At 69.3% G+C, this 166,309-nt stretch carries 153 protein-coding genes, 2 tRNA genes and 1 riboswitch; of the genes, 55 read left to right on the top strand and 100 right to left on the bottom strand.

The genetic code is table 11. The features are described 5' to 3' along the window. Window positions 1–430: 430 nt before the first annotated feature. Window positions 431–1,735, top strand: a complete 1,305-nt coding sequence (locus ACFY9N_RS13555; RefSeq protein WP_391479234.1) for a CoA transferase — start codon at window positions 431–433, stop codon at window positions 1,733–1,735. Here ACFY9N_RS13555 and ACFY9N_RS13550 read toward each other — a convergent pair. The 4 genes from ACFY9N_RS13550 to ACFY9N_RS13535 are packed head-to-tail and all read right to left on the bottom strand — an operon-like array spanning window position 1,684 to window position 5,323. After that, window positions 1,684–2,514, bottom strand: a complete 831-nt coding sequence (locus ACFY9N_RS13550) for a DUF4184 family protein (RefSeq protein ID WP_391479232.1) — start codon at window positions 2,512–2,514, stop codon at window positions 1,684–1,686. The two genes, ACFY9N_RS13555 and ACFY9N_RS13550, sit on opposite strands and share 52 nt — an antisense overlap. Before the next feature lie 45 nt (window positions 2,515–2,559). Then, the gene (gene tyrS / locus ACFY9N_RS13545; RefSeq protein WP_391479231.1) at window positions 2,560–3,894 is read right to left on the bottom strand and encodes a tyrosine--tRNA ligase; all 1,335 of its coding nucleotides are present in this window, start codon (window positions 3,892–3,894) and stop codon (window positions 2,560–2,562) included. Continuing rightward, window positions 3,891–4,682 (bottom strand): hypothetical protein, encoded by a 792-nt coding sequence (locus ACFY9N_RS13540; RefSeq protein WP_391479230.1) that lies wholly within the window; start codon window positions 4,680–4,682, stop codon window positions 3,891–3,893. Before ACFY9N_RS13540 ends, tyrS begins: the two co-directional genes overlap by 4 nt. Then, window positions 4,679–5,323 carry a SatD family protein gene (locus ACFY9N_RS13535; protein WP_391479228.1) on the bottom strand — a complete coding sequence of 215 codons (645 nt, stop codon included), beginning with the start codon at window positions 5,321–5,323 and terminating at the stop codon, window positions 4,679–4,681. The genes ACFY9N_RS13540 and ACFY9N_RS13535 overlap by 4 nt, the downstream gene beginning before the upstream one ends. 60 nt (window positions 5,324–5,383) lie before the next feature. Between ACFY9N_RS13535 and ACFY9N_RS13530 the strand changes: the two genes are divergently transcribed. After that, complete coding sequence (locus tag ACFY9N_RS13530) at window positions 5,384–5,968, top strand: DUF1349 domain-containing protein (RefSeq protein WP_391479227.1); 585 nt, start codon at window positions 5,384–5,386, stop codon at window positions 5,966–5,968. A 66-nt stretch (window positions 5,969–6,034) separates the two neighbouring features. Here the strand turns inward: ACFY9N_RS13530 and argH are convergent, their stop codons facing one another. From argH to ACFY9N_RS13485, 9 genes are all read right to left on the bottom strand, one after another. Next, entirely contained in the window at window positions 6,035–7,465 is a 1,431-nt protein-coding gene (argH, locus tag ACFY9N_RS13525; protein ID WP_391479226.1) for an argininosuccinate lyase, read from the bottom strand. Then, the gene (argF, locus tag ACFY9N_RS13520; protein WP_391479225.1) at window positions 7,462–8,418 is read right to left on the bottom strand and encodes an ornithine carbamoyltransferase; all 957 of its coding nucleotides are present in this window, start codon (window positions 8,416–8,418) and stop codon (window positions 7,462–7,464) included. Before argF ends, argH begins: the two co-directional genes overlap by 4 nt. Next, on the bottom strand, window positions 8,415–9,620 hold the full coding sequence (locus ACFY9N_RS13515) for an acetylornithine transaminase (RefSeq protein ID WP_391479224.1): 1,206 nt from the start codon (window positions 9,618–9,620) through the stop codon (window positions 8,415–8,417). The genes argF and ACFY9N_RS13515 overlap by 4 nt, the downstream gene beginning before the upstream one ends. After that, window positions 9,617–10,516 (bottom strand): acetylglutamate kinase, encoded by a 900-nt coding sequence (gene argB / locus ACFY9N_RS13510; RefSeq protein ID WP_391479222.1) that lies wholly within the window; start codon window positions 10,514–10,516, stop codon window positions 9,617–9,619. Before argB ends, ACFY9N_RS13515 begins: the two co-directional genes overlap by 4 nt. Continuing rightward, window positions 10,513–11,670 carry a bifunctional glutamate N-acetyltransferase/amino-acid acetyltransferase ArgJ gene (gene argJ, locus ACFY9N_RS13505; protein WP_391479221.1) on the bottom strand — a complete coding sequence of 386 codons (1,158 nt, stop codon included), beginning with the start codon at window positions 11,668–11,670 and terminating at the stop codon, window positions 10,513–10,515. Before argJ ends, argB begins: the two co-directional genes overlap by 4 nt. After that, the gene (gene argC / locus ACFY9N_RS13500) at window positions 11,667–12,719 is read right to left on the bottom strand and encodes an N-acetyl-gamma-glutamyl-phosphate reductase (RefSeq protein WP_391479219.1); all 1,053 of its coding nucleotides are present in this window, start codon (window positions 12,717–12,719) and stop codon (window positions 11,667–11,669) included. The genes argJ and argC overlap by 4 nt, the downstream gene beginning before the upstream one ends. A 225-nt stretch (window positions 12,720–12,944) precedes the next feature. After that, complete coding sequence (locus tag ACFY9N_RS13495; protein WP_391479218.1) at window positions 12,945–15,107, bottom strand: bifunctional hydroxymethylpyrimidine kinase/phosphomethylpyrimidine kinase; 2,163 nt, start codon at window positions 15,105–15,107, stop codon at window positions 12,945–12,947. Further along, window positions 15,104–15,952, bottom strand: a complete 849-nt coding sequence (gene thiM, locus ACFY9N_RS13490; protein ID WP_391479217.1) for a hydroxyethylthiazole kinase — start codon at window positions 15,950–15,952, stop codon at window positions 15,104–15,106. Before thiM ends, ACFY9N_RS13495 begins: the two co-directional genes overlap by 4 nt. Next, window positions 15,943–16,036, bottom strand: a riboswitch (TPP riboswitch). It overlaps the preceding gene by 10 nt. Window position 16,037: 1 nt before the next feature. Continuing rightward, window positions 16,038–17,021 carry an NAD-dependent epimerase/dehydratase family protein gene (locus tag ACFY9N_RS13485; RefSeq protein ID WP_391479215.1) on the bottom strand — a complete coding sequence of 328 codons (984 nt, stop codon included), beginning with the start codon at window positions 17,019–17,021 and terminating at the stop codon, window positions 16,038–16,040. 102 nt (window positions 17,022–17,123) lie between these two features. Here ACFY9N_RS13485 and ACFY9N_RS13480 point away from each other — a divergent pair, with 102 nt between their 5' ends. Beyond that, entirely contained in the window at window positions 17,124–18,266 is a 1,143-nt protein-coding gene (locus tag ACFY9N_RS13480) for an AAA family ATPase (RefSeq protein WP_391479214.1), read from the top strand. 45 nt (window positions 18,267–18,311) lie between these two features. Here ACFY9N_RS13480 and pheT read toward each other — a convergent pair whose 3' ends face one another. From pheT to ACFY9N_RS13430, 10 genes are all read right to left on the bottom strand, one after another. Continuing rightward, window positions 18,312–20,816 (bottom strand): phenylalanine--tRNA ligase subunit beta, encoded by a 2,505-nt coding sequence (pheT, locus tag ACFY9N_RS13475; protein ID WP_391479213.1) that lies wholly within the window; start codon window positions 20,814–20,816, stop codon window positions 18,312–18,314. Next, complete coding sequence (pheS, locus tag ACFY9N_RS13470; protein WP_391479212.1) at window positions 20,816–21,856, bottom strand: phenylalanine--tRNA ligase subunit alpha; 1,041 nt, start codon at window positions 21,854–21,856, stop codon at window positions 20,816–20,818. Before pheS ends, pheT begins: the two co-directional genes overlap by 1 nt. Before the next feature lie 68 nt (window positions 21,857–21,924). Then, complete coding sequence (locus tag ACFY9N_RS13465; protein ID WP_391479210.1) at window positions 21,925–22,845, bottom strand: amino acid ABC transporter permease; 921 nt, start codon at window positions 22,843–22,845, stop codon at window positions 21,925–21,927. Continuing rightward, on the bottom strand, window positions 22,842–23,489 hold the full coding sequence (locus ACFY9N_RS13460) for an amino acid ABC transporter permease (protein WP_391479209.1): 648 nt from the start codon (window positions 23,487–23,489) through the stop codon (window positions 22,842–22,844). The genes ACFY9N_RS13465 and ACFY9N_RS13460 overlap by 4 nt, the downstream gene beginning before the upstream one ends. An 80-nt stretch (window positions 23,490–23,569) precedes the next feature. Further along, window positions 23,570–24,487 (bottom strand): glutamate ABC transporter substrate-binding protein, encoded by a 918-nt coding sequence (locus tag ACFY9N_RS13455; protein ID WP_391479208.1) that lies wholly within the window; start codon window positions 24,485–24,487, stop codon window positions 23,570–23,572. Window positions 24,488–24,529: 42 nt separating this feature from the next. Continuing rightward, complete coding sequence (locus ACFY9N_RS13450; RefSeq protein ID WP_391479207.1) at window positions 24,530–25,276, bottom strand: amino acid ABC transporter ATP-binding protein; 747 nt, start codon at window positions 25,274–25,276, stop codon at window positions 24,530–24,532. A gap of 225 nt (window positions 25,277–25,501) precedes the next feature. Further along, the gene (locus ACFY9N_RS13445; protein ID WP_391479206.1) at window positions 25,502–26,455 is read right to left on the bottom strand and encodes a TAXI family TRAP transporter solute-binding subunit; all 954 of its coding nucleotides are present in this window, start codon (window positions 26,453–26,455) and stop codon (window positions 25,502–25,504) included. Window positions 26,456–26,478: 23 nt separating this feature from the next. Next, window positions 26,479–27,855: a sensor histidine kinase gene (locus tag ACFY9N_RS13440; RefSeq protein ID WP_391479205.1), complete on the bottom strand. Its 1,377-nt coding sequence runs from the start codon at window positions 27,853–27,855 to the stop codon at window positions 26,479–26,481. A 3-nt stretch (window positions 27,856–27,858) separates the two neighbouring features. Beyond that, window positions 27,859–28,530, bottom strand: a complete 672-nt coding sequence (locus ACFY9N_RS13435) for a response regulator transcription factor (RefSeq protein ID WP_391479204.1) — start codon at window positions 28,528–28,530, stop codon at window positions 27,859–27,861. A 52-nt stretch (window positions 28,531–28,582) separates the two neighbouring features. Further along, window positions 28,583–29,395: a TrmH family RNA methyltransferase gene (locus ACFY9N_RS13430; protein WP_391479203.1), complete on the bottom strand. Its 813-nt coding sequence runs from the start codon at window positions 29,393–29,395 to the stop codon at window positions 28,583–28,585. 80 nt (window positions 29,396–29,475) lie between these two features. Here ACFY9N_RS13430 and ACFY9N_RS13425 point away from each other — a divergent pair, with 80 nt between their 5' ends. Next, a complete protein-coding gene (locus ACFY9N_RS13425; RefSeq protein ID WP_391479201.1) occupies window positions 29,476–29,931 on the top strand; it encodes a DUF2809 domain-containing protein in 456 nt (151 codons plus the stop codon). Window positions 29,932–29,943: 12 nt separating this feature from the next. On the opposite strand, the gene rplT is transcribed toward ACFY9N_RS13425, so the two are convergent. The 3 genes from rplT to infC all read right to left on the bottom strand — a co-directional run bounded on the left by rplT (window position 29,944) and on the right by infC (window position 31,274). Continuing rightward, window positions 29,944–30,330, bottom strand: coding sequence for a 50S ribosomal protein L20 (rplT, locus tag ACFY9N_RS13420; RefSeq protein ID WP_391479200.1), 387 nt, complete (start codon window positions 30,328–30,330; stop codon window positions 29,944–29,946). A 31-nt stretch (window positions 30,331–30,361) separates the two neighbouring features. Further along, window positions 30,362–30,556: a 50S ribosomal protein L35 gene (gene rpmI / locus ACFY9N_RS13415; RefSeq protein ID WP_247625340.1), complete on the bottom strand. Its 195-nt coding sequence runs from the start codon at window positions 30,554–30,556 to the stop codon at window positions 30,362–30,364. Window positions 30,557–30,629: 73 nt separating this feature from the next. Continuing rightward, entirely contained in the window at window positions 30,630–31,274 is a 645-nt protein-coding gene (infC, locus tag ACFY9N_RS13410) for a translation initiation factor IF-3 (RefSeq protein ID WP_308194271.1), read from the bottom strand. Between the two features lie 231 nt (window positions 31,275–31,505). Here infC and ACFY9N_RS13405 point away from each other — a divergent pair, with 231 nt between their 5' ends. After that, the gene (locus tag ACFY9N_RS13405; RefSeq protein WP_247956537.1) at window positions 31,506–31,904 is read left to right on the top strand and encodes a DUF1844 domain-containing protein; all 399 of its coding nucleotides are present in this window, start codon (window positions 31,506–31,508) and stop codon (window positions 31,902–31,904) included. A gap of 66 nt (window positions 31,905–31,970) precedes the next feature. Here ACFY9N_RS13405 and ACFY9N_RS13400 read toward each other — a convergent pair whose 3' ends face one another. The 6 genes from ACFY9N_RS13400 to ACFY9N_RS13375 all read right to left on the bottom strand — a co-directional run bounded on the left by ACFY9N_RS13400 (window position 31,971) and on the right by ACFY9N_RS13375 (window position 36,411). After that, window positions 31,971–32,807: an SseB family protein gene (locus ACFY9N_RS13400; RefSeq protein ID WP_391479198.1), complete on the bottom strand. Its 837-nt coding sequence runs from the start codon at window positions 32,805–32,807 to the stop codon at window positions 31,971–31,973. Beyond that, window positions 32,791–33,537 carry a bifunctional 1-(5-phosphoribosyl)-5-((5-phosphoribosylamino)methylideneamino)imidazole-4-carboxamide isomerase/phosphoribosylanthranilate isomerase PriA gene (gene priA, locus ACFY9N_RS13395; RefSeq protein WP_247634394.1) on the bottom strand — a complete coding sequence of 249 codons (747 nt, stop codon included), beginning with the start codon at window positions 33,535–33,537 and terminating at the stop codon, window positions 32,791–32,793. The genes ACFY9N_RS13400 and priA overlap by 17 nt, the downstream gene beginning before the upstream one ends. A gap of 101 nt (window positions 33,538–33,638) precedes the next feature. Further along, a complete protein-coding gene (gene hisH / locus ACFY9N_RS13390) occupies window positions 33,639–34,274 on the bottom strand; it encodes an imidazole glycerol phosphate synthase subunit HisH (RefSeq protein ID WP_391479197.1) in 636 nt (211 codons plus the stop codon). Beyond that, window positions 34,271–34,888 carry an imidazoleglycerol-phosphate dehydratase HisB gene (gene hisB, locus ACFY9N_RS13385; RefSeq protein ID WP_391479196.1) on the bottom strand — a complete coding sequence of 206 codons (618 nt, stop codon included), beginning with the start codon at window positions 34,886–34,888 and terminating at the stop codon, window positions 34,271–34,273. The genes hisH and hisB overlap by 4 nt, the downstream gene beginning before the upstream one ends. Next, complete coding sequence (locus ACFY9N_RS13380; protein WP_391479194.1) at window positions 34,885–35,970, bottom strand: histidinol-phosphate transaminase; 1,086 nt, start codon at window positions 35,968–35,970, stop codon at window positions 34,885–34,887. The genes hisB and ACFY9N_RS13380 overlap by 4 nt, the downstream gene beginning before the upstream one ends. A gap of 78 nt (window positions 35,971–36,048) precedes the next feature. After that, complete coding sequence (locus tag ACFY9N_RS13375; protein ID WP_391479193.1) at window positions 36,049–36,411, bottom strand: LysM peptidoglycan-binding domain-containing protein; 363 nt, start codon at window positions 36,409–36,411, stop codon at window positions 36,049–36,051. A 309-nt stretch (window positions 36,412–36,720) separates the two neighbouring features. Between ACFY9N_RS13375 and lexA the strand changes: the two genes are divergently transcribed. Then, window positions 36,721–37,407, top strand: a complete 687-nt coding sequence (gene lexA, locus ACFY9N_RS13370) for a transcriptional repressor LexA (protein WP_391479192.1) — start codon at window positions 36,721–36,723, stop codon at window positions 37,405–37,407. A gap of 45 nt (window positions 37,408–37,452) precedes the next feature. Continuing rightward, a complete protein-coding gene (locus ACFY9N_RS13365; RefSeq protein WP_391479190.1) occupies window positions 37,453–39,318 on the top strand; it encodes a S9 family peptidase in 1,866 nt (621 codons plus the stop codon). A gap of 27 nt (window positions 39,319–39,345) precedes the next feature. Here the strand turns inward: ACFY9N_RS13365 and smpB are convergent, their stop codons facing one another. The 3 genes from smpB to ftsE form a co-directional block, all read right to left on the bottom strand. After that, window positions 39,346–39,822 (bottom strand): SsrA-binding protein SmpB, encoded by a 477-nt coding sequence (gene smpB, locus ACFY9N_RS13360; RefSeq protein WP_247625330.1) that lies wholly within the window; start codon window positions 39,820–39,822, stop codon window positions 39,346–39,348. Between the two features lie 95 nt (window positions 39,823–39,917). Then, the gene (gene ftsX / locus ACFY9N_RS13355; protein ID WP_391479188.1) at window positions 39,918–40,832 is read right to left on the bottom strand and encodes a permease-like cell division protein FtsX; all 915 of its coding nucleotides are present in this window, start codon (window positions 40,830–40,832) and stop codon (window positions 39,918–39,920) included. Beyond that, entirely contained in the window at window positions 40,829–41,899 is a 1,071-nt protein-coding gene (gene ftsE, locus ACFY9N_RS13350) for a cell division ATP-binding protein FtsE (RefSeq protein WP_391479187.1), read from the bottom strand. The genes ftsX and ftsE overlap by 4 nt, the downstream gene beginning before the upstream one ends. 174 nt (window positions 41,900–42,073) lie before the next feature. On the opposite strand from ftsE, the gene ACFY9N_RS13345 reads away from it, so the two are divergent. Then, window positions 42,074–43,351, top strand: coding sequence for a DUF2510 domain-containing protein (locus ACFY9N_RS13345; protein WP_391479186.1), 1,278 nt, complete (start codon window positions 42,074–42,076; stop codon window positions 43,349–43,351). A gap of 34 nt (window positions 43,352–43,385) precedes the next feature. Then, entirely contained in the window at window positions 43,386–44,363 is a 978-nt protein-coding gene (locus ACFY9N_RS13340) for a septum formation family protein (RefSeq protein WP_391479185.1), read from the top strand. A gap of 22 nt (window positions 44,364–44,385) precedes the next feature. On the opposite strand, the gene prfB is transcribed toward ACFY9N_RS13340, so the two are convergent. Next, entirely contained in the window at window positions 44,386–45,495 is a 1,110-nt protein-coding gene (gene prfB / locus ACFY9N_RS13335) for a peptide chain release factor 2 (protein ID WP_391479183.1), read from the bottom strand. An 85-nt stretch (window positions 45,496–45,580) separates the two neighbouring features. Between prfB and ACFY9N_RS13330 the strand changes: the two genes are divergently transcribed. After that, window positions 45,581–46,831: an MFS transporter gene (locus ACFY9N_RS13330; RefSeq protein ID WP_391479241.1), complete on the top strand. Its 1,251-nt coding sequence runs from the start codon at window positions 45,581–45,583 to the stop codon at window positions 46,829–46,831. 7 nt (window positions 46,832–46,838) lie between these two features. Here the strand turns inward: ACFY9N_RS13330 and ACFY9N_RS13325 are convergent, their stop codons facing one another. From ACFY9N_RS13325 to ACFY9N_RS13295, 7 genes are read right to left on the bottom strand one after another with little or no spacing between them, the layout of a single operon-like run. Beyond that, window positions 46,839–47,288, bottom strand: a complete 450-nt coding sequence (locus ACFY9N_RS13325; RefSeq protein WP_391479182.1) for a pilus assembly protein TadG-related protein — start codon at window positions 47,286–47,288, stop codon at window positions 46,839–46,841. After that, entirely contained in the window at window positions 47,273–47,728 is a 456-nt protein-coding gene (locus tag ACFY9N_RS13320; RefSeq protein WP_391479181.1) for a TadE family protein, read from the bottom strand. The genes ACFY9N_RS13325 and ACFY9N_RS13320 overlap by 16 nt, the downstream gene beginning before the upstream one ends. Next, window positions 47,697–48,098: a TadE family protein gene (locus ACFY9N_RS13315; RefSeq protein ID WP_391479179.1), complete on the bottom strand. Its 402-nt coding sequence runs from the start codon at window positions 48,096–48,098 to the stop codon at window positions 47,697–47,699. Before ACFY9N_RS13315 ends, ACFY9N_RS13320 begins: the two co-directional genes overlap by 32 nt. Continuing rightward, window positions 48,095–48,295, bottom strand: a complete 201-nt coding sequence (locus ACFY9N_RS13310) for a hypothetical protein (RefSeq protein WP_391479178.1) — start codon at window positions 48,293–48,295, stop codon at window positions 48,095–48,097. Before ACFY9N_RS13310 ends, ACFY9N_RS13315 begins: the two co-directional genes overlap by 4 nt. Window positions 48,296–48,315: 20 nt before the next feature. After that, window positions 48,316–49,254, bottom strand: a complete 939-nt coding sequence (locus tag ACFY9N_RS13305; protein ID WP_391479177.1) for a type II secretion system F family protein — start codon at window positions 49,252–49,254, stop codon at window positions 48,316–48,318. Continuing rightward, window positions 49,251–50,108, bottom strand: coding sequence for a type II secretion system F family protein (locus ACFY9N_RS13300; protein ID WP_391479176.1), 858 nt, complete (start codon window positions 50,106–50,108; stop codon window positions 49,251–49,253). Before ACFY9N_RS13300 ends, ACFY9N_RS13305 begins: the two co-directional genes overlap by 4 nt. Beyond that, window positions 50,105–51,274, bottom strand: a complete 1,170-nt coding sequence (locus tag ACFY9N_RS13295; protein WP_391479175.1) for a CpaF family protein — start codon at window positions 51,272–51,274, stop codon at window positions 50,105–50,107. Before ACFY9N_RS13295 ends, ACFY9N_RS13300 begins: the two co-directional genes overlap by 4 nt. Before the next feature lie 96 nt (window positions 51,275–51,370). Between ACFY9N_RS13295 and ACFY9N_RS13290 the strand changes: the two genes are divergently transcribed. The 3 genes from ACFY9N_RS13290 (at window position 51,371) to ACFY9N_RS13280 (ending at window position 52,780) form a co-directional block, all read left to right on the top strand. Next, window positions 51,371–51,844 (top strand): DUF6389 family protein, encoded by a 474-nt coding sequence (locus ACFY9N_RS13290; RefSeq protein WP_391479173.1) that lies wholly within the window; start codon window positions 51,371–51,373, stop codon window positions 51,842–51,844. A 14-nt stretch (window positions 51,845–51,858) separates the two neighbouring features. Beyond that, window positions 51,859–51,940, top strand: a tRNA-Leu gene (locus ACFY9N_RS13285). A gap of 66 nt (window positions 51,941–52,006) precedes the next feature. Then, window positions 52,007–52,780, top strand: coding sequence for a DedA family protein (locus ACFY9N_RS13280; protein WP_391479172.1), 774 nt, complete (start codon window positions 52,007–52,009; stop codon window positions 52,778–52,780). A gap of 6 nt (window positions 52,781–52,786) precedes the next feature. Here ACFY9N_RS13280 and ACFY9N_RS13275 read toward each other — a convergent pair whose 3' ends face one another. Beyond that, window positions 52,787–53,686, bottom strand: coding sequence for a Ku protein (locus ACFY9N_RS13275; RefSeq protein ID WP_391479171.1), 900 nt, complete (start codon window positions 53,684–53,686; stop codon window positions 52,787–52,789). A gap of 57 nt (window positions 53,687–53,743) precedes the next feature. Here ACFY9N_RS13275 and ligD point away from each other — a divergent pair, with 57 nt between their 5' ends. Continuing rightward, window positions 53,744–55,711, top strand: a complete 1,968-nt coding sequence (ligD, locus tag ACFY9N_RS13270) for a non-homologous end-joining DNA ligase (RefSeq protein ID WP_391479169.1) — start codon at window positions 53,744–53,746, stop codon at window positions 55,709–55,711. Between the two features lie 2 nt (window positions 55,712–55,713). On the opposite strand, the gene ACFY9N_RS13265 is transcribed toward ligD, so the two are convergent. The 4 genes from ACFY9N_RS13265 to murI all read right to left on the bottom strand — a co-directional run bounded on the left by ACFY9N_RS13265 (window position 55,714) and on the right by murI (window position 58,935). Continuing rightward, window positions 55,714–56,634: a cation diffusion facilitator family transporter gene (locus ACFY9N_RS13265; protein WP_391479168.1), complete on the bottom strand. Its 921-nt coding sequence runs from the start codon at window positions 56,632–56,634 to the stop codon at window positions 55,714–55,716. A gap of 98 nt (window positions 56,635–56,732) precedes the next feature. Continuing rightward, window positions 56,733–57,326, bottom strand: a complete 594-nt coding sequence (gene rdgB / locus ACFY9N_RS13260; RefSeq protein ID WP_391479166.1) for an RdgB/HAM1 family non-canonical purine NTP pyrophosphatase — start codon at window positions 57,324–57,326, stop codon at window positions 56,733–56,735. A 2-nt stretch (window positions 57,327–57,328) separates the two neighbouring features. Then, on the bottom strand, window positions 57,329–58,066 hold the full coding sequence (gene rph, locus ACFY9N_RS13255; RefSeq protein WP_247624797.1) for a ribonuclease PH: 738 nt from the start codon (window positions 58,064–58,066) through the stop codon (window positions 57,329–57,331). Between the two features lie 32 nt (window positions 58,067–58,098). Next, window positions 58,099–58,935 (bottom strand): glutamate racemase, encoded by an 837-nt coding sequence (gene murI, locus ACFY9N_RS13250; protein WP_391479165.1) that lies wholly within the window; start codon window positions 58,933–58,935, stop codon window positions 58,099–58,101. A gap of 62 nt (window positions 58,936–58,997) precedes the next feature. Between murI and ACFY9N_RS13245 the strand changes: the two genes are divergently transcribed. Beyond that, window positions 58,998–60,323: a nicotinate phosphoribosyltransferase gene (locus tag ACFY9N_RS13245; RefSeq protein WP_391479163.1), complete on the top strand. Its 1,326-nt coding sequence runs from the start codon at window positions 58,998–59,000 to the stop codon at window positions 60,321–60,323. A 16-nt stretch (window positions 60,324–60,339) separates the two neighbouring features. On the opposite strand, the gene ACFY9N_RS13240 is transcribed toward ACFY9N_RS13245, so the two are convergent. From ACFY9N_RS13240 to ACFY9N_RS13230, 3 genes are read right to left on the bottom strand one after another with little or no spacing between them, the layout of a single operon-like run. Continuing rightward, window positions 60,340–60,606: a DUF3039 domain-containing protein gene (locus ACFY9N_RS13240; protein WP_391479162.1), complete on the bottom strand. Its 267-nt coding sequence runs from the start codon at window positions 60,604–60,606 to the stop codon at window positions 60,340–60,342. A gap of 40 nt (window positions 60,607–60,646) precedes the next feature. Further along, a complete protein-coding gene (locus ACFY9N_RS13235; RefSeq protein WP_391479161.1) occupies window positions 60,647–62,206 on the bottom strand; it encodes a hypothetical protein in 1,560 nt (519 codons plus the stop codon). Continuing rightward, a complete protein-coding gene (locus ACFY9N_RS13230; RefSeq protein WP_391479159.1) occupies window positions 62,182–63,924 on the bottom strand; it encodes an ABC transporter ATP-binding protein in 1,743 nt (580 codons plus the stop codon). The genes ACFY9N_RS13235 and ACFY9N_RS13230 overlap by 25 nt, the downstream gene beginning before the upstream one ends. A 240-nt stretch (window positions 63,925–64,164) precedes the next feature. Here ACFY9N_RS13230 and ACFY9N_RS13225 point away from each other — a divergent pair, with 240 nt between their 5' ends. The 4 genes from ACFY9N_RS13225 to ACFY9N_RS13210 all read left to right on the top strand — a co-directional run bounded on the left by ACFY9N_RS13225 (window position 64,165) and on the right by ACFY9N_RS13210 (window position 67,842). Beyond that, window positions 64,165–64,857, top strand: coding sequence for an NTP transferase domain-containing protein (locus tag ACFY9N_RS13225; RefSeq protein ID WP_391479158.1), 693 nt, complete (start codon window positions 64,165–64,167; stop codon window positions 64,855–64,857). A gap of 91 nt (window positions 64,858–64,948) precedes the next feature. Further along, window positions 64,949–65,944 (top strand): hypothetical protein, encoded by a 996-nt coding sequence (locus ACFY9N_RS13220; RefSeq protein WP_391479156.1) that lies wholly within the window; start codon window positions 64,949–64,951, stop codon window positions 65,942–65,944. Window positions 65,945–66,034: 90 nt separating this feature from the next. Then, window positions 66,035–67,624 (top strand): acyl-CoA carboxylase subunit beta, encoded by a 1,590-nt coding sequence (locus ACFY9N_RS13215; RefSeq protein WP_391479155.1) that lies wholly within the window; start codon window positions 66,035–66,037, stop codon window positions 67,622–67,624. After that, window positions 67,621–67,842, top strand: a complete 222-nt coding sequence (locus tag ACFY9N_RS13210) for an acyl-CoA carboxylase subunit epsilon (protein WP_391479153.1) — start codon at window positions 67,621–67,623, stop codon at window positions 67,840–67,842. The genes ACFY9N_RS13215 and ACFY9N_RS13210 overlap by 4 nt, the downstream gene beginning before the upstream one ends. A 33-nt stretch (window positions 67,843–67,875) precedes the next feature. Here the strand turns inward: ACFY9N_RS13210 and ACFY9N_RS13205 are convergent, their stop codons facing one another. The 6 genes from ACFY9N_RS13205 to ACFY9N_RS13180 form a co-directional block, all read right to left on the bottom strand. Further along, complete coding sequence (locus ACFY9N_RS13205; RefSeq protein ID WP_391479152.1) at window positions 67,876–70,884, bottom strand: alpha-mannosidase; 3,009 nt, start codon at window positions 70,882–70,884, stop codon at window positions 67,876–67,878. 57 nt (window positions 70,885–70,941) lie between these two features. Beyond that, the gene (locus tag ACFY9N_RS13200) at window positions 70,942–72,198 is read right to left on the bottom strand and encodes an ROK family protein (protein ID WP_391479151.1); all 1,257 of its coding nucleotides are present in this window, start codon (window positions 72,196–72,198) and stop codon (window positions 70,942–70,944) included. A 294-nt stretch (window positions 72,199–72,492) separates the two neighbouring features. Then, on the bottom strand, window positions 72,493–73,503 hold the full coding sequence (locus ACFY9N_RS13195; RefSeq protein ID WP_391479149.1) for a hypothetical protein: 1,011 nt from the start codon (window positions 73,501–73,503) through the stop codon (window positions 72,493–72,495). Further along, complete coding sequence (locus tag ACFY9N_RS13190; RefSeq protein WP_391479148.1) at window positions 73,500–74,735, bottom strand: sensor histidine kinase; 1,236 nt, start codon at window positions 74,733–74,735, stop codon at window positions 73,500–73,502. The genes ACFY9N_RS13195 and ACFY9N_RS13190 overlap by 4 nt, the downstream gene beginning before the upstream one ends. Continuing rightward, window positions 74,725–75,384: a response regulator gene (locus ACFY9N_RS13185; RefSeq protein ID WP_391479147.1), complete on the bottom strand. Its 660-nt coding sequence runs from the start codon at window positions 75,382–75,384 to the stop codon at window positions 74,725–74,727. The genes ACFY9N_RS13190 and ACFY9N_RS13185 overlap by 11 nt, the downstream gene beginning before the upstream one ends. A 13-nt stretch (window positions 75,385–75,397) precedes the next feature. Further along, window positions 75,398–76,645: a class I SAM-dependent RNA methyltransferase gene (locus ACFY9N_RS13180; protein ID WP_391479146.1), complete on the bottom strand. Its 1,248-nt coding sequence runs from the start codon at window positions 76,643–76,645 to the stop codon at window positions 75,398–75,400. A gap of 55 nt (window positions 76,646–76,700) precedes the next feature. On the opposite strand from ACFY9N_RS13180, the gene ACFY9N_RS13175 reads away from it, so the two are divergent. Continuing rightward, window positions 76,701–77,357 carry a Maf family protein gene (locus ACFY9N_RS13175; protein ID WP_391479144.1) on the top strand — a complete coding sequence of 219 codons (657 nt, stop codon included), beginning with the start codon at window positions 76,701–76,703 and terminating at the stop codon, window positions 77,355–77,357. 78 nt (window positions 77,358–77,435) lie between these two features. Further along, on the top strand, window positions 77,436–79,202 hold the full coding sequence (locus ACFY9N_RS13170; RefSeq protein WP_391479143.1) for a biotin carboxylase N-terminal domain-containing protein: 1,767 nt from the start codon (window positions 77,436–77,438) through the stop codon (window positions 79,200–79,202). Window positions 79,203–79,296: 94 nt separating this feature from the next. On the opposite strand, the gene ACFY9N_RS13165 is transcribed toward ACFY9N_RS13170, so the two are convergent. Further along, window positions 79,297–80,745 (bottom strand): NAD(P)H-quinone dehydrogenase, encoded by a 1,449-nt coding sequence (locus ACFY9N_RS13165; RefSeq protein ID WP_391479142.1) that lies wholly within the window; start codon window positions 80,743–80,745, stop codon window positions 79,297–79,299. Between the two features lie 49 nt (window positions 80,746–80,794). On the opposite strand from ACFY9N_RS13165, the gene ACFY9N_RS13160 reads away from it, so the two are divergent. From ACFY9N_RS13160 to ACFY9N_RS13150, 3 genes are all read left to right on the top strand, one after another. Further along, window positions 80,795–81,628 carry a purine-nucleoside phosphorylase gene (locus tag ACFY9N_RS13160; protein ID WP_391479140.1) on the top strand — a complete coding sequence of 278 codons (834 nt, stop codon included), beginning with the start codon at window positions 80,795–80,797 and terminating at the stop codon, window positions 81,626–81,628. Further along, window positions 81,625–83,295 carry a phospho-sugar mutase gene (locus ACFY9N_RS13155; protein WP_391479139.1) on the top strand — a complete coding sequence of 557 codons (1,671 nt, stop codon included), beginning with the start codon at window positions 81,625–81,627 and terminating at the stop codon, window positions 83,293–83,295. The genes ACFY9N_RS13160 and ACFY9N_RS13155 overlap by 4 nt, the downstream gene beginning before the upstream one ends. Window positions 83,296–83,360: 65 nt before the next feature. Next, window positions 83,361–83,624 carry an HPr family phosphocarrier protein gene (locus ACFY9N_RS13150; protein WP_391479138.1) on the top strand — a complete coding sequence of 88 codons (264 nt, stop codon included), beginning with the start codon at window positions 83,361–83,363 and terminating at the stop codon, window positions 83,622–83,624. A gap of 559 nt (window positions 83,625–84,183) precedes the next feature. Here ACFY9N_RS13150 and ACFY9N_RS13145 read toward each other — a convergent pair. Next, a complete protein-coding gene (locus ACFY9N_RS13145; RefSeq protein ID WP_391479136.1) occupies window positions 84,184–86,103 on the bottom strand; it encodes a BglG family transcription antiterminator in 1,920 nt (639 codons plus the stop codon). A gap of 171 nt (window positions 86,104–86,274) precedes the next feature. On the opposite strand from ACFY9N_RS13145, the gene ACFY9N_RS13140 reads away from it, so the two are divergent. The 8 genes from ACFY9N_RS13140 to ACFY9N_RS13105 all read left to right on the top strand — a co-directional run bounded on the left by ACFY9N_RS13140 (window position 86,275) and on the right by ACFY9N_RS13105 (window position 94,014). Next, on the top strand, window positions 86,275–86,589 hold the full coding sequence (locus tag ACFY9N_RS13140) for a PTS sugar transporter subunit IIB (protein WP_391479135.1): 315 nt from the start codon (window positions 86,275–86,277) through the stop codon (window positions 86,587–86,589). Beyond that, a complete protein-coding gene (locus ACFY9N_RS13135) occupies window positions 86,586–86,861 on the top strand; it encodes an HPr family phosphocarrier protein (protein ID WP_391479133.1) in 276 nt (91 codons plus the stop codon). Before ACFY9N_RS13140 ends, ACFY9N_RS13135 begins: the two co-directional genes overlap by 4 nt. Next, window positions 86,861–88,546 carry a phosphoenolpyruvate--protein phosphotransferase gene (ptsP, locus tag ACFY9N_RS13130; RefSeq protein ID WP_391479132.1) on the top strand — a complete coding sequence of 562 codons (1,686 nt, stop codon included), beginning with the start codon at window positions 86,861–86,863 and terminating at the stop codon, window positions 88,544–88,546. The genes ACFY9N_RS13135 and ptsP overlap by 1 nt, the downstream gene beginning before the upstream one ends. Continuing rightward, a complete protein-coding gene (locus ACFY9N_RS13125; protein ID WP_391479130.1) occupies window positions 88,543–90,162 on the top strand; it encodes a PTS mannitol transporter subunit IICB in 1,620 nt (539 codons plus the stop codon). The genes ptsP and ACFY9N_RS13125 overlap by 4 nt, the downstream gene beginning before the upstream one ends. Before the next feature lie 63 nt (window positions 90,163–90,225). Next, window positions 90,226–90,660: a PTS sugar transporter subunit IIA gene (locus ACFY9N_RS13120; RefSeq protein WP_391479129.1), complete on the top strand. Its 435-nt coding sequence runs from the start codon at window positions 90,226–90,228 to the stop codon at window positions 90,658–90,660. Next, on the top strand, window positions 90,657–91,814 hold the full coding sequence (locus tag ACFY9N_RS13115; protein WP_391479127.1) for a mannitol-1-phosphate 5-dehydrogenase: 1,158 nt from the start codon (window positions 90,657–90,659) through the stop codon (window positions 91,812–91,814). Before ACFY9N_RS13120 ends, ACFY9N_RS13115 begins: the two co-directional genes overlap by 4 nt. Before the next feature lie 81 nt (window positions 91,815–91,895). Next, window positions 91,896–93,218, top strand: coding sequence for a flavin-containing monooxygenase (locus ACFY9N_RS13110; protein ID WP_391479126.1), 1,323 nt, complete (start codon window positions 91,896–91,898; stop codon window positions 93,216–93,218). A gap of 37 nt (window positions 93,219–93,255) precedes the next feature. Then, window positions 93,256–94,014 carry an alpha/beta hydrolase gene (locus ACFY9N_RS13105; protein WP_391479124.1) on the top strand — a complete coding sequence of 253 codons (759 nt, stop codon included), beginning with the start codon at window positions 93,256–93,258 and terminating at the stop codon, window positions 94,012–94,014. 9 nt (window positions 94,015–94,023) lie between these two features. On the opposite strand, the gene ACFY9N_RS13100 is transcribed toward ACFY9N_RS13105, so the two are convergent. The 9 genes from ACFY9N_RS13100 to ACFY9N_RS13060 all read right to left on the bottom strand — a co-directional run bounded on the left by ACFY9N_RS13100 (window position 94,024) and on the right by ACFY9N_RS13060 (window position 104,537). Next, window positions 94,024–95,142 carry a polysaccharide deacetylase family protein gene (locus ACFY9N_RS13100; RefSeq protein ID WP_391479122.1) on the bottom strand — a complete coding sequence of 373 codons (1,119 nt, stop codon included), beginning with the start codon at window positions 95,140–95,142 and terminating at the stop codon, window positions 94,024–94,026. Between the two features lie 2 nt (window positions 95,143–95,144). After that, complete coding sequence (locus ACFY9N_RS13095; RefSeq protein ID WP_391479121.1) at window positions 95,145–96,260, bottom strand: adenosine deaminase; 1,116 nt, start codon at window positions 96,258–96,260, stop codon at window positions 95,145–95,147. Window positions 96,261–96,327: 67 nt separating this feature from the next. After that, entirely contained in the window at window positions 96,328–97,623 is a 1,296-nt protein-coding gene (locus ACFY9N_RS13090) for a thymidine phosphorylase (RefSeq protein WP_391479119.1), read from the bottom strand. Then, a complete protein-coding gene (locus ACFY9N_RS13085; RefSeq protein WP_391479117.1) occupies window positions 97,620–98,018 on the bottom strand; it encodes a cytidine deaminase in 399 nt (132 codons plus the stop codon). Before ACFY9N_RS13085 ends, ACFY9N_RS13090 begins: the two co-directional genes overlap by 4 nt. A gap of 7 nt (window positions 98,019–98,025) precedes the next feature. Then, window positions 98,026–99,306, bottom strand: coding sequence for an ABC transporter permease (locus ACFY9N_RS13080; protein ID WP_391479116.1), 1,281 nt, complete (start codon window positions 99,304–99,306; stop codon window positions 98,026–98,028). Continuing rightward, complete coding sequence (locus ACFY9N_RS13075) at window positions 99,303–100,574, bottom strand: ABC transporter permease (protein ID WP_391479114.1); 1,272 nt, start codon at window positions 100,572–100,574, stop codon at window positions 99,303–99,305. Before ACFY9N_RS13075 ends, ACFY9N_RS13080 begins: the two co-directional genes overlap by 4 nt. Further along, the gene (locus ACFY9N_RS13070) at window positions 100,571–102,079 is read right to left on the bottom strand and encodes an ABC transporter ATP-binding protein (RefSeq protein WP_391479112.1); all 1,509 of its coding nucleotides are present in this window, start codon (window positions 102,077–102,079) and stop codon (window positions 100,571–100,573) included. Before ACFY9N_RS13070 ends, ACFY9N_RS13075 begins: the two co-directional genes overlap by 4 nt. Window positions 102,080–102,177: 98 nt before the next feature. Continuing rightward, complete coding sequence (locus ACFY9N_RS13065) at window positions 102,178–103,272, bottom strand: BMP family protein (protein WP_391479111.1); 1,095 nt, start codon at window positions 103,270–103,272, stop codon at window positions 102,178–102,180. Window positions 103,273–103,421: 149 nt separating this feature from the next. Continuing rightward, complete coding sequence (locus tag ACFY9N_RS13060) at window positions 103,422–104,537, bottom strand: mannose-1-phosphate guanylyltransferase (protein WP_391479109.1); 1,116 nt, start codon at window positions 104,535–104,537, stop codon at window positions 103,422–103,424. A gap of 178 nt (window positions 104,538–104,715) precedes the next feature. Between ACFY9N_RS13060 and sdhC the strand changes: the two genes are divergently transcribed. From sdhC to ACFY9N_RS13020, 8 genes are all read left to right on the top strand, one after another. Then, a complete protein-coding gene (gene sdhC, locus ACFY9N_RS13055; protein ID WP_247624837.1) occupies window positions 104,716–105,153 on the top strand; it encodes a succinate dehydrogenase, cytochrome b556 subunit in 438 nt (145 codons plus the stop codon). Then, window positions 105,153–105,596: a succinate dehydrogenase hydrophobic membrane anchor subunit gene (locus tag ACFY9N_RS13050; protein WP_391479108.1), complete on the top strand. Its 444-nt coding sequence runs from the start codon at window positions 105,153–105,155 to the stop codon at window positions 105,594–105,596. Before sdhC ends, ACFY9N_RS13050 begins: the two co-directional genes overlap by 1 nt. A 19-nt stretch (window positions 105,597–105,615) precedes the next feature. Beyond that, complete coding sequence (sdhA, locus tag ACFY9N_RS13045) at window positions 105,616–107,442, top strand: succinate dehydrogenase flavoprotein subunit (RefSeq protein WP_391479107.1); 1,827 nt, start codon at window positions 105,616–105,618, stop codon at window positions 107,440–107,442. Window positions 107,443–107,444: 2 nt separating this feature from the next. Further along, window positions 107,445–108,212: a succinate dehydrogenase iron-sulfur subunit gene (locus ACFY9N_RS13040; protein ID WP_391479106.1), complete on the top strand. Its 768-nt coding sequence runs from the start codon at window positions 107,445–107,447 to the stop codon at window positions 108,210–108,212. 96 nt (window positions 108,213–108,308) lie between these two features. Next, window positions 108,309–109,460 (top strand): YihY/virulence factor BrkB family protein, encoded by a 1,152-nt coding sequence (locus tag ACFY9N_RS13035; RefSeq protein WP_391479105.1) that lies wholly within the window; start codon window positions 108,309–108,311, stop codon window positions 109,458–109,460. 10 nt (window positions 109,461–109,470) lie between these two features. Beyond that, a complete protein-coding gene (locus ACFY9N_RS13030) occupies window positions 109,471–110,310 on the top strand; it encodes an exodeoxyribonuclease III (protein ID WP_391479104.1) in 840 nt (279 codons plus the stop codon). Window positions 110,311–110,351: 41 nt separating this feature from the next. After that, the gene (gene trpS, locus ACFY9N_RS13025) at window positions 110,352–111,356 is read left to right on the top strand and encodes a tryptophan--tRNA ligase (protein ID WP_391479102.1); all 1,005 of its coding nucleotides are present in this window, start codon (window positions 110,352–110,354) and stop codon (window positions 111,354–111,356) included. Window positions 111,357–111,377: 21 nt separating this feature from the next. Beyond that, on the top strand, window positions 111,378–112,037 hold the full coding sequence (locus tag ACFY9N_RS13020) for a hypothetical protein (protein ID WP_391479101.1): 660 nt from the start codon (window positions 111,378–111,380) through the stop codon (window positions 112,035–112,037). 59 nt (window positions 112,038–112,096) lie between these two features. Here the strand turns inward: ACFY9N_RS13020 and pth are convergent, their stop codons facing one another. Then, entirely contained in the window at window positions 112,097–112,678 is a 582-nt protein-coding gene (pth, locus tag ACFY9N_RS13015) for an aminoacyl-tRNA hydrolase (protein ID WP_391479099.1), read from the bottom strand. Between the two features lie 106 nt (window positions 112,679–112,784). Beyond that, on the bottom strand, window positions 112,785–113,399 hold the full coding sequence (locus ACFY9N_RS13010) for a 50S ribosomal protein L25/general stress protein Ctc (RefSeq protein ID WP_391479098.1): 615 nt from the start codon (window positions 113,397–113,399) through the stop codon (window positions 112,785–112,787). 229 nt (window positions 113,400–113,628) lie between these two features. On the opposite strand from ACFY9N_RS13010, the gene ACFY9N_RS13005 reads away from it, so the two are divergent. Next, entirely contained in the window at window positions 113,629–113,754 is a 126-nt protein-coding gene (locus ACFY9N_RS13005; RefSeq protein ID WP_391479096.1) for a hypothetical protein, read from the top strand. A gap of 14 nt (window positions 113,755–113,768) precedes the next feature. Here the strand turns inward: ACFY9N_RS13005 and ACFY9N_RS13000 are convergent, their stop codons facing one another. Continuing rightward, a complete protein-coding gene (locus tag ACFY9N_RS13000) occupies window positions 113,769–114,782 on the bottom strand; it encodes a D-2-hydroxyacid dehydrogenase (RefSeq protein WP_391479094.1) in 1,014 nt (337 codons plus the stop codon). Window positions 114,783–114,983: 201 nt separating this feature from the next. Between ACFY9N_RS13000 and gndA the strand changes: the two genes are divergently transcribed. Then, window positions 114,984–116,438, top strand: coding sequence for an NADP-dependent phosphogluconate dehydrogenase (gene gndA / locus ACFY9N_RS12995; protein ID WP_391479093.1), 1,455 nt, complete (start codon window positions 114,984–114,986; stop codon window positions 116,436–116,438). A 62-nt stretch (window positions 116,439–116,500) separates the two neighbouring features. Here gndA and ACFY9N_RS12990 read toward each other — a convergent pair whose 3' ends face one another. Together ACFY9N_RS12990 and ACFY9N_RS12985 are read right to left on the bottom strand one after the other, a co-directional pair. Next, window positions 116,501–117,226 (bottom strand): ABC transporter ATP-binding protein, encoded by a 726-nt coding sequence (locus ACFY9N_RS12990; protein WP_391479091.1) that lies wholly within the window; start codon window positions 117,224–117,226, stop codon window positions 116,501–116,503. Window positions 117,227–117,267: 41 nt separating this feature from the next. Continuing rightward, window positions 117,268–118,755, bottom strand: a complete 1,488-nt coding sequence (locus ACFY9N_RS12985; RefSeq protein ID WP_391479089.1) for an ABC transporter permease — start codon at window positions 118,753–118,755, stop codon at window positions 117,268–117,270. 184 nt (window positions 118,756–118,939) lie between these two features. Here ACFY9N_RS12985 and ACFY9N_RS12980 point away from each other — a divergent pair, with 184 nt between their 5' ends. From ACFY9N_RS12980 to ACFY9N_RS12970, 3 genes are all read left to right on the top strand, one after another. Continuing rightward, entirely contained in the window at window positions 118,940–119,668 is a 729-nt protein-coding gene (locus ACFY9N_RS12980) for a response regulator transcription factor (RefSeq protein WP_391479088.1), read from the top strand. 26 nt (window positions 119,669–119,694) lie between these two features. Further along, the gene (locus ACFY9N_RS12975; RefSeq protein ID WP_391479087.1) at window positions 119,695–121,185 is read left to right on the top strand and encodes a sensor histidine kinase; all 1,491 of its coding nucleotides are present in this window, start codon (window positions 119,695–119,697) and stop codon (window positions 121,183–121,185) included. 210 nt (window positions 121,186–121,395) lie between these two features. Then, on the top strand, window positions 121,396–122,223 hold the full coding sequence (locus ACFY9N_RS12970) for a DUF559 domain-containing protein (RefSeq protein WP_391479086.1): 828 nt from the start codon (window positions 121,396–121,398) through the stop codon (window positions 122,221–122,223). Between the two features lie 146 nt (window positions 122,224–122,369). Here ACFY9N_RS12970 and ACFY9N_RS12965 read toward each other — a convergent pair whose 3' ends face one another. The 6 genes from ACFY9N_RS12965 to ACFY9N_RS12940 all read right to left on the bottom strand — a co-directional run bounded on the left by ACFY9N_RS12965 (window position 122,370) and on the right by ACFY9N_RS12940 (window position 128,022). Then, entirely contained in the window at window positions 122,370–123,944 is a 1,575-nt protein-coding gene (locus ACFY9N_RS12965) for a flavodoxin reductase (protein WP_391479085.1), read from the bottom strand. A gap of 13 nt (window positions 123,945–123,957) precedes the next feature. After that, window positions 123,958–124,836: an FAD:protein FMN transferase gene (locus ACFY9N_RS12960; protein WP_391479083.1), complete on the bottom strand. Its 879-nt coding sequence runs from the start codon at window positions 124,834–124,836 to the stop codon at window positions 123,958–123,960. 7 nt (window positions 124,837–124,843) lie between these two features. Further along, a complete protein-coding gene (locus ACFY9N_RS12955; protein ID WP_391479082.1) occupies window positions 124,844–125,326 on the bottom strand; it encodes an FMN-binding protein in 483 nt (160 codons plus the stop codon). Window positions 125,327–125,476: 150 nt separating this feature from the next. Beyond that, a complete protein-coding gene (locus ACFY9N_RS12950) occupies window positions 125,477–126,511 on the bottom strand; it encodes a ribose-phosphate diphosphokinase (protein ID WP_391479081.1) in 1,035 nt (344 codons plus the stop codon). A gap of 7 nt (window positions 126,512–126,518) precedes the next feature. Next, window positions 126,519–127,949 (bottom strand): bifunctional UDP-N-acetylglucosamine diphosphorylase/glucosamine-1-phosphate N-acetyltransferase GlmU, encoded by a 1,431-nt coding sequence (gene glmU, locus ACFY9N_RS12945; protein ID WP_391479079.1) that lies wholly within the window; start codon window positions 127,947–127,949, stop codon window positions 126,519–126,521. 1 nt (window position 127,950) lies between these two features. Further along, window positions 127,951–128,022, bottom strand: a tRNA-Gln gene (locus ACFY9N_RS12940). Between the two features lie 83 nt (window positions 128,023–128,105). Here ACFY9N_RS12940 and ACFY9N_RS12935 point away from each other — a divergent pair. Genes ACFY9N_RS12935 through ACFY9N_RS12925 form a run of 3 tightly spaced genes read left to right on the top strand, consistent with a single transcriptional unit; the run spans window position 128,106 to window position 130,075 of the window. Next, window positions 128,106–128,600, top strand: coding sequence for a GNAT family N-acetyltransferase (locus ACFY9N_RS12935; protein WP_391479078.1), 495 nt, complete (start codon window positions 128,106–128,108; stop codon window positions 128,598–128,600). A gap of 7 nt (window positions 128,601–128,607) precedes the next feature. Further along, window positions 128,608–129,102, top strand: a complete 495-nt coding sequence (locus tag ACFY9N_RS12930; RefSeq protein ID WP_391479076.1) for a MarR family winged helix-turn-helix transcriptional regulator — start codon at window positions 128,608–128,610, stop codon at window positions 129,100–129,102. 13 nt (window positions 129,103–129,115) lie between these two features. Next, window positions 129,116–130,075 (top strand): pseudouridine synthase, encoded by a 960-nt coding sequence (locus ACFY9N_RS12925; RefSeq protein WP_391479075.1) that lies wholly within the window; start codon window positions 129,116–129,118, stop codon window positions 130,073–130,075. Between the two features lie 17 nt (window positions 130,076–130,092). Here the strand turns inward: ACFY9N_RS12925 and ACFY9N_RS12920 are convergent, their stop codons facing one another. From ACFY9N_RS12920 to ACFY9N_RS12890, 7 genes are all read right to left on the bottom strand, one after another. Continuing rightward, complete coding sequence (locus ACFY9N_RS12920) at window positions 130,093–130,752, bottom strand: methionine ABC transporter permease (RefSeq protein WP_391479073.1); 660 nt, start codon at window positions 130,750–130,752, stop codon at window positions 130,093–130,095. Continuing rightward, the gene (locus ACFY9N_RS12915) at window positions 130,752–131,795 is read right to left on the bottom strand and encodes a methionine ABC transporter ATP-binding protein (protein WP_391479071.1); all 1,044 of its coding nucleotides are present in this window, start codon (window positions 131,793–131,795) and stop codon (window positions 130,752–130,754) included. Before ACFY9N_RS12915 ends, ACFY9N_RS12920 begins: the two co-directional genes overlap by 1 nt. A 98-nt stretch (window positions 131,796–131,893) precedes the next feature. Further along, window positions 131,894–132,796 (bottom strand): MetQ/NlpA family ABC transporter substrate-binding protein, encoded by a 903-nt coding sequence (locus ACFY9N_RS12910; protein WP_391479070.1) that lies wholly within the window; start codon window positions 132,794–132,796, stop codon window positions 131,894–131,896. Between the two features lie 138 nt (window positions 132,797–132,934). Further along, complete coding sequence (locus tag ACFY9N_RS12905) at window positions 132,935–134,683, bottom strand: Na+/H+ antiporter (RefSeq protein ID WP_391479068.1); 1,749 nt, start codon at window positions 134,681–134,683, stop codon at window positions 132,935–132,937. 167 nt (window positions 134,684–134,850) lie between these two features. Further along, on the bottom strand, window positions 134,851–136,674 hold the full coding sequence (locus ACFY9N_RS12900; RefSeq protein WP_391479067.1) for an ABC-F family ATP-binding cassette domain-containing protein: 1,824 nt from the start codon (window positions 136,672–136,674) through the stop codon (window positions 134,851–134,853). A gap of 1 nt (window position 136,675) precedes the next feature. Continuing rightward, the gene (locus ACFY9N_RS12895; protein WP_391479065.1) at window positions 136,676–137,443 is read right to left on the bottom strand and encodes an alpha/beta fold hydrolase; all 768 of its coding nucleotides are present in this window, start codon (window positions 137,441–137,443) and stop codon (window positions 136,676–136,678) included. Between the two features lie 28 nt (window positions 137,444–137,471). Continuing rightward, window positions 137,472–139,190 (bottom strand): alpha/beta hydrolase-fold protein, encoded by a 1,719-nt coding sequence (locus ACFY9N_RS12890; RefSeq protein ID WP_391479064.1) that lies wholly within the window; start codon window positions 139,188–139,190, stop codon window positions 137,472–137,474. Window positions 139,191–139,381: 191 nt separating this feature from the next. Here ACFY9N_RS12890 and ACFY9N_RS12885 point away from each other — a divergent pair, with 191 nt between their 5' ends. Next, a complete protein-coding gene (locus ACFY9N_RS12885) occupies window positions 139,382–140,737 on the top strand; it encodes a DUF222 domain-containing protein (protein WP_391479063.1) in 1,356 nt (451 codons plus the stop codon). A gap of 258 nt (window positions 140,738–140,995) precedes the next feature. Here the strand turns inward: ACFY9N_RS12885 and ACFY9N_RS12880 are convergent, their stop codons facing one another. Together ACFY9N_RS12880 and ACFY9N_RS12875 are read right to left on the bottom strand one after the other, a co-directional pair. Beyond that, window positions 140,996–142,303, bottom strand: a complete 1,308-nt coding sequence (locus ACFY9N_RS12880; RefSeq protein ID WP_391479061.1) for a glycosyl hydrolase — start codon at window positions 142,301–142,303, stop codon at window positions 140,996–140,998. Between the two features lie 85 nt (window positions 142,304–142,388). Continuing rightward, window positions 142,389–143,465 (bottom strand): LacI family DNA-binding transcriptional regulator, encoded by a 1,077-nt coding sequence (locus tag ACFY9N_RS12875; RefSeq protein WP_391479060.1) that lies wholly within the window; start codon window positions 143,463–143,465, stop codon window positions 142,389–142,391. A 142-nt stretch (window positions 143,466–143,607) separates the two neighbouring features. On the opposite strand from ACFY9N_RS12875, the gene ACFY9N_RS12870 reads away from it, so the two are divergent. From ACFY9N_RS12870 to ACFY9N_RS12850, 5 genes are read left to right on the top strand one after another with little or no spacing between them, the layout of a single operon-like run. After that, on the top strand, window positions 143,608–144,891 hold the full coding sequence (locus ACFY9N_RS12870; protein ID WP_391479058.1) for an ABC transporter substrate-binding protein: 1,284 nt from the start codon (window positions 143,608–143,610) through the stop codon (window positions 144,889–144,891). A gap of 17 nt (window positions 144,892–144,908) precedes the next feature. Further along, window positions 144,909–145,841, top strand: coding sequence for a carbohydrate ABC transporter permease (locus ACFY9N_RS12865; protein ID WP_391479057.1), 933 nt, complete (start codon window positions 144,909–144,911; stop codon window positions 145,839–145,841). A 19-nt stretch (window positions 145,842–145,860) separates the two neighbouring features. Next, window positions 145,861–146,712 (top strand): carbohydrate ABC transporter permease, encoded by an 852-nt coding sequence (locus tag ACFY9N_RS12860; protein WP_391479055.1) that lies wholly within the window; start codon window positions 145,861–145,863, stop codon window positions 146,710–146,712. A 14-nt stretch (window positions 146,713–146,726) separates the two neighbouring features. Next, window positions 146,727–149,108: a glycoside hydrolase family 3 protein gene (locus tag ACFY9N_RS12855; protein WP_391479054.1), complete on the top strand. Its 2,382-nt coding sequence runs from the start codon at window positions 146,727–146,729 to the stop codon at window positions 149,106–149,108. After that, a complete protein-coding gene (locus tag ACFY9N_RS12850; protein WP_391479052.1) occupies window positions 149,096–150,382 on the top strand; it encodes a glycoside hydrolase family 125 protein in 1,287 nt (428 codons plus the stop codon). Before ACFY9N_RS12855 ends, ACFY9N_RS12850 begins: the two co-directional genes overlap by 13 nt. Before the next feature lie 62 nt (window positions 150,383–150,444). On the opposite strand, the gene ACFY9N_RS12845 is transcribed toward ACFY9N_RS12850, so the two are convergent. The 7 genes from ACFY9N_RS12845 to rsmA form a co-directional block, all read right to left on the bottom strand. After that, window positions 150,445–151,566, bottom strand: a complete 1,122-nt coding sequence (locus tag ACFY9N_RS12845) for a substrate-binding domain-containing protein (RefSeq protein ID WP_391479051.1) — start codon at window positions 151,564–151,566, stop codon at window positions 150,445–150,447. Window positions 151,567–151,625: 59 nt separating this feature from the next. After that, window positions 151,626–152,981 carry a multiple monosaccharide ABC transporter permease gene (gene mmsB / locus ACFY9N_RS12840; RefSeq protein ID WP_391479049.1) on the bottom strand — a complete coding sequence of 452 codons (1,356 nt, stop codon included), beginning with the start codon at window positions 152,979–152,981 and terminating at the stop codon, window positions 151,626–151,628. Beyond that, window positions 152,978–154,498: a multiple monosaccharide ABC transporter ATP-binding protein gene (gene mmsA, locus ACFY9N_RS12835; RefSeq protein ID WP_391479239.1), complete on the bottom strand. Its 1,521-nt coding sequence runs from the start codon at window positions 154,496–154,498 to the stop codon at window positions 152,978–152,980. The genes mmsB and mmsA overlap by 4 nt, the downstream gene beginning before the upstream one ends. Before the next feature lie 153 nt (window positions 154,499–154,651). Further along, window positions 154,652–155,683 carry a LacI family DNA-binding transcriptional regulator gene (locus ACFY9N_RS12830; RefSeq protein ID WP_391479047.1) on the bottom strand — a complete coding sequence of 344 codons (1,032 nt, stop codon included), beginning with the start codon at window positions 155,681–155,683 and terminating at the stop codon, window positions 154,652–154,654. Between the two features lie 101 nt (window positions 155,684–155,784). Then, on the bottom strand, window positions 155,785–156,732 hold the full coding sequence (locus ACFY9N_RS12825) for a 4-(cytidine 5'-diphospho)-2-C-methyl-D-erythritol kinase (protein WP_391479046.1): 948 nt from the start codon (window positions 156,730–156,732) through the stop codon (window positions 155,785–155,787). A 4-nt stretch (window positions 156,733–156,736) separates the two neighbouring features. Continuing rightward, on the bottom strand, window positions 156,737–157,804 hold the full coding sequence (gene mgrA, locus ACFY9N_RS12820; protein WP_391479045.1) for an L-glyceraldehyde 3-phosphate reductase: 1,068 nt from the start codon (window positions 157,802–157,804) through the stop codon (window positions 156,737–156,739). After that, window positions 157,801–158,661, bottom strand: coding sequence for a 16S rRNA (adenine(1518)-N(6)/adenine(1519)-N(6))-dimethyltransferase RsmA (gene rsmA, locus ACFY9N_RS12815; RefSeq protein WP_391479044.1), 861 nt, complete (start codon window positions 158,659–158,661; stop codon window positions 157,801–157,803). The genes mgrA and rsmA overlap by 4 nt, the downstream gene beginning before the upstream one ends. A gap of 36 nt (window positions 158,662–158,697) precedes the next feature. Here rsmA and ACFY9N_RS12810 point away from each other — a divergent pair, with 36 nt between their 5' ends. Beyond that, window positions 158,698–159,945 carry an MFS transporter gene (locus ACFY9N_RS12810; protein WP_391479042.1) on the top strand — a complete coding sequence of 416 codons (1,248 nt, stop codon included), beginning with the start codon at window positions 158,698–158,700 and terminating at the stop codon, window positions 159,943–159,945. On the opposite strand, the gene ACFY9N_RS12805 is transcribed toward ACFY9N_RS12810, so the two are convergent. From ACFY9N_RS12805 to ACFY9N_RS12785, 5 genes are all read right to left on the bottom strand, one after another. Beyond that, window positions 159,927–160,796 (bottom strand): TatD family hydrolase, encoded by an 870-nt coding sequence (locus ACFY9N_RS12805; protein ID WP_391479041.1) that lies wholly within the window; start codon window positions 160,794–160,796, stop codon window positions 159,927–159,929. The genes ACFY9N_RS12810 and ACFY9N_RS12805 overlap by 19 nt on opposite strands. A gap of 13 nt (window positions 160,797–160,809) precedes the next feature. After that, window positions 160,810–162,429, bottom strand: coding sequence for a methionine--tRNA ligase (metG, locus tag ACFY9N_RS12800; RefSeq protein WP_391479039.1), 1,620 nt, complete (start codon window positions 162,427–162,429; stop codon window positions 160,810–160,812). Window positions 162,430–162,469: 40 nt separating this feature from the next. Beyond that, window positions 162,470–163,639, bottom strand: a complete 1,170-nt coding sequence (locus ACFY9N_RS12795; RefSeq protein ID WP_391479038.1) for a glycoside hydrolase family 1 protein — start codon at window positions 163,637–163,639, stop codon at window positions 162,470–162,472. A gap of 33 nt (window positions 163,640–163,672) precedes the next feature. Beyond that, entirely contained in the window at window positions 163,673–165,400 is a 1,728-nt protein-coding gene (locus ACFY9N_RS12790; protein ID WP_391479036.1) for an ABC transporter ATP-binding protein, read from the bottom strand. Next, window positions 165,397–166,309 (bottom strand): ABC transporter permease (locus ACFY9N_RS12785; RefSeq protein ID WP_391479035.1); only part of this gene is annotated, 913 nt, incomplete at its 5' end. The genes ACFY9N_RS12790 and ACFY9N_RS12785, both read right to left, overlap by 4 nt.

Genomic DNA, 166,309 nt, shown 5'->3' with positions numbered 1-166,309 from the left:
ATTTGACAAGTGCACGCTGTTGAGTTCTCAAGGATCGGATGCTCCCACGACCCAGTCATCACAACCAGGCCCGAAGGGCAACTTCTCTATCTTACCCATCTCGTCCGGCTTGTCAAGTCGGCGTGTCGAGCAGATCAATGATCCACCGCACAGCCGGACAGGCTGTAGAAGAGGTGAGTTTCCCATCCTAGACGCAAGCGTCCGTTCTCTCAAGTGAGAGTGGATCGGGAGTGGTTCTCCGCTTGAGGGGGGTGAAGCTCTTGGCTTTCTCCGCTTCCCTGTGGGGCGAACAAGTAATAAGTTACGTGGATTCCGGGGTTCTGGCAAATCGGGGCGCACCACTCGGGCGTGTCGCGGAGCGCTTCGGGAGCCCTTCGCCCCGATCAGCGAGGGTTTCCGGGCTCCGCCGCCCGAGGACTACGCTCGGCGCATGCCCTCGTCACTGCTCGCACGCGTCCTCGACGATCTGCGAACGGCTCCCTCCGCGAGTGTGGAACCCGCCGATTCGCCGATCGATGTCCCGCTCCCCTCCCGGCTCGCAACCGGCGAGCTCGCGCGCTCGAGCGTCGCGGCGATCACTGCGGTCATGGGTGGCGACCTCCCTGCGCTCGACCCGGAACGCATCGCCCTGGCATATCGGAGCGATCGATTCCTCATGATCGACGGGGCCGCTCCCCCGGTATGGTCGCCGTTCTCGGGATTCTGGCCCGCGTCCGACGGGTGGGTGCGCACTCATGGGAACTACCCGCATCACGCAGCCGCCCTCCGGCGTGGCCTCGAGCTCACGGAGGCCGCCGGTTCCGAGGACGTCGCCGACGCGTTCACCCGGATGACGACGTCGGATGCCGTCCGCGCCATCACTGGGAGCGGCGGGCTCGCCGTCGCCGTCTCGCGCGAGAGCCCTGCCCACGACCACGCGCTCCGCTCGCGACCGCTGGTGACGATGACGCGCGACCGAGAACGCCCCGACCTCGCCGGTCCTCCCACCCCCGCGAACACCGGGCTTCCCCTCGCGGGTGTGCGCGTGCTCGATCTGACCCGGGTGATCGCGGGTCCCGTCTGTACCCGGACCCTCGCGCTCCTCGGTGCCGACGTCCTGCGCATCGATCCTCCCGGCCTGGCCGAGGCCGAGTGGCAGCACCTCGACACCGGTCACGGGAAGCGGTCGACCATCCTCGATGCCCGGTCGCCGAGAATGGAGGAGCTGCTGTCCTCCGCCCATGCCGTCGTGCTCGGCTACCGGCCCGCCGCTCTCCGCCGCCTCGGGCTCGATCCGGACTCCCTCGCCCGCCGGCATCCGCATCTCGTCGTCGCCCAGCTCAGTGCCTGGGGTACTGACCATCCGGATCGTGCCGGGTTCGACAGCCTGGTGCAGGCCGAGTCCGGAATCTCCTGGATCGAGTCGCCGGACGGGACCATGCCCGGGGCACTCCCGGCGCAGGCCCTCGACCACAGCGCCGGCTACCTGTTGGCCGCTGCCGTCTCCGTCGCGATCCGTCGACGGAGAACCGAGGGCGGGAGTTGGCGGGTCACCACGTCCCTGCGCCGGATCGCCGCCGAACTGCTCGGGATGCCGCGACGCGATGCGCTCCCTGCCGAGCGCGCGATCGACAGCTCACGCCACACGACCGGTTTCACCGTCGGCGGACGGGACATCGTGACGGTCGGCGCCGCGATTCCCGGCTACGACTTCGCCGCACCGCGCCCCTGGGGACGGGATCGCCCGCGCTGGTGACGTGAGCGGCCCACGGAGATCACGATGCACAGCACGAGCGTGATCGCTCCCCAGATCGCGCAGGCCGGCGGAAGCACCCGGTAGGCGAGGTGCTGCACGGTGAACTCCGCGTCCAGCGGACCCCAGACCAGGACGCCCACGACCCAGGCGACGACCAGGATGGCGGGGAGCGACACCCACCAGGCGACGCGCACCCCGCGCGGCACTCGACGATCGACATCGTCGCGCGGGGACCGACCCCGCAACCAGAGCAGCGCCCACGCCGCGATGATCACGAGTCCGATCACGCTCGATCCGTGCTGCAGCCACTTGAATCCCGGGAGCGGACCCCACATCTCGTCCAGCACCGGGAACAGTTGCACACCGGTGCGTCCTTCGTGCGTGAAGAGATCCCAGACGATGTGCGAGATCACACCGAGGAGCAGCGACACGGCCAGCAGCACCGGATAGCTCCGACGCTGGCCGACTCCCACGGCCTCCCCCGCCGCCGACATCGCCGAGCGATCCCAGTCCTCGGGAAGCCGCCGCGCGACCCCCGCCGGAACCAGCTCCGGCACGGCCGGGCGCAGCACGATGCGCCACACCAGGAAGAGCGCGAACGCCAGAAGTCCGGTCCAGACCACGTTCCCCGCGGTGTGGGTGAACGAGTAGTTCAGCCCGACACCGCGGAGGAACAGTGGAAGATCCGGGGTCATCGCCCCGATCGCGATCGCCGCCGGCACGAGCGGGGTGCGGATGAACGGCAGAGCGACCAGCGCATGACTGGGCGTGAACGGCATCCGTCCTCCTTGTGGTCCGCGCGGAGGCGCGAAGGTTCGGACTCGTCAGGCGATGAAGACGCCGGCCAGCGTCTTCTTGCCACGACGGAGCACGGAGACACCGCCGGGGAGAGAACCGCGCACCGTGTCGTCCTCGTTCTCGACGCGCGCGCCGTCGATCGAGATACCGCCCTGGGCGATCGCGCGTCGGGCCTCGGACAGGCTCGACACCAGACCGGTCGAGACGAGGGCCTCGACCACGGGCGTCGCCCGCGCGACGGTCGCGTTCGGGAGCTCGTCGAGCGCGGTCCGCAGCGTGGCCGCGTCGAGCGCAGTCAGATCCCCCTGGCCGAACAGAGCCTCGGATGCCGCGATCACCGCCGCCGTCGCCTCGACGCCGTGCACCGTGGCGCACACCTCGAGCGCGAGCCGCTTCTGCGCCGCACGACGGAACGGCTCGGACTCGACGAGAGCCGCGTACTCCTCGATCTCGGCACGGGAGAGGAACGTGAAGACCTTGAGGCGCTCGATCACGTCGGCATCCGCAGTGCTCAGCCAGAACTGGTACATGCGGTACGGGCTGCACATCTCGGCATCGAGCCAGATCGCGTTGCCCTCGCTCTTGCCGAACTTCGTGCCGTCACTGTTCGTGATCAGCGGCGTCCCGATCGCGTGGGCCGCCACCCCCTCGGCCCGTCGGATGAGGTCCGTGCCGCTGGTGAGGTTGCCCCACTGGTCGGAGCCGCCGGTCTGCAGCACGCAGTCGTACTGACGGTAGAGCTCGAGGAAGTCCATGCCCTGCAGGATCTGGTAGCTGAACTCGGTGTAGCTGATGCCCTCGTCGGAGTTGAGGCGCGTGGCGACGGCATCCTTCTTGAGCATCGTGCCCACACGGAAGTGCTTGCCGACCTCGCGCAGGAAATCGATCGCTGACAACGACGCGGTCCAGTCGAGGTTGTTGACGATGCGAGCCGCGTTGTCGCCTTCGAAGCTGAGGTAGCGCTCGACCTGCGCCCGCAGCCGATCGACCCACTCGGCCACCGTCTCACGCGTGTTCAGCGTGCGTTCGGCCGTCGGGCGCGGATCGCCGATCAGGCCCGTCGACCCGCCGACGAGTCCCAGCGGCTTGTGGCCGGCGAGCTGGATACGGCGCAGCGTCAACAACTGCACGAGGTTACCCAGGTGGAGGCTGGGCGCCGTCGGGTCGAACCCGCAGTAATACGTGATGGGGTCTCCCGCGAGCAGGGCGCGCAGCGCCTCCTGGTCGGTGGACACATGGACGAGGCCACGCCACACGAGTTCGTCCCACACGTTCTCGAACGTGGGGTCGATCGCCGGCGTCGCAGTCGTCAGAGCGGGATCAGACACGCTTTCCAGGCTATCAGCCGCCGCGCGCCTCATCCGTTCGCCGACCACCAGACGAGGAACGCCGCGCCGAGGGCGATCACCCAACTGACGAGGCTGCCGACGAGGAAGTACTCCGCGCGTGCGCCGGTCTCGCGGCCGCGCGAGATCTCGGGGAATCGCACGATGCCCTTGGCCGCGAGCATCGCCGCCAGCAGGGGGTACGCCGCGGCGAGCGTCAGCATGAGCACCAGGATGCGTTCGAGCGGACCGATCAACCGACCGCCCTGGAAGGCACTGCGTCGATCCGTTGCGGCCGTCGGTTCGGCGGCGGATGCCTCGTCGTCTGCCTTCTCCGCGTCCGTCTCCGTCTCCGTCTCCGTCGGAGCGAGTCGACCGCGCTCGACCGGGCGCCACGTGTGTTCGCCGTCGAGCGCCGCCCGCACCACCAGGTTGCCGGACTCGAGGAGGAAGGCCGCTGCACCGACCACGAGAACGGCGAGATCGAAGGAGATCGGGCCGAGCGGAGAATCGAGGTGCCAGACCTCACCGATGAGGCCGGCATCCGCACGTTCGGGGAGCATCACCACGGCGCCGACGCTGATGATCGCGAGCAGGACGGCCGGCCAGAAGCCGGCGGGCGACGGCCGGCGATCGGGCATGCTCCACACCCAGAGGCAGCCGACGACGAGCGCAGCCAGCATCGGGAGCAACGCATCGCCGACGCTGCCGAGCACGAGCAGCAGCACCGCGACCACCAGGTAGCCGATCCATCGTCGCGCGGCGAACTGCCGGACGAGATCGACGGCCCCGACCGCGAGGAGGAGGAACCCTGCGAGGATCATGCGCTTCCTCCCCGCAGCGTCGACAGGCCCTCGATGAGTGCGTGGGCTCCGGCCCGACGCAGCGACTTCGAAACACTGGGCTGGGACACGCCCTCGATCTCGGCGAGCTCCTGCTGGGAGCGACCCACGACGCGACCGTAGGTCAGTCGTCGCTCCCGCTCGCTCATCGTTCCCACCAGCTCGTCGCGGACGAGGAGGTAGGCGTTCGCTACCGCGATCGTCGACTCCATGACCTCATTCTGACCTGGGGCACCGACAATCCATGTGCGCGAACGCGGGACGGCCCGTTTCTCGCGCTCGTGGGCGATGTCGATCGCCTCGCGCGCGGCCCACCATCCCGGCCCGTCGGGCAGCGCTCCGTGGGCGGAGTCCACGCGGCGGATCTCCCCCACACCGAGACCGAATCGAAGCCCGATGCCGTCGGGAAGCGCGAGGTGGATCATCAGGAGCGCTGTCATCGCATCGTCGAGCCGGGCGTAGACGGCCTGCTGCTCGTCGCCCACCGTCGGCGTGAGCGGTTGCAGCGCGAGGGGACGATCGCGCTCGACGCGGGCGATCGCGTCGTCGAGTCGACGCTGGGCGGCCCCGCGGTCGCTCAGCGCACGGGAGCCGATGATGTCGGCGATCACGGCGATGACCATGCGCATAACCATATCATGCATATTGTTGAGTTATGCCGTTGAGGGTTATATTCTCGAGATATGCCTGATTCGCAGACCATCCCATGGAGCGCGGGGAGCTGGACCCATCCTCCCCACTCGACCGAGAGCGGACGAGAACTCGTCGCCACCGCCGTCGAAGGGAGCGACGCCTGGCGGCACACCGCCTACGGATTCGTGCACGACACCGAGCATGCGCTCCTCGCCCCGCTCGCCGTCGGCGAAGCCATGGAAGTCTCCTTCCTGGCACCGTGGGCCGGGGAGTTCGATCAGGCCGGCATCTTCGTCCGTATCGATGACGAGCACTGGACGAAAGCCGGCGTCGAGTTCGCCGACGGGCACCTCGGCCTCGGTGCCGTCGTCACCGCCGTCCGCTCGGACTGGTCGGTCGGCTACGTCGACGACTGGATCGATGCCGAGATCACCGTGCGCGTGAGCAGATGGGCGGATGCCGTGATCGTGCGTGCCCGCGCGGCCGACGGCCCCTGGCGACTCGTGCGGGTCGCTCCGTTCGACGGCGACGCCACGGCATCCGCCGGGCCGTTCCTGGCCGGACCGACGCGCAGCGGACTCACCGTGCGGTTCACGCGTTGGACGCGCACACCTGCCGACACCGACCTGCACTGAGCGCCGGACCGGTGAGCGCCGGCCCCCAGAGCGTCGGGCCCCGAAAACCCGGGGCCCGACGGCCGTTCAGATGCCGAGCGCGTGGGCTGCGGCCTGCGCCCGAGCGACGAGCTCGGCGCGCTGCTCGGCGACGCGCACCGGAGCGGTGCCGCCGATCCCCGTGCGGGACGCGACCGATCCCTCGATCGTGAGCACTTCACGCACGTCCGGCGTCAGGTGCGACGAGACGCCGGCGAGCAGCTCGTCCGACGCGTCCTCCAGACCGATGCCCTGCTCCTCGCACGCGCGCACCAGGGCACCCGAGATCTCGTGCGCATCCCGGAACGGCACCCGCCGCTTCACGAGCCACTCCGCGACGTCCGTCGCGAGAGAGAATCCCTGCGGCGCGAGAGCCGCCATCCGATCCGTGTCGAAACGCAGGGTGGCGATCATCCCTGCGAACGCGGGCAGCACGACCTCGAGGGTGCGCACCGAGTCGAAGACCGGCTCCTTGTCCTCCTGCAGGTCGCGGTTGTAGGCCAGCGGCAGGCCCTTGAGGGTGGCGAGGAGGCCGGAGAGATTTCCGATGAGGCGGCCCGACTTCCCCCGCGCGAGTTCGGCGATGTCGGGGTTCTTCTTCTGCGGCATGATGCTCGAACCGGTTGAGAAGCCGTCGTCGAGGGTGACGAACCCGAACTCGCGCGTGTTCCAGAGGATGATCTCCTCGGACAGGCGCGAGATGTCGACCCCGATCATCGCGGTCACGAAGGCGAACTCGGCGACCACATCCCGCGCGGCGGTGCCGTCGAGCGAGTTCTCGGCCGGACGGTCGAGTCCCAGTTCGGACGCGACGAGCGACGGGTCGAGACCCAGCGTCGACCCCGCGAGCGCTCCCCCGCCGTACGGCGAGACACCGGCCCGCCGACGCCAGTCGACCAGCCGCTCGAGCTCGCGCACCAGCGGCCACCCGTGGGCCTGCAGGTGATGAGCGAGCAGAACCGGCTGCGCGTGCTGCAGGTGCGTGCGCCCCGGAAGGATCGCTTCGGGGTGCGCCTCGGCCTGCGCGACGAGCGCGTCGATCACCCGGAGGATGTCGCGGGCGATCACCGCTGCGTGGTCGATGAGGTACATGCGCACGAGGGTCGCGATCTGATCGTTGCGACTGCGGCCGGCGCGCAGGCGACCACCCAGCTCCGGCCCCAACTCCACGATCAGCGCCTGCTCGAGTGCGCCGTGGACGTCCTCATCCGTCGGAGCCGGGAGCAGCGTGCCGTCGGCGACCTTGCGCGCGACGGCATCGAGGCCGGCGTGCATGCGGGCCGCCTCGTCCGCCTCCAGGTAACCGGCGGCCTCGAGAGCCGTGGCGTGAGCATGCGAGCCCGCGATGTCGTACGGGGCCAGGACCCAGTCGAAGTGGGTCGACCGGCTCAGCTCCACCAGCTCGGGTGACGGCCCGGTCGCAAACCGCGCGCCCCAGAGTGCACCCTCGTTCGTGCCCTCGCTCTTGCCGCCGCTCATGCGGAGGCTCCGGCGAGGGCGGTTGCCGAACCGTTCTTGCGCAACAGCCACACCAGCAGCGCCTTCTGCGCGTGCAGGCGGTTCTCGGCCTCGTCCCAGACGACGCTCTTCGGACCGTCGATGACCTCGGAGTCGACCTCGTACCCGCGATCGGCGGGCAGGCAGTGGATGAAGATCGCCTCGGGATCCGCGAGCGTCATCGTCTCGGGCGTCACCTTGTAGCCGCCGAGATCGCGGATGCGCGCGAGCTTCTCCTCCTCCTTACCCATAGACACCCACGTGTCGGTGACCACGACGTCGGCACCCGCCGCCGCCTCCACCGGATCGGTGTAGAGCGTGATGGAGCCGCCGGTCTCGGCCGCGCGGCGATCGGCCGCCTCCACGACGTCCGCACGCGGCGAGTAGTCGGCGGGCGACGCGATGCGCACGTGCATGCCCGCCGTGACACCGGCGAGCGCGTACGAGTGCGCCATGTTGCTCTGGCCATCGCCGAAGAACGTCAGCGTGAGACCGGCGAGTTCACCCTTGTGCTCGCGGATCGTGAGCAGATCGGCGAGCAGCTGGCAGGGGTGGAAGTCATCCGACAGCGCGTTGATCACGGGCACCCGCGTGGCCGCCGACATCTCCTCGAGACCCGACTGCGCGTAGGTCCGCCACACGATCGCGGCGACCTGGCGCTCGAGAACGCGTGCGGTGTCGGACGGGGTCTCCTTGCCGCCGAGCTGGCTGCTCGCGGTCGAGATGATGAGGGGCGATCCGCCCAGGTCGGCGATCCCGACCGCGAACGAGACACGCGTGCGGGTCGACGACTTGTCGAAGATCACCGCGACCGTCTGCGGACCGGCGAGACTCTTGTCGGCCCAGCGGTCCTTCTTCAGCTCGATCGCGAGGTCGAGGATCTCGGCCTGTTCGGCAGGGGTGAGGTCGTCGTCGCGCAACAGGTGGCGGGTCATGCGGATACCTTTCCGGGGAGCGACGCAAACACGTCGGAGAGCGTCGCCGCGAACAGCTCGCGGAACTCGGAGATCTCGGCGTCGCCGATCGTGAGGGCGGGCGCGATGCGCACCGTGTCGGGGTTGGCCGCGTTGACGATGAGGCCGCGCTCCTGTGCAGCCGCCACGACAGCGCCCGCGACGGGCTCGGTGAGAGCAACGCCGATCAGCAGACCGCGACCGCGCACACCGGCGACCAGCGGCGAGTCGAGGCCGAGGATCGTTTCGCGTAGCTCCTCGCCGCGACGTGCGGCGTTCTCGACGAGCCCCGCATCCTCGATCTCGGCGAGTACGGCATCCGCCACCGCCGTGGCCAGCGGATTCCCGCCGAACGTCGACCCGTGCGAGCCAGGCGTGAACAGATCGCTCGCCGAGCCATAGGTCACCAGCGCGCCGATCGGGAAGCCGCCGCCGATGCCCTTCGCGAGGGTGATCGCATCCGGCGTGATGCCCTCATGGCTGAAGCCGAACCAGGCCCCCGTGCGCCCGGCACCGGTCTGGATCTCATCGACGATGAGGAGCGCGCCGTGCGCGAGCGTCAGCGAGCGGGCCGCGGCGAGGTACCCCTCGGGCAGTTCGACGACACCCGCCTCCCCCTGGATCGGCTCGACGATGACCGCGGCGACGCGATCGTCCATCGCGGCCTCCAGCGCCTCGATCGTCGCGGGGATGTGCTCCACGCCTCCGGGCATCGGCTCGAACGGCGCGCGCATCGCCTCCTTCGCGGTCAGGGCGAGCGACCCCATCGTGCGGCCGTGGAAGCCGTTCTCGAGCGCGATGATGCGCGGCCGCTCGGCGCCGCCGTGCAGACGGGCGAGTTTGAAGGCCGCCTCGTTGGCCTCGGCGCCGGAGTTGGAGAAGAACACGCGGCCGGCGATCCCCGCGCCCGCGAGACGCTTGAGGCGGGCTGCGAGCGCCAGCTGCGACGGCGTCGCGAAGTAGTTCGACACGTGAGCGAGCGTCGCGGCCTGTCGGGAGACCGCCTCGACGAACACCGGGTGCGCGTGACCCAGGGAGGTCACCGCGATCCCCGCGAGGAAGTCGAGGTGGCGTCGGCCCTCGGAGTCCCACAGATAGGAGCCCTCGCCACGCGTCAGCAGCGCCAGCCGCGCTCCGGCGTTGAGTACGAGGTCGCGCTGCGCGTCGTCCTGCCAGATGGTCATCCTGCCACCACTTCCGTTCCGATTCCTTTGCTGGTGAAGAGTTCGACGAGCACCGAGTGCGGCACCCGTCCGTCGATGATCGCCGCCGCGTCCACGCCGCCCTCGACCGCGTCGAGGCACGCGCGCATCTTCGGGATCATCCCCGACTCGAGGCTCGGCAGCATGTCGGTGAGCGCCGTCGACGTGAGATGCGACACGAGCGAGTCGCGGTTGGGCCAGTCGGCGTAGAGCCCCGGCACATCCGTGAGGATCACGAGCTTGCGGGCGCCGAGGGCGACGGCGAGCGCCGCCGCCGCGGCATCCGCGTTGACGTTCAGGGAGTGTCCCGGGTGGTCGAGATCGGGTGCGATGCTCGACACGACGGGGATGCGCCCGGCGACCAGATGATCGATCACCGCCGTCGGATCGACCTCGACGACGTCGCCGACGCGCCCCAGGTCGACCTCCGCCCCGTCGACCATCACCCCGCGACGACGCCCACCGAACAGACCCGCGTCCTCACCGCTGAGTCCCGTGGCGATCGGGCCGTGGGAGTTGATCTTGGTCACCAGTTGCGGGTTCACCTGGCCGGTGAGCACCATGCGCACCACGCCGATCGCCTCGGTGTTGGTGACCCGGTACCCGCCCTTGAACTCGCTCGGGATCTCCAGGCGTCCGAGCATGTCGGAGATCTGCGGGCCGCCGCCGTGCACGACCACCGGCTGCACCCCGACGTAGCGGAGGTACGCGATGTCCTGCGCGAACGCATCCTGCAGTTCGTCCGACACCATGGCGTTTCCGCCGTACTTGACCACGACGATCTGGTCGCGGAATTTCTTCAGCCACGGCAGCGACTCGATGAGAGTGGTCGCCTTCTGCGCCGCCTCTTCGGCCGGGGTGTCCTGGATGTCGGTCATGAGGCGTAGGCGCTGTTCTCGTGAACGTAATCGTGGGTGAGGTCGTTGGTGAGGATCGTGGCGGATGCTTCGCCCGAACGCAGGTCGATGACGAGGTTCGTCGCCCGAGGCGCGAGGTCGACGTCCTCGCGCGGACGGTCCGGGCCGCCGGCCGTGCACACACGCACGTCGTTCATCCAGACGTCGACGTCGTAGGGGTCGAACTGCGCGGATGTCGTGCCGATGGCCGCGAGCACCCGACCCCAGTTCGGATCATTGCCGAAGATCGCCGCCTTGAAGAGATTGTTGCGGGCCACGGAACGGCCGACCTCGACCGCTTCCTGTTCGGTCACCGCGCCGCGCACCTCGATCGTGATGTCGTGGCTCGCGCCCTCGGCGTCGCCCTGCAGCTTGACGGCGAGCTCCTGGCAGAGCTCGCGCAGCGCCGCTCGGAACGCGTCGGGATCGGGCTTCACGCCGCTCGCCCCGTTGGCGAGGAGGGTGACCTGGTCGTTCGTCGACATGCAGCCGTCCGAGTCGAGCCGGTCGAATGTGGTGCCGGTGGCGGCGCGCAGTGCGGCGTCCGCCTCGAGCGGTTCGAGGTCGGCATCCGTGGTCAGCACGACGAGCATGGTCGCAAGGCCCGGGGCGAGCATGCCAGCACCCTTCGCCATGCCGCCGATCGTCCACCCCTCCCCCTGCGCGGTCGCCGTCTTCGCGACCGTATCGGTGGTCATGATCGCCCGGGCCGCGTCGTCGCCGCCGTCTGCCGACAGCGCCGCGATCGCCTGCTCGGTGCCGGCGAGCACCTTCGCACGGAAGACCTCGTCACCGGTGCCGATCAGACCTGTAGAGCACACGAGCACGTCACCCGCGCTGATGTCGAGCAGCTCCGCGGCCTTCTCGGCCGTCTGGTGCGTGGTCTGGAATCCGAAGCTCCCGGTGAAGCAGTTCGCGCCGCCGGAGTTGAGCACGACCGCCTCGACGACACGATCGGCGATCACCTGCTGCGACCAGATGATCGGGTTCGCCTTGGCGCGATTGCTCGTGAAGACGGCGGCTGCGACCTTGCGCGGGCCGCGGTTGACGACGACGGCGACATCGGGCTTGCCGGTGGACTTGAGGCCGACGGCGACGCCTGCCGCCTCGAAACCTGCGGGGGCGGTGACGCTCACGGGGCGACTCCGTTCACTGAGAGCGCGCGATCCTCGGGGAGGCCGAGCGCGATGTTCATGGACTGGATGGCGGCGCCGGCGGTGCCCTTGACGAGATTGTCGACCGCCGTGACGACCGTGACGCGATTCGCCGCGCGGTCGATCGCGAGCCCGATCAGGGCCGTGTTGGCGCCGAGCACGTCGGCGGTGCGCGGGAAGACGCCCTCGGGCAGAAGTTGCACGAACGTCTCGTCGCCGTAGGCGTTCTGCCAGGCTGCCCGGATGTCGGCGTCGGAGACACCGGCGACGATCGGCGCGGTCGACGTCGCGAGGATTCCCCGCGACATCGGCACGATCACCGGCGTGAAGGAGATGCGGATGCCCTCGCCCTCCGCCCCGGATGCTGCGGCGAGCGCCTGACGGATCTCGGGGATGTGCCGGTGAGTGCCGCCCACGGCGTACGGGTTCGCGGTTCCGAGGACCTCGCTCGCGAGCAGGTTCGTCTTCAGGCTCTTGCCCGCGCCGGAAGGCCCGACCGCGAGTACCGAGACGATGTCGCCCGGGTCGATCACGCCGGCGGCGACACCGGGGGCGAGGCTGAGGCTGACGGTGGAGGCGTTGCAGCCGGGAGCGGCGATGCGGGTCGCACCGCGCAGGTGCTCGCGCTGCTTCTCTCCGTCGACGAGGAGCTCGGGCACACCGTAGGTCCACGGGTCGTGGAAAGTGCCACCGTAGAACGCATCCCACGCGTCTCGCGACGTCAGGCGGTGATCCGCTCCGGCGTCGATGACGAGCGGAACGTCGCCCAGCGCGTCGGTGTACTGCCCGGACTGTCCGTGCGGGAGGGCGAGCACGACGATGTCGTGACCCGCGAGGATATCGGGCGTGGTGTCCTGCAGCGTGAGGTGCGCGAGCGAGCGCAGGTGGGGCTGGTGCTGGACGAGCGGCTGTCCGGCGTTCGAGTGCGCTGTGACGGTGCGGATCTCGATGTCGGGGTGAGCGGCGAGGAGGCGGAGGATCTCGCCGCCCGCATAGCCGGATGCGCCGGAGACGGCGACGGAGTACGTCATGCTTCTACCTTAACGGTCGGGGCTTCGGAGGACCGGGGCGGCGACACCGGTGCTCGACCGTCGTCCGCCGGGATCGGCGGGCAGGAGCGCGGGGTCGCCTAGCGTCGGCGGTCGCGGCGTCGGCGCACCGGAGCGGCGCTCGGAACGAGCGTCGAGACAGCGGAGAGGGCCGAAGGCATGCCGCGACGATAGCGCGCCATCGGCGGCATCCGCAAATCCGTCATGTCACCCGGCGGCGCTCCGCTCTCGGGGAGCGCGGAAGGGAGCACGGAAGAACGCCTGTTCATGGGCGCTCGAGAGTTCGAACGCGCGCCACATCCGCGCGCGGGTGGCGTCATCCGCCGCAGCCGCCGCCCGGGTGACGAAAGCGACCGCTCGGTCCGTCGCCGAGGCGAACGCCGGGTCGGCGTACGTGGCCAGCCACGTGGCGTACGGATGCCGCGGATCACGCGCATCGTCGCCGAAATCCCCCGCATGCAGGCGCTCACCGAGGTCGGTGTAGAGCCAGAAGCACGGCAGCACGGCGGCGATGAGCTCCGGATAGCTGCCGCCGAAGGCCACGGAGCGCAGGTGGTCGAGGTACGCGGTGGTCGCCGGGGCGGGTTCCTCGGCGAACGTCGCCGCGGACACCCCGTCCACCGGCGTCAGCCACGAAGCGTGGAGCTCGAGCTCACCCAGGATCGACCCTCTGGCCGACTCCGCCCAGAAGGCCTGCTCGTCGGCGGTGGGTGCGAGCCGCGCAGCCTCGGCGAGGACGCGTGCGTAGTCGCGCAGGTACAGTGCGTCCTGCGCGAGGTAGAAGAGGAAATCCTCCCGGGCGAGGGATCCGTCGGCGAGACCCCGGATGAACGGCAGCCCGTCGATCCCCGCGCGGATCCCGGCGATCCCGCGCCACCAGTCGTCGGCGATCTCCTCCGGAAGCGGCCGGGTGGCCGCCCCGCCCCGCGCCCAGAGCCCCGCCAGGTGATGGATCGGGCCGCGCCCCGCGCCTACCCGCAGCGCATCGCTCGCGCGCAGCGACTCGCGCAACCATGCCCGCGCGGCACGCACCGCCTCGCCGAGGTCGTCACCCCCGGCGAGGCGGGTCGCCAGGGCCGAGGACAGCGAGCATCCCGTTCCGTGGGTGTTCGCCGTCGCGATGCGCTCTCCGCCGAACTCCTCCCGGATGTCGCGGCGAACGTCGATGATCGCATCGGGCGTCCGGTCGCCGGCGAGGTGGCCTCCCTTGACCAGCACCGCCACACCGTGCTCGCTCGAGAGCGCTTCTCCCGCGGCGAGCGCCGCCGACCATCCGTCGATCTCCCGGCGGGTGAGAACCGCGAGCTCCGCGAGGTTCGGCGTGACGAGATGGGCGCGGTGGAGCACCGAGACCAGGGCCTCCTCGGCATCCGCGTCGAGAAGCCGGTCCCCGCTCGTCGCCACCATCACCGGATCGAGCACCACGATCGGCGGATGCACCCGCTCCAGCCACGCGCTCACGGCCTGCACGACCGCGGCGTTCGCGAGCATCCCGATCTTCACGGCGTCGATCACGATGTCGTCGGACAGCGCGTCCAGCTGCGCGGAGAGGAACGCCGCGTCCGGCACGTGCACGTCGCGCACGCCCCGCGTGTTCTGCACGGTGAGCGCGGCGATCGCCGCCATCCCGTACCCGCCGTTCGCCGCGATCGATTTGAGGTCGGCCTGGATCCCTGCCCCGCCGGACGGGTCGCTGCCGGCGATGCTCAGGACGCGCGGTACGGCTCCGCGTCGCCATCGCGCCCGGAACGCCGCGGCCGCTGAGCGCGGATCCGGGGAGGCGCACAGCGCGGAGACGACCGCGAGTCCCGCGGCACCGGCATCCTGCAGGTGCTCCGTGTCGTCGATCCCGACGCCTCCGATCGCGACGCAGGGCAGAGCGGCTTCGCGGGCGAGCGCCCGGAATCCCTCGATGCCGAGTGCCGGCGGGTGATCGGGTTTGGTCGCCGTCGGACGGATGACGCCCACGCCGAGGTAGTCGACCGTCCCCTCGGGCAACGCGCGGATCGCGTCGAGATGCGCCGCGCTGTTCGCCGTCAGCCCGATGAGCGCGTCCGGGCCGAGAGCCACGCGCGCCTCGAGCACCGAGGCATCGCCCTGGCCGAGATGGACCCCGTCGACCCGGGCACCCCGTGCGCGCGCGGCGAGGGCCGCCTCGAGACGATCGTTCACCACGAGGAGCGCGCGTCCGTCGATCACGCGGGACAGCTCGACCAGTCGTGCGACGACCTCGGCGTGTCCGGCATCCTTCTCCCGGAGCTGGACGATGCGCACACCGCCGTCGACCGCCTGACGCACCGTCTCGACGACGCCGCGTTCGCCGCAGAGACCGGCGTCGGTGACGAGATACAGGGAGAGGTCGGCGATCATCGCGTCGCTTCCTCGACGCGTGAGCGTGCGCTCACGTCGGCCGGTTGGATCGCTGCGAGCGCGTCCAGAAGCGCGACGGCGAAGCTGCCCGGTCCCGTTGCCGTGGCCGCGGCATCCTCCGCGGCGATCGTGTAGACGAGCGAGGCCGCGGCGACGGCATCGAGCGCTCCGACGTCCGTCGCCCGCGCGGCTCCGAGGAACGCCGCCATCACCGCACCGAGTGCACAGCCGCCGCCGGTCACACGGGTCAGGAGCGGGTCGCCGTTCGCCAGACGCACGATCCGCTCGCCGTCGGTCAACAGATCCACCGCGCCGGAGACCGCGACGACGCTGCCGTGCCGTCGGGCGAGGTGCCGCGCGGCGTCCCGCGCGGCTTCGGTGCTGTCGGTGGCATCGACTCCGCGTCCGCCCGCGCTCATCCCCGCCAGGGCGAGGATCTCCGATGCGTTACCGCGGATCGCCGTCGGTCGACGCTCGGCGAGGTCACCCGCCAGGGCGGTACGCACCGGCAGTACTCCGATCGCGACGGGGTCGAGCACCCAGGGTGTCCCCGCGAGCGTCGCCGCCTCGGCGGCTTCGAGACTCGCCGCACGTTGCTCCGGCGCGGGCGTGCCGAGGTTCACGAGCAGACCCGAGGCCGCACCCGCGAACATCCCCGCCTCGCCCACGATGTCGACCATCGCCGGCGCGGCGCCGACGGCGAGCAGCACGTTGGCGGTGAAGCCGGTCACGACCGCATTGGTGATGCAGTGGGTCAACGGCGGCGCCGCGCGCAGCACCTCGAGCAGTTCGGCCGCGCACTGCACGGTCGAGGGGGCGGACGATGGACGCAGACGATCGCTCATTGCGACATCCCTTCGCTAGTACGAACTAGATCAGGTTCGACGGGTGTGATCTCAGCCGCGGATGCGGCACCCCGTGTCACTCGTCTCAGAGTCTAGCGACGCGCTCGGCGCCTCCGAGCTCCGCGAGGAGGATTTCCTCCTCCGCCCGTCCGAGACCGGCCCGACGAGGACGATCCACGCCGCGCATCCACTCGTCGGCCACGACCCGCGCGGCCGTCTCACCGAGGGGGCTCAGCGAACCTCCCGTCGCGAGGAACCTCTCGTTGCGGCGGGTCATGAACCCGGGCATGTCCGCCGGGAGCCAGAGCGGCAGAGAGCGCGCGCCCATCCAGTACTCCACGCCCCGCGCGCGCAACCACTCCTCGCTCGCCTCCCGCACTCCCGCGGTGTGCCCGGTAGCGCGACGCACGGCATCGAGCATCTCGGCGAGCGCGATGCTGTCGCCGATCGCGTTCACCGCGCCGACGGCCCGCGAGGAGACGACGTAGGCCGCGAGGTCGTCGACGTCGATGATCTGGGCGGCACGTCCGTCCAACGGTGGCACGAGCACCGGCCGCTCCCCCGCCCGCGCGAACGCCGCCGCCCAGTAACCGAAGCGGTCGCTCGGGTCGCCCTCGCCCACGATCAGCCCGGGTCGCACGCTCAGTGCGCGATCACCCAGCGTGGCGACGGCGTCTTCGGCGGCCGCCTTCTGCGCTCCGTAGTCGGCTTCCGCCGCCGAGGAGGACGGATGCCGCGATGCGGACTCGTCGGTCCCGACGGTCTCGTCGTCGGCGTACACCGAGATCGAGGACACGAAGACCCAGCGCGCGGCACGGACGCCCAGTTCGTCGACCGCCCTGGCGACCTGGAGCGCGGAGGATGAGACGTCGACCACGAGATCCCATTCGCCGTCGAGTTCGCGGTACGGGTCGATGCCGGCGCGGTCCCCGACCACGAGCGTCGCCCCGTCCGGCGCCGGACGGCCCCCTCGCGCGAGGCACGTCACGGCGGTTCCGTCCTGGAGGAGGCGGTCGGCGATCCGGCTCGACAGCCATCCGGTACCACCGAGGATCAGTGCCTTCGTCATGCATCCAGCACACCAGCACCGGCGCGTCGACGGAAGCGCCTCTGCTCAGAGCGGAGTCTCGGATCGGTACGGAGTGTCGGATGCTGCTGACACCATGGGGCCATGCTCACGACCCTCGCCGTCTCCGGCTACCGCTCGCTCGTCGACGTCGTCGTGCCGCTCGATCCGCTCACGGTGATCACGGGGGCGAACGGTACGGGCAAGTCGAACCTCTACCGTGCGTTGCGCCTGCTCGCGGCGACCGGCCACGGCGCAGCGGTCGCCGCGATCGCACGCGAGGGCGGCCTCGACAGCGTGCTGTGGGCGGGCCCCGAGACGCCGCAGGGCGAGGGCGCCCATGGAACGAGGCGCACCCGCCCGGTCTCGGTGCGCCTCGGCATCGCCGCCGACGAGGTCGGGTACCTCATCGACCTGGGGCTCCCGCAGACCGATGAACGCAGTCTGTTCACGCGCGACCCGGAGATCAAGCGCGAGCAACTGTTCACGGGTGCCTTCGCTCGGCCGGGAACGCTGTTCGTCGACCGTCTGCGCGGCGGCGTGCGCGTGCGGGGCGACGACGGCTGGGAATCGGTGGATCAGCCGATGGGACCGGGACAGAGCGTTCTGCTCGACCTCGTCGACGGCGGCGCCCGGTGGGAGACGGCATCCCTGCGCGCCCGCATCGCCGGCTGGCGCTTCTACGACCACCTCCGCACCGATATCGGCGCCCCGGCCCGGCTGCCGCAGGTCGGCACCCGCACCCGCTGGTTGAGCGACGACGGATCCGACCTCGCCGCCGTCTGGGCGACGACCACGGAAGCGGGACGCGGGGCGCCTCTCGACGAGGCCGTCGACCGCGCATTCCCCGGGTCACGGGTGAAGGTCTCGGTCGCCGACGGGTCGTTCCGGCTCCAGTTGAGCCAACCCGGCCTCCTGCGTCCGCTCGACGCCTCCGAACTCTCCGACGGCACCCTGCGGTATCTGCTGTGGTGCGCGGCGCTGCTCCCCGCCGATCCGCCGCCGCTCCTCGTCGTCAACGAGCCCGAGTCGAGCCTGCACACGAGCCTCATAGACCCCCTGGGCTCGTTGCTCGCGCATGCGGCGACCCAGACGCAGGTGATCGTCGTGACGCACTCGGCTCCCCTTCGCCGCGCCCTCGCCGAGGCGGGCGGAACGGTCGTCGAGCTCGAGTCCGACGGCTACGGCACCCGGGTGCGCGACCAGCTGCCGCTCGAGCGGCCGAGCTGGCACTGGCCGTCGCGCTAGCGTGAACGCTGCGCGACGGCCAGTGCGTGCGAGACGGTGCGGAACTCAGTCGCGGAGAGCCGCTCCGAATCGCTCTGCGGCGACGGCGACGCCCGCGAGCTTCGCCTCGCTGGCTTCGGCCGCCGTGAGGGTTCGATCATCGGCGCGGAAACGCAGGGCGAAGCTCAGGCTCTTCGAACCGGCAGCAACGCCCTCGCCGCGATAGTCGTCGACCAGACGCACCGATTCGAGGAGCGCGCCCGCGCCCTCGGCGAGTGCCGCTTCGACATCCGCCGCCGGCACGTCCGCCGGCACCGCGAGCGAGACGTCCTGCGTCGCGGCGGGGAAGGTCGAGAGCGATGCGGCCACGATGCGCTCCCCCGCGAGCGAGAGCACGAGATCGAGGTCGAGCTCGAGCACCGTCGCCCGTCCGGGGAGATCCGCATCCGCCGTGACGTTCGGGTGGAGTTCGCCGACGTAGCCGACGATCTGGCCCGCGACGCGCAGCTCGCCGGTGCGACCCGGGTGGAGTGCGGCGCGCGTGCTCTGCACGACGTCGATCTCGACGCCCGCGGCGGTCGCGATCACGCGGACGGCGTCGAGAGCATCCGACAGCCCGGCCGCTTCGGCGGGACGCCCCGGCTGCCGCGAGATCGCGTTACCGGTGAGGAGCACCGCGAGGAAGCGGTTCTGCGGCGGGATCGAGGCGTTCAGCTCGGCGAGGGTCTCATCCGACGGGCGCTCACCCAACGGCGGGACATCGTCGGTGCCGTAGGTCGCCCCCGCTTCGGGCAGGAACACCACGCCCGTGTCGAAGATCGCGAGGTCGGTGAGTCCGCGCGAGATGTTGCGGTGCGCGGTCTGGAGCAGTCCCGGCACCAGCGAGCGCCGCAGGAACGGTACCTGGCCGTCGAGCGGGTTCGCCAGGCGGATGCTGGGGAGGTGCTCCCCCGTCGCCGAACCGTGGAGATCGTTCTGCGCCTCGGTGGTGAACGGGAAGGCCGGCGTCTCGACGAAACCGGAGGCCGCGAGGGCGTTCGCCACGCGGCGGCGGCCCTGCTGATGTGCGGTGAGGCCGCGACCGGACGGCGGCGTGGGCAGCACCGAGGGGATGCGGTCGAGACCGTGGATGCGGGCGACCTCCTCGGCGAGCGTCCACTTGTCGGTCAGATCGGGGCGCCAGGTCGGAGGGATGACGGTCCATCCGTCGTCGGCGGCGGTGACCTCTGCGCCGATCGTGGTCAGGGCGCCGGTGATCTCGGCCTCGGTGTAGTCGACGCCGATCAGGCTCTCGACGAACCCGGCGGGCAGGTCGATCTCGCCGACGAAGACCTCGGCGAAGAGCGCGCCGCCCTCGTCGGTGAGCGTGCCGCCGGCCAGCTCGACCATCAGGTCGGCCGCACGGCGGGCCGCCACGAACGGGATGAGGGGGTCGACGCCGCGCTCGAAGCGCTTGGACGCCTCGCTGGGCAGCTTGTGCCGGCGGGCCGTGCGCGCGATCGTGGTGGGATCGAACGACGCCGCCTCGATGAGGACGTCGGTCGTCGTGTCGCTCATCTCGGTCGTGCCGCCGCCCATGACGCCGGCGAGACCGATCGGCCCGGATTCGTCGGTGATGAGCAGATCCTCGGCGTGGAGCGTGCGCTCCTGGCCGTCGAGGGTCGTCATCTTCTCGCCGGCCTGCGCACGACGCACCGTGATGCCGCCCGTGAGCTTGTCGAGATCGTAACCGTGCAGCGGCTGGCCGAGCTCGAGCATGACGTAGTTCGTGATGTCGATCAGCACGCCGAGCGAGCGCATGCCGGCGAGCGAGAGCCGCGCGATCATCCACGGCGGCGTGGGGCGCGACGGGTCGACTCCGCGAACGACGCGGGTCACGAACTCGCTGGCGCCGACACGGCCGCGCACGGGTGCCTGGTCGTCGACGATCGCGACGTGCCCGGTGCCCGGCTGCAGCTCGGCGAAGTCCCGCTCGGCCGGGTCGCGGAACTCCGCACCGGTCGCGTGCGAGTACTCACGGGCCACGCCGCGCAGCGAGAACGCGTACCCGCGATCGGGCGTGACGTTGATCTCGACCGCGACGTCGTCGAGCCCGAGGAGGGCGATCGCATCGGCGCCGACGGGCGCATCGATCCCGAGGTCGGACAGTACGAGGATGCCGTTGTGCTCGTCACCGAGCCCGAGCTCCCGCGCCGAGGCGATCATGCCGTCCGACACGTGGCCGTATGTCTTGCGGGCCGCGATCGGGAACGGGCCGGGAAGCACGGCGCCCGGAAGAGTGACGATCACCTTGTCGCCGGCGACGAAGTTGTGGGCACCGCAGACGATGCCGCGCACGCCCCCGTTCGCCTCGCCGACATCGACCTGGCACCAATTGATGGTCTTGCCGTTGGACTGCGGTTCACCCTCGAGCGAGACGACCTGTCCGACGACGACGGGACCCGTGATGTCGAAACGGTGCACGTCCTCCTCTTCGAAGCCGACGGTCACCAGCGCCGCGAGGACGTCCTCCGGCGACGCATCCGCCGCCACATCGACGTACTCACGCAACCACGAAAGCGGGACGCGCATCACACCACCATCCCGTACTGCTCGCTGAATCGGACATCGCCCTCGGCCATGTCGCGCATGTCCTGCACATCGCTGCGGAACATGAGTCCCCGCTCGATGCCCATGCCGAACGCGAAGCCGCTGTACACCTCGGGGTCGATCCCGGCCGCGCGCAGCACGTTCGGGTTGACCATGCCGCAACCGCCCCACTCGATCCAGCGCGCGCCGCCCTTGAAGGTCGGGTGCCACAGGTCGAGCTCGGCGGAGGGCTCGGTGAAGGGGAAGTAGTTGGTGCGGAAGCGCATCTTGGCCTCGGGGCCGAACAGCTGCTTCGCGAAGTGGTCGAGCGTGCCCTTGAGGTGCGCCATCGTGATGCCCTTGTCGATGACGAGACCCTCGAACTGAGTGAACACCGGCAGGTGCGTCGCATCGAACTCGTCGGTGCGGTACACCCGGCCCGGGCAGAGCACGTAGATCGGAACTTCGCGGTCGAGCATCGAGCGCACCTGCACGGGGCTCGTGTGCGTGCGCATGACGAGGTGTCGTGAAGTCGGGTCGACGTAGAAGGTGTCCTGCTCCTGGCGGGCGGGGTGGTCGACGTCGAAGTTGAGGGCGTCGAAGTTGAACCACTCGTGCTCGAGCTCGGGGCCCTCCGCGATCTCCCATCCCATGCCGACGAAGATGTCGCAGACCTGGTCCTGGAGCAGGGAGAGCGGATGCCGCGCACCCACGCGCGTGCGTGACGGCACCGCCGTGATGTCGATCCGCTCGGCCTCGAGGCGCGCGGCGACCTCGGCGGCGGCGAGCTCGGCTTCCTTCGCGGCGAGCGCCTGGGTCACCTGACCGCGGCCCTGGCCGACGAGCTTGCCGAACGCGGCCTTGTTCTCGGGGGCGACCTGACGCATCGAGGCGTTCAGGACGGCGAGAGGCGAACCGTCGGCGACATGGGCGGCTCGCGCCGCCTTCAGCTCGGCGGTGTCGGCTGCGGAGCCGATCGCGTCGAGCGCCGCGGCGACCGCCGCTTCGACTGCTTCTGGGGTGATCTCTGGAGACTCAGACACGAGAAACGAGTCTACCGGCGCGGGGCGGGGCGATCAGACGATCGCTGCGCCTGATGCCCCACTCCACCTCATGCCCCGGAGGCTGCGTTCCCGCCGGTGCCGGTGCCCCCACGCTGCAGCGTGATCAGCTCGGTGTTCGTCTCGCCGGCGTGCTGGCGCGGATCCGGCGCCGCGTCCGCGCCCTTGGGCGAACGCTTGGTGCGACGCTGCAGGCGGAATGCGATGTAGGAGAGGACCAGGCAGACAGCGACGTACATCGATCCACCGACGATCGCCGCCGGGATGAGCGGAGAGCCGTAGGGTGCCTGGTTGCCGATCTGATTGATGACGTACAGCAGCTCCTGGTACGTGATGATGAAACCGAGAGCCGTGTCCTTCAGGGCCACGACGAGCTGAGCGATGATCACGGGCATCATGGCGCGGACGGCCTGCGGCAGGAGGATGAACCACATCACCCCGCTCTTGCGGAGTCCGATCGCGTAGCCTGCCTCGGCCTGGCCGCGCGGCAGCGATTCGACACCCGCGCGCAGGACCTCGGCGAGCACCGAGCCGTTGTAGACGATGAGCGCGATCACGACCGCGAAGTAGGGCGACATCTTGATGCCGACGACGGGGAGTCCGTAGTACAGCAGCATCATGAGCACGAGCACGGGCACGGCCCGGAGCACTTCGATGACCCACCGGACGGGTTCCCGGACCCATGCGTGGTCGGAGAGACGCCCGATACCCAGCACGAAGCCGAGGACGAGTGAGCCGACGCCGGCGGCGGCGAAGGCGGCCAGCGTGCTGAGCAAGCCCTCGCCGAAGCGGACCCAGACCGCGGAGAACGTGAAGATGTTCCACTTCTCGGCGGTGAACTGCCCGGTGGCGAACAGCCGCCACACGACCCAGCCGAGGACGGCGAGCACCACGAGCACGGTCGCGACTCCGATGAGCCTGTTGCGCGCGATGGCGCGGGGACCGGGGACGTCGAAAAGAACGGAACTCATCGCGAGATCCTCCACTTGTTCTCGAGCACGCGCTGGACCCAGGCGAGCAGCAGCACCAGCACGACGAAGATGACCATGACCCACAGCAGCACGACCAGGGCGCTCTCGCCCCGCTCACTGAGGGCGGCGCGGATCGTACCGAGGTTCACGACGGAGAAACCTGCCGCGACCGTCGTGTTCTTCATGAGGGCGATGAGGACGCTCATCATCGGGGGGACGACGGACCGGGTCGCCTGAGGCAGGACGACATAGCGCATGACCTGACCGAAGTTCAGGCCGATCGCGCGGGCGGCCTCGGCCTGGCCGACCGGCACGGTGTTGATACCCGCGCGCAGGGCCTCAGCGACATAGGTGGCGGTATAGATGCCGAGGGCGATCACCGCGAGCAGCAGTGAGTTGACCCGTTCGCCGAGGAGGATCGGCAGGCAGAATGCGAAGAAGAACATGACCAGGGTCAACGGCGTGTTGCGGATCCAGTTCACGTATACCCCACCGACCGCGCGAGCGATCGGGACCGGGGACACGCGTGCCGCGCCGACGATCAGTCCGAGGACGATCGCGATGAGACCTCCACCCAGGAACAGCGCGATCGTGCCCCACAGCGCTTCCCCCCAGAGATCGAGGTGGTCGGTGATGACTCCCACTGGTGCTCCTGTCGATTCGAATTGACGCGATGCTCTGCCGAGGTGCGGGGCGGCCGATGACCTCGGCCGCCCCGCTCGGATCAGTCGATCGGGTCGACCTCGGGCTGGGTGGCCTTGACGCCGGATGCTCCGAGGTTGTTGTCGAAGATCTGCTCCCAGACATCGGCTCCGTCGGTCAGCTGCGTGTTGAAGTACTCGACGAGTGCCGTGTCGTCCTTCGCGACGCCGATTCCATAGCGCTCCTCGCTGAACGGCTCCCCGACGACCTTGAGGTTCTCGGGGTCCTGAGCCGCGTAGCCGATGAGGATCGCCTCGTCGGTCGTGACCGCGTCGACCTGTCCGTTCTTGAGGTCCTCGACGCACTTGGAGTACGTGTCGTACTCCTTGGTGGGCACGTCGGGGTAGTTGGCGTTGATGTTCTGGATCGGCGTGGAGCCCGTGGCGGAGCACACCGTGGTCGAGGAGTCGAGGTCGTCGACGCTCGCGATGTCGCTGTCGGCGCCGACGAGGAGGCCCTGGCCCGTCACGAAGTACGGACCGGCGAAGGAGATCTGCTCCTTGCGCTTGTCGGTGATCGAGTAGGTGCCGACGTAGTAGTCGATGTCACCGTTGACGATGGCCTGCTCGCGGTTGGCGGAGGCGATCGCCTGGAACTCGATCTTCTCGGGGTCGACCCCGAGCGACGCGGCCATCCAGCGAGCGATGTCGACGTCGAAACCGGTGCGCTCCCCCGTCACGGGGTCGAGGTAACCGAGTCCGGGCTGGTCCTCCTTGACGCCGACCTTGATCTTTCCGCTGGACGAGATCCGGTCGAACGTCGGGCTGCCGTCGAGGCTGACGTCGGTCGCCACCGTCCAGGGCGTGCTGCTCGAGGCGTCGCCGCCTTCGTCGCCGCCACCGGTGCCGGTGCTCGACGGCGTTCCGCTGTTGCAGGCGGTCAGCGCGAGCAGCGCCACCGCCGCGATTCCGATACCTGCCAGTGTCCGTGTGCGTCGCATGTGCGTCTCCTTCGTGTGCTGTGGGTGCAGGGTCTGGGGTGATCAGTGCGTGAGGAGCTTCGAGAGGAAGTCCTTGGCACGATCGCTCTTCGGGTGGGTGAAGAACTCCTCGGGCGTGGCCTCTTCGACGATCCGTCCGTCGGCCATGAACACCACGCGGTCGGCCGCCTTGCGGGCGAAGCCCATCTCGTGGGTGACGACGATCATCGTCATGCCCTCATGAGCGAGCTCGACCATGACGTCGAGCACCTCGTTGATCATCTCGGGGTCGAGTGCGCTGGTCGGCTCGTCGAAGAGCATGACCTTCGGGTGCATCGCCAGTGCGCGGGCGATCGCGACGCGCTGCTGCTGCCCACCCGAGAGCTGGGCCGGAAGCTTGGATGCCTGCTTGGCGACGCCGACGCGCTCGAGCAGCTCCATGGCCTCCCGCTCGGCGTCGGCCTTCTTGAGGCCGCGCACCTTGATCGGCCCGAGCGTGACGTTCTCGAGGATCGTCAGGTGGGCGAAGAGGTTGAACGACTGGAAGACCATCCCGACGTCGGCGCGGAGCTCGGCGAGACCGCGCCCCTCGGCGGGCAGCGCCTTGCCGTCGATGCTGATCGAACCGCTGGTGATCGTCTCGAGGCGGTTGATGGTGCGGCACAGCGTCGACTTGCCGGATCCGGACGGGCCGATCACGACCACGACCTCGCCGGCGTTCACCGTGAGGTCGATATCGGTCAGAGCCTGGAACTCGCCGTAGTGCTTCTGCACGTTGTCGACCACGACAAGGGGTGTACCGGTGGTCATCTTCTCTCCAAACTCGCCAGGTCGTCGGCAGTGCTCGATCGGGGTTCGGCCCCGGTGGGTTCAGTCTTCGCGCGGCCCGTCCCCACGGGCGTCCGCGTTCATCGTCGAACGGTGCGCGACCGACCTCACGATCCCAGAGCCCTGTGGCGCTGTCAGACTTCTTGAGGATTTCTTGAGGGTCGTAACAAGGGCGTTACGCAGCGCTCCACTGGCGCGGCAGACGCGTCATCCGCGCTGGTCGCGATAGAACTCGACGGCCCCCGGGTGCAGATCCACGGGCACGGTGAAGATCGCCTGACGGCGGCTCAGGAGCGCCGCGGCCGGCACGTCCTCCGCCATCCGCGAGCGCGCGTCGAAGAGCACCGTCAGTACGTCCTTCACCACCGCATCCGGGGTCGCCGACGCGACGATCAGGTAGTTCGGAACGGCCATCGTCGGCACCGAACGCGCGATCCCGTAGACCCCCGCGGGGAAGTCCGACGACCGGTACGCGTCGGAGTACCGCGCGTTGACGGCGTTGACCCAGTCCTGCTCGATCGGCAGCAGTCGCAGCGGCAGCGAGCCCGAGAGGTTCGCGATGCCCGGCGTCGGCAATCCGCCGACCCAGAAGAACCCGTCGATCTCTCCGCTCTCGAGCGCGGCGATCGACTCGCGCAGGTCGAGCTGCGGGTTGCTCACCGTGCCGCCGTCCACCCGGGCCGCATCGAGGATGCGCGTCGCGATCACGTTGACGCCCGATCCGACGGCGCCGAGCGACACCGTCCGCCCGGCGAGATCCGTGATGGCGGCGATGTCGGAATCCGAGCGGACGACGACGTGCACGTACTCGTCGTACAGCCGCGCCGCAGCCTGGATCGGGAGGGGCGCCTCGAAGGCGCCGCGACCGGCGACGGCATCCGCCGCGGCATCGCCCTGGGCGAATCCGAGCAATGCCTCGCCCGAGGCGACCCGGCGCAGGTTGTCGACGGATCCGTCGGTCTCGGTCACCTCGGCCGAAATGCCGAGCGTGGTCGAGAGTTCGTCAGCGAGATGCCCTCCGTAGTCGAAGTAGACCCCCGTCGTGCCTCCGCCGGCGATCACCGTCGTCCCCGCCGACCACTCGGCCGCGCGCGGGCTGCACCCGCTCGTGCCGATGGCGATGACGACAGCGGCGCAGACCACGGCCGCGACACGACTCACCAGCCGCAGCATCCGAATCCGGGTCATTCGAAGCCGCCGTTCTCGAGGACGAGCGAGACCAGGAGCCCGCCGCCCTGCGGGGAGGAGACGACCAATTCTCCGCCGATCGACGCCAGCAGGTCGGTGGCGATCGCCAGGCCCAACCCGGTCCCCGGAGTGTCGTCGCTGTCGGCGCTGCGCCAGAACCTGTCGGTGGCGTACTCGACCTGGTCCCCCGCGAGTCCCGGCCCGTGATCCCGCACGGTCAGACGACGTCGCTCTCCGTCGCTCTCCACCCCCAACTCGATTACGGAGTCGGCGGGCGAGAACTTCACGGCATTGTCGATCACCGCATCCAGGGCGCTCTCGACGATCGTGCGATCGGTCACGCACATGACGATCCCCTCCCCCGTGCGTCGGAAACCGATGCCCCGGGGCCCTGCCACCTCGCGCCACGCATCGCTCCGACGCTCGACCAGCGTCGTGAGGTCGACCGCCGAGAACATCGAATCCGCGCGGCCACTGCGGGCGAGGTTCAGCATGGTCTCGAGGATCCGCGTCATCCGGCGCCCCTCTTCGCGCGTCTCCTCGATGTCTTCCTTCCAGTCGTCGTCGAGGCCCGTCGCCAGATGCTCGACCCGCAGGAGCAGGGCGTTGAGCGGGTTGCGCAGCTCGTGCGAGGCGTTCAACGCGAACTCCTGCTGCCGTGCGAGGCTGCGCTCGATCTCCTCCGCCATGCCGTTGAACACACGCGTCATCCGCCTCAACTCCGGCGGCCCCGTGTCCTCCGCGACGCGCGCATCCATCTCGCCGTGCTCGATCGCCACCATCGCGTCGTCGAGTCGCCGCACCGGCGAGAGCACCCAGCGGGCGAGTTGGAACACCAGCAGCACGCCCAGCGAGATCGAGACGAGAGCGATCCCGATCAGGATCAGCAGTTGCTGCAGGATCGCCGTCCGCGGAGCATCGACCTCCGCCGAGATCATGACCGCACCGATCACGTCGCCGTCGTCGAACACCGGCTCGACCATCGTGGCGTCCGAGATGATCCAGGGGAAGAAGGCCTCCGGCGCCTCCGCGCGGCGGCCGGAGAGCGCGAGTCGCACCTGCTCCGCCTCGTCCTCGGAGAGCACTCCCGGGTCCGACTCGCTCGCCGCCCAGACGGATCCGGTGAGGTCGTAGACGGCGACCTCGATCCCGTAGACCTGCTCGAACCTGCGCGCCTCCCCCTCGAACGCACCGGCGGCGTCCGAACGGAGTGCCTGCCGTGCCGTCGTCGCGAAGTACGCGAGATCACCGATCTGCTCGGTGTACACGGCCTGCTGGATGCTGCGCGCGGCGCTCCATCCGGTGGCACCGCCGAGGGACAGCAGGATGGCGACCAGGGGCACCAGGAAGACGATGACGAGCCGCTTGCGCACCGCTCACGACCCCACGAGTCGGTACCCCACGCCCCGCACCGTCTCGATGACCCGGTGCGAGCCCGTCTTCTTGCGGATGGCCCCGACGTGCACCTCGAGCGAGTGCCCGAAGCCACGCCAATCGGTGTTCCAGACCTCGCGGATGAGTCGATCCTTCGGTACAGCCACCCCGGGGTAGCGCGCGAGCACCGCGACGATGTCGAACTCCTTGGGCGTGAGATCCACCGTCTCGTCGTCGACGCGGAGCTGCCGCGCCACGAGGTCGATCACGACCGCGCCGCCGTGGATCGTCACCACGCCGTCCGATTCGGGACGGATGGCGCGCGAGCGCCGTGTCACCGCCTCGATCCGGGCGAGGAGTTCGTGGACGTCGTAGGGCTTCACCACGAAGTCGTCGGCGCCGGCGCGGAGCCCCTTGATGCGCTCGGTGACCTGGCTGCGCGCCGTCACGACGACGATCGGCACATCGGACCGACCTCGGATGCGTCGGCACAGATCGATGCCGTCGACATCGGGCAGACCGAGATCGAGCAGCACCACCTCGGTGTCGGCACCGAGGAGATCCATGGCCGCTGCGCCGTCGGACGCGCGCACGGTCGCGTACCCCGAACGGGCGAGGAAGGCGTCGAGCGCCGAGGCGACGCGATCGTCGTCCTCCACGATCAGTATCCGCATGCGCTCCCCTCCTCTCCCCGTCGGCGGCGACGGACGGGCAGGAGCAAAAGTATCAGCCGCCCGTCGCGGCGCGCTGCGCGAACGCGCTCTCGTACAGGCAGACGCTCGCGGCGGTCGCGAGGTTCAGGGACTCCGCCTTGCCGAAGATCGGCAGACGCAGCACGCGGTCGGCGAGTTCCAGCGCGTCGTCCTCCAGTCCGCGCGCCTCGTTGCCGAACAACCATCCGGTCGGCTCGGCGAGCACGCCCTCGGCGCGCGCCGAGAGGAGGTCGTCGCCCTTCACATCCGCGGCGAGGATGCGCAGGCCCGCCTCGTGCGCGCGGGTGATGACGTCGTCGAGTTCGCCTCCGACGGAGACCGGGAGGTGGAACAGGGATCCGGTCGTCGCGCGCACGACCTTGGGGTTGTAGGGATCGACCGTGCGTCCGGTGAGGACGACCGCGTCGGCACCGGCGGCGTCAGCGGCGCGGATGATCGTGCCGAGGTTGCCGGGATCGCGGATCTCCTGGCAGATCGCGACGAGGCGGGGGGATGCCGCGAACACGTCGCGGACCGACGTCGGCGTCTGACGTACGACGGCGACGAGTCCCTGCGGGGTGACCGTGTCGGCCATCGCGTTGAGGACGTACTCCGTGACGTGCTCGACATCGATGCCGGCATACGAGGCCTGGGCGCGGATGTCGGGATGCCTCTCCCAGCCGGCGGGTGTGGCGAAGAGTTCGACGATCGCGTCGGGACGGTAGGTCAGGGCCTCTCGAACGGCCTGCGGGCCCTCGAGGAGGAACAATCCGGTCTCGGTGCGCGCACTTCGCTTCGTCAGCTTGGCGACGGCTCGGACTCGGGGGGAGCGGGGGTTCTCCAGCACGATCACAGTCTAGGGAACACCACCCCCGTGCCGAGCATTGACGACGGCACCATTCCAGGTTCGCTCGATAGGGTGCGGAGGTGGCAACCGGCAGCGCATCGTCCCCGCGGGCGTCGCGTCGTCGAAGGATCGGCTCGGTCATCGCGGCGGCGGTCGTCGTCTGCGCCGGTCTTCTCGTCCACGGCCTCGCCGACGGTCCCGCCGGCGACATCGCCGGGGATGCGCTCTACGCCGTGATGATCTACGCGCTCATCGCCTGCGCGCTCCCCCGAGCGCGGTCCATCGCGATCGCGGCAGCGGCGACTCTCGTCTGCGCGGCGGTCGAGTTCACCCAGCTCACCGGCATCCCGCTCGCCCTGGCGGAGGTACTCCCGCCCGCGCGCCTGGTGCTGGGAGCCGGTTTCGATCCCCGGGATCTGGTCGTCTACTTCTGCGCCGTCATGGCCGCCCTGGCGATCGACCTGGCCGCCCGCTCCGTGCTCGAGGTACGCCCGGACAAAGCAGAAGGCGCCCTCCCGGAGGAGAGCGCCTTCTGAAGAGATCGCTGCTTACGCGACCGACTTCGGAGCGTTGACGTCGGAAGGCAGAGCCTTCTTGGCCGTCTCGACGAGCGTCGTGAACGTCGCCGCGTCGTTGACCGCGAGGTCGGCGAGCATGCGACGGTCGACCGTCACACCCGCGAGGCCGAGGCCCTGGATGAAGCGGTTGTACGTGATGCCGTTCTGGCGTGCCGCAGCGTTGATGCGCTGGATCCAGAGGCGACGGAAGTCACCCTTGCGCTTGCGACGGTCCCGGTACGAGTAGACCAGGGAGTGGATGACCTGCTCCTTGGCCTTCCGGTAGAGGCGCGAACGCTGGCCACGGTAACCGGAGGCGCGCTCGAGAATGACCCGGCGCTTCTTGTGAGCGTTTACCGCCCGCTTGACTCTTGCCATTTTCCTGTATTCCTATCGTGCGTTCGGCGCGTCAGCGACCGAGAAGCTTGTTCGCGACCTTGGCGTCTGCCTTCGACAGAACCTGGTCCTGGTTGAGGCGACGGGTGCGACGGCTCGACTTGTGCTCGAGGTTGTGACGCATGCCAGCCTGCTGCTTCTTCAGCTTTCCGCTGCCGGTGATCTTGAAGCGCTTCTTCGCACCCGAATGGGTCTTCTGCTTCGGCATCTTCTCTTCCTTCGTATGGCGCCTTCTCAGGCGACGGTGTCAACCCGCGGTGCGGGAGTATGTGGCGCGGATGTCACTCCGCGGCGGCTTCGGCCGGAGCCTCGGCCTTCGCCTCGCGAGCAGCCTGCTTGTTGGCGGCGCGCTGCGCGTCGCGAACGGCGTTCTGCTCCTGCTTGGCCTCGGACTTGCTCTTCAGCGGAGCCACGACCATGACCATGTTGCGACCGTCGATCGTCGGGTTCGACTCGACGGTTCCGAGCTCCGCGACGTCCTCGGCGAACTTGCGCAGCAGACGCACACCCTGCTCGGGGCGCGACTGCTCACGACCGCGGAACAGGATCATGGCCTTGACCTTGTCGCCGGCCTTCAGGAAGCCCTCGGCACGCTTGAGCTTGGTCGTGTAGTCGTGCGCCTCGATCTTCAGGCGGAAGCGGACCTCCTTGAGAACGGTGTTCGCCTGGTTGCGGCGAGCTTCCTTCTCCTTCTGGGCGGCTTCGTACTTGAACTTGCCGTAGTCCATGATCTTGACCACGGGCGGCTTCGAGTTGGGTGCGACCTCGACGAGGTCGAGGTCGGCTTCCTGCGCAAGGCGCAACGCCGCCTCGATGCGGACGACGCCGATCTGCTCACCCGCGGGACCGACGAGGCGGACCTCGGGGACGCGGATGCGCTCATTGGTGCGGGGATCGCTGATGCGGAACTCCTTAGACGATGGGATTCGGCCACCGGGATGCTGTCGGCATTCCGGGCGAAATCAGAATCGTCCCCCACCCACCGGCATTCAGACGCCGGCTTCGCACCCTGACGACCGCCCCGCTCTGGGAGCGGATCCGGTGGAGTGCAAGACCCGGTAGCCTGGAACGGCAAGCGCGGGTGGGAAGTGAATCCTCTTTCGTGCCGGAGCATGACGCTCCGGAGCCCGACAAAGTCTAACAGAAGGCAAGGCGAAGTGACGAACCAGGCATCCAACGAGGCTGACCGCGAGCGCGAAGAGCGCTGGGCACGGCAGGAGGAGGCCGCGTCGTCCGCGACGCGCGACATCGCCGACGTCCCCGCCGTCGAGGTCATCACGACCGCCGCGGTCCACCTCATGAGCGCCGCAGCGGTGAAGCTCGGACTCGCCGACGACCCGAACGCGCAGGATCAACTCGACCTCGACGAGGCGCGCAAGCTCATCAACTCCCTCGCCGGCCTCATCACGGCCGGAGCACCCGAGATCAGCGACATGCACGCGCGCTCCCTGCGCGACGGACTGCGCTCGCTCCAGCTCGCGTTCCGCGAGGCATCCGTCATCCCCGACCCGATCGGCAAGGGACCCGGCGAGAAGTGGACCGGGCCGGTCAACTAGTTCCTTAGGAGCGAGCGCAGCGACGCCGGTCGGAACAGTGCGACCTTGAGAAAACAGCTACCGAGGTCAGGCGCTGCGGCGGAGCTTCACGGTGAGGGAGTCCGCGAGGACGGCGATGCGATCGTCGGATGCCCAGCGTTGAGCGAGGCGCGCCAGGACCGCGTCGAGGACCTCGCGTTCGAGACCGTCGACCAGTTCGAGGATCACGATCAGTTCGGGCCCTCGCAGACGAGCATCCGGGTCCCCCGCGGCCACGGCCACATCGATCACCGCGAGCTCCTGCGCGACGCTCGCCTGCAGAGCGGCGAACACCTCGGGCGAGAGGAAGCTCGGCTCCCAGGCGTGCCCCTGCGCGATCGACCACACCGCCGGGCGCCGGATCACGAACTCGGTCTCCGACGTCGGATCGAGCACGATCAGATCGGTGTCGTCGGCCGACGCGGCGAGTGCGGCGCGAACGGCCTCAACGGGAATGGGGCGTGCCGAGGCATCCCACCGCTGCATCGCCTCGACCGAGGAGAAGACGGGCTGCACGCGGCGACCGTCGGGGGCGGCGACCGTGACGATCGAGAGCTCCTGCGTCTTGTCGACGGCGAGCCCGCTCGGGGCGACGCCCTCCTCGCCCTTCTCTGCGACGAGAGGGATGAGCACGCGCGCATGACGGAAGGCGTCCACGACGTCCACCTGGCTGCCGGAGCCCGCGCGGAAGTTCACCAGTGCCGCGAGCAGCGCGGGATCTGCGGAGCCGTCATCGGCGGCGTGCTGATTCGCCTCGAAGCTGCGCCCCTCCCACGGCACGCCGGCGGAGTCGCCACGGTTCGCGGGCATGTCGTGCCCGCGGGGTCCGTGATCGTGCGAGCCGTGCGATGCGTGACCGCAGGAGTCGTCAGTCGCCGGCGACATCCAGCGCCTCAGCCAGGGTGAACGCCCCGGCGTACAGAGCCTTGCCGACGATCGCGCCCTCGACACCGAGCGGCACCAGTTCGCGCAGCGCGGCGATGTCGTCGAGGCTCGAGATGCCGCCCGACGCGACGACGGGCTTCGGCGTACGGGCGGTGACCTCGCGCAGGAGCTCGAGGTTCGGCCCGCGCAGCGTGCCGTCCTTGGTCACGTCGGTCAGGACGTAGCGGCTGCAGCCGGCGTCCTCCAGACGGTCGAGCACCTCCCAGAGGTCGCCGCCCTCCTTCGTCCAGCCCCGCGCGGCGAGAGTCGTGCCGCGGACGTCCAGACCGACGGCGATGGCCTCGCCGTAACGGCCAATCACGTCGGCCGCCCACTCCGGGTTCTCCAGCGCCGCAGTACCGAGGTTGATCCGGGTCGCGCCGCTCTCGAGCGCCGCCTCGAGCGTCGCATCGTCGCGGATGCCGCCGGAGAGCTCGATGTTCACGCCTCGGTACTGCTTGATCACCTTGCGCAGGATCGGTGCGTTGCTCCCGCGTCCGAAAGCCGCGTCGAGGTCGACAAGGTGGATCCACTGGGCACCCTGCGACACCCATTCGCCGGCGGCATCCAACGGGTCGCCGTAGCTGGTCTCCGTGCCGGCCTCGCCCTGCGTGAGGCGCACGGCCTTACCGCCGGCGACATCGACCGCGGGGAGCAGCGTGAGGGAGGGAGACTGTGCGAAGTCGTTCATGACGTCCTTGGTGTGGGGGCTCGGCGCCCGCTGCGGGCACGAGATTCGAGGGTACTCTGCGGTGCTCGGGCCTCAAAATGCGTGACGCCGGACGGCGACGCTCAGAGGCTCCGGGTCCAGTTGCGCAGGAGACGGATGCCTGCCTCCCCCGACTTCTCGGGGTGGAACTGCGTCGCGGTGAGCGGCCCGTTCTCGACGGCCGCCAGGAAGGGGTCACCGTAGGTCGTCCAGGTGAGCACGGGCTGCGGGAACGGCGGGATGACATCGAGTTCCCAGTTCTGGGCCGCGTACGAGTGCACGAAGTAGAAGCGCTCATCCTCGATGCCGTCGAACAGGATGCTGTCGGCCCCCGGGGACACCGTGTTCCATCCCATGTGCGGGAGCACCGCGGCGTTGAGCTCGGTCACCGTTCCCGGCCACTCTCCCAGACCCTCGGTGTTCTGACCGCGCTCGACACCGCGGGAGAAGAGCACCTGCATTCCGACGCAGATTCCCATGACCGGGCGTCCGCCGGCGAGCCGACGATCGATGATCTCGTCGCCGCCGTGCGCGTACAGGGCGTCCCGGACCGCGGCGAACGCGCCGACACCCGGGACGAGCAGTCCATCGGCTTCGAGCGCCTCGGTGCGATCGCGGGTGAGAACGGCGTCGGCGCCGGCGGCGACCAGCGCCTTCACGGCGGAGTGGACGTTGCCCGACTCGTAGTCGAAGACGGCGACCCGGGGTGTGCGCGTCACAGCGCGCCCTTGGTCGACGGCACGCCGTCGACCAGCGGGTCGAGCGCCTTGGCCTGGCGGAAGGCGCGCGCGAACGCCTTGTACTCCGCCTCGGCGATGTGGTGCGGGTCGCGACCGCCCAGAACGCGCACGTGGACGGTGAGCGCGGCGTTGAACGCGATCGCCTCGAAGGTGTGACGCACGAGCGATCCCGTGAAGTGTCCACCGATGAGGTGCTGCTCGAAGCCTGCCGGCTCGCCCTCGTGCACGAGGTAGGGACGGCCGGAGATGTCGACGACGGCCTGGGCGAGCGCCTCGTCGAGCGGGACGAGTGCATCTCCGTACCGCGAGATGCCCGCCTTGTCGCCGAGCGCCTCGCCGATCGCCTGACCGAGCACGATCGAGATGTCCTCCACCGTGTGGTGCGCATCGATGTGGGTGTCGCCCGAGGCGCGCACCGTGAGATCCGTGAGCGAGTGCTTCGCGAAGGCGGTGAGCATGTGGTCGAAGAAGGGAACAGAGGTGTCGATGCGGCTGGCGCCGGTGCCATCGAGGTTCAGCTCGAGTTCGACGGTGGACTCCGACGTGCTGCGCACGCGACGCGCGATGCGCGGGGCCGGGGAGGGGGTGCTCATGAGGCCGATTCTATCGAGGCGAGCGCATCGAGGAACGCCGTGGTCTCGGCCTCGGTACCCGCGGTGACGCGCAGGTGCCCGGCGATACCGACGTCTCGGATGAGCACACCCTGCTCGTAGAGACGCTGCCACGTGGCCTTCGGGTCGGCGACGCCGCCGAACAGGACGAAGTTCGACCACGACTCGTGAGGCGTGTACCCGAGGGCTTCGAGTGTCGCGGTGATCCGATCACGCTGAGCGACGATCTCCTCGACCATGCCGAGCATGATGTCGGAGTTCCGGAGCGCCGCGACCGCCGCCGCCTGGGTCAGTGCGCTCAGGTGGTACGGGAGCCGCACGAGGCGCAGCGCATCGATGAACGCGGGATCGGCGGCGAGGTATCCCACCCGCGCTCCGGCGAACGCGAACGCCTTGCTCATCGTGCGCGAGACCGCGAGCCGGGGACGTCCCTCCAGCAGGGTGAGCGCGGAGGGCGCGTCGTGCGGGGCGAACTCCTGATAGGCCTCGTCGACGACGACGACTCCACGGGTCGCGGCGTACACGGCCTCGACCACGTCGAGTCCGAGCGGCGTGCCCGTGGGATTGTTCGGCGCGCAGAGAAGGACCACGTCGGGATCGACCTGCTCGATCTGCGCGACCGCCTCCTCGGGCGTGATCGTGTAGTCGGGCTGGCGTTCCCCCGCCACCCAGCGCGCGCCCGTCCCCTGTGCCAGCAACGGATACATCGAGTAGGTCGGCGCGAAGCCGAACACGGTCCGTCCAGGACCGGCGAACGCCTGGAGGATGTGCTGGAGCACCTCGTTCGATCCGTTGCCGGCCCAGATCTGCGATGCGTCGAGACCGTGACCGAGGTACTGGGCGAAGCCTTCGCGGAGTGCGGTGAACTCACGGTCGGGGTAACGGTTGACGTCGCGCAGCGCGACGGCGATGTCATCGAGGATGTCGCTCGCCACGGCATCCGGCACGGGATGCGTGTTCTCGTTGACGTTCAGAGCGATCGGGAGCGGAGCCTGGGGCGCCCCGTACGGGATGAGCCCCCGGAGATCGTCACGGAGGGGGAGATCATCGAGCGAAGAAGTCACTCCTCCATGCTAGGCCGCACGGCCCGGGCCCCCCTCCGCGTTACCGCCTTTTGCGGTGTTCACGGGCGGCCACAGGAGTCAGCCCGCGTACTCGGTCGGGATCGACAGCTCCTGGCCGATCTGCAGGACACCGCCCTGGAGCATGTTGAGGCGGGTGATCTCGCCGATCACCTCTCGGGGGTCGGACTCGGGCGAGATCTCGGCCGCGATCGACCACAGCGTGTCGCCGGGCATCACCGTGACGGTCTCGAACGTCACGGTGCCGGCCCCCTCGCCCGTCGCCAGCGCGCTGCCACCGCTCAGCGCGGCGAAGGCGATACCGAGCGCGAGAGGAAGCGCAGCCAGAGCAAGCAAAACACGGCGACCACGTACCGTCAGCCGGAGACGCGTCGCCGGACGTGCGGGACGGACGGCTGCGGTGCTGAAGGTGATGCTGCTCATGTCGTTCTCCTCTGCCTTGCTCCGGTGGGCCGGAGGTCTGTCATCACCCACGAGCGATGACCACGTTGGCGTAGCGTTCGCATCCGCCCCTCGGCCGGGAGGGGCGAGTGCGAAGCTACGTTCCGAAGGTATCTTCGAATTCGAACATCTGTCAAGGTTTCTTCGAAATCACGTTCGCGATTTCGCCGACACGCTCGAACAGATCTTCCACATCCGCGGATTTCTCGGATACGGTTTCGATACGAACACCGAACCACGGGCCTCCGACATTCGAAGAAGGACGCCGGAATCGCGCACCGAAGGAGCATCATGAGCGAGATCACCGCCCCCGATCCCGAGGCACCGCGAACGCGCCGTCGGAAGAGCCTGAGCCCCAAGCAGATGGCGATCCTCGAGGTCATCCAGGCGTCGATCGCCCAGCAGGGGTATCCGCCCAGCATGCGCGAGATCGGCGATGCCGTCGGCCTCAAGTCGCTCTCGAGCGTGACCCACCAGCTCGGCCAGCTCGAGCTCAGCGGTTACCTGCGCCGCGACCCCGGCAAGACCCGCGCCATGGAGGTCCTGATCGATCTCCCCGGCACGAGCACCGAGAACCCGGCGGATGTGGCGACCCCGGTGGGGGACGCCGCCCTGGTGCCCCTTGTCGGGCGCATCGCCGCCGGCGTTCCGATCACCGCCGACCAGCAGGTCGAAGAGATCTTCCCCCTGCCGCGACAGCTCGTCGGCAAGGGCGACCTGTTCATGCTCAAGGTGTCGGGCGAGTCCATGATCGATGCGGCGATCTGCGACGGCGATTGGGTGGTCGTCCGTTCTCAGCACACGGCGGAGAACGGCGAGATCGTGGCGGCGATGCTCGACGGCGAGGCGACGGTCAAGACCTTCCGACGGCGCGATGGCCACACCTGGTTGCTGCCGCGCAACTCGGCGTTCGAGCCGATCCTCGGCGACGAGGCCGTCGTCCTCGGCAAGGTCGTCGCCGTCCTCCGCGCGGTCTGACCGGCCGAGCACCAGCGCGCGTCCGACGACGCATAGGCTCGAAGCATGTCGTCACCGTACGGTTGCTGGCCCTCACCCTTCACCGCGGCATCCGTCGCCGCTTCCTCCCCGCGACTCGACGGCGCCCGATTCGTCGGTGAGGAGATCTGGTGGGCCGAGTCCGTCCCGGCCGAGGGCGGTCGCCTGACGGTGCGATCTTCGCTGGGGCACGAAGTGCTCCCCGCACCCTGGAGCGCCCGATCGCGCGTCCACGAGTACGGCGGAGGAGCCTGGACGGCGGATGCGGATGGCACCCTGTTCTTCGTGCAGGCCGACGACCAGCGGGTGTATCGCTTCGACCGCGGTGACGCACCGGTGCCGCTGACCCCGCCGGGACCCGCACACGGCGGACTGCGCGTGCAGAACGGACGCCTCTTCGCGGTGCGCGAGGACCTGACATCCGCCGAGCACCGCCGCGCGGTCGTCGAGATCCCCCGCGACGGGCGAGCAGCGAACGACCGGTCCGAGATCCTGGTCCACGTCGAGAGCGGCGCCTTCTTCGCCCACCCCGCACTCTCCCCCGACGGAACACGCCTCGCGTGGGTCGAATGGTCGGGCGAACGGATGCCGTGGGACGAAGCGCACCTGCGCCTTCTCGATCTCCGCACCGGCGAGACGACAACCGTCCACTCGCGCGCCGCACTGCAGCCCGAGTGGAGATCGGACCACGAGCTCGTTTTCGCCGACGATCACGAGGGGCGCTGGGGGGTGCTGCGGATCACGCTCGACGGAATCGTCACGGCAGGCGATCCCGTCGCGCTCACCTCCGCCGATGCCGACACCGGGTACGGGCTGTGGGTGCTCGGCAACCGCTGGTTCCGGTTGCTCGAGGATGGCCGTCTCGTCGCCGTGCGCACGAACGGCCGCGACGAGATCGTCGTGCTCCCCCCCGACGGCTCCCAGCGACGCATCGAGGCGCCGTGCGACGGACACGTGAGCATCGACGACGTCGTCGGCTCCCTCGTGCTGCTCTCGGGTAACGGATCGGGCGTCACTTCCGGGGTGTGGTGCGCAGACCTCGACTCGGGGACGGTCGTAGCCGTCCGCGGCGGGGAGCCCGTCGATCCCGCGTGGATGCCGGCTCCGCTCCCCCTGACTTTCGAGGGCGCGCACGGCCCGGTGCACGCCTACGCGTACCCGCCCGCGCACCCGGACATCACGGCATCCGCCGACGAACTCCCCCCGTACCTGGTCCTGGTGCACGGCGGCCCGACGGCTCATGTGACCGGTGCGACCTCCGCGGCGCTCGCGTTCTACACGAGCCGCGGGATCGGGGTGCTCGATGTCAACTACGGAGGCTCGACGGGCTACGGGCGCGCCTATCGCGAGCGGCTCGACGGCCAGTGGGGCGTCGTCGACGTCGACGACGTCATCTCGGCCGCCCAGGGTCTCGCTGCGGCGGGCCTTGCGGACCCGACGCGGATCGCGATCCGCGGCGGCTCCGCCGGAGGGTGGACCGTCCTGTCGGCACTCGTGCGCGGCGGCACGTTCGCGGCCGGCGTCTCGCGCTACGGGGTCTCCGACCTGCGGATGCTCGTCGCCGACTCGCACGACTTCGAGAAGCACTACATCGATGGCCTCGTCGGTCCTCTCCCGGCATCCGAGGAGCTGTACATCGAGCGGTCCCCGCTGACGCACGCCGATCGGATCGATGTTCCCGTGCTCCTCCTGCAGGGAGCCGACGACATCGTGGTGCCTCCGTCGCAGTCCGAGGCGATCCGCGATGCGCTCGCCCGACGGGGCGTCGACCACGAGTACGTGCTGTACCCCGGGGAAGGGCACGGATTCCGCCGTGCAGAGACGGTCGTCGATGCGCTCGAGCGCGAACTCGCGTTCCTCGGGCGGGCGTTCGGCTTCACGCCGTCGCTCTGATCCCGAGACTCGGGCCTGCGTCTGCCGCTACTCGCCGACGCGGTTGCGCAGTCGCATGGCGCGTTCCGCCTCGCGCGTGTCCTGACGCTCACGCAGCGTCTGACGCTTGTCGTACTCGCGCTTACCCTTCGCGAGGGCGATCTCGACCTTGGCCCGCCCGTCGGAGAAGTAGAGCTTGAGCGGGATCAGCGTGTACCCGCCCGCCGATACCGCGTGGGCGATCTTGACGATCTCCTCGCGGTGCAGCAGGAGCTTGCGGATGCGCTTGGCCGAATGGTTGGTCCAGTGACCCTGCGAGTACTCGGGGATGTGCACCGAGTCGAGGAACACCTCGTTTCCCTTCACGAACGCGTAACCGTCCGACAGGTTGGCGCGCCCCTGGCGCAGCGACTTGACCTCGGTGCCGGTCAGCACCATCCCCGCCTCGTACGACTTCTCGATGTTGTAGTCGTGACGTGCGCGACGATTGGTCGCGATGACCTTCTCCCCGCGTTCCCTGGGCATGATGCTCTCCTGATCCGTGTCGTGCGCTCGCACAACAGCCTTTCAGCATACCCGGGTCGTGCGCCCCCGAGCCACTTCCGGCCGGTCCGGGATGGTCAGGTACGCAGCCAGCGCCGGATCGCGAAGCCCGCGGACAGCGCGGCGAGCACGACACCGATGCCGATCAGCACCGGAACGACCCAGGCGGCATCCTGCATCCCGATCCACGTCGTGATGAACGGCACGCGTCCCCGCAGGTAGCCGTTCACACCGAAGTGCACTCCGGCGACGATCGCCGCACTCGCGAGCGCGGAACCCAGGAAGGCGGCGAAGACACCCTCGAGCACGAACGGCGTCTGGATGAAGCGGTTCGACGCGCCCACCAGGCGCATGATGCCGATCTCCTTGCGCCGCGCGTACGCCGACAATCGGATGGTCGTGGCGATGAGCAACGTCGCCGCGATGAGCATGAGCACGGCGATCCCGACTGCCACGTACGTCGCCACGGTGAGAGCGGAGAAAAGCGGTTCGAGATACTGCAGTTGGTCCTTGACCTGCTCCACGCCGGTCTGCCCGCTGAAGGCCTCGGAGAGAACCTGGGACTGCCCCGGATCCTTCATCGTCACGAAGAAGACCTCGAACGCCTGGTCCGGGGTGATCACGCTCGCCTGCTCCTCCCCCACCTGCTCGACGAGCTTCGCGTAGGTGTCTTCCTTCGTGTCGAAGGTCATCGAGCTGATGAGCGGAGCGAGCGCATCGCCCTCGAGCTGAGCGCGCACGGAGGCGACCTGCTCTTCGCTCGCCGCCCCGTCGACGCAGGTGTCGGACTCCGACACCGCCGAGCACATGTACACCGCCACCTGAGCGCGTTCGCTCCAGTACCCGCGCATCACGCCGATCTGCGACTGCATCAGGATCGCGGCGCCCACGAACGTGAGCGACACGAACGTCACGAGCACCACCGAGATCACCATCGAGATGTTCCGGCGCAGGCCCAGCAGGGCCTCGGTGAGGATCAGTCCGATTCTCATGAGGTCGGCCCCACTTCCTCGTCGTCATCGCCGGAGAGACCGAGTCTGTCGGCGACGCCGAGTTCGGCCACGTCGACCTCGGGGAGGACGATCGGATGCGTGCGCGGCCCGGTGGAGGGCGGCGTCGGCGCGGACTCGACATCATCCGCAGCGGGCTCGGCGGCGACCGGCTCCGCGGGAGCCGCGGTCGGCGTCGGCACAGGTGCGGCAGCAGGTGTCGGAGCGGATGCCGCGGCCTTGCGCTGCGCGCTGAGTTCCTCGGTCAGCACCGCCCGCACGATCGACAGGTCGGAGGTCTGACGCTGCACTTCCTGCACCGCGGTGAGCGCGGCGGCAGCGGCTGCGCCACGCACCTCCTCCGGAACGAGACGCGGGATGTTCGAGGTGTCGCCGTACCCGCCGTGCACCTCGTCGCGCACCATCACGCCGTCGCGGAGCTCGATCACTCTTCGCTTCATCTGGTCGACGAATCCGGCTTCGTGCGTCGCCATGAGAACAGTGGTGCCGCCGGCGTTGATGCGCGCGAGGAGCTGCATGATGTCGACGGAGGTAGCCGGGTCGAGGTTTCCCGTCGGCTCATCGGCGAGCAGCACCTGCGGGCGGTTGACGAGAGCGCGTGCGATCGCGACGCGCTGCTGCTCTCCACCCGAGAGCTCGTGCGGCATGCGCTTCTGCTTGCCGTCGAGACCCACCAGCGCCAATGCCTCGGGGACGGCCTGCTGGATGAAGCCGCGCGACGAGCCGGTCACCTGCAGCGTGAAGGCGACGTTCTGGTACACCGTCTTGGACGGGAGCAGGCGAAAGTCCTGGAACACCGAGCCGATGTGGCGACGGAAGTACGGCACCTTGCGGTTGGCGAGGGCCCGGAGGTCGCGCCCCATCACGGCGACGCGCCCTGTGGTGGGCACATCCTCGCGCAGGATCAGACGGAGGCAGGACGATTTGCCGGAACCCGAGGCTCCGACGAGGAAGACGAACTCCCCGCGCTGCACCTCGAAGTCGACTCCGGACAGGGCGGGCTTGGACGTCCCGCGGTAGCGTTTCGTGACGTTCTCGAACCGAATCATGGCGGTACGAGCCTAAGCGCGCTCCCCTCCCGCGCTGCGCGCGACACCCCGCGCGAGCCGTACGTGCGAGAACGCATCGTTCGGCATCCGTCTCCGTCGATGTCACGAGCCACTGCTATACATGAAAGGGCAGTCCGCACCTCCTGTGCGGACGTGAGATCCGAGGGGGATGCCATGACGACACCTGCAGGCTGGTACGACGACGGTTCCGGGCGTCAGCGCTGGTGGGACGGCGAGCAGTGGACCGAGCATTTCGCTCCCGAGACGTCGGCTCCTGAAGCGAGCACCCCCGTCGAGGAGCCGCTCCCGGTCGTGCCCACCGAGGCCGAGATCGATACGACCATTGCGGCCGCCGAAAGCGACGAGCCGTCCGCGGTCGTGGACGCCCCCTCCGAAGAGGCGACCTCCGACGTCGCGCCTGCTGACGCTGCACCCGAGACGCCCGCTGACGTCGCGCCCGAAGCGCCCGCGTACGTCGCACCCGAGGCACCGGCCTACACAGCACCCGAGGCACCCGCGTACGTCGCACCCGAGGCACCTGCGTACACGGCACCCGAGGCCCCCGCCTACGCGGCGCCCGCGTACTCCGCACCCGGTTACCCGGCGACCGCTCCGGGATCCGCACCGGCCTACGGCGTCGCGCCGACGGGTGCATACCCCGCCGCCGGTGCCCCCTACGGCGGTGCGCCCGGTGGGTACGCTCCGTACCCCGGTGCACCGGTCGCCGAGCCGCGCCCGATGTCGGTTCTCGGTCTGGTCGGACTCGGTCTCGCCGTGCTGGGAACGATCCTCGTCTGCTTCCTGGTAACCGCCGTGTTCGGGTGGATCCTGCTCTTCGCCGGTCTCGTGGTGTCGATCGTCTCCCTCTTCCTCAAGGGCAAGAAGTGGCCGGGCATCACCGGAATCGGCGTGTCCGTCCTGGGCGGCATCGTCGGCGGCATCATGGCGATCGTGTTCTTCACGTTCAGCATCGCCCAGAGCGCCATCGACTATGCGGAGTCCTATTCGCCCCCGCCCGTCCCGTCGATCGGCACCGACGGCGGGAGCTCGGGCGAGATCGTCGAGGGCACGATGGGCTCTCCCGTCACGGTCAACCAGTACTCGGGTGAGAGCGAAGTGACGATCACCGCCGCGTCGTGGGGAACCTCGAACGGCTCCAGCTTCGAGGCCGAGAACGGCGGCTACCTCTCTGTCGAGCTGACGTGGGAGGCCATCAGCGGCGACGTCTCGGTGAATCCGCTCTACTTCACGGTCATCGACGCCGACGGCGTCGAAGGCACCTACGACTACTTCGGCGACGCGACTCTCGAATCCGCCCAGCTGACCCCCGGCGAGACGGTTCAGGGGACGCTGTCGTTCGATGTCGCGCAGAGCGACTCCTACACGATCGTCATCACGGATGAGCTTCTGCAGGATGTCGCCGAGGTGACCATCGAGGCCAGCGCCCGCTGATCGCGGGCGCGTCGAGACGAAGAACACCACCGAGGTGTCGACTCCCGCAGGCTGGTACGACGACGGATCCGGGCAGAAGCGCTGGTGGGACGGATCGGGGTGGACGACGCACGTCGCCACCCCGGCCGCGCCCGCCCCTGCGGCATCCGCGCCCGTGCCGTTCGCACCGCCCTTCACTCCGCCGCTCGCCTCTCCGGTGACGCCCACACCTCCGGCGCCGTCCGCGCCCGCGTACCCGACGTACCCGTCCGCGCCCGCGTATCCGATGTCCCCATCCGCGCCGACCTACCCGTCGGCCCCGCAGTTCGCGGCGTCCCCGGCAACCCCGGGGGCGCCCACGCCCTACGACGCCTATGCCGTCCCCGCAGCCTCACCCGCGCCATTCCCGGCCGTCGGTCTCGCCGGCCTCATCGCCGCCGCGCTGGGGGCGATCGTGGCGTGTATCCCGCAGATCGCACTGATCGGATGGGTCCTTCTCGGCGCCGGACTCGTGCTGTCGATCGTCTCGCTGTTCCTCCACGCCCGGAAGTGGGCGGGGATCGCGGGTCTGGCGGTCGCGGTGATCGGGGCGCTGATCGCCGCCGTGATCGCGTTCGTCCTCGAGGTATCGCCTGCGGGGTCGAGCACGCCCGACGACATCCCCGGCGGCGAAGTCGTCTACGCCAGTGACCTGGAGGTGGGCGACTGCCTTCCCGAAGGCCTCGACGGAGAGGAATTCTTCGAGGTGACGGTCGTGCCGTGCGACGATCCCCATCTCGATGAGATCTACTACGAGTTCACTCTGCCGGACGGCGATTTCCCCGGCGAGGACGCACTCGCCGACGCCGCCATCCGGGAGTGCGAACCCGAGTTCGAGGACTTCGCCGACATCGCGTACGAGGAATCCGAGCTGGACTACTGGTGGCTCACTCCGACGGAGACCTCATGGGCCGGCGGTGACCGGACCATGCAGTGCCTGATCTACAGCTACGAGGGCACGGTGACCGGCACGCTCGAGGGCGCCGCCCGCTGAGTCGCGGGCGGCCCGCTCGAGGTCAGTCCTCTTCGGGACGCTTGCGCCAGCGGATGCCGGCGGAGATGAACCCGTCGAGATCGCCGTCGAACACAGCCATCGGGTTGCCCGATTCGTATCCGGTGCGAAGATCCTTCACGAGCTGCTGACCGTAGAGGAAGTACGAGCGCATCTGGTCGCCCCAGCTGGCGGTGATGTTACCGGCGAGCTCCTTCTTCTTCGCCGCTTCCTGCTCCTTCTGCAGCAGGAGGAGACGGGTCTGGAGCACGCGCATGGCTGCGGCGCGGTTCTGGATCTGCGACTTCTCGTTCTGCATCGACACCACGATGCCGGTCGGCAGGTGAGTGAGTCGCACCGCGGAGTCGGTCGTGTTGACCGACTGACCGCCGGGGCCGGACGAGCGGAAGACGTCGACGCGGATATCGCTCTCGGGAATGTCGACCTCGGTCGCCTCCTCCATGAGCGGAATGACCTCGACCGCGGCGAACGACGTCTGTCGCTTGTCGGCGGATCCGAAGGGGCTGATGCGCGCCAGACGGTGCGTGCCGGCCTCGACCGACACGGTGCCGAAAGCATACGGCGCGTCGATCTCGAACGTCGCCGACTTGATGCCCGCGCCCTCGGCGTAGGAGGTGTCCATGACCTTGACGGGGTACTTGTGGCGCTCGGCCCAGCGCAGGTACATGCGCATGAGCATTTCGGCGAAGTCGGTGGCATCGTCGCCACCCGCTCCGGAGCGGATCGTCACGATCGCGGAGCGCTCGTCGTACTCGCCGTCCAGTAGCGTCTGCACCTCGAGCTGGTTGATGAGCTCGGTGAGGGCTGCGAGCTCCGTACGGGCCTCCTGCGCGGAATCCTCGTCGCCCATCTCGTTCGCCAGGTCGACGAGCACCTCGAGGTCGTCGAGACGCTGGGCGATCCCGGTGACCCGGGCGAGCTCGGACTGGCGGTGGCTCAGTGCGCTCGTGACCTTCTGCGCGTTCTCGGTGTCATCCCAGAGGTCGGGAGCACCGGCTTCTTCGCTGAGACGCGCGATCTCGTCGCGGAGCCGTGCGACATCGACGACCTCGCTGATGTCGCCGAAGGTGTGCCTGAGTGCCTGGATGTCGGCGGAGAGATCGAGTTCGAGCATGATCACCGAGCCTATCCTGTCGCCGCCGCGGGAGTAGCCTCGAACGGTGAGCAGTGCATCCACGGTCCTCAGACGATTCGGACCGATGGTGTACCTGCCGACGGTTCTGTTCTCGCTCGGCGAGGGCGCCGTCATCCCCCTGATCCCGGTGATCGCCGCATCGATGGGGGCCGATGTCGCGTTCGCCGCGCTCGTCGCTTCGGCACTGGTGGTGGGCCAGCTCTGCGGAAACCTCCCTGCGGGATGGGCGGTCGCCCGGATCGGTGAGCGGTTCACCATGGTCATCGCCGGTGCGATCGCCATGCTCTCCGCCGTCGGGCTGATCCTCGCACCGTCGATCGGCGTGTTGACGGCATCCGTGTTCGTCCTGGGATTCTGCGCCGCGGCATTCGGACTCGCCCGCCACGCCTTCATGACGACGCGGGTGCCGATCGAGTTCCGCGCGCGGGCGCTCTCTCTGCTGGGCGGCAGCTTCCGCCTGGGCATCTTCATCGGGCCGTTCGTCGCGGCGGGGCTACTGGAGATCTTCGCCACCGAAACCGCCGCGATCTGGTTCTTCCTCGGCTGCCTCACGGTGATGGTGCTGCTCGTGCTGTTCGGTCCCGACCCGGAGAAGACGATCGCACCCGTCGTGACCTCCCCCATCCGCACCGGCACGACCGACGACTCCGGAGAGCCGGTGAGCGGCTCGATCCCGACGTTCGAGCGGATCGGGATCTTCCGCACGATGTGGCAGCAACGATCCGTGCTCAGCCGCCTCGGCCTCGCTGCGGCGTCGCTGTCGGCGGTGCGTTCAGCCCGTCAAGTGGTGCTGCCCCTCTGGGGCCTGTCGCTCGGCCTCGATGCGCAGACCATCGCGCTGGTCGTCGGCGTCTCGGGCGCGATCGATTTCGCACTGTTCTACGCGAGCGGACAGGTCATGGACCGGTTCGGTCGGATGTGGGCGGCGATGCCGGCGATGATCCTGATGGGCGCGGGCTTCGTCGCCCTCTCCCTGTCGCACGACGTCGAGGCCCCGGTGCTGTGGTTCGGGATGTTCGCGGCGGTGCTCGGAGTGGGCAACGGCCTCTCCAGCGGCATCCTGCTCACGCTGGGCGCGGACGTCGCCCCGAAACGGGAACCAGCGGCCTTCCTCGGCTCTTGGCGAACGCTGACGGATGCCGGTGGGGCGATCGCGCCGCTCCTGGTGTCGGCAATCACGGCGATCGCGTCGCTGCCGATCGCGGCCGCGGCGATCGGAGTGATCGGGCTCCTGGGCGCCGTGGGCTTCGTACGGTGGATCCCCCGCTTCGTCCCGCGCACGCGCGACGACACCCCGGCGCCGCCTGACGAGTGACGTTCATTCACTGCAGCGCCGTGCGACTCGTGGCCGTCGCCTCGAGCACGACGCCATCGGGCACGAAGGGCGAGAACACCGGTGGATGCCAGGGAACCGTCACCGTGACCCGCACCGAGACGCCGTCGGGGGTCCACGCGTCGACGAGAGCGGCCTCCCCCTCGATCGCGTCGATGATCCCCTGCGCCTGGTCCCGCATGTCCTGATCGTCGAGTTCGGCACGCACCCCGTTCGCATCGGTGACGAGCGTGAATCCGTCGGCCGCCGCTGCCGCCGCCGAGTCGGCGAGCGCATCGAGCCGCTTCTGCGCGAGGTACAGGTCGGTGGCGCAGACGCAGACCAACACGACCGCGAGCGCGAGGAGCACGTATCCGAGGGTCAGGAGCAGGATGCTGCCCTCCTCGGCGTCACGGGCGGGGTTCCGCATCCGCCGCCCGCCCATCAGCCGCCCTCCCATCCGCGCCCGATCTTCTGCACGGCGACCGCTTCCAGGGGGACGGCGAGCGTCTCCTCGAGGCTCAGCATCTCCGGCACGAACGGCATCCGCACGACGGTCGTGACGGTGACACGAAGGGTCGCGCCGCCCGCAGGGCACTCCGCTCCTTCCGGCACGCAGGCGAGAGCGACGTCGGTGACCTCCGCGGCCATGCCGTACTCGTCGACGACCCCGGTGAGCACGGCGTCCGCAGCGATGGCAGCGGACTCCTGGTCCGTCGACAGCGCGATGGTCCTGGCGATATGTCGCGCAGCGGCCTCCGCACCCAAGGACTGTTCCTGGATCGCCCCCAAAACGATAACGAGGTAGGCGAACGGCACCAGCAGGATGACCCCGACGGTGATGAACTCCAGGGCGGCGGAGCCGTCGTCATTCGTCGCCCAGGCTCTCCATCGGGGCATGCGCGGTCACCTCCCAGGCGGCGGGGATGCCGATCAATCCGATCAGGGGGACCGTCGTGCGGATGCGCACGTCGACGCGATCCCGATCACCGAGTTCGGTCACACCGACCGTGATGTCCTCGGCGTACGCGGCCCCCACCGCGCGTTCGATCACCTGGCGCGCCCGCTCGGCGCCCTCGTCGAGCGTGGTGTCGGCGAGCGCCGCGTGATACGCCCCCTCGACCGCCGCGTCATGCACGACGTTGCGCACGTAGACGGCCACGCCGAGCTGGATCACGGCGAGCGTGAGCGCGGTGAGGAGCGTGCCGACGAGCACGAATTCGACGGGACTCGATCCCCGCTCGGCATCGTGGGTCCCGGACGCGCTCACTCGATGCCGGAGACGCGCTGGATCGCCTGCTCGAACAGGTCCGACAATGCCGGGCCGGCGACCGCCCAGATGAGCACGACGAGGCCGGCGGTCATCAAGGTGACGAGCACCCAGCCGGGTACATCGCCGCGATCGTCCTCGGCGAGCGAGCGCATCCAGCGCGCCAGGCGCGAGGCCGTCGTGTGCATGAGGTTCATGGGGTTCCTTTCGTGGGCGCTCAGCCGATGCCGAGCCGGAGGATGAAGAGACCGGGATAGATCGCGAACAAGACGGACAGAGGAAGGATCAGAAAGACGAGCGGCAGGAGCATGAGGATCTCCTTGCGCCCGGCCTGCTCGATGAGGTTCCGCTTGGCGTCCTCGCGGGCATCGCCCGCCTGCGCCTGCAGGACAGCGGCGAGGGGCGCGCCGTGTTCGAGCGCAGCGATCACCTGATCGATCGCACGGGAGAGGCCGGGCAGTTGGAGTCGCGCGGCCGTCTCGCTCAGCGCCTCGGCCAGCGGGGACCCGGTGCCGACCGCGAGGACGACCTGCCGGAACTCACCGGTGAGCTCCCCCGACCCGACCGACGACACCCGTCGCAGAGCGTCGAGGAATCCTTCGCCCGCAGACAGGCAGAGAGCGAGGAACTCGAGCGTCGTCGGGAGCTCATCGGTCAGGCGGGTGCGCCGCGCCTTGATACGCGTGGAGAGGTGCATGTCGTAGAGGGCTCCGGCCGCCCCTCCACTCAGGAGCGGAAGGGCGGTCACGGGCGCGGTCATCCGCCCGGTGAGCACGAGGAGGACGACCACCAGCGCGCCCCCGCCGATCCCCGCGATGATCCACCCGAGCTGGCGGGCCCGGAACATCGAGGCGGTGCCGCTCGAACCCGACTGCGCGATGCGGCGAGCGAGCGCATCTCCCCCGCCGAGCACACGCTCGAAGAGGACGAGGAGATGCTGCCACAGCGAGCGTCTCCCCGAGGGGAGCAGAGCGATCGACGGAAGCGCCGAGAGCGGGAGGTCGGCATCGTCCACGACGTCGCGGACATGGGGAGCGATCCGCACGGCGAGGGATGCCGCACCCCAGCGCGGCACGACGGCGAGGATGCCCAGAACGCCGAGCCCGAACATCCCACCCAGCAGAGTCGCGATGGCGAGCGCCGACCCCGCGTTCATCCGAACCACCGGCGCGGTTCGGGCAGGCGTCCGATCCGCACCATCACGCGGAAGGCGACGGTCGACACGACGGCTCCGAGACAGATCACCAGCACCCCCTCGGGCGTGCCGTACGCCTCTGCACCTTCCGGGCGCATCACGAGGAGTCCGAGGATCACCCAGGGTGCGACGGCCCCGAGCACGGCGGCCCCGCGGATCCACGACTGGCGCGCCTCGACCTCACCGCGGAGGGCGGCATCCGCACGTACGGACGACGCGAGCGCGCGGAGCACCTCGGTCAGCTCCGTTCCGCCCACCTGCCGGGCCATGCGCAGCGTCTCGATGATGCGGTCGCCGATGGGGTCGGCGAGCGTGTCCTTGAGGCGATCGAGGCTGGTCTCGAACCGCCCCGTCGCTCGAACGTCGTGCGCGAAGACCGCGAACGCAGGGCGTAGCATCGTCGGCGCGGAATCTTCGAGCGCGCCGACCGCGTCGGGAAGGGACAGGCCGACGCGGATCGACGCGATGAGCAGGTCGCACACGTCCGGCCAGAGTTGACGGCGCAGACGACGCAATCGCAATCGGCGGCCCCGGAGGTAACCGATCGGTGCCGAGCCCGCCGCGAGTCCGGCGAGGAGGGCGAGAACCGGGAGTCCGGAGACGAGCCAGGCGACGGCCGCGGCGGCGAGCGCGGCAGCGATCATGCCCGTGAGCGCCCCGCGCGGGGTCAGCGCGCCGATCCCGGCCTCCGAGACGAGCCGGGCGAGACGCCCCCGGCGGGCGCTCGTCGTCGTCGGTGCTCCCGGTGGCCACAGCCACGGCGAAACGCACAAAAGCACTCCCGCGGCCAGGAGGGCGCCGAGGAGCAGAGTCACGAGCGGCTCCCCTGGGACCGCAGCGCTGCGCCCACGGGATCCGAGTAGACGACGCGGCTGGCGATCCTGCCGTCGACCACCTCGCCGGTCGGCGCGATGACCTCCTTCACTCGTCGTCTCCCGTGAGCATCGCGCACGCAGTGCACGACGAGGTCGACGGATGCGGCGAGCGCCGGCACGATGAAGGCCCGATCGATGTTGCGGCCGGCGAGGAGCGGCAGCATCGTGAGTTTGTCGAGCGCGTCCCCCGCGGAGTTCGCGTGCACCGTCGCGGCTCCCGGAACGCCGGTGTTGAGCGCCAGCACGAGGTCGAGCGCCTCGGCGTCACGCACCTCTCCGACGACGAGCCGATCGGGACGCATGCGCAGAGCCTCCTTCACGAGTCGGCGGAGCGTGATCTCGCCGGAACCCTCGAGACTCGCCTGACGCCCCTGCAGGGCGACCAGGTCGGGCCCGTCGACCGAGAGCTCGAACGTCTCCTCGACCGTGATGATCCGCTGCAGATCGGTACACGCGGCCAGCAGAGCGCCCAACATCGTCGTCTTGCCCGCGTGCGTCGCCCCGGAGACGATCACACTGCGCCCCGCGCGCATCTCCTCCCCCAGGAATCGGGCGAGGTCGACGGGAAGCGACCCCTGCGCGGCCAGCGCATCGAGCGTGCGATGCCCCGGGAGGAACTTTCTGATGTTCACCGCCCACCCGCCGCGCACCACGTCCGCGATCGCGACGTGGAGACGCGACCCGTCGGGCAGCGAGGCGTCGACGAACGGCTGGCTGATGTCGACGCGGCGACCGGTGGATTGCAGCATCCGCTCGACGAGATCGCGCAGCGCCGACTCGCCGAGCCGCAGATCGACGCGCTCAGCGACCCCGCCGCGCGCGACGAAAACCCGGTCTCCTCCGTTCACCCAGATCTCCTCGATGCCGGGATCGTCGAGCAGCGGTTGGAGCTCGCCGTACCCGCTGACAGCCGCGAGCACGTCGCGGACCGAGCGCGCCTCGTCGTCGATGAGTGCGTGTCCGCGGGCGAGTGCCAGGTCGTTGTGCCGCCGCACCTCGGACTCGGTGATCCGGCGCACGGCGTCCGGATCGACGGACGGGTCGGTCCCCTCGCTGCGCAGGCGGAGGCGTACACGATCAGCGACGGCGAGAGCGGGAGGATTCACGCCGAGCATCCTCGCAAGAATCGCGGAAGCGGCTCGAAAGTTATCCACAGCGGGGACGAAACGCGCTCGGGAAGAGCCGCCTCCTACACTGGCGAGATGACCGTCTCCCGCTATGCCGACGCTCTCCGCGCGACCCTCGACGCCCACTCCGACGACGTCCGCGAACGGCTCGCATTCCTGGGCGATGTCGCCCGAGCGCAGGGGGATCGCGACGTGATCGTCGAGGTGTTCGTCGATGATGATGCCGAGGGTCCCTTCGACGTCTGGGCCCGCATCGACGGTTTCAACGCCTTCGAGCTCGAGCCGTTGCTCGGCGATCGGCGCCATCTCTTCGGCGTCACGTGGCTCGAGGACGGCTGGGAGCCCTCGGTGCCCGACGCACCGCGGGGATGGTCGCGCGACCGACTGCAGGAAGCGGTCATCGACACGGTCGCGAGCTGGCTCTCCGACCTCCTGCCGGCCGATCGCGCCGCGTTCGAGTGGACGGTCGAGTCGCCGGACGGATCGAGCGATCCCCGCCCGCTGCCCGTGCTGGATTCTCCCGGGAAAGCGGAGGCCTCCGCTCGGTAGACTGTGAGCACCGCGCGGGAGTGGTGGAATTGGCAGACACGCAGGATTTAGGTTCCTGTGCCTCAGGGCGTGTGGGTTCAAGTCCCACCTTCCGCACAAGACGGACGCAATCGAGCGTTCGACTGCACGACCGCCGCATCATCGCACCACGACGGGACCCTCATGCATCACGCCGCGCTCATCCCCTGGCTCGACCCGGCTACGATCATCGGCACAGCGGGCCCATGGGCTCTCCTCGTCGTGTGCTTCATCGTCTTCGCCGAGACCGGGCTCCTCGTCGGCTTCCTGCTTCCCGGTGACACGCTGCTCGTGATCGCGGGACTGCTCTCCCACCCGCTCGCGGGGTCGGAACACGGCGTCTTCGGTATCAACGTCTGGTTCGTCGCGCTGCTGATCGGTCTCTCGGCCTTCATCGGGGGTGAGGTCGGCTACGTGATCGGCCACAAGGGCGGCCCGGCGGTCTTCGAACGCAAGGAGTCTGGCCTCTTCAGCAAGAAGAACGTCGAGCGCACGAACGCGTTCTTCGAGCGATTCGGCGGCATCACCGTGATCCTCGCCCGGTTCGTTCCGATCGTGCGCACCTTCGCGCCCGTCGCCGCCGGTGTCGGGCACATGCCCTGGCGCAAGTACACGCTGTACAACCTCATCGGCGCCGTACTCTGGGGCTTCGGCCTCACGATGTTCGGATACGCGATCGGCTTCATCCCGCCCGTCGCCCACTTCGTGGAGAGCTACATCGACCTGATCCTGCTCGCCGCGGTCGGCGGTACGGCATTGGTCACGCTCTGGCACTACCTCCGCGAACGCTACAAGGCGAAGAAGGAGGCCGAAGCCGGGCACGACGTCGTCACCGACGCGACCGAGGCGCAGGCCCTCACGCTGGATCCCGAGGTCTTCGACCGCGCCCCCGACCTGGACGGCGACGGCAAGCACTGACCGCCGTCAGCTCGCCTTCTTCTTGGCGGGTGCCTTCTTCGCCGGAGTGTTCTTCGCCGACGGCTTCTTCTCGTCGGCATCCTTCGCTCCGGAATCCCCTCCGGCCGCCTTCGCGCGCTGTTCCTTCGACTTCGCGACGCTGGCTCGCAGCGCCTCCATGAGGTCGATGACCTCGCCGCCCTTGTCCGCTCCGTCGGACTCGCCGAAGGTGTCGGCGACGTCGAAGCCCTCACCGGCGTCGATCTTGGCGTCGATGAGCGTGCGCAACTCCTTCTGGTACTCGTCGACGAACTCCTCGGGGTCGAAGTCGCTCGAGTAGCTCTCAACGAGCGATGCCGACAGTTCGAGCTCCTTCTTCGAGATCGACACGTCCTCGTGCAACGCCGGGAAGTCGACCTCGCGCACCTCGTCGGCCCAGAGCAGCGTCTGCAGCACGAGCACGTCCCCGCGCACCCGCAGCGCCGCGAGGCGGGTCTTCTGGCGCAGGGTGAAACGCACGATCGCGGTGCGGTCGCTCTGCTCCAGCGTCTTGCGCAGCAGCACGTAGGCCTTGGGCGACTTGGAGTCCGGTTCGAGGTAGTACGGCTTGTCGAGGGTCAGCAGATCGACCTGGTCGGTGGGCACGAACTCCACCACGTCGATCTCGCGACTCTTCTCGGAAGGGAGGGCGGAGAGATCGTCCTTGGTGAGCACGACGGTGTGCCCCTCGTCGACGTATGCGCGATCGATGTCGGAGTAGGCGACCGTTTCGCCGCAGATCTCGCACGTGCGCTGGTAACGGATGCGTCCGCCGTCCTTGTCGTGCACCTGATGCAGCGGCACGTCGTGGTCCTCGGTGGCGGAATAGACCTTCACCGGCACGTTGACGAGCCCGAACGTGACCGCGCCCTTCCAGATCGTTCTCATGACCCCAGTGAACACCAGCGGCACCGGGCGAGGCCAGCCCTTGACTACGCTGGCCCCATGGTCGTCGACGGTCGGATCGTGCAGGTCGAGGCACGACGCCTGCGCGTGACCAACCTCGACAAGGTCGTCTACCCCGAGACCGGCACGACGAAGGGCGAGATCTTCGCCTACTACACGGCCATCGCCCCGCAGCTCCTCCCCCTTCTCGCCGGCCGGCCCGTCACGCGCAAGCGCTGGGTCGAGGGGGTCGGAACGACAGATGCTCCGGCCGACGCCTTCTTCACGAAGCAGCTCGAGCGCGGCGCGCCCGAGTGGATCCCCCGTCAGGCGATCGCGCACTCCGACGGCCCGAAGGAGTACCCGCTGGTCGAAGAGGTTCCCACCCTGGTCTGGCTGGCGCAGGTGGCCGCGATCGAACTGCACGTGCCGCAGTGGCGGTTCGGGGCCGATGGGCTTCCCGGGCACCCCGACCGTCTGGTGCTCGACCTCGATCCCGGCCCCGGCGTGGGCCTCGCCCAGTGCGCGGTCGTCGCTCGGCTCGCCCGCGGCATCCTCACCGGGATGGGGCTCGATCCGATCCCGGTGACGAGCGGCAGCAAGGGCATCCATCTCTATGCGGCGCTTCCGGGCGAGCAGACGAGCGCCGAGGTCTCGATGGTCGTCAAGGAACTCGCGCGACTCATCGAGAACGAACACCCCGACCTCGCGACCGCAACCATGTCGAAGGCGGTGCGGGGCGGCCGCGTCTTCCTCGACTGGAGTCAGAACAACGGCAAGAAGACGACGATCTCGCCGTACTCGCTCCGCGGCCGCGCACGGCCGTGGGTGGCCGCTCCGCGCACCTGGGACGAACTCGACGACCCCGATCTCGCGCAACTCGACCTCGACGAGGTGCTGGAGCGAGCGGCATCCGGGATCGACCCGATGACGGTGCTGCACCCCACGGATGCCCCGGCCCCGAGCGCGCCCACCACACCGTCTGCAGCCAAGGCCGAGCGACGTCGGCACCGTAGCCGCGGTGCCTCGCCCGTCACAATCGACGCGGAGGCGACGCGCCCGGCGTTCGAGCCGATGCTCGCCGAGCACGGCACCCCCGCACTCGCCCGCCGCCTCGGTGACCCCGCCTGGGCGGAGGTGAAGTGGGACGGCATCCGCGCTCTCGGGACCTGGGAGAACGGGCGGATGCGCCTGCATGCTCGCCGCGGCACCGACATCACGGCGCGCTACCCCGAGCTTACGAGCGACGGCGCCCCGTTCCTGCCCGCGGCGGACGCGGTCGTCGACGGCGAGATCGTCGCCTTCGACCACGACGGCCGCCCGAGCTTCTCGCGGTTGCAGGACCGCATGCACCTCACGCGGGCTCGCGAGATCGAACGCGAGGTGGTGCGCACGCCCATCGTGTACATGCTGTTCGACCTGCTACGTCTCGACGGTCACGACCTCACCGCCCTGCCCCTGCACCAGCGGCGCACCCTGCTCGACGACCTGATCACCGATCTCGATGCACCGGTACGGATCCCGCCGGTGTTCGACGATGTCGATGCCGCCCTCGCCGCCAGCGACGACTTCGGACTCGAGGGAGTCGTCGTCAAGGACCGCGACTCGCGCTACCGAGCGGGCACGCGCTCGCCCTCGTGGCTCAAGCTCAAGCACACCCGGATGCAGGAGACGGTGATCGTCGGCATCCGTCCGGGCAAGGGCGATCGCGAACGCACGCTCGGTTCGCTCCTGCTCGCGGTGCACGACTCCCCCGGCTCGCCTCTGCGCTACGTCGGCCGTGTCGGCACCGGATTCACCGATCGCATCCTGCACGACCTCCTCAGCTCCCTCGAGCCGCTGCGCACGAGGACCGCGCCTCTCGACGGCGTCCCGGCCCCCGACGCTTCCGACGCGCTCTGGGTGCACCCGGAACTGGTCGGCGAGGTGGAGTTCGCGAACTGGACACCCGACGGCATCCTGCGGCATGCGCGCTGGCGCGGGCTGCGGCCGGACAAGTCGCCCGACGAGGTCGTGCGCGAGAGCTGACCTCAGGCGTGATGCGGTTCGCAGTCCGACTGCTCGGCCGGTTCGATCTGGAACGTCGAGTGCTCGACGTCGAAATGCTCGGCGAGGCACCCCTGCATCTCGGAGAGCAGCCGGGCAGATCGGCCGTCGGCGATCACCGCCGGGTCGACCAGCACGTGAGCGCTGAAGACCGGAGCGCCGCGGGTCAGTTGCCACACGTGCACGTCGTGCACACCGACCACTCCGTCGTAGCCGAGCAGGTGCATGCGGATGTCGGCCACGGCCATCCCCTTCGGCGCCGACTCGGAGAGCACAGAGAACACCTCGCGCAGCAGCGAGATCGCCCGCGGGATGATGAGGATCGCGATGAACATCGAGGCGATGGCATCCGCCGGCATCCACCCGGTCGCCACGATCACGATCGCCGCGACGATCACGGCCGCCGACCCGATCAGATCACCCATCACCTCGAGGTACGCCCCGCGCACGTTGATGCTCGTGCGCTGGGCGCGGCTGAGCAGCCACATCGAGACCGCGTTCGCCAGGAGTCCGACCACCGCGACCGCGAGCATCAGCGGTCCGGCGACCTCGACCTCGCCCGGGTCGAGAAGTCGTCCGACCGCCTCGAACCCCACCCAGCCCGCGAGAAGGATGAGGATGATCGCGTTGATGAGCGCACCGAAGACCTCGGCGCGCTGATACCCGAACGTGCGTCGGTCATCGGCGGGGCGCGCGGCGACCGCCGCGGCGATGAGCGCGATCACGAGCGCGGAGGCATCCGTGAACATGTGCGCGGCATCGGCCAGGAGCGCCAGCGAACCGGTCAGCAGCGCCCCGACCACCTGCACCACCATGATCGTCGCGGTGAGGCACAGCGAGATGGTCAGAAGGCGCTTGTGGCCCGCGGAACGGATGCCGCCGGCGGCGGGAGCGTGATCGTGCATACCTCAAGGCTAGAGGCGGAATCAGCCGTTCAGGCGCGATTTCCCTAGTCGGGAAGGGTAACGAGAACCAGTCTCATCACCCGCTCCTCGTGGGGCGCTCAGAGGTCGGCGAGCAGCGGCGCCAGCTCCTCGAACGCGCGGGCACGATGCGACTGCGACTGCTTCTCGTCGTCGGTGAAGTCGCCGACCGAGCGCGCCTCTCCCGCCGGCTGACCGTCGGGGATGAAGATCGGGTCGTACCCGAACCCGCCCCCGCCGGAAGCGGTGTGCGCGAGTCGCCCGGGCCAGATGCCGGTGACGACCTCCTCCGTGCCGTCGGGCGAGACCAGCGCGATGGTCGAAGTGAAGTGCGCGGCGCGGTGCGGGTCAGCGATGTCGCGCAGCTGATCGAGCAGAAGTTCGAGGTTGGCGACAGCATCCTTCTTCTGCCCCGCCCAGTACGCCGAGAACACCCCCGGAGATCCGCCGAGCACGTCGACGCAGATCCCCGAGTCGTCGGCGAGGGCGGCGAGGCCGGTGTGCGCGGCTGCGGCACGCGCCTTGATCAGGGCGTTCTCGGCGAAGGTCACGCCGTCCTCGACTGGTTCAGGGCCGTCGTAGCCGACCACCTCGAGATCGGGGCGCACCCGGGCGACGATCTGCTGGAACTCGGCGACCTTGTGCGGGTTGTGCGTCGCCAGGACGACCTTCATGCTCACTCCGCCGCCAGCGCGGCGATCTGCCGTTCGGTGAGGGTCGCGCACCCGTCGACGCCGAGCTGGAGCAGCGCGTCGAGCTCGCGCTTGTCGAAGGGCGCGCCCTCGGCGGTTCCCTGCACCTCCACGAAGAGTCCGCGGCCGGTGACGACGACGTTCATGTCGGTCTCCGCACGGACGTCCTCGACGTATGCCAGATCGAGCATGGGCTCACCGTCGATGATGCCGACCGATACAGCGGCGACCGAGTCGAGCAGCGGAGTGGAGTTACGGCCGATGAACTTCTTCTCGCGTCCCCACTCGATCGCGTCGGCGAGTGCGACGTACGCGCCCGTGATCGCGGCGGTGCGGGTCCCCCCGTCGGCCTGGAGCACGTCGCAGTCGATCACGATCGTGTTCTCACCGAGCGCCTTGGTGTCGACCACCGCGCGCAGCGCGCGGCCGATCAGGCGGGAGATCTCGTGCGTGCGCCCGCCGATGCGGCCCTTCACGCTCTCGCGGTCGTTGCGGCTGTTCGTGGCCCGCGGCAGCATGGCGTACTCGGCGGTCACCCACCCCTTGCCCTTGCCGGTGAGCCAGCGCGGCACCCCGTTGGTGAAGGATGCCGTGCACAGCACCTTCGTGCCGCCGAAGCTGATCAGCGCCGACCCCTCGGCTTGCGAGCTCCATCCGCGCTCGATCGTGACCTCGCGGAGCTGGTCGGTGGAGCGGCCGTCGGCGCGCACGATGTCAGACATGGGCTTCCTTCGTTTCGGAGAGAGGATGCCGCTCAGCGCGGCTCGGAAAGGGAGTCGGGCAGGGGGATGACGCCGGTCTGGACGAGTTGCACGTCGCGCACCTCACGACCCATCAGGCGGTTCGCGAGCGCGGTGAAGTCAGCGGCAGAGTCGCCGGTGGCCTCGTACACGTACCGGGCGGTCGCATCGGGCGGGGCGAGCAGGTCGCCGCGGACGAGCTGGCGGTAGACGTCGCCGGCCGTCTCGTCGTCGCTGGAGACGAGCGTGACGCCCTCCCCCATGACGTAGCTGATGGCACCGCGCAGGAACGGGTAGTGGGTGCAGCCGAGCACGAGGGTGTCGACCCCCGCCTCGCGAAGCGGCGCGAGGTACTCCTCGGCGACCGCCAGCACCTCCGGGGTGCCGGTGATACCCGCCTCGACGAACTCGACGAAGCGCGGGCAGGCCGCCGTGAACACCTGCAACCGCTCGTTGACCTCGAGCATGTCCTGATAGGCGCGCGATCCGATCGTGCCGACGGTTCCGATCACGCCGATGCGGCCGTTGCGGGTCGTCGAGACGGCTCGCCGCACGGCGGGTCCGATGACTTCGACGACCGGAACGTCGTACCGCTCCCGCGCATCGCGGAGCATGGCCGAGGATGCCGTGTTGCAGGCGATCACGAGCATCTTCACGCCCTGGTCGACGAGCGTGTCGAGCACCTCGAGCGAGTAGCGGCGCACATCGGCGATCGGCTTCGGCCCGTACGGCGAGTGGGCGGTGTCGCCGATGTAGACGAACGACTCGCGGGGCAGCTGGGCGCGGATGGCCCGCGCCACCGTGAGCCCGCCGACACCGGAGTCGAAGATACCGATCGGCGCGTCGTTCATGACTCCCCAGCCTAGTCGCGGCGACAGGGCCGCAGGTGAGACGCGCTCACTAAACTGAGCGCATGACCTCGTCGACGGCGCTGCTCACCGACCGCTACGAACTCACGATGCTCGCCGCATCGCTGCGCGACGGGACGGCCTCGCGCCCGAGCGTGTTCGAGCTCTTCTCCCGCCGCCTGTCGGGCGGACGCCGGTTCGGGGTCGTCGCCGGCACCGGGCGCCTGCTCAGCCTGGTGCGCGACTTCCGCTTCGGCGACGACGAGTTGCGCTTCCTCCGCGACAACGACGTGGTCGATGCGGCCTCGCTCCGCTACCTCGAGGACTATCGGTTCACGGGGTCCATCCGCGGCTATCGCGAGGGCGAGCTGTACTTCCCCGGCTCCCCCATCCTCACGGTCGAGGGCAGCTTCGCGGATGCCGTCGTTCTCGAGACGCTGGCGCTGAGCGTGCTCAACCACGACTCGGCCGTCGCCACGGCCGCCTCGCGCATGAGCATCGCGGCCGGCGAGCGCCCCCTCGCGGAGATGGGATCGCGCCGAGCCGCCGAGCGGTCGGCCGTCGCCGCCGCCCGCGCCGCGTACATCGCCGGCTTCCGGTCGACGAGCAACCTCGAAGCCGGGCGCGCGTGGGGCATCCCGACCATGGGTACGGCCGCGCACTCCTGGACCCTGCTGCACGACAGCGAGGAGGAGGCGTTCCGCTCGCAGATCGACAGCCTCGGAACGGATACCACCCTGCTCGTCGACACCTACGACATCCGCACCGGGGTCGAGACGGCGATCCGGGTCGCCGGGACCGGCCTCGGCGGGGTGCGCATCGACTCCGGCGACCTGCCGATCGTGGCGGCCGCCGTGCGCGAGCAACTCGACGGTCTCGGAGCGACCGCGACCCGCATCACGGTGACGAGCGACCTCGACGAGTACGCCATCGCGGCCCTCGCCGCGTCGCCGGTCGACGCCTACGGCGTGGGGACGTCGGTGGTGACGGGATCGGGGTATCCGACCGCGAGCATGGTCTATAAGCTCGTCGCCCGACAGGATGCCGCCGGCTCCTGGATCGGAGTCGCCAAGGCTTCCGCCGACAAGGCATCGCACGGCGGACGCAAGGCCGCGTTCCGGCGCCTCGACGACGGCGTCGCCACTGCGGAGCAGGTTCTGGTCGCCGACGGTTTCGAGGAGCTCGACGCGCCCGCGTCCGCCGTCGAGGGGCGACCTCTCCAGGTCACGTTCATCGACAACGGCGAGATCGACTCCGCGCACGAAGGCGCTGAGGGCACGGCATCCGCCCGCGAGCACCACCTCCGCGTCCGCGAAGAATTGCCGGTGCGCGCGCTCGCGCTCAGCAAGTCCGACCCGGCGATCCCCACCGTCTACACCGACGTGGAGTGAGGTCGCCCATGCACGCTCAGCGCGTCATCGACTCGTAGATCTCCTTGCACGTCGGGCAGATCGGGAACTTCTCGGGGTCGCGCCCCGGCGTCCACCTCTTGCCGCAGAGTGCGCGGACCGGCTTGCCGGTGATCGCCGACTCGAGGATCTTGTCCTTCTTGACGTAGTGCGAGAAACGCTCGTGGTCGCCCGGCTCGAGGTTCTCCTCTCGGAGGAGCTCTTCCAGTTCGCGATCAAGCGTTGCCACGCCGCCCTGATCGGGGCTGTCCAGCGGAGTACTCATCCCGTGAGTCTAGCCGCGTGCAGGCGTGCGCGGGGCGGCGTCACGCGGTCTCGACGAACTCCATGAGGCGTTCACCGCTGCGCTCGAAGATGAGGCCGCCGACGACCGCTCCGATGACGAACACACCCACGCCGGTGCCGAGACCTGCCCAGAACGTCGTCAGTGCCTGCTGCTCCCCCGACAGGAGGTTCGAGGCGAAGAGCCAGATCACCGGGCCGCTCACGAGGATCGCTCCGAGGAAGGCGATGGCCGGGCCGTAAGCACCACGCGACGTCGGACGCTGCGGCTGCTGGAAGGGGCTGTCGCCCGGACGCGAGACCGCGTACGGCGCGACCACCGACACGATGCTCGACAGGCCGAGAGCCGACAGCAGGAGACTGGATCCGAGGCCGATCAGCGGCAGCAGCAGGTGCCAGTCGTCGATGACGACGAGCGTGAGCGGAACGGCGATCGCCAGGACCGGAACCGAGACGAGCAGAACCGGAACCAGTCGGCCGAGTCGATCGGGCAGGCCGCGCACACCGCTGGCGACGTGCGTCCACAGGGCCGTCGAGTCGTAGGCGACGTCGTTGTGCGGCAACCACCCGAAGAACAGCGCCATGACCGGGACCGGCACCAGGGCCGCGATCTCTAGCGGCACCCCGGCGACCAGCAACGGAAGCACGGTGAGGACTCCGGCGACCGGCACGACGATCACGTTGACGATGTACCGGCGGTCACGGAGCCAGTACACGAGGCTGCGGGAGGCGATCGCCCCGAAGGCGGTCGACGGCAGGAGGGCGAACCACCCGAGACCGGTGCGCTCTCGCGCGGCCACGGGCCGCTCGGTCGTCGTCAGCAGACGGCGGACGAGCCACTCCCACACCGCCCAGAGTGCAGCGAGGGTCGCGACGGCGATGAGGACGACGAGCCACGCCGTAGAACTCTCGGGCGCCTGGAACAGCGCGCCGGGCGCCGCTCCGAGCGGAGTGAGCGAGATCACGCCCGTCAGGGAGATCAGGGATGCCGGCACCTCGCCGTCCCAGCGGAACGATGCGAGGAACACGGCGACCGGGAACGCGACGACGAGCAGGGCGAGCACGAACAGCGCGGTGAGCTCGCGCGAGCGCCGCTCGGGGAGCAGGAGGGCGTTGATCGCCATCCCGATGCGTGCCACGAGCACGGTGCTGATGATTCCCGCGAGCGTCATGCCGACCACGAGCGGCCACGGTGTGCCGAGCCGAAGGGCCACGATGCCGACGCTGAGATAAACGGCCAGGAGAGCCAGGCTCGGCACGCTGATCAGGGAGGCGACGACGAGGATCCACGGCATCTGCCGCTCGTCGACGCCGAACACGGCGAAGCGGCGAGGGTCGAGCTGATCCGCGGCCCCCACGAGGATCGGGCCGATGAGGAAGCCGAGCAGGATCGCGGCGCCACCGAGCACGGTGACCGTGCGGGCGACTCCGAGCGGTGCGTCCGCCAGGCTGAGCACCGACGTGCACACGACGGCCGTGATCGCCACGACCACGAGGAAGGACAGGATCGACCGCGCCCGGCGCTCGCCACGCAGCGATCCGAGCAGAAGGGCGAGCCTCAGTCGGAGAACGTGTGCAGCCACTCGAGCCCCTCCACCTCTCCGATACCGCCGGAGAGCTCGACGAAGCGCGCTTCGAGCGTCTGGCCCGCCCGCACCTCGTCGATCGTCCCCTCGGCGAGCACCTCGCCGTCGACGATGATCGCGACCCGCGAGCACACCCGCTCCACGAGATCCATTCCGTGGCTCGAGAGGATGACGGTTCCGCCGTGCGCGACGTACGCCCGCAGGATGTCGAGGATCACGGCGGAAGAGACGGGGTCGACCGACTCGAAGGGCTCGTCGAGCACGAGCACGCGCGGCGAATGGATCATCGCGCCCGCGAGCATCACCTTCTTCGTCATACCCGCCGAGTAGTCCGAGACCACGCGCCCGAGCGCATCACCCAGGTCGAAGGCGCGCGCGAGATCCGCGACGCGCTTCTCGATCACGTCGGAGGCGAGGCCCCGCAGGAGGCCGTAGTAGTAGAGGAGCTGGCGACCGGTGAGGCGGTCGAACGTGCGCAGGCGATCGGGGAGGACACCCATCACCCGCTTCGCCGCCTGGGAGTTCTTCGCCTGGTCGATGCCGCAGATCACGACGCTTCCGGCATCGGCGCGCAGCAGCCCCGCGATGATCGACAGGGTCGTCGTCTTCCCCGCTCCGTTGGGTCCGACGATTCCGTAGAAGGAGCCCGCCGGCACGGACAGGTCGATGCCGTGCACGGCGCGATTGTCACCGAAGTGCTTCACGAGTCCGCGAATGTGCAGCGCCTCGGCATCCGAGGCGGCGGGGGCGGGTGGCTGGGAAGCGGCGGCGGGTGCATCGGACACCGTGGCCGCAGGCTCCACGGCCGCGGACTCGACGGCCGCGGTGTCGACGATCGGCTTTTCGACGGTCGCCTCCTCGACGATCACCTCCTCGACGCCGACCTCTTCGACGCCGACGGGCTCCTCGACCGCGACCGTGTCGACCACGGCCTCGGCCGGGTCGATCCGTGTCGGCTCGATCGTGACGGGAGCCTGCGCCTTCGGTTCGGCGACCTCGGCGGCCTGCGCTGCCGCAGCCTTGGCAGCGGCGGTCTTCGCGGCAGCCGTCTTCGCGGCCGTCGTGCGGGTCGATGCCGCACGGGATGCGGCGGTGCGAGCCGTCGACTTCGCCGCCTGTGCTTTCGTGGCCGCGGTCTTGGCCGCGGCGGTCTTCGCGGCAGTGGACTTCGCCGCCGCCGTCTTCGCCGCGGCGGTCTTCGCAGCAGTGGACTTCGCCGCGGCAGCGGTCTTGGCGGCCGTGGTCTTCGCAGCCGTCGTGCTCGCGGCGGTCGTCTTCTTCGCGGTCGCCGTCTTCACCGCGGTAGTCGTCTTCGCTGCGGTAGTCGTCTTCGCTGCGGTAGTCGCCTTCGCCGCGGTCGTCTTCGCCGCAGTCGTCTTCGCGGGTGCGCGCGTCCCCGTCGTCCGTGCCGCGGTCGCCGGGCGCGCAGGCGCCTTCTTCCCCGCCGTTCCCGTCGTGGCGACGGGCTCGATGACGACGTCGGTGTCCGTGGCCGCCTTCTCCGCCGCGGCCTTCGTAGCGGCCGGACGCTTCGCCGATGTGCGCGCGGCGGAGGTCTTCGACGCGGCGGGCTTACGCGCCGTGGAGGCCTTCTTCGCCGCGGAGGAAGACGCGGATGCCCGCTTCGACGTCGCCGTCCGCTTCTCCGGGGTCGCCTTCGATTCGGTCGTGGGGTCTTCCGCCTTTTCGGGGCGGTCGTCGGGGGAAGCAGTCACGGGTTCTACGGTATCAACGCGAGCAGACATCCCCAGGGTCGAGCGCAACATTCACCCTGACAATCACCCGTCAGTCTTCCCCGACGTCGACCCTGGGTATACGGTGTGGACTGGGTCACGAAACGGCAACGGGAGCCTCGAGACCCGGTGTTTCCCAGGGTCCATCGCTAGCATGAACGCGGCACGACGAAGTGTCCGGCTGGTTAACCGGCCATGAACACACCTTCCAAAGGAGCACTCGTGACTCTTCAGACCGTCATCCTCGCAGCCGGCATGGGCTCGCGCCTGGGCCGTTCGCTGCCCAAGCCGCTCACCGAACTCGGCGACGGCCGCACGATCATGCGCCAGCAGCATGACAACATCCGCGCCGCCTTCGGCACCGACGCGCGCATCACCACCGTGGTCGGCTACCGCGCCGAGACCATCATCGAGGCCTTCCCCTCGGCCAACTACGTGCACAACGAGCGCTACGACGAGACCAACACCTCGAAGAGCCTCCTGCGCGCCCTCGCCGCGACCGGTCGCGGCGGCGTGCTGTGGATGAACGGCGACGTCGTCTTCGACCCGATGATCCTCGGCCGCGCGGCCGCCTACATCGAGCGCGACCAGTCGTTCGTCACGGTCAACACCTCCAAGGTCAGCGACGAAGAGGTGAAGTACACGGTCACGGCCGAGGGCTTCATCAAGGAGCTGTCGAAGACCGTCACCGGCGGTCTCGGCGAGGCCGTGGGTATCAACTACATCTCGTCGACGCAGAAGAAGGCGTTCATGCGCCAGCTGCAGCGCGTCGACGACCAGGACTACTTCGAGCGAGGCCTCGAGCTCGCGATCGCCGAAGACGGCCTGCTGCTCGAGCCGATGGACGTCTCCGACCTGTACGCGGTCGAGGTCGACTTCGCCGAGGACCTCGAGCGGGCGAACCTCTTCGTCTGACCGTCTGAGCCTCTGCAACGACGCCGGGAGCCGCACCCTCTGAGGGTGCGGCTCCCGGCGTTTTCGCGGTCACCGTTCCTAGGATCGTGGCATGGCCCCGAAGGTGCACAAGATCCACTCCCTCCCGGACGACGCCCCGTGGGACAAGGGCATCCCCCCGACGGGATCGAGCGAGCATCCGTTCGTCGTGCGCGGTCTCGATCGCGTGCTCTCGATCCAGCGCCCCCTGGTGCTCGCGCACATCCGCAGCATCCGCCTGCGCAACCCGCACGCCACACCCGCTGAGATCGTGCGGATCCTCGAACGCCGATACCTCGCCGCCGTCACCACCGGAGGCGCGGCGGTCGGCGCCACCGCCGTGGTCCCGGGGATCGGAACCGGCGTGACGCTCGCGCTCTCCGGCGTCGAGACGGTCGGCTTCGTCGAATCGACCGCGCTCTTCGCGCAATCCGTCGCCGAGGTGCACGGCATCGCCGTCGCCAACCCCGATCGTGCTCGGGCACTCGTGATGACCCTGATGCTCGGCAAGGAGGGCGTCGACCTGGTCGGCCAGCTCGCCGGACAGGTCGCTGGCCGCAGCGGCACGCGCAACGCCTATTGGGGCGAGCTCGTGACGAAGTCGCTCCCCCGCGCCGCCGTGGGCCCGCTCGTCGACCAGCTCAAGAGCATGTTCGTGAAGCAGTTCGCGGCGCGGGGCGGCGCCTCGTTCCTGGGCAAGGCCCTGCCCTTCGGTGTCGGCGCGGCGATCGGCGGAGCGGGCAACCACATCCTCGGGAGGCGCGTGCTGACCACCTCGCACCGCGCGTTCGGTGCCGCTCCCCTTGATCTGCCGCGTGAGCTCGAACCCGTCCCCGGCGCCGAGAAGGTCGAGCTCCGCATGCTCCGCGGGGCGCGCTATGCGGGTTCCGCGGTGGCGGGTGCGGCCGGCACCGCCGCGCGCGGAGTGGGGTGGGCGGGACGCAAGGTCGGCGAGTTGACCAGCCGCCGCATCCGCACCCGCACGAACGGGGAGATCGAGTCCGATTCCACCGCGCGCGGTGGGCATGAACTCCCCGGGAACTCGAGCTCCGACGGTGCGCCGCGCTGAACGGACAGAGAGCACCTCACCAAAGGATCGGGCCACCCGTTGTGGCGAGCATCCAACAGGCCGGGCCGTGGCGACGATAGTGTGGAATCCGTGACGGACAAGCCCGACCTCTTTACCACCGCCGGCAAGATCGCGGATCTGCGCGCTCGCTACACCGAAGCCGTCGTCGACGCGGAAGCGAAGGCGAAGGAGAAGCAGCACGCCAAGGGCAAGATGACCGCCCGCGAGCGCATCGAGCTGCTCGTCGATCCCGGTAGCTTCGTCGAGTTCGACGAGTACGTGCGCCACCGGACGACCGCCTTCGGCATGGATCGTTCGCGCCCCTACGGCGATTCCGTCGTGACCGGCGTCGGCACGATCAACGGCCGCGCGGTCGCGGTCTACTCGCAGGACTTCTCGACGTTCGGCGGCTCGCTCGGCGAGGTCGCCGGCGAGAAGATCATCAAGGTCATGGAGTTCGCCCTCGCGGGCGGCATGCCGTGCATCGGCATCCTCGACTCGGGTGGAGCGCGCATCCAGGAGGGCGTCGTCGCTCTCGGGAAGTACGGCGAGATCTTCCGCCTGAACACCCGCGCCTCCGGTGTCATCCCGCAGATCTCGATCATCATGGGCCCGGCGGCGGGCGGCGCGGTCTACTCCCCCGCACTCACCGACTTCGTGATCATGGTCGACAAGACGAGCCAGATGTTCGTCACCGGCCCCGACGTCATCAAGACGGTCACCGGCGAGGACGTCGGCATGGAGGAGCTGGGCGGCGCGTACACGCACAACACCCGCTCCGGCGTCGCGCACTACCTCGCGGAGGACGAGGACGACGCCCTCGACTACGCACGCACGCTTCTCGGCTTCCTCCCCGACAACAACATGGCCGAGCTCCCCTCCTACGAGGGCGTCTTCGAGTTCGAGACGACGGATGCCGACCGCTCGCTCAACACGATCATCCCGGACTCGGCCAACCAGCCGTACGACATCCACACGGTGATCGAGCACGTCGTCGACGAGGGCGACTTCCTCGAGGTGCAGCCGCTCTTCGCGCCGAACATCGTCATCGGTTTCGGTCGCATCGAAGGCCGCTCGGTCGGCATCATCGCCAACCAGCCCTCGCAGATGGCCGGAACGCTGAACATCGAGGCCGGCGAGAAGGCCAGCCGCTTCGTGCGCTTCTGCGACGCGTTCTCGATCCCGATCGTCACGCTCGTCGACGTGCCCGGCTACCTCCCCGGCACCGACCAGGAGTGGACGGGTGTGATCCGACGCGGTGCCAAGCTGCTCTACGCGTACGCCGAGGCCACGGTGCCGCTGGTGACGGTCATCCTGCGCAAGGCCTACGGCGGTGCGTACATCGTGATGGGTTCGAAGCAGCTCGGTGCCGATGTCAACCTCGCCTGGCCGACCGCCGAGATCGCGGTCATGGGCGGCCAGGGCGCCGTGAACATCCTCTACCGGGGCGAGATCAAGAAGGCCGAGGAAGCCGGCGAAGACGTCGCCGCCGTGCGCACCCGCCTCGCGAACGAGTACACCTACAACGTCGCCTCGCCGTTCCTCGCCGCCGAGCGCGGTGAACTCGACGGCATCATCGAGCCGGCGAACACACGCGTCTCGATCGCCAAGGCACTCCGCGCTCTGCGCGGCAAGCGCGCCGAGCTGCCGCCGAAGAAGCACGGGAACATCCCGCTGTGAGCGACGAGAGGGACGAGCGCCCGGCGCTCGAGATCATCCGCGGTTCGGCGACCGAGGAGGAGCTCGCCGCACTCATCGCGGTGGTCAGCGACGCCTACGCCGCCGAGGAGTCGGATGCCGTCGCCGAGGAGCCCGTCATGTCGGCGTGGACGCGCACCCAGCGTTCGTTGCGCACGCCCCTGCGCCGCGACATCCCCTGGGGCCGCTTCGCCGGCTGAGCTCCGCCGGGCTCTTCCGCTGCGCGTCGCGGCTCAGCGCGCGAAGCGCAGCGTGACGAGCTGGAAGGGCCGCAGCGACACTTCGACGCCCTCCTCGGCCGTCGTGATCGCCGCTCGCGGGATCTCGCGCTCGAGCAAGTCGGTCTCGACCACCGATCGGAAGTCGAACGACGGGTTCAGCGCCCCCTCGGCCCGGCCGCCGTGCGCCTCGTACAGCCGGACGATCACGTCGCCACTGCGATCCTCCGCGAGCTTCACCGCCTCGATCACGATCGCGTCGGACGACACCGCGAACGGCGGAGCGACCGGACCCGCACCGCGGAGGGAGCGCGCCGGCAGATTCACCCGGTACCCCTCGCGCACGGCATCCGCGATCCCGGCATCTGGCCGGACTGCGACGCGGAAGGCGTGCCGGCCCTGATCGGCCTCGGGATCGGGGAACAGCGGCGCCCTCAGCAGGGAGAGTCGCACCGTCGACGCCGTGCCTCCGCACTCGCGCGGTGAACGGGTGATGTCGTGACCGTAGGTCGAGTCGTTCGCGATCGCGACCCCGAAGCCCGGCTCGCCGACGTGCACCCACCGGTGCGCGACCGTCTCGAAGCGGGCGACGTCCCACGACGTGTTGGTGTGCGTGGGCCGGTGGACGTGACCGAACTGGATCTCGGATGCCGCACGATCGCTGTGCACGTCGAGGGGGAAGGCGAGCTTGAGCAGCTTCTGGCGTTCGTGCCAGTCCACGATCGTCTCGATGTCGAGGCTCCGGGATCGCCCCTCCAGCGTGAGGATCTGCGTGATGCGCGAGGAGCCGAACACCCGCTCGATCCGCACGACGGCCGCGGTCGGATGCGCGACGACCTCTATCGACACGGCATCGGTCAGCTCGACGGCGTGCCGTCGATAGTGCTCGTCGATGTCCCAGGCGTCCCAGGCCGTCGGGGTGTCCCGGTGCAGCGTCAGCAGATTGCCACGCTCCCCGGTCGGTATCGTCTCGCGTCCGGTCGCGCGCACCTGCAACGATGCGACGAGCCCGTCCGCATCCACCACGACCCGCAGGTGCTCGTTCTCGAGCACGATGTCGTCGCCCCGGCGTGCGATCCGCGCCGACTCCGGTGGCTGCTCCAAGACTCCGACGGCCAGCCCGAGCGTCCCTCCCGACGGGTACGGGCTCGCGTTGGCGGCCAGCTCGACGTCTCCGGCGCCCGCGACGACCTCGAGGGCAGCACCGATGAGCCCGTCGAGCGTCTCGAGCACCTCGGCGTAGCGACGCTCGGCCTCGCGGTGCACCCAGCCGATCGAGCTGCCGGGGAGGATGTCGTGGAACTGCTGCAGGAGCACGGTCTCCCATGCCTCCTGCAGAGCCTCGTAGGGATAGTCCGCCCCCGCGAGCGCCGCACTCGTCGCCCACAGTTCGGCCTCGCGGAGCGCGTGCTCGCTGCGCCGGTTGCCGCGCTTGGTGCGCGCCTGCGAGGTGTAGGTGCCCCGATGGAACTCGAGGTACATCTCCCCCGACCACACCGGCGGGTTCGGGTACTCGGCCTCGGCCGTCTCGAAGAAACGTCGCGGATCGGAGAGGGTCACGGTCGGTGAACCCTCCAGCGACCGCAGGCGTGCGGCGGCCGCGAGCATCTCCCGCGTCGGCCCTCCTCCCCCGTCGCCGTACCCGAACGGCACGAGCGAGCTGTTCGCCGCACCCTTCTCGGCGAACTGGCGCTCCGCGCGGGCGAGGTCCGGGCCGGAGAGCTGCGAGTTGTACGTGTCGACCGGCGGGAAGTGCGTGAAGATGCGGGTGCCGTCCAGACCTTCCCACGTGAAGGTGTGGTGGGGCATCGTGTTCGTCTCGTTCCACGACATCTTCTGCGTCAGCATCCACCGCGATCCGGCGGCCCGCGCGATCTGCGGCAGCGCGGCCGAGTAGCCGAACGAGTCGGGCAGCCACACGTCGAGGGGCTCGACGCCGAACTCCTCGACGAAGAAGCGCTTGCCGCGGACGAACTGGCGCGCGAGGGCCTCGCCTCCCGGCATGTTCGTGTCGGATTCGACCCACATCCCGCCCGCCGGGTGGAAGCGCCCGGCGGCGACCGCGGCGCGCAACCGTTCGAACAGCTCCGGCTGAAAACGCTTCATCCAGGCGTACTGCTGCGCGGACGAGGCGGCGAACGAGAACTCGGAGTCCTCCCCGATCAGCGAGAGCACGTTCGAGAACGTGCGCGCCACCTTGCGCTGCGTCTCGCGCACCGGCCACAGCCACGCGGAGTCGATGTGGGCGTGCCCGACGGCGTGCGCCGAGTGCGCAGAGGCGGATGCCGGGCGCCCGAGCACCTCGGAGAGAGCGGCGCGCGCATCGGCTGCGGTACCGGCGACGTCGTCGGGATCGGTGGCGTCGACCGCGCGCTCCAGGGCGCGCAGGATCTCGGCTCGGCGGGAGGAGCTCTCCGGGAGTTCCGCGCGCAGGCCGTCGAGCACGGCAAAGTCCTGCACCAGCTCCCAGACCGTGAGATCGAGCACGGCGACATCGGCACGGCGCAGTTCGTACAGCGGTTCTTCGCCGGCGGAGCCCCACTCCCCGAGCGGTGTCGGACGGAAGTCGCGGAACCCGTCGCCCACGTCCGGGTTCGCCGCCGCCTCGAGGTACAGCTCGATCGGGTCGCCCGGGGCGCCGTCGAGGGGTACGTAGGCGTTCCGCGGCTCCACCGCCTTGACGATCGACCCATCGGCCCGGTACACCGTCCCCTCGGCCTGGAAGCCCGGTTGAGCGCCGTGGAAGCCGAGGTCGAAGACGAGCTCTGCGCGCTGGTTCGGCTCCGTGACCGGGATCGTTCCGCTCACCCGCAGCCACATCGTGCTCCAGGCGCGCCCCCACGGGGAGCCGACGGCGAACGGGACGTACGCCTGCTCGACCGCCCCCGCGAACGGCACGGGTTCGCCCGGGACCACCCAGGCCTCAAGCGAGAGCTCCTGCGCACGCGCGTAGAGCGCGGGCTCGAGGCGTTCGCGGACGAATCGACGGATGCGTGCTTCGACCAGCGAGGAGTTGTCGTGCATGACGGAGATTCCGATCGACGGCGACGGGGAACTCCCGTAATACTACATCGATTGGAATTAAGGCGCGACGGGAGCCACCACGCGTTCCGAGAGCAGGAGGGACGAGGCTCGCGGCGTCAGCGCCTCGTTCAGGACCACGCAGGCCGCCCCTACGGCCCCCACGTCGGCTCCCACCACGGACCCGTGGATCGGGATCTCCCGCAGAGCGCGCGTCGCGCTCGCCCGGTGCACGTGCTCCGGCAACTCGGCGAGGTACACGGCCGAGACGTATCCCCAGAAAGGCCCGCCGAGCACGATGCGCTCCACGTCGAGGACGTCGGTGAGGATCACCAGGAGCGCGGCCGTGCAGCGAGCAGCGCGCGCGAGGATTCCGGAGGCGAACGGCTCCCCCCGCTCCGCTCGTGCGCATACCGCCGCGAACCGGTCCTCGAGCGCGCCGGCCTCGTCTTCGTCGCCGTCGGGAGGCAGCACCCCCGCGCGCACCGCCTCTGCCACGATCGCCTGCGGTGTGCACGTGACGGCGACGCATCCCCGCGACCCGCAGGCGCACGCCGGGCCCTCCGGGTCGACGACGATGTGCCCGATCTCGCCGAAGTTCCCGATGCGGCCGCGCGTCACGTCGCCGTCGCGCGCCAGTGCCGCACCGAGCCCCGTGCCGAGGTACAGCAGCACGAACGAGTCATCGACCGGACCTCGGCGCGTCCAGAGCTCACCCACGGCCGCTGCGGCGGTGTCCTTCTCCAGCACCACCGCGAATCCGGTCGCCTCCGACAGAAGCGTGCGGAGAGGCACTCGGCGCCATCCGCGCAGCATCGGCGGGTCGACCACGGTCCCGTTCGCCTCGTCGAGAGGGCCGGGCGCGGCGAGTCCGATTCCGACGATCCGCGAGCGGTCGACACCGGCCTCGCCGATGACTGCCTCGATCGCCTGCGCCATCGCGTCGATGACCCGGGCGGGTTCCGGCGCGCCCACCGGGATCAGACGGCGCGCGACCGCCGTTCCCGCGAGGTCGAGGAGCACCACCGTCACGACGGCCGGGTCGAGGTGCACACCCACCGAGTACCGGCTCTCGGCGACGAGACGGAGCAGGACACGGGGCTTCCCGGGCCCGTTGATCGCGCGCCCGGCTTCGGCGATCAGTCCGTCGTCGAGGAGGCGACGGGTGATGTTCGTGAGCGTCTGCGCGGAGAGCCCCGTGGCCGCGGCGAGCTCGGTGCGGCTCAGCGCCTCACCCGCGCGGCGGATCGCCTCGACGACGACAGCCTGGTTGAAGTCGCCCATCCGGGGCAGGTTGGTTCCGCGCCGCGTGCTCATCCGGCCATCCTCCCGCATCCGCCGACCGTGTCCCCCAAAATACCTACAGACACGGGGGTTCCGCTCCGCGAAACTAATGGAGACGCTTCGCGTTCGATCGGTCTCTCTGTCCCAGGGTAGACAGACGGTGATCGATCATCAGCGGCTGGTTTTCGGGTAACTGAGCCGCATGGCGAGGGGCAGGCGGATACGCCGCCCCTCGCCCATTCTCTTCGCTTCTTCGACTCCGGCATCCCTCCCCCCAGCCGGAGCCGAAGAGGAGCGCCCTCGGAGGGCCACACTCGGGGGTTGCGCTCAGCGAGTTTCTGCGACCCGCGGGATCTCGTGCCACACGTCGACCGAGTCGTCGTCGCGGGAGGACCCCGACCCCACACGACCCACCACGGTCACCGCGGTGCGATCGTCCTTCGCGGAGCGGATGATGAGACGTCCTGCGTGCGCCTCGGCCAGCACCCCGGCCAACTCGTCGCGGATCTCCCGGCGTCGCGCCTCGTCGACCCCGTCGAGTCCCCCCTCGTCGAACACCGTCACCACCGCACCACGCCTGCGGGCGGACTCGATCGCGTCGCGCACCGCGTCGTTGAGCAGATCGGCGCCGCGCAGCTCGTCGCGCAACCGTCCCTCCGCGAGGCGGGCCTCGAGGCGTTCGTCCTCGGTCAACGCGCCCCGCGTGGCCACCGTGCGACTGAGCACGGGGCCCGCAACCGCCAGCGCGAATTGCGTGCGCACGCGTCGTTCGCGCTGACGCACGAGCTGTGTGGCGTGCCAGGCCGACACCGCCTGCTGGATCTCGGCGAGACGCTCGGTGTCGCGCACCGCTCGGTCCCAGAACCACACGAGGAGATTCGCGACGACGACCCACATGATCGAGCCGACCAGGCCGAAGTTGAGAAGGGACTCGCTGAACCCCAGGAAGGCCGACGATGTCACCCCCAGGAGCAGCAGCACCAGCCACCCCGTCAGGAAGCGCCGCCGCACGATGAGGACCACGCTGAGCAACCCCACGCCGCCGATGTACCAGGTGGCGAAGGGGGCCGTGCGTGCGGCCTCGTCCAGCGAGAACGTCACCGCGATCGGGATGATCACGCTGACGATCGCGGAGAGGACCGCAGACCACAACGGCAGCTTCACCGTCTCGGGCGACCCGAGGATCGACAGGTTGACGACGACGAGGTAGAGCGCGATCGCGAGCACCATCAGCAACGGCGCCGTCGGCTGAACGATCCACCACACGCCTCGAGCGGCGAAGTAGAGCGCGAAGCCGACAGCGAGAGAAGTCGCGACACTGCGGACGGTCCGGTTCATCCCGCGCTCCACCCCAATGTGACGGTCGTGCCGCGCGCATCCGAATCGATGTGGGCCGTTCCCGCGACGCCCGCCATCCGGGCCAGGATCGACGCGCGAATGCCGAGGCGATCCTCACCGATCGCCGCGATGTCGAAGCCCGCACCGGTATCGCTCACGATCACGCGGATGCCGTCGTCGCCCTGCGAATCGGCGATGATGTGGAGACCGCGTCCACCCGCGTGCGTCACCGCATTGCCGATCGCCTGTCGGGCCGCGAGCACGAGCGCCCGCGCCACACGACCGGGGATCGCTCCGGCCGTACCGGACTCCTCGACGATCGCGTCGACGCCCATCTCCGAGAGCGCTCGGCGCAGTTCCGACACGATCTGAACGCTGGCGACCGGTTCGTCGCTCCCCTCCTGGGCGACCGCCGCCTCGGTGTTGGCGAGGCGGGTGAGCGCCTCACGTGCCATCGCGACCGCGAGTTCCTTCGCTCGTTCGGTCTCGGCCCGCTCGGCGGCGATCAATGCCGCCAGCACGCTGTCGTGCATGAGCGCCGACATCGCGATGCGCTCCTCCTCCGCCGCGGCCGCCGCGGCGGCCGCGGCGTAGGAGGCGACTGCATGCCCCCGCGCATCATCGACGCCGGCGGCGACAGATCGGAACATCCACCCCAGCGAGATGATGACGAGACCGAGGATGAGCGTGAACGACACGTCGAACGCCGTCGTCACCCAGAATTCACGCGAGAACTCGCCCTGAACGAGTTGCACGTACCCGTAGACGAACGGCACGGCCACCGCCCAGGCGTATTGCACGCGGATGGGGAACGCCAACATCGCCGCCACTACGCCGACGTTGACGAAGAAGAAGATCCACGGCTGCTGGGCCGCCAGGCCGTCACCGACCGTCACGACGCTGGGCCAGGCGGCGAGCACGAGCACGTAGGTGACCGCGAAGATCCCGGAGGCGATACGCACCCCGCGGCCGATCAGGCAGCAGACCAGCATCACCGCGAACGGCACGTAGACGAGGAAGACGATAACGGCGTGGCCGACGTTCGCATCCGCGAGCGACGGGATGGCGAAGAACAGCGCCTGCACGCCGAGAGCCGTCGACCCGATCGCGACGACCGTGGCCAGGATGCGCTCCATGCGCTTGCCGGTGAACCGTTCGAACTCGGTCTCGGCCGCCCCGGGAGACGGAATCTGATTCCACGCCTCTCGGATGCTGAGGGACTCAGCGGCCACTCGACGCCCCGTCGGGTTCGACGATGCCGTCTTCCATCGCGCGTCGGAGCAGGTCGACCTTCGTCGGCGCCGGGCGACCGACCTCGACGTACTTCACGCGGATGCGCGTGATGTTCTCCTTGGCCGTGGAGTACGCGACACCGAGGCGCTCGGCGACCGCCTTCAGCGGCAACCCGGCGGCGTACAGGCGGAGCACCTCGCGCTCGCGGGTCGAGAGCTGCGCGTCGGCGAACTCGCGGTCGCCGTCGACCGCACTCGCCCATTCCACGTTGTTCAGGGCCTCGCCGTGGGCGACGGTGCGGATCGCGTCGAGCACATCGTCGAGGGCCGAGGACTTGCTGACCACGCCCGCGGCACCGGCGGCGAGCGCCTCGCGGACGGCGGCCGGACGGTCGGCGACGCTGTGGATGACCACGCTCGCGCCGTCGGCGACCAGCGAGGTGACGTTCTCGGTGACCGTCGTGCCGTCGCCGAGGGTGAGATCGAGCACGACCACGTCGGCGGGAGCGGCGCCGGACGCGGAGCGCCAGTCGAGGTAGGACACGACGGTGCTGCCCGAGAAGATGATGGTCTGCCCGTCGCGCGCGCACGCCGCTTCGAGGCCCAAGCGGACAGACTCGTGATCATCGATGAGGGCGACCGTGCTCATCCCCACAGCCTAGTCAGCGGGTGAGCAGAGCGACGACCTCGAAGTGGTGCGAGTGCGGGAACAGGTCGAACCCGCGCAGCCGATCGACGTTCCACCCGAGTCCCCGGAACGTGCCGAGGTCGCGTGCGAGGGCGACGGGGTCGCAGGCCACATAGGCGATCGCCTCCGGGGCGAGGGCGTGCACCGCCTCGACGACCTGCCGTCCGGCACCCGCGCGCGGCGGGTCGAGCACGACGGCACCGCTGCGACCGCCGCCACTGCGCGTGGCGAGGAACCGATCGACGCGCGCCGTCACGGCGTTCACCGTGAGCGGGGCGAGGTTCTCGGCGGCGTGCTGGGTCGCGCGGGCGCTCGACTCGACGGTCACGATGTCCTCTCCGCCGAGGTCGGCGAGCGTCGCGGCGAACAGCCCGACGCCGCCGTAGAGGTCGAAGTGGGTCGCCCGGTCGTCGACGTGCCCGTCGAGCAGACCGTAGACCGCAGCGTCCAGCACGGATGCCGCGCGCGGATGGACCTGCCAGAAACCGGTGGCGTCGACCGCGAACCGCCGGTCGTTCACGACCTCGTGGATCACCTCGGGCGCGGGACGTTTACGGAAGCCGCGAGCGACCTTCGCCGGGCGCTCGGTGGCGTCCCTCCGAATGATGCGCACCGCACCATCGGCCGGTTCGACCAGTTCGATTCGCCCCGGGGCCTCCCCGCGCAGCGCGAGCGCGGCCTCGGCGATGGCCGGGCGCGCGAGCGGGTGGGAGGTCACGGGGATCACGCGGTGGCTACGGGCGGCGTAAGGCCCGACCTGCCCCGCATCGTCGACGTGCACCGTCACTCGGGTGCGCCAGCCGCTTCCATCGCCCGATTCGACGGACTCGATCTCGGGAGCCTCGAGCCCCGCGCCCGCGAAGCGATCGAGAGCTTCGGTCAGCACCTGCCGCTTGAGCACGCGCTGGTGATCGAGGTCGATGTGCCCCAGATCGGCTCCGCCCGGACGCTCCGCGGGATCGCGGGTCACGTCGGCTTCCGCCCAGAGGTGCGGACGGCGGTGCTCCGACGCCTCGAGCACCTCGACGGTCTCGGCGCGCCAGAAGCTGCGCGTGGAGGCATCCGCTCCCTCGCCGGAGGCGATCAGTCGAGCCCGGACGCGCTCGCCCGGAATCGCGTCGGAGACGAAGACGACGCGTCCCTCGTGTCGGGCGATGAAGGTACCGCCGTGGGCGATCCCCGTGATGTCGAGGTCGAGCAGGTCCGCATCGGGGGAAGTCATCCTTCGAGGATACGGCGGTCCGCGGATTCGCCGGTCCACGGATACGGTGGTGCACATGCGCGTCTGCCTCGCTTCCACCTCCCCCGCCCGTCTGATGCTGCTGCGACAGGCGGGGATCGAGCCGCTCACGCTCTCCCCCGACGTCGACGAGGATGCCGTGGCCGCAGCCGCCGCGGCCGAACGCGGCGCGGAGCTGCCGCCCGAGGAGCTCGTGCTGCTGCTGGGGCGGGCGAAGGCCGCCGACGTCGCGCGACGCCTCTCGGCCGAGGATCCGACTTTCGACGGCATCGTGATCGGCGGCGACTCGATGTTCGAGCTCGGCGGACGCGTCTACGGCAAGCCCTACACGGCCGAGGAGGCGACGCGGCGCTGGCACGAGATGCGCGGCGCGACCGGGGTGCTGCACTCCGGCCACTCGGTCTTCCGCGTCTCGCCGGGAACGGAACCGGTCGAGGCGACGGCGACGGCCGCGGCATCCGTCACCTTCGCCGACGACCTCTCCGACGACGAGATCACGGCATACGTCGCATCCGGCGAGCCGCTGCTGGTCGCGGGCGCCTTCACGGTCGACAGCCTCGGTGGGGCGTTCATCACCCGCGTCGACGGCGATCCTTCGACCGTCGTGGGGATGTCGCTGTCGACCGTGCGGCGCCTCGCCGCCGAGCTCGGCGTCGTCTGGACGGACCTCTGGAACGCCCCCACCGGGTCGTAGACTCCCCTCCACGTTCTCGGCTCTTTCTTGTGGGGAGTCGTCAAATGGATCCCCCCGCTTCTCGCTAGGCTGGCAACCATGCCTGCTATCGCCAAGGTGCTCATCGCCAACCGCGGCGAGATCGCCGTCCGCATCATCCGCGCCGCCCGGGATTCCGGAATCGCCTCGGTCGCCGTCTACGCCGACCAGGACCGTGACGCACTGCACACGCGACTCGCCGACGAGGCCTACGCACTCGGAGGCGCGACGAGCGCCGAGACGTACCTCCAGATCGAGAAGATCCTCTCCGTCGCCCGGCGCGCCGGCGCCGACGCCGTGCACCCCGGCTACGGCTTCCTCGCCGAGAACGCCGAGTTCGCCCGTGCCGTGACCGGTGCGGGGCTGATCTGGATCGGCCCGTCACCCGAGGCCATCGAGGCCCTCGGCGACAAGGTCACCGCGCGCCACGTCGCCGAGAAGGTGGGCGCACCGCTCGCCCCCGGCACTCCGGGTCCGGTCGAGACCGCCGACGAGGTCGTCGCCTTCGCGAAAGAGTTCGGCCTGCCGATCGCCATCAAGGCCGCATACGGCGGCGGCGGACGCGGCCTCAAGGTCGCCCGTGAGCTCGAAGAGGTCGCCGAGCTGTTCGAGTCGGCGACGCGCGAGGCCGTCGCGGCCTTCGGTCGCGGCGAGTGCTTCGTCGAGAAGTACCTCGACAAGCCGCGCCACGTCGAGACCCAGTGCCTGGCGGATGCCGAGGGCAACGTCGTGGTGATCTCCACCCGCGACTGCTCGCTGCAGCGTCGCCACCAGAAGCTCGTCGAGGAGGCCCCCGCGCCGTTCCTGACCGACGAGCAGAACGCCCAGCTCTACGCGGCGTCGAAGGCCATCCTCAAGGAGGTCGGCTACGTCGGCGCCGGAACCTGCGAGTTCCTCATCGGCGCCGACGGCACGGTCTCGTTCCTCGAGGTCAACACGCGCCTCCAGGTCGAGCACCCGGTCTCCGAAGAGGTCACGGGCATCGATCTCGTCCGCGAGCAGTTCCGCATCGCCGCGGGCGGCACGATCGACTACGCCGACCCGGAGCCCCAGGGCCACTCCTTCGAATTCCGCATCAACGGCGAGGACCCGGGCCGCGGGTTCCTCCCCCAGCCCGGGCCCGTCCATGTCTTCAAGACGTTCGGCGGCCCCGGCATCCGTCTCGACTCGGGTGTGACCGCCGGCGACGCCGTGTCTGGCGCGTTCGACTCGCTGCTCGCGAAGATCATCGTCACCGGCAAGGACCGCGAGGAGGCGCTCGAGCGCTCGCGCCGCGCGCTCGACGAGTTCGAGGTCGCGGGTCTCCCCACCGTGCTCCCGTTCCACCGCAAGGTCGTTCGCGACCCCGCCTTCACCGCCGAGAACGGCGAGTTCGGCATCTTCACGCGCTGGATCGAGACCGAGTTCGTCAACGACATCCCCGCGTGGGACGGCGAGCTCGAGGCTCCGGCACCGGGTGCCGGTCGCCACACGGTGGTCGTCGAGGTCGCCGGCAAACGCCTCGAGGTCAGCCTCCCCGACCGCGTGGCCGTCGCCGCCGGCAGCGCCGGGCGCCCGGCCGCCGTGCCGCCGGCACGCCGCAGCCACGCCACCACCGCCAACGCTGGTGCCTCGGGCGACGCCGTGAAGTCGCCCATGCAGGCCACCGTCGTCAAGATCGCCGTCGAGGAGGGCCAGCAGGTCGTCAAGGGCGACCTCGTCGTGGTGCTCGAGGCCATGAAGATGGAACAGCCCCTGCAGGCCCACAAGGACGGCGTCGTCGGGAACATCAACGCGGATGCCGGTGCCACGGTCTCCGCCGGGCACCAGCTGCTCACGATCAGCTGACCCGTCGACAGGCTCAGGGCCCTTCGACAGGCTCAGGGACCCAAGTTCAGACGCGAAAGGCGCCCCACCTCGGTGGGGCGCCTTTCGCGTTGTCTCAGGAGATGTTGAACAGGTGCATCGCCCGGCTCGCGTCCGTGATGCTGCTGGACAGCGACGGGTAGGCGGCGAAGACGCGCGAGACCTGGTCGACCGTGAGGCGGCGTTCGACCGCGATCGCGATCGGGTAGATCAGCTCGGAGGCCTTCGGTGCGACGATGACACCGCCGATCACGGTGCCCGACCCCTTGCGGGCGATGAGCTTCACGAAGCCGTCCTTGATGCCCATCATCTTCGCGCGCGGGTTCGCGGCCAGCGGCAGCTTGTAGACCATGCCGTCGGCCACGCCGTCTTCGACGTCCTTCTCGGAGTACCCGACGGTCGCGATCTCGGGCGCGGTGAAGATGTTCGAGGTGATCTTGATCTGCTCGAGCGGGATGACGATGTCGCCGAGGGCGTGGAACACCGCGGTGCGCCCCTGCATCGAGGCGACGGAGGCGAGCGGGAAGAAGTTCGTGCAGTCGCCCACCGCGTAGATGTTGGGCACCGAGGTGCGTGCCACGCGGTTCACGCGGATGTGGCCCTGCTCGGTGAGCTCCACGCCCGCTTCGGCCAGGCCGATGTCGGCCGTGTTCGGGATCGAGCCGACCGCCATGAGGCAGTGGCTGCCGTCGACCGTGCGACCGTCGGAGAGGGTGACGGTGACGCCGTTTTTCGTCGTCTCGACCTTGTCGGCGCGCGCCTTCGAGAGCACGGTCATGCCACCGCGCTTGAAGACCTTCTCGAGCACGCGCGCGGCGTCCTGGTCCTCGCCGGGGAGCACCTGGTCGCGGCTGGAGACGAGCGTCACCTTCGCACCGAGGTTCATGTACGCGGAGGCGAACTCGGCGCCGGTGACTCCCGAGCCGACGACGATGAGGTGCTCGGGGAGCGCCTTCATGTCGTACAGCTGGGTCCACGTGAGGATCCGACGCCCGTCGGGCTTGGCGGAGTCCAGCTCGCGCGGAGCCGCGCCGACCGCGACGACGATGGTGTCGGCCTCGACGCGGTCGAAGTCGGTGCCGCCCTGGCCGGTCGAGACGACGATCGCGTCGGAACCCTCCAGGCGCCCGTGGCCGGAGAGGATGCGGACCCCCGCCTCGAGGAGAGTCGCGCGCATGTCCTCCGACTGCTGTCCGGCGAGCGCCATCAGACGCTTGTTGACGGCGGCGAGGTTGATCGCGATCTCGGGCTTGAGCGGCTTGCCCTTCTCGCCCTTCGCGTAGAACTGCACCCCGAGGTCGCTCGCCTCGGAGATCGCGACCGCGGCGTCGGCCGTCGCGATCAGGCTCTTCGACGGCACGACGTCGGTGAGGACGGCCGCGCCGCCCACGCCCACGCGCTCGACCAGGGTCACCTCGGCTCCGAGCTGGGCGGCAGCCAGGGCCGCCTCGTAACCGCCGGGACCGCCGCCGAGGACGGCGACGCGCTGAGTGCGCTCGAAAGGGGTGGAAGACATGAAAGCCATTCTTCCGCAATCTTGGCAGCCGAGCCGTCACCTTCCTAGAGTGGAGCCTATGTCCGAGACTCACAGCAACCCCCTGGACGACCCGAACGCCAACCCGTTCGAGGTCGCCGCCACCGCCGCCGCCGACATCGCCCGGCTGACCGGCGTCGAGAAGCACGACATCGCGCTGACGCTCGGTAGCGGCTGGGGCAAAGCCGCCGACATCATCGGCGAGACCGTCGCGACGATCCCCGCGACCGAGGTCACCGGGTTCTCGAAGCCCGCGCTCGAGGGACACGTCGGCACCCTGCGCAGCATCCGCACCCCCGATGGCAAGAACGTGCTCGTCATCGGCGCGCGCACCCACTACTACGAGGACCACGGCGTGCGCCGGGTCGTGCACAGCGTGCGCACGGCGGCGGCGACCGGCGCCAAGATCATGGTGCTCACCAACGGCGCCGGCGGCGTGCGCGAGACCTGGACGCCCGGCCAGCCGGTGCTCATCAGCGACCACATCAACCTCACCGCCGACTCGCCTCTCGAGGGCGCCACCTTCATCGACCTCACCGACCTCTACGCGAAGCGTCTGCGCGACATCGCCCGGAGCGTCGACCCGAGCCTCGACGAAGGCGTGTACACGCAGTTCCGCGGCCCGCACTACGAGACGCCGGCCGAGGTGCAGATGGCGAAGGCCATCGGCGGGCACATCGTCGGCATGTCGACCGCCCTCGAAGCGATCGCCGCCCGCGAGGCGGGCATGGAGGTCCTCGGCTTCTCGCTGATCACGAACCTCGCCGCCGGCATCCAGAAGACCCCCCTCAGCCACGCCGAGGTGATCGAGGCGGGGCGCGAGGCGGAGCCGGTGATCTCGGCCCTGCTCGCCCGAGTGGTCGAGGCGCTGTGAGCGAGGAACGGCTCGCCCAGGCTCGTGCCTGGATGCGCCAGGACCCCGACCACGAGACCCGCGACCAGCTCGCCGGGATCATCACACGCGCGGCGAGCGGCGAAGAAGCCGCGCTGGCCGAGCTGGACGACCGCTTCGGTGCCCGTCTGGCCTTCGGTACTGCGGGGCTGCGCGGCGAACTCGGCGCGGGCAGCAACCGGATGAACCGCGTGCTCGTGACGCAGGCGGCCGCGGGCTTCGCGGCCTACCTGCGCGAGCGCGCGGGCGGCGCGACGCCGACCGTGGTGATCGGGTACGACGGACGGCGCAACTCGCGCGTGTTCGCCACCGACTCCGCCGAGATCTTCGCGGGTGCGGGCCTCCGGGCCGTGTTGCTCCCCCGCCTGCTACCCACCCCGGTGCTCGCCTTCGCGGTGCGCCACCTGGGCGCGGATGCCGGTGTGATGGTGACCGCGAGCCACAACCCGCCGAACGACAACGGCTACAAGGTCTACCTCGGCGGATCCGACGAGGGATCGCAGATCGTCGCCCCGGCGGATGCCGAGATCGCGGCGTCCATCCAGCGCATCGCGGATGCCGGCAGCATCGCCGCTCTCCCCCGTTCGACCTCTTACGAGGTCGCGGGCGAGGACGTCGTCGACGCGTACGTCGCCGCGACGGCCGTGGTCGCCCCCGCGCCCGCGGGTGCGTCGGGCCTGCGGTGGGTCTACACGGCGATGCACGGCGTCGGGTGGGAGACGTTCGCTCGCATCGTGACGGCGGCGGGCTACCCCCGACCGAGCGTCGTCGGCGAGCAGCTCGCTCCCGACGCGACCTTCCGCACCGTCTCCTTCCCGAACCCGGAGGAGCCCGGCGCGATGGATCTCGCGTTCGCGCGCGCCCGCCGTTCGAACGCCGACTTCATCCTCGCGAACGACCCGGATGCCGACCGCCTCGCCGTGGCCATCCCCGACGACACGGCTCCCGAGGGCTGGCGCCGACTCACCGGCAACGAGGTCGGACTGCTCCTGGGTGCCCGTGCCGCGCGCGCCGCCGCCGGCACCCCCGGCGCCGCACTCGCGTGCTCGCTGGTATCGTCGCCGGGTCTCGGCGCGATCGCCGCGCACCACGGCCTCGACTTCCACGAGACGCTCACCGGGTTCAAGTGGATCTCCCGTGCACCCGGCATCGTGTTCGGCTTCGAGGAGGCGCTCGGCTACCTCGTGAACCCCGAGACGGTGCGCGACAAGGACGGCATCTCCGCGGCCGTCGCGATCCTCGGCCTCGCCGCCGAGGCCCGTGACCGTGGCGCGACGCTCGCGGATCTGCTCGCCGAGCTCGGCGACACGTACGGGCACTTCTCGAGCGGTCAGGTATCGATCCGCGTCGACGACCTGTCGATCATCGGACGCGTCATGCTCGCTCTGCGCACGCTGCCGCCGGTCCAGATCGCCGGCCGACCGGTCGCCTCCGTCGACGATCTCCTGCATGCCGCCGCGGGTCAGCCTTCGGGCGATGTGCTGCGCTACCGGCTGGACGACGGCTCCCGCGTGATCGTGCGCCCGAGCGGCACCGAGCCCAAGCTCAAGGTGTACATCGATGCCGCCGGCCCCTCGGCCGACGAAGCCCGCGCGGCGGTCTCCGAGATCGAGGCCGGAGTCCGGGACCTCCTCGACGAGCGCTCCTGACCCCTGCCGACGGCGCGTGGGCCCTCCGGCCGCGCGCCGTCGGCATACCCGGATACGATCGGATCATGCCGACCCGCCACGTCATCGTCAGCGCGCACAACGGTGTGCATGCCCGACCCGTCGCCGAGATCGTCCGTCTCGTGCAGGCCCACGACGATCCCGTCACCCTGCGCACTGCCGACGGGACGACCGTCGATCTGCGCAGCGTGCTCGCCGTGATGGACCTCGCGCTCGGCACCGGCGATGCCGTCGAACTGCAGACCGCGGCGGGGCCGGGCGCCGACGATCTCCTCGACACGCTCGCAGCCGTGCTCGCGCCGAGGAGCTGACGCCCCGCCTCGCGGACGCGCGACCGCTCAGCCGTCGATGACGGCGACGAACTCGTCGGAAGGAGAGGCTTGATTCGATGACATCGGATTGTGATCCGATATACCATCCGCATGATTGCCTACAATTCTGCCGGTTGATATCGTACCAATTGTCAAAGACGACGAAGCCCATTAGGGCAGTTTGGGAGGGAATGATGCGACATGATTCTGTCCGCACTCGCCGCGCGAAGTGGTCGACTTCGATCGCTCTTTCTGGCCTATTGGCCCTCGGTTCCACTCTTGGCGTGGCGACCTCAGCGCAAGCCGCGGAGTGGAAACAGGAGAGCACACGAAGCTATTGCAACGTCGTGAGCGGGTGGAAGGACTGCTATAAGGAGACAACTTATAAGCGAACATCCGCTTTCTGCGCAAAGCCAGCGGGAAATCTAACAGGCGGCCTGCTCGCCTGGTACTCCTACTGTTATAAGGCAGTCAAGGTGCGTACGTAACAAGCAGGTGTGTTTGCGAACGGGGTGCGGCAGCTCGCGAAAGCGACTGCAGCACCCCGTTCGTTGACTGCTCAGCCGTCGATGACGGCGACGAGCTCGTCGAGGAACGCCTCGAACGTCGTGCCGCGACGCACGATCCGCTGCACGCTCTCGCGCTCGCTGAAGACCTCGACGAGCTGCTCGAACACGGTCTGGAATGCCGCCCGGTCGCCCTCGCTGAAGGCGGCGAGCGCCACGACCTGCACGCGGCCGTCCGCCCATGCGGCCGATCCGTCGGCCACCCCGATCGCGATGGCGGTGCGCGTGGCCGTCATCTGCAGGGCGTGCGGCACGGCGAGCGCATCCGTGAATGCGGTCGACGACATCCGCTCGCGCACGATCGTGTTCTCGACGTAGTCGTCGCCGATCACCCCGGCGCCGACGAGCAATCCTCCGAGACGGCGGATGATCGCCTCCTCCCCCTCATCGGGGAGCGGGTGCACGAATGCCGAGGCGTCGAAGTACTGGGAGAGCTCTTCGCGAAGATGAGTGAGCCGACGGCCGCGACGGATGCGCCCGGCGGCCTGCTGCACGCGCTCCACGTCGGAGTCGGTGAAGAACGGATGGATGCGCACGAAACGATCGCCGGTGAGGGCGGGCTCGATCGTGCTGAGAACGAGGTCGGTGTCGAACGACGCCCAGTCGGGATCGACGCTGGTGACCACGCTCGTGACCTCGATCGCCGAACCGAGAGAGCGGTCGACGCTCGACCGCAGCAGCTCGTGCAGCTCGTAGTAGCCGGGGCAGACGATCGTGGCGGTCAGGATCGACGCCGCCTTGCGGCTGCGCTCGAGTCGTCCGCCGACGTGCATCGCGATGTAGGCGATTTCGTCGTCGTGGATCGGCGTGCCCAGCCGGTCGTGGAGTCCCGAGGCGATCGACACCGCGACCTCGAAGATCATGGGATAGGAGGTCTTGAGTGAGCGCGTGAGGGGGTTGCGGGCGAACGCCTGGCCCTGCGCCCGCCGCAGCAGGTTCTGCACGTGCAGCGAGAGCCGGAGCACGAACGAGTCCTCGACGAGGTCGACGTCGTACTCGGCGGCGGCCCGGGCGAGCTCGGTGCGCACCGCGTCTTCGACACCGGCTTCGACCCCGCTGCGGGCGACCTCGCGCGTCGTCTCCGCACCGGGCGCGACGACCCGGGTGAGCACGAGCGAGGCGAGGTGACGACTGTCGCCCTCCCCCAGCTCGACGCCGAAGTGCTCGGTCGCGAGGCGCGAGATCGTCTCGCCCACCCGCGGGATCTCGTCGTGCGCGCCCGTCGGGTCACCGGCGATCGCGTACCCCGCGGCCACGCGATCCGTCGCGATCGCGATGTGCAGGAGCACGTCCGAGATCGCGAGCTCGTTGACGAAGTACCCGAGCGTGCCGAGTTCGCGCACGAGCGCCGACTTGAACGGGCCGACCGCCTCGGCGGACATCCCCGTGCCGGCGAGCGCACGGCGGAAGGTCTCGGGGTGGAAGGACGCGGCGTCCATCTCGTCGTGGGCGAGACGCGAGATCAGACGGCGCTGCTCCTCCTCGGTGCCCTGCAGTCGCACGATCTCCCGATCGCGCTCGAGCACGAGATCCGTGCCGTCGAGCAGGCCGCGGACACGGGCGAGATCGGCCTCGAGGGTCGCCTCGCTCACGTGCATCCGTTCGGCTGTCGCGTAGATGTCGATGCCGTCCGGCTCGTCGAGGAGCATCCGCACCACCGCGTGCAGGCGGTCGCGCGGCGCGGACTCACTGCCCGATCGTGCACGCAGGGCGTCGCGCGCGGCGGAACCCGCGCGATACCCCGCGGGGCCGGACTCGACAGCGTCACCTCCGACGCGGGCGTTGAGGGCGGCAACGTAGGAGCGGATGCTGCGGGGGGTCACCCCGACCAGGTCGGCGAGGCTGGCAGCGGTCGCCCACGAGCCCCGGCGCAGCAGAGCGGTGAGGATCTGGTCCTGGCGCTGGCGCGACATGATCCTCCCTCTGCTCGTCGTACGTGCGCGACTTCCCTGTGCGCCGCCCTCCCATGATGTCAGGCCGAGGCCGGAGCGGGGGCCGGAAGCGGGGTTCCGCAGGGGCGGAAAGGTTCGTGTTGGCACCCGACCCCCGGCATTTCCCAGACTGTTCTCAGGAAGGTGGAATCGATGAGGATCCTCATTGTGTGCGGCGCCGGCGCGTCGAGCACGTTCGTCGCGCAGCGATTGCGGCGCGCAGCATCCGACGCGGGTCTCGACTGGGACGCCGTCGCCGGAGTGGAGTCCTCCGTCTTCCCCGGCGCACAGAATGCGCTCCTCGTCGGCCCGCACCTCGCGGACCGGGTGGACGCCCTGCGCGCGAGCGCCGGAGTTCCCGTCGCCCTCCTGCCCGCCGACATCTTCGCCGACCGCGACGGGGAACGGACGCTCGCTCTGGTGCGCGCGCTGCTCGCCGCGGAGACCACCCCGAAAGGAACACCATGACCGTTTCACGCACCGTTCGGATCGGCTCCTCCCACGGGCTGCACGCGCGCCCCGCGAAGCTCTTCGCGCAGGCCGCCAAGGAGGCGGGCATCCCCGTAACGATCGCCAAGGACTCCGGGAAGGCCGTGAACGCGGCCAGCATCCTCGGCGTCATCGCGCTCGCGATCGAGCACGGCGACTACGTCACCCTGACGGCCGACGGTGACGGCGCGGAGGGCGTGCTCGACACGCTCACCGAACTGCTGACCACCGACCACGACCAGGAATCCTGATGAGCGAGCTGCGCGGAGTCGGCATCGGGCTCGGCGTCGCGCAGGGCCCGGTCGTGCGCATGACCGAGGCGCTGCCCGCGCCCGACCAGACCCCCAGCGCCGTCGGCGCGGATGCCGAGCGCACCCGCGTGCGCGAGGCCGTGGCGGTCGTCGCCGCCGAACTCACCGCCCGCGGTGAGGCGGCCGGCGGATCGGCCCAGGAGGTGCTCGAGGCCCAGGCGATGATCGCCGAGGATCCGACGCTGCAGGACGAGGTCGACGAGCGCATCGACGCCGGCTCCACCGCCGAGTGGGCCGTGCACGATGCCTTCGCCGGGTTCAAGGCCACGCTCGAGGCCGTCGGCGGCTACCTCGGCGAGCGTGCTGCCGACCTCGACGACATCGCGCAGCGGGTGCTCGCGCGTCTGCGCGGCGTCGAGGCGCCCGGGGTACCGAACCCGGGGCATCCGTTCGTCCTGGTGGCGCGCGATCTCGCGCCCGCCGACACGGCTCTGCTCGATCTCGACCAGGTGCTCGCGCTCATCACGAGCGACGGCGGCCCCACCTCGCACACCGCGATCCTCGCGCGTGAGAAAGGCATCGTCGCGATCGTCGGCGCGACCGAGGCCACGGCCCTCGCGACAGGTACGACGGTGATCGTCGACGCCGCGGCCGGCATCGTGACCGCCGATCCCGCGCAGGAAGCCCTCGACCGCGCCGCCCAGCGCGCCGCGGAGCGCGACTCCGCCGATGCCGCTCCGGCGACTCCGGGGGCGCTGGCCGACGGCACCGCGATCCCGCTCCTGGCGAACCTCGGAAAGCCCGCGGATTCCGCGGACGCCGTCGAGCGCGGTGCCGAGGGCGTGGGACTCTTCCGTACCGAGTTCCTGTTCCTCTCGGCCACGCAGGCGCCGACCGTCGCGCAGCAGCGCGAGTCGTACCGGGAGCTGCTCGCCGCGTTCCCCGGCAAGAAGGTCGTCGTGCGCATGCTCGACGCGGGCGCCGACAAGCCGCTCGCGTTCCTCAACGACGCGCACGAGGAGAACCCGGCACTCGGGCTCCGTGGCTTGCGTTCCCTGCGCGCGAGCGAGGACATTCTGCGCGAGCAGCTCACGGCTCTCGCGGAGGCGGATGCCGAGACGTCCGCCGACCTCTGGGTCATGGCGCCGATGGTCGCGACCGTCGAGGAGACGCAGTACTTCACCTCGCTGGCCCGCGAGTACGGCCTGAAGACCGCGGGCGTCATGGTCGAGGTCCCCTCCAGCGCCCTGCTCGCCGACCGTGTGCTCGCGCACGCGGACTTCGCCTCGATCGGCACCAACGACCTCACGCAGTACACGATGGCCGCCGACCGACTCCTCGGATCGGTCGCCGGATTCCAGGACCCCTGGCACCCCGCCGTCCTGCGCCTCGTTCGCGAGGTCGGGGCCGCGGGATCTCGCCTGGGCAAGCCCGTCGGCATCTGCGGCGAGGCCGCCGCCGACCCCCTCCTCGCCGTCGTGCTCGTGGGCCTCGGCGCCACGAGCCTCTCGATGGCCCCCGCGGCGCTGGCGGACGTCCGCCACGCGCTCTCCGAACGCACGCTCGACGAGGCCCGTAACCTCGCCGAGCTCGCACTGGCGGCCGATGACGCCGCCGGTGCACGCCTGGCCGTGGCGGAAGCAGTCACGGCCCTCCCTCCTCACCAGAAAGAGACGACATCATGACGACGACGTCACCAGCCCCCGCAAAGGCGAGCGGGCTCCGAACGGGCGTGCAGCGTTTCGGCACGTTCCTCTCCGGCATGATCATGCCCAACATCGCGGCGTTCATCGCCTGGGGCTTCATCACCATGCTGTTCATCCCGGCCGGATTCTTCGGCGCTGACAGCCCCTTCAACTGGCATTGGGCACCGGTCGCCGAGATCATCGGCGGCGGCGGCGACTCCGCCGTGATCGGCTGGCAGGGTGCGATGACCGCGGTCGCCGAAGGCGCCGACGGCAACATCTTCGCCTACGTCGGCCTGGTCGGACCGATGGTGACCTACCTGCTGCCCCTTCTCATCGCGAACACCGCCGGCCGCATGGTCTACGGCGAGCGCGGTGGCGTCGTGGCGACGATCGCCACGATGGGTGTCATCGTCGGAACCAACATTCCGATGTTCCTCGGCGCCATGATCATGGGCCCGATCGCCGCGTGGATCACGAAGCAGATGGACAAGCTGTGGGATGGCAAGATCCGCCCCGGCTTCGAGATGCTCGTGAACAACTTCTCCGCCGGCATCCTCGGCATGATCCTCGCGATCGTCGGCTTCTTCGCCTTCGGTCCGGTCATGCTCGGCATCAGCGCCGTCCTCGGCGCGGCGGTCGACTGGCTCGTCTCGCTCAACCTGCTGCCCCTGGTCTCGATCATCGTCGAGCCCGCGAAGGTGCTGTTCCTCAACAACGCCATCAACCACGGTGTCTTCACCCCGCTCGGCATCGAACAGGCTGCGGAGACCGGCAAGTCGATCCTGTTCCTCATCGAGGCGAACCCCGGCCCCGGCCTCGGGCTCCTCCTCGCGTTCACGTTCTTCGGTGTCGGCGCAGCGAAGGCCTCGGCACCGGGCGCGGCCGTCATCCAGTTCTTCGGTGGCATCCACGAGATCTACTTCCCGTACGCGCTGAGCAAGCCGACCACGATCCTCGCGCTCATCGCGGGTGGCGCGGCCGGTGTCACGACGAACATGATCCTCGGCGGCGGGCTCGGCTTCCCGGCCGCACCGGGCAGCATCATCGCCGTCACCGCCGGAGCGATCGGATCGGGCGTCGGCAACCTCGTCGTCGTCTACCTGTCGGTGCTCATCGCCGCAGCCGTGACCTTCCTCATCACCGCCGTGATCCTGCGGGCATCCCGCAAGCGCGACCTCGAGGCCGAGGGCGACACCTTCGGCGCCGCGATCGCGCAGACCGAGGCGAACAAGGGCAAGTCGTCCGCCGCGATGGACGCTCTGCGCTCGTCGTCCGCCGGCGCCACCGCCGGCGGAACCGCCGTCGCTACCGACCGCCGCATCGAGAACGTCGTGTTCGCGTGCGACGCCGGCATGGGCTCCTCGGCGATGGGCGCGAGCGTCCTGCGCAACAAGTTCAAGAAGGCGGGCGTCGAGGGCGTCACGGTCACCAACCAGGCGATCGCGAACCTCGACGGAACGGCCGATCTCGTGATCACGCAGCAGCAGCTGACCGATCGCGCGAAGGCCCAGTCGCCGAACTCCCTGCACGTGTCGGTCGACAACTTCATGAATTCCCCGAAGTATGAAGAGGTCGTCGAGATGGTGCGCGCCCAGCGCGACACAGACGCGTGACACACCCCGGTGGGCGGATGCTGCGGCATCCGCCCACCGGACCATTCTCAGAAAGGAATCATCATGAGCGTTCTCACCCTCGAGCAGATCCGGATCCACCCGGGATCGGCGACGCAGGAGGAAGCCCTGCAGGAGGCGACCGACATCCTCGTCTCGGTGAACGCCGTGACCCCCGCCTACGTCGACGCGATGCGTCAGCGTGAGCAGACGGTCTCGACCTTCATGGGCAACGGACTCGCGATCCCGCACGGCACCAACGAGACCAAGGACGCGATCCTCGCCTCCGCCCTCTCGGTCGTGCGCTACGACGGCGGCGTGGACTGGGCGGGAGAGCCCGCGACGTTCGTGATCGGCATCGCCGGGCGCGGTGACGAGCACCTCGAGATCCTCTCGCAGATCGCGATCCTGTTCTCCGACGAGGACGACGTCGCGAAGCTCACGGCGGCGCAGACGCCCGAAGAGCTCTTCGCTCTGCTCTCGGCGGTGAACGAGGGATGAAGGCGGTCCAGTTCGGCGCCGGCAACATCGGGCGCGGCTTCGTGGGGCTGCTGCTCCACGAGGGCGGCTACGAGGTCGTCTTCTCGGACGTGGCGGATGCGCTCGTCGACGCGATCAACGCGGTCGACGCGTACACGGTGCACGAGGTCGGGCCGGGGGGCATCGATCGCACCGTGACCGGGTTCCGGGCTGTCAACAGCAAGACCGATCCGGATGCCGCCGCCGACGAGGTCGCGACGGCAGATGTCGTGACGTGCGCGGTCGGCCCGACGGTTCTGCGCTTCATCGCGCCGACGATCGTCGCGGGCCTCACGCGCCGCTCCCACGATGCTGCACCGCTGGTGATCATGGCGTGCGAGAACGCGATCGGCGCGACCGATCTGCTCCGCGCCGAGATCGAGAGCGCTGCGGGTGCCGATGCATCCGACCTGCTCGCCCGCGCCGTGTTCGCGAACACCGCCGTCGACCGCATCGTCCCGGCCCAGCCCGAGGGCGCGGGCGTCGACGTCACGGTCGAGCCGTACTTCGAGTGGACGATCGAGCAGGGTCCGTTCGGCGGCACGCTGCCGAACATCCCCGGCGCGCACTTCGTCGACGACCTCGCCCCGTACATCGAGCGCAAGCTGTTCACGGTCAACACCGGCCACGCGGCCACGGCCTACTTCGGTGCCCGCGCCGGCGTCGAGCGCATCTCCGACGCCCTCGCCGATCCGCAGATCGCGACGGCGGTCGGCGCGGCCCTCGAGGAGACCTCCGCGGTGCTCTCGGCGACCCATGGGCTCGACCCGGCGGACCTGGCCGAGTACCGCGCGACGATCCTGGAGCGCTTCCGCAATCCCGCGCTCGTCGACACCGTGCAGCGCGTCGGCCGCCAGCCGCTGCGCAAGATCTCCCGGCACGAGCGGTTCATCGGCCCGGCGGCCGCCGCGGCCGAGCACGGCCTGTCGACGGACGCGCTCGTCGCCGCCATCGCCGCGACGCTCGAGTTCGAGGATGCCGACGACACCCAGTCGGTCGAGCTGCGCCAGTTGCTCGGCACGCTGGATGCGCAGACGTTCACGACGCGCACGACGGGGTTGGAGCCGCAGCATCCGCTCTTCGCCGCCGTCGAGGCCGCCGTGACCGCCCGTCAGGACGCTCTCCGCGACGCCTGAACGATCGATCGCCAACGCCCCCGCACCCCGATACGATCGGGATGCGGGGGCGTTTTCGGTACACGGACGTGCGGGGGAAGCGTGGACACCCACAGGAACACCGACACCCACAGGGACACCTATGCCGTGATCGGCGCGGGCCCCTCGGGTCTGGCCGCCGTCCGCGCTCTGCAGAAGCGCGGTCTTCCCGTCGACGGGTACGAGGCGTCGCACGGTGTCGGCGGACTCTGGGACATCTCGAATCCGCGCAGCACGATGTACGAGTCGGCGCACCTCATCTCGTCGCGCACGACGACCGAGTTCCACGAGTTCCCGATGCGCTCCACGATCGACTATCCGGGGCATGCGGTGCTGCTCGAGTACTTCCGGGCGTATGCCGACCACTTCGGCCTCACCGCGCTCTTCCGCTTCGACACGCGCGTCATCCGACTCGAACCGCGAGACGGCGGCTGGGACCTGACGAGCATCGGTCCGGAAGGCGCGGAGACCCGCGGGTACCGAGGCGTCGTGCTCGCGAACGGCACTCTCGCCGAACCGAACGTCCCCACCTTCCCGGGCGAGTTCGCGGGCGAAGTGCTGCATACGAGCGCCTACTCCTCCCCCGCGCAGCTCGCGGGGCGCCGAGTGCTCATCATCGGCGCCGGCAATTCGGGCTGCGACATCGCGGTGGATGCCGTGCACCACGCCGACGCGATCGACATGAGCGTGCGACGGGGCTACTACTTCGTTCCGCGCTACCTCTTCGGTCGCCCCAGCGACACACTGAACCAGGGCCGCCCGCTCCCGGCCCGACTGAAGCAGGCTCTCGACTCCCGTGTGCTGCGCGCCTTCACCGGCGATCCCGTGCGGTTCGGCTTCCCGAAGCCGGACTACCGCATCTACGAGTCCCACCCGATCGTGAACACCATGGTGCTCAACCACCTCGGCCAGGGCGATCTGCGCGTCCGGCCCGACGTCGACCGCTTCGACGGCTCGACCGTGCACTTCCGCGACGGTTCGTCCGGCGAGTACGACCTGGTGCTCCTCGCGACCGGATACCGACTCGACTACCCGTTCGTCGCCCCCGCGCACCTGAACTGGCGCGGCGCCTCGCCCGAGCTCTTCCTGCACATCTTCCCCGCCTCGTTCAACGGGCTGTTCGTGATGGGCATGATCGAGGCATCCGGGATCGGCTGGCAGGGGCGCTACGAACAGGCCGAGTTGCTCGCCGCCTATCTCGACGCGGCCGAACGGGACCCCGCCCGCGCGGCGCGATTCCGCGCGCGGGTCACCGAGACGGCCTGGCCGGACCTCACCGGCGGCTATCGTTACCTCGCCCTCGACCGGATGGCCTACTACGTCAACAAGGACGCGTATCGCGGCGCAATGAAGCGGGAGCAGCACGCCCTCGCCCAGCCCGCGTGAGCGGGCCGCTCACAGCCGCGCCGCGTACCCTGGGAAGGTGCAGAAGAAGCGTGGCCGGCGCGTCCTGAAGTGGACGCTGTGGAGCATCCTGATCCTCGTCGTCCTCGGAGCCGGCGGCATCGTCGCCTGGAGCCAGATCGGGGTGATGGGCGCGGAGAAGGCGCCGCTCGCCGCCGTGCGCGAGAACCCCGCGATCACCGTCGACGACGCCGAGCAGGGCATCGTGCTCTCCCCCGCCGACGGCGATTCCGAGATCGGTCTCGTCTTCGTGCCCGGCGCGAAGGTCGACCCCTGGGCCTACGCCGCGATCCTGCAGGGCGTCGCCGAGGAGGGCGTCACGGTCGTGATCACGCGACCCTGGCTGAACCTCGCGTTCTTCGATCCTCGCCCCCTCGACTCCTTCACCTCCGCCGCCCCCGACGTCGAGATGTGGGCCGTCGGCGGGCACTCCCTCGGCGGCGTGCGGGCCTGCCAGCTGGCGGCGGATGCCGATGCCCTCGTGCTCTTCGGCTCGTACTGCGCGAACGATCTCTCGGACAGCGATCTTCCGGTGCTCAGCCTCGCCGGTTCCGAGGACGGGCTCTCAACGCCGACCAAGATCGCGGATGCGCGCGACAACCTGCCCGCCGATGCCGACCTGGTCGAGATCGACGGCGCCTCGCACGCCTCGTTCGGCGACTACGGCCCCCAGGCCGGAGACGGCACGCCGTCGATCTCCGATGACGAGATGCACGCGACGGTCACCGACCTCCTCGGCACGTTCCTCTCCGAGGACGCCCTGGCTGCCGCGGGCTGACCGATCGCGTCAGCCGATCCGCGAGATCAGCGACTCGAGGCCCATGCCGTAGTCGATGCGCACGACCGGGAGCGCCAGCTTGTCGGTGCCGATCTCGACGTAGCCCGGCTCGATCGTGCGGGCCATCTCGAAGCCGGCCTGCGTCACGCCCTGCTTCGCCGTGTCGTTGTAGTGACCGAACGGGTAGGCGATGACCTCGCGCACGCCGAGCACGTCACCGGAGGTGGTGAGGTCGGCGGCGATCTCGTCGGCGGTCCAGTTCTCCATCCGCCCGCGACCGTTGGCACCGGCCTGGTGCATGTCGTGCGTGTGCGAGCGCCGCAGCACGTACGGAGAGGGCGGCGGATCCTGCCGGTACGCCGTGATCATGAACGATGTCGAGAGCAGCTCGTACTTGTCGACGACCGGAACGGCGAGGTCGAACCAGGTCTGGTCGGCATCGTCGTCGGTGATGATGACCGACCGCGCGGGCAGCGACAGCCGGCCGTCGATGAACGCGCTCAGCTCATCCCACGTGGGCAGGTAGAACCCGGTCGTCGCGATGTGGTTCATGTGGGCGTCGAAGTCGCCGATGTAGGCGTAGTTGCCCCGTAGCCACCCGGACTCCCCCTCGGGGTTCGCGGTGAACTGGTGGTACATCAGGATCGGCACCTGCACATCGGCCGCAGCGTTCTCCTCCGGAGTCGTCCACGCGCCGAACAGCTCGACCTCGGCATCCGTGCACACGACCTTCTCCGCACCGTTGACGCGAGCCGCGACGTTCTGCGCCGCCGCGTCCTCGGCGGTGGCGTACCACCCCGCGAAGACGCGCCCGTCCCGCGTCGGGATCGGCAGGTACTGGTACAGCGTGCCCTGCGACTGCACCTGCATGTCGAGCGCGATGTCCTCGCCCGCGAACGACACGGCGCAGCCGTTCGGATCGCCGGAATCGGCGACGAGCTGCTGCGCCTCGGTCAACGGGCGCTCGATCGGCGTCGCCTCGACGCGCGGGATCGCGTCGGGTTCACGCGTCATCCACGCGAACGCTGCGGCGGTACCGCCCGCCACGACCACCACGGCGACGATCGCACCGATCCAGATCCCCCGGCGTCGGCGCCGTGCCCGTGAACGGCTCCCCCGAGTCGCCATGGTCAGGCGTCGAAGCCGTCGGCGATCATCTCCACGAGCTCCTCGCGCTCCTCGACCGGGAGGAAGGTCGCGGCAGCGGCGTTGAACTGGAAGGTCTCGAGATCATCGAGGTCGTACTCGAACGCCTCGACGAGCAGGGCGAGCTCCCGGGTGAGAGAGGTCGCGCTCATCGTGCGGTTGTCGACGTTCACGGTGACGGCGAACCCGAGCTGGTAGAGCAGATCGAACGGGTGGTCGGCGAGCTCCGACCCCCAGGCCGCGACCGCACCGGTCTGCAGGTTCGACGACGGCGACAGCTCGAGCGGGATCTCGCGGTCGCGCACCCAGCGCGCCACCTCACCGAACTGCACCTGCACCTCGTCGCCCTCGCGCGTGATGACCTCGAGGTCCTCGGCGATGCGCACGCCGTGGCCGAGGCGCAGCGCGCGTCCGTCGAGCAGGGCCGAGCGGATGGAGTCGAGCCCCGCCGCCTCACCGGCGTGCACCGTCACGGGGAAGAAGTTGTCGGCGAGGTAGTCGAAGGCCTCACGGTAGTTCGACGACGGGAAGCCGTCCTCGGGGCCGGCGGTGTCGAACCCGACCACGCCGCGTCCACGGAAATCGACCGCGAGCTCGGCGATCTCGCGGGCACGGTCGTGCTGGCGCATCGCCGAGAGCAGTTGCCCCACGCGGATGCTGTGGCCTGCGGCATCCGCGGCGTCCTCACCCTCCTCGATGCCCTGCTGCACGGCCTCGACGACCTGCTCGAGGCTGAGCCCGCCCGCCAGGTGCTGTTCGGGCGCCCAGCGCACCTCGCCGTAGATCACGCCGTCCTTCGCGAGGTCCTGCACGAACTCGCGGGCGACGCGCGTCAGCGCCTCCGGAGTCTGCATGACGGCGATCGTGAGATCGAAGGTCTTCAGGTACTCGACCAGCGAGCCCGAATCGCTCTGCTTCGCGAACCAGCGGCCGAGCGAGCGCGCGTCGTTCTGCGGCAGCGCGATGCCCGCGGCATCCGCCAGTTCGACGATCGTCGCCGGACGCAGCGCGCCGTCGAGATGGTCGTGCAACGACACCTTCGGCAGGCTGCGCAGGGAGATCCCCTGGACCTTGACGTCGCCGTTCATATCGATCGCCATGGGGATCCTCCAGTCGCAGAAAAGGGTGGCGGCGGTGACCGCCGTGTTCAGGGTAGCGGGCCGGAGGTCAGGCCGTGATGCGTTCGCGGACGATCGGTCCGCGCTCGGGAGCCTCCGAGCCGATCTGCCACGCTCCCTCGAGCGCCTCGATCGCCCGCGGGAAGCGCGCCTCGTCGGCGGCCGACAGTGTGAACAGCGGCTGTCCGGCGAAGACGCGGTCGCCCGGCTTCGCGTGCAGGTCGATCCCCGCCTCGAAGATCACGGGGTCCTCCGCGCGTGCGCGACCGGCGCCGAGGCGCCAGGCCGCGACGCCGAAGGGCAGGGCGTCCATGCGGCTGACCACGCCGTCGGTGGGCGCCGTGACGACATGGGTCTCGCGGGCGACGGGGAGCGCGGCATCCGGGTCGCCGTCCTGGGCGCGGATCATCGCCTTCCACTGGTCCATCGCGCGACCGTCGTCGAGCGCGGCTTCGACATCGGCATCCGGCTGACCGGCCAGAGCCAGCATCTCCTGGGCGAGCGCGATCGTGAGTTCGCGCACGTCGGCGGGGCCGCCGCCGGCGAGGATCTCGACCGACTCGCGCACCTCGTTGGCGTTGCCGATCGCGAAGCCGAGCGGCACGTTCATGTCGGTGAGCAGGGCGGTCGTCGCGACCCCCGAATCCGTGCCGAGCGCGACCATCGTGCGGGCGAGTTCGCGGGCACGATCGATGTCCTGCATGAAGGCTCCCGACCCGAACTTCACGTCGAGCACGAGGGCATCGGTGCCCTCCGCGATCTTCTTCGACATGATGCTCGACGCGATCAGCGGGATCGCCTCCACCGTTCCGGTGACATCGCGCAGCGCGTAGAGCTTCTTGTCGGCGGGAGCGAGACCGGAGCCGGCCGCGCAGATGACGGCGCCCACGTCGCCCTGCATCTGGGCGAACATCTCCTCGTTGCTGAGCGCAGCGCGCCAGCCGGGGATCGACTCGAGCTTGTCGAGCGTGCCCCCCGTGTGGCCGAGGCCGCGGCCGCTGAGCTGCGGCACGGCGACGCCGAACACGGCGACCAGCGGGGCCAGCGGCAGCGTGATCTTGTCACCCACACCGCCCGTGGAGTGCTTGTCGACCGTCTTCTTGCCGAGGGAGGCGAAGCTCATCCGCTCCCCCGACGCGATCATCGCGTCGGTGAGCACCCGGATCTCGTCGCGCTCCATGCCGCGCTGGAAGATCGCCATCGCGAACGAGGCCATCTGCGCGTCCGAGACGTAGCCGCGCGTGTACGCGTCGACCATCCAGCGCAGCGCCGGCTCGGGGACGACGCCGCCATCGCGCTTCGCGCGGATGACGTCGACCGCGTCGTAGGGCTCTACCGTGCTCATCGTGCGTCCTCCAGGTCGCGGGGGCCGAACGCATCCGGCAGTATTTCGTCGATCGTGCGGATGCCGGAGACGGTCTCGAGCAGCATCCCGGGCATGGCGTGCTCGAACAGCAACTGGCGGCAGCGTCCGCACGGCATGATCGTCTGCCCGTCGTTGTTCACGCACACGAAGGCGACGAGCTGGCCACCGCCCGACATGTGCAGATCGCCGACGAGCGCGCACTCGGCGCACAGCGTCACGCCGTAGGACGCGTTCTCGACGTTGCAGCCGGCGACGATCCGCCCGTCGCCCACCAGTGCCGCAGCCCCCACGCGGTAGCGCGAGTACGGGGCGTAGGCCTTCTCCATGGCGGACGTGGCGACCTGGCGCAGCTCGTCCCAGTCGATGTCTGTCATGTCACTCCTAGGACTTGATGTACGGTTCGCCGTCGGCCGCGGGAGCCCGCGACTTCCCGACGAGGCCGGCGACGGCGAAGATCGTCACGACGTACGGCAGCATGAGCATGAACTGGCTCGGCACCGGCGATCCGATGACGCTGAGCACACCCTGCAGGTTGGTGGCGAAGCCGAAGAGCAGCGCCGCGAGGGTGGCCTTGATCGGATCCCACTTACCGAAGATCACCGCCGCGAGGGCGATGAATCCCGCGCCCGCCGTCATCTCCTGGTTGAAGCGCGGCACCGAGACGAGCGTGTAGAACGCACCGCCCATACCGGCGACGGCACCCGCGAGCAGGATCGCCCGGTAGCGGGTCGCGAGCACCTTGATGCCGACGGTGTCGGCCGCCTGCGGGTGCTCGCCGACGGCGCGCAGACGCAGGCCCCAACGGGTGCGGTAGAGGCCGAACCAGACGAGCGCGACGACGATGTACATCAGGTAGACGATGAACGACTGCCGGAACAGGATCGGGCCGATGATCGGGATCTCGCTCAGCACGGGGATCGACACGGTGTCGAAGGTGGCCGGGCTGTTGAGGGTCTCGGTGTTCGGGGCCAGGACCACGCGGAAGAGGAACGTCGTCAGACCGATCACGAGCACGTTGAGCACGACACCGACGATGACCTGGTCGACGTAGTACGTGATCGTGAAGACGCCGAGTACGAGCGAGACGAGCATGCCCGCGCCCATCGCGGCGACCAGCCCCGCCCACGGCGAACCGGTGAGCGACGAGGCGATCGCGGCGGAGAACGCACCTGCGAGCAGCTGCGCCTCGATCGCGATGTTCACGACACCGGCTCGCTCGCCGATCACGCCGCCCAGGGCGCCGAAGATCAGCGGCGTGGCCAGGGCCAGCGCTCCGCCGAGCAGGCTGATCATGCGCAGCGTCTCACCGGCGGCGGCCCAGGCGAGGAAGCCCAGGAGGAGAGCGGCGACGTAGACGATCACGAGCCACAGCGGGATGCTGCGCCGTGCGGACGCCCGCACGAACGCGAACACGGTGACCGCGGCGAGCACCACGACGGCGATCCACGCGGTCGCGTTCGCGGGCAGGATCACATCCGGGATCGCGAAGAACGCGTCACCCGAGGCCAGACGGAACGTCGTCTCACCGTCGCGCGGTGCCAGCAGCGGCAGCAGGGCGAACAGGACCGTGAAGATCCCGAAGATGATCGGCGCCTTCCACGAGGCGACGGCGACGGCGCGCGGTTCCTCGATCGCGACGGCGGCATTCGTGACGGCGCTCATGCCGACACCTCCTGCTTCTGCGACTTCTTGGCCGCTCGGGTCTTCTTGCGTGAGGGACGCCCGGGCTGCGGGAGACCGAACATCGCGCGCACCAGCGGAGGCGCGGCGATGAAGAGCACGATCAGCGACTGCACGACGAGCACGATCTCGATCGGGATGCCCTGCGAGGACTGCATCGTGAAGCCACCGGTCTTGAACGCGCCGAACAGGAGGCCGGCTCCGAGGATGCCGATCGGCGAAGAGCGCCCGAGCAGCGCGACCGTGATGGCGTCGAAACCGATGCCGGCATCGATCGACCCGCCGAAGCCGCTCGTCTCGGTACCGAGGATCTGGCTGATGCCCGCGATGCCCACCAGCGCACCGGCGATCAGCATCACGACGAAGTACATCTTGCCCACGTTGATGCCGGCCACCTTCGCCGCCGCGGGGTTCTCCCCCACGGCCCGGAAGCGGAAGCCGAGCGACGAACGCTCGAGCAGCCACCAGGTGAAGGCGACGGCGGCGAGGGCGACGACGAAGCCCCAGTGCAGCTTGTACGTGTCGCCGAGAAGCAGCGGGAGCACCGCCGAGTCGGGCATCGGGGCCGTCTTCGGGTTGCTGGACCCTGGTGCCTGCAGGATTCCCTGCGTCGCGAGCATCCAGGCCAGCAGGTAGAAGGCGATGTGGTTGAGCATGATCGTCGTGATCACCTCGTGCGCACCCGTGCGCGCCTTGAGGAATCCGGCGATACCCGCCCAGAGGGCCGCGGCGGCCATACCGGCGATGACCGCGGCGATCAGGTGCAGCGGGAACGGCATGTCGATCTGCGTCGCGACGTATCCGCCGGCCGCGGCTGCCATGAGCATCTGCCCCTGGCCACCGATGTTGAACAGGCCGGCGCGGAAGGCGAGGCCGACGCCGAGTCCAGCCGCGATCAGCGGCGTCGCGAACTTGAGCGTCTCGGTCAGCGGACGGATGCCGGTGGCGAAGTCGTCGGCGTTGAAGTTGTAGATCGCGCCACGGAACAGCGCGGCGTACGCGCCGCTGACGGCCTGCCAGACGGCGGCGATCATGTCACCGGGGCGGGCGAAGAAGTACCCCGCCGTCTCCTGGACCTCTTCGTTCGTGGCCGCGATCATGATCGAGCCGACGACGACGGCGATCAGGACGGCGAGCACCGAGATGATCGCGTTCCCCGAGACGATCTGCTGGAACGCGACGCGCCAGCGCGAGGGGGCGACGACGGTCTCCGGCTCGGCGAGCGGTCCCTTGGTCTCTGCGACGCTCATGCGTTCTCTCCGTTCATGCCCGCCATCATCAGACCGAGCTGATCGCGGGGGGTGTCGCCGGGCACGATGCCGACGACGCGGCCGCGGTACATGACGAGGATCCGGTCGGCGAGGGCGGCGACCTCGTCGAGCTCGGTCGAGATCACGATCACCGGAACACCGGCATCGCGCGTGTCGATGATGCGCTTGTGGATGAACTCGATCGATCCGACGTCGACGCCACGGGTCGGCTGCGCGGCGACGAACAGCGCGAGATCGCGGCTGAGTTCGCGGGCGAGCACGACCTTCTGCTGGTTTCCCCCCGAGAGACGACCGGCGGCCTGCGTCGGGCCCTGCGTGCGGATGTCGAACTCGGCGATCTTCGCGCGGGCGAACTCGTCGAGGGCACCACGGCGCACCGTACCGGCCGAGACGAACTCCCCACCGAAGGAGCGGTCGAGCATGAGGTTCTCCGAGATCGAGAACTCCTTGACGAGACCGTCGACGCTGCGGTCCTCGGGGACGAAGCCGACACCGGCGTCGAGGATCTGCCGCACGGTGCGACCCACGAGTTCCTCGCCGTCGAGGCGGATGCTGCCGCGCACGTGATCCTGCAGGCCGAGGATCGCCTCGGTGAGTTCGGTCTGGCCGTTGCCCTGCACTCCGGCGATCGCGAGGACCTCTCCCCCGCGCACCTCGAAGCTCGCATCGTCGACGAGGACGATGCCGGAGCGGTCGGTGACGGTGAGGCCCTGCACGCTCAGTCCGTTGTCGTGCAGCGTCGGCGCATCCTTCTGCACCGTGAGCTCGACCGCGCGACCGACCATGAGCGAGGCGAGCTCCTCGTTCGACGCCGTGGGCGACGCCTCGCCGACGACCTTGCCGAGGCGGATCACGGTGATGCGGTCGGCGACCTCGCGGACCTCACGGAGCTTGTGGGTGATGAAGACGATCGAGGTGCCCTGCGCTTTGAGCTGGCGCATCGTCGCCATCAGCTCGTCGGTCTCCTGGGGCGTGAGCACGGCGGTCGGCTCGTCGAACACGAGCACCTTCGCCTCGCGCGAGAGGGCCTTGATGATCTCGACGCGCTGCTGCACGCCGACGGGGAGGTCTTCGACGAGCGCGTCGGGGTCGACCGCGAATCCGAACCGGTCCGAGATCTCGCGCACCTTCGCGCGAGCGGCCGCGAGGTCGAGACGACCTCCGAATCGGGTCTGCTCATGGCCGAGCATGACGTTCTCGGCGACGGTGAAGACGGGGATGAGCATGAAGTGCTGGTGCACCATGCCGATGCCGGCCGCCATGGCGTCGCCGGGTCCGTCGAAGTGCTGGACGACGTCGTCCAGCAGGATGTCGCCCTCGTCGGCCTGGTACAGGCCGTAGAGAACGTTCATCAGCGTCGACTTCCCGGCGCCGTTCTCACCGAGAAGGCAGTGGATCTCACCCTCTTCGACGGTGAGATCGATGTGGTCGTTGGCTGTCAGCGCCCCGAATCTCTTCGTGATGCCGCGCAGTTCAAGCTTCATGTATTCGATCCTATTCAGCAGACCGGAGCGTCGGGAATGCCTCCCGACAGGACGGAACGGGGAGGCCGACGAGCGTCGGCCTCCCCGTTCTCAGTGAATCACTCGCTCAGGTAGGAGTTGACGGTGACGGTGCCGTCGACGATGTCCTGCTGCAGCTGGGCGACCTCGTCCTGCAGGGCCGAGTCGACCTTGTCGGCGAAGTTGTGGAGGTCGGCGATGCCGACGCCCTCGTTCTCCAGGGTGCCGATGTAGGTCTCGGGGTCGAACTCACCCTTGCCGCTGGCGAGCACGGCCTCGTAGGTCGAGAGGTCCATGGCCTTGAGGACCGAGGTGAGGACGACATCCGCCGTGCTCGGGTCGGTCTCGAACAGGTCGGCGTCGGCGCCGATCAGCGCGACGTCCTTACCGGACTCCTTGATGGCCTGCTGAGCCGACTGGTAGATCGGTCCGCCGACGGGGAAGATGACGTCGACGTCCTGGTCGAGGACGTTGACCGCGACCTGCTTGGCGTCCTGGTTGGCCTCGAAGCCGCCCGTGAACGAACCGGTCTTGCCGTCCCAGCCCACGACCTGGACGTCGGTGCCCTTGACCTCGTTGTAGTGGTCGACGCCCTGCTTGAAGCCGTCCATGAAGATCGTGACGGTCGGGAACTCCATACCGCCGAAGGTGCCGACCTTGCCGGTCTTCGAGTAGCCGGCCGACAGGTAGCCAGCGAGGAACGCGGCCTGTGCGGTGTCGTAGAGGAGCGGCTTGATGTTGTCCGCGTCCTTGGTTCCGTCGAGATCGTTGTCGGCGGCGTCGTCGACGAGGATGAAGTCGACGTCCTCGTTGGCCGTGGCGGCCTCGACGGTCGCAGCCGAGAGGGCGAAGCCGACGGCGACGATCGCGTTGCAGCCCTCGTCGACGAGGTTGGTGATGTTGGGGCCGTACTCGGTCTCGGCGTTGGACTGGACGTCCTTCAGGTCGACGCCGAGCTCATCGGCGGCCTTCGTGGCACCCTCGAACGAAAGCTGGTTGAACGACTTGTCGTCGAAGCCGCCCATGTCGGAGACGATGCAGGGCAGGAAGTCGGGGGTGTCGCCACCCGCGTCGCCGCCCGACTCGGCCGGTGCCTGGCCGCAACCGGCGAGAGCGAAGATGACGCTCGCGGCGACGGTCGCGCCGAGAAGCTTCTTGGTGGTGGAGATGGTCAACTCAGTGCCTCCCTGAACGGAACCGCGTCCCTCGCGGATCGATCAAAGTTACCTACTGTTTCAGCGTTTGCGTATACCGGCGCCCCTCGCTCCGGTGAATCTTTACAAACTCGAAACCTGGAGCGCCGATGAGCACGAACCGGTGCTCATCAGAGCACATCGCCCCGTCCCGTGACTTTGAGCGACTCCACGACACCCTTCACCCGCTGCGCGTTCTCGACCGTCGTGACCAGCAGCGCATCGGGGGTGTCGACCACCACGATGTCCTGCACGCCGACGAGGCTGATCACCCGCGAGGTCTGGCTGACGAGGATTCCGCTCGCGGCATCCGAGAGCACCCGGGCATGCGGTCCGAGCACCGCGAGGTCGTTCTTGCGACCGTTGGTGATGAGCTTCGTGAGCGAGGCGAAGTCCCCCACGTCGTCCCAGTCGAAGTGCCCGGGCACCACGGCAAGGCGACCGCGGCGCGCGGCCGGCTCTGCGACCGCATAGTCGATGGCGATCTTCTTCAGGCGCGGCCAGATCCGGTCGACCGCGGGACCGCGCGTCTCGCGGTCGTCCCAGGCCCCGGCCAGCTCCTGAAGCCCGGCGTGCAACTCGGGCTCGTTCGCCGCGAGCTCGTCGAGCAGCACACTCGCCTTCGCGATGAACATGCCCGCGTTCCAGAGGTACCCGCGGTCGGCGAGGTAGCTCTTGGCGGTCTCGAGGTCGGGCTTCTCGACGAAGGTGTCGACGAGCGCCGCCTCGCGCGCACCGTCGACCACGAGCTCGGAACCCATCTTGATGTAGCCGAAACCGACGGCCGGCTCCGTGGGCGAGATGCCGATCGTGCAGATGTACCCCTCGCGGGCGACCTCCACGGCATCCCGAACCGCGAACTCGAAGACGCGCGTTCCGCGGATCACGTGGTCGGCGCTGAACGAGCCGATGATCACATCGGGGTCGCGCCGGTGAAGGATCGCGGCGGCGAGGCCGATCGCCGCCGCGGACTCCCGCGGCTCGGACTCGAGGAAGACGTTGAGGTCGGCGATCCCCGGCAACTGCTCCTCGACCGCGGCGCGGTGCGCACGCCCCGTGACCACCGCGATGCGGTCGGGACCGGCGAGCGGAACGAGCCGGTCCCAGGTGTCGCGCAGCAGGGAGTGGCCGGACCCGGTGAGGTCGTGCAGGAACTTCGGCGCGTCCGCGCGCGACAGCGGCCACAGCCGGCTGCCGATTCCGCCGGCGGGGATCACGGCGTAGAAGTCTTGGATTGGTTCCGTCATCCCGCCAGGGTATCCCGGTGGCATCCGAGACTCCGGGTGTCCCTCAAGAACTCCTCAAGGTCCGCCGGAGTTAGGTTCCCCTTCGTCGCCCCTCCGCCCACGACGGGAATAGGATGGACCCCGATCGGGCGTGCCTGTCGGCATGCGACCGACGCACATCGATCCAGGGAGGACGACCGTGTCCACGAGCGCTCGCTTGACACCGTCGATTTCGGAAACCACGTCCAAGACCCCCCGCGGCACCCTCTATCGGGGTCGCGAAGGCATGTGGTCGTGGGTGCTTCACCGCATCACCGGAGTCGCCATCTTCTTCTTCCTATTGGTGCACGTGCTCGACACGGCGCTGATCAGGGTCTCGCCAGAGGCGTACAACGCCGTCATCGGCACGTACAAGAACCCGATCATGGCCATCGGTGAGGTCGTGCTGGTCGCGGGCATCGTGTTCCACGCGATGAACGGCCTGCGCATCATCGCCGTCGACTTCTGGTCGAAGGGTGCCAAGTACCAGCGCCAGCTCTTCTGGGGCGTGCTGCTGGTGTGGGGCATCATCATGGCCGGCTTCGTGCCGCGGCACCTCATGCTCGCCTTCGCCGGATTCACGGGAGGTGGACACTGATGTCCGCTCAGACCATCGCAGCCCCGGCGCGTCGTCGCCGCGGATTCAACCTCGAGAAGTGGGGCTGGATCTTCATGCGCGCCTCGGGCGTCGTGCTCGTCGTGCTGATCTTCGGCCACCTCTTCATCAACCTCATGGTCGGCGAGGGCATCCACGCCCTGGACTTCGCGTTCATCGCCGGCAAGTTCGCGACCCCGTTCTGGCAGTGGTGGGACGTGCTGATGCTGTGGCTCGCACTGATCCACGGCGCGAACGGCATGCGCACGATCGTGAACGACTACGTCACGAACAACACCGCCCGCAAGGCGCTGATCTGGGCGCTCGGCCTCGCCGCCGGTCTCCTGATCCTGCTCGGCACCCTCGTCGTGTTCACGTTCGACCCCTGCTTGGGCGTGACCGAGTCGAGCACGCTGTGGGATTCGTGCCAGTCGCTGGGCAACTAAAGAAGAAGGCATACGAGAAGTGACTACCGAGACGCAGGATTCCGTCGTCCGTGACGGCGTGCACTACCACCAGTTCGACATCGTCATCGTGGGCGCCGGTGGCGCCGGAATGCGCGCGGCGATCGAGGCGGGCCCCGGTGCGAAGACCGCGGTGATCTCGAAGCTGTACCCGACCCGCTCGCACACGGGCGCGGCGCAGGGCGGCATGGCCGCGGCGCTCGCCAACGTCGAGGAGGACTCCTGGGAGTGGCACACCTTCGACACGGTCAAGGGCGGCGACTACCTCGTCGACCAGGACGCGGCGGAGATCCTCGCGAAGGAGGCCATCGACGCGGTCATCGACCTCGAGAACATGGGTCTCCCCTTCAACCGCACCCCCGAGGGCAAGATCGACCAGCGCCGCTTCGGCGGTCACACGGCCGAGCACGGCAAGTCGCCGGTGCGTCGCGCCTGCTACGCGGCCGACCGCACCGGGCACATGATCCTGCAGACGCTGTTCCAGAACTGCGTCAAGCTCGGCATCAACTTCTTCAATGAGTTCTACGTGCTCGATCTGCTGACGGTGAAGGATGCCGACGGTAAGACGCAGGTCTCCGGCGTCGTCGCCTACGACCTGTCCACGGGTGAGCTCCACGTCTTCCAGGCGAAGGCCGTGATCTTCGCCACGGGCGGGTTCGGCAAGATCTTCAAGACCACCTCCAACGCGCATACCCTCACGGGCGACGGAGTCGGGATCGTCTGGCGCAAGGGCCTCCCCCTCGAGGATCTCGAGTTCTTCCAGTTCCACCCGACCGGTCTCGCCGGCCTCGGCATCCTTCTCACCGAGGGTGCCCGCGGTGAGGGTGCGATCCTGCGGAACGCCTCGGGCGAGCGCTTCATGGAGCGCTACGCCCCGACCATCAAGGACCTCGCTCCCCGCGACATCGTCGCGCGCTGCATGGTGCAGGAGGTCGCGGAGGGCCGCGGTGCCGGTCCGCACAAGGACTACGTGCTGCTGGACTGCACGCATCTGGGTGCCGAGGTCCTCGAGACCAAGCTCCCCGACATCACCGAGTTCGCCCGCACCTACCTGGGCGTCGACCCGGTCGTCGAGCCGGTGCCCGTGATGCCGACCGCGCACTACGCGATGGGCGGCATCCCCACGAACAACAACGGCGAGGTGCTCGCCGACAACGACACGGTCGTTCCCGGCCTCTACGCCGCGGGCGAGTGCGCGTGCGTCTCGGTGCACGGCGCCAACCGCCTCGGAACCAACTCGCTGCTCGACATCAACGTCTTCGGCAAGCGCTCGGGCCGCAACGCGGTCGAGTACGTCAAGACCGCCGAGTTCGTGCCGCTCCCCGAGAACCCGGCCGGGTTCGTGTCGGACATGCTCGAGGGGCTGCGCAACAACCAGGGCACCGAGCGCATCGCCGTGCTGCGCAAGACGCTGCAGGACGAGATGGACAAGGGCGCGCAGGTGTTCCGTACGCACGAGTCGCTGCAGCACGTGCTGGGCGTCATCGCCGAGCTCCGTGAGCGCTACAAGAACGTGCACGTCGACGACAAGGGTCACCGCTTCAACACCGACCTCCTCGAGGCCGTCGAGCTGGGCTTCCTGCTCGACATCGCCGAGGTCGTCGTGTACGCCGCGCAGAACCGCGAGGAGAGCCGCGGCGGCCACATGCGCGACGACTTCCCGAAGCGCGACGACGAGAACTACATGCAGCACACGATGGCGTACCTCACCGGTGACGCGCACTCGTCCGACCCGGGCGACCACATCAAGCTCGACTGGAAGCCCGTCGTCTTCACCAAGAACGAGCAGGGCGAGTTGAACTACCCGCCGATGGAGAGGAAGTACTGAGCATGTCGAACGCCATCGCCGAGGCCCCCGCAGAGACGACCGAAGACACCGGCATCCAGTCCTTCATCGTCACATTCAACATCCGCCGCTTCGACCCCGAAGTCGACTCCGAGCCGCACTGGGTCGACTACGACGTGGAGCTCTATTCCACCGACCGCGTGCTCGACGCGCTCCACAAGATCAAGTGGGAGGTCGACGGGTCGCTGACCTTCCGCCGCTCCTGCGCACACGGCATCTGCGGGTCGGATGCCATGCGCATCAACGGCCGCAACCGCCTCGCCTGCAAGACGCTGATCAAGGACCTCGACATCTCGAAGCCGATCTACGTCGAGGCCATCAAGGGTCTCCCCCTCGAGAAGGACCTCGTGGTCGACATGGAGCCGTTCTTCGCCTCCTACCGCGAGGTGCAGCCGTTCCTGGTCGCCAACTCGGTCCCCGAGAAGGGCAAGGAGCGCACGCAGTCGATCGCCGACCGCGAGATCTTCGACGACACCACGAAGTGCATCCTGTGCGCCGCGTGCACCTCGTCGTGCCCCGTGTTCTGGACCGACGGCCAGTACTTCGGCCCGGCCGCGATCGTCAACGCGCACCGCTTCATCTTCGACTCGCGCGACGACAACGCCGCCGTGCGCCTCGACGTCCTCAACGACAAGGAGGGCGTCTGGCGCTGCCGCACGACCTTCAACTGCTCCGAGGCGTGCCCCCGTGGCATCGAGGTCACCAAGGCGATCGCCGAGGTCAAGCAGGCCGTGCTTCGCGGTCGCCCCTGACCCGCATCCATCGGTCGTTCGAGAACAGGCGGTTCCCTCGAGGAGCCGCCTGTTCTCGCGTTTCGGCCCGTTCTCACAGGTCGATAGTGTGGGGGCATGTCCGCTCCCCGCCCTCTTCGCGCGCGGCTCGAGGCACCTCTCGAGCGGGTGACGGAGTTGAAGGACCGCACCCTCGCCGCATTCCCCGTGCGCGTCTGGCGGAACTTCTCGTTCAGCAACGGCTTCCTGCTGTCGGCGGGCATGAGCTACTACGTGCTCTTCGCACTGTTCGCGCTGCTGTACGTCGCGTTCGCGGGCGCGGGTCTCTGGCTCGGCGCGAGCAGTCTCGCGATCACCGCCCTCGTGCGCCTCGTCAACACGTACATCCCCGGATTGATCGGGCCCGACGGCGTCTTCACGGTCGACAACGTCACCGAGATCGCGCAGAACGCGACCGGCGTGCTCGGGGTCACCGGAGCCATCGCCGTCGGCGTGGCCCTGTGGACGGCGGTGAGCGCGGTGACCTTCACCCGGCGCGCGGTGCGCGATCTGTTCGGTCTGCCGTTCGACGCTCGCCCGTACTGGCTGCTCAAGGTGCGGGACTTCTTCGCCGCGACCGTGTTCGGTGGGGCGATGCTCATCGGTGCGGTCCTCATCTCGCTCACGGTGTGGGCGCTCGAGCAGATGTTCCTGCTCTTCGACTGGAGCACCGGCACCTGGTTCTTCTCCTTCGGCGCGCAGACCGTGTCGGTGATCGTGGCGTTCGCTCTCGATGCGGCCGCGCTGGCCATGCTCGTGCGCTTCCTCACCGGTACGCAGCTGCACTGGCGGTGCATCTGGCCCGGGGCGATGCTCGGCGGCGGTGCGATGGTGGTGCTGCAACTCGGTGCCGGCGTGTTGCTCTCGCACGTTCCCAGCAATCCCCTGCTCGCGTCGTTCACGGTGATCATCGGTCTGCTGCTGTGGTGCCGCTGGCTGGCGATCGTCGTATTGATGGCTTCGTCGTGGATCGCAGTGGCCGCCGAGGACAAGGATCAGCCGCTCGAGCGCGAGGACGCGGAGACCGCCCGTCGCGCGGAGGTGCAGGCGCTGCTGCTCGCCGCGCGCGTCGAGGTGCGTCGCGCGCAGGAGGCCGCCGACGCGGCCCCGTGGTACCGGCGTCCCGCCGCACGGCGGTCCCTGAAAGCGGCGCAGGAGAGGCTGACCGACGCGCGAGCGGATGCTGAGGCGGATGCCGTGACGACCGGCAATGTCCGACCCCGCCCCTAGGCTGGATCCCATGCCTCATCTGCGTATCGCCTCGGTCAACGTCAACGGGATCCGGGCGGCCGCCCGGAACGGAATGAGCGGATGGCTCGACGCCGCCGATGTCGACGTGCTGACCCTCCAGGAGGTCCGCGGGCAGGATGAGCACCTCGAGGCCGCCCTGCCCGGGTGGTCTTTCGTGCACGACGAGGCGACCGCCAAAGGCCGCGCCGGCGTCGCGATCGCCAGCCGCGTGCCCGCGCTCGCATCGCGCACGGCGTTCGGCGCCGACGACTTCGACTCGAAGGGCCGCTGGCTCGAGGCCGACTTCCTGCTGGGTGATCGTCCGCTCACGGTGGTGAGCGCGTACGTGCACTCCGGTGAGGCCGACACCCCCAAGCAGGACGAGAAGTGGAAGTTCCTCGACGCGTTCGGTCCTCGCCTGAGCGAGCTCGGCGCCGACGACGCGCTGGCCCTGGTGACCGGTGACCTCAACGTTGGCCATCGCGAGCTCGACATCAAGAACTGGCGCGGCAACCGCAAGAAGGCCGGCTTCCTCCCCCGTGAGCGCGCATACTTCGACCGCTTCCTCGGCGCTGCGGGTGCCGAGGTCACGGGGGTCGACGGCACGGTCGGCACGGGCCTGGGCTGGGTCGACATCGGTCGCCGGTTCCACGGCGAGGTCGAGGGCCCCTACACGTGGTGGTCGATGCGCGGACAGGCCTTCGACAACGACTCCGGCTGGCGCATCGACTATCACCTGGCGACCCCCGCCCTCGCCGAGCGCGCCACCGGGTATCATGTGGCCCGCGCCGCCGCCTACGACCAGCGCTGGAGCGATCACGCCCCGGTCGTCGTCGACTACACCTTCTGACCCGGCTCTCGGGTCTTCCGCCGCCCCATAGGATTGAACGCGTGACCAAGCCTCGCCTCTACTCCGGAATGCAGCCCTCCGCCGACTCCCTCCAGATCGGCAACTACATCGGGGCGCTCCTCCAGTGGCGTGACCTGCAGAGTTCGTACGACGCGTACTTCTCGGTCGTCGACCTGCACGCTCTCACCGTCGCTCAGGAACCCGCGGTTCTGCGCGAGAAGACGCGCCGAACCGCGGCGCAGTACATCGCCGCGGGCATCGAGCCGTCGCAGTCGACCCTCTACGTGCAGTCGCACGTGCGGGCACACGCCGAACTCGCCTGGATCCTCAGCACCATCACCGGCTTCGGCGAAGCCGGGCGCATGACGCAGTTCAAGGACAAGTCGGCGCGGTACGGCACGGATGCCACGAGCGTCGGGCTGTTCACGTATCCGGTGCTGATGGCCGCAGACATCCTGCTGTACCAGACCGACGTGGTGCCCGTCGGCGATGACCAGAAGCAGCACGTCGAGCTCACCCGTGACCTCGCCGAGCGCTTCAACTCACGTTTCGGCGAGACCTTCACGGTGCCGATGCCGGTGATCCAGAAGGACACCGCCCGCATCTACGATTTGCAGAACCCGACGTCGAAGATGTCGAAGTCGGCCGAGAGCGACGCCGGCGTGCTGTGGATGCTCGACGACCCGGCCAAGTCCGCGAAGAAGATCATGCGCGCCGTGACCGACAACGAGGGCACGGTGCGATTCGACCGCGAGAACAAGCCCGGCGTCTCGAACCTGCTGACGATCTACGCCGCCCTCTCCGGCCGCCAGGTCGCGTCGATCGAAGACGAGTACGCCGGACGCGGCTACGGCGACTTCAAGAAGGGTCTCGCCGAGGTCGTCGTGTCGGAGTTCGAGCCCGTGCGTGCCCGCGCACTCGAGCTTCTCGACGACCCCGCCGAGCTCGACCGCATTCTGGCCGAGAACGCCGGGCGGGCCGATGCCGTCGCCGATGCGACTCTCGCGCAGGTGTACGACCGCGTCGGACTGCTCCGCCGCGTCTGACGCTCACCCTAGGATGACTTCGTGACCGATCCCCAGCTGCCCCCGCCCTACGGCGCTGTTCCGCCGCCCGCTGCGCCTCCCGCCCCCTCCGTGCCGCCGGGCCCGGCCGGCACGGTTCCGCCCGTTCCCCGGGCTCCGGGATTCGCGGCACCCGGGTACGCGACACCCGGGTATACGACACCCGGACAGGCCGCTCCCGATTACACGGCCCCTCCCGGCGCCTACCAGGTTCCGGTCGGAGGGTATTCGACGCCGGGCGGCGCCTACGCCGTTCCCGAGACCGCCCCGCAGCCGTCGAAGCTGACGGGCGTGCTGTCGCTCGTGTTCGCGCTCGTCGCCACGGTCGTGACCCCGATCGTGGCCGCGTTCGCCTCCTATGAGGTCGGCCGCCGCGTGCCGGAGGCGATCGTGCGCCTCAACAGCGACGACCTCTCGTCGTTGTCCGTCCTCTCCCCGGCCCGCGATCAGGTGCTGTGGGCGGAGATCTCGTTCTGGGCGGGTACGATCCTCGGCATCGCCGCGATCGTGTTCGGCATCATCGCCATCGCGCGCAAGCGGGGTCGTGGCCAGGGAATCGGTGCGCTCGTCGTCGCCGTGGTGGGCCCGGCGATCTTCCTCTTCGTCGCCGGCGTCGCTCTCGGCGCCGGAGCAGCCGCCGGAGGCGTCGGCCTCTACAGCTGACGCTCGTTTCACGCCCGGGTCTCGCGAAGCGGGGCAGGGCGTTCCGGAGCAACCGCCGCTCAGCGCGGCGCGTGATGCTTCTGCTGGGCGGCGAGGAGGCCCTCGCCGATGAGGAGCTCGACCGCGTCCGCGGCATCCGACACGAGGATCGGCAGGTTCGGCTTCTCGTCCTTGCCGAACGGCGAGAGCACCCAGTCCGCCGGATCCTGACGGCCGACCGGCCGTCCGATCCCGACCCGCACGCGCGGGAAGTCCGGGGTGGTGATGGCCCGGGCGATGTCGCGCACGCCGTTGTGTCCGCCGTGCCCTCCCCCGGTCTTCAGCTTGACGGTGTCGAAGGGGATGTCGAGCTCGTCGTGCACGACGATGATCTGCTCCGCCGGCACCGAGTAGAAGCGTGCGAGGGCCGCGACGGGCGTGCCCGAGACGTTCATGAAGGTGTTGGGCTTCGCGAGCACGATCTTGTCGCCGCCGGGACGGAGCCAGGTCTCCACGACGCGGGCGCCGCCTTTGTGCTCGCGGAAGCTCTCGTTGCGTCGCGCGGCGAGTTCGTCGACCACCATCTGTCCGATGTTGTGACGGGTCGCCTCGTAGCGCGGGCCCGGGTTGCCGAGTCCGACCACCAGCCAGGGGGAAGTCATGTCCTCATCCTCTCGCATGGGCGCACGACGGCAGCCCGGTCAGGGTACGAAAGAGGGGACGCGATCGAATCAATCGCGCCCCCTCCGTCGGTGGATCAGCCGGAAATCACTCCGCGGCGGCCTCTTCGCCCTCGGCGGCAGCCTCGTCACCCTCGGCCGGAGCCTCGTCCTCTTCGACCTCGAGGACCGGGATCGAGATCGCGACGACCAGGGTCTCGGCGTCGGTCAGCAGCGTCGAGCCCTTCGGGAGCTTCACGTCGGCGGCGGTGATGTGCGTGCCGTCTTCGAGACCCTCGACCGAGACCTCGACGTTCTGCGGGATGTGCGTGGCCTCGGCCTCGATCGACAGCGTGGTCGCGTCGAGGTTGGCGATCGTGCCGGGAGCGGACTCGCCGGTGACGACGATCGGCACGTCGATGGCGACCTTCTCGCCCTTCTTCACGACCAGCAGGTCGATGTGCTCGATGATCTGGTGCACCGGGTCCTTCTGGACGTCCTTGACCAGGGCGAGCTGCTCCTTGCCGTCGATGTCGAGCTCGAGGAGAGCGTTGGCGCGACGGATGATCAGCGACACCTGGTGGCCGGGCAGTGCGACGTGCACGGGCTCGGTGCCGTGACCGTAGATGACGGCCGGGATCTTGCCTGCGGCGCGCAGACGGCGGGCGAAGCCCTTGCCGAAGCTGTCGCGCAGCTCGGCCTGGACCTTGGTGTCTTCAGACATGAGGTTCTCCTTCGGGGCACGCAGCGATTGCGCCGCGCGGTGGTCTGTGTGTTGTCGTGTTCTCGACATGGACACGTGAGGAAAGCCACCGGGGACTCGCATCGCCGCGTCGATAACGGACGTCCGCGCACGCGCGGAAGCGTCCCTCGCCGAGGTACTCGATCAATGGTACCGGATCACCCGATAGGCTGGGGACACCGATCCCTCTCGCAGAACACGGAGACCCCTCATGCTCGACGGAGCCTTCTTCTCGCACGTCATTCTCTGGGTCATCGGTGCGATGACCGTCTGCGCCACGCTCGCCAGCTTCGGCGCGCTCTTCGCGATGGGCCGCTCCGGGTACCGCAAGGACTGATTCCTCACTCGGCGTCAGTAGAACTCGACCGTGTCGACGACCGCGCGCAACGGTCGTCCGTCGAGCAGGCGGGAAGCGTTGTCGGCGAAGCGGCAGGCGATGCGCTCCTCCTCGTTCGCGTTGATCGCCGCCGTGTGCGGGCTCACGAGCACGCGCGGATGACTCCACAACGGTGACTCCTCGGCGAGCGGCTCCTGCTCGAAGACGTCCAGGCCGGCGAAGGCGACGCGTCCGTCGTCGAGGGCGGTCAGGAGCGCGGCCTCGTCGACGACGGTGCCGCGACCGACGTTGGTGAGGATCAGCCCGGGCTTCACGACCGCGAGCACCTCTTCGCCGATCAGGTGGTGGGTCTGCTCGGTACCCGGGAGGGTCACGACGATCGCGTCCACGTGGGCGACGGCATCCGTCAACTCGGACAGCGGGACCAGACGGTCGACGCCCTCCACCGGCTCGCCCGAACGGGTCGTGCCCCACACGGTCGCTCCGAGCGCATGGAAACGACGCGCGCACTCCGCACCGATGCCGCCGAGGCCGACGACCAGCACGGTCATCTCATCGAGCTGACGCATCTGCCAGCGGTCCGGCCAGGTGCGGGTGCGCTGGTCAGCGAGGAGCCGTGGCAGCCCCTTCGCCCCGGCGAGGACCGCGAACACCGAGAACTCGGCCAGCGTTCCACCGTGCACACCGGCGCTCGTCGTGAAGATCACGCGGTCGAGCTCGGCGCGGTCGAGGTCTGCGGCCTTCACCGAGGATCCTCCGCCCGCGGCCGTCGTCATGACCCAGCGCAGATCGGGGTTGGCGCGCACGGTGCGGGCGAGGGCTGTGGCATCCACATCGGGGATGCCGAAGAGCACGTCGGCGGAGTCGACCATCGCGTCGAACGCCGCCTGCTGCTCGGGCGTGCGGACGTGCGCGGGATCCCCCGACCAGTCGGCGGGCCAGCGGGCCGGATGCACGAGGGAGTGATCGCGCACGACCTCGACCCGCGGCTCGAGCTCCTCGATCAGTCGGCACTGCTCTTCAGGCAACGGCACCGTTACCACCGCTCGCAGTCTGGTTCCGCTGTGCACCACGCTGATTCCTCCTCGAAGACGCCGTCTGCATCCAGCGTAGAGGCCCGGGGACACGCATCCGCTCGCGCGCCGACGCACAGCGAGACACACGCGCGCAGGCCCCCGGCGACAGCGATACGCTGAGAGCAACCCTTCTTCACGATCGAGGAGCCTTCTGTGCCCGAAGCATCAGCCAACATCGGAGTCGTCGGACTCGCCGTCATGGGGTCGAACCTCGCCCGTAACCTCGCCAGCCGCGAGGGAAACACGGTGGCGATCTTCAACCGCAGCTACGAGAAGACCCAGAGCCTTCTCGACGCGCACCCCGAGGCCGGTTTCATCCCGGCGCAGTCCTACCAGGAGTTCGCCGACTCGCTGCAGAAGCCGCGCACCGCGATCATCATGGTCAAGGCCGGCGGACCGACGGATGCCGTCATCGACTCCCTCGTCGAGGTCTTCGAGCCCGGCGACATCATCGTCGACGGTGGCAACGCGTACTTCCCCGACACGATCCGTCGCGAGAAGGCCGTGCGCGAGACCGGCATCAACTTCGTCGGCGCCGGCATCTCCGGTGGCGAGGAGGGCGCCCTCACCGGCCCCTCGATCATGCCCGGCGGCTCGGACGAGTCGTGGGTCACCCTCGGGCCGATCCTGAAGTCGATCGCCGCGATCGCCGAGGGCGAGCCCTGCGTGACGCACGTCGGCCACGACGGCGCCGGCCACTTCGTGAAGATGGTCCACAACGGCATCGAGTACGCCGACATGCAGCTCATCGCCGAGGCCTACGACCTCATCCGTCGCGGCACGGGCAAGAGCCCCGCCGAGATCGCCGACATCTTCGCCGAGTGGAACAAGGGCGAGCTCGAGTCGTACCTGATCGAGATCACTGCCGAGGTGCTGCGCCAGGTCGACGCTGAGACCGGCAAGCCGCTCGTCGACGTCATCCTCGACCAGGCGGGCGCCAAGGGCACCGGAGCATGGACCGTGCAGACGGCCCTCTCGCTCGGCGTCCCGGTCTCGGGCATCGCCGAGGCCACCTTCGCGCGCTCGCTCTCGTCGCACCCCGAGCAGCGTGCCGTCGCCGGCGCCCTTCCGGGTCCCGACGAGGAGTTCACGGTCGCCGAGGGCGATGTCGACGCGTTCATCGAGGACGTGCGCCTCGCGCTCTACGCGTCGAAGATCGTCGCCTACTCGCAGGGCTTCGACGAGATCCGCGCCGGTGCCGCCGAGTATGGCTGGAACATCGACCTCGGTGCGATCAGCAAGATCTGGCGCGGCGGCTGCATCATCCGCGCGCAGTTCCTGAACCGCATCGCCGACGCCTATGCCGAGACCCCCGAGTTGCCGGTGCTCATGACCGCGCCGTACTTCGCCGAGGCGCTCACCCGCGGACAGGCCGCCTGGCGCCGGGTCGTCGTGACCGCCGCGCAGGCCGGCATCCCGGCCCCCGCCTTCTCGTCGTCGCTGTCGTACTACGACGGTATCCGCGCCGACCGCCTGCCCGCCGCCCTCGTGCAGGGGCAGCGCGACTTCTTCGGTGCGCACACCTACAAGCGCATCGACAAGGAAGGCACCTTCCACACCCAGTGGTCGGGCGACCGCACCGAGATCGAGGCCGAGGACACGCACTGATCTCGCGGTGACGCACACGAAGGGCCCCGGCATCGCGCCGGGGCCCTTCGTGTGCGTCCTACCTACTTCGTGATGTCGTGCACCGTGCCCTTCGAGAGCCGCAGCCGACGGGTGGCCCGACGGGCGACAGCCGAGTCGTGCGTGACGACGATCATCGTGATGCCCTCGGCGCAGAGCCCCTCGAGCACGGCGAGGATCTCATCACGCATGCTCTCGTCGAGATTTCCCGTCGGTTCGTCGGCCAGCAGCACGCGCGGGCGCTTCACGATCGCCCGTGCGATCGCGACACGTTGCTGCTGTCCGCCCGAGAGCTCCGACGGCAGGTGATCACCGCGATCGGCGAGGCCCACGTGCGCGAGCGCCTCGGTCACGCGACGACGCCGCTCCCCCTTGTCGAGCGCGGTCGATTCGAGCGCCATGTCGACGTTCTCGGCGGCCGTGAGCGTGGGGATCAGGTTGAACCCCTGGAACACGAATCCGATCTCCTCGGCGCGGATGCGGCTGAGCTCCTTCGGCGAGGCCGAGGCGAGCTCCGTGCCCCCGAGGGTCAGTGATCCGGATGACGGACGATCGAGCGCGCCGAGCAACTGGAGCAGGGTGGATTTCCCTCCGCCCGTCGGCCCCTGGATCGTGACGAACTCGCCCGTCCCGATCTCCAGATCGACGCCGGTGAGCGCCTTCACGGTGCGGCCCTTCTGCGCGTAGGTGCGTGTGACGCCGGTGGCGCGGTACAGCGGGGCCGCGGCATCCGTCTCCGAGGCGGTGGCAGTGGTGTCGGTGATGGTCATCTTCTTCTCCTGGTCTGTCGTGGGTGTCGGGAGCTCTGCGATCACGCGACGGACCGCAGCGCTTCGGCCGGGCTGAGGCGGGCGGCGCGCCAGCCGCCGAACGCACCGGCGACGAGGCCGCCGAGCACCGCGAGGCCGACCGCGGCGACGAGCACCCACGGGGTGAACGGAGCCTGCAGCACGATGTCGGCGGCCTGGGTGGTCTGGAACATTCCTCCCCCGCCGGTGGGGCCTCCGCCCATGCCACCCGGGCCGCCCTGTGCGCCCTCGGCGGCTGCGGAGCCCGCGGCGACGGTCGGGCGGACGAGGTTGATCACGACGATCCCGGCGATGCCGATCACGAGGCCGACCGCTCCGCCGATGAGGCCCTGCACCATCGACTCGCCGGCCACCTGGCGCACGACGCGGCCGTTGGACCACCCGATCGCCTTGAGGGTGCCGAATTCGCGGGTGCGACGCCCGACACCCGAGAGCGTCAGCAGCACCGACAGGAGCACGGCGACCGCCAGAACGATGATCGAGAGCCAGGTACCGAGGTTGGTGATGAGCGAGGTCGCGCTCGACAGCGAACCCGAGACGCTCGACGCGAGCTCGGCCTGGGAGGTGACGGTCGCGTCGGGCAGCTCGTCGGTCAGTGACGCCTGCACGGCGTCGATCGACGACGCCGAATCCGCCTGCACGTACACGGTCGAGATCACGTCGCCGGCGCCCGAGAGATCCTGTGCGGTGTCGAGGGGCAGATAGACGTTCGCTGCGGTGTCGGCGGCATCCGACGATGAGGTGAGGATGCCGACCACCTCGACGTCCGAACCCGCCACATCGATCGTGTCGCCGACCGCGATGTCGTTCGTGGTCGCATAGGTGCTGTCGACGAGGGCGACGAGCGCGCCGCTGTCGTCGGCGGCGAACGCGCGCCCGTCGCTGACCTCGACCGATGCGAGCGGCCCGATCGCCGTCGCCGCCGGGTCGATGCCGAGCACCGTGAAGGAGTCGACGCCGAACGCGCCGCCGCCCGCGCCGTCGGAGCCGCCCTGCGGCGGAGCCTGGCCCTCGGCGGGCATCTGCCCCTGCTCGCCCTGCGACGTGCCGTCCTGCGGCCCGAAGCCGCCGCTCGGGAGCTCACCGGAGAACGTGGAGTTGGTGAGGCTCAGCGCGCCGGTCGCGGCCGAGACGCCCTCGGTCGAGGAGACCGTGTCGAGCACCGAGGCCTCCAGCGTGCCGCGCATGAAATCGGTGCTCAGCGTGGACTGGGCGAGGGTGGTCGTGTCGCCGTCGGTCTGTCCCGAGTCGGCGTCGAACTCGAAGCGCGGGCCACCGCCCTCCCCCGGTTCGGCAGCAGCTCCCGTGACGGTCAGATCGGTACCGACGCCGTACACGGATTCGAGGGCCTGCGCCTGCGCGTCGCGCACACCCGCCGTGAGCGCGTTGACGATGATCACGAGACCGATCGCGATCGCGAGGCCGATCGCGACGATCGTGGTCTGCTTCTTGCGGCCCGCGAGTTCGCGCCGCAGATATGTTCCGTACATCTCTCTCCTTCTGCCGCGGAGGTCGCGGTGCCAGAGACGACGTTAGGAACGCGGTCTATGCGGATTCGAGGGTGAGGTGATGAAGAACCTATGGATGACGGCATCCCATGTTCGCTGACGATCTCACAGGACACGCATAGCTCTCTCCATAGAAACCCCATAGGAGTTTCCGCAGAATGAGTGCATGACCAGTGATCTCCCCGACCTGCGCCGCCCCGACGGCTCCCCGCTGCGCATCCTCGCGGTGGACGACGAGCAGATGCTCACCGACCTGCTCGCAATGGCCCTGCGCATGGAGGGCTGGGAGGTGCGCACCGCATCCTCCGGCATGGAGGCGCTTCAGGTCGCCCGCGAGTTCGAGCCGGACGCCCTCGTGCTCGACATCATGATGCCCGACCTCGACGGGATGGCCGTGCTGCGGCGCCTGCGCGAGTCCGGCAGCCTGGTGCCCGTGCTCTTCCTCACCGCGAAGGATGCCGTCGGCGACCGGGTCGCGGGCCTCACCGCCGGCGGCGACGACTACGTGACGAAACCCTTCAGCCTCGAAGAGGTCATCGCCCGCCTGCGCGCCATCATCCGACGCACCGGCCACGCGATGGCCGACGACGGGCAGTCGATCCTGCGGGTCGCCGACCTCACCCTCAACGAGGACAGCCACGAGGTCGTGCGCGACGGCACCGAGATCGAGCTCACCGCCACCGAGTTCGAACTGCTGCGCTACCTCATGCGCAACGAGCGCCGCGTGCTCTCGAAAGCGCAGATCCTCGATCGCGTGTGGAGTTACGACTTCGGCGGGAAGTCCTCCGTTGTCGAGCTCTACATCTCGTACCTGCGCAAGAAGATCGATGCCGGACGCACCCCGCTGCTGCACACCGTGCGCGGCGTCGGCTACATGATCAAGGCCCCGCAGTGAGTCACACGAGGATGACGCGTCGGCCGATGAGCCTGCAGACGCGGCTGATGACCGCCGTCATCGGGTTCGTCTCGCTCATCCTCGTGATCGTCGCCGTGATCACCAGCGCGACGCTGGGGAAGACGCTCGAAGACCAACTGAGCGAGCGGATCTACGGCTACGCGGATTCGGTGTCGCGCATCATCAAGCAGGTCTCTCCCGATCTCGTCACCGCCCAGAACATCATCGGGCGCGGTGGCGGCGAACCCGGGCTCCTGGTCGCGATCCAGAACCCGGCGACGGGAATCGACGGCGTGGTGGTGCCGAGTTCGACCGATGATTTCGAGGGGGGCACGGATGCCCTCACCTCGGCGCAGCTCGTGCAGATCGCCGATGCCCTGAACGGCCAGCACGTCGCGAACGTCACGATCGAGGGCCTCGGGTCGTACCGCGTGACCGCATCGACGGGCCCCTCGGGCGTCGTGGTCGTGACCGGTCTCCCCCGCGAGGCGATCCAGAATCAACTCACCGCGCTGCTCACGGTGATCGCGCTCGCGACCATCGGTGGGCTCATCCTGCTCGCCCTCACCACGGCGATCACGATCCGAGTGGGTCTGCGCCCCCTGCGAGCCGTCGCCGCGACCGCGACCCGCGTCGCAAATCAGCCCCTCGACCGCGGAGAGGTCTCGATCACCGAGCGGATCCCCGCGGCTCAGGCCGATCCGCGCACCGAGGCGGGTCTCGTCGGAGCGTCCCTGAACAAGCTGCTCGACCACGTCGATACCTCTCTCGCCGCGCGGCAGAAAAACGAGGAGCGGATGCGGCGCTTCGTCGCTGACGCCAGCCACGAGCTGCGCACTCCCCTCGCCTCGATCCGCGGATACTCCGAGCTGTCGCTGCGCGCGCTCGGGCAGGCCCATGGCCCCGAGGCGATCGAGGGCACGACCACGTCGTTGGAGCGCATCCAGGCGCAGTCGCTCCGTATGACGCGTCTGGTAGAGGACCTGCTGCTGCTGGCGCGCCTCGATGAGGGACGCGAGCTCGTCTACGGCACCGTCGATCTCACGCAGCTCGCGCTCGAGAGTCTGGCCGATGCCCGGCCGACCGCCGTCGATCACCACTGGAACATCGAGGCGCCCGACGAGCCCGTGGTGATCGTCGGCGACAGCGGACGCATGCACCAGGTCGTCGCGAACCTGCTCGCGAACGCACGCACGCACACCCCCGCGGGCACGACGATCACGCTGTCGGTCGTGCAGGAGGACGACGAGGCGGTGCTGCGCGTGCACGACGACGGTCCCGGCATCGATCCGGTCGTGCGCGATGAACTCTTCGCCCGCTTCGCGCGGGGCGACAGCTCGCGCGCCCGCCAGACCGGCGGCACGGGCCTGGGGTTGGCGATCGCCAAGGCCATCGTCGAGGGGCACGGGGGTTTCATCTCCGTCGCCAGCGAACCCGGGGACACGACGTTCACGGTGCGCTTGCCCCGCAACCCCGCCGGTGGGGCGACCGAGGGAGCTGCGGAGGGCGACGCGTAACTCACGGACGGTGGTCCGGGTCTGCGCGGCCATTCGCAGGGACGGATGACACGTGCAGGGAGAATCCGTCAGTTTCTCCCTGCACGTGTCACTAGTCCCTGCTGGTGATGGGTGACCACTTCTTCTGCACGTACGGCGGTCTCAGCCGATCTCTGCGTCATGAGACGAAAACGGGCGCGCGGCATGCACGCGACGGGTCAAGATCGTCGGATGCTTCCACCCGCGCATGTCATCGAACATCTGGGCGGGGTCGTCCGCGGCTCCCTCCTCCAGCGCTACGGAGTGCCCCGACAAGCCCTGGCCGATGCGGTGAACGCTGGACGTATCGTTCGTGTGAGACAGGGTGTCTTCGCCACCGCCCAGACACCCGACGCCATCGTCACCGCAGCCGCGCACGGCGGAGCCGTGACCTGCACCACCGCATTGCGGCTGCACGGGGTGTGGTGTCTGGACGACGATCCGACGATTCATGTCTGGCTCGGCGCGAAAGGACGCGTGCATCACGTCGCGTGTGAGTGCGTGAGCCACTGGCACGCCGGAACCACCGTCTTCGGCGTCGCTCCGGTCGACGATGTCCTTCTGCATCTCTACCGTTGCCGCGGCGACGAGGCGTTCTTCACCGCACTCGAATCCGCGCTGCGTCTGCGCAAGGTCGCCTCACTCGTCCGCCTGCGATCGAGGCTCCCCGCATCTGCGCGGTGGCTGATCGACCTCGCGCGGACAGACGCGGACAGCGGTCTGGAATCCCTGCTTCGTCTTCGGCTGCACATCCTCGGCATCCGTTTGGAGTGCCAGGTGTCCATCACCGGCGTCGGCAGAGTCGATCTCGTGATCGATGGCCGGCTGATCCTCGAAGCGGACGGTGCCGAGTATCACGATGGGCGTACCGCGCGGCATCGCGACCTTCGCCGTGACGCCGTGGCATCGACGCTCGGCTACGAGTCTCTGCGGTTCGACTACGCCATGATCGTGCACGAATGGCCTGTCGTGTCCGCCGCGATCATCAGCGCGCTCGTCCGCGCAGGTGGCGTGCGATGAAACGCGGACGGCCACGTGCACACGAGGCTCGCCGTGTGCAGGGAAAAGAGGACGAACGCAGGGAGAAAACCGGCGGTTCTCCCTGCAGATGTCGGAGCTCCTTGCACGTGCGCTGCCAAAGCGAGGCGCGCAGCGAACGCGCGGGGTCAGTAGCCGGCGAAGGCGTCGGTCGTCAGGGCGCGGGCGCGCTGGAGCGCGGGTGCGAGGTCCGCGATTAGCCGGGGCGGACCCGAGATGAACGCATGACGGGTGGCGATGTCGGGCACGAAGCGGTCGAGACCGTCGGCGTCGAGGCGGATACCGTGCGCCCACGTCCAGTGCGACGGGAGGTTCTGCGGCTGATCGCGGGTGAAGACCACGACGCGGGCACCGGTCGCGGCGAGTTCATCACGGAAGGCGAGCTCGGAGGCGTCCGCCGCGACGTACACGAGCACGATGTCGCGCTCGGCGCCCTCCGCCTGCAGCTGCCGGAGCTGCGAGATGAACGGCGTGACCCCGATGCCGGCGGCCACCATCAGCACGGGGCTCCCGTCACGCGGCAGCAGGAAGTCGCCCCACGTGCCGGTGACCGCGAGCGTCGTCCCCTCCTCGGCCGCCGCGAGGGCCCGCTTGTACGACGACGGATGCTGCTGGTCACCGTTCTTGTACGCGATGCGGAGCGTCGGGAGATCGGCCGGCGCGGAGACGATGCTGAACTCCCGGCGGGTTCCCCGCGCGTCCGGGCGATGATGCGGAACGTCGAGCTCGAGGTACTGGCCCGGCAGGAACGAGACCTTGCCCTTCGCGCGAAACGTCAGCTCCTGCGCGGTCGGCGTGATTGACCGGCGCTTCTCGAGCACCAGGCGCACGGAACCGCGCACCGCGAACGCGAAGGCCACGAGGTTGCCGATGAGGAGCGCGCGCTCCTGTCCGAGCGTGAACAGCCCGGCGATCGAGATCGGCCAGCCGGCGAGCACGCCCACGACCGCCGCGACGGTGAACTGCTGCCAGCGACGCGGCGGCAGGGTCAGAGGCTCGGAGAGCATGAACGCCCCGAGGAACAGGAACGGCGACTGCAACAGTGCGAACGAAAGGGCGGTGCCGAGATCCGCGTCGAGGCCCGCCTGCTGCGCCTGCACGAACTGGCGCAGCACCGACGTGGCGAGCGCGATCACGAGGAAGAGCAGAACGATCCGCACCTTCTCGGTGCGCCACAGGACGGCGAGGCCGAGCAGCACGACGGGAATCGTGAGCGAGGGGGTGCCGACCCACCAGGATGCCGAGGTGCCGAGCCACGAGAACGCGCCGAACGATCCGACGATCGACACGACGGCGGCACCGAAGGCGGCGGGGTTGAGGATGTGGCGTCCGCGCCACGCGATGAGGTACTTCGACAGGCTGGCCACGGCGCCCGCGATCGCGAGGCCGAGGATCACCTGCACCTCGACGCCCGGCCGCAGGACGAAGAGCAGGATGAGCGCGGTCACGAGCGACGATTCGATGCGCCACGGCAGGCGGAGCAGGCGCTGCACGAGCGCATCCACACCCGAGATCACCACGGCGAGCACGAGGAACGACACCAGGATCTCGATCGGCGTCGGCGAGACGATGATCCCGAGCGCCGAGAGGGCGAGCGCGATGACCGCGAGGGCGACGAGCGCGAACAGCACCAGTCGGTACATCGACAGCGCCCCGAGCAGGGCGAGCACGCGCTGCCGGGCGGCGGTGAAGGAACGGTTCATGGAGGCTTCCCTCTCAGGGGGTGCGGGTGGGGGTGAAGATCTCGACGGGGCATCCGACCGAGCGCTGCGCGCGTCCGTCGGTGCTCATGCGCACCCACTCGACGCCCCAGCGGGCGGCGAGCTCGGGCCCGCCGTCGAAGAACAGTGCGGTGGCGGCGGCATCCGCGGTCATGGTGTCGGGCGCGATCGCCCAGGTCGCCGCCCAGGTGCGCACGGGAAGCCCGGTTCGAGCATCGAGCACGTGGTGGAGGCCGTCTCCCCAGACACGGCGATTGATGGCCGAGGCGCACAGCGCCCGGTCGCGGATGGTGGCGACGCCGATCGCGCGCGTCGGATCGAACGGATGCTCCAGACCGATGCGCACACCCGCCCCATCCGCACCGGCACCGCGCACCGCGAGGTCGCCGCCGGCGTCGACGATCAGGTCACCGGGTACGTCGCTCAACGCCTCGCGTACGAGGTCGACGAGGCGTCCCTTCCCGAGGGCTCCGACGTCGATCAGCGCCGGGTGCGCGACGGCGGCTGTGCCCGTCGTCCAGCGCAGCCGCTCGGTCCAGTCGCTCGGGGCGACCACCGGATCTCCGGCGGTGAGCGAGTACCCCGCGTCATACCCGAGGGCTTCGAGGCTCACCCCGACGAGCGGATTGACCGCCCCCGCGGTCGCGTCCGACAGCTCGCGGTACGCATCGAGCATCGCCCCCGCGTCACGGGAGGCGAGCATTCCCCCCTCGCGCGCGAGGCGCGTGACATCCGAATCGGGGCGGAACCGCGACCACTCCCGGTCGAAACGCTCGATCACGGCCCCGACAGCGGCGCGGGAGTCGGCCGACAGCTCATCGGCCGACTCGATCTCCCAGCGCGTGCCGATCGCCTCGAATCGCCAGATCGCCATGGTCGGGTCAGGCGGCGGCCTGCTCCTTGATGTCCTCGACCGCCGCGTTGAATCCGCCGCTGGTCAGCGAGGAGCCGGCGACGCGACTGACATTCAGCTCGTCGATCGCCTTGCCCTCGACCTCTTCGGCGATTCCGTCGATGAACGCGCCCTGGTACTGCTCTGTCTCGCGCGCCTGCGGGTCGCCGGTCACCTCGACGTCGGTGACGACGCCATCGGCGAGGGTGATGGTCACCGAGATCGTCTCGACCGACTCGGGGGTCTGGTACGAGCCCTCCGCGGTGTAGGTGCCGTCGGCGTACGACGACGATGCGTCAGCGCCGGACGACTCCGAGCTCGTGCTGCTGTCGGATCCCGAGGTGTTCTCGGTGGCGGTCTGGTCGTCGCTGTCGGTGGGCGCGGTCGCGCACCCGGCCAGGACGAGGAGTCCGGCGATGCCCACGAGGGCGGAACCCTTTCGGACGGAAGTCGGTACGGTCGTGCGGATCATGGTGGTCCTCCCGGCTCGGTGTCGTCGACTCTCCCGCGAATGCGGTGTCGATGATCCGAGCGTAGGAAGGGCGGCTATGTTCCCGCTGTGCCGCGCCGAAGCGGCGGCTATGAGGCCCCTGCTACGAGACCCCGGCTACGAGGAGGGTACTCAGGCGTCTCCGCCGAACATGCTCGTGACGGATCCGTCTTCGAAGACCTCGTGGATCGCGCGCGCCAGCAGCGGAGCGATCGGAAGGATCGTCAGCTTGTCCCAGCGACGCGACTCCGTCAGCGGGATCGTGTCGGTGATGACGACCTCGTCGATCGAGGAGTCCTGCAGACGGTCGGATGCCGGGTCGCTGAAGATCGCGTGGGTCGCGGCGACGATGACACGGTGCGCTCCGGCCGCTTTGAGGGCCTGAGCGGCCTTGACGATCGTCCCACCGGTGTCGATCATGTCGTCGACGAGCAGGCAGGTGCGGCCGTCGACCGTGCCGACGATCTCGTGGACCGAGACCTGGTTCGCGACCTTCGGGTCGCGGCGCTTGTGGATGATCGCGAGCGGTGCGCCGAGGCTGTCGGACCACGTGTCGGCGACGCGGACGCGGCCCATGTCGGGCGAGACGACCGTGAGGATCTCGCGGTCTTCGGCCGACAGGGTGCGCTCGAAGTAGTCGAGCAGCACGGGCTTGGCGAAGAGGTGGTCGACGGGACCGTCGAAGAAGCCCTGGATCTGAGCGGCGTGCAGGTCGACGCTCATCACGCGGTCGGCGCCGGCGGTCTTGAGCAGGTCGGCGACGAGACGGGCGCTGATCGGCTCGCGACCGCGGCCCTTCTTGTCCTGACGCGAATACGGATAGTAGGGGGCGACGACCGTGATGCGCTTGGCCGAGGCGCGCTTGGCGGCGTCGATCATGATGAGCGTCTCCATGAGCCACTCGTTGACCGGTTCGCCGAAGGTCTGCACGAGGAAGAGATCGACACCGCGGATCGACACCTCGAAGCGCGCGTAGATCTCACCGGAGGCGAAGGTGCGGTGCTCGATCGGGGCGATCTCGGTGCCGAGGGCCTCGGCGACAGCCGCCGTGAGCTCGGGGTGCGAGCGCCCGCCCGCGACGACGAGACGCTTCTTGGTCTTCGCGATGATGCCGGGGGCTACCCCGTTGTCGCGATCCAGATCGACCGTCTTCTTCTTCCGGGCCATGGCCTGCCTATTCCGCCGCTCGCTCGCGGGCCACGGCATCCGCCGCGCCCGTCCCTGCTCTGTTCTTCTCGACCCAGCCCTCGATGTTGCGCTGGGGTGCGACGGTCATGGCCAGTGCACCGGCCGGAACATCCTTGCGGACGACCGCGCCGGCGCCGGTCTTCGCGCCTGCACCCAGCCTAACGGGCGCAACGAGCACCGTGTGCGACCCGGTGTGCACCTCGTCGCCGATCTCCGTTCGATGTTTGTTCACGTCGTCGTAGTTCGCCGTGATCGTGCTCGCGCCGAGATTCACTCCGCGGCCGATCGTGGCGTCTCCCACGTACGACAGGTGCGGCACCTTGCTGCCCTCGCCGATCTCGGCGTTCTTCGTCTCGACATAGGCCCCGATCTTGCCCTTCGCGCCGAGCACGGTGCCCGGGCGCAGGAACGAGAACGGCCCGACGGTGGCCTCGGCGCCGATCACGGCGAGGGTGGCGTCGGTGCGGCGCACGATCGCGGCCTCGCCGACCTCGCAGTCCACGAGGGTCGTGTCCGGACCGATGATCGCGCCCTCGGCGATGGTCGTCGCGCGCAGGATGTGCGTGTTCGGGAGGACCGTGACATCGGGTGCGAGCACCGCGTCGTCGTCGATCCAGGTGGTCGCCGGGTCGACGACGGTGACGCCCTCGAGCTGCCAGCGGCGCACGATGCGCTCGTTCAGCAGGCGTCCGACGAGCGCAAGCTGCGCGCGGTCGTTGACCCCGTAGGTCACGGTGACGTCGGAGACCACGGATGCCGCGACGCGGTCTCCGTCGCGGCGGAGCAGCCCCGGCACGTCGGTGAGGTACATCTCGCCCTGGGCATTGTCGACGCCGATCTCGGGCAGGTACCGGCGCAGCGTCGCGGCACGGAAGACGTACATGCCGGCATTGATCTCGCGGACAGCGGCTTCGTCGGCACTCGCGTCCTTCTGCTCGACGATGCGGTCGACGCTCCCGTCCGCATCGCGGATGACGCGGCCGTAACCGGTGGGATCGTCGACGACGGCGGTCATGAGGGTCGCCGGCGTTCCCGCCGCGCGGTGGGCGGCGAGGAAGCCACTGAGTGTGTCGGCGTCGGCGAGCGGGCAATCCCCCGACAGCACGAGCACGTCGCCGGCGAAGTCGCTCGGGAGGGCGTCGATCGCGACCTGCACGGCGCGGCCGGTGCCCGGCACGTCGTCCTGGTCGACGAACACGGCATCCGGGTAGTCCTCCGCGAGGGCTGCGACGACCTGGTCGCGCTCGTGACGCACGACGACCTCGACGTGCGCGGCGCCCAGCCGGGCGGCGGTCGTCAGCACGTGCCCGACGAGCGGGCGACCGCCGATCGGATGCAGCACCTTCGGCAGCCGGGACTTCATGCGCGTGCCCTGCCCTGCGGCGAGGACGACGATCGCGAGGTTGTTCTCCGTCATGCTCCGCCGCCAGGACTCGAACCTAGACCTCACAGCTCCAAAGGCTGTCGTGCTGCCATTACACCACGGCGGACCGCGGCCCCCACGAGGAAAGGCCGCCCGCTCATTCTGCCACGCCGACATCGGCGCGAAACACGACTCTGGGATGCTTCGACCATGAGCATCCTGATCGATCGCGTCCTGGGCCCCACCCCCGGTCTCGCCGCGTTCCTCCTCGCGCACCACGACGACATGGCCGGCACCGCACCGCCCGAGAGCCAGCACGCGCTCTCACTCGACCGGCTCCTCGCCCCGGGCGTCCGGCTGTTCGTCGCCCGCGACGGCGACGATCTCGTCGCCACGGGAGCGCTCGCGCCGCTCGCCGAGGGGCACGAGGAACTCAAGTCGATGCGCACCGAGCCCGCTCGCCGGGGGCAGGGTCTCGGGCGCGCGATGCTCGACGCCCTGTTCGCGGATGCCCGGCGCCGGGGCATCCGCAGGATCTCGCTCGAGACCGGCAGCGCGGAGTTCTTCCGGCCGGCGCACGCGCTGTACGCGCGGGCCGGATTCGTGGAGTGCCCGCCGTTCGGCGACTACCTGCCCGACCCGCACAGCACGTTCCTCACCGCGGAGCTCGGCGAGGAACCGCGCTCGGCCCCGCTCGCGCGATAATGGAGGAATGAGCGAGGCGGACGAGGTCGATCGGATCGTCGGCGCGTGGAACACCCAGCGCCCCGACCTCGACTTCTCACCCCTCGAAGTCCTCTCCCGCATGGACCGGCTCTCGCGCCACCTCGATCGCGCGCGCCGTGACGTGTTCCGTCGCAGCGACCTCGAGCCCTGGGAGTGGGACGTCCTCTCGGCCCTGCGCCGTGCGGGAGCACCGTTCCAGCTCTCCCCCAAGCAGTTGCTGCAGCAGACGCTCGTCTCGAGCGGCACGATGACGAACCGCATCGACCGCCTGGTCGAGCGCCGCCTGGTGCGGCGCGAGGCCGACCCGGGCGACGGCCGCAGCATCCTGGTCACACTGTCCGACGACGGACGCATGCGGGTGGATGCCGCGATCACGCGTCTCGTCGACGTCGAGGCCGATCTGCTGCAGGCGCTGTCGCGGAGCGATCGTGATCGACTGGCCGGCCTGCTGCGCAAGCTCAGCCTGAGCTTCGACGCGTGAGCGGGGTGAGCTGATGGGCATGCCCTCTCCCCTACCCGTGCGCGACGGCGTCGGCGCGACGCGGCTGCACGTGCCGCTCGCCGGTCCCTGGCCCACCATCGCGGACTACATGATCGAACGGTTCTTCCACCTCGATCCGGAACGGCTGCGCGTGCGCTTCGACCGCGGCGAGATCGTCGACATCGACGGCGGCGCGGTACCGCGCGACGCGCCCCTCGGCAGCGTGGAGTTCGTCTGGTACTACCGCGAACCCCCGGTCGAGGCCGTCATCCCGTTCGAGATCGACGTGCTGCACCGCGACGACGACCTCGTCGTGGTCGACAAGCCGCACTTCCTCCCCACGACCCCCGGCGGCAAGTTCCTGCAGAACTCGGCTCTCGTGCGGCTGCGCAACCTCTTCGACAACCCCGACCTCGCCCCGATCCACCGCCTCGATCGCGCGACCGCGGGCCTGCTGATGTTCTCCGCGCGTCCCGCGACGCGCGGAGCGTACCAGTTCCTCTTCGAGACCCGCCGGGTGCAGAAGACCTACGAGGCCGTCTCGGCCCTCCCCGAGGACTGGGATCCCGAGCGACCGGCCCTGGCGGGGCATCCGCTCCCCCTCGTCTACCGCAACCACATCGACAAGCAACGCGGCGAACTGCGGGTGCGGGTCGACGACGTGCGGGAGCCGAACTCCGAGACCCTCATCGATCTGATCGACGCCGACGACCGAGTCGTGCACACGCTGCTGCGCCCTCACAGCGGCAAGATGCACCAGTTGCGCGTGCACCTCGCGGCGCTCGGCGCCGGCATCCTGAACGACCCGTTCTATCCCGTGCTGCATCCGGAAGCGCCCGATGACTTCGCGCGGCCCATGCAGCTGCTCGCCCGCGAGCTGCGCTTCACCGACCCGCTCTCGGGCGAGGAGCGCGTGTTCACGACGCGTCGTCGCCTACAGGAGGCGCCCGGCGGCGCTCCTGCAGACGACTGACGTTCTCGCGACGCCGCTCAGCGACGCATGATCTTGCGCGCCAGGCGCGTGCCCAGCATCTGCACGAGGTGCACGAACACGACGATCAGGGCGATCGCCGCCCACATCACGACCGGCTCGAACTGGCGGAAGCCGTAGATCTGCGCGAAGGCACCGAGACCGCCGCCGCCGATCAGACCGGCCATCGCCGTCATGTCGATGAGCGCGACCACGATGAACGTGTAGCCGAGGATGAGCGGGCCGAGCGACTCGGGGATCGCGACGGTGAAGAGGATGCGGAGGGGGCCGGCGCCCATCGCCCGCGCCGCCTCGATCACGCCGGGCGAGACCGAGACGAGGTGCTGCTCGACGATGCGTCCGATCGCGAACGAGGCCGCGAGGGCGATGATGAACGCACCGGCGGTGGTGCCGATGCCCACGCCCACCACGACGCGCGCGAACGGCTGCGCGACCGCCATGAAGATCACGAACGGGATCGGACGGAAGATGTTCACCGCGAGGTTCGCGAGCAGTGACACCGCACGGTTGGGCAGCAGACCACCCGGGCGGGTGACGTAGAGGATGACGCCGATGAGGAGTCCGAGCACGCCGCCGAGGACGAGCGCGAACGACGTCATGTACAGCGTCTCGAGCGCCGCGGCCCAGAACTCGGGCATCAGTTCCTGCAGACGATCCATCAGCGGGCCTCCTCTCGTGCGATCTCGGTGACTTCGACGCGTTCGGCGATGGCCGCGAGCGTGCGGTCGATGGCCGCGCTCTCACCGCGGATCGCGAGCGTCAGGTGGCCGAAGGCGCGCCCACGGATGTCGTTGATGCCGCCGTAGACGAGCTCGAAGTCGAGACCGGCCGCGGCGAGGTCGAGGAAGACCTGGGCCTGCGACGAGTCACCGTCGCGGAACGAGAAGGTGACGAGGCGCCCGCGGTGCCGCTCGCGCAGCACCGACAACTCGGCCGGCGACGGGACGCCCTTGACCACCGTGCCGACGAAGCGCTGCGACGCGGGGTTCTGCGGGGCCGAGAAGACGTCGAAGACGTCGCCCTGCTCGATCACGCGCCCGTTCTCCATGACGGCGACCTTCGTGGCGATCGTCTGGATGACGTCCATCTCGTGGGTGATGACGACGATCGTGACGCCCTGCTCCTGATTGACGCGCTTCAGCAGATCGAGCACCTCGTGCGTGGTCTGCGGGTCGAGTGCGCTGGTCGCCTCGTCGGCGAGCAGGATCGCGGGCCCTGTGGCGAGGGCGCGGGCGATGCCGACGCGCTGCTTCTGCCCGCCGGACAGCTGCTCGGGGTAGGCCTTGGCCTTGTCGGACAGTCCGACGAACGACAACAGTTCGGTCACGCGCGCGTCGATGTCTGCCTTCGTCCAGCCCGCGAGCTTGAGCGGGTAGGCGACGTTCGCGCGCACGGTGCGCGAGGAGAACAGGTTGAACTGCTGGAAGATCATGCCGATGCCGCCGCGGACCTTGCGCAGCGCGCTCTCCGAGAGGGAGGTGATGTCGACACCGCCCACGAGGATCTCGCCACTGGTCGCGGGCTCGAGGGCGTTGATCAGGCGCACGAGCGTCGACTTTCCGGCCCCGGAGTATCCGATGATTCCGAACACGTCGCCCTTCTCGATCGACAGGGTGACGTCGTCGACGGCGATGATCTCGGCGTCTCCCGGCACGCGGGAGGGATACGCCTTCGACACGTTGGTCAGGCTCACGATCGGCATGGAAGCTCCGGTGGGTGGGATGTCGGGAAACGACGAATCGGGTGACGCACGAGGCGCCACCCGATTCTCTCGCATCAGGCGGGGTGTCCCCGCCGTGATCACTTGTTCGCTGCGGTGTCCTTCTGGACCTTCTCGAGCGAAGCGACGAGGTCGGCGACCGGCGTCTGCAGCGGCACGGCGGTGTCGCCCGACGACTCGAGGAGCCCGGCCTGGACGGCCTCGTTGGTCTGGAAGATCTCGACGAGCTTGAGGTACGTCTCGTTGTCGGCGTCTTCGGCGCGGGCCGCGAAGATGTTCACGTACGGCAGCGCGTTGGGGTCCTCCGGGTCGTCCTGCGCGATCGCGTCGCTGAAGGTGAGACCGGCGTCCTCGACAAAGTCGTTGTTGATGATCGCCGCTGCGACATCGGGCAGCGACGTCGGGATGAGGGCGGCCTCGAGCGCGGTGACCTTGACCTTGGAGGAGTCGGTGTCGACGTCGGCGAGGTCGGAGAAGATCGTGCCGCCGCTCTTGAGCTCGACGAGGCCGGCCGACTGGAGCACGAGCAGGGCGCGCGCCTGGTTCGAGGCATCGTCCGGAACGGCGACGGTCTCGCCCTCGGGGATGTCGTCGACGTCGTCGTACTTCTTCGAGTAGAGGCCCAGCGGGTAGATCGCGGTGGAGCCGATCGGCGTGAGGTCGGAGCCCGAGTCCTCGTTGTAGCCGGCGAGGTACACGATGTGCTGGAACTGGTTGAGGTCGATCTCGCCCTCGGTCAGCGCGGGGTTCGGCTGCTCGTACGAGCCGAAGTCGACGAGCTCGACCGTGATGCCCTCTTCCTCAGCGGCCTCGACGAAGGCGGGCCACTGCGGGTCGCCCTTGCCGACGACGCCGATCTTGACGACCTCGTTCTCGGAGCCCGAGCCGGAGTCGGCGTCGGTGGACGTGGCGCATCCGGCGAGCGCGACGAAGAGCGGCACCGCGGCGAGCGCGGCGATGATGGGCGTGGTACGACGGGACATGATGTGTGCGGGTTCCTCTCTCAGGGACTCCCCTACGCTAGGCAGGCGCTGCCCCGGGCGCGGAATCGACCGTCACACAGCGTCACCCTGCCCTCCGCCCGCGCGTGTCGGGAGAGTCTCGGGCGCGCTGGGACCGGGTCAGTCGAACTCCTCGATCCCCTGCAGGCGCACCTGCTCGAGATCGAGGCGGGCCGCGATGCGGCGCACGACGATGTCGTCGACGGTGCCGGAGCGGCGCAGGCCGATCAGCACCTCGCGCTTGCGGTCGAGGAGGGCAAGCTTGAGACGGGTGTGCTCCTCGTGGCGCACGAGCGGCGAGCGTTGCAGCACGTCGACGTCGGTGGACGTCGCGATCATCTGCAGGGTCGTTCCGTCGACGGCATCCGTCACTCCCCCGACGCCGAGGGCATCGTCGACGACGTCGGATGCCGTGGGATCGGATGCCGTGGTGTCGGGGCTGTCGAGCAGGGCGTCGAGCTCGCGCGCCTCGGCGTCGACGAGCGCCTGTTCGCGGGCCAGGGCCTTCGCGTTGGCGAGTTCGAGCATCTGGTACCCCTCGGAGCGCACGCGATCGCGCACCTCCTGTCCGACGCCGTGCTCGGCGGCGAGATCGTCGAGTGCCGACAGCGCGGCTCCCGAGATCGCGCGTTCGGCGAGCTCGTACTCCTCCTGCTCGGCGTGGTCGACGGGCATCCGCGCCCAACGGACGACCGCGGGCAGGAGCGGGCCCTGCACGAGAAGGCTGAGCAGGATGACCCCGGCGGTCACGAACACGACCTCGTCGCGCCCGGCCGATCCTTCGGCGAGACTCGTCGGCACCGACAGGGCGATCGCGAGAGAGACGGCGCCGCGCATGCCGGCGACGGTCGAGACGACACGGGACCGCGCGCGCAGGCCGCGCGGGGGCCGGGTGGCCGGTCGTTGGAAGAATCCGGTGAAGAACTGGAAGAGGTAGCGCACGACCACGAGCGTCGCCCAGACGGCGATCGAGGTGAGCACCAGCCAGCCGATCATCGCGGCGGAGATCTCGTGCACTACGTACTGCACCTCGAGTCCGATGAGGATGAACAGGGCGCCATTGAGCAGGAAGACGCCGAACGGCCAGACCGCGTCGGATTGGCGTCGGGAGGATGCGGTCGTGACGCGCGGCGAGACGTAGGAGGCGATGAGCCCGGCCACGACCACGGCGAGCACTCCGGATGCGTGGATGAGCTCCGCCACGAGGAACGCCGAGAACGGGATGAGCAGCATCGTGACGTTGATCACGGCGGTGCGGTCGGAGCGCTGCAGGAGCAGCACTCCCAGCAGCGCGACGACGACGCCCGCCGCGATGCCGCCGATGTAGGAGACGAGCACGGTCCAGGTGACCGACCACGGTGTGACCTGGCCGCCGACGGCGAGCGAGACGGCGATGGCGTAAAGCACGAGCGCGGTGCCGTCGTTGGTGAGGCTCTCGGCCTTCAGCTTCATGAACATGCGCCGCGGCAACAGGCGCCCGAGAGCGGCGACCGCCGTCGCGTCCGGCGGGGCGACGGCTGCCCCGAGGATGAGGGCGATCTCCCACGGCATCCCGAACAGCACTCCGACGCCGGCGACGGCGAACGCGGAGGCGACGACGAGGAGCGTGCTCATCGGGAGGATGTAGCGGAAGTCACGCCGGATGGACCGCAGCGACGTCGTCAGGCTCTCCCAGAACAGCATGACGGGCAGGAACAGCAGCAGGACGGTCTCGGGCGGCAGCTGCACCTCGCGCAGCGCCGGCACGAAGCCGAGCAGGAGCCCGAACACGACGAGCACGAGCGGCAGCGCCAGTCTCACGCGGGGCGCGATCAGAGTGCCGACGAGGATCGTGAGTCCGAGCAGGACGGTGACCTCGAGTCCTTCCATGTGTACCTCCCGGTGCCGCAGAATCGTGCTGTGCGACACCGACCGGCGTCAGACCCCGCCCAGAGCACAGCGCGTCGCAAGGCAAAGGTATTCCCGTGGTCGCGAGATCGCCAGGTACTGCTGGTCCCTGGGTCGGGCGTTCGTCGGCGGCGCGGGGTGCGCCGGGGTCAGCCGATCTGCTCGCTGAGCTCGAACCAGCGCAGCTCGAGCTCTTCGATCTCGGCCTCCTGCGCGCTGATCTTCGCCATCTTCTCGCCGAGGCCCGCGTAGTCGGACTGGTCGTGCTCGGCGAGCGCGTGCTTGGCGGCATCCACCTGCTGCGTGAGCTTCTGGATGCGCCGTTCGAGGGACGAGACCTCCTTCTGCGCGGTGCGCAGGGCGGCGCCGTCGAGACCTGCGGGCGTGGCGGCCGCCGCCTCCGTCGCCGCCTTCACGGCCTGGCCCTTCTCGGCGTTCGCGGTCTGCAGGTGGCGCAGACGCAGGTACTCGTCGACGCCACCAGGCAGGTGACGCAGGTGTCCGTCGAGGATCGCGAACTGCTGGTCGGTGACGCGCTCGAGGAAGTACCTGTCGTGGCTCACGACGAGCAGGGTGCCCGACCAGGAGTCGAGGAGGTCCTCGATCGCGGCGAGCATGTCGGTGTCGAGGTCGTTGGTGGGCTCGTCGAGGATCAGCACGTTCGGCTGGTCGAGGAGCACGAGCAGGAGCTGCAGGCGGCGCTGCTGCCCACCCGAGAGATCCTTGACCGGAGTCGAGAGCTGGGCGGAGGAGAACCCGAGGCGTTCGAGGAGCTGGCCCGGGGTGAGGTCCTGGGCCTTCGAGCCCGCGCCCAGCGTGTAGGAGGTGCGCAGACCCGAGATGATCACGCGGACCGGATCGTTCCAGTACTGATCGAGCTCGTCGAGGCGCTGCGTGAGCGTCTGCACCTTCACGGTCGTGCCGCGCTTGACCCGGCCGGTCGTGGGCTCGACGGTCCCCGAGATGAGGCCGAGCAGTGTGGACTTTCCGGCGCCGTTGACACCCAGGATGCCGGTGCGCTCGCCCGGCGCGATACGCCACTCGACGTCGCGCAGCACCGTCTTCTCCCCGCCGTCGGCGGCGGGATACGTCACGCTCACGTCGAGGAGGTCGACGACGTCCTTGCCGAGGCGCGAGACGGCGAGCGACTGCAGCGACACCTTGTCGCGGATCTCGGGCACGTCGGCGATGAGTTCGTTGGCGGCATCGATGCGGAACTTCGGCTTGCTCGTGCGCGCGGGGGCTCCGCGGCGGAGCCATGCGAGCTCCTTGCGGGCGAGGTTCTGGCGCTTCGCCTCGGTGGCGGCGGCCATGCGGTCGCGCTCGACGCGCTGCAGGATGTACGCCGCGTACCCACCCTCGAACGGTTCGACGATGCGGTCGTGCACCTCCCAGGTCTCGGTGCAGACCTCGTCGAGGAACCAACGGTCGTGGGTCACGACCATGAGCGCTCCGGCGTTCGCGGCCCAGCGCTTCTTGAGGTGACCGGCAAGCCACGTGATCGCCTCGACGTCGAGGTGGTTGGTGGGCTCGTCGAGAGCGATGACGTCCCAGTCGCCCGCGAGCAGTCGGGCGAGCGAGACGCGGCGGCGCTGACCGCCGCTGAGCGAGCCGATCTCGGCGTCCCACGGCAGGTCGGTCAGCAGGCCTTCGATGACGTCGCGCGTGCGCGCATCGCCGGCCCACTCGTACTCGGGGGTGTCGCCGACGACGGCCTGGCTGATCGTGAGGTCGTCGGGCAGCGTGTCGGCCTGGTCGAGCACGCCGATCGTCGTGCCGCCGCGCACCGTGACGCGGCCGGAGTTCGGTTCCTTGATGCCCGCGAGCATGCCGAGGAGGCTCGACTTGCCGTCGCCGTTGCGGCCGACGATGCCGATGCGATCCCCCTCCTCGATGCCGAGCGTCACGGAGTCGAAGACGACCCTCGTCGGATATTCGAGGTGCAGGGCCTCGGCCCCCAGAAGATGTGCCATGTCACTGTCCAGGGTAGCCGGGTGGGCGGACACCGAAGACCTCGGGGAGCGCAGCGACGAACTCGTCGAGGTGGCCGTACCAGGGCGTGTGCGCGGCGCCGGGGATGCGGCGTACGTCGATGTCGGCGTTCTGCCACCCGGTCGCTGCGGCTCCCGTGACGAAGCGGCTGGGTTCGGCGATGACGGCGATCGAACCGGGCGGCGGATGCTCGTCGATGTCAGCCCCGCAGGAGATCGACGCCGAGGTCGCGGGGTCGAAGAGCTGTGCTGCCCGCGCTTCGCGCTCGGCGGCGGCGACGGAGTATCCGGGGCGTGCACGCAACGCGTCGACGGTGCGGGCCGCGGCATCCTCGGCGTACTGCCTTGTCAGCGTCGCGCGATCGGACCCTCCGGTGAATCCGAGTGCGGCCTCGACGAACACCGCGAGACCCGGATCGAGGGCAGCAGCCCCTGCGGCGAGGACGGTGCCGCCATAAGAGTGGCCCATCGCCGCCGCGGGTGGGCGGTCCAGGTGCGTCTGCACGGTTCGCACGGCGGATGCCGCGGCGCGCGCGACCGTCAGCTCGGGGTCGCGCGGCGAGCGGCCGTGGCCGGGGAGATCGATCGCCAGGACCCGCCACCCGTTCGCGGCGAGGCGCGGGACGAGGTCGTGCCAGCTCTCGGTCGATCCCATCAGACCGTGGAGCAGCACGATGCTGTCGGCATCCTGCTCGCTCGCGCCGTCAGCCGTGCGGCCCGTCGGCGGCGTGATCTCGGCGTGGAGAAGCATCCGTCGAGTCAATCACGCCGACGGGCGATCACATCGTCGTCTCCGCCTCCCGGCGCCGCCGCGTGAACAGCACGGCTGTTCCCCCGAGGAGCACGGCCAGGCTCGCGACGATGGCGAGGGCCGCGACGGTCTCGGCATCCGTCCCCGTGTCCGCGAGGTTGCCGCCGGGAGCTGTCGCCCCGCCCGACGGAGCGGCGACGATCTCGACCGGCGCCCACCCGATGAGGGCGCCGTCCGCGGCGTAGACGGCGACGCGGTGCGCCCCGAGCGCGGCATCCGTCGGGATCACCGCCCGCACGACGCCCGTCGACGATGCGGTGAGCGTGCCGAGGTGGGTGGGTTCGGAGAAGAGGTAGACCTCGACCGTCGCGCCGGCGAGGTCTGACCCGATCGAGAGATCAATGGGCGCACCCTGGGCCACCGTGGCCGGAGCGGTGACGGATCCGCGGTTGTCGTCGGTGAGGTCGTCGGCCGACGGGGCCGCGGGCTCCTCGGATGCGGGCGTCACGGTGAGGGTGGCCGGCTCGGTCGCGGTCTCGCCGACGGAGTTCGTGAAGACCGCGCGATAGCGGGTGCCCGTGGCGGATGCCGGGACGGCGTCGAGCGTGAGAGTGGAGGCGACGGCATCCGGGATCGTCACCCAGTCGCCGGCATCCGGGAGCTGCGTCTGCCAGATCACGGTGGGCTCGGGGGTTCCCGTCGCCGTGGCGGTGAAGGCCGCCGTCGCTCCCTCGCCGACCTCGGCATCCGACGGCTGTATGACGATCTGCGGAGCGACGTCCTGCGCCTCCGGAAGGGTGGTTCCCGGGACCTCGGTGCCGGGAGCGGCGTAGATGAATCGCAGGCCGCGGCTGAACGCTGCGCCGATCACCGAGAGGTGGGTCTCGTCCGGGAACACCGTCGCGCCCAGTTCGAGCCCGTCGTAGGCGCGGCTCTGGAGCGTGCGGGCGAAGTTCGTCATGTCGCTGGTCATCGGGAATCCCGAAGTGGTCTCCTCGAGCTCGCCGACCGAGAGGAAGACGCGGGCGTCGAGGGCATCGTTCGCGTCGGAGTAGGCCGCCTCCATATCGAGGATCGTGCGGTCGTCCCACCAGATCGACGGGCTCGCGATGACGAAGCGATCGAAGAGGCCGTCGTTGTGGAGCAGGGCGTAGGTGGCGAAGAGACCGCCGAAGGAGTGACCCATGAGCGCGCGGTCGTCGGGGTCGGCGTGGAACTCGCTCTCGATGTGCGGGACGAGCTTGGAGCGCAGGAAATCGAGGAATTCGGGGGCGCCTCCGGTCGGCACGTCGGCCGTGATCTCGGTCGGGGTGAGGTCGAGGGTGCGGCGCACCCCGGAGGCCGCGAAGCCCTGGCCGGGATCGTCGTAGCCGATGCCGACGACCATGGTTCCGGGCGCGTTGAGACGGGCGGTCTCGACGGCGATCCCGAATTCGGCGTTCGCGTCGGTGACGTAGAGCACGCGGTAGGCGGCGCCGGATTCGTCGTAGTTCGCCGGGAGCGCGACCGAGATCTTGTAGTCGCGGCCGGCATCGGACGTGGTGGTCCAGGTCTGGACGTCGCGGATGAAGTCGTCGGGGGCGTCGGCAGGCGCTGCGGCGGACGCCTCGGCCGGGGCGGCGGCGGGGATGGCCGGTGGCGAAGACGTCGCGGACGTGTCGTTCGCGCCGGCGAGCGCGAGCGTCGCGCCGGCCGTGAGCGCGATCACGGTCGGGAGGGCGAGCACGTTGCGGAAGTGGTGTCTCATGTCGGTTTCTCCTTCATCGGATGCCGCGTCGGATACCGCTGGTGGAAAGCCACGGTAGAGCGGGCACACCGCGCCGCCCATGTGGTGCGGACCCAGCACTGGCATGCGGTGATGTGCCGAGCACCCGGTCGAGCGCCGTCCGAGAATCGTTCATATGTTCGAATGTCGGTGGTGGGTGATGGAGTGTTCTCATGACGGAACTGCTCGATGCGACGGACTCACAGACGGCGATGCTCGCCGACCTCGTCGACTCCGTGCGGGCGGTCGAGGAGACGATCGCCCGACTGTCCGCGGTGCGCGACGGGATGCTCGCCATCGCGTCCCGGATCGCCGTGGATGTGGCTCGCCAAGCCTCGCACCCCGACCAGGGCGATATGGCGGTGCGCTCGGTGGCGGCGGAGATCGGGGCGGCGGTGCGGGCGAGCGACCGCACGATCGAGAGGCGGATGGATGCCGCATCCTGGCTCGTAGAGGCGTTCCCCGCCGTGTGGGCTGCACAGGGAGCCGGGAGGATCAGCGCCGCGCACGCTCAGGTGATCGCCGACGCGGGCGCGCATCTCGACCACGCGCTCCATCGCGAGGCTTATGCGGCGCGTGCGGTGGAAGCGGCCTCGGTCGAGTCGCCGAATCGGCTGCGCAGGATCGCTCGGCGGATCGCCGAGCAGTTCCAGCCCCGCACGGTCACCGAACGTCATCGCGATGCCCGAGAACTGCGGCGGGTGTGGGTGAAGGATCTCGATGACGGAATGGCCGAACTCGGGATGCTCGGGCCGGCCGTGCTCGTGCACGGCATGCACGATCGACTCACGCGGATGGCGCGGACGATCACCCTCGAGAACGCCCAGGCAACGAAAGCATCGACGGAGGAGACGGGCGAGCCCGACACTCGCACGACCGACCAGTTGCGCGCGGATCTCCTGGCGGATCTCGTCCTCACCGGGTCGCCGGTCGGTCACGACTCCCAGACGGGAGTTCTCGGCAAGATACATGCACGGGTCGAGATCACGGTGCCGGTGCTGACGCTCATGGACGACGATCCAGGTGCTTCCGGCTCACCACCGGCGGAACTCGACGGTCGCTTCCCGATCGACACCGATACGGCCCGGTTGCTCGCCGGTGGCGTGACGGGCTGGGAACGGGTGCTGACGCATCCGATCACCGGTGCGCTCCTCGCTGTCGATCGATATCGACCCTCCGATCAGCTCTCCCGCCATCTGCGTGCGCGCGATCAACGCTGCCGGTTCCCCGGGTGCGGAATCGCCGCCCGCAAGTGCGACGTCGATCACACGCATGCCGCCTCGCACGGCGGCGAGACCTGCGCCGACAACCTCGCCCATCTCTGCCGGCGACATCACATGCTCAAACACCACTCGCCCTGGCACGTCCGACACCGCCGCGTCGGCGACGATCGCGGCGAACACGAGAACGACGACACGAACGCGGGGCGCGCCGGCGACCTCATCTGGACCAGCCCCACCGGGACGACCTACATCGACCGACCACCACAACAGAATGCGGTCACCTTCACCGAGGACAACCCACCATGAGGAGCTCGAGACGACAACCCGCCCGAGGCGACAGCACGCCCAGGAGACGGCAACATGCCCAGGAGACGGCAACATGCCCAGGAGACGACAACATGCCCAGGAGACGGCAACATGCCCAGGAGACGACAACATGCCCAGGAGATGACAGCACGCCCCGCTCCGGCGTGGGCTTCTCCAGGTCGCCCTGCGATGCGCTTGGTTTCGGCCCGCGTCGGTGTTCGGTGACCGCGCACGGCACCCGTCACGCGCGCTGCACCGTCACGCGCGCTGCGCGACCTCCACGATGGTGTCGATCCCGCGCGCGGCGAGAGCGCCGGCATCCTGCGCGGTGCGCGAGGTGACCACGGTCACGGGGTCGCCCTGTTCGCGCAACTCGTGCCAGCGCTCGAACACGCGTCCGCCGGGGGCGAGATCGGTGCGCGAGAGCGGCAGATCGTCGCCGTCCACATCGATGACGACGCCCACGGTCCGCGGCACCGCCCGCGATGCATCGGCATCTGCAGCATCCGCCCGCGCATCCGCCCGCGCGTCCGCGACCAGCTCTGCGAACCGGCGGCCCAGCGGCTTCACGACGTTCTCCGTGTCGAGCAGTCCGAGCGAGTATTCGAGGTCCTTGTAGTCCCCCAGCGACCGCGAGACGTCGTGCGAACACCACCACGTGATGCCGTAGAGGCCCTCCGTGGTCAGCGCTGCCTCAACCGTGCGCGTGGCGAACTCGGGCATCTCGTCCTCGGCGAGGTTCATGGACGGCGCCCCGACCTCCTGCAACCACACCTTGCGCTGCGGATCCGTGGCGAACGCCTTCGAGAGCTCGATCATCCACTCGGCGTGCCGCACCGACGGCGACGACAGCCCGCCGTAGCGCGCGGCCGTGCCGTTGAAGATCCAGGAGTGCACCGTCGTGACGTCGCCGAGACGGGACGCGTGCTCAGGGAGGAAGGGATGCCCGTCCCGGTACCAGAGGTGGTCGTTCTCACTGTGCGTGATGAGGTGGCGCGGATCCCGATCGCGCGGCGCCTGCAGCAGGCTCTCGAGCCAGTGCGTGATCTGCGCACTCTCGGCGGGCATCGCGGCGGGGTTCGGCAGCTGGAACTGGTTGAGCTCGTTGCCGAGCGTCAACCCGATGAGGTTCGGCTTCTCGCGCACCGCGTCGTAGACCGCCGAGACGAGCGCCGCCTGCGCCTGGATCGCCTTCTCATCGGTGAACATGTTGCCGTCGTGCCAGTTGACCAGCCACGCCGGCACGAAGTCGAAGCCCGACATGTGCCCCTGGATGACGTCGACAGCGATATCGAGGTCGAACTCGGCGGCGATGTCGGCGACGAGGGCGATGTCGTCGAGCGCCTTGCGGCGGATGAGCGTCCGATTCGGTTGCAGCACCGGCCACAGCGGGAACACCCGCACGTGGTCGAGCCCGAGCCCGGCGAGCGCCGCGAAGTCCCGGCGCACGACATCGGCGTCGATCCCCATCCACTGGAACATCCAGTCCTGGGAGGGGGTGTAGTTCGCGCCGAAACGGGGTGCGTCGAAATGCCGGGCACCGAAGCGGGGAGTCTGGTCAGTCACTGATCTGTGGTCCTTCTCGATCGTGGTCAGGAGGTCGTGGTCAGGAGGTCGTGGTCAGGAGGTCGTGGTCAGGAGGTCGTGGTCATCACGGCAGGGGCGCCGGGCCGCTCGACTCGCGCACGATCAGGCGCCGCGACGACACGGTCTGCGACACGGCATCCTCGCCGCTCACGATCCGTGCGAGCAGTGCCACGGCGGTACGGGCGCTCTCCTCGACGGGAGCGTCGAGCGCGGTGAGCCGTGGGCGCACCAGGCTCGACACCCAGGAGTCCTCCCACGCGATCACCGACAACCGCTCGGGCACGCGCACACCGATCTCGGGCGCGTGCGCGACGATCTCCGCCGCCAGGGCCTCGCTGTCGACGAGCAGGGCAGTCGTCGATCCGGCGCGCGCCAACAGATCGGCCACCGGATCGGATGCTTCCCCCTCCCAGCGCAGAACGAGCGACGTCATGCCGCGCTTCTCGGCGGCATCCACGAATCGGCGATCACGATCGCGGGCGTGCACGAGGCCGGGCGAATCGCTCACCCGCGCCACGGCACGATGACCGAGGCCGTGCAGATGCGAGAGCACCTCCTCGTACGCGGCGTCGTCGTGCACGGTCACCGCCGGCACGACGTCGTCGACCGGCGCTCCGAGCAGCACCGCGGGAGCGCCGAGCTCGCGCACGAGTCCGGTGCGGGGGTCGTCGTCACGGAGATCGACGAGCAGGAACGCGTCCACCCGCTGCTCGCTCCACCACTCGCGGTAGACGCGCTCCTCGTCCTCCGCGCGCACGAGGGTGAGTGAGAGCGACCAACCGATCTCGGCCAGCGGTTCGGTGAGACCCGCGATGAGTCGCATGAAGAAGGGATCGCGCTCGAACGTGTCGCCCGAGCGGGCGATCACCAGGCCGAGACTGCGTCCGCCCTGACCGCTCACCTTGCGGCTCGCGTAGTTCGGACGCCAGTGCAGCTCATCGGCCGCCTGACGGATGCGCGCGGCCGTCGCCGCCGACACGTTCGGACGCCCGTTGAACACGTGCGACACGGCAGAGGGCGACACCCCGGCACGCGCGGCGACCGCGGCGATCGTCGCACGGGCGGGCTTCTTCCCGTTCGCCGCGTTCCCGTTCGCCGCGTTCCCGTTCGACGCGTTCTCGCTCGACACCTTCTCGCTCACACCACCGAGATTAGGGTGTTGACCGTCCGTTGTAAAGCGGTATACATTAATCGCACGTTGACGTGTACCGCTTTACAAGCACACCTTGAAGAGCGCACCGTGACGGCATCCATCCGTAGCACTGCAGCTCTCAGGAGGGCTCATGACCGAAGGCATCAGCAGGCGCACCTTTCTCGGGGCGGTGATCGGGGGCGGCGTGATGATCCCTCTGCTCACCGGATGCGGCCCCCTCATGCCGGCATCCAGCACGGCGGGATCGATCTCCGTACACACCCAGCTCAGCGGGGCCGTCTCCGGTGCCCAGGTGTTCTCGGATGTCGTGGCCGCGTACTCGCGGGCAGGTGACCGGCCCGTCGCCCTCCTCAAGAACGGATCCGACCTGCCGATCGTCTTCGAGACCAGCTCGCTGGCGGGCAAGGAGGCCGACATCGCGATGGTCAACCTCCAGGGCCGCACGCTCTCCTGGACCCGACTCGGCGCCACCATCCCCGTGCAGCACCTGCTCGACGAGTGGGGCCTGCGCGACAAGATCATCCCGGAGGCCCTCGAGGAATGGACGGATGCCGAGGGCAACCTGCGCGCGTTCCCCTTCACCCGCACCAACTGGCCGGTCTCGTTCAACACCGGACTCCTCGAGGAGGCCGGTGTCGGCATCCCGACGACTTCCGACGAGTTGATCGCCGCGGCCGACGCGCTGCGCTCGAAGGGCATCGGCCCGGTGACCGTCGGCGGCTCCGACTGGAGCGGCCAGAAAATGTTCCTGCAGATCCTGCAGGGCTTCCTCACCCGCGACGAGGCGAGCAAGGCGTTCTCCTCCGGGAAGCTGTCGGAGTTCCCGGGCGCCGTGGCCGGCGTCGAGCACTTCGTCGAGCTGCGCGACGCCGGTGTCTTCGTCGACAACGTGCAGGGCTACACGTCCGACTCCGAACTCACCCAGTTCAACACCCGCAAGGCCGCGATCGTCCCGGCGATGTCGTCGGCCCTCGCCCTCGTCCCCGCCGAGCGGGCGGCCGAGGTCACGGTCGGCGGCTGGCCGAAGCCGTCGAGCGGCGGCGTGGTCGCGCACCCCACGGTCATCCAGAGCTTCAACGGCCACGGCATCTGGATCAGCGCGAACGGCGCCGAGAAGCTCGACCTCCTGAAGCCCTTCATCCAGAACCTCTACACGCCCGAGGTCACGAGCGAGTTCATTCTCGGCTCCGGCCGCGACATGAGCCGGATCACCGATGTCGTCAGCCGCGACTTCCCATTGGTCGCGCAGGCTTCGCAGCTCACGACCGATCAGGTCACCCCGGTGATGCTGCCCGACCTGCTCATCCCCGACGCCGTCTTCGAGCCGATGATCCGCGCGACCGCGATGGCCTACGGCCGGGCCTCGGCCGATCAGATCATCGACACGTTCGAGAAGGCCTACGACGCGGCCTGAGGGCCCGAGAGGACACCATGACCGCGCTCGCTCCTGCCCCCACCACCGAACAGCTCGTCACCGCCATGCCCCCGAACGGGCGTCCCCGACGCTCACCGCTGCGCGAGCGATTCCCCGGCCTCGCCCTCCCGGCCCTCATCTGGTACGCCGTGTTCATGATCGGCCCGGTCATCGCGATCTTCGTGATCTCGTTCCTGGACTGGCCCGGGATGCTCGAGACGCCGACCTTCGCCGGCTGGGACAACTTCCGCGCGGTGTTCTCCGACCCGACCTTCTGGGCCGCGCTGGGCAACTCCGCCATCCAGATCGTCGTCGGCCTGCCGATCATGATCATCCTGGCGTTCCTGCTCGCGTTCTACGTCGTGCAGAAACCCCGCGGCCACCGCGTGCTGCGCTACCTGCTCTTCATCCCCGCCCTGATCTCCGCCCCGGCGACGGCGATGGTCTTCTACGCCATGCTCAACCCCGACGGCCTGGTCAACGGCATCCTCGCTCCCCTGGGCCTGAGCGGGAACGCCTGGCTGGCCGACCCGAGCACGGCGCTCGGCGCGATCATCGCGGTCGAACTGTGGAGCGGCATCGGGTACTCGGCCGTGCTGATCGCCGCCCGCCTCGACGGCGTCGACACCGAGATCGTGCAGGCCGCCCGAGTCGACGGCGCAGGCGACTGGCGCGTGGCGTGGCGCATGTACTGGCCGATCGCGCAGGACTTCATCGGGGTCGTGACGATGCTGCAGTTCCTGTCGCTGCTGTTCAACTCCGCGCAGACGGTGCTGCTGCTCACCCAGGGTGGTCCCGGCACCTCGACCATGACGCTGTCGTACCTGATCTACAGCAAGGCGTTCGTCGAGACGAACCTCGGCTACAGCCAGGCCGTCGGCGTCATCCTGTTCATCCTCGGACTGCTCGGCATGTGGCTGATCCGCCGCACGCTGCGCGCGACCCACTGACCGGACGAAGGAGCATCCCATGGCATCACGCACCGTCCTCCCCCTCCGCGACCGGGTCGGATCCCTCACGAGTGGAACCCTCGCCTGGCTGTACGCGGCGATCCTGATCATCCCCTTCTACTACTTCATCGCGTCGTCGTTCAAGACGAACGAGGAGATCTTCGAGTCGCCCCTCGCGCTCCCCACGAGCTGGGACTTCTCGAACTTCACGACCGCCCTCCGCCAGGCCGATCTGGGCCTCGCCGTCGCGAACTCCGCTCTGACGACGGTGGCGGCGCTGATCCTCACGCTGCTCCTCGCCCTCCCCGCCGCATTCGCCCTCGCCCGCGCCACGGGTCGGGTGGGCCGCATCATCGAGACCGTCTTCAGCCTCGGCTTCCTGATCCCCTCGTTCGCGGCACTCTTCCCGACGTTCCTGCTGGCGGCGACCCTCGGCCTGTTCCACACGCGGACGTTCGTGGTGCTGCTGCTGCCGGCGACCGCCCTCCCGCTGTCGATCGTCATCCTCACCGCGTTCATGCGCACGATCCCGCGCGAGCTCGAGGAGGCCGCATCGATGGACGGTGCGACCACACTGCAGGTCCTCCGCCAGGTCTACCTGCCGATCTGCATCCCCGGCATCGCGACCGTGCTGCTGCTGAACTTCCTCTCCTTCTGGAACGCCTACCTGTATCCGCTCATCCTCATCGGCCCCGACACCTCCCAGCGCACGATCCAGGTGGCGCTGCCGACCCTCAAGGTCGACGCGGGAACCGACTACGGTGTGCTGATGGCCGGAACCCTCCTGACCCTGCTGCCCGTCTACCTCGTCTACACGATCCTGCAGAAGCAGATGCAGAAGGCGCTGGTCTCCGGGGCGATCAAGGGATGACGGGCGAACACGGGATGACCACCTCCGCGTCCCTCCCCCTGCGCGAGCGCGTCGGCCAGATCAATCAGCGGCTCAAGGGCTGGGAGGCGGTGCACTGGGTCGACGGCGCACCCCGCATCACCGATGTCCTGCGTCGGGAGGTCGATCGTTGGGGCGGCATCGGCGCGATCTACGGCGTGCTGCGCGCCGACCCCTGGTCGCAGGTGCGGTGGAGCAACGGCATCCCGCCCGAGCGCAGCGCCGAGGCGTACGCGGCTGTGCAGGAGTACGTCGTCACACACGGGGCGGGCCTGCCGACGCTGTTCGTCGAGGAGGTGCCGCACGGCCTCATGGCTCTCGGCGGCACGACCCTGCCCGTCAACCTGGCGCTCGGTGCGGGCATGGATACCGACCTCACCCGGGAGCTCGCGGCGCACGTCGCCGCCGAGACACGCGCACGCGGCACGCACGTCGCGCTGGTCTCGGGACTCGACGTGCTGCGCGACCCGCGCTGGGGGCGGGCCGAGGAGTGCTTCGGCGAGGATCCAGCGCTGGCCGCCCTCCTCGTCGAGGCGACGGTGCGCGGGATGCAGGGGACGGATGCTGACACCGCAGCGTCGATGATCGCCGCCGATCGAGTCGCCGTCGTCGCGAAGCACCTGGCCGCACAGGGCGCCGGGATCGGCGGTCGCAACGGCTCCGGCGCTCCGATCGGACGCCGGGAACTCGGCGAGATCCATCTGCGCCCGGCCTACGCCGCCGCGCGCGCGGGAGTCGCCGGCTTCATGTCGGCGTACAACGACATCGACGGCATCCCCTGCACGGCGAATCGCGAGTTGCTCACCGGCACGCTGCGCGAGGACTGGGGCTGGGACGGCCTCGTGATGGCCGACGGCACCGCGATCGATCGCCTGCGCGACAGCTCCCCCGATCCGGCGACGGCTGCGGCGATCGCCCTCGACGCGGGAGTCGATCTCAGCCTCTGGGACGAGGCCTTCACGCACGTCGAAGAGGCCGTCGAGCGCGGCATCCTCGACGAGAGCGTCGTGACGCGCGCCGCCGACCGCGTGCTCGCACTCAAGCACCGGGTCGGTCTGGTCGAGCTGACCGGTCTGACCGGTGAGCCGGGTCCGCTCGGTCGAGCCGACGTGCCGGCCGCGCGTCCCAGCGAACCCGAGCGCGAGCGCGCGTTCCTCGTCCTGGCCGAACGGGCCGCCGCGCAGTCCGTCGTCGTCGTGCACGATGCGGGGGCACTCCCGCTTCCGGCGATCGACTCCGCCGCGGATACCGCCCCGGCTGCCGGCCCGGTGTTCGCGCTCCTCGGACCGAACGCGGCGGACCTCGACGCCCAGCTCGGCGACTACACCCCTCCGCGCCCGAGCCCCGACCCGACGGCCTCGACCGTGCACTCGGCGCTCGTCGCCCGATACGGCACGGAACGGGTGCGCGTCGCGCCGGGCTCCCGCCACCGCGGCGAACTCGACGATCCCCGCGCCGCCCGGGCTTCCGTGAGCGCCGCCCTCGACGACGCCGACATCGCCCTCGTCGTGCTCGGCGGAACGAGCCGCCGCAGCTACGACGACGAGTTCGCCGACAACGGCGCGGTCGACGGGCCGGCCCCCGACACGACCAACGGCGAGGGAGTCGACCTCTCGCAGCTCGCCCTGCCCGACGCGCAACTCGCACTGCTCCGCGCAGCGCGCGCATCGGATGCCGTGCGGGTGGTCACGGTCGTGATCGACGGTCGCCCGCGTCCGCTCGACGACGTGATCGCGCTCTCGGATGCTGTGATCCTCGCTCCCTTCCCCGGCCCCGCCGGCGGAGAGGCGATCGTCCGCGCCCTCACGTCCGGCGTGGGCGGAGGCCTGCTGCCGACCACGCTCCCCTCCGCCGACGGAGTGCTCCCGGTCGCCCACGACGAGCGTCGCGAGACCGCGCGCGGCTACCTCGATGCGCGACACCCCGCCGGAACGCTCTTCGGAACGGGCACACCGCCCGCGATCGAGGTCGTCGTGCGCCCCGACCCGTCCGCCGCATCCCTGACCATCTCCACAGCCGCACTCGGAGCGGGCGGGAGGCTCACGATCGAGGTCGAGGTCGCGAACTCCTCGGCATCCGAGATCTCCGTCGCCGTCCCGCTGTACGGGCGCCGACACGAGCGCGGCATCCGTCCCCGCCGCCGCACACTGCTGGCGGTCGCCCGGGTGACCGTCGCCGCCGGGTCCCACACCACCGCCTCTCGCACCACCGCCTCTCTCAAGCTCGGGCTCGACGCCCTCGGCTCCTGGGCGACCGGGCGTCCGGAGGCCCGGCCCGCCGAGATCGTCGTGTGGACGGGATCCGCGCACGACCCGACCGACGACGCGATCACGATCCGCGTCACCGATGAGAAGGGCCGCACGGAATGGGCGAGCTGACCGCTTTCGCACCCGATGACCGCACGCGCACCCTGATCGCGGATGCCGCCGACGGAGTGCGCCGCACGACCGGCGAACGCATCGGCGACCTCGTCGAGGCGGCCTTGCTACGCACCCTCACCGACACCGTGGGGATCGACCCGGACGGCCGCGTCTTCATCATCACCGGCGACATCCCGGCGATGTGGCTGCGCGATTCGACGACGCAGCTCACCCCGTACCTGCGCTTCCTCGACGAGAGCCCGCAGCTCGCCGACCTGGTCGAGGGCGTGGTGCGCCGGCAGTTCGGTTTCCTCGCGCACGACTCCTACGCGAACGCCTTCAACAACGGCCCGACCGGCGCGCACTACGACCCCGACGACGTCTGCGACGACCCGGAGATCTGGGAGCAGAAGTACGAGGTCGACAGCCTCTGCTACCCGGTCTCCCTCGCGCACGCCCTCTGGCGTCGCACCGGGCGCACGTCGGTCTTCGACGACGACGTGCACGCCGTCCTTCGCACGATCGTCGACCAGCTGCGCACCGAGCAGCACCACGAGGACTCCGCGTACCGGTTCGAACGCACCACCGCTATCCCCACCGAGACGCTCCCCCGCGGCGGCCGCGGTTCGGCGGTCGCCCGCACGGGGATGACGTGGAGCGGATTCCGTCCCTCCGACGACGCCTGCACCTACGGGTACAACATTCCGGCGAACCTGTTCGCCGCCCAGGCGCTGCGCGCCCTCGCCGAAATCGCCCGCGACGTGCTCGCCGACGACGCACTCGCGACGGACGCGCTGGCGCTCTCCGAGGAACTGCGGGCCGGGGTGCGCGCGCACGGCATCGTCGACGGCCCCGCCGGGGAGCCGATCTACGCCTACGAGGTCGACGGCCTCGGCGCGGCGCTCGTCATGGACGACGCGAACACGCCATCGCTGCTGTCGCTCCCGCTGATCGCCGCCGACGTGATCGATCGCGAGGTCTGGGAGAACACGCGCCGGGTCGTGTTGAGCCCCGCGAACCCGTACTGGTTCGCGGGCACCGCGTTGCGCGGCATCGGCAGCCCCCACACCCGCGAGGGCCGCGTCTGGCCGATCGCCCTCGCCGTGGAGGGTCTCGTCGGCACTCCGGACGACCGCATCCGCCTGCTGCGCATGATCGCCGAGACGGATGCCGGCACGGCGCACGTGCACGAGAGCATCGACGTCGACGACCCCGCCGTCTTCAGTCGCCCCTGGTTCTCGTGGGCGGAGTCGATGTTCTGCGAACTCGCGCTCACCGTCGCCGCGGACTGACCGCAGACGCACGAACCGCCCGGGTCGAAGGACCCGGGCGGTTCGCTTTGAGCTGATGATGCTTACTGGTACGACTGGACGATCTCGAGCAGGCTCGGAACGTTCGCGTACGCCTCGGCGGCGTTCTCCTTGGTGACGATCAGCGGCTCGAGGAGGTACGCCGGAACGACCTTCGCGCCGTTGTCGTACTGCTCGGTGTCGTTGACGTCGACCTCTTCGCCCTTCTGGAGCTGCTCGACCATCTTGATGGTCTGCTCGACGAGGAGCGTGGTGTCCTTGTTGATCGTGGAGTACTGGATGCCCTCCATGATCGACTTGACGGACTCGACCTCGGAGTCCTGACCCGTGACGACCGGAACCGGCTTGCCGGCCTGCTGCACCGAGGTGATGATGGCGCGAGCGAGGGTGTCGTTCGGGGACAGGACGCCGTCGAGGACGGTGTCACCGCTGTACGAACCGGTCAGGAGCGTGTCCATGCGGTTCTGGGCGTTCTCCGCGAGCCAGCCCTCGGTCGCGGTCTGGGCGATCGCGGTCTGACCCGAGACCACGTTCAGCGTGCCGTCGTCGATCTTCGGCTGCAGGACGTCCATCGCACCGTTGAAGAACACGGCCGAGTTGGCGTCATCCGGCGAACCCGAGAACAGCTCGATGTTGTACGGCGCCTCGTGACCGGCGCGCTCGGCGAGGCCGTCGAGCAGAGCCTGGCCCTGGAGCTGGCCGACCTTGAAGTTGTCGAACGCGACGTAGTAGTCGACGGCCTCGGTGTTCTCGATGAGACGGTCGTACGCGATCACGTAGGCACCGGCATCCTGAGCCGCCTGCACCTGCGTGGCCAGCTGCTTGCCGTCCTTCGCGCCGATGATGATGACCTTGGCACCGTTCGTGACCATGGCCTGAATCTGGTTCTGCTGCTCGGCGACCGTGTTGCTTGCCGGGGCGTACTGCACGTCGGCCTTGAAGCCGGCGGCCTCGAGTCCGTCCGTGAACAGCTTGCCGGCGAGGACCCAGTTCTCCGACGTCTTGTCGGGGAGCGCGACACCGATCGTCGAGCCCGCCTCGAAGCCGCTGGTGGTCTCCTCGCCGCTGCCGGATCCGGTGTCACCGCCGCGCTCCGATGAGCAGCCGGTGAGGGCGAAGGCGCCCGCGACGACAAGCGCTGTCGCCGTAACAAGGATCTTCTTCATGTGATCTCTTTCTCTGGTGTGTGAAGGCCTGAACGCGCGTGGGCCACGCGATCGGACCCCTACTTTCCGCTCGTCTTGTCGACGGGTGGGGCTTGGTAGGTCTTGTTGGGCTCGAAGGTCTCGGTGGCGGGATCCACCTGACGGCCGAAGCGGCGCGTCATGAAACCGATGAGCGAGGGGCGGCCCTGCTGCTTGTTCCAGACGTCGATGCCGACCGCGAACAGGAGCACGATGCCCTTGATCATCGAGACGACGTCGGCGCCCTGACCGAGGAGCGCAAGGCCGTTGTTGAGGAACGCCATCACGAGACCACCGATGATCGATCCGATCACGGTGCCGATACCGCCGGCGACGGCCGCGCCACCGATGAAGACCGAGGCGATCGCGTCGAGCTCCCAACCGGTGCCGTCGTTCGGGCCGGAGGCCTGCGAACGGGCGACGAAGATCATTCCGGCGAGGGCAGCGAGCATCGACATGTTCATCATGACGAAGAAGTCGACCCAGCGGTCCTTCACCCCCGACAGGCGGGCGGCCTGACGGTTGCCGCCGACGGCGTAGATGTGACGACCGAACACGGTCTTGCTGGTGACGAAGGTGTAGAGGATGACGAGGGCCAGCAGGATGATGCCGGGCACGGGGAAGCTGGTGCCCGGGCGGCCGGTCGCGAACATCCAGGCGGCGACGAGTACGACGACCGAGATCAGCACGACCTTGGTGACACTCACCCAGAGGGGTGCACTGTCGGAACCCATCTTGCGCTGCACGCGACGGGTGCGGATCTCGAAGAAGATGAGCCAGGCCACACCGAGCAGCGCGAGGAGCATGGTCGGGATGTTGAACGGCAGCGGCAGGCCGATCTCGGGCAGGTATCCGGTACCGATGATCTGGAAGCCCTTGGGCACCGGGATCGTCTGTGCGTCACCGATCCACTGCTGCGCGCCGCGGAAGAAGAGCATTCCGGCCAGCGTCACGATGAACGCGGGGACTCCGACATACGCGACCCAGAAGCCCTGCCAGGCGCCGACCGCGGCACCCACGGCGAGGCCGAGCAGGATCGCGAGCGGCCAGGGCAGGCTCCAGTCCTGCATGGACTTCGCGACGATGATGCCGGTGAAGGCGGCCACGGATCCGACCGACAGGTCGATGTGCCCCATGATGATGACCATCACCATGCCGATCGCGAGGATCAGGATGAACGAGTATTGGTTGATGACGTTGATCAGGTTGCCCGAGGTCAGCGTCGCACCGTTGGGGCCGTTGCGGATGAGCGTCAGGATCTCGAACAGCACGATGATGACGATCAGGCTGCCGAGGATTCCGAACTGGCGCAGCGTCGACGTTCCGCCGCCTCCGAACATCTTGGTGATGTCCTTGAAGTGGAAACCGCGCTTCGCGGTCGTGGTCTCGGTGGTCATGCGGATGCTTTCTGGGTCGCGGAGGTCATGCTGCGCATGAGGGCCTCGGGTGTCGCCTGGTCGGCCGGGATGCAGTCGGTGACCCGACCTTCGAAGACGGTGTAAATGCGGTCGGAGATGCCGAGCAGCTCGGGCAGCTCGCTGGAGATCACGATGACACCCTTCCCCTGCGCCGCGAGCTCGTTGATGATCGCGTAGATCTCGTACTTCGCTCCGACATCGATGCCGCGGGTGGGCTCGTCGAGGATCAGCAGGTCGGGGTCGGTGAACATCCAGCGAGCCAGGACGACCTTCTGCTGGTTGCCGCCCGACAGCTTGCCGACGCCCTCTTCGACCGAGGGGGTCTTGATGCGCAGCGCCTTGCGGTACTGCTCGGCGACCGCGAACTCCGCACGGTCGTCGACGACGCCGCGCTTGGTGATCTTCGAGAGCTTGGCGGCGACGACCGATCGCTTGATCGTGTCGAGCAGGTTTAGCCCGAGCACCTTGCGATCCTCGCTCACGTAGGCGAGACCGTGCTTGATGGCCGACGCGACGTCGGGCAGCGAGATCTCGCGGCCGTCCTTGACCATGGTGCCGCCGAGGTAGGTGCCGTAGGAGCGGCCGAAGATGCTCATCGCGAATTCGGTGCGCCCCGCGCCCATGAGGCCGGCGATGCCGACGACCTCGCCACGGCGCACGTTGAGGCTGGAGCCCTTCACGACCATGCGCTCGGAGACGGTCGGATGCTGCACCCACCAGTCCTTGACCTCGAAGAACACCTCGCCGATCTCGGGCGTGCGGTCGGGGTAACGGCTCTCGAGCGAGCGGCCGACCATGCCGCGGATGATGCGGTCCTCGTTGATCTCACCGCGCGAGATGTCGAGCGTCTCGACCGTGCGACCGTCGCGGATGATGGTGATCTCGTCGGCGATCTGCTCGATCTCGTTGAGCTTGTGACTGATGATGATCGACGCGATCCCCTTGGCCTTGAGGCCGAGGATCAGGTCGAGCAGGTGCTGCGAGTCGTTCTCGTTGAGCGCGGCGGTCGGCTCGTCGAGGATGAGCAGCTTGACGTCCTTGTTGAGCGCCTTCGCGATCTCGATGAGCTGCTGCTTGCCGACGCCGAGTGTCTTGATCGCGACGTCGGGGTCCTCGTTGAGGCCGACGCGGGCGAGCAGCTCGGTGGCGCGCTGCGTCTGGGCCTGCCAGTCGATCGTGCCGAAGCGGCGGATCTCGTTGCCGAGGAAGATGTTCTCGGTGACCGAGAGCTCGGGGATGAGCGCGAGCTCCTGGTGGATGATCGCGATGCCGGCGGCCTCGCTCGCCGCGATGTCCTTGTAGCGCTGCTCCTCGCCGTAGAGCAGGATCTCTCCGTCGTAGGTGCCGTACGGGTACACCCCCGACAGCACCTTCATGAGCGTCGACTTCCCGGCACCGTTCTCGCCGCAGATCGCGTGGATCTCACCGGCGCGGACAGTGATCGAGACGTCGGCGAGAGCCTTGACCCCCGGGAACTCCTTGGTGATGTTCTTCATCTCCAGGATGGGGCCAGACACGGTAGGCAACGTTGCTGTGGTGCTCACGGATCTTCCTCGCGACGTGCGGTCACCTTCGATGTGACCGTTCACATTGGTACATACAACTCCGGCATACCGGACCTGTCAAGTCCGACACGGATTTTCGTGTCGCTACCGTGACATGCGTCGGACGTGGGGCCCGGCGGACTCGCGATCGCGCACGGTCGTCTGGATCGGACCGAACTCCGGAGCCTGCTCCCCCCGGATCTGCGCGAGCAGGATCCTCACCGCGCGACGCCCCAGCTCGGGGAAGTCCTGATGCACGGTGGTGAGGGTCGGCGCGACGTGCGCGGCCACCGGCACGTCGTCGAAACCGACGACGCTGATGTCATCGGGCACCCGCACCCCGGCGTCGCGGAACCCGTGCATGAGCCCGATCGCCATGAGGTCGTTCGCCGCGAACACGGCCGTGAAGTCGCGCCGACGCGACAGCTCCTGCCCCGCGAAGTAACCGAAGTCCGCGGTCCAGTCGCCACGGATGGGCGGGAACGTCGGCAGGTCGGCCTCGCGGAGGCCGTCGAGATAGCCACGCATGCGCGACTCCGCCTCGATCCAGTCCTGCGGGCCGGCCAGGTGCAGGATGTCGCTGTGCCCCAGGCGGATGAGGTGCTCGGTCGCCGCCCTCGCCCCGGCGACCTGATCCGCCGACAGGCTCACCCCGTCCGATCCCGACGCGGTCTGCAGCGTCACGAACGGGAAGTCGACCGCCATCCCCCGCAGCACGTGGAACACGCGCACCTGCGGGGCGAGCACCACGATGCCGTCGACCTGTTCGCGCGCGAGCTGGCGCACGGCGCTGCCGATGGCCTCGGGCGTGGTCGCCGCGAGGTTGAGCGTGGAGACCGAGTACCCCTCCTCGCGCGCGGCATCCTCGATGCTCGCGATCGACGACGTCGGCCCGAATTCGCCGATCGTGGCCGACAGCACGCCGAGCATGTTCGACTTGCTCGTGACGAGCGCGCGGGCGGCGAGGTTGGGGCGGTAGTCGAGCACCGAGATCGCGTCGAGCACCTTCGCCTTCGTCTCGGGGCGGATGCTCGGATGATCGTTGAGCACGCGCGAGACGGTCTGGTGCGAGACCCCGGCGAGGCGGGCGACGTCGCGGATGCTGGGCATCCGGGCGCGCTCGGAGGCAGTGGACATCACGGCCTCCTTGCATGTGCACCTTCATGTGCACGGTCACATCGTACGTACATTATGACCCTCGGCGCGCGAAAGCGCCTAGCGGGAGTGCCGCGAAGGGATCAGACGAGGATGCGCGCGCCCGGCACGGGGCCGTGCACGTGGAGCGCGTCGCGACCGTCCTGCTGCAGCGAGGTCTGCACCGCCTGAGCGGACTCCGGATCGCCGCACAGCAGGGCGACCGTGGGCCCGGAACCCGACACGAGGCCGTGCAGCGCACCCGCGCGGATGCCGCGACGGATCGTCTCCTCGAGATCGGGACGCAGGTTCGCCGCCGCCGCCTGCAGGTCGTTGTGCAGGCTCGCCGCGAGCTGCACCGCGTCGCCCGAGCGGAGCGCCTGCAGCACGGGGATCGGCACGTCGAGGCTCAGCGGCGGGTCGTCGGCGAGCGCGCCCTCCTCCTCGCGGAGCCGGTCGAGCTGCTCGTACACGACGGGGGTCGAGAGGCCCTCGTCGCTCGTGACGAGCACCCAGTCGAACCGGCCACGGGCGAGCGCGGGGTTGAGCTGATCGCCGCGCCCGGTGCCCACGGCGGTACCCCCGTGCAGGGCGAAGGGCACGTCGGCTCCGAGTCGCGCGGCCAACTCGTGCAGCCGCGCGAGCGAGAACCCGGTGCCCCACAGCGCATCGCACGCGACGAGGGCGGCCGCGGCATCCGCCGATCCCCCACCCATGCCGCCGGCGACCGGGACGCTTTTGCGGATCTCGAGCGCGACACCGCCGTGGTAGTCGGCGGCGGCCGCGAGGAGCTTCGCCGCACGCATCGCGAGGTTGCGGTCGTCGAGCGGCACGGCATCCGCGTCGCGGACGTCGGCCCCTTCCACGCCCCTGACCGTCACCGAGAATTCGTCCGCCGCGCGTGCGATCACGTCCTCGTACAGCGAGACCGCCTGGAAGACGGTCGCGAGGGCGTGATACCCGTCGTCGTGGCGCCCGCCGACCCCGAGGAAGACGTTGATCTTCCCCGGGGCGCGGACGTGCACCCGATCGACGGACGCGGCAGAGCTCATCGGCTCACAGCTCCGAGGACTTGGCCCACAGGTTGACGTCGACCTTGCCCGAGAGGGCGTCGATGCGGTCGAGCTGTTCGGAGGTGAACTCCGGACCGTTCACCGCGGCGATGTTCTCGTCGAGCTGCGAGACGCGCGAGGCGCCGATCAGTGCCGAAGCGACGACCGGGTTGCGCAGCGTCCACTGCAGGGCGAGCTGGGCGAGCGACTGCCCGCGCTCCTTCGCCACCTCGTTCAGGTCGCGCAGCGTCTGCACGGCCTCGTCGCTGAGGCGCCCCTCGGGCAGCGATCCGCGCTTCTGCGCACGATCGGCGGTGCCATCGCCGAGGTACTTGTCGGTGAGCAGCCCCTGGGCGAGCGGCGTGAACGCGATCGCGCCGAGGCCGTTCTCGGTGAGGGTGTCGTTCAGCCCGTCCTCGACCCAGCGGTTGAGGATCGAGTACGCGGGCTGGTGGATGACGAGAGGCGTACCGAGTTCCTTCGCCACGGCGACCGCCTCGGCCGTGCGCTCGGCGCTGTACGACGAGATGCCCACGTAGAGCGCCTTGCCCTGACGGACGAGGGTGTCGAGAGCCGCCACCGTCTCGGTGATCGGGGTGACCGGGTCGACGCGGTGCGAGTAGAAGATGTCGACGTAGTCGAGACCCATGCGGGTCAGCGACTGCTCGGCGCTGGCGAGGATGTACTTGCGGCTCGCGAAGTCGCCGTAGGGCCCGGGCCACATGTCCCAGCCGGCCTTCGACGAGATGATGAGCTCGTCGCGGTACGGGCGGAAGTCCTCGGCGAAGATGCGGCCGAAGTTCTTCTCGGCCGAGCCGTACGGCGGGCCGTAGTTGTTGGCGAGGTCGAAGTGCGTGATGCCGCGGTCGAACGCGTGGCGCAGCAGTGCGCGCTGGTTGTCGAGCGGGATGTTGTCGCCGAAGTTCCACCACAGGCCGAGGGAGATCGGCGGGAGGTAGAGGCCGGACGACCCGACCTGGCGATAGGCGAACTCGCTGTAGCGGCCTTCGGCGGCGGCGTACGGGCGGTGCAGTTCGGGGACGTTCGGGCTGAAGCGGGGGGAGTCGGTCACGGTGCCAGATTAGTCGTTGCGGCCTGCGCGGCGATCTTCTGGTAGTCATCGACCGTAAGATCCTCGCCCCGGGCGGTCGGCGCGACGCCGGCGGCGGTCAGGACCTCGGATGCCGCGGCCGAGCTACCGAAGATGCCCGACAGCGCCTGGCGCAGCATCTTGCGCCGCTGGTTGAACGCGGCATCCACGATCTCGAAAGTGCGACGGCGCTCGTCCTCGCTCCCCCGCTCCCCCTCGGAACGATCGAAACCGACCAGCAGGCTGTCGACGTTCGGGACCGGCCAGAAGACCTGGCGCGAGACGTTGCCGCACAGCTTCCACTCGCCGTACCAAGCGGCCTTCACGCTCGGGGAGCCGTAGATCTTCGACCCCGGTTTCGCGGCGAGACGTTCGGCGACCTCGGCCTGCACCATCACGACACCCCGCTTCAGGTACGCGAAGTTCTCGAGGAAGTGCAGCAGCACCGGCACCGAGACGTTGTAGGGAAGGTTGGCGACGAGCACGGTCGGCTCACCGGGCAGCTCGGTGATGCGCAGCGCGTCGGCGTCCACGACGGTCAGCATGCCCTCGGGCACGCCGCGCTCCGCGGCGGTCTGCGGCAGGCGGGCAGCGAGGCGGTGGTCGATCTCGACGGCGGTGACGGATGCTCCGGCCTCGAGGATCGCGAGGGTCAGGGAACCGAGGCCGGGCCCGACCTCCACGACCCGCTCCCCCGGCTGCACGCGGGCGGCGTGCACGATCTTGCGCACCGTGTTGGCGTCGACCACGAAGTTCTGGCCGAGCTTCTTGGTCGGGGTGACGTCGAGCTCGGCGGCGAGTCGGCGGATGTCGGTGGCGCCGAGCAGGGAGACGGTCATGGCTCCATTGTCCCCCACCCTGAGTAATGTCATGACGTGCCCACCCTCGGAGAACTCGTCGCCCCACGCCGCATGGGGCGTGATTTCCGGTGGCTGCTGGCCTCGTCGTGGACGAGCAACGTCGGCGACGGCGTCGCTCTCGCCGCCGCTCCCCTGCTGATCGCCTCGATGACGTCCTCCCCGATCCTCGTCGCGGCCGGCGCCATTCTGCAGTTCCTCCCGTGGCTGCTGTTCGGCCTGCACGCGGGCGCGATCGCCGACCGCTTCGACCGCCGCCGCCTGGTGATGCTCGCGAACGCCGCCCGCGCCGTCGTGCTCGCCGCCCTCTGCGTGTTCCTCGTGACCGGCACCGCGAACATCTGGATCGTGCTGGCGGTCGCCTTCCTCTACGGCACCGCCGAGGTGTTCGTCGACACCGCCGGCAGCACGCTGCTGCCGATGCTCGTGCAGCCCGCCGATCTGGGCATCGGCAACGCGCGGCTCCAGGCGGGCTACCTCGTCGCCAACCAGTTCGCCGGTCCACCGCTCGGCGCTTTCCTCTTCGCGGCAGGAAGCGCCTGGCCGTTCCTCGTCGAGATCGTGTGCGTGCTCGCGGCCGTCGTGCTCATCTCGCGGATGGCGCGCACCCCGGTGCCGCCGCGTGGGAGCGCCGACGGCGACGCGATCGCCCACCCGCCGGTGCACACCGACATCGCCGAGGGACTGCGCTGGCTCTGGCGCAATCCCCCGGTGCGGATGCTGGTGCTCATCATCCTGCTCTTCAACGTCACCTGGGCCGCGCCCTGGGGAGTGCTCGTTCTCTACGCGACCGAGCACCTGCAGATGGGCGCCGTGGGGTACGGCGCGCTCACCACGGCGTCGGCGCTCGGCGGCATCCTCGCGACGGTCAGCTTCGGCTGGCTGGAGCGGCACGTCTCGTTCGCGAGCCTCATGCGCATCGTGCTGACGCTCGAGGTGCTGATGCACCTGGCCTTCGCCCTGACCACCGTGGGCTGGGTCGCGCTGGTGATCATGTTCTTCTTCGGTGCCTACGCCTTCGTCTGGGGCACGATCTCGACCACCGTGCGCCAACGGCTCGTGCCCGCCGAACTGCAGGGCCGCGTCGCGTCGGTGAACATGGTCGGCGTCTTCGGGGGCATGGTGATCGGGCAGGCCCTCGGCGGCGTGATCGCCGAGATCTGGGGGCTCACCGCACCCTGGTGGTTCGCGTTCGCCGGAGCGGCGCTGACCCTGCTGTTCGTCTGGAAGCCGATCAGCGCGATCGTTCAGGCGAAGCTTCCGTAGACCCGCTGCGTGTTCGCGGCGATGCGGGCGCAGAGCTCGTCGACCTCGAGATCGAGTTCGGCCGCCATGAAGCGCACCGTGATCGGCACGAGGTACGGCGCGTTCGGTCGCCCGCGCAGCGGCACGGGGGTGAGGAACGGGGCATCCGTCTCGACCAGGATGCGGTCGAGCGGCGTCACCGCCAGCGCGTCGCGAAGGTTCTGCGCGTTCTTGAACGTCACGTTGCCGGCGAACGACAGGTAGTACCCGGCATCCGCGCAGACGCGGGCCATCGCATCGTCACCCGAGAAGCAGTGGAACACGGTCGTGTCGGGCGCCCCGACTCGCGTGAGCGTCTCGAGCACCGCGTCGTGCGCGTCGCGATCGTGGATCTGCATCGCGATGCCGTGCTTCTTCGCGATCGCGATGTGCGCCTCGAAGGACTCGTGCTGCGGACCGCGACGCTCGGGCTCGGTCCGGAAGAAATCCAGGCCCGTCTCGCCGACGGCCCGCGTGCGCGGGTGCGCGGCGAGCTCGTCGATCACCGTGATCGCCTCGTCGAGGCGCCCCTCTTCCGCGTAGGTCGGGGCATCGTTCGGATGGATCGCCACCGCCGCGAGCACGCGGGAATCGGATGCCGCAGCCTCCACCGCCCAGCGCGACGACTCGATGTCGCCCGAGGACTGCACGACGCCGGCGATGCCGACCGCCTGGGCCCGGTCGAGCTGCTCGACGAGCGTCAGCGGCTCGTCGCCGTCGACGATGTCGAGGTGCGCGTGGTTGTCGTACACCGGCACCGCGAGCGGCTCGGGGGCAGCCGGATACCGGAGATCCTTGCGGCCCTCGCCGTCGCGCTGCTGCACGTAGGTCATGACGCGAAGCGGCTCAGACCGCGGATTCCACGCGCGGGAACAGCGGCGCGAGACCGTTGACGCTCGTACCCGGGGCGAGCTTGCCCCAGGCGCCGGCCTCGCGGATCGGCTGATCCTGCAGTCGGCCGAGGTCGTCTCCGGCGCCGAGCGCCTCCCACAGCTTCTCGGTCGACTGCGGCATCACCGGCGACAGCAGCACGGCCAGCGCACGCAGGCCCTCGGCGCACGTGTACAGAACCGTGCCCAGGCGACCGCGCTGCTCCTCGTCGCGGGCCAGCGCCCACGGCTCGTTCTCGGTGATGTAGCCGTTGAGCGCGTCGACGACGGTCCAGATCGACGAGATCGCCTCGTCGATGCGGAAGTTCTCGATCGCGGCATCCGCGTTCGTCGCGGCATCCGCCACAATCTTCTGGATCGCGAGATCCTTCTCGGTGTACTCGCCCGCCGGCGGCACGATCCCCTCGAAGTACTTCTCGATCATCGCGGTCGTGCGTGAGGCGAGGTTGCCGAAGCCGTTCGCTAGCTCGGCCTGGTAGCGCGCCGCGAGGTCCTCCCACGAGAACGAACCGTCCTGGCCGAAGGCGATCGCCGACAGGAAGTAGAAGCGGTACGCGTCGGACCCGAAGACGTCGGTGATCTCGGTCGGCGCGATGCCGGTGAGCTTCGACTTCGACATCTTCTCGCCGCCGACCAGCAGCCAGCCGTGCGCGAACACGCCCTTCGGCACATCCACGCCCGCGGCCATCAGCATCGCCGGCCAGATGACGGCGTGGAAGCGCAGGATGTCCTTGCCGACCACGTGGTACGCGGGCCAGCGACGCTCGAACTCGGTCTGGGTCCCTGGGGCCTGTCCTGAGCCTGTCGAAGGGCCTGTCGAAGGGTCGCCGTATCCGACGGCGGTGGCGTAGTTGAGCAGGGCGTCGACCCACACGTAGATGACGTGCGCGTCGTCCCACGGCACCTCGATGCCCCAGTCGAACGCCGAGCGCGAGATCGAGAGGTCCTTGAGACCCTGGCGCACGAACGAGACGACCTCGTTGCGTGCCGACTCGGGGCGGATGAAGTCGGGGCGCTCCTTGTAGAGCTCGAGCAGGCGGTCCTGGAACTCGCTGAGCTTGAAGAAGTAGTTCTTCTCCTGCAGCAGTTCGAGGGGCTTGGAGTGGATCGCGCAGACCTTCAGGCCTTCGAAGGGCCCGGTGCCGTCGAGGATCTCGGACTCGGGCTTGAACTCCTCACAGCCCACACAGTAGAGAGCCTCGTACTCGCCCGCGTAGATGTAGCCGCGATCGTAGATCGCCTGCACGAACTTCTTCACGCGGTCCTCGTGACGCTCCTGCGTCGTGCGGATGAAGTCGTCGTTGGCGACGTCGAGCGTCTTCAGCAGAGGGAACCACGCCTCGCTGACGAGCTTGTCGACCCACTCCTGCGGAGTGACGTTGTTCGCCGCCGCCGCACGCAGCATCTTCTGGCCGTGCTCATCGGTGCCCGTGAGCATCCAGGTGTCATCGCCCGCCTGGCGGTGCCAGCGCGCGAGCGTGTCGACCGCCACCGAGGTGTACCCGTGGCCGATGTGGGGCACATCGGAGGGGTAGTAGATGGGCGTGGTGATGTAGAACGATTCGCCTGCGGGCATGGAGACAATTCTAGGTGCCCCCGTGCCCGCGGTTACGCGATCAGAGCCCGTTGCGCCGTGCGACCTCTCCGAGCCACGCGAGCGAGGGCTTCGGGGTGCGCTCGAACGTCTCGTGGTCGAAGGCGATCAGGCCGAACGTCGGGGCGAAGCCGCTCGCCCACTCGTAGTTGTCGAGCGCGCTCCAGTGCTGGTAGCCGCGCACCTCGATGCCGTCGGAGATCGCCCGGTGCAGCCCTTCCAACGCGCCCTGCGTGTAGGCGATGCGGCGGGTGTCGTCGGCGGTCGCGATGCCGTTCTCGGTCACGATCACCGGCACCCCGCCGCTGCGCTCCCACGCGCTGCGCACACCCAGCTCGAGGGCATCGGGGAAGAACTCCCATCCCGTGAGCGTCGTCTCGACGTCGGGTGAGACCGGCAGCGGCCCCTCGGGGCCGATGAAGGTGCGGGTGTACGCCTGCACGCCCACGAAGTCGTCGCCCGCGGACTGCTCGAGGTACCAGTGGTCGCGAGGATCGCCGTACTGCGCGAGCATCTCATCGGCGCCCGGCTCGCCGGTCGAGTGGAACGCCTGCGTGGCGATCGTCCACCCCGCCTGCGCGCCCGAGACCGAGTGCACGATCTCGGAGGCCCGCCGGTGCGCGTCGAGCAGTGTGTCGGCGACCGCGAGGTCGGGGTTCGGCAGACCGTAGGCCACGAGGTTCGCGGCGTCCTCGCCACCCGCGAGCATCGCCGCGATGTTCGGCTCGTTGATCGTGCACACGTACCGCACGCCGTCGAGGATCGGCAGCACGGTCTCGACGTAGCGCGAGAAGAGGTCGACCGCGTCGTCCGCACGCCAGAACCCGTCGCGCTGGAACCACTCCGGCACCGTGAAGTGCATCAGGGTGACCGTGGGGTCGAGCCCGTTCTCGCGTGCCGTGTCGATCATGCGCCGGTAGTGTTCGAGCATCGCGCGCGAGACGAAGCCGCGCTCGGGCTCGATCCGCGCCCACTCCAGCGAGAACCGGTACGAGTTGAGCCCGGCGTCCGCGAGCAACCGCATGTCCTCCGGATAGCGGTGCAGGTGGTCGGCGGCGTCGCCCGACGGCTCCACCATCGTCGTGTCCGGCGCATGCTCCATGCGCCACCAGTTGCTGGTCGTGTTGTTGCCCTCGACCTGGTGGGCGGCGGTCGCGGCGCCCCAGAGGAAGCCGTCGGGGAATGCGAGCACGAATGCTCCTTTCGTGAGGGGTCTGGTGGTTTCTCAGCGCGAACGCGCGGGATTGGGCACGGCGTCGAGCAGCTCGACCGTGTACGGATCCTCGGGATGCTGCAGCACGTGCGAGGTCTCGCCGCGCTCGACGACCCGGCCGCGGTTGAGCACGAGGATGTTCTCGGTCACGAGGCGCGCACTGAGCAGATCGTGCGTGATGTAGAGCATGCTGATGCCCCAGCGCTCGCGCAGATCCTCGAGCAGGGCGAGCACCCCGGCACGCAGCGAGACGTCGAGCATCGACACCGGCTCATCGGCGATCAGCACCTGCGGATCGCTCGCGAGCGCCCGCGCGATCACGACGCGCTGCCGCTGTCCACCCGAGAGCTGGTGCGGCAACTTGGCGGCGAACTGCTCGACCGGGGTGAGACCGACCGTGTCGAGCAGCTCCAGCATCCGGGCACGCGCCTCCGCCCCGCGCAGCGGTGTGTAGTTGCGGATCGGCCGGCTCAACGCGTACTCGACCGTGTGCAGCGGGTTGAGCGCGGCGTACGGATCCTGGAAGACCATCTGCACGTCCTTGCGCAGATCCCGCAGACCGCGACGGCGCAGAGAAGCGACGTCGGTCTCGCCGAACCGGACCGTTCCCGAGCTCGGCTTCTCGACGCCCGTCAGCAGCTTCGCGATCGTCGACTTGCCCGATCCCGAAGCGCCCACGAGCGCCAGGGCCTCCCCCGGCTCCAGGCGGAACGAGACGTCGTCGACCGCCGTGACGGCATCCTGACCCCGGCGCGGAGCGGGGTACCGCTTGCTCACGCCGTCGACGACGATCGCGGCATCCGCCCGTCGCGTGTCGCGCTGCGACACCGTCGGCAGCGTCTCGGTGACGTCGGTGCGCGAGCGCCCCTCGCGACGCCGCGTGCCGGCGTCGACGAACCCCGGGATCTCGATCGTCTTCGCGCGCGGATCGGCGTAGTGACTCAGCAGCATGCGCGTGTAGTCGTCCTCCGGGGAGTGCAGGATGCTGGCGCTCGCCGAGTCCTCGACGATGCGCCCCTCGTGCATCACCATGACGCGGTCGGTCGCCTCGAGCACGATGCCGAGGTCGTGGCTGATGAGGATCGCCGTGAACCCCTCGGCGCGCTGCAGATCGCGGATCGTGTCCATCACCGCGTGTTGCACGAGCACGTCGAGCGCGGTGGTCGGCTCGTCGAACACCATCAGCTGCGGTTCGAGCGAGAGGGCGAGGGCGATCGACGCGCGCTGGCGCATGCCGCCCGAAAGCTCGCCGGGGTAGCGCGCGAGCACGGCGGGGTCGAGGCCGACCTTCGCGACGAGCTCGCGCGCCCGGGCCGCCCGCGACTCGCGCGGCACGTGACCGTGCGCGGCGAAGATGTCGTCGAAGTGGTGCCCGACGGTGCGCACCGGGTTCAGCGCGTTCATCCCCGACTGCAGCACCATCGCGAAGCCGCCCTGGCGCTGACGGCGCAGGCCCTCGGCGTCGAGGTCGCGGATGTCCTTCCCGTCGAACAGGATCCGCCCTCCGCTGATGCGCGCCGGAGGCTTCTGCAGCCGGGTCAGCGCGAACCCGAGGGTCGACTTGCCCGACCCGGACTCGCCGACGAGTCCGACGAACTCCCCCTGCCGCAGCGTGAACGACACGTCGTGCACGGCCTGCACCGGCTCGGCGCCCGGGGAGGCGTACTCGACCGACAGCTGCTCGACCTCGAGGAGGATCGGGGTCTCGGTCGTCTCGGAAACCGTGGTCATGGCGGTCATCGCCCCTTCCCTTCCCGCAGGCGCGGATTGGAGATGCCGTCCACGCCGAAGTTGATGAGTGTGAGGCTCAGCGCGAGCAGCGCGATGCACAGACCGGGGGCGAACAGCAGCAACCACTGGCCCGTGAGCAGGGAGTTGGAGTTCTGCGCCCAGTAGAGCATGGTGCCCCAGCTGACGATGCTCGAGTCGCCGAGGCCCAGGAACTCCAGGCCCGCTTCGGCGAGGATCGCCGCGGTGGCCGCCCCGAAGAGCGTTCCGGCGATGATCGAGGTCATGTTCGGCAGGATCTCGCGGAACACGATGCGCGCCGGGCTGTCGCCCGAGAACTGCGCGGAGGCCACGAAGTCGTTGCCGCGCAGCGACTGCGTCTGACTGCGCAGCACGCGCGCCCCCCACGCCCAGCCGGTGATCACGATCACCGCGATGATCATCAGGATGCCGCCGTTCTGGAGGTACGCGGCGATCACGATCATGAGCGGCAGGCCGGGGATCACGAGGAACAGGTTGACGACGAATCCGACGACCTCGCCCGAGAACCCGCGCATGTAGCCCCAGCTCAGACCGATCAGCACGGCGACCACGGTCGAGAGGATGCCGGCGGCGAAGCCGACGAGCAGGCTGACCTGCGCCCCGTAGATGAGCTGGCTCAGCACGTCCTCCCCCGCCGCGGTGGTGCCCAGCCAGTGTGCGGCCGAGGCATCCGCGTTGCGTTCGAAGCCGTTCTCCTTCGCACCGTACGGAGCGAGGAGCGGGGCGAAGACCGCGACCAGCACGAAGAAGGCGAGCAGGCACAGCCCGATGCGGGCCTTGCCGTTCGACCACAGCGTGCCGACCATGCGGCCCACCGAGCGCCAGCGGCTCGGCTGGGCGATGCGGTCGGAGGGGATCTTGACGTTCATCGTGGAGGTC

It is taken from the genome of Microbacterium sp. NPDC008134, assembly GCF_042957055.1.
In the GTDB taxonomy this organism is placed as follows: domain Bacteria; phylum Actinomycetota; class Actinomycetes; order Actinomycetales; family Microbacteriaceae; genus Microbacterium.
This window is presented reverse-complemented; position numbering and strand designations above follow the sequence as displayed.

Bases quoted from the DNA above. Each gene is read 5' to 3' on its own strand.
- ACFY9N_RS13555 (WP_391479234.1), top strand. From the start codon at position 431: ATGCCCTCGTCACTGCTCGCACGCGTCCTCGACGATCTGCGAACGGCT.
- ACFY9N_RS13550 (WP_391479232.1), bottom strand. From the start codon at position 2,514: ATGCCGTTCACGCCCAGTCATGCGCTGGTCGCTCTGCCGTTCATCCGC.
- tyrS (WP_391479231.1), bottom strand. From the start codon at position 3,894: ATGAGGCGCGCGGCGGCTGATAGCCTGGAAAGCGTGTCTGATCCCGCT.
- ACFY9N_RS13540 (WP_391479230.1), bottom strand. From the start codon at position 4,682: ATGATCCTCGCAGGGTTCCTCCTCCTCGCGGTCGGGGCCGTCGATCTC.
- ACFY9N_RS13535 (WP_391479228.1), bottom strand. From the start codon at position 5,323: ATGGTCATCGCCGTGATCGCCGACATCATCGGCTCCCGTGCGCTGAGC.
- ACFY9N_RS13530 (WP_391479227.1), top strand. From the start codon at position 5,384: ATGCCTGATTCGCAGACCATCCCATGGAGCGCGGGGAGCTGGACCCAT.
- argH (WP_391479226.1), bottom strand. From the start codon at position 7,465: ATGAGCGGCGGCAAGAGCGAGGGCACGAACGAGGGTGCACTCTGGGGC.
- argF (WP_391479225.1), bottom strand. From the start codon at position 8,418: ATGACCCGCCACCTGTTGCGCGACGACGACCTCACCCCTGCCGAACAG.
- ACFY9N_RS13515 (WP_391479224.1), bottom strand. From the start codon at position 9,620: ATGACCATCTGGCAGGACGACGCGCAGCGCGACCTCGTACTCAACGCC.
- argB (WP_391479222.1), bottom strand. From the start codon at position 10,516: ATGACCGACATCCAGGACACCCCGGCCGAAGAGGCGGCGCAGAAGGCG.
- argC (WP_391479219.1), bottom strand. From the start codon at position 12,719: ATGACGTACTCCGTCGCCGTCTCCGGCGCATCCGGCTATGCGGGCGGC.
- ACFY9N_RS13495 (WP_391479218.1), bottom strand. From the start codon at position 15,107: ATGATCGCCGACCTCTCCCTGTATCTCGTCACCGACGCCGGTCTCTGC.
- thiM (WP_391479217.1), bottom strand. From the start codon at position 15,952: ATGAGCGATCGTCTGCGTCCATCGTCCGCCCCCTCGACCGTGCAGTGC.
- ACFY9N_RS13485 (WP_391479215.1), bottom strand. From the start codon at position 17,021: ATGACGAAGGCACTGATCCTCGGTGGTACCGGATGGCTGTCGAGCCGG.
- ACFY9N_RS13480 (WP_391479214.1), top strand. From the start codon at position 17,124: ATGCTCACGACCCTCGCCGTCTCCGGCTACCGCTCGCTCGTCGACGTC.
- pheT (WP_391479213.1), bottom strand. From the start codon at position 20,816: ATGCGCGTCCCGCTTTCGTGGTTGCGTGAGTACGTCGATGTGGCGGCG.
- ACFY9N_RS13465 (WP_391479210.1), bottom strand. From the start codon at position 22,845: ATGAGTTCCGTTCTTTTCGACGTCCCCGGTCCCCGCGCCATCGCGCGC.
- ACFY9N_RS13455 (WP_391479208.1), bottom strand. From the start codon at position 24,487: ATGCGACGCACACGGACACTGGCAGGTATCGGAATCGCGGCGGTGGCG.
- ACFY9N_RS13450 (WP_391479207.1), bottom strand. From the start codon at position 25,276: ATGACCACCGGTACACCCCTTGTCGTGGTCGACAACGTGCAGAAGCAC.
- ACFY9N_RS13435 (WP_391479204.1), bottom strand. From the start codon at position 28,530: ATGCGGATACTGATCGTGGAGGACGACGATCGCGTCGCCTCGGCGCTC.
- rplT (WP_391479200.1), bottom strand. From the start codon at position 30,330: ATGGCAAGAGTCAAGCGGGCGGTAAACGCTCACAAGAAGCGCCGGGTC.
- rpmI (WP_247625340.1), bottom strand. From the start codon at position 30,556: ATGCCGAAGCAGAAGACCCATTCGGGTGCGAAGAAGCGCTTCAAGATC.
- ACFY9N_RS13400 (WP_391479198.1), bottom strand. From the start codon at position 32,807: ATGTCGCCGGCGACTGACGACTCCTGCGGTCACGCATCGCACGGCTCG.
- priA (WP_247634394.1), bottom strand. From the start codon at position 33,537: ATGAACGACTTCGCACAGTCTCCCTCCCTCACGCTGCTCCCCGCGGTC.
- hisB (WP_391479196.1), bottom strand. From the start codon at position 34,888: ATGAGCACCCCCTCCCCGGCCCCGCGCATCGCGCGTCGCGTGCGCAGC.
- ACFY9N_RS13375 (WP_391479193.1), bottom strand. From the start codon at position 36,411: ATGAGCAGCATCACCTTCAGCACCGCAGCCGTCCGTCCCGCACGTCCG.
- lexA (WP_391479192.1), top strand. From the start codon at position 36,721: ATGAGCGAGATCACCGCCCCCGATCCCGAGGCACCGCGAACGCGCCGT.
- ACFY9N_RS13365 (WP_391479190.1), top strand. From the start codon at position 37,453: ATGTCGTCACCGTACGGTTGCTGGCCCTCACCCTTCACCGCGGCATCC.
- smpB (WP_247625330.1), bottom strand. From the start codon at position 39,822: ATGCCCAGGGAACGCGGGGAGAAGGTCATCGCGACCAATCGTCGCGCA.
- ftsX (WP_391479188.1), bottom strand. From the start codon at position 40,832: ATGAGAATCGGACTGATCCTCACCGAGGCCCTGCTGGGCCTGCGCCGG.
- ftsE (WP_391479187.1), bottom strand. From the start codon at position 41,899: ATGATTCGGTTCGAGAACGTCACGAAACGCTACCGCGGGACGTCCAAG.
- ACFY9N_RS13345 (WP_391479186.1), top strand. From the start codon at position 42,074: ATGACGACACCTGCAGGCTGGTACGACGACGGTTCCGGGCGTCAGCGC.
- prfB (WP_391479183.1), bottom strand. From the start codon at position 45,495: ATGCTCGAACTCGATCTCTCCGCCGACATCCAGGCACTCAGGCACACC.
- ACFY9N_RS13330 (WP_391479241.1), top strand. From the start codon at position 45,581: ATGGTGTACCTGCCGACGGTTCTGTTCTCGCTCGGCGAGGGCGCCGTC.
- ACFY9N_RS13325 (WP_391479182.1), bottom strand. From the start codon at position 47,288: ATGGGAGGGCGGCTGATGGGCGGGCGGCGGATGCGGAACCCCGCCCGT.
- ACFY9N_RS13320 (WP_391479181.1), bottom strand. From the start codon at position 47,728: ATGCCCCGATGGAGAGCCTGGGCGACGAATGACGACGGCTCCGCCGCC.
- ACFY9N_RS13310 (WP_391479178.1), bottom strand. From the start codon at position 48,295: ATGAACCTCATGCACACGACGGCCTCGCGCCTGGCGCGCTGGATGCGC.
- ACFY9N_RS13305 (WP_391479177.1), bottom strand. From the start codon at position 49,254: ATGAACGCGGGGTCGGCGCTCGCCATCGCGACTCTGCTGGGTGGGATG.
- ACFY9N_RS13290 (WP_391479173.1), top strand. From the start codon at position 51,371: ATGACCGTCTCCCGCTATGCCGACGCTCTCCGCGCGACCCTCGACGCC.
- ACFY9N_RS13280 (WP_391479172.1), top strand. From the start codon at position 52,007: ATGCATCACGCCGCGCTCATCCCCTGGCTCGACCCGGCTACGATCATC.
- ACFY9N_RS13275 (WP_391479171.1), bottom strand. From the start codon at position 53,686: ATGAGAACGATCTGGAAGGGCGCGGTCACGTTCGGGCTCGTCAACGTG.
- ligD (WP_391479169.1), top strand. From the start codon at position 53,744: ATGGTCGTCGACGGTCGGATCGTGCAGGTCGAGGCACGACGCCTGCGC.
- ACFY9N_RS13265 (WP_391479168.1), bottom strand. From the start codon at position 56,634: ATGCACGATCACGCTCCCGCCGCCGGCGGCATCCGTTCCGCGGGCCAC.
- rdgB (WP_391479166.1), bottom strand. From the start codon at position 57,326: ATGAAGGTCGTCCTGGCGACGCACAACCCGCACAAGGTCGCCGAGTTC.
- rph (WP_247624797.1), bottom strand. From the start codon at position 58,066: ATGTCTGACATCGTGCGCGCCGACGGCCGCTCCACCGACCAGCTCCGC.
- murI (WP_391479165.1), bottom strand. From the start codon at position 58,935: ATGAACGACGCGCCGATCGGTATCTTCGACTCCGGTGTCGGCGGGCTC.
- ACFY9N_RS13245 (WP_391479163.1), top strand. From the start codon at position 58,998: ATGACCTCGTCGACGGCGCTGCTCACCGACCGCTACGAACTCACGATG.
- ACFY9N_RS13240 (WP_391479162.1), bottom strand. From the start codon at position 60,606: ATGAGTACTCCGCTGGACAGCCCCGATCAGGGCGGCGTGGCAACGCTT.
- ACFY9N_RS13220 (WP_391479156.1), top strand. From the start codon at position 64,949: ATGGCCCCGAAGGTGCACAAGATCCACTCCCTCCCGGACGACGCCCCG.
- ACFY9N_RS13205 (WP_391479152.1), bottom strand. From the start codon at position 70,884: ATGCACGACAACTCCTCGCTGGTCGAAGCACGCATCCGTCGATTCGTC.
- ACFY9N_RS13200 (WP_391479151.1), bottom strand. From the start codon at position 72,198: ATGAGCACGCGGCGCGGAACCAACCTGCCCCGGATGGGCGACTTCAAC.
- ACFY9N_RS13195 (WP_391479149.1), bottom strand. From the start codon at position 73,503: ATGAACCGGACCGTCCGCAGTGTCGCGACTTCTCTCGCTGTCGGCTTC.
- ACFY9N_RS13185 (WP_391479147.1), bottom strand. From the start codon at position 75,384: ATGAGCACGGTCGCCCTCATCGATGATCACGAGTCTGTCCGCTTGGGC.
- ACFY9N_RS13180 (WP_391479146.1), bottom strand. From the start codon at position 76,645: ATGACTTCCCCCGATGCGGACCTGCTCGACCTCGACATCACGGGGATC.
- ACFY9N_RS13175 (WP_391479144.1), top strand. From the start codon at position 76,701: ATGCGCGTCTGCCTCGCTTCCACCTCCCCCGCCCGTCTGATGCTGCTG.
- ACFY9N_RS13170 (WP_391479143.1), top strand. From the start codon at position 77,436: ATGCCTGCTATCGCCAAGGTGCTCATCGCCAACCGCGGCGAGATCGCC.
- ACFY9N_RS13165 (WP_391479142.1), bottom strand. From the start codon at position 80,745: ATGGCTTTCATGTCTTCCACCCCTTTCGAGCGCACTCAGCGCGTCGCC.
- ACFY9N_RS13160 (WP_391479140.1), top strand. From the start codon at position 80,795: ATGTCCGAGACTCACAGCAACCCCCTGGACGACCCGAACGCCAACCCG.
- ACFY9N_RS13150 (WP_391479138.1), top strand. From the start codon at position 83,361: ATGCCGACCCGCCACGTCATCGTCAGCGCGCACAACGGTGTGCATGCC.
- ACFY9N_RS13145 (WP_391479136.1), bottom strand. From the start codon at position 86,103: ATGTCGCGCCAGCGCCAGGACCAGATCCTCACCGCTCTGCTGCGCCGG.
- ACFY9N_RS13140 (WP_391479135.1), top strand. From the start codon at position 86,275: ATGAGGATCCTCATTGTGTGCGGCGCCGGCGCGTCGAGCACGTTCGTC.
- ACFY9N_RS13135 (WP_391479133.1), top strand. From the start codon at position 86,586: ATGACCGTTTCACGCACCGTTCGGATCGGCTCCTCCCACGGGCTGCAC.
- ptsP (WP_391479132.1), top strand. From the start codon at position 86,861: ATGAGCGAGCTGCGCGGAGTCGGCATCGGGCTCGGCGTCGCGCAGGGC.
- ACFY9N_RS13125 (WP_391479130.1), top strand. From the start codon at position 88,543: ATGACGACGACGTCACCAGCCCCCGCAAAGGCGAGCGGGCTCCGAACG.
- ACFY9N_RS13120 (WP_391479129.1), top strand. From the start codon at position 90,226: ATGAGCGTTCTCACCCTCGAGCAGATCCGGATCCACCCGGGATCGGCG.
- ACFY9N_RS13115 (WP_391479127.1), top strand. From the start codon at position 90,657: ATGAAGGCGGTCCAGTTCGGCGCCGGCAACATCGGGCGCGGCTTCGTG.
- ACFY9N_RS13100 (WP_391479122.1), bottom strand. From the start codon at position 95,142: ATGGCGACTCGGGGGAGCCGTTCACGGGCACGGCGCCGACGCCGGGGG.
- ACFY9N_RS13095 (WP_391479121.1), bottom strand. From the start codon at position 96,260: ATGGCGATCGATATGAACGGCGACGTCAAGGTCCAGGGGATCTCCCTG.
- ACFY9N_RS13090 (WP_391479119.1), bottom strand. From the start codon at position 97,623: ATGAGCACGGTAGAGCCCTACGACGCGGTCGACGTCATCCGCGCGAAG.
- ACFY9N_RS13085 (WP_391479117.1), bottom strand. From the start codon at position 98,018: ATGACAGACATCGACTGGGACGAGCTGCGCCAGGTCGCCACGTCCGCC.
- ACFY9N_RS13080 (WP_391479116.1), bottom strand. From the start codon at position 99,306: ATGAGCGCCGTCACGAATGCCGCCGTCGCGATCGAGGAACCGCGCGCC.
- ACFY9N_RS13075 (WP_391479114.1), bottom strand. From the start codon at position 100,574: ATGAGCGTCGCAGAGACCAAGGGACCGCTCGCCGAGCCGGAGACCGTC.
- ACFY9N_RS13070 (WP_391479112.1), bottom strand. From the start codon at position 102,079: ATGAAGCTTGAACTGCGCGGCATCACGAAGAGATTCGGGGCGCTGACA.
- ACFY9N_RS13060 (WP_391479109.1), bottom strand. From the start codon at position 104,537: ATGACGGAACCAATCCAAGACTTCTACGCCGTGATCCCCGCCGGCGGA.
- ACFY9N_RS13050 (WP_391479108.1), top strand. From the start codon at position 105,153: ATGTCCGCTCAGACCATCGCAGCCCCGGCGCGTCGTCGCCGCGGATTC.
- ACFY9N_RS13040 (WP_391479106.1), top strand. From the start codon at position 107,445: ATGTCGAACGCCATCGCCGAGGCCCCCGCAGAGACGACCGAAGACACC.
- ACFY9N_RS13035 (WP_391479105.1), top strand. From the start codon at position 108,309: ATGTCCGCTCCCCGCCCTCTTCGCGCGCGGCTCGAGGCACCTCTCGAG.
- ACFY9N_RS13030 (WP_391479104.1), top strand. From the start codon at position 109,471: ATGCCTCATCTGCGTATCGCCTCGGTCAACGTCAACGGGATCCGGGCG.
- pth (WP_391479099.1), bottom strand. From the start codon at position 112,678: ATGACTTCCCCCTGGCTGGTGGTCGGACTCGGCAACCCGGGCCCGCGC.
- ACFY9N_RS13010 (WP_391479098.1), bottom strand. From the start codon at position 113,399: ATGTCTGAAGACACCAAGGTCCAGGCCGAGCTGCGCGACAGCTTCGGC.
- ACFY9N_RS13005 (WP_391479096.1), top strand. From the start codon at position 113,629: ATGCTCGACGGAGCCTTCTTCTCGCACGTCATTCTCTGGGTCATCGGT.
- ACFY9N_RS12990 (WP_391479091.1), bottom strand. From the start codon at position 117,226: ATGACCATCACCGACACCACTGCCACCGCCTCGGAGACGGATGCCGCG.
- ACFY9N_RS12985 (WP_391479089.1), bottom strand. From the start codon at position 118,755: ATGTACGGAACATATCTGCGGCGCGAACTCGCGGGCCGCAAGAAGCAG.
- ACFY9N_RS12980 (WP_391479088.1), top strand. From the start codon at position 118,940: ATGACCAGTGATCTCCCCGACCTGCGCCGCCCCGACGGCTCCCCGCTG.
- ACFY9N_RS12975 (WP_391479087.1), top strand. From the start codon at position 119,695: ATGAGCCTGCAGACGCGGCTGATGACCGCCGTCATCGGGTTCGTCTCG.
- ACFY9N_RS12970 (WP_391479086.1), top strand. From the start codon at position 121,396: ATGCTTCCACCCGCGCATGTCATCGAACATCTGGGCGGGGTCGTCCGC.
- ACFY9N_RS12965 (WP_391479085.1), bottom strand. From the start codon at position 123,944: ATGAACCGTTCCTTCACCGCCGCCCGGCAGCGCGTGCTCGCCCTGCTC.
- ACFY9N_RS12960 (WP_391479083.1), bottom strand. From the start codon at position 124,836: ATGGCGATCTGGCGATTCGAGGCGATCGGCACGCGCTGGGAGATCGAG.
- ACFY9N_RS12955 (WP_391479082.1), bottom strand. From the start codon at position 125,326: ATGATCCGCACGACCGTACCGACTTCCGTCCGAAAGGGTTCCGCCCTC.
- ACFY9N_RS12950 (WP_391479081.1), bottom strand. From the start codon at position 126,511: ATGGCCCGGAAGAAGAAGACGGTCGATCTGGATCGCGACAACGGGGTA.
- glmU (WP_391479079.1), bottom strand. From the start codon at position 127,949: ATGACGGAGAACAACCTCGCGATCGTCGTCCTCGCCGCAGGGCAGGGC.
- ACFY9N_RS12935 (WP_391479078.1), top strand. From the start codon at position 128,106: ATGAGCATCCTGATCGATCGCGTCCTGGGCCCCACCCCCGGTCTCGCC.
- ACFY9N_RS12930 (WP_391479076.1), top strand. From the start codon at position 128,608: ATGAGCGAGGCGGACGAGGTCGATCGGATCGTCGGCGCGTGGAACACC.
- ACFY9N_RS12925 (WP_391479075.1), top strand. From the start codon at position 129,116: ATGGGCATGCCCTCTCCCCTACCCGTGCGCGACGGCGTCGGCGCGACG.
- ACFY9N_RS12920 (WP_391479073.1), bottom strand. From the start codon at position 130,752: ATGGATCGTCTGCAGGAACTGATGCCCGAGTTCTGGGCCGCGGCGCTC.
- ACFY9N_RS12915 (WP_391479071.1), bottom strand. From the start codon at position 131,795: ATGCCGATCGTGAGCCTGACCAACGTGTCGAAGGCGTATCCCTCCCGC.
- ACFY9N_RS12910 (WP_391479070.1), bottom strand. From the start codon at position 132,796: ATGTCCCGTCGTACCACGCCCATCATCGCCGCGCTCGCCGCGGTGCCG.
- ACFY9N_RS12905 (WP_391479068.1), bottom strand. From the start codon at position 134,683: ATGGAAGGACTCGAGGTCACCGTCCTGCTCGGACTCACGATCCTCGTC.
- ACFY9N_RS12900 (WP_391479067.1), bottom strand. From the start codon at position 136,674: ATGGCACATCTTCTGGGGGCCGAGGCCCTGCACCTCGAATATCCGACG.
- ACFY9N_RS12895 (WP_391479065.1), bottom strand. From the start codon at position 137,443: ATGCTTCTCCACGCCGAGATCACGCCGCCGACGGGCCGCACGGCTGAC.
- ACFY9N_RS12890 (WP_391479064.1), bottom strand. From the start codon at position 139,190: ATGAGACACCACTTCCGCAACGTGCTCGCCCTCCCGACCGTGATCGCG.
- ACFY9N_RS12885 (WP_391479063.1), top strand. From the start codon at position 139,382: ATGACGGAACTGCTCGATGCGACGGACTCACAGACGGCGATGCTCGCC.
- ACFY9N_RS12870 (WP_391479058.1), top strand. From the start codon at position 143,608: ATGACCGAAGGCATCAGCAGGCGCACCTTTCTCGGGGCGGTGATCGGG.
- ACFY9N_RS12865 (WP_391479057.1), top strand. From the start codon at position 144,909: ATGACCGCGCTCGCTCCTGCCCCCACCACCGAACAGCTCGTCACCGCC.
- ACFY9N_RS12860 (WP_391479055.1), top strand. From the start codon at position 145,861: ATGGCATCACGCACCGTCCTCCCCCTCCGCGACCGGGTCGGATCCCTC.
- ACFY9N_RS12855 (WP_391479054.1), top strand. From the start codon at position 146,727: ATGACCACCTCCGCGTCCCTCCCCCTGCGCGAGCGCGTCGGCCAGATC.
- ACFY9N_RS12850 (WP_391479052.1), top strand. From the start codon at position 149,096: ATGGGCGAGCTGACCGCTTTCGCACCCGATGACCGCACGCGCACCCTG.
- ACFY9N_RS12845 (WP_391479051.1), bottom strand. From the start codon at position 151,566: ATGAAGAAGATCCTTGTTACGGCGACAGCGCTTGTCGTCGCGGGCGCC.
- mmsB (WP_391479049.1), bottom strand. From the start codon at position 152,981: ATGACCACCGAGACCACGACCGCGAAGCGCGGTTTCCACTTCAAGGAC.
- mmsA (WP_391479239.1), bottom strand. From the start codon at position 154,498: ATGAAGAACATCACCAAGGAGTTCCCGGGGGTCAAGGCTCTCGCCGAC.
- ACFY9N_RS12830 (WP_391479047.1), bottom strand. From the start codon at position 155,683: ATGTCCACTGCCTCCGAGCGCGCCCGGATGCCCAGCATCCGCGACGTC.
- ACFY9N_RS12825 (WP_391479046.1), bottom strand. From the start codon at position 156,732: ATGAGCTCTGCCGCGTCCGTCGATCGGGTGCACGTCCGCGCCCCGGGG.
- rsmA (WP_391479044.1), bottom strand. From the start codon at position 158,661: ATGACCGTCTCCCTGCTCGGCGCCACCGACATCCGCCGACTCGCCGCC.
- ACFY9N_RS12805 (WP_391479041.1), bottom strand. From the start codon at position 160,796: ATGACCTACGTGCAGCAGCGCGACGGCGAGGGCCGCAAGGATCTCCGG.
- metG (WP_391479039.1), bottom strand. From the start codon at position 162,429: ATGCCCGCAGGCGAATCGTTCTACATCACCACGCCCATCTACTACCCC.
- ACFY9N_RS12790 (WP_391479036.1), bottom strand. From the start codon at position 165,400: ATGACCGCCATGACCACGGTTTCCGAGACGACCGAGACCCCGATCCTC.